At 47.2% G+C, this 230686-nt stretch carries 224 protein-coding genes, 1 tRNA gene, 1 pseudogene and 2 other annotated features (2 of these 228 only partly in view); of the genes and pseudogenes, 47 read left to right on the forward strand and 179 right to left on the reverse strand.

What is annotated here, in order from left to right; all coding sequences use genetic code 11:
* The 39 genes from QOX44_RS00295 to QOX44_RS00485 form a co-directional block, all read right to left on the reverse strand.
* A protein-coding gene (locus tag QOX44_RS00295; RefSeq protein WP_283680648.1) for a recombinase family protein crosses the window boundary here: on the reverse strand, positions 1 to 260 show its start. Its footprint begins 1378 nt before the window's first position; the window shows 260 of its 1638 coding nt (coding positions 1-260); its start codon is at positions 258 to 260; its stop codon lies off the left edge, out of view.
* 1 nt (position 261) lies between these two features.
* Positions 262 to 1881: a recombinase family protein gene (locus QOX44_RS00300; RefSeq protein ID WP_283680649.1), complete on the reverse strand. Its 1620-nt coding sequence runs from the start codon at positions 1879 to 1881 to the stop codon at positions 262 to 264.
* Between the two features lie 144 nt (positions 1882 to 2025).
* A complete protein-coding gene (locus tag QOX44_RS00305; protein WP_004052581.1) occupies positions 2026 to 2256 on the reverse strand; it encodes a DUF6870 family protein in 231 nt (76 codons plus the stop codon).
* A 654-nt stretch (positions 2257 to 2910) separates the two neighbouring features.
* The gene (locus tag QOX44_RS00310) at positions 2911 to 3336 is read right to left on the reverse strand and encodes an RNA polymerase sigma factor (RefSeq protein ID WP_283680651.1); all 426 of its coding nucleotides are present in this window, start codon (positions 3334 to 3336) and stop codon (positions 2911 to 2913) included.
* Between the two features lie 513 nt (positions 3337 to 3849).
* The gene (locus QOX44_RS00315) at positions 3850 to 4332 is read right to left on the reverse strand and encodes a winged helix-turn-helix domain-containing protein (RefSeq protein ID WP_331488264.1); all 483 of its coding nucleotides are present in this window, start codon (positions 4330 to 4332) and stop codon (positions 3850 to 3852) included.
* Between the two features lie 60 nt (positions 4333 to 4392).
* Complete coding sequence (locus QOX44_RS00320) at positions 4393 to 5085, reverse strand: ABC transporter ATP-binding protein (protein ID WP_283680652.1); 693 nt, start codon at positions 5083 to 5085, stop codon at positions 4393 to 4395.
* Positions 5078 to 6496: a hypothetical protein gene (locus tag QOX44_RS00325; RefSeq protein ID WP_283680653.1), complete on the reverse strand. Its 1419-nt coding sequence runs from the start codon at positions 6494 to 6496 to the stop codon at positions 5078 to 5080. The genes QOX44_RS00320 and QOX44_RS00325 overlap by 8 nt, the downstream gene beginning before the upstream one ends.
* A 12-nt stretch (positions 6497 to 6508) precedes the next feature.
* On the reverse strand, positions 6509 to 6835 hold the full coding sequence (locus QOX44_RS00330; protein WP_283680654.1) for a hypothetical protein: 327 nt from the start codon (positions 6833 to 6835) through the stop codon (positions 6509 to 6511).
* A 27-nt stretch (positions 6836 to 6862) separates the two neighbouring features.
* On the reverse strand, positions 6863 to 7981 hold the full coding sequence (locus QOX44_RS00335; protein WP_283680655.1) for a helix-turn-helix domain-containing protein: 1119 nt from the start codon (positions 7979 to 7981) through the stop codon (positions 6863 to 6865).
* A 156-nt stretch (positions 7982 to 8137) separates the two neighbouring features.
* Positions 8138 to 8443, reverse strand: a complete 306-nt coding sequence (locus QOX44_RS00340) for a winged helix-turn-helix domain-containing protein (RefSeq protein WP_331488265.1) — start codon at positions 8441 to 8443, stop codon at positions 8138 to 8140.
* Positions 8444 to 8658: 215 nt separating this feature from the next.
* Positions 8659 to 9033 carry a metal-dependent transcriptional regulator gene (locus tag QOX44_RS00345; RefSeq protein WP_283680656.1) on the reverse strand — a complete coding sequence of 125 codons (375 nt, stop codon included), beginning with the start codon at positions 9031 to 9033 and terminating at the stop codon, positions 8659 to 8661.
* Positions 9034 to 9084: 51 nt separating this feature from the next.
* Complete coding sequence (locus QOX44_RS00350) at positions 9085 to 10833, reverse strand: ABC transporter ATP-binding protein (protein ID WP_283680658.1); 1749 nt, start codon at positions 10831 to 10833, stop codon at positions 9085 to 9087.
* Entirely contained in the window at positions 10830 to 12590 is a 1761-nt protein-coding gene (locus tag QOX44_RS00355; RefSeq protein WP_331488266.1) for an ABC transporter ATP-binding protein, read from the reverse strand. The genes QOX44_RS00350 and QOX44_RS00355 overlap by 4 nt, the downstream gene beginning before the upstream one ends.
* A gap of 70 nt (positions 12591 to 12660) precedes the next feature.
* Positions 12661 to 14286 carry an ABC transporter substrate-binding protein gene (locus QOX44_RS00360; protein WP_283680659.1) on the reverse strand — a complete coding sequence of 542 codons (1626 nt, stop codon included), beginning with the start codon at positions 14284 to 14286 and terminating at the stop codon, positions 12661 to 12663.
* Between the two features lie 30 nt (positions 14287 to 14316).
* Positions 14317 to 15015, reverse strand: a complete 699-nt coding sequence (locus QOX44_RS00365) for an ATP-binding cassette domain-containing protein (protein WP_283680660.1) — start codon at positions 15013 to 15015, stop codon at positions 14317 to 14319.
* On the reverse strand, positions 14997 to 15794 hold the full coding sequence (locus tag QOX44_RS00370) for an ABC transporter ATP-binding protein (protein WP_283680661.1): 798 nt from the start codon (positions 15792 to 15794) through the stop codon (positions 14997 to 14999). Before QOX44_RS00370 ends, QOX44_RS00365 begins: the two co-directional genes overlap by 19 nt.
* Positions 15791 to 16582 (reverse strand): ABC transporter permease, encoded by a 792-nt coding sequence (locus QOX44_RS00375; protein ID WP_283680662.1) that lies wholly within the window; start codon positions 16580 to 16582, stop codon positions 15791 to 15793. The genes QOX44_RS00370 and QOX44_RS00375 overlap by 4 nt, the downstream gene beginning before the upstream one ends.
* Positions 16579 to 17541: an ABC transporter permease gene (locus tag QOX44_RS00380; protein WP_283680664.1), complete on the reverse strand. Its 963-nt coding sequence runs from the start codon at positions 17539 to 17541 to the stop codon at positions 16579 to 16581. The genes QOX44_RS00375 and QOX44_RS00380 overlap by 4 nt, the downstream gene beginning before the upstream one ends.
* Positions 17542 to 17661: 120 nt before the next feature.
* Entirely contained in the window at positions 17662 to 18606 is a 945-nt protein-coding gene (locus QOX44_RS00385; protein WP_283680665.1) for a helix-turn-helix domain-containing protein, read from the reverse strand.
* 237 nt (positions 18607 to 18843) lie between these two features.
* Positions 18844 to 19326 carry a response regulator transcription factor gene (locus QOX44_RS00390; protein ID WP_331488267.1) on the reverse strand — a complete coding sequence of 161 codons (483 nt, stop codon included), beginning with the start codon at positions 19324 to 19326 and terminating at the stop codon, positions 18844 to 18846.
* Between the two features lie 73 nt (positions 19327 to 19399).
* Positions 19400 to 19534 carry a hypothetical protein gene (locus QOX44_RS00395; RefSeq protein ID WP_276326378.1) on the reverse strand — a complete coding sequence of 45 codons (135 nt, stop codon included), beginning with the start codon at positions 19532 to 19534 and terminating at the stop codon, positions 19400 to 19402.
* 3 nt (positions 19535 to 19537) lie between these two features.
* Positions 19538 to 21553 carry an ABC transporter permease gene (locus tag QOX44_RS00400; RefSeq protein ID WP_283680666.1) on the reverse strand — a complete coding sequence of 672 codons (2016 nt, stop codon included), beginning with the start codon at positions 21551 to 21553 and terminating at the stop codon, positions 19538 to 19540.
* Positions 21540 to 22310 (reverse strand): ABC transporter ATP-binding protein, encoded by a 771-nt coding sequence (locus tag QOX44_RS00405; protein WP_283680668.1) that lies wholly within the window; start codon positions 22308 to 22310, stop codon positions 21540 to 21542. The genes QOX44_RS00400 and QOX44_RS00405 overlap by 14 nt, the downstream gene beginning before the upstream one ends.
* Before the next feature lie 125 nt (positions 22311 to 22435).
* Positions 22436 to 23452 (reverse strand): sensor histidine kinase, encoded by a 1017-nt coding sequence (locus QOX44_RS00410; protein WP_283680669.1) that lies wholly within the window; start codon positions 23450 to 23452, stop codon positions 22436 to 22438.
* A complete protein-coding gene (locus QOX44_RS00415) occupies positions 23449 to 24111 on the reverse strand; it encodes a response regulator transcription factor (RefSeq protein ID WP_283680670.1) in 663 nt (220 codons plus the stop codon). The genes QOX44_RS00410 and QOX44_RS00415 overlap by 4 nt, the downstream gene beginning before the upstream one ends.
* Positions 24108 to 24293: a helix-turn-helix domain-containing protein gene (locus tag QOX44_RS00420; protein WP_283680671.1), complete on the reverse strand. Its 186-nt coding sequence runs from the start codon at positions 24291 to 24293 to the stop codon at positions 24108 to 24110. The genes QOX44_RS00415 and QOX44_RS00420 overlap by 4 nt, the downstream gene beginning before the upstream one ends.
* Before the next feature lie 77 nt (positions 24294 to 24370).
* Positions 24371 to 25762, reverse strand: coding sequence for a relaxase/mobilization nuclease domain-containing protein (locus QOX44_RS00425; RefSeq protein WP_283680672.1), 1392 nt, complete (start codon positions 25760 to 25762; stop codon positions 24371 to 24373).
* A 92-nt stretch (positions 25763 to 25854) separates the two neighbouring features.
* Complete coding sequence (locus QOX44_RS00430) at positions 25855 to 26256, reverse strand: hypothetical protein (protein ID WP_283680673.1); 402 nt, start codon at positions 26254 to 26256, stop codon at positions 25855 to 25857.
* A 91-nt stretch (positions 26257 to 26347) separates the two neighbouring features.
* Positions 26348 to 26692: a plasmid mobilization protein gene (locus QOX44_RS00435; RefSeq protein WP_283680675.1), complete on the reverse strand. Its 345-nt coding sequence runs from the start codon at positions 26690 to 26692 to the stop codon at positions 26348 to 26350.
* On the reverse strand, positions 26689 to 27393 hold the full coding sequence (locus QOX44_RS00440) for a hypothetical protein (protein WP_283680676.1): 705 nt from the start codon (positions 27391 to 27393) through the stop codon (positions 26689 to 26691). The genes QOX44_RS00435 and QOX44_RS00440 overlap by 4 nt, the downstream gene beginning before the upstream one ends.
* Positions 27394 to 27396: 3 nt before the next feature.
* Positions 27397 to 28323, reverse strand: a complete 927-nt coding sequence (locus tag QOX44_RS00445; RefSeq protein WP_283680677.1) for a DUF4316 domain-containing protein — start codon at positions 28321 to 28323, stop codon at positions 27397 to 27399.
* 12 nt (positions 28324 to 28335) lie between these two features.
* On the reverse strand, positions 28336 to 29412 hold the full coding sequence (locus QOX44_RS18295; protein WP_331488268.1) for a hypothetical protein: 1077 nt from the start codon (positions 29410 to 29412) through the stop codon (positions 28336 to 28338).
* A 28-nt stretch (positions 29413 to 29440) separates the two neighbouring features.
* The gene (locus QOX44_RS00455; protein WP_331488269.1) at positions 29441 to 30274 is read right to left on the reverse strand and encodes a hypothetical protein; all 834 of its coding nucleotides are present in this window, start codon (positions 30272 to 30274) and stop codon (positions 29441 to 29443) included.
* A gap of 186 nt (positions 30275 to 30460) precedes the next feature.
* On the reverse strand, positions 30461 to 30940 hold the full coding sequence (locus tag QOX44_RS00460) for an MGMT family protein (RefSeq protein ID WP_283680679.1): 480 nt from the start codon (positions 30938 to 30940) through the stop codon (positions 30461 to 30463).
* Positions 30941 to 31187: 247 nt separating this feature from the next.
* On the reverse strand, positions 31188 to 31562 hold the full coding sequence (locus QOX44_RS00465) for a cysteine-rich VLP protein (RefSeq protein ID WP_283680681.1): 375 nt from the start codon (positions 31560 to 31562) through the stop codon (positions 31188 to 31190).
* The gene (locus tag QOX44_RS00470) at positions 31559 to 33667 is read right to left on the reverse strand and encodes a type IA DNA topoisomerase (protein WP_283680682.1); all 2109 of its coding nucleotides are present in this window, start codon (positions 33665 to 33667) and stop codon (positions 31559 to 31561) included. The genes QOX44_RS00465 and QOX44_RS00470 overlap by 4 nt, the downstream gene beginning before the upstream one ends.
* A complete protein-coding gene (locus tag QOX44_RS00475) occupies positions 33664 to 33807 on the reverse strand; it encodes a DUF3789 domain-containing protein (protein ID WP_283680683.1) in 144 nt (47 codons plus the stop codon). Before QOX44_RS00475 ends, QOX44_RS00470 begins: the two co-directional genes overlap by 4 nt.
* Before the next feature lie 150 nt (positions 33808 to 33957).
* A complete protein-coding gene (locus QOX44_RS00480; RefSeq protein ID WP_087418870.1) occupies positions 33958 to 34212 on the reverse strand; it encodes a YgiT-type zinc finger protein in 255 nt (84 codons plus the stop codon).
* A 68-nt stretch (positions 34213 to 34280) separates the two neighbouring features.
* Positions 34281 to 34808, reverse strand: coding sequence for an SLOG family protein (locus QOX44_RS00485; protein WP_283680684.1), 528 nt, complete (start codon positions 34806 to 34808; stop codon positions 34281 to 34283).
* A gap of 153 nt (positions 34809 to 34961) precedes the next feature.
* Here QOX44_RS00485 and QOX44_RS00490 point away from each other — a divergent pair, with 153 nt between their 5' ends.
* Positions 34962 to 35276 carry a helix-turn-helix domain-containing protein gene (locus tag QOX44_RS00490; protein WP_087180141.1) on the forward strand — a complete coding sequence of 105 codons (315 nt, stop codon included), beginning with the start codon at positions 34962 to 34964 and terminating at the stop codon, positions 35274 to 35276.
* A gap of 106 nt (positions 35277 to 35382) precedes the next feature.
* Here QOX44_RS00490 and QOX44_RS00495 read toward each other — a convergent pair whose 3' ends face one another.
* The 29 genes from QOX44_RS00495 to QOX44_RS18170 form a co-directional block, all read right to left on the reverse strand.
* On the reverse strand, positions 35383 to 36381 hold the full coding sequence (locus QOX44_RS00495; RefSeq protein WP_283680686.1) for a nucleotidyl transferase AbiEii/AbiGii toxin family protein: 999 nt from the start codon (positions 36379 to 36381) through the stop codon (positions 35383 to 35385).
* The gene (locus tag QOX44_RS00500) at positions 36374 to 36994 is read right to left on the reverse strand and encodes a DUF6088 family protein (RefSeq protein ID WP_087180094.1); all 621 of its coding nucleotides are present in this window, start codon (positions 36992 to 36994) and stop codon (positions 36374 to 36376) included. Before QOX44_RS00500 ends, QOX44_RS00495 begins: the two co-directional genes overlap by 8 nt.
* 129 nt (positions 36995 to 37123) lie before the next feature.
* Positions 37124 to 37537 carry a dUTP diphosphatase gene (locus QOX44_RS00505; RefSeq protein WP_087392064.1) on the reverse strand — a complete coding sequence of 138 codons (414 nt, stop codon included), beginning with the start codon at positions 37535 to 37537 and terminating at the stop codon, positions 37124 to 37126.
* Positions 37534 to 38301, reverse strand: a complete 768-nt coding sequence (locus QOX44_RS00510) for an FAD-dependent thymidylate synthase (RefSeq protein WP_283681008.1) — start codon at positions 38299 to 38301, stop codon at positions 37534 to 37536. Before QOX44_RS00510 ends, QOX44_RS00505 begins: the two co-directional genes overlap by 4 nt.
* Positions 38288 to 38614, reverse strand: a complete 327-nt coding sequence (locus QOX44_RS00515; protein ID WP_087371172.1) for a hypothetical protein — start codon at positions 38612 to 38614, stop codon at positions 38288 to 38290. The genes QOX44_RS00510 and QOX44_RS00515 overlap by 14 nt, the downstream gene beginning before the upstream one ends.
* A 13-nt stretch (positions 38615 to 38627) precedes the next feature.
* Complete coding sequence (locus QOX44_RS00520) at positions 38628 to 39110, reverse strand: hypothetical protein (protein WP_087242875.1); 483 nt, start codon at positions 39108 to 39110, stop codon at positions 38628 to 38630.
* Between the two features lie 69 nt (positions 39111 to 39179).
* Complete coding sequence (gene srtB / locus QOX44_RS00525; protein ID WP_331488272.1) at positions 39180 to 44141, reverse strand: class B sortase; 4962 nt, start codon at positions 44139 to 44141, stop codon at positions 39180 to 39182.
* A gap of 51 nt (positions 44142 to 44192) precedes the next feature.
* Positions 44193 to 45356: a DUF4366 domain-containing protein gene (locus QOX44_RS00530; protein ID WP_283680688.1), complete on the reverse strand. Its 1164-nt coding sequence runs from the start codon at positions 45354 to 45356 to the stop codon at positions 44193 to 44195.
* Positions 45346 to 45603, reverse strand: coding sequence for a DUF4315 family protein (locus QOX44_RS00535; RefSeq protein WP_281691284.1), 258 nt, complete (start codon positions 45601 to 45603; stop codon positions 45346 to 45348). The genes QOX44_RS00530 and QOX44_RS00535 overlap by 11 nt, the downstream gene beginning before the upstream one ends.
* Positions 45604 to 45620: 17 nt before the next feature.
* Positions 45621 to 48137 carry a CD1108 family mobile element protein gene (locus tag QOX44_RS00540; RefSeq protein ID WP_283680690.1) on the reverse strand — a complete coding sequence of 839 codons (2517 nt, stop codon included), beginning with the start codon at positions 48135 to 48137 and terminating at the stop codon, positions 45621 to 45623.
* A gap of 33 nt (positions 48138 to 48170) precedes the next feature.
* Entirely contained in the window at positions 48171 to 50873 is a 2703-nt protein-coding gene (locus QOX44_RS18165; protein ID WP_334305514.1) for a VirB4-like conjugal transfer ATPase, CD1110 family, read from the reverse strand.
* Positions 50874 to 50961: 88 nt separating this feature from the next.
* Positions 50962 to 51393 carry a PrgI family protein gene (locus QOX44_RS00550; RefSeq protein ID WP_283680692.1) on the reverse strand — a complete coding sequence of 144 codons (432 nt, stop codon included), beginning with the start codon at positions 51391 to 51393 and terminating at the stop codon, positions 50962 to 50964.
* A 70-nt stretch (positions 51394 to 51463) separates the two neighbouring features.
* The gene (locus QOX44_RS00555) at positions 51464 to 52195 is read right to left on the reverse strand and encodes a hypothetical protein (RefSeq protein ID WP_283680693.1); all 732 of its coding nucleotides are present in this window, start codon (positions 52193 to 52195) and stop codon (positions 51464 to 51466) included.
* Positions 52196 to 52197: 2 nt separating this feature from the next.
* Positions 52198 to 52761 (reverse strand): MT-A70 family methyltransferase, encoded by a 564-nt coding sequence (locus QOX44_RS00560; RefSeq protein WP_283680695.1) that lies wholly within the window; start codon positions 52759 to 52761, stop codon positions 52198 to 52200.
* Positions 52761 to 53210, reverse strand: a complete 450-nt coding sequence (locus QOX44_RS00565; RefSeq protein WP_008394467.1) for a SpoVG family protein — start codon at positions 53208 to 53210, stop codon at positions 52761 to 52763. The genes QOX44_RS00560 and QOX44_RS00565 overlap by 1 nt, the downstream gene beginning before the upstream one ends.
* A 31-nt stretch (positions 53211 to 53241) precedes the next feature.
* Positions 53242 to 54105: a VirB6/TrbL-like conjugal transfer protein, CD1112 family gene (locus QOX44_RS00570; RefSeq protein ID WP_008394466.1), complete on the reverse strand. Its 864-nt coding sequence runs from the start codon at positions 54103 to 54105 to the stop codon at positions 53242 to 53244.
* 6 nt (positions 54106 to 54111) lie between these two features.
* Positions 54112 to 54324, reverse strand: a complete 213-nt coding sequence (locus tag QOX44_RS00575) for a Maff2 family mobile element protein (protein WP_117493307.1) — start codon at positions 54322 to 54324, stop codon at positions 54112 to 54114.
* Between the two features lie 243 nt (positions 54325 to 54567).
* Positions 54568 to 56421, reverse strand: a complete 1854-nt coding sequence (locus tag QOX44_RS00580) for a VirD4-like conjugal transfer protein, CD1115 family (protein WP_283680696.1) — start codon at positions 56419 to 56421, stop codon at positions 54568 to 54570.
* The gene (locus tag QOX44_RS00585) at positions 56418 to 56888 is read right to left on the reverse strand and encodes a PcfB family protein (RefSeq protein ID WP_283680698.1); all 471 of its coding nucleotides are present in this window, start codon (positions 56886 to 56888) and stop codon (positions 56418 to 56420) included. Before QOX44_RS00585 ends, QOX44_RS00580 begins: the two co-directional genes overlap by 4 nt.
* Before the next feature lie 40 nt (positions 56889 to 56928).
* Entirely contained in the window at positions 56929 to 57735 is an 807-nt protein-coding gene (locus QOX44_RS00590; RefSeq protein ID WP_283680699.1) for a hypothetical protein, read from the reverse strand.
* 14 nt (positions 57736 to 57749) lie between these two features.
* On the reverse strand, positions 57750 to 58175 hold the full coding sequence (locus tag QOX44_RS00595) for a DUF3846 domain-containing protein (RefSeq protein WP_283680700.1): 426 nt from the start codon (positions 58173 to 58175) through the stop codon (positions 57750 to 57752).
* Complete coding sequence (locus QOX44_RS00600; RefSeq protein ID WP_283680702.1) at positions 58172 to 58978, reverse strand: hypothetical protein; 807 nt, start codon at positions 58976 to 58978, stop codon at positions 58172 to 58174. Before QOX44_RS00600 ends, QOX44_RS00595 begins: the two co-directional genes overlap by 4 nt.
* Before the next feature lie 13 nt (positions 58979 to 58991).
* A complete protein-coding gene (locus QOX44_RS00605) occupies positions 58992 to 61061 on the reverse strand; it encodes an LPD1 domain-containing protein (protein ID WP_283680703.1) in 2070 nt (689 codons plus the stop codon).
* Positions 61062 to 61310, reverse strand: a complete 249-nt coding sequence (locus QOX44_RS00610) for a hypothetical protein (RefSeq protein WP_283680704.1) — start codon at positions 61308 to 61310, stop codon at positions 61062 to 61064.
* Positions 61307 to 62083, reverse strand: a complete 777-nt coding sequence (locus tag QOX44_RS00615; RefSeq protein WP_283680706.1) for a DUF6674 family protein — start codon at positions 62081 to 62083, stop codon at positions 61307 to 61309. Before QOX44_RS00615 ends, QOX44_RS00610 begins: the two co-directional genes overlap by 4 nt.
* Entirely contained in the window at positions 62046 to 62366 is a 321-nt protein-coding gene (locus tag QOX44_RS00620; protein WP_283680707.1) for a helix-turn-helix domain-containing protein, read from the reverse strand. Before QOX44_RS00620 ends, QOX44_RS00615 begins: the two co-directional genes overlap by 38 nt.
* A gap of 12 nt (positions 62367 to 62378) precedes the next feature.
* Entirely contained in the window at positions 62379 to 63359 is a 981-nt protein-coding gene (locus QOX44_RS00625) for a toprim domain-containing protein (protein WP_283680708.1), read from the reverse strand.
* Positions 63360 to 63596: 237 nt separating this feature from the next.
* Positions 63597 to 64478: a DUF6017 domain-containing protein gene (locus QOX44_RS00630; protein WP_283680709.1), complete on the reverse strand. Its 882-nt coding sequence runs from the start codon at positions 64476 to 64478 to the stop codon at positions 63597 to 63599.
* Between the two features lie 42 nt (positions 64479 to 64520).
* Entirely contained in the window at positions 64521 to 65039 is a 519-nt protein-coding gene (locus QOX44_RS18170; protein WP_087182604.1) for a DUF5720 family protein, read from the reverse strand.
* Between the two features lie 263 nt (positions 65040 to 65302).
* Between QOX44_RS18170 and QOX44_RS00640 the strand changes: the two genes are divergently transcribed.
* The 15 genes from QOX44_RS00640 to QOX44_RS00710 all read left to right on the forward strand — a co-directional run bounded on the left by QOX44_RS00640 (position 65303) and on the right by QOX44_RS00710 (position 81077).
* Positions 65303 to 65500 carry a tyrosine-type recombinase/integrase gene (locus QOX44_RS00640; RefSeq protein WP_283680710.1) on the forward strand — a complete coding sequence of 66 codons (198 nt, stop codon included), beginning with the start codon at positions 65303 to 65305 and terminating at the stop codon, positions 65498 to 65500.
* Positions 65497 to 66831 (forward strand): tyrosine-type recombinase/integrase, encoded by a 1335-nt coding sequence (locus QOX44_RS00645; protein WP_283680711.1) that lies wholly within the window; start codon positions 65497 to 65499, stop codon positions 66829 to 66831. Before QOX44_RS00640 ends, QOX44_RS00645 begins: the two co-directional genes overlap by 4 nt.
* A gap of 399 nt (positions 66832 to 67230) precedes the next feature.
* Positions 67231 to 69105, forward strand: coding sequence for a TIGR03960 family B12-binding radical SAM protein (locus QOX44_RS00650; RefSeq protein ID WP_283680712.1), 1875 nt, complete (start codon positions 67231 to 67233; stop codon positions 69103 to 69105).
* A gap of 1 nt (position 69106) precedes the next feature.
* Positions 69107 to 69814: a TIGR03936 family radical SAM-associated protein gene (locus QOX44_RS00655; RefSeq protein ID WP_283680713.1), complete on the forward strand. Its 708-nt coding sequence runs from the start codon at positions 69107 to 69109 to the stop codon at positions 69812 to 69814.
* Complete coding sequence (locus QOX44_RS00660; RefSeq protein ID WP_283680714.1) at positions 69811 to 71073, forward strand: ribonuclease E/G; 1263 nt, start codon at positions 69811 to 69813, stop codon at positions 71071 to 71073. Before QOX44_RS00655 ends, QOX44_RS00660 begins: the two co-directional genes overlap by 4 nt.
* 172 nt (positions 71074 to 71245) lie before the next feature.
* Positions 71246 to 71611, forward strand: a complete 366-nt coding sequence (locus QOX44_RS00665) for a PadR family transcriptional regulator (protein ID WP_283680715.1) — start codon at positions 71246 to 71248, stop codon at positions 71609 to 71611.
* Positions 71608 to 72588 carry an HAAS signaling domain-containing protein gene (locus tag QOX44_RS00670; protein WP_283680716.1) on the forward strand — a complete coding sequence of 327 codons (981 nt, stop codon included), beginning with the start codon at positions 71608 to 71610 and terminating at the stop codon, positions 72586 to 72588. Before QOX44_RS00665 ends, QOX44_RS00670 begins: the two co-directional genes overlap by 4 nt.
* Positions 72589 to 72731: 143 nt before the next feature.
* On the forward strand, positions 72732 to 73142 hold the full coding sequence (locus QOX44_RS00675) for a CBS domain-containing protein (protein WP_283680717.1): 411 nt from the start codon (positions 72732 to 72734) through the stop codon (positions 73140 to 73142).
* Positions 73143 to 73200: 58 nt separating this feature from the next.
* Positions 73201 to 74979, forward strand: coding sequence for an N-acetylmuramoyl-L-alanine amidase (locus tag QOX44_RS00680; protein ID WP_283680718.1), 1779 nt, complete (start codon positions 73201 to 73203; stop codon positions 74977 to 74979).
* A gap of 176 nt (positions 74980 to 75155) precedes the next feature.
* Entirely contained in the window at positions 75156 to 75653 is a 498-nt protein-coding gene (ilvN, locus tag QOX44_RS00685; protein WP_283680719.1) for an acetolactate synthase small subunit, read from the forward strand.
* Positions 75654 to 75751: 98 nt separating this feature from the next.
* A complete protein-coding gene (gene ilvC / locus QOX44_RS00690; protein WP_283680720.1) occupies positions 75752 to 76771 on the forward strand; it encodes a ketol-acid reductoisomerase in 1020 nt (339 codons plus the stop codon).
* Between the two features lie 190 nt (positions 76772 to 76961).
* The gene (gene leuC, locus QOX44_RS00695) at positions 76962 to 78239 is read left to right on the forward strand and encodes a 3-isopropylmalate dehydratase large subunit (RefSeq protein WP_283680721.1); all 1278 of its coding nucleotides are present in this window, start codon (positions 76962 to 76964) and stop codon (positions 78237 to 78239) included.
* A complete protein-coding gene (leuD, locus tag QOX44_RS00700) occupies positions 78236 to 78721 on the forward strand; it encodes a 3-isopropylmalate dehydratase small subunit (RefSeq protein WP_283680723.1) in 486 nt (161 codons plus the stop codon). Before leuC ends, leuD begins: the two co-directional genes overlap by 4 nt.
* A 170-nt stretch (positions 78722 to 78891) precedes the next feature.
* Positions 78892 to 80250 (forward strand): SpoIID/LytB domain-containing protein, encoded by a 1359-nt coding sequence (locus QOX44_RS00705; RefSeq protein ID WP_283680724.1) that lies wholly within the window; start codon positions 78892 to 78894, stop codon positions 80248 to 80250.
* Positions 80247 to 81077: a YihY/virulence factor BrkB family protein gene (locus tag QOX44_RS00710; protein WP_283680725.1), complete on the forward strand. Its 831-nt coding sequence runs from the start codon at positions 80247 to 80249 to the stop codon at positions 81075 to 81077. Before QOX44_RS00705 ends, QOX44_RS00710 begins: the two co-directional genes overlap by 4 nt.
* Before the next feature lie 119 nt (positions 81078 to 81196).
* On the opposite strand, the gene QOX44_RS00715 is transcribed toward QOX44_RS00710, so the two are convergent.
* Entirely contained in the window at positions 81197 to 82924 is a 1728-nt protein-coding gene (locus QOX44_RS00715) for an IS1634 family transposase (protein ID WP_283680726.1), read from the reverse strand.
* A 229-nt stretch (positions 82925 to 83153) separates the two neighbouring features.
* Positions 83154 to 83375 (forward strand) — a binding site (T-box leader).
* A gap of 63 nt (positions 83376 to 83438) precedes the next feature.
* Between QOX44_RS00715 and pheS the strand changes: the two genes are divergently transcribed.
* The 16 genes from pheS to QOX44_RS00795 all read left to right on the forward strand — a co-directional run bounded on the left by pheS (position 83439) and on the right by QOX44_RS00795 (position 96273).
* The gene (gene pheS / locus QOX44_RS00720; protein ID WP_283680727.1) at positions 83439 to 84458 is read left to right on the forward strand and encodes a phenylalanine--tRNA ligase subunit alpha; all 1020 of its coding nucleotides are present in this window, start codon (positions 83439 to 83441) and stop codon (positions 84456 to 84458) included.
* Positions 84459 to 84481: 23 nt separating this feature from the next.
* Positions 84482 to 86899 carry a phenylalanine--tRNA ligase subunit beta gene (gene pheT / locus QOX44_RS00725; RefSeq protein ID WP_283680728.1) on the forward strand — a complete coding sequence of 806 codons (2418 nt, stop codon included), beginning with the start codon at positions 84482 to 84484 and terminating at the stop codon, positions 86897 to 86899.
* A gap of 35 nt (positions 86900 to 86934) precedes the next feature.
* Positions 86935 to 87555 (forward strand): histidine phosphatase family protein, encoded by a 621-nt coding sequence (locus tag QOX44_RS00730; RefSeq protein WP_283680730.1) that lies wholly within the window; start codon positions 86935 to 86937, stop codon positions 87553 to 87555.
* On the forward strand, positions 87542 to 88570 hold the full coding sequence (gene queA, locus QOX44_RS00735) for a tRNA preQ1(34) S-adenosylmethionine ribosyltransferase-isomerase QueA (protein ID WP_283680731.1): 1029 nt from the start codon (positions 87542 to 87544) through the stop codon (positions 88568 to 88570). Before QOX44_RS00730 ends, queA begins: the two co-directional genes overlap by 14 nt.
* A gap of 106 nt (positions 88571 to 88676) precedes the next feature.
* Positions 88677 to 89168, forward strand: coding sequence for an anaerobic ribonucleoside-triphosphate reductase activating protein (gene nrdG, locus QOX44_RS00740; protein ID WP_283680732.1), 492 nt, complete (start codon positions 88677 to 88679; stop codon positions 89166 to 89168).
* Between the two features lie 37 nt (positions 89169 to 89205).
* Positions 89206 to 89637: a dUTP diphosphatase gene (locus QOX44_RS00745; RefSeq protein WP_283680733.1), complete on the forward strand. Its 432-nt coding sequence runs from the start codon at positions 89206 to 89208 to the stop codon at positions 89635 to 89637.
* A 270-nt stretch (positions 89638 to 89907) separates the two neighbouring features.
* Positions 89908 to 90903, forward strand: a complete 996-nt coding sequence (spoIIIAA, locus tag QOX44_RS00750; RefSeq protein WP_334305515.1) for a stage III sporulation protein AA — start codon at positions 89908 to 89910, stop codon at positions 90901 to 90903.
* Complete coding sequence (locus tag QOX44_RS00755; protein WP_283680735.1) at positions 90900 to 91421, forward strand: stage III sporulation protein AB; 522 nt, start codon at positions 90900 to 90902, stop codon at positions 91419 to 91421. Before spoIIIAA ends, QOX44_RS00755 begins: the two co-directional genes overlap by 4 nt.
* Positions 91422 to 91468: 47 nt before the next feature.
* Positions 91469 to 91663 carry a stage III sporulation protein AC gene (spoIIIAC, locus tag QOX44_RS00760; RefSeq protein ID WP_283680736.1) on the forward strand — a complete coding sequence of 65 codons (195 nt, stop codon included), beginning with the start codon at positions 91469 to 91471 and terminating at the stop codon, positions 91661 to 91663.
* A gap of 8 nt (positions 91664 to 91671) precedes the next feature.
* Entirely contained in the window at positions 91672 to 92055 is a 384-nt protein-coding gene (locus tag QOX44_RS00765; protein ID WP_283680737.1) for a SpoIIIAC/SpoIIIAD family protein, read from the forward strand.
* Positions 92056 to 92065: 10 nt separating this feature from the next.
* The gene (locus QOX44_RS00770) at positions 92066 to 93253 is read left to right on the forward strand and encodes a stage III sporulation protein AE (protein WP_283680738.1); all 1188 of its coding nucleotides are present in this window, start codon (positions 92066 to 92068) and stop codon (positions 93251 to 93253) included.
* Positions 93254 to 93255: 2 nt separating this feature from the next.
* Positions 93256 to 93768, forward strand: a complete 513-nt coding sequence (locus tag QOX44_RS00775) for a stage III sporulation protein AF (protein WP_283680739.1) — start codon at positions 93256 to 93258, stop codon at positions 93766 to 93768.
* Positions 93765 to 94313 (forward strand): stage III sporulation protein AG, encoded by a 549-nt coding sequence (locus tag QOX44_RS00780; protein WP_283680740.1) that lies wholly within the window; start codon positions 93765 to 93767, stop codon positions 94311 to 94313. Before QOX44_RS00775 ends, QOX44_RS00780 begins: the two co-directional genes overlap by 4 nt.
* A 10-nt stretch (positions 94314 to 94323) precedes the next feature.
* The gene (locus tag QOX44_RS00785; protein WP_283680741.1) at positions 94324 to 94995 is read left to right on the forward strand and encodes a SpoIIIAH-like family protein; all 672 of its coding nucleotides are present in this window, start codon (positions 94324 to 94326) and stop codon (positions 94993 to 94995) included.
* Between the two features lie 227 nt (positions 94996 to 95222).
* Positions 95223 to 96146: a nucleotidyltransferase family protein gene (locus QOX44_RS00790; protein WP_283680743.1), complete on the forward strand. Its 924-nt coding sequence runs from the start codon at positions 95223 to 95225 to the stop codon at positions 96144 to 96146.
* A gap of 53 nt (positions 96147 to 96199) precedes the next feature.
* Positions 96200 to 96273, forward strand: a tRNA-Pro gene (locus QOX44_RS00795).
* Positions 96274 to 96437: 164 nt separating this feature from the next.
* Here the strand turns inward: QOX44_RS00795 and QOX44_RS00800 are convergent.
* The gene (locus QOX44_RS00800) at positions 96438 to 96992 is read right to left on the reverse strand and encodes a Uma2 family endonuclease (protein WP_283680744.1); all 555 of its coding nucleotides are present in this window, start codon (positions 96990 to 96992) and stop codon (positions 96438 to 96440) included.
* Positions 96993 to 97251: 259 nt separating this feature from the next.
* On the opposite strand from QOX44_RS00800, the gene rplU reads away from it, so the two are divergent.
* From rplU to QOX44_RS00845, 9 genes are all read left to right on the forward strand, one after another.
* Positions 97252 to 97557: a 50S ribosomal protein L21 gene (gene rplU / locus QOX44_RS00805; RefSeq protein ID WP_283680745.1), complete on the forward strand. Its 306-nt coding sequence runs from the start codon at positions 97252 to 97254 to the stop codon at positions 97555 to 97557.
* A gap of 6 nt (positions 97558 to 97563) precedes the next feature.
* Positions 97564 to 97890, forward strand: coding sequence for a ribosomal-processing cysteine protease Prp (locus QOX44_RS00810; protein ID WP_283680746.1), 327 nt, complete (start codon positions 97564 to 97566; stop codon positions 97888 to 97890).
* Between the two features lie 2 nt (positions 97891 to 97892).
* A complete protein-coding gene (rpmA, locus tag QOX44_RS00815; protein ID WP_283680747.1) occupies positions 97893 to 98180 on the forward strand; it encodes a 50S ribosomal protein L27 in 288 nt (95 codons plus the stop codon).
* A gap of 78 nt (positions 98181 to 98258) precedes the next feature.
* Positions 98259 to 99548: a GTPase ObgE gene (obgE, locus tag QOX44_RS00820; protein ID WP_283680748.1), complete on the forward strand. Its 1290-nt coding sequence runs from the start codon at positions 98259 to 98261 to the stop codon at positions 99546 to 99548.
* Positions 99549 to 99630: 82 nt separating this feature from the next.
* A complete protein-coding gene (yhbY, locus tag QOX44_RS00825; RefSeq protein WP_283680749.1) occupies positions 99631 to 99939 on the forward strand; it encodes a ribosome assembly RNA-binding protein YhbY in 309 nt (102 codons plus the stop codon).
* Positions 99940 to 99956: 17 nt separating this feature from the next.
* Entirely contained in the window at positions 99957 to 100598 is a 642-nt protein-coding gene (nadD, locus tag QOX44_RS00830) for a nicotinate-nucleotide adenylyltransferase (RefSeq protein ID WP_283680751.1), read from the forward strand.
* Positions 100599 to 100619: 21 nt separating this feature from the next.
* Entirely contained in the window at positions 100620 to 101210 is a 591-nt protein-coding gene (gene yqeK, locus QOX44_RS00835) for a bis(5'-nucleosyl)-tetraphosphatase (symmetrical) YqeK (RefSeq protein ID WP_283680752.1), read from the forward strand.
* Between the two features lie 2 nt (positions 101211 to 101212).
* Positions 101213 to 101572: a ribosome silencing factor gene (gene rsfS / locus QOX44_RS00840; protein ID WP_283680753.1), complete on the forward strand. Its 360-nt coding sequence runs from the start codon at positions 101213 to 101215 to the stop codon at positions 101570 to 101572.
* Positions 101573 to 101587: 15 nt separating this feature from the next.
* Positions 101588 to 102391 carry an SseB family protein gene (locus QOX44_RS00845; RefSeq protein WP_283680754.1) on the forward strand — a complete coding sequence of 268 codons (804 nt, stop codon included), beginning with the start codon at positions 101588 to 101590 and terminating at the stop codon, positions 102389 to 102391.
* 193 nt (positions 102392 to 102584) lie between these two features.
* Here QOX44_RS00845 and lexA read toward each other — a convergent pair whose 3' ends face one another.
* Entirely contained in the window at positions 102585 to 103202 is a 618-nt protein-coding gene (gene lexA, locus QOX44_RS00850; RefSeq protein WP_283680755.1) for a transcriptional repressor LexA, read from the reverse strand.
* Between the two features lie 222 nt (positions 103203 to 103424).
* Here lexA and QOX44_RS00855 point away from each other — a divergent pair, with 222 nt between their 5' ends.
* The 4 genes from QOX44_RS00855 to QOX44_RS00870 all read left to right on the forward strand — a co-directional run bounded on the left by QOX44_RS00855 (position 103425) and on the right by QOX44_RS00870 (position 108262).
* Positions 103425 to 105500, forward strand: a complete 2076-nt coding sequence (locus tag QOX44_RS00855; protein WP_283680756.1) for a DUF1002 domain-containing protein — start codon at positions 103425 to 103427, stop codon at positions 105498 to 105500.
* A gap of 153 nt (positions 105501 to 105653) precedes the next feature.
* Positions 105654 to 106295, forward strand: coding sequence for a hypothetical protein (locus QOX44_RS00860; RefSeq protein WP_283680757.1), 642 nt, complete (start codon positions 105654 to 105656; stop codon positions 106293 to 106295).
* 122 nt (positions 106296 to 106417) lie between these two features.
* The gene (locus QOX44_RS00865) at positions 106418 to 107473 is read left to right on the forward strand and encodes a tyrosine-type recombinase/integrase (protein ID WP_283680758.1); all 1056 of its coding nucleotides are present in this window, start codon (positions 106418 to 106420) and stop codon (positions 107471 to 107473) included.
* A gap of 15 nt (positions 107474 to 107488) precedes the next feature.
* On the forward strand, positions 107489 to 108262 hold the full coding sequence (locus tag QOX44_RS00870; RefSeq protein WP_283680759.1) for a tRNA lysidine(34) synthetase: 774 nt from the start codon (positions 107489 to 107491) through the stop codon (positions 108260 to 108262).
* On the opposite strand, the gene QOX44_RS00875 is transcribed toward QOX44_RS00870, so the two are convergent.
* From QOX44_RS00875 to QOX44_RS00905, 7 genes are all read right to left on the reverse strand, one after another.
* Entirely contained in the window at positions 108251 to 109174 is a 924-nt protein-coding gene (locus QOX44_RS00875) for an RluA family pseudouridine synthase (RefSeq protein WP_283680760.1), read from the reverse strand. The two genes, QOX44_RS00870 and QOX44_RS00875, sit on opposite strands and share 12 nt — an antisense overlap.
* Positions 109175 to 109273: 99 nt before the next feature.
* Positions 109274 to 109801 carry a signal peptidase II gene (lspA, locus tag QOX44_RS00880; RefSeq protein ID WP_283680761.1) on the reverse strand — a complete coding sequence of 176 codons (528 nt, stop codon included), beginning with the start codon at positions 109799 to 109801 and terminating at the stop codon, positions 109274 to 109276.
* Positions 109802 to 109804: 3 nt separating this feature from the next.
* The gene (gene aroB, locus QOX44_RS00885) at positions 109805 to 110917 is read right to left on the reverse strand and encodes a 3-dehydroquinate synthase (RefSeq protein ID WP_283680762.1); all 1113 of its coding nucleotides are present in this window, start codon (positions 110915 to 110917) and stop codon (positions 109805 to 109807) included.
* A gap of 24 nt (positions 110918 to 110941) precedes the next feature.
* On the reverse strand, positions 110942 to 111730 hold the full coding sequence (locus QOX44_RS00890) for a YlmH/Sll1252 family protein (RefSeq protein WP_331488274.1): 789 nt from the start codon (positions 111728 to 111730) through the stop codon (positions 110942 to 110944).
* On the reverse strand, positions 111714 to 112289 hold the full coding sequence (locus QOX44_RS00895; RefSeq protein ID WP_283680763.1) for a cell division protein SepF: 576 nt from the start codon (positions 112287 to 112289) through the stop codon (positions 111714 to 111716). The genes QOX44_RS00890 and QOX44_RS00895 overlap by 17 nt, the downstream gene beginning before the upstream one ends.
* A 20-nt stretch (positions 112290 to 112309) precedes the next feature.
* On the reverse strand, positions 112310 to 113002 hold the full coding sequence (locus tag QOX44_RS00900) for a YggS family pyridoxal phosphate-dependent enzyme (protein WP_283680764.1): 693 nt from the start codon (positions 113000 to 113002) through the stop codon (positions 112310 to 112312).
* Positions 113003 to 113024: 22 nt separating this feature from the next.
* Positions 113025 to 114389, reverse strand: coding sequence for an HlyD family efflux transporter periplasmic adaptor subunit (locus QOX44_RS00905; RefSeq protein ID WP_283680765.1), 1365 nt, complete (start codon positions 114387 to 114389; stop codon positions 113025 to 113027).
* A gap of 170 nt (positions 114390 to 114559) precedes the next feature.
* Here QOX44_RS00905 and QOX44_RS00910 point away from each other — a divergent pair, with 170 nt between their 5' ends.
* Positions 114560 to 114769, forward strand: a complete 210-nt coding sequence (locus QOX44_RS00910; RefSeq protein WP_283680766.1) for a DUF378 domain-containing protein — start codon at positions 114560 to 114562, stop codon at positions 114767 to 114769.
* 89 nt (positions 114770 to 114858) lie between these two features.
* Here the strand turns inward: QOX44_RS00910 and QOX44_RS00915 are convergent, their stop codons facing one another.
* From QOX44_RS00915 to QOX44_RS01130, 44 genes and pseudogenes are all read right to left on the reverse strand, one after another.
* Complete coding sequence (locus tag QOX44_RS00915) at positions 114859 to 115278, reverse strand: twitching motility protein PilT (protein WP_283680767.1); 420 nt, start codon at positions 115276 to 115278, stop codon at positions 114859 to 114861.
* 116 nt (positions 115279 to 115394) lie between these two features.
* Positions 115395 to 116477, reverse strand: coding sequence for a D-alanyl-D-alanine carboxypeptidase family protein (locus QOX44_RS00920; protein ID WP_283680768.1), 1083 nt, complete (start codon positions 116475 to 116477; stop codon positions 115395 to 115397).
* The gene (locus QOX44_RS00925; protein ID WP_283680769.1) at positions 116461 to 116856 is read right to left on the reverse strand and encodes a methylglyoxal synthase; all 396 of its coding nucleotides are present in this window, start codon (positions 116854 to 116856) and stop codon (positions 116461 to 116463) included. The genes QOX44_RS00920 and QOX44_RS00925 overlap by 17 nt, the downstream gene beginning before the upstream one ends.
* A gap of 12 nt (positions 116857 to 116868) precedes the next feature.
* A complete protein-coding gene (locus QOX44_RS00930; protein WP_283680770.1) occupies positions 116869 to 117969 on the reverse strand; it encodes an FtsW/RodA/SpoVE family cell cycle protein in 1101 nt (366 codons plus the stop codon).
* Complete coding sequence (locus QOX44_RS00935) at positions 117944 to 118186, reverse strand: cell division topological specificity factor MinE (RefSeq protein WP_283680771.1); 243 nt, start codon at positions 118184 to 118186, stop codon at positions 117944 to 117946. The genes QOX44_RS00930 and QOX44_RS00935 overlap by 26 nt, the downstream gene beginning before the upstream one ends.
* A 12-nt stretch (positions 118187 to 118198) precedes the next feature.
* Positions 118199 to 118990: a septum site-determining protein MinD gene (minD, locus tag QOX44_RS00940; RefSeq protein WP_283680772.1), complete on the reverse strand. Its 792-nt coding sequence runs from the start codon at positions 118988 to 118990 to the stop codon at positions 118199 to 118201.
* 88 nt (positions 118991 to 119078) lie between these two features.
* Complete coding sequence (locus QOX44_RS00945; RefSeq protein ID WP_283680773.1) at positions 119079 to 119756, reverse strand: septum site-determining protein MinC; 678 nt, start codon at positions 119754 to 119756, stop codon at positions 119079 to 119081.
* 20 nt (positions 119757 to 119776) lie between these two features.
* A complete protein-coding gene (locus QOX44_RS00950) occupies positions 119777 to 122677 on the reverse strand; it encodes a penicillin-binding transpeptidase domain-containing protein (RefSeq protein WP_283680775.1) in 2901 nt (966 codons plus the stop codon).
* Complete coding sequence (gene mreD, locus QOX44_RS00955; protein WP_283680776.1) at positions 122670 to 123185, reverse strand: rod shape-determining protein MreD; 516 nt, start codon at positions 123183 to 123185, stop codon at positions 122670 to 122672. The genes QOX44_RS00950 and mreD overlap by 8 nt, the downstream gene beginning before the upstream one ends.
* A complete protein-coding gene (gene mreC / locus QOX44_RS00960) occupies positions 123182 to 124033 on the reverse strand; it encodes a rod shape-determining protein MreC (protein WP_283680777.1) in 852 nt (283 codons plus the stop codon). The genes mreD and mreC overlap by 4 nt, the downstream gene beginning before the upstream one ends.
* A 12-nt stretch (positions 124034 to 124045) precedes the next feature.
* Positions 124046 to 125065, reverse strand: a complete 1020-nt coding sequence (locus QOX44_RS00965; protein WP_283680778.1) for a rod shape-determining protein — start codon at positions 125063 to 125065, stop codon at positions 124046 to 124048.
* Positions 125066 to 125075: 10 nt separating this feature from the next.
* Positions 125076 to 125846, reverse strand: a complete 771-nt coding sequence (gene radC / locus QOX44_RS00970) for a RadC family protein (protein WP_331488275.1) — start codon at positions 125844 to 125846, stop codon at positions 125076 to 125078.
* Positions 125847 to 126006: 160 nt separating this feature from the next.
* Positions 126007 to 127668 carry an NAD(P)/FAD-dependent oxidoreductase gene (locus QOX44_RS00975; protein WP_283680779.1) on the reverse strand — a complete coding sequence of 554 codons (1662 nt, stop codon included), beginning with the start codon at positions 127666 to 127668 and terminating at the stop codon, positions 126007 to 126009.
* Between the two features lie 38 nt (positions 127669 to 127706).
* Entirely contained in the window at positions 127707 to 129017 is a 1311-nt protein-coding gene (locus tag QOX44_RS00980; protein ID WP_283680780.1) for an NAD(P)/FAD-dependent oxidoreductase, read from the reverse strand.
* A 20-nt stretch (positions 129018 to 129037) separates the two neighbouring features.
* Entirely contained in the window at positions 129038 to 130315 is a 1278-nt protein-coding gene (locus QOX44_RS00985) for a methionine gamma-lyase family protein (protein WP_283680781.1), read from the reverse strand.
* Entirely contained in the window at positions 130312 to 131277 is a 966-nt protein-coding gene (miaA, locus tag QOX44_RS00990; RefSeq protein WP_283680782.1) for a tRNA (adenosine(37)-N6)-dimethylallyltransferase MiaA, read from the reverse strand. The genes QOX44_RS00985 and miaA overlap by 4 nt, the downstream gene beginning before the upstream one ends.
* Before the next feature lie 23 nt (positions 131278 to 131300).
* Positions 131301 to 133175, reverse strand: coding sequence for a DNA mismatch repair endonuclease MutL (gene mutL / locus QOX44_RS00995; RefSeq protein WP_283680783.1), 1875 nt, complete (start codon positions 133173 to 133175; stop codon positions 131301 to 131303).
* A gap of 49 nt (positions 133176 to 133224) precedes the next feature.
* A complete protein-coding gene (mutS, locus tag QOX44_RS01000; protein WP_331488276.1) occupies positions 133225 to 135873 on the reverse strand; it encodes a DNA mismatch repair protein MutS in 2649 nt (882 codons plus the stop codon).
* Between the two features lie 22 nt (positions 135874 to 135895).
* Entirely contained in the window at positions 135896 to 137350 is a 1455-nt protein-coding gene (gene miaB / locus QOX44_RS01005; RefSeq protein ID WP_283680784.1) for a tRNA (N6-isopentenyl adenosine(37)-C2)-methylthiotransferase MiaB, read from the reverse strand.
* A gap of 142 nt (positions 137351 to 137492) precedes the next feature.
* A complete protein-coding gene (locus QOX44_RS01010; RefSeq protein ID WP_334305516.1) occupies positions 137493 to 138734 on the reverse strand; it encodes a glutamate-5-semialdehyde dehydrogenase in 1242 nt (413 codons plus the stop codon).
* An 87-nt stretch (positions 138735 to 138821) separates the two neighbouring features.
* Positions 138822 to 139289 (reverse strand): annotated as a pseudogene (locus QOX44_RS18175) (5-formyltetrahydrofolate cyclo-ligase); the annotation flags it as partial.
* Complete coding sequence (locus QOX44_RS01020; RefSeq protein ID WP_331488278.1) at positions 139270 to 139494, reverse strand: DUF896 domain-containing protein; 225 nt, start codon at positions 139492 to 139494, stop codon at positions 139270 to 139272. The pseudogene QOX44_RS18175 and the gene QOX44_RS01020, both read right to left, overlap by 20 nt.
* 12 nt (positions 139495 to 139506) lie before the next feature.
* Positions 139507 to 140349, reverse strand: coding sequence for a glutamate 5-kinase (gene proB, locus QOX44_RS01025; RefSeq protein ID WP_283680785.1), 843 nt, complete (start codon positions 140347 to 140349; stop codon positions 139507 to 139509).
* Positions 140350 to 140367: 18 nt separating this feature from the next.
* Positions 140368 to 142026 (reverse strand): putative polysaccharide biosynthesis protein, encoded by a 1659-nt coding sequence (locus tag QOX44_RS01030; protein WP_283680786.1) that lies wholly within the window; start codon positions 142024 to 142026, stop codon positions 140368 to 140370.
* A 49-nt stretch (positions 142027 to 142075) separates the two neighbouring features.
* A complete protein-coding gene (locus tag QOX44_RS01035) occupies positions 142076 to 143167 on the reverse strand; it encodes a DUF3048 domain-containing protein (protein ID WP_283680788.1) in 1092 nt (363 codons plus the stop codon).
* 14 nt (positions 143168 to 143181) lie between these two features.
* The gene (gene ybeY, locus QOX44_RS01040; protein ID WP_283680789.1) at positions 143182 to 143679 is read right to left on the reverse strand and encodes an rRNA maturation RNase YbeY; all 498 of its coding nucleotides are present in this window, start codon (positions 143677 to 143679) and stop codon (positions 143182 to 143184) included.
* Positions 143676 to 144680, reverse strand: coding sequence for a PhoH family protein (locus QOX44_RS01045; RefSeq protein WP_283680790.1), 1005 nt, complete (start codon positions 144678 to 144680; stop codon positions 143676 to 143678). Before QOX44_RS01045 ends, ybeY begins: the two co-directional genes overlap by 4 nt.
* On the reverse strand, positions 144667 to 145899 hold the full coding sequence (locus tag QOX44_RS01050) for a sporulation protein YqfD (RefSeq protein ID WP_283680791.1): 1233 nt from the start codon (positions 145897 to 145899) through the stop codon (positions 144667 to 144669). The genes QOX44_RS01045 and QOX44_RS01050 overlap by 14 nt, the downstream gene beginning before the upstream one ends.
* A 69-nt stretch (positions 145900 to 145968) precedes the next feature.
* Positions 145969 to 146247 carry a YabP/YqfC family sporulation protein gene (locus tag QOX44_RS01055; protein WP_283680792.1) on the reverse strand — a complete coding sequence of 93 codons (279 nt, stop codon included), beginning with the start codon at positions 146245 to 146247 and terminating at the stop codon, positions 145969 to 145971.
* A 202-nt stretch (positions 146248 to 146449) separates the two neighbouring features.
* Positions 146450 to 149674, reverse strand: coding sequence for a carbamoyl-phosphate synthase large subunit (gene carB / locus QOX44_RS01060; RefSeq protein WP_283680793.1), 3225 nt, complete (start codon positions 149672 to 149674; stop codon positions 146450 to 146452).
* A gap of 159 nt (positions 149675 to 149833) precedes the next feature.
* Complete coding sequence (gene rlmH / locus QOX44_RS01065; protein ID WP_283680795.1) at positions 149834 to 150313, reverse strand: 23S rRNA (pseudouridine(1915)-N(3))-methyltransferase RlmH; 480 nt, start codon at positions 150311 to 150313, stop codon at positions 149834 to 149836.
* Positions 150310 to 150570, reverse strand: a complete 261-nt coding sequence (locus QOX44_RS01070; RefSeq protein WP_283680796.1) for a hypothetical protein — start codon at positions 150568 to 150570, stop codon at positions 150310 to 150312. Before QOX44_RS01070 ends, rlmH begins: the two co-directional genes overlap by 4 nt.
* Before the next feature lie 96 nt (positions 150571 to 150666).
* Positions 150667 to 152058 carry an NADPH-dependent glutamate synthase gene (gene gltA, locus QOX44_RS01075; RefSeq protein WP_283680797.1) on the reverse strand — a complete coding sequence of 464 codons (1392 nt, stop codon included), beginning with the start codon at positions 152056 to 152058 and terminating at the stop codon, positions 150667 to 150669.
* Positions 152058 to 152951 carry a sulfide/dihydroorotate dehydrogenase-like FAD/NAD-binding protein gene (locus QOX44_RS01080; protein WP_283680798.1) on the reverse strand — a complete coding sequence of 298 codons (894 nt, stop codon included), beginning with the start codon at positions 152949 to 152951 and terminating at the stop codon, positions 152058 to 152060. Before QOX44_RS01080 ends, gltA begins: the two co-directional genes overlap by 1 nt.
* A 130-nt stretch (positions 152952 to 153081) precedes the next feature.
* A complete protein-coding gene (locus tag QOX44_RS01085) occupies positions 153082 to 156177 on the reverse strand; it encodes an FtsK/SpoIIIE family DNA translocase (RefSeq protein WP_283680799.1) in 3096 nt (1031 codons plus the stop codon).
* Between the two features lie 47 nt (positions 156178 to 156224).
* Positions 156225 to 157100, reverse strand: coding sequence for an undecaprenyl-diphosphate phosphatase (locus QOX44_RS01090; protein ID WP_283680800.1), 876 nt, complete (start codon positions 157098 to 157100; stop codon positions 156225 to 156227).
* Positions 157101 to 157203: 103 nt separating this feature from the next.
* A complete protein-coding gene (locus QOX44_RS01095; RefSeq protein WP_283680801.1) occupies positions 157204 to 157920 on the reverse strand; it encodes a ClpP family protease in 717 nt (238 codons plus the stop codon).
* Between the two features lie 144 nt (positions 157921 to 158064).
* On the reverse strand, positions 158065 to 158832 hold the full coding sequence (locus QOX44_RS01100) for a CFI-box-CTERM domain-containing protein (protein ID WP_283680802.1): 768 nt from the start codon (positions 158830 to 158832) through the stop codon (positions 158065 to 158067).
* A 5-nt stretch (positions 158833 to 158837) separates the two neighbouring features.
* A complete protein-coding gene (locus QOX44_RS01105; protein WP_283680803.1) occupies positions 158838 to 159566 on the reverse strand; it encodes a YebC/PmpR family DNA-binding transcriptional regulator in 729 nt (242 codons plus the stop codon).
* 10 nt (positions 159567 to 159576) lie between these two features.
* On the reverse strand, positions 159577 to 160857 hold the full coding sequence (locus QOX44_RS01110; protein ID WP_283680804.1) for a hemolysin family protein: 1281 nt from the start codon (positions 160855 to 160857) through the stop codon (positions 159577 to 159579).
* 99 nt (positions 160858 to 160956) lie between these two features.
* Positions 160957 to 161304 carry a type II toxin-antitoxin system PemK/MazF family toxin gene (locus tag QOX44_RS01115; protein WP_283680806.1) on the reverse strand — a complete coding sequence of 116 codons (348 nt, stop codon included), beginning with the start codon at positions 161302 to 161304 and terminating at the stop codon, positions 160957 to 160959.
* A 114-nt stretch (positions 161305 to 161418) separates the two neighbouring features.
* A complete protein-coding gene (gene alr, locus QOX44_RS01120) occupies positions 161419 to 162561 on the reverse strand; it encodes an alanine racemase (RefSeq protein WP_283680807.1) in 1143 nt (380 codons plus the stop codon).
* A 16-nt stretch (positions 162562 to 162577) separates the two neighbouring features.
* Positions 162578 to 164083, reverse strand: coding sequence for an NAD(P)H-hydrate dehydratase (locus tag QOX44_RS01125; protein WP_283680808.1), 1506 nt, complete (start codon positions 164081 to 164083; stop codon positions 162578 to 162580).
* An 80-nt stretch (positions 164084 to 164163) separates the two neighbouring features.
* Entirely contained in the window at positions 164164 to 164829 is a 666-nt protein-coding gene (locus QOX44_RS01130; protein WP_331488279.1) for a redox-sensing transcriptional repressor Rex, read from the reverse strand.
* A 245-nt stretch (positions 164830 to 165074) separates the two neighbouring features.
* Here QOX44_RS01130 and QOX44_RS01135 point away from each other — a divergent pair, with 245 nt between their 5' ends.
* Positions 165075 to 166985 carry an ABC transporter ATP-binding protein gene (locus QOX44_RS01135; protein ID WP_283680809.1) on the forward strand — a complete coding sequence of 637 codons (1911 nt, stop codon included), beginning with the start codon at positions 165075 to 165077 and terminating at the stop codon, positions 166983 to 166985.
* A 116-nt stretch (positions 166986 to 167101) separates the two neighbouring features.
* On the opposite strand, the gene QOX44_RS01140 is transcribed toward QOX44_RS01135, so the two are convergent.
* The 57 genes from QOX44_RS01140 to QOX44_RS01420 all read right to left on the reverse strand — a co-directional run.
* Positions 167102 to 167824, reverse strand: coding sequence for an SH3 domain-containing protein (locus QOX44_RS01140; protein WP_283680810.1), 723 nt, complete (start codon positions 167822 to 167824; stop codon positions 167102 to 167104).
* A 12-nt stretch (positions 167825 to 167836) separates the two neighbouring features.
* Positions 167837 to 168190, reverse strand: a complete 354-nt coding sequence (locus QOX44_RS01145; RefSeq protein WP_283680812.1) for a hypothetical protein — start codon at positions 168188 to 168190, stop codon at positions 167837 to 167839.
* 11 nt (positions 168191 to 168201) lie between these two features.
* Entirely contained in the window at positions 168202 to 169692 is a 1491-nt protein-coding gene (thrC, locus tag QOX44_RS01150; protein ID WP_283680813.1) for a threonine synthase, read from the reverse strand.
* Between the two features lie 93 nt (positions 169693 to 169785).
* Positions 169786 to 170604 carry a cell wall hydrolase gene (locus tag QOX44_RS01155; protein ID WP_283680814.1) on the reverse strand — a complete coding sequence of 273 codons (819 nt, stop codon included), beginning with the start codon at positions 170602 to 170604 and terminating at the stop codon, positions 169786 to 169788.
* Between the two features lie 494 nt (positions 170605 to 171098).
* Positions 171099 to 172769, reverse strand: coding sequence for a 2-isopropylmalate synthase (locus QOX44_RS01160; RefSeq protein ID WP_283680815.1), 1671 nt, complete (start codon positions 172767 to 172769; stop codon positions 171099 to 171101).
* Between the two features lie 134 nt (positions 172770 to 172903).
* Positions 172904 to 173155 (reverse strand) — a binding site (T-box leader).
* Positions 173156 to 173317: 162 nt separating this feature from the next.
* Positions 173318 to 174259: a dTDP-4-dehydrorhamnose reductase gene (gene rfbD / locus QOX44_RS01165; RefSeq protein WP_283680816.1), complete on the reverse strand. Its 942-nt coding sequence runs from the start codon at positions 174257 to 174259 to the stop codon at positions 173318 to 173320.
* The gene (locus QOX44_RS01170) at positions 174256 to 174849 is read right to left on the reverse strand and encodes a hypothetical protein (protein ID WP_283680817.1); all 594 of its coding nucleotides are present in this window, start codon (positions 174847 to 174849) and stop codon (positions 174256 to 174258) included. The genes rfbD and QOX44_RS01170 overlap by 4 nt, the downstream gene beginning before the upstream one ends.
* On the reverse strand, positions 174842 to 175942 hold the full coding sequence (locus QOX44_RS01175; protein ID WP_283680818.1) for an AAA family ATPase: 1101 nt from the start codon (positions 175940 to 175942) through the stop codon (positions 174842 to 174844). The genes QOX44_RS01170 and QOX44_RS01175 overlap by 8 nt, the downstream gene beginning before the upstream one ends.
* 397 nt (positions 175943 to 176339) lie before the next feature.
* Positions 176340 to 178259, reverse strand: a complete 1920-nt coding sequence (locus QOX44_RS01180) for a hypothetical protein (RefSeq protein ID WP_283680819.1) — start codon at positions 178257 to 178259, stop codon at positions 176340 to 176342.
* 239 nt (positions 178260 to 178498) lie between these two features.
* Positions 178499 to 179386 carry a glycosyltransferase family 92 protein gene (locus tag QOX44_RS01185; RefSeq protein WP_283680820.1) on the reverse strand — a complete coding sequence of 296 codons (888 nt, stop codon included), beginning with the start codon at positions 179384 to 179386 and terminating at the stop codon, positions 178499 to 178501.
* Positions 179387 to 179398: 12 nt separating this feature from the next.
* Positions 179399 to 180019: a CatB-related O-acetyltransferase gene (locus QOX44_RS01190; protein WP_283680821.1), complete on the reverse strand. Its 621-nt coding sequence runs from the start codon at positions 180017 to 180019 to the stop codon at positions 179399 to 179401.
* Between the two features lie 21 nt (positions 180020 to 180040).
* Positions 180041 to 181804, reverse strand: a complete 1764-nt coding sequence (locus QOX44_RS01195; RefSeq protein ID WP_283680822.1) for a hypothetical protein — start codon at positions 181802 to 181804, stop codon at positions 180041 to 180043.
* The gene (locus QOX44_RS01200; protein ID WP_283680823.1) at positions 181783 to 182655 is read right to left on the reverse strand and encodes a hypothetical protein; all 873 of its coding nucleotides are present in this window, start codon (positions 182653 to 182655) and stop codon (positions 181783 to 181785) included. Before QOX44_RS01200 ends, QOX44_RS01195 begins: the two co-directional genes overlap by 22 nt.
* 17 nt (positions 182656 to 182672) lie before the next feature.
* Positions 182673 to 183059, reverse strand: coding sequence for a hypothetical protein (locus QOX44_RS01205; RefSeq protein WP_283680824.1), 387 nt, complete (start codon positions 183057 to 183059; stop codon positions 182673 to 182675).
* 44 nt (positions 183060 to 183103) lie between these two features.
* On the reverse strand, positions 183104 to 184618 hold the full coding sequence (locus QOX44_RS01210) for a phosphotransferase (protein ID WP_283680825.1): 1515 nt from the start codon (positions 184616 to 184618) through the stop codon (positions 183104 to 183106).
* Positions 184615 to 186063 carry a flippase gene (locus QOX44_RS01215; RefSeq protein WP_283680826.1) on the reverse strand — a complete coding sequence of 483 codons (1449 nt, stop codon included), beginning with the start codon at positions 186061 to 186063 and terminating at the stop codon, positions 184615 to 184617. The genes QOX44_RS01210 and QOX44_RS01215 overlap by 4 nt, the downstream gene beginning before the upstream one ends.
* Before the next feature lie 37 nt (positions 186064 to 186100).
* Positions 186101 to 187180, reverse strand: coding sequence for a glycosyltransferase WbsX family protein (locus tag QOX44_RS01220; protein WP_283680827.1), 1080 nt, complete (start codon positions 187178 to 187180; stop codon positions 186101 to 186103).
* Between the two features lie 14 nt (positions 187181 to 187194).
* Positions 187195 to 188064: a glycosyltransferase gene (locus QOX44_RS01225; RefSeq protein ID WP_283680828.1), complete on the reverse strand. Its 870-nt coding sequence runs from the start codon at positions 188062 to 188064 to the stop codon at positions 187195 to 187197.
* A 12-nt stretch (positions 188065 to 188076) separates the two neighbouring features.
* The gene (locus QOX44_RS01230) at positions 188077 to 189075 is read right to left on the reverse strand and encodes a glycosyltransferase family 2 protein (protein WP_283680829.1); all 999 of its coding nucleotides are present in this window, start codon (positions 189073 to 189075) and stop codon (positions 188077 to 188079) included.
* 2 nt (positions 189076 to 189077) lie between these two features.
* Positions 189078 to 190262, reverse strand: coding sequence for a glycosyltransferase family 4 protein (locus tag QOX44_RS01235; RefSeq protein WP_283680830.1), 1185 nt, complete (start codon positions 190260 to 190262; stop codon positions 189078 to 189080).
* Positions 190244 to 194089, reverse strand: coding sequence for a hypothetical protein (locus QOX44_RS01240; protein WP_283680831.1), 3846 nt, complete (start codon positions 194087 to 194089; stop codon positions 190244 to 190246). Before QOX44_RS01240 ends, QOX44_RS01235 begins: the two co-directional genes overlap by 19 nt.
* A complete protein-coding gene (locus QOX44_RS01245) occupies positions 194076 to 195044 on the reverse strand; it encodes a glycosyltransferase family 2 protein (protein ID WP_283680832.1) in 969 nt (322 codons plus the stop codon). The genes QOX44_RS01240 and QOX44_RS01245 overlap by 14 nt, the downstream gene beginning before the upstream one ends.
* Positions 195045 to 195200: 156 nt before the next feature.
* Entirely contained in the window at positions 195201 to 196439 is a 1239-nt protein-coding gene (locus tag QOX44_RS01250) for a nucleotide sugar dehydrogenase (RefSeq protein WP_283680833.1), read from the reverse strand.
* Positions 196440 to 196562: 123 nt separating this feature from the next.
* Positions 196563 to 197921, reverse strand: coding sequence for a sensor histidine kinase (locus tag QOX44_RS01255; RefSeq protein WP_283680834.1), 1359 nt, complete (start codon positions 197919 to 197921; stop codon positions 196563 to 196565).
* Between the two features lie 4 nt (positions 197922 to 197925).
* Positions 197926 to 198594 (reverse strand): response regulator transcription factor, encoded by a 669-nt coding sequence (locus tag QOX44_RS01260; RefSeq protein WP_283680835.1) that lies wholly within the window; start codon positions 198592 to 198594, stop codon positions 197926 to 197928.
* Between the two features lie 46 nt (positions 198595 to 198640).
* Complete coding sequence (locus QOX44_RS01265; protein WP_283680836.1) at positions 198641 to 199354, reverse strand: PepSY domain-containing protein; 714 nt, start codon at positions 199352 to 199354, stop codon at positions 198641 to 198643.
* Between the two features lie 147 nt (positions 199355 to 199501).
* Positions 199502 to 200209, reverse strand: coding sequence for a hypothetical protein (locus tag QOX44_RS01270; RefSeq protein ID WP_283680837.1), 708 nt, complete (start codon positions 200207 to 200209; stop codon positions 199502 to 199504).
* Between the two features lie 66 nt (positions 200210 to 200275).
* A complete protein-coding gene (locus tag QOX44_RS01275) occupies positions 200276 to 201037 on the reverse strand; it encodes a class B sortase (RefSeq protein WP_283680838.1) in 762 nt (253 codons plus the stop codon).
* 10 nt (positions 201038 to 201047) lie between these two features.
* Positions 201048 to 202178 carry an LCP family protein gene (locus QOX44_RS01280; protein ID WP_283680839.1) on the reverse strand — a complete coding sequence of 377 codons (1131 nt, stop codon included), beginning with the start codon at positions 202176 to 202178 and terminating at the stop codon, positions 201048 to 201050.
* A 12-nt stretch (positions 202179 to 202190) separates the two neighbouring features.
* Positions 202191 to 202856 carry a hypothetical protein gene (locus tag QOX44_RS01285; RefSeq protein WP_283680840.1) on the reverse strand — a complete coding sequence of 222 codons (666 nt, stop codon included), beginning with the start codon at positions 202854 to 202856 and terminating at the stop codon, positions 202191 to 202193.
* Between the two features lie 30 nt (positions 202857 to 202886).
* On the reverse strand, positions 202887 to 203624 hold the full coding sequence (locus QOX44_RS01290; RefSeq protein WP_283680841.1) for a polysaccharide biosynthesis tyrosine autokinase: 738 nt from the start codon (positions 203622 to 203624) through the stop codon (positions 202887 to 202889).
* 17 nt (positions 203625 to 203641) lie between these two features.
* Entirely contained in the window at positions 203642 to 204364 is a 723-nt protein-coding gene (locus tag QOX44_RS01295) for a YveK family protein (RefSeq protein ID WP_283680842.1), read from the reverse strand.
* Positions 204365 to 204380: 16 nt separating this feature from the next.
* Positions 204381 to 205100, reverse strand: a complete 720-nt coding sequence (locus tag QOX44_RS01300) for a CpsB/CapC family capsule biosynthesis tyrosine phosphatase (protein WP_283680843.1) — start codon at positions 205098 to 205100, stop codon at positions 204381 to 204383.
* A gap of 10 nt (positions 205101 to 205110) precedes the next feature.
* Positions 205111 to 206427 (reverse strand): polysaccharide deacetylase family protein, encoded by a 1317-nt coding sequence (locus QOX44_RS01305; RefSeq protein ID WP_283680844.1) that lies wholly within the window; start codon positions 206425 to 206427, stop codon positions 205111 to 205113.
* A gap of 81 nt (positions 206428 to 206508) precedes the next feature.
* Positions 206509 to 207549: an NAD-dependent epimerase/dehydratase family protein gene (locus tag QOX44_RS01310; RefSeq protein ID WP_283680845.1), complete on the reverse strand. Its 1041-nt coding sequence runs from the start codon at positions 207547 to 207549 to the stop codon at positions 206509 to 206511.
* A gap of 49 nt (positions 207550 to 207598) precedes the next feature.
* A complete protein-coding gene (locus QOX44_RS01315; protein WP_283680846.1) occupies positions 207599 to 209221 on the reverse strand; it encodes a phosphotransferase in 1623 nt (540 codons plus the stop codon).
* A 76-nt stretch (positions 209222 to 209297) separates the two neighbouring features.
* Complete coding sequence (locus QOX44_RS01320) at positions 209298 to 209834, reverse strand: VanZ family protein (RefSeq protein WP_283680847.1); 537 nt, start codon at positions 209832 to 209834, stop codon at positions 209298 to 209300.
* 16 nt (positions 209835 to 209850) lie between these two features.
* On the reverse strand, positions 209851 to 210687 hold the full coding sequence (locus QOX44_RS01325) for a PD-(D/E)XK nuclease family transposase (protein WP_283680848.1): 837 nt from the start codon (positions 210685 to 210687) through the stop codon (positions 209851 to 209853).
* Positions 210688 to 210812: 125 nt separating this feature from the next.
* Positions 210813 to 212003: a non-hydrolyzing UDP-N-acetylglucosamine 2-epimerase gene (gene wecB / locus QOX44_RS01330; protein WP_283680849.1), complete on the reverse strand. Its 1191-nt coding sequence runs from the start codon at positions 212001 to 212003 to the stop codon at positions 210813 to 210815.
* Between the two features lie 51 nt (positions 212004 to 212054).
* On the reverse strand, positions 212055 to 213287 hold the full coding sequence (locus QOX44_RS01335; protein ID WP_283680850.1) for a polysaccharide biosynthesis C-terminal domain-containing protein: 1233 nt from the start codon (positions 213285 to 213287) through the stop codon (positions 212055 to 212057).
* Positions 213288 to 213452: 165 nt separating this feature from the next.
* The gene (locus tag QOX44_RS01340) at positions 213453 to 213977 is read right to left on the reverse strand and encodes a hypothetical protein (protein ID WP_283680851.1); all 525 of its coding nucleotides are present in this window, start codon (positions 213975 to 213977) and stop codon (positions 213453 to 213455) included.
* A 155-nt stretch (positions 213978 to 214132) separates the two neighbouring features.
* Entirely contained in the window at positions 214133 to 215179 is a 1047-nt protein-coding gene (locus QOX44_RS01345) for a nucleoside-diphosphate sugar epimerase/dehydratase (RefSeq protein ID WP_283680852.1), read from the reverse strand.
* Between the two features lie 15 nt (positions 215180 to 215194).
* Positions 215195 to 216445 carry a nucleotide sugar dehydrogenase gene (locus tag QOX44_RS01350; protein WP_283680853.1) on the reverse strand — a complete coding sequence of 417 codons (1251 nt, stop codon included), beginning with the start codon at positions 216443 to 216445 and terminating at the stop codon, positions 215195 to 215197.
* A 63-nt stretch (positions 216446 to 216508) separates the two neighbouring features.
* Positions 216509 to 218008 carry a lipopolysaccharide biosynthesis protein gene (locus tag QOX44_RS01355; RefSeq protein WP_283680854.1) on the reverse strand — a complete coding sequence of 500 codons (1500 nt, stop codon included), beginning with the start codon at positions 218006 to 218008 and terminating at the stop codon, positions 216509 to 216511.
* Positions 218009 to 218031: 23 nt separating this feature from the next.
* A complete protein-coding gene (gene wecB / locus QOX44_RS01360) occupies positions 218032 to 219132 on the reverse strand; it encodes a non-hydrolyzing UDP-N-acetylglucosamine 2-epimerase (RefSeq protein WP_283681016.1) in 1101 nt (366 codons plus the stop codon).
* A gap of 101 nt (positions 219133 to 219233) precedes the next feature.
* On the reverse strand, positions 219234 to 220193 hold the full coding sequence (locus tag QOX44_RS01365) for a glycosyltransferase family 2 protein (RefSeq protein ID WP_283680855.1): 960 nt from the start codon (positions 220191 to 220193) through the stop codon (positions 219234 to 219236).
* 8 nt (positions 220194 to 220201) lie between these two features.
* Positions 220202 to 221401 carry a glycosyltransferase family 4 protein gene (locus tag QOX44_RS01370; protein ID WP_283680856.1) on the reverse strand — a complete coding sequence of 400 codons (1200 nt, stop codon included), beginning with the start codon at positions 221399 to 221401 and terminating at the stop codon, positions 220202 to 220204.
* Between the two features lie 98 nt (positions 221402 to 221499).
* On the reverse strand, positions 221500 to 221877 hold the full coding sequence (locus QOX44_RS01375; RefSeq protein ID WP_283680857.1) for a hypothetical protein: 378 nt from the start codon (positions 221875 to 221877) through the stop codon (positions 221500 to 221502).
* A 284-nt stretch (positions 221878 to 222161) separates the two neighbouring features.
* On the reverse strand, positions 222162 to 222512 hold the full coding sequence (locus QOX44_RS01380; protein ID WP_283680858.1) for an acyltransferase family protein: 351 nt from the start codon (positions 222510 to 222512) through the stop codon (positions 222162 to 222164).
* A gap of 31 nt (positions 222513 to 222543) precedes the next feature.
* Complete coding sequence (locus tag QOX44_RS01385) at positions 222544 to 223584, reverse strand: glycosyltransferase family 2 protein (protein ID WP_283680859.1); 1041 nt, start codon at positions 223582 to 223584, stop codon at positions 222544 to 222546.
* A 21-nt stretch (positions 223585 to 223605) separates the two neighbouring features.
* The gene (locus QOX44_RS01390) at positions 223606 to 224334 is read right to left on the reverse strand and encodes an IspD/TarI family cytidylyltransferase (protein ID WP_283680860.1); all 729 of its coding nucleotides are present in this window, start codon (positions 224332 to 224334) and stop codon (positions 223606 to 223608) included.
* Positions 224335 to 224358: 24 nt separating this feature from the next.
* On the reverse strand, positions 224359 to 225225 hold the full coding sequence (locus tag QOX44_RS01395) for a LicD family protein (RefSeq protein ID WP_283680861.1): 867 nt from the start codon (positions 225223 to 225225) through the stop codon (positions 224359 to 224361).
* Between the two features lie 27 nt (positions 225226 to 225252).
* A complete protein-coding gene (locus tag QOX44_RS01400; protein ID WP_283680862.1) occupies positions 225253 to 226428 on the reverse strand; it encodes an O-antigen ligase family protein in 1176 nt (391 codons plus the stop codon).
* A gap of 1 nt (position 226429) precedes the next feature.
* Positions 226430 to 227524, reverse strand: coding sequence for a glycosyltransferase family 4 protein (locus QOX44_RS01405; RefSeq protein WP_283680863.1), 1095 nt, complete (start codon positions 227522 to 227524; stop codon positions 226430 to 226432).
* Positions 227525 to 227536: 12 nt separating this feature from the next.
* A complete protein-coding gene (locus QOX44_RS01410) occupies positions 227537 to 228730 on the reverse strand; it encodes a glycosyltransferase (protein WP_283680864.1) in 1194 nt (397 codons plus the stop codon).
* A 35-nt stretch (positions 228731 to 228765) separates the two neighbouring features.
* Positions 228766 to 229911: an N-acetyl sugar amidotransferase gene (locus QOX44_RS01415; RefSeq protein ID WP_283680865.1), complete on the reverse strand. Its 1146-nt coding sequence runs from the start codon at positions 229909 to 229911 to the stop codon at positions 228766 to 228768.
* 17 nt (positions 229912 to 229928) lie between these two features.
* Positions 229929 to 230686 carry the 3' portion of a glycosyltransferase family 4 protein gene (locus QOX44_RS01420; RefSeq protein ID WP_283680866.1) on the reverse strand. Its footprint extends 268 nt past the window's final position, so 758 of the gene's 1026 nt are visible here — the last part of the coding sequence; its start codon lies beyond the right edge, outside the window; its stop codon occupies positions 229929 to 229931.

Below are 230686 nucleotides of genomic sequence, written 5' to 3' on the forward strand. Positions count from 1 at the left end.
TCAATATCCGAAAGCATCCGCTGGAAGCCGTCACGGTTGAAATTCGTGCCTGTTGCTCCGTTGTCGATATAGATGTCGTAAAGACGCAGTTCGGGTTTCCCAAATAGGAATTTTTCAAGAACCAGCTTTTGAGTTTCGATAGAATTTCCACGTTTATTGTTATCCTCCACAGACAGCCGGATATACAGCGCCGTACTGATAAACGGGCAAACAGGCATGGCAGCCTGCGCTGTATTATGCTTCCTGCTTTTTCTTGCCATTTCAGACCACCATCCTTTCCTGTACCGGCGTAATCAGGGCAAGTGCTTTTTCGTATTCGTCCTGATAATTAAATTGAATCTGCAATTCGTCTTTCCCCAGCACTGTGATAACCTGAACAAGCTGGATGATTGCCTTGCGGTCAAGTTCTTCCAGATCGGAAAAACGCTTAAAATTCTCAATCCAGCGATTCCTTTCACTCCGGTTTTCCATAACATCCGCCCGTTTTTCTTTAAGAGCGGCAATCGCCTGTTCAAGCTGGGTAATCCGGGCACTATAACTGCTTTTGTTATAAAGGAACTCCGACTTGTCCAGAAATCCGTTTACCATACTTTCATACAGTTTCATTTTATATTGACGAATCCTCTCCAACTGCTGCTCATTCTGGGTGATCTGCCGCGAATACTCTTTGATAAGCTCACAGTTGATACGGCTCTGGTCTATGCCGGATAAGATTTCATCCAGAGAGACTACATTAGCAATAAACCCTTTCAGGCTGTCCCGCACGCACTCCATCAGCTCATGTTCCTTTACCATGACCGGATGAGCGCACCCATTCTTCTTTCCGGTAGGACAATAGTAATAGTGATACTCTTTGTCTTTATAGCGGTTGGTTTTACGTACCATCCGGCTTCCGCAGCAGCCGCAGACCAGTATGCCGGAAAACAGATAGACTTTATCTTTTTGGGGAGATGTACGGGTGTCCAGGTTGCGAATCCTTTGTACCAGGTCAAAATCATTCCGATCAATAATGGCTTCGTGAGCATTTTCCACGCGAATCCACTCGGAGGAAGGGCGGCTCTCCATCTCTTTCAGCTTAAAGTGCTGAGAACCTTTTCGACCCTGGACCAGTGTGCCGGTATAGGTTTCATCCTGCAAAATCCGGGTGACGGTATTTGCCGACCACCGGCAATCCTTCCGGTCTGTATAGCCTTTCTTGGCATGGGGAAGGCCATAATACTTTTTATATGCCAGGGGAGAGAGTGTACCCAGCCGGTTCAGCTCATTCGCGATGGCGTAGGGGCTGAATCCTTCCAGGCGCATCCTGAAAATGCTCCGCACCACCTGGGCAGCATATTCGTCTACCACAAGAAGATTATGATTTTCTTCGGATTTACGATAGCCATAAACCGGGAAAGCTCCAACGAAATCACCGTTCTTGCGCTTTGTCTCCAGAGAACTTCTCGTCTTGATGGAAATATCCCGTGCGTAGGCTTCATTCATAATGTTCTTTACTGATACAGTCAGGTCATCGCCTGCGCTTTCATTAAGAGTATCAATATTGTCATTGATGGCAATAAACCTCACGCCATAGGCCGGAAAGACACGGCGCATATAGCGGCCAGTCTCAATATACTCTCGACCAAGACGGGAAAGGTCTTTGACAATGACGCAGTTGATCTTTCCTTCCATGATGTCATCCATCATTTCCTTAAAAGCCGGACGGTCAAAGATAACCCCGCTGTACCCATCGTCTACCTTTTCAGAGACCAGCTCGATTTCCGGGTGACGGCTCACGAAATCTTCGATCAGCTTTCGTTGATTGCCGACACTGTTGCTTTCATTTGATTTGTCATCCGTATAAGATAAGCGGATATATTTGGCAGCCTTATAAACCTGCATAGAAAAACACTCCTTTCATCACGGAAAAATCCCCGCAATTCAAGGAGTGCAGTCTGCTTATCGGTATTCAATTCCTTTTCCATGTTTATTATAACGCTCCATGCGGGAAAAATCAGCCCCCAAAATGAAAAAAATCAGCAAATTTCAGCGAAGGATTCCGCGCAGACATTCCTCCAGGGTGGCACCTTCCTGGGAAAAACTTGCCCGGACAACAAATCTGCCGCATTTGAAATGATACGGGTCCCGGATCTGCCGAATAAACTCGGCAATCCTTTCTTCTCGCGGCAAATCCTTATTAACAGATACATCCCGGATGTCGGCAAGTTTATCTGCCTCCGGTGTTTGAATGACCGTATATGCCGGTGTGTGACTCATAACAGCAGCTCCTTTCCTTTCCTTTCATACTGAATCATCAAAATCACATGAATAAGGCCGGACACACTGAAAGAGCGGCCCGGCCTCATGGTATCTGATTTCGATTTTATAGGAATCCATGCCGCTGCTCGAAAATCAAAACAACGGCATGGATGGTTTTTGGGTAACTTGCCGTATTTGCCACGCCCCCCGGCAGGCCCGTTTCCGGGCCGGGGATGCCACAGGCTGCGGCCAGCTTTACCGCATCATAGCCCTGCTTGTGCCGTCGCTTCGCCAGAGCTAACGAACACAGAAGGGACTCCCCCCAAGTCTTTGACGGGTCGTGAGAAAGTATCATTATACCCTGTATCAGTCATCGCGTCTGGCCTGCCACAGCCAGATCAATAGATAGCGTAGATCGCTCGGACGGCTGGGCTTCATCACCTCCTTAAAGCCGCCTGTCATCGCGCCGCTCCATTTGCCGCTCGGAATACAGGGAAAGTACCTATGGCACCGTATATGCAGTTTTCAAGGTCCAGATGAAGGGCTGGGAGCTTGTCTGCATATACAGGTGGGTGTGGCACCGTTGAAGGTTCTCACTCACCGAAATGGCATTGCCCCAAAAAATGTCCTTCTATAAGTCGTGACATTTTTGGGGGTACATTTGTAGGGGGTTTAGAAATTTTCCTCTAAAATTTTTTCCAGACGCCGAAGCCCACGCTGAATACTTTCATAGACAGCATGGAGAGAAACCCCTTCCATCTTGGCAATATCCATCAGGGTAATGCCGAGAATATAGTGAGCGTACACACGCTGGCGTTGTTTCTCTGGCAATGAAGAAATCGCCTGGTACAGCCGTTCTTCCTTCAGGTGCCTTTCTACGATCTCCTGCAGCGTTGGGGTAAAAAGAACAGCTTCGCGTTCAATATCATCCCCATAATCAAGAGAAAGGAATGCCTTATGCCGGTATGTACGGCGGCGATATGCCACTTCTTTCCGCTGATATTCTACAAGCACATCCACAACCTCATCGGGCAGGCTGATAAACAGATCCGTTTTATATATTTCCGGGTAAAATTCCCGCAGATTGATTTCTTTCATGGTAATCCTCCAATTTCGATTTTTGAGTGGGTTAATGGGCAAATCGAAATCAGAGGGGCGGTGATCTACACCGTACAGGTCCGGCGGCAGGCTTGTCCTGCGCCTTATCTGTAAAAAAGAGCGCCCACCGTACAGCAGTAAGCTGCGCCTGTCGTATTCCGTCACCATCTGACGGAGCAGAATGGAAAATGCAAAATCCTGTCGAATGGAAAAACCCCGCAATCCATCGCAGGATTACGGGGTTTAAATCTCTTTTATATGACCGGCTATGTCGAGGCCGGTATTCTGACCTCGGCAGCATTTTCCATGCCCTCCTTTATTGAAGGAGAGCAGAGTTACCTATTATGTCCACCTCCCTCATTTTGGGGCATTATATAGGGATAAATGCTATAATTCTTCCAGAAGCGTCATGGTTTTACCGAATTTAATCAACAATACATGACAAAATCAGGCATTATCCACACAGCAGAAAAAACGAAAATTTAAGGGTGCGGCAGAAATACCGCACCCTTCTTATACTTCAAATTTATATCCCACGCCATAGACGCTTTTCACATAATCCGGCAAGCCAGGGGCAACCCTGAGCTTCTTTCGCAAGTTGCTTATATGGTTGTTGATTGCTTTCCGGGAATAGTAGGTGTAGTCCTTATGCCATACCAGATCCAGCAGCATTTCATAGGTGAACACCCGCTTTGGATTTAGTATGAGCAAAGCAAAAATCTCAAATTCTTTGACCGTCAGCGGAATTACCTGACTCCTCACGGTAACAAGGCGCTGCTCCAAGCAGAAATATAAATCACCTTCCCGGATTTCTGTCAACGGCTGATCGGCTTGCTGTGGGATAAAATAGCTGCCGTGAAAGAGAGTTGTGCATGGGACATCAGCCAAAATATCGCCAGCTTCATAGTCACGAACAAACTGAGCCATCTCTTTCTTTTGATTTGGAGAAAGCAGCGCAAACAATTTTTCACCGATTTTCCTGCCGGAATCTTTCAAATCCAGAACGGCTAATTTCCCATGTTATCACCACCTTAATTGCCAAATATTTTCTTAACCTCAAACACAATTTTGAAAGAAAGCACTCTCCAGTTGAGTAAAATCCCGTGGATTTTCAAGTTGAAAAATCTTTCTCTGCTTGTCGATAAAAACCACATCGTCACAGAAATTCGCAACCAAATCAAGGTTATGGGCTGAAAAGAGTACAAGATTCCCAGCGTCCCGATGTTCAAGCAGCAATTTTTTTAGGGTGGCAACGCTTTCCGGATCAAGACCATTAAAAGGTTCATCCAGGATTAGATTGCCTGCGCCAGAAAGAAAGGCCGCAATCAGATACACCTTTTGTTTCATGCCAAGCGAATAGTTTGCAATATATTCGTTCAGTGACCGCTCCAACTTGAAAGCAGTTGACAACCTTTCGAGCGTTTCCTTTGCTTTAACGGCATTTTGGCGATATAGCTGTATGATGCACTTCAAGTATTCATTTCCAGTCAAATTCAAAAACATCTCTTTGCTGTCTGGAACATAGAAAAACTGAAACTTAGACTTAAACTCCCGATTATCAATCCCATCAATCTCCACTTTTCCGCTATCCATGCTGGCCGGCTGTGTGATGGCATTTAATAGTGTAGATTTTCCAATGCCATTGACGCCAACCAGTGCATAAATCCGTTGATTCTCCAAGGAGCAGGAGATGTTTTCAAAAATTATTCTGTTTCCATACTTTTTTGATATGTCTGTTACTTTAATCACGAAAGCTCCTCCTGCAAAACAACCAATATACGCACTCTATCGCAACAACACAACCACTCACACAAACAGCAAATGGCAGCAGAGAAATATAATCAATGATTTGCGTTATAAAATAGATTTCCCCAACAGTCAAAGTTATTGAAGCAAAAAGCACGATTACTTTGCTGATATTTCCATGGAGCAGCTCATTTGTGCTATTTGGTGAGCGTGGCATTTTATAGTCTAAAAATACTCCAAGCCATACACAGCCATAATTCATGACAGTTCCATAAATGAGAAGCAAGAAGGCATCCAGTGCAGATATACCATGAAAAAAGGTTGCTCCCACCCAGAACAGCAATACAGTAATCTCTCCCCAAAAGAAACCTTGCAGGGTTTTCCAGAAAAATAATCGGTGTGAGGATATGGGAAGAAATGAAATGTATGCTTTATTCGGATCGCTGGAATAGGCGGTGCTTGAAATGGTGTTCACAGCACAGCAGGACACCAGCAGAAACAATTCTAAGGTATATCGCTCGGACACTCCTATCCAATCAAAGTTTTGCACCAATAGCCCACACAGAACAACTACTGTTATGATATTCTTAATGTTTGAAAAGAAAATGAGTTCCTTGTTTCTTGATACCCGTTTCCATTCCAGCAGGAAGTAAGGATTTTTAATTTTTGTAGGCGCTATGGCTTTATTGGCTTTTTGATGCTGAAAGTTCTGGGTGTTCAGATACCCGCGAACATATCCAGCCTTTACGCAAAAGTAAGCACAAAGAGTTGACAAAGCTGCAACCAACATTGCAATCAGGAGCCACTTGTCGGGGCAAAACGCTTCATTCAGGTTATCTAAAAAATCCGGCACAAAGAAAATTTCTGATACAAGATTGCCGGCTGAAAGGGCCAACAGCAAAAATGCCCCATATTGTAAAACTATAAATCCATATCCCACACTGGATGCCGGAAGCAAATTGGCGATAGCCATAGAAATCAGCAGAACAAGCAGATCAATCAAACAGCTACCTATCCAACAAAACAGCATGATTGTTACTGTCGTAAGCCAATCTGAAGTGGCATATAAAAAGCAGGCCCAAAATGCAGAAATGGTAACGCCTAATTGTACGCAGGCAAGACGGCCAATGACTAACAGGACTAATCTGCTTGACGACAGCGGAAAGCACAGAACATCTTTTATCCGGCGATTTGTAAAAAGCTGATCGGGTATTTTATATATCGCAATAAATGTACTTATCCAAATTGCAAGGATGGACACGAACACACGATAGACAGATATTGGTCCGGGAAGGTAGTGATCCAGTACATACCATATCAAGTACCCCACATAAATACCGATCATAGAAAGTGAAAGCGTAATAATGGGGGCGCTTCTACTTTTTAAGATTGCTTTATAGAGTGTACGCTTCATGGTTGATCCGGCTCATATCTGTGAAATGTAGGATGTCATCATTATTACTAAAAGAACAACAAACACAATGCTATTCATTTTTGAAAGCCGCTTCTGCTTGATAAATCCGATGTTTATAACCAGCGCAATGATTGGGAGCAACCAAACAGCTAAAACACTGGGTAAGGGATAATAGGTATCACCCGTATGCAAAATAGAAATCTGCTCCGGCAGGAAGAACAGCATAATGCCGGACAGAAGAAACATCAAAAGGACAATCGCAAAATTGACGGACGCCAGTTTTGCGTTATTTTCGGTGAAATTTTCACCAAGAAGGCTTTTTAACATTTTGCGAATCATTTTATAATCCTCCGTTTCTAAACCAACTCAATCATTTTCTTCAAGGGTTTTCAGCCGCTTTATGATATTTTGGAAATGAACATCGTCTCTCAACGGTTCAAAGGTTTTGCAGTTTATAATGGACTCTACCGCGCTTTTCTTAATTGTCATCTCATTTCGCGGCATATCGCTGCCCATTGTAAGAGTATTTTCCAGCCAGCCATCTAAAAGGTCAAAGTATTCATTTCCGTGAAAACTCAAGGGATAGATATTGCTGGTTGCCAGTTGTGTGTAGCGTTCCAGTAACTCCAATGCTTTTTCAGGGTTTCCCAGTTTCATATATCCTTGCGCGATCGTGAAATACAGTGGAAGTATAATCCCTGGGTGCAATTCAGTCAGATTAAAAGCCTCTATCATTGCATAAGATTTTCTTGCAGTTTCTTCAAAGGCGTCTTTTTGCTCCAAGCACAGCCCCAGATAGATGGACAGTAGATTGATAAGCACAACGGTATGTTGAAAAATACCCACTTGTAAAATACTTTTGGCCTCTTTTTTGTTGCCTAAAAAGTGGTAGGCCGAAGCCAGCAATGGCTCTGTGGATGTCATAGAAAAATCTGGCTCGCCCAAAAGATTTAATACTTCTGATGGATTGCCCAGGGTTAATTGGCATAGAGCCTCCATATTGAGAGCCTGTTTTGCCAGATCTACATTGTCTGTTTCGGACTTTACCCGTTCAAATAACCTGCTGGCATCCTCTAACATTTCTTTTGCTGCAGCCTTATCCTCAACCAATGGGCTATAGTTTACATACAAGCTCCCAATCTGATACAAAAGAGGAAAACAGGAGAAATACTTTTTCGTGATCTCCTGGCATTGCTCCCGCACCTGTTCTATCGGCTGCATAGAAAAGTCAGCCGCCAATTTTCGATATAGGGCTCGAATCTGCTCCTTCGTCATTTGCGGCTCATAGCCAATCAGTTCGTCAATGCTGATATTAAAATAGGTAGCAAGCTGCGGTAACAAAGTAATATCAGGATATGTCATTCCGGTTTCCCATTTTGAAACAGCGGCTTTCGATACTCCCATATATGCGGCCAGTTCATCCTGGGTAATCCCGCGCTTATGGCGGTTTTCAACCAGAATACGGCCAAGATTGATTTCTTTCATTATCCCTACCTCCTGATAATAGTATAGAAAACTGGAATCAAAAAAACAATGGAGCATATTTTAACTTCCTGGGGAAAAGTCAACCAATAGGAAACTAAGGTATCTCATGCACCGACCCAATGAAAAAAGGGTGCGGCAGGGAATACCGCACCCTTTCTATACTTCAAATTTATAACCTACACCATAGACGCTTTTCACATAATCCGGCAAGTCGGGTGAAACCCGGAGCTTCTTTCTCAGGTTGCTTATGTGGTTGTTGACCGCTTTTCGGGAATAGTAGGAATAATCCTCGTGCCATACCAGATCCAGGAGCATTTCATAAGTGAACACCCGCTTTGGATTCAGTATGAGCAAAGCGAAGATTTCAAATTCCTTAACCGTCAGCGGAATTACCTGCTCCCGCACAGTGACAAGGTGTTGCTCTAAGCAAAAATATAAATCACCTTTCCAGATTTCTGTCAAGGGCTGATCGGCCTGCGGCGGGATAAAATACTGGCCTCGAAGAAGTGTAGAGTATGGGACATCAGCCGGAATATTGCCAGCATCATAGTCACGAACAAACTGAGCCAGTTCCTTCTTTTGGTTGGGAGAAAGCAGGGTAAACAGCTTTTCACCAATCTGTCTGCCGGAATCTTTTAAATCCAGTACGGCTAATTTCCCATTTTGTCACCACCTCCTTAGTCCTCTAAAGCATCTTTCAGTTTTTGAAAAGATTCCTGGCTAATAACATGTTCAATCCGGCAGGCATCGGCCTCCGCAGTTTTGGGGTCAACGCCTGCGGCGATAAGCTGCTCGGTAAAAAAGCAATGGCGCTCATAGATTTTTTCGGCAACCTCGCGGCCCACATCGGTCAGATGGAGAAAGTGTTCTTCGTCCATTGTGAGAAAACCGCCGTCCCGCAAGGTAGCCACCGCATGGCACACGCTTGGCTTTGACACCTCCATGTACCGGGCCACATCTACGGAGCGCACCATACCTAACTTCTTTTTCAAAACCAGGATGGCCTCTAAATAATCTTCACCGGATGCGGTGGTATGTCGCTTTTTGTCCATGTGTTCCTCCCATGCCATTCGTACCAGTAAAGAAAACATAATGGCTCCTTTTTATCGCTGGGGTTTGTCGCCAGACAGTTTCCAGTTAACTGCCTTTTCTCTAACATTCACAAAATCGGCATAAATACCAGGCTGCTCCATCAACTCCTGATGTGTACCTCGTTGGGCAATTCCGCCATTTGCAATAACAACAATCTGCTGGGCGTTGCGAACCGTTTTCAGTCGATGAGCAATAATAATAACAGTCTTATCTTCTGTTAGTTTCTCAATGGCCTGCTGGAGTTCCGCCTCATTTTCCGGGTCCACACTACTTGTTGCCTCGTCCAGAATGATGATAGGGGTATCCTTCAAAATAGCCCGCGCAATCGAAATCCGTTGCTTTTCGCCGCCGGATAGAGTAGCGCCGCTCTCGCCAATGACGGTATCATAGCCGTTTGGAAGTGCCATGATAAAATCATGGCAGCACGCACTCTTTGCCGCTCGGACGACTTCTTCATGGGTTGCATCCGGTTTACCAAACTTGATGTTGTTCTCGATACTGTCCGCAAAGAGAAAAACATTCTGAAAGACCATACTGATATTAGAGAGCAAGCTGTCCAGCTTATACTCCCGTATGTCGGTGCCTCCCAGTTTGATGCACCCTTCATCTACATCCCAAAAACGAGCAATCAAGCTACACAATGTCGTTTTACCGGAGCCAGATGGCCCGACTATCGCCGTAGTAGTTTTTGCCGGGATCGTCAGATTGACATGGTTCAAGATTCGGTGATCGCCGTAAGAAAAGCCAACATTTTGCAATTCAATCGTGGTATCTTTCGGAGCAATATCTTTGCCGGACAAATCCATTACTGGGGTATCGTCAATAGCGTTCACCTTGTCGATGGAACTTTCTATTAACCGAAGTGCAAAGGACTTTCCTCCCGCCGCCTCCAGTTCGCTGAAAATCAGGAAGGAGGCAACACACATCAGCAGGCAGTACACCAGTGTCATGCTACCTTGTAGATAGAACAGGATAGAGCAAAACATGATTGCCACACTCGCCAATCGCAAAACAAACAGCTGCACCATTCCGTAAGGCCCAAAAACGGTTTCCAGTTTTGTATTGCGTGCGCGACTTTCCTCAATGGCCTGTTTCATTTTCTGGTTCGATCCGCCACCGAGATTGAAGGACTTTACAATGCCCATACCCTGGATATATTCCAGTGTGGCTCCTACCAAGTCCTCCTGTGCCGCCTGCCGTTTAGGAGATACTTCCTGTGATTTCTTTTGAAGTGCGGAGTTACAGAGCAAAAACAGCGCAATCCCCAGGCAAGCCAGCAGACCAATCCTCCAGTCAAAGAAAAACATCACAATGGTAATAACCGTTACATGGATAAAACCGTGGATTACTGTAATTAGAACCGATGGCGCATTATTCTCCACATCGCTGATCGTTGTGGTGACGGTAGAGGTCAGATCCCCCAGACTATGGCTGTTAAAGTAGCCCATCGGCATATACTTCATCCTGTCGCCCACATGGATGCGCTTATCCGCGCACATAAAATAGCCAACTCTTGTTTGTGAGAAGTCTGAAATATAGCTGCAAACGATTTTTCCAATCACCCCTGCCAAAAGAAGCAGGAAAGCGAACAGAATATCCTGCCCTTTGGTTCCTTCCACCAATCCATTGAGGATCAGAAAAAGAGCGCCGATTTGAAACATATCAAAGATTGAGTGCAGCAGGCTGAACACCACTGACTTTTTCAGAACCCCTTTCCAGCGGCCAGAAAAAGCATAGATTTTCTTTAAGGCAGTAATCATGCCGTTGCACCTCCTTCATCACGGCTCCCAATATGGGCCTGCCACATTTCTTTGTAAAGTGGGCATTTTTGCAGAAGTTCCCCATGTGTTCCGGTTGCCTCGATCCGCCCTTGATTCACCACCACAAGCTGATCTGCGCCTGTCACTGTATAGAGTCGATGAGCGACCATAATCAGAGTCTTGCCTTGTACCAATTTAGAAATGGCCTCTTGAACCAGACTTTCATTCTCGGGATCAAGGTAAGCTGTTGCCTCGTCGAAAATAATAATAGGGGCGTCTTTCAGCATGGCTCTGGCGATGGCAATTCGCTGTCGCTCACCCCCCGACAAGTGGCCGCCTGCACCTCCCACAATCGTGTCATACCCATGCTCCAGACCCATGATGAAGTCATGGCAACCGCACTTTCGTGCAACATCTTCTACTTCCTGATCGGTGGCCGACAATCGCCCCATACGGATGTTTTCACGGATACTTTCATCAAAGAGGTAATTATCCTGCGATACATAAGACACATAAGAGGAAAGCTGCGATAGGGGAATCTTCTTCAAATCCACCCCGCCAAGAGTAATCACGCCGGATGTTGCCTCCCAAAAGCCAGTAATCAATTTAGTAATCGTTGACTTACCAGAACCGGAAGGCCCTACTAAAGCTGTCATTGTTCCAGGCTGTATTGTCAGATTGATATGGTCCAATATCGGCTTCGGGTCCTTCAGGTCATAAGAAAAGGAAACATCCTGGAAGTGAATAGACAGGTCGTGAATATCAGCATCGTGGTCCGGTCGCACCATTTCCGGGGCATCCAGCAGATTTCCAACCTCTCCAACAATCGTGCCAAGCTGTGAAATATTGTCAGTAAATTTAATCGCTCCCAAAATCGGGCCGACAATACCCAGGGACAAAATCATAATAGTCAGAAAAACCGGAGCGGACAGGGTTCCATGTTGATACAAAATTGCACCAATGGGAAGAACCGCCAACCAAACACTGGGCCAGATCGTATTGCTCATAGACATAAACAACTGCGTGTCCTTCATCCAGTCAACCGCATAACGGGCATCGTCATTGACCGCGTCGGAATACTTCTGATAAGAGTTGGCCGACTGATTGAATGCCTTGATAACCTCAATACCGCCTACATACTCAATAATCGTGGCGTTCATTTTTTGAACCCGTTTCATCAAGCCGGAAAATCGTTCGCTATACCCCCGTGACATTCCCATATAGCACAGAAAACCAATGGGCAGGGTCACAAGAGAAGCCAGCGCCATGCGCCAGTCTAAAATAAACAGATAGACAATAATACACAGCGGGACGAACAGATTCGATGTCATCTCCGGCACCAGATGTGCGAGGATCGGCTCCATGCTCTCTACCCGATCAACGATGACATCTTTGAACCGGCCAGAGGACTGATCCATGATGTAACCCATTGGCACCCGTGAGAGTTTGTCGGCAATTTTAATACGGACTTCTTTCAAAGTCTGGAATGTCGCGGTATGAGATACGGTTGTCGAAAGGGTAGAAAAGAGCAGTTTTAGTGTGAAGCCGAGCAATATTACACCGCACCACAGCGCATAAGTGTTTAGGGCAGTCACGCCATCGATCAGACAAAGCATGATATAAGCGATGGCGAAGTATGGGACCATCCCGCAGGCCACGCCCAAGATAGCCAGGATGATGGAGAGCGCGTAGGCTCTCCGATGTGCGCCAGCCAGTTCCCATAACCGCTTGACTGGCGATGGTGTCTGTTTCATCATCTCTCACCCTCCATTAAAGCAATACGGGGCAGTCGGCTCCTCCCGACCACCCCGCATCGCAAAACTTATGTTATTCTGCCGGAGTGATCTGTGTCACATCCAGGAAAGCATAATCAGAAGCAAAGTTATAATCTGCAATCTTGTCCGTATTGTAGACAATCATATCCATCTGGTGAGTGAGAGGAACATCCAGCACCTGGTCAAGATCTGTATTGATGAGCAGTTCAAACAGCTCCCGCAGCCGGGTATCATCGTTGCAGGTCTTAAACTCGCTCAATGCGGAAATAAACTCATCAGAGTTGTCCAACAGCGGGATGGAAACATCTTCTGGCATTTGAGCCATCATCGCAGAGAACCAGCATTGCGGCATGGCATAATTGAAGAAACCTGCGGTCATAGCGGTAATATCCCATCCCGTGGGTTCCATATAGCTTGCGTACCATTCCATCTTTTCCATGCTCTTGATTTCAACTTCAATTCCAACTTCAGCAAGCTGGCTCTGGATCAAAGTCGCGATAGACCCGATGGTGCTGTCATCCGTGGGGCAGGTAAAGACCACATGGAGCGGTGTCCCATCCTTTTCCCGGATTCCGGTGGATTCGTTCATGGCCCATCCTGCCTCGTCAAGAAGCTGATTGGCACGATCCACATTGTAGGTATAATCTATCGTGCCGCAAATATCCGAGTATGGAGTTCCATCAGGTACAATGGTATCAGCCACAGGCTCATAGCCATAGGTCAGGCCCTCGGAAATTGCCTCTTTGTCAATGGCATACGCCAGGGCCTGGCGCACACTCAAATCAGACAGATTTCCATTGAAATTCAGAATGATATTGCGGACCGTGGAACCGGAAGGAGCAAATTTTCCTTCAATCCCATCAATAGCAATCGCCTGATTGTAGTCCTCATAGCTCAATTCAGCCGATCCATAGATCAGGTCGATTTCGCCGGTTTGGAGCGCCTGCACACGAGAGGCGTTGTCCGGGATGTACTTTGCAACGATTTTGTCGTAATAGGGCTGTTCACCCCAGTAGTTCTCATTGCGTACAAAGGTGGTGTACTGGCCGGCCACATATTCGTCATAGATGTAAGGCCCGGTTCCGGCATAGCCGTTGACTGTCTGGAAATCGCCCTGGGTAATCAGTTTGGGAGAAATCATAGTGCATACATCCGGCCAGCAAAAATCATTGATATATGCAAAGTACGGTGTATCGTAGGTCAAGCGGATGGTGTATTCGTCCACCGCCTCAATATTGGTATAGTTGACAACACCGGGCAGCGATGCAAAAGAAGGATTGATGTGCCAAGACTCAATATTAGCAATCGCCGCCTCTGCATTGAAGGGTTCCCCGTCATGGAAGGTCACGCCCTGCCGCAGATAAAAGGTAAGCTGTGTGCCATCTTCACTCAGTTCCCAATCTTCCGCCAGCACCGGCTGGATCTCCCCATCCACATATTTCACCAGGCCCTCATAGAGGAGCTTCTGAGTGGGACGGTTATCCGCAATCATATAGAGGGGAGAAAGGGTTGTTGTTTCGCCAATCGTGGCGATGTTCAGGACCTTTTCGCTCGTTTCCGTTCCGCTTGCATCATCAGCGGTATCACTGCTGCTGGGATTTCCACCACAGCCAGCAAGCAGGCCTACACACATAACGGCGGCAAGAGCAAGCCCCAAAACTCGTTTGGTTCGTTTCATCTCATTTCATTCCTTTCTTTGATCTTGTATTTATCGAACGGCTTTTTTAGTAATTTTGCCGTGTTCGATCTCATAGATGACCTCGCAGAGCCGCGAGGCAACTTGAAGGTCATGAGTAATGACCAAGTAAGCGCAGTCATGTTCCTGCTCATATTTTTCCAAAAGTTGAAGGACCGCTTCTGTTGAAATTAAATCAAGACCAGCGGTAACTTCATCTAAAATCAAAAACTCCGGGGAGATAGATAGGGAGCGCAACAAAGCAAGCCGCCGTTGTTCGCCACCGGACAGTTTTCTGACCGGAGTATCCAAAAGACTTTTTTGTAGCCCCGTTTGTCCCATCAATTCAGCAATACGGCTTTTCCGCTGCGTGGAAGAAAGATCCGTTAGGTTCACAAGGGCTTCCTCTACATTTTTGGATGTACTCCAAGCCGGATTCAGGGTTCCGCCAGCATCTTGAAATACCGCCTGGATCTTCCCCCTATGTTTTCGCCATTCCCGCAGACCCCATTTTGTGGTATCTATGCCATTGATGAGGACGCGTCCCTCAGAGGGGCACTCAAGTCCAATCATCAATCGGGCCAGGGTGCTTTTTCCGCTGCCGCTTTCTCCCATGATTGCAATACTATGGCCCTGCTCCCATACCAGGGAGGCGTGGTCCAATGCACAGAATGTTTCCCCCTGCGCGTCATAGTAGGTTCTGGTGAGGTTATCTAATTCAATGCGGTCCATTTCCAGTTCACCTCCTCCCGGTGGCAAGCCGCCTCGGCAAAGCGTTTGGTCCACGGCTGCTGCGGGTTGATAAACAACTGCTCGGTTGCCTGGGTTTCGATAATTTCCCCATGTTCCATCACATGCGTAATTGAGCATAACGCCTTCATCGCCTCAGTATCATGTGAAATGAAAAGGATAGCAGCGTTTTTCTGATACTCCCGCAAGAGTTCCAGCAACAAGTCCCGATTTGCTTCGTCAAGGGCGCTGGTCGGTTCATCTGCCAATACATATTTTGGTTTTGTTCCCAAAATCAGAGCCATAGCAATTCGTTGAAGCATACCACCTGATAGTTCACCGGGATATGCGCGTAGCACTCGTTTTGTATCGGTCAGATTGACTTGCCGCAGCACATTTTCCGCAAGTTCACGAGCCTGTTTTTTATCCGTACCTGTGTGCATACGGAGTGTTTCAATAATTTGTCGATCCATCTTTGTGTGTGGAAAAAAAGCAGTCATGGGATTTTGTGGAATAAATCCTATGGTTTTCCCGCAAAGGCCTCGGCGTTCTTTTGCTGAATGCTTTAATAAGTCATCGCCATCCAACAGAATTTGCCCTTGCGGAACCTCCAGATCACCGCCATTCATCCCCATGATGGATTTAATCAAAGTGGTTTTGCCGGAGCCGCTGGCTCCAGTTAGCCCAATACAAGTCCCTTCATCAATAGACAGAGATACACCTCTTAAAATCGGCGCATTGTTCTTTACTTTCACGGTCAGGTTCTTAATCTCCAGCATCATGTTCCCTCCTTTTCTAAAAGCCGTCCCAGGTAGTTGAAGCAAAGGGAGCTGATAAAGATAAAGAGGATCGGGTAAAGAAGCAACTGCGGATGTGTCCCTGCCAAAGCCCTTGCATCGGAAAGCATAACGCCCCAATCAATCACATCATCGCCCAGAGAAAGGCCAATGAAGGAGAACCCGGAAATGGCAATAATCATTTCCGCGCAGGAGAGGCAAATAAATTGCACAATATCCCGGATAATATTAGGAAGGATATGTACCAGCATGATCCGTATTTTGCTTGCGCCGCAGGCAATCGCACACATGATGTATGCTTTGTCATACTCCACCTCAATCAAAGTTTTGACCAGCTTAATCATGCGAAGGATCAGCGATGCTGTCAGAGCCACCAGCATGGTGGGGATACTGTTCCCCCAAATACCAATAAAGATAATTAGATAAGCCACCGGCGGGATCGCTGTAACCGCGTTCAAAATACTCTCGGCAAGAATGTTCCTGCGACGCCCTGTCTTTGCCAGTAGGATGCCAAAAAAGATACCAAGCACAATGACAATGGACGATCCGACCAGCACAATACCTAAAGTTGTTTTCCCTCCTTCAAGAATGCGCGAAAACTCGCAGCGACCAAAATCGTCTGTGCCAAACGGATATTCTGCACTGCTGGACAGATATTTGTCTCGAATATTTGTGGCCGTCGGATCGTGGGGGGCAAAAAACGATCCGAACAGGAAAAAAAGCAATATTACAATCGGGATTGCATACGAGAGAATATGTTTTGTCCGCCTCATAGTCTCGCCCCCTCTCTTGAAGAAGTATCCCGCTGCAAGATCCGCCGCAGTACATCCGAGAGGATATTGAATATCACCAACGAGAACGCCAGGAACAGAATTGTTGCATGGATAACTGGCGAATCCCGATACAGCACACTGTCAATAATTAGGTATCCCAGTCCAGGCAAGGAAAATACGCGTTCTACAATAGCAGAACCGGCCATACAAAGGCCGAGCATCTGACAAAAGCTGGGGAGGAGCGTCACTACTGCGCTGGGAAGCGCATATCTCAACAGGATTTTGCCTTCAGAGAGCCCTCTGCACCGGGCATAGAATGCGCTGTCTTGCTCCATCTCTTTCTCAATATTGTTCGCCAGCATGGGTGAGAATAGGGCAATACATCCGATAGCAATACAGACCGCCGCAGGAAGATACCGCATCAGCCCCGTATTCCCCACCACCGATGTCAGGCCGAGTTTGACAGCAAAAATATCGAGGTAGGTGCTGGCAAAGAAAAAGGATGGAATAGATACTCCGGCAATACACAGAAAAATCAGTGCATGACCAATCATTCGTTTTCGTGTTAAGTAACAAAGGCATCCGAACAGCAAAATGAAAACTGCTTGGATAACAGCAGAGATTAAAACAATCGTTACTGTTATTCCAATGGCTGTCGTGACCTTTTCAAACACTGGCTGTCCGCTGACAAAGGACTCTCCGAAATCTAAATGGAGTGCATCGCGCACCCATGTAACATACTGCACAGGCAGCGGATCGTTGAGACCCATATCCTCCCGTAGCGCCTCCATCTGCTCGTCTGTAAAACTAAAAGCAGCAAATGATCGGCGGGCATACGCTTCTGCCGGATCAATAGGCGAAAGACGCACAAGCAGGAAAGAAATTAGCGTAACAACAACAAGCGTTATCAGCATTTCAAGGATCTTATTGACGATAAATCGCCTGGTTGCCTTGCTCATCTTTATCCCTCCTACAAAAAATAAGCTTCGTAGTTAGACTAAGCTAACCACAAAGCTTATAATACCCTATATTCAACTATTGCTCCACTCCAAGAAGCCTCAATCTATCCAAAAAGCCAATCAATTTCTGCTCTTTCGGTATTCGCTGGGTGATTGCCCTATAATTTCCTTAAAGGCCGTAGAAAATTTATTTGGATTTTCGTAACCAACCATTCCTGCTATTTCTGCTATCGACATTTTTGTAGTAACCAGTAGCTTGGTAGCAGCTTGCATTTTGTACTCGCGCTGAAATGCGTGAATCGGTTTTCCATAGACCGCCTTGAAACAGTCTTTCAGGGCGGTAAGACTCATTCCATATCTATCCGCCATACTTTTCAATGTTTCTCGACTATCTAATTGGTTTGCCAACTCACATTTTAGTGCTTTAACTTTTTTGATTTGGTTAGCAGAATAGTATGCAGCAGTCTCAAAATTCTCTTGCGGGAGCATCTGGGAAAGCAGAAAAAGACTTTCCAATACTTTTAACCGTAAGTACCCCATAGGAACTGTATCTCGTACTTCACAGATTTCTTGAAACACATGACGCAGATTGGGAGGTGTCTTAATAACCGAACAACAGTGGCCGACACAGAATTTGTCTATCAATTCTTTCAGACTTATTGAAACATCCTCCACAATATTTTCAAAAATCAGTCCGGTTATATCTAAGTCGATAATAAACGCAACTCCATCGTAATATCCAATAGGAAATTCTGGGGGCTCTCGTTCGGGAGATAGAAGGCTAACAGCAAAATCTCCTTCGCCCAGGTAGGTAATAAAACCATGCTTATACTCACATTCAAATCTTCCGGTACGACAATATGCTATTTCTAAAATGTTTGGCATTGCTTTGCTTCTCATGTTGCAGGTAGATGCCTGAAAAGTAGAATACGCCAAGTCTATACCCGGAAAAAGATGATAGCAGTGCATAAATCCATTTGCAGTGTCACATGACATTTGATATTTGGTATTGGTAGCAGATGTATTAACTATAACAGTTCTTGAATCAAATAAGTCTTTTTCCATATTAGATTTCCTTTTGGTTAGTTGAGAATAACTATATTGTAACACATACCGGCAAGCAATGCAAACATATACATGTTTTGCGATTTTGGCCGGAGCAATCCGGCCAATATGCTTGTTGAGGGATACCCCCCAAACCCCCAAGATCGCCACCTTCGGTGACGGCCACGCATCCTACGGACGCTAAAAAACTTCAAAAGGAAAGCCGCAGAGTAGGTAATTGCTCTGCAGCTTCCTTTTTTATATATCGAATTTATAGCCTACACCATAAACACTTTTTACATAGTCCGGCAGATCCGGGGCAATCCTGATTTTCTTTCGCAGGTTGCTTACATGGTTGTTGATTGCCTTTCGGGAATAGTAGGTGTAGTTCTCATGCCATACCAGATCCAGCAGTATTTCATATGTGAACACTCGCTTTGGATTCTGTATGAGCAAAGAAAAAATTTCAAACTCCTTGACCGTCAACGGGATTACCTGGCTTCGCACAGTAACAAGACGCTGCTCCAGGCAGAAATACAAATCGCCTTCCCGGATTTCTGTCAATGGCTGATCTGCCTGCGAAGGGATGAAATACTGCCTTTGAAGGAGTGTTGTGCATGGGACATCAGCCGGAATATTGCCAGCCTCATAGTCTCGAATAAACTGAGCCAGTTCCTTCTTTTGGCTGGCAGAAAGCAGAGCAAACAGCTTTTCACCGATCTGCTTGCCGGAATCTTTCAAATCCAGTACGGCTAATTTCCCATATCACTCCACCTCCTTGCTCCTTATTAAGATCTCACATCGTGCATTTCTGTTATTTTCTCTTTTTCTTAATCACATGAACGATCACAGCAATTACAATGATTGCAGCAACCACTCCGATCAGGGGGAGCCATGTGTCAACAATACTCTGGAACACAGCATCCCATTTGATATTTTCAGGCAACATAGTTTACACCTCCATTTCTTTTTGCTCTGTAACCATCCGTTTACAGGATAGATAAGTTGCGATAAAGTAGCTCCCGTACACAATAAGGAAAAGGATAACAGTAAGCCACACATTCGTTGCAATATGGATGTTCATAAATTCTTCAACGATTTCCATTCCCTTGCCAATCAGCAGAATAGAGTAAAGCCCGGCTACTACCAAAGGAACGGTGAAAAATACACCCGTTTGCACGAAAAGGGTATGGTTGATTTGCCGCCGTTTTGCTCCCAATTTTTGAAGCAGGCCATAGCGATAAATATTATCCGTCGTTTCCGTGAGCTGTTTGAGTGCGAGCAAAGCCGCACAAATCAGCAAGAAGATCAGCCCGACATAACAGCAAATAAATGTTACCAGTGCATTGATGCCATAAAACATATCATATAGCATATTCTTTTCAGAATAACGGTAGCCGTGAGTTTCATCCAAACCGATTGGGATCATTTTCTGTAACACTTCATCAGGATTGGTTTCTTCATTATATTGCACCAGCAGGGCATTTACATCTTTCGTCAAAGCAGTTACAACGCTGTCAGGTACGATTAAAGTCCCACGGTCATTGTTGCCAACAGAGGTCATAACATAAGTTTCTTGGAGAACTTCATCGGAAGCACGCTGCAAAACTACTCCGGCAACTGACAATTCAGAATGAGTACGCAGGGCGTCCATCACATATTGATAAGTACCTTCATAGTTACAGTTTAGCAGGTATTCCCCTTCATTTAGCTCGACCGGCCCTTTACCCTGCATCGCCAAAGCCCGGTTAAAATCCGAAATAGAAATGACAGACACCCGGCTTTGGGGAACAGCTTCATCAATCGGCCACCAATTCAAATCCTGCCCGGCAAACAGGTCTGCGTAAGTCATATCAGCATCATATACACTGATCTGCTCCATATTTTTTGCATAGTCCGACATCTGCACATCACAGGCAGCCAGATAATCGGTAATATCGCTGTCACCATCAATGGAAACATCGGAAAATACAGTCAGGTCATACGGTGTTGAGGCTTGGGACAGCTTATTCATTGCCAATGCGGTACTTGCCCCAATGGAAACAGCGCAGATTGTAATGGTAAGCAGGCCACAAACGACGGTCATTACAAAATAATTGGTGCGGATTTTGCTGCCAATCTGTCGTACCAGAAAAGTATTTAAGCCTTTTAGGTAAAATCCCTTATTGGAACGCATAAGCTGAATGAACACTGCTGCAAATGAGTAAAACAGCAAAACGGTTCCAACGACTAATGCAAGTCCGGCAATCTGGAAAGACATATTTTCTCTTGATGGCAATATGCCGTTTTTGTAAAAAAGAACTCCGGCAATACCAATGCAGAGAATTGACAGCAGAAACATCAAAGCAGGAAGTACACGATTTTCACTTTTCAGCCGTTCATTCTTCCGGTTGGCTGTCAATAGATCAATCAGTTGAACGCTGGAAACGGACCAGACATTAAAAAGCATAACAAGGAAGAAAATCAACGCGAAGCAGATCGCCGTCTGCCGAAAAGCCCCCATCGAAAACACAAGCTGGTATTTGTCCAGTTCAATAGCAAATAATTTCAAGGCAATCATTGAAATGCCTTGTGAAAGGATAAATCCCAAAATCAAACCTACTACAAGAGCAATTACCCCAACACAGAATGTTTCGCCTGCAAAGATGCGAGAAATCCGTCCTTTTTTCATGCCGAGCATCATATAGATACCCAACTCTTTCTTTCGCCTCTTTAAGAGAAATTGATTTGCATAGATAATCAAAAATGCCAGTACAATAGCGATTAACACGGAAAGGGCAGAGAGCAAAATACCGAGCTGGTCGTACAACAAAGTCCGTGTCATTCCCATTTCCGAAAAAGCCGGTTGGTCGGAAATGGAGTTAAACGCATAGAACAAGCTGACAGAGATCATCAGGGTAAGAAAGTAAATCAGATAATCCCGAAGGTTCTTATGCACGTTTTTGAAAATCAGCTTAAAAGAGGTCATTTTGCTCACCTCCCAGCACAGACACCACTTCCAGTATCTTAGAAAAGAAATTCTTCCGGCTGTCAGAACCGCGGTTCAATTCATGGAAGATTTTCCCGTCCTTGATAAAAAGAATACGGCGGCAATAACTGGCAGAGAAAGCATCATGCGTAACCATAAGGATCGTTGCAGACAGCCGTTCATTCAATTCTGTCAGCATCGTCAGAAGCATCCGTGAAGAATTGGAGTCCAATGCGCCGGTCGGTTCATCTGCCAGTACGATTGCTGGATTTGTAACCATTGCGCGGGCTGCCGCGACACGCTGCTGCTGACCTCCCGACATCTGGTAAGGATATTTTGACAGCACTTCGGAAATGTTCAGCGCCTCGGCAATCTGTTTTACGCGCTTCTGGATTTCCGCAGGTTTGACCCCTGCAATAGACAGCGCCAACGAAACATTTTCATAAGCTGTCAATGTGTCCAGCAGGTTAAAATCCTGAAATATAAATCCTAACTTTCGGCCACGGAAATCAGAGAGCCGTCCGCCATGCAGCGTCGTAATATCTTGTCCTTCTACAAAGATATGGCCGCTGGTTACAGTATCAATCGTAGAAATGCAGTTGAGCAGGGTGGTCTTGCCAGAGCCGGACGGCCCCATGATCCCTAAAAACTCTCCTTTATCAACCGTAAACGAGATATGATCCACAGCTTTTGTCAGGCTGCCTTTATTGCCGTAATATTTTTGGATGTCGTCTACCCGCAAGATTGCATCATTCATAGATTTCAGCTCCTTTCACAAAGAAATTCTCTCTTTGCATTTTTACAATATCACATCTATTTAGGATGTGCCATTAAGTTAGATTACATTTAGATTACCAGAATGTAAGGTTGGAAAAAGGCGGGTCATACGCCCGCCCCTTTCAGAAAACTTTCTGTTGGAAAATATAAAGTTACTGTTGTGCCATTCCCCTTCTCGCTGCTGATAGATATGTCCATATTCATCTTGCCGCACAACTTCTTGCAAAGATACAGACCTATCCCGGTAGATTTGGGAAAGCGGCGGCCATTCTCGCCGGTAAATCCTTTATCAAAGACACGGGACAGATCTGCTGTATCAATCCCAATCCCGTTGTCGTGGATTTTTAAGAGTACCCTGTTTTTCTCTGTATCAGATGTAAAGGTAAGGCAAAAATTATCCTGTCGGTATTTGATCGCATTAGATATGATCTGCCCGATCACAAAGGCACAACTCTTGCAATCCGCACAAACAGAAATGTCCAGTCCTTCCATTTGGATGCGCCCGCTGGCCTGAATGATTGGCTTGGAATAGGTTTTTAGGGCTGCGCTGACAAGGGCTTTCAATGTGGTTTTCTCCACCTTGAAATCTTTTTCCACATCGCTGCTCCGGGCATAATATAGTACCAATTCCACAAAGGCATCAATTTTACGAAGCTCGTCATCTATCTTGAGTGTTGTGGGGTTCATTTCATTTTCTACAATTAACCGGGCTGATGTAATAGGGGTTTTGATTTCATGCACCCATGTATCTAAAAAATCCCGGTAATCCCGGCTCTGTCCCTGCATTTCGGCAATTTTATCATTTTGATATTTCGTGTTCTGGCGCAGAATATCAGAAATAATTTGAGCATCCAAAAAGGTGGGGCGCTCCGCAATTTCCATAAGGAGTGTTTTTTCGTCTAATTGTTCCAGCAATCTAAGCAGCCTGTTATAATAGCTGCTTCTTCTATGAAAGTCCCAAATGAATGGAGCCAGAAAGAAAAGCAGAAAAATAGTCTCTGCAAATGCAATAAACACCGATGGGACTTCAATCAGCCACAACAGCCCGAACAACAGACCTTCCGCAATAACAAAGCATACGATGGAAACAATGCGGTCGGAAATATAATCGGTCAATTTCATACGCTATACCCCATACCACGTTTCGTTTCAAGATAATCAGGCAGACCAATTTCGGCCAGCTTTTTTCGCAATCGAACAACATTGACGTTAAGCGTGTTCTCGTCAATAAATTCCTCACTCTGCCAAAGCTCATCTATAATGGCATCTCTGGGAATGATATTTCCCTTGTTCAGCATAAGCATCCGCAAAATTCCCAATTCATTTTTTGTCAGTTCCAGTTCTTTTCCATTATGGCTTATCGTGGCCCTCAAAAGATTAAGTGTCAATCCTTTATGAATAAGCAGTGTATTCGATTGTACTTCGTAGGTTCGGGCTAAAATTTTTTGAATACGCGCAAGAAGCACCTGTCCATTATATGGTTTTGAAATAAAATCATCGGCACCAATGTTAAGCCCCATTAGCTCGTCAAAGTCTGTATTCCTGCTGGTTAAAATTATGATGGGGATGTTTGATTTCTGGCGGATGTTTCTGCAAACCTGAAACCCATCCTGATATGGAAGATTGATGTCCAGCAGGATTAAATCCGCATTTGAAGATAGGGCTATTTCCCCGATATTCTGAAAATCATCCGAGGCTTCACATTCATAGCCATATTTTTTTAGCAGTTGCGTCAATTCTTCACGAATAGCTGTATCATCTTCAATGATATAAATCTTCATTTATCGTCACCGACCTTTTTGTGAAACCGTCTGTCAATAGGCTTTTCTGCGTTTTTGGGAATCAACCAAACCCGTCCCATTTTTTCCGCTCCGGGAATACGCCCATCAGAGCAATAATAATTGATCTGCCGGGGAGAAATCCCCCATTTTTCACCAGCTTCCCTTAAAGTCATATAATCCATAGCACATACCTCCGATATTCATTATACTTCGCTTTATCGAAGAATACAAGCTATGGAGAATAAAGTATGCCCCAAAATCATCTGGGGTACTTTTCCGGCTCTCTTTCCACAAACGGTCCCAGCAAATAGTCAATATTGGCCTTCACATTCTGTAGCTCTCGCATTTCTTCCCGCACCTGCTTATAGTCCGCATAGGCTTTTCTTTTGGCCTCCAGCACTTCGGCATATTCTTCCCGCAGAGTCTTTATGGCAGGCAGTTTCTCCACACCCAGGCTGTCAAAATATTTCTTTGCCGCCTGGTGGATCAGGATGTCGGCCTCATGCTCGGCCCGGAACTTTTTGCTGTAACCGGCTTTTCGGTACTCAATATAAACAGCTCTCGTCTTAGAGTAGTTGACGATCTGTTTCTGCAATTCTCCATTTTGAGACAAACGGCTCTCCATATCCTTGATCTGCGTGGAAAGCTCATTAAACCGGGAAGTCGTGACCTGGGCCTTTGCTTGAAGGTCCTCATAGCTCATATCCCCATGCTCTTTCAGGTAAGCCACAGCTTTCGCAAGCTGCTTCACATTGAACACTTTGGCCCAACGCTCATAACCGGTGCCTTTACCTGCCCGCATGGCGGCGTCAATATCAATCAGCATCCTCACAGAAGAACTGGACCGTTTGGGTTGAACAGAGGGAATATAGGTTCCGGCAATCCTTTCCCGTATGGCCTGTTCGGTATAGTCTCCTTTCAAAGTATTGCAGCGAGTAGGCTTCTTTTGACCTGGAACACGGAAATTGATAGACTTTCCGCGCCGGGTGACTTCCACATCGGACGCTTCCAGAATTTTCAGGAAATCCTCAAAGGTAGAGGGGTGCTGCTCCAGGGCTGTGTCAATGGCCTGCCGGATCTGGTTCTGAAAGGATAGCGGTTTGTTTCCATAACCCAGCCATTTCCCATAGTGACCGCGGCTGGGCTTGGGATCTTCCACAATGGAAAGGCCATGCTCCAGACACAGCTTGTCGCTAATCCGGCGCAAAGCCCAGGAGGAACCCCAAAAGTTACGGAATTTCCTGTTACATTCCAGATTTACCGCGCTTACGATGATGTGATTATGGACATGGTGCTTGTCTATGTGCGTGCAGACGATAAAGGCGTTGTTTCCCTTCGTCAACCTCATGGCAAGTTCCTGGCCGATCTGATTAGCTTCCTCCGGCGTCACTTCACCCGGCTTAAATGCCTGCCGGAAGTGATAGGCAATCACATCATCCGCACCCCGGACTCTGCCAGTCTGGTTGATATATTGCCGCTTGGCTAAGGTAAATTCCGCATCCGCTGTGCGGGTATCACACTCAAAACCGTAAATCAGCTTCCCATAGTCGGTTTTCTCTGGATTTTCTACATAATCAATGATGTCCTCGATTGCGGTGGAGAAGGAGCGGCCCTCTCCGATATGCAAAGGCATCAGCCTTGTGGTCGCCATTGTCCACCTCCTTTGAAGAATGTGCGTTACCAAAACATTTTCAATAAATAAAAAAGCGGCCCGCCGGTTCATCGGCGGGCCAAATCCTTATCTTATGCAATTTTGTATCGTGCCCGCAGGTGAAGGGCAAAGACCAGTACCGCCCCCAGCGCCCACACCACATAGGTCCACACCATATCCTTGCCGGAAAACTCATAGGCCATGGTAGCGAAAACAAATCCCCATACAATGGACAGACCACCGCCGATCAGCCAGAAGCCGGGGCGGGTGCGGTGAAGCAGGAGAAGCCCCAGCAGGACAGCAATACCGATCACAATCGCCAGGGCGGGATGGACGCCTAAAAGCCCGTGGGAAAGAAAGCCCGCCAGAATCGCCAGCGCAATGCTGTCAAAAACAATGATGTTTCCAAAGAACAGCCCGATCACCGTCACAATCAGTCCGATTCCAATGCCGATCAACAATTCTATGCCAACGGCCAGTAAAGCAGCGCCCATACTATGGCCTCCCTTCTCAAAAACAGATTTTCTCTTTCTATAAAAATTCTACCGCTCCGGGCCACAGAAAAGCAACCGTTTTTTTGAATATTCATGGAATGTTTGTAAATTCCGTCAGCAGCTTTTTTGCAATTTCCCAAAGACCATCCATGCGGGATTGCAGATCTGCAATATCCACCGCATAGATACTGCCGGTTTCATGGGCTTTCCGGGCATACTGGTTCAGATTGTTGGAGCAGATACGAAGCAGCCGGGTCAGCTCCCGGACTTCGGACAGATCCAGGTTAATCACATATCCGTCAATCGCCATTTTACGGATAAAGGCCGAAGTATTCGTGATACCGGTCTGCGCCATGCGTTCTTTGATCTTATCCATTTCCTGTTCTGAAATCAAAATGTGAAGCTGAGCGCTGCGTTTTTCTTTCGGGGCCTTCATCGCTGGGGCTGTTCCTTTGTCTTTTTATTAGGAGCCGGGCGTGGAGCATTTGCGGCGGCCTCTTTCAGAAAGTGGGTGACAGAACGCTTTTCCGCCGCGATCATTTTATCCAGATGATTTTCAAACACGCCGGGTATAAAGTTATGCCGGTATTCCTGTTCGCTTGCCAGAATCCCGCGCAGCAAGCCCGGAACAGCCGGCTCCAGCCGGAATTTTTCTGCCTTGCCAAATTGGGCGTGAAGGGACAGCCTATGCTCATGGTAATACGCATAACCAAATTCCATTGGCTCGCTCTGGCCTTCAAACTGGACGATCACCGCCGCAGCGGGGAGGGCGGTCCGTTCAATATGCTCCGCCATAACCCTGTAATCCTGCGTATAGAGATTTCCCTTGATTGCAGCACCTTCCATGCCGGTGATCTCCACCGTGTACGCAAGGATCGTATCACGGGTATCTTTGTAAAACTGCCAGGTGTGGAACGCATCGGAATCCCGGATAAAAATATCACGCTCCCGGAAGCACCATGTACCGGAAGGGCGGGACATCCAGTACAGCGGGGTACGCTCCGGGTGCTTTGTTTGAGCGATACGCTCCATGCTGCCCACATCAAATTCAAAATCGGATTGATAATGCTTTGTGTTCCGCTCCATCACAGAGCGCAGGCATTGTTCCACATCCACATTTTCAAATTTCAGCTTCAATCCTTAAAGCCCCCTTTCCGGCGGGGAAGGCTGAAAACCACGGGCCTCATGCTCCATGCGGTCTGCTCGCAGCTTTTCCATGATCGAAGGCTTCTCATTCGGCAGCGTTTCCGGGGCCAGCTCCTTGACTTCCTCATGGGTCTGCCCATCGGTAAGGTCGGCCCGGATCGACGGGTCGTTATTCACAATGCCGTCAATCATGTTGTAGTTGCCCTTTTCGCCCTCCAGGTCCAGCTCTGCGTTGCGAAGATAGTTTTCCGGCGCCTGGAAGGGCTGGCCCGCAAACAAGATTTCCCGGCGCGGGGTGAATTGCCGCAGAACACCTTCCCGCAGGCGGGCAAATTCCATATACTGATCCATCGTCAGCCCCCGGTCCAGCATTTCCTCCTGCGAGTGCGACCAGCCTTCCCCATAGAGGAAATAATACATTTCCGGCATGTCGCTCACAAAGCATAAAGAGCCGTCCCGGTTGTCATAGCTTCCCGGCTGGCCTGGGGTAAAGGAATAGTGTTCCTCCCGGCCAAGATATACCTTATTATCAGCGGCAAGCATGGCGACCATATTGGCATAGTTACTGTGAACGGCAGAACGGATCTCCACAACCGGGTCCGCCTCCGGCGCCATCTGCCTGCCGGGGATCTCATTATGTTTTTCTGCCACATCATTTCTCGGCACACGGTCCACCGGGCCAACAGCCTCAATATCCGGCTGCGAGGCCGGAACCCTTACAGCGTTTGGTTCCGGTTCTTTCTCTTTGACAAAATAACGGACATTGACCGTTGCCTTACGGTTCAATTCCAGGGCATAAGCCTGAGCCGCCTCCAGGGATTCAAATTCCAGGGGGCGGCCATCTTCTTTGCACCATGCTTCCGCATGGCCGAACATGGAAGCGGCACTTCTTACCGCCCAAACTCCATATATCTGTTCCATTTCACATCCTCCTTATCGTTCCGGCTCCTTTGCCGCCTTTTTAGGGGCAGCCGTTTCCGGGACTTTACCATTTTTAAGCTGCTGCCGGATAGAATGAGGCCGCTCGGCCTCCCGGTCAGCCGAAGTGATATTGACATATTCCCCTATAATGCAAAGCGCCTTATGATAGCTGTCACAGGAAAACACCCGGTCTGCCATTTCCTTAGCTTGATCGGGCATCCCATGGGTTTTCAGAGTGCGGGAAGCAATACCTACCAGGTTGAAAATGTTCCCGTCCTGGCCGATCAGCGGGCAATCCGGCTTTTCTGGCACTTCCTGAGCCGGTTTACGGCCCAGGCGGTTGTCGATATAATCGGATAACCAGGTGCCGCCAAAAGTATCATGGGTTTGCAGACGCCACATGGCAAGTTTCCCTATATCCAGCTTGACATCCTCAAAAGGGAACAGCAGACAGGTAAGGCCCTCATTTTGAAATACGCTCACATGGGTAAAAGCGGTTCCCTCTAAAAGAATCTCATCCTGTGTCAGCAGGTCATTGATCCCCTGGACCCACTCACCAGGCTCACCGCCGCATCCCTGCAGGATAAGCCCTTCTTTATCCTCCATACGGCGAAGATCCTCCACCGTGATATTCTGAATTTCCATAGATTCCTCCTGATTTGAGATCATTTTGTTATATGCCGGGGAAAGGGCTTCGAAAAGCGCCTGTTCCCACTGTCTGCCAAATCCCCGGACCACTGTATCGGGAAGCGCGCCGTTGCGCTGAAACATTTCTAATGTATCAAACGCCCGGTTGAACAGGGAAACATTTTGGGCGTCCACATTCGGGGCAAAATGAATGACTCCCGCGGGATAGCTCTTTCCAGTACCTACCCAGCCGCGCACAAAATCATCAAAGCCACTTCTGATTCCGGCCTGGGCCAGATCATCGGCATGGCTGCCGGGCAACCCTCTTGTTTTCCCGTACTGCTGGCCCAAAACCAGAATACCGGTCTTGGGATTATACAGAAAGCGCCGGTTTGAAATATCCTGCATATCAAAAGCCTGGGCCGCCACATCCAGCTTCATCATCGCGGGGACTATCGGCACAACTTCAAGTTTCTGCTTCTCCGTATCATCACCTCCCGTTAGTTTCTTTCAGTTGGCTCATTACAATGGCTGGACGGACCCAAAGCCGCTGAAATTTTCTCCATTCACTGTCTACAATGCCTTTTTCATCCCGGTAGAGCATGGCATAGGGAATAAACCCGGCTTTCCAGGCGTCCCGCAGGCGTTTTTCCGCTGCCTCCATAGTATCGCCCCGGTAGCCGATCAGAACATAACAGCAGGCTTTATGCGATTTTCTCTCGAATCCTCCGGCCTGCAAAAGCCGTCCGGCCTCCACAAGCGGCTCATAGTCATCCGGGGTATCATAGGCAAAATACATGCGCTGTGTCCTGGATTCCCGCAGAAGATCCACATGCCAGGGCCGAAGAAGGCGGGCCTCCAGCCCGCCCGTAAAGATTGGACGATCTTTCTGCTTGCCCAGCATTTCAAATACCGCTTCAATATGTTGCCGGGAGCAGGCCAGAAGGTTATCATCCAGCACAATATTCCCTTCGGTGATCGGCAGTTCCCGCAGCCTTCCGCCTTCCCGTCGGGGGACAGAACAGAACCAGCAGCGGTTGGGACAGCCCCTTGAAGTGATAACATAGCCCTTTTTCAGATACATCCCCGGAACGAAGTCACCGCCAGGCATATTGAAGGCAGGACCGCCCATGTGGACGGGGACGCCCAGCTTCATCCACTGTTCGGCAAGCTGGCGCGCCTTCTCCATGTCATAGGTAAAGGTCACAGAAACATGCACTTCTTCCATATCCGGCAGGCCGCCCTTTGGCGGCGGTCCGGTAAATGCCAGAGGATCATCCGGCGTTGCTTTTGTACGGCGTGGAAATACACGCGCAATCTTCAAATACACATCCCTCCTAAAATTTGATTGTTTGGTCAGTTACTTTTCCTTTCTCCCAGCATCCGGGCAAAGAAAAAGCAGAAAACCTCTTTCAAGATTTCCTGCTCGGTGGTGCCGCCGGTGGGCGGCGAGTATTCAGTTTTATAAAGTTTAGCTCAGATTGACTATATGAGGTACAACTCAAAATTGCTATTTCAAATCAAAAAGAACACTTTCATAGTCCTTCACGAAATACTTTATATTGGTGCGTCCTTTCTTAATAATTGTGTGACCTTCTGCTTCCAGCTTTTCCTTTTGTGCCTCTATACCGCCGGGATATTTTGCATTCAACTCCCCGTTTGCCTTTAAGGTTCGCCAATACGGGGTTTCATCTTCGGAACGCTGATAACTCGCCCATGCTGCAATAGACACAAAAATTCCTGCTGTGATAGGCTCTGTGAAATCCGCCCCATTCAGTTCAGCAAAATATTCACGAATTTTTCCGACAGTGATTACTTTGCCATACGGAATTAGTTTCATCACCTTGTCATAGTCGATTGGTGGGGCAAAGTACATTCTGCTTCCGCCATATTTCTCAATGCTTTTCTGGTCAGTAATGATCTGAAATTTAGGCATATCCTTGCTATCGTGTAGCATGGCATTAAAATCTTTCTTATCTTCATTCGCCATCTCTCAACACCTCCTGCTTTAATTATAGTGGAGTAGACTATTCCATGCAATGAGACGGTTTGAAAAAAATCTTGAGAAAATGTATGTACCACGATTCTCAACCGAAAAACAGATAAAAATTTATGTTCCCTTTGTCCGCAACTTAACCTTCCTTTTGAGGGGCAGAGTATAAAACTCTTACCGCCTGTAAAAGTGTGGCCGGAAAGCCTTATAAACCAAGCCCCAAAAAGGCTAAGTTGCAGACATATCATCCCTTGTGATGGCGAATCCGGCGCTTGCGCTTTTTATCCGCATCCCGTCTGGCCCAGGTCCGACAGGCGTCAGAGCAATACGCCTGGCTGGTGACGGGAAGATACAGCTTTCCGCATACCGGGCATTTTTTCTGGCGCTGGGAAGTATCGTTTCCCGTCAGAACTGCTTCCAGCGCCGGTTCAACCGGCAGCACAGACCGCTCAAAATACCGGCAAAGGCAGCCGGTCCACCATTTATGAAGCATATAGCAGGGGCAGTCCAGGGGAAGGCAGAGCTTTTCCCGCTCGTCATAGTTAGCGCATAAGCCTGTTACCAGCCTTCGGATCGCTGCGCGCTCGGAGCGGGTCAACTCCCGCGGCGGGCCGGTCATTTCTTCCGTCCCCGCTGCTGCGGAAATTCCAGCTTGAAATTCACATACTTTTCTCCTGTATCATCCAGCACCACCACGGCATCATAGGTTTTGCCGGTTTTCTCACTGAAAAGCCCGGACATGGAAACGCGGCCCTCCTTTAAGAGCGCCGCGGCAACGGTTTTTGTAATGGTTTTCTTTTTCCTGGAAAAGAACCGGTTTTCTTTCCAGAGAGCAAAGGCGCAGGCTTCATTTTCACAGAAGAAGCCTTTCTTCCCCTCATAGACAGCGCCGCCGCACCGGGGGCAGGTACCGACAGCCTCCCGCCTGGCTGTACTTTTGTTCCCAAATAAAGAGGAATAGGCAGGATCAGGGGCAGTGTTTTGCCGGATCAGGTCACGGATTAAACCGGCAATCCCTTCCATAAAAGCGTCAGCCGTCATTTCTCCGCGTTCCACCTGTTTCAGCATGGACTCCCATTCTGCCGTGAGCGCCGGGGATTTTATCACATTGGGCAGGACGGCAATCAGGTTGACGCCCTTATCCGTAGGCAAAAGCTGTTTCTTTTTCCGCTGGACAAATCCCGTGGACACCAGCTTTTCCAGAGTGGCGGCACGGGTGGCCGAAGTGCCCAGTCCTTTCCGCTCGGCGTCCTCCGGCATATCCTCCGTACCGGCTGTCTCCATAGCCGCAAGCAAAGAATCTTCGGTGTAGTGCTTGGGCGGGCTGGTTTTGCCTTCCCGAATCGTGGCGGCAGCCTTTTCAAATCTCTGTCCTTCTTTCAGCTCCGGCAGACGGGACGTATTTTCGTCGCCGTCCTCCGGCTGTTTTTGTTTCAGGCTGGCACGGAAAGCCTGTTCAATGCCTTTCCATCCCTCATGCAGAATCGTTTTCCCTTTGGCGGTAAATGTGTGGCCCTCGGACTCCAAAACTGCCAGCACCGCCTCAAAGCGGTGGGGCTGGGCGGTAGCACACAGAAGGCGGCAGGCAAGGAGCATCAGGACATCCCGCTCACCGGCAGGCAAAATAGACAGGTCAGTGCGGGCTATCTCCACCGTGGGGAGAATGGCATGGTGGTCCGTTACCTTGCTGTCATCAATAATTCCTTCCAGCTCCGGCGCCGTGGTACTGTCCTTGGCAAAAGGCATATTCTGCCACAGCCACAGGGCCAGAGAGCCAACCGTTGCTTGCATATCCGCTGTGATATACTGGCTGTCTGTTCTCGGATAGGTCGCCAACTTTTTCTCATACAGGCTTTGTAAATAATCAAGGGTCTGTTGGGCAGTAAAGCCATACAAGCGGTTGCACTCCCGTTGCAACGTAGTTAAATCGTAAAGGCGGGGCGGCTGGACAGTCTTTTTCTGCCGCTCCACTTTGCGGACAACGGCAGGCTTTCCGTCACAATCTGTCTGTATTGTCTCCGCAGCCGCTTTGTCCTCCAGCTTCTCCCCGGCAGTGGTAAACCCTCCGCAGGTGAGTTCCGGTACATAGAAGGGCTTGCTCTGGAAAGAGCGGATCGCATCCTCTCGCTGGACGATCAGCGCCAGTGTCGGCGTCATTACCCGGCCCACATTCAAGGTATCACCATACAGGACAGAGAAAAGGCGGGTGGCATTGATCCCCACAAGCCAGTCCGCACCGGCCCGGCAGAGTGCCGCCCGGTAAAGCAAGTCATAGTCCTCACCAGGCCGCAGGTGTTCAAATCCATCACGGATAGCCGCATCCTCCATAGAGCTGATCCAGAGCCGGAGAATAGGTTTGCTGCATCCGGCCTGCTGATAGACCAGCCGGAAGATCAGTTCACCTTCCCGGCCAGCATCGGTAGCGCACACCACAGCGTCCACACGTTTATCCTCCATCAAACGGCGCAGGACGCCAAGCTGCTTTTTCTTATCCTTTGCCACATCATATTTCCAATGGGCGGGAAGGATAGGCAGATCCGCATACCGCCATTTGGCGTACTGCTCTCCATAGGCTTCCGGCTGGGCCAACTCCACCAGATGGCCCACGCACCAGGACACCAGCCAACCGCCGCCCTCCAGATACCCATCTTTTTTCTCCTTTGCTCCCAGCACTGCGGCCAAAGATTGGGCCACGCTGGGCTTTTCGGCTACCACAAGTTTCATTCGTCCGAACCTCCTTCTTTATCAAAGAATTTTGAAAACTGCTCGTCTGCCTGCCTTCCGGCCTGCAACAGACACATCAAAGTTACGCCTGCAATCGTGCCAAGCGTGAAAGACAGAAAATGTGATACTGCGCCCCACATGTGCCGCACCTCCTAATTTTGAATATGAAAAAAGCGCAAAGGGATAAGAGCACCTTTGCGCCAGGGTTATATAGCAAAACGCCGCAGAAAGAATCTGCGGCGTGAATTCATAGTATTTAGTTTTGGTTGACAACTTAGGATTTGTCGTCATCAAAGCAGTAAATTCATTACCGACATAATCGTTCCGGCTTCACATTCTGCGTAATCAAGAGTATTGTCTGGATATAAATATACTTTTGAAAATTCTTTTGCCTTTTCTTTTACTTCGTCGCTAATAATTACCGAATTACAGTTCTTGCAATGTAATACAGGTGCATTTATGACCTTTATACTTTTTCCGTTAATAGTCATAGAAAATTCGCCGATTTCTGAGTGCAATGTGTTATGACATTTCATACATTTCATTGTAAATCCTCCTTGAAAAATTCCAATTTGTCCACTTATATTTCTTATTTTACCACACTGGCAAATTCTTATCTCCCCGAAGCGTTCCTGAAATATCCAAGATTTATCATGCTTTCAGGAAGATACGGCCCCACAGGGACCTCCCGCATTTCTTTTCTCTGGGCGTGGACCATGCGGATTGTGGACACCGTGCCACCGTTTTCCCGTCCATCATAGACAGCGATCACCCGGTCCGCCTGGCCTACCATATAGCGGTTGCGCTTCATGTAGACATTGGAAGCCCATTCTTCGCTGATAACCTCGACCTTCGTACATGCCTCCAGCATGGCCCTGGTCCGCTCGTCCTCCATCAGCCGCTTATAGCGGTTGCGGTAAGGAATCGCCGCCTCCAGGCGCAGCGCCGGATTATCTTTGGCCTTTTCCAGAACAATCCCGGCAAATAGCTGATCTGCACCGTCAGCAAAGCCGGAAATGAAATAGGTATAGCCGTCCGCGATGGCTTTTTCAATTTCGCACCGCAGACCTTGCTCTGCCTGTTCCATATATTCAGCGGGGATTTCCCGGTGTCCGGTTACTCCGCATACTTTTTCTTTCATGTTGCAGCCTCCCTTTCAGATGATAGTTGAAAACTACCATACCTCTTATTTTAATAGGTTATATTTAGCGTGTCAACTCAAATACCCCTTTTCATTTAGCGAATAGAGCCAGCCTGTAAGGTACAATCTATTATAGAATGGGAGGTGACTATGGTGTACGAAGATTTTGTCCCGGAAAGGCTGGCAAAATTGAGGATGCAGAAGGGTGTTTCCGCACGGGATATGTCGCTGTCGCTTGGGCAGGCCAACAATTATATCAACAACGTGGAGAATAAGAAAACGCTTCCTTCTATGCAGTCCTTCTTTTATATCTGCGAATACCTGGGCGTGACACCGCAGGAATTCTTCGATGAAGGCAATCCGAATCCTACCGCCTTAAACGAATTTATCGCAGAGGCAAAGAAGCTGGATTCCAAAGCGATGTCCTACATCCTCGGTATTATGAAAGAACTGAACAGCAAAAAGTAGAAGCAGTCGGCACGATGAGGCAGGCTGCTTTCTTTATCCATAAGTATTTCCATTTGCTGTTTTAACATACAGCCATAAGAAAAGGCCGCAAATGCGGCCTTTTCCGTTATAATGCGTGGATTTCCTTCTCCAGTTCTCCAACGGCTTCCATCATGGTTTCAAAAGATGGAATCTCCCCATAGAGCATATTCCGCATGGCAGAGTAATCCTCCTGCAGCGCACCCAGGCGGTATGACGGAGGAAGCAGCTTTAAGGTGGCCGGAACAGCCTCCGGGTAGCGCGCCCAGGCCCGCGGATAAAACTTCATCTTGAAATCGACCACTTTCTGCAGCAGGTCCAGCCGTGCAAACGCTTTTTCCTTCACGGGCGATTTCGCCATACAGTAAAGGTCATAATAATGGCGGGAATACCGCTGGGGCATGGAAAGATGTTCAGGCCGGTTGGCCTCATGGTGAAGGATCGTCGCCTTTTCCCAGAAAGTCCGCTCCGGCGCCACCGTCAGGACAGGAACCTCTTTCTGTTTGAATAACTGCGGGTACTGCTCTGCGGCATACGGTACAATATCCACCAGCTCTGCCGGTGTCCATGCTGCCAGCGCCCCGATCTCCAATCGAATCACCTGTAAGGTAGAGGCATCGGTAAACAGGTTTGGATAAGCAAAGATCACCGTCTGTTTATCTTCCTCATCTATGTAAAGATTGGCCGGAAGGCCCAATTCAGCAGAAAGCCCTTCCCGGATCTGCGGGCAGAAGGTTTCTGCCAGGAAAACCTCGGCCTTTCGGTTCGCCTCTTTATTGAAGGCGTCCTGCTTGGTGTTCGAGCGTTTTTCCCAGGGTTCATTGACACCATACCCCAGGACACGCCAATCCAAAATCAGATCAATGTCCTCGGAAAACCGGCTGATAAGGTGATACCCTTTGGATAAGCTGGTCCCGCCCTTAAATGTGACTACCTTTTTCCACGGAGATCGGTGGAACAGGTAATCCAGCGTCAGGCATACCCAAAAATCCTTTTCCACAATGGCATCGTGAAGGCCGGTTTTTGCTGCGGTGTTATGAAACAGCTCCCGCCGGTCATCAGCCGGAAGTCTGGCAATCTCAATCATTTTCTCGTTCTCCTTTGCAGATCTCTTTAATCACAGTGTAAATCCAATCCGTCGCTTCGGCTCCTTCTGCAAGGAGCGCCGCCTTTTCATCTTCATTCAGCCTGCGGGAAAGCACCCGTATGGTTTTTTCATCCACATGTTCTTTTCCCAGGGTCTTTAACGCCTGGATCACCAGGATCGTCATAGGCGACAGGCCCGTGACCTCCTTGTTGGTCCGGTGCTTAAATTCAATCTTTGTCTTATCCCATTCATAGGTTTTATACGGTCCATCACTGATATAGGACCATACTGCCGTTACCTGAGTAGACAGTCCCAGCATATTTAATGCGGTATCTCCACAGGGAGCGATAGTCCAATGATAGCATCTCGCCAGTGCTTTGGCAACCGCATCCGGGTCCGCCGCCACATATTCCCCAAGGAGCTTGCTGTATTTCGGCTTTTCAAAAACGCCTTTCAAAATACGCCGGAGCGTCCCAGCCTGCACAAGCCGGTTCAGGTTCCTGCGTATGGTTTCGCTGTCCGCCACATCCGCAAAATCGGAAACAATAAAAATCGTGCCGTCAGGAGCCGCACCAATGCGGTTTTGAATCTCTTTCGCATAACCATTTGCCATGCGTATCGCCTCCTTTTGTCCCGTTTATTATATATTATTCGGGACAAAAAAGCAATAGACCTGTCCCTTTTCCTAAAGGGTTTCCAAGAAAAGACCTCTTTATACATCATAGCAAAACAAAGGATGATATTATTTCCCCGTGCTGCCAAAAGCGCCCGCGCCGCGTTGTCCGCCCAGGTCATTCACGAAATCCGCGATCACCACAGGCATGATGATAAGCTGCCCGATCCTGGAATCTTTCGCAAGTGTTTGGGCCTCATTTCCCACATTGCTGACAATGGCATGGATCTCGCCCCGGTAGCCGGAATCCACAGGGGGCAGCTCGCAGACCACCCCTTTTGCTGCCAGGCTGCTCCTGGGGAACACATAGGCGGCATAACCGTCCGGCACCTCCAGGCCAAAGCCCAGCGGGATTTTAGCAATCCCGCCAGGCTCCAGGGTACAGTCAAAAGGCATATAGACATCCGCCCCGGCGTCATTGGCGTGGGAACGGAGGGGACGGTGGTTCTCCGGCAGCCCAAAATCAATGATCTTGATTTTCACTGGCCGCCTCCTTCCAGTGCCGCGGGATAGTCCTGGCGCAGCAGGGCAAAAGGCAGCGCCCCTTTCTCGCACGGGCAGCCGCAGGACATATCTTTTTCCCGGCAGCCCTCCCGCTGGCAGAAGGGACCGGTAAGCTCCGGGCTGAACAATTCCGTGTCCAGCGCATACAGGTCTGCCCATATCTTCAGCAGGACAAAGCGTGTTTCATCCGTATTGCGGCGGCAAGTCCGCTGGCCGATCATGTGTTTCCACTGATAAGGCGTGGCGCTGATAACCAGCACATTGCGAAGGCTTTGCGGGGCAAGATACCCCGCGGCGTCCCTGGAAATCCCGCAGGCGCCTATATCCGCATAATGCTCCATGGCAGCCCGGCACTTTTTCAGGTAGAAGTCATGCACCCACTGGCTGGCCGTCAGGATCTCATAAGGCACCACAAAATCAGCCTGCCCCGCATAATTGCTGTACTGCAAAGAGGCGCTGATAAACTTGACCTCATTTTGGTGCCGGGTGATCTGCGCCAGGAAACGCCTGCTGGCTCCCACAACCGCCACCGTGATAACCGAAAACTTCTGTACGGCGGGGTGCGGCAGAGAGGCGATCCGTTTGACCGTATCAGCAGTATAGGCTTTCTCGTAAAGGGCCAGAAGGTCATCCATGGAGTGGATCGTATGGCCCCGCTGGGTGAGCCTTGCCGCAAACACCATGTTTTTCTCTGCTTCCTGTACTGCAGTGCAGTTCAAAATTTTAGTTTCAATCTGATTGATGTTCCAATTCCTCCTTTATCACAGCTTTTAGTAAAAACAGATAGTTGAGGCTGTCGGTGATCTTTTCCTCCCAGACAGCCAGCTCAAAAGTTTTCCGGTCCGTAAAGCACATATCATAAATGGAGATGATGTGCTTTGCCATCATCCCGGCCAACGCCCGCTGCGGGGTGCTGTCCTGAATCGCAGCCGCCGCTTTGAAGGCGCTGAGCCGGTCCGGGTTGTCGCCGGTATATTCTTTGGCTTTCTGAATCAGAAGTCCTTCACACTGCCGTACCTGTTCCCGGAAAACAGCCTGAAATTCTTTTTGTGTCATAACTCACCCCACTTTACGCCGTAGGAAGATAAATCCAATCGTGCATCAGGCACACGCTGGGTTCGTCCTCCCGTGGGATCAGCCGGAAGGCACACTCGGAATACACCGTGCGCTTATCCTCAAATTCCATGTTGTAGGCTTTATAGAACCGGTATTCCAGGTTGGAGATCACGCACCGGAGCATTTGAAGGGCCTCCCGCTGGGAGGTGACAATGCAATCCCGGTCAATGCTGCGTTTCAGGGCCAGCAGGGATTTATAAAGCTGCACCTCCGTCCGGTAAGGGCGGGCATACCGTTGATCCAGCCAGCCGCAGAAGGCCACCGGGCCGCTCTCGACCACATGCGCCTCCGGGTGGTGGAAGCCGTAGCTGTCCAGGTTGGCGGTATTCAAAAGATAGAGCATTTCTTTCAGCTCCGCGCTGGGCATATCGTAAAACCGCAGCATGGAGCGGTAGAGATGGACATATCCGGGAATGGGAACAATGTTATTTACCATTGCAAATCCTCCATATATAGAGATGGGCGCGGGAGCAACCGTCGTCCCGCGCCATCTTCTTAAAATCTGTTATTCAGTTACAGCTACCAGCCTGCCCATGACGATAAAGCGGTCAGCGCCGCCATTGGTACAGGTGGAAAGGGTCAGCACCTTGTCGCTGGAAGTGACGGAAACGCCCGTTTCGATCACAGAACGCTCCTGCATCGCGGAAAGCCAGGTCGTATATGCGCCGCTGTCTTTCCATTCCAGCGCCCAGGGAGAAGTTTCGCTGCCGGATTCCTCCGGGCTTGCCACAAATGCGGAAAACACCTCAACCACATAGCCGCCCTCCGGCGTTACCAGGTACATTTCCGGGTGTTCATCATAGTAAGCCTGCGCTTTGTATTCCACCAGCGTGGAGAACATGGAGCCGTCCCGCATGTTGTGCCCATAGATGATCGTGTTGTTGTCGGAAAAATCCTCCGCGTTTTCATAGTCGATGAACAGGCAGCCCACCTTGTTTGCCGTCCCGTCATACAGGTGTTTCAGGTAGTAACTATTATCCTCGCCTTGAGCCACCGGGTACTGAATGACCGTGCCGGGAAGCTCCAGCCACGCCTTGACATCCGGCCCCTGGGCCAGCAGACTTTCAAAGTCCACTGTGGGCAGAGAAACGGAGGAAGTGCCGGTTTCCTCCGGCACCTCCGCGTTCCCATTTTCCCCGTCTGTTTCCGCCGGGGTGACATATTCCGAAAGCCCGGCATAGGTATCGGCGCTTTCCTTGTACTGGCCGATTTCCCGCGCCAGCATAAAACCGCTGCCCACTGCCATGGCAATGCAGATCAGAAGCACGCCGGTTGCCGCTTTGCGGCGTCCAGGGCTGGCCTTCTGGCCTTTTTTCTTATAAGCGTACAGGAAAAGGGCAACACCGCTGCCAATCACTGCCGCGCCCAACACGCCGATCCAGATATACAGGTTATAATCATCGCCTGTCTGCGGGACCGGCTTAGAAGGATTGGAAGGCGTTGTCGGGTTATTCGGGGTATCTGGCGTATCAGGCGTTTCCGGGGTTTCATCCTCCGGCTTTTCATTGAAGAAGCTCACCTCGGCGGTTTCATCGGCCTTGATCTCCACCGTGGCGCCATCCGGGATAATATAGTCCTCGCTGGCCTTATTCTTAACCTCGGTCACAGTGTATTTGCCCACGCGCAGCCCTTCGATCAGGATAATACCATCCTCCGGGCTTGTGAAAGTCTCGCAATAGGTGCCATCCTCACTTTTCACCTCAAAGGCAAAGCCGTCCTTGCGGCCATCGCTGGAATCTTTTGTGATTTTCAGATTGCCGCGGTAAGCCTCATTCACAAAGCCGCGGCCAGCCTCACCATTTTCCACAACGACAACCTGCCCGTCCGTGGTGATTTCAAAATAGTAGGCATTGGGGTCCAGCTTGTGGCCTTCCGGGGCAGTTTTCTCTTTGACAAAATAGCCCTTTGCCAAGAGGCCGCTCATTTCATGGAACCCTTCATCGGTTTCCGTCAGCTCCCCGATCAGGGCGTCGCCTTCATCAAATGCCTTATCGCCGTTGGTGTCCTCATAAAGCTCAAAGACAGCGCCGGGCAGCCGGTGGAGGAATGGATTGTCCGCAGTGTCCTCGCCGGTATCATCATCGGCGCTTTCTTCTGTCTCGCCAGCCTCACTTTCAGAACTGTTTTCCTCGTCCTCCTGGATAGACTTCAATTCGTCCACAGCCTCGGTCTTGATAACCTGTACCGTACCGTGGATCAGGGTATTGTCGATCTCGATTTCAATGGTCTGCCCATCGGTGCCGATATAGACATGGTGCTGTTCCGGGCTGATGGAGTACAGGGCCGAAGGGCTGGCAATCTCCTTGATGATCCAATGGCCGAAAGGCACATCCTCAAAAGAGAAGGCGCCGTTTTCCCCGGAAGTCGTCACAAGGAGGGCATTTTCCTCGGTAAATTCCTCCGTGCCGGGAGCGAACAGGCCGATCAGCGCGCCCTCCAGGGTAAGGTCCTCACCGCCTTCGGGGTCCTCGCCGTATTTCACGCCGTCAATGCGCCCGCGGATCATCTCGTTGGAAATGGCCTCGCCGTCATTGACCGCAATCGTCACCAGAGCGGTTTCCTGCCCGGCATACGCAAAGACTACCGGGTACTGCTGGCCGGAAAGTACGAACGCCTCATTGGTGGTACGCTCCTGGACATAGAAGCTGCCAAAAGGCAAATCGGAGGCAAAGGCAGCCGAATACTGGCCGGGCGCGTCCTCTACCGGTGCAACCGCCACGACTTCCAGAAGCCCGCCTGCGGGAATCACGCTGCCATCCAGGGCAGTCAGATCCTCCGATGCGTACAGACCAAAGGAAATATCCTTGTATTCCTCGCCAAGACCAATGCCAAAGGTTTCGTCTGTTTCCAGAGATTTCAGAAGGTCGATCTCCACCTTCTGGCGTTCATCATAAAGCCCGATGGCCGCCTGGGTGATCTCTACCTCCTGACCGGCATAGGTAAGTTCGGTATAAATCGGCGTGGGGTCCAGCACCATGCCTTCCGGCGCCTGACGTTCCTCCAGACGGTAGCGGCCCAGGTATTGCGGTTCGCTGACCGCCGTTCCATCCTCCCCGGTGGTAAGAGCAGCGACTACCGTATCTTTTGCCACCCGCAGCGTGCCGTCACCAGTATAAATATCTTCATCGGCAATCAGGTCATACACGGCTCCAGGCTGTCCAACCACCTCATAAACCGGCTGATAGAAGCCATCGTTTTCCTGCACGCTGGCAAATGCCTCGCCGGATTTGCTGATGGTGAGCTGGGCTTTCTGCGGATGGTTGTACTGTACGACAGTAACAACCGCCTCGGAACCATCTACCGTGAAAGGCACCGGCTCATCTGAAAGGACGTACCCTTCCGGGGCTGTCACCTCATAAAGCTCAAACGCATGGGCAGGCAGCGGCTCCGGCAGCATCAGCCAGCCCTCATCCGAAGTGTAAAATACGTCAATGGTTTCAGGGTTGGGATAGTAGATCTCCTGGCTGATAAATTCGCCGGTGGTAAGGTCCTTAATACGGAAGCCCGTACCGGCCATAGGAATGATCTCCCCGGTTTCCGCGTCTCGTTTTTCCACACGCACCCTGGCAGTGATGGCGTCATTGTTCAGGATATAGGAGTAGGTCTTTCCGTTCTCACTGATAAATACCGTGAAATCCGGTACAAAGGCTTTATCGTCCTCACCTGCGGTCTGGTGGACGGTATAGCGGCCATAAGGCATATCTTTGGAGGCAGCAAAGCCGTCTGCATCCGTTGTCAGGATGTCCCGCTCGCTTTCTTTGGCATTTTCATAGCTGCCCGCGCTTGTCAGATAGACCTCAAAAACAGCGCCTTCCTCCGGCTTTTCCACCATACCGGCATTAGCGTCGTCGCTGTGTTCCTCGTCCGATACATCCGGGTCCGGGTCATCGGTATGCTTCACAAGCTGGATATTGCCACGGATCACCGTCTCCGGCAGCGTATTTTCCGTGGTATTCAGCTCGACTTCATAAAGGGAAGGAGAAGCGCCCACCTCATGCACCGTTTCATCCAGCAGGTAGCCGGGGCTTGGGGAAATCTCCTGCAAGATCCAGTCATCCCCGCAAGGATAGTAGCCGGTGACAAAGCTGCCGTCCGGCCCGGTGGTGAAGGTATCTACAAGCTCCCCGCCTTTATACAGGCCATAGACAGCCCCCGCCAGGGAAGCGTCACCCTGGGCTTCGCCGGTTTCTGCGTCCACCTTATGGCCTTCCACACGGAATTTCTTCAGGATATTGGAAAACTGGACGCTGGCAGTCTGGCCGCTCTCGATGGTGATATACTGCGAAGCAGGCGTTACATAGCGGTCAATGGGCTGCTCTGTCACAAGATAAGTGCCCGGCAGAAGGTCCAGGGACACCATGCCGTCCGCGCCGGTAACAACCGATTCCTCCACGCCGTTGCCGCTGATGGTAAAGGGAATCCCCTCAACAATACCGTCCTCGCTGGTCTTTACGATTTTTGCCTTTCCATAGGTTTCCGTCTTGATCTGCATATAGAAGGAAACGGGGTCTTTGGCGCCCGTCATCATGGTCTGCCAGCCCTCGCGCCCCCAGATCAGCATGGCCTCACCGATAGGCACATTTTTGCGGAATTGAAGCGCCACCGGGGATTCCAGCATTTCCTTGCTGGTAAAGGTGTAGCTGTTGCCGCTGCGGATCACGGAGATCCCGCTGGAAGTAAGGGCCTCCAGGTCGATATTTAAGTTGTTGGTATCGGTCAGCGTCAGGGTATAAACCTTTGCGTTGGAATCCCATTTCAGTTCATGCACCGGGGCGCTTTCCGCAGTTGCCCCGGCAAAAGAAGGAATGATGGAATGGGAAGCGATCTGCTCCAGAATCCAATAATAAACCTGTTCGGCTGGCCGTCCCTGCACGATGCGGAAGAAGGTGTTTTCCGCAACACTTCCATTGTCATGGCGGCTGGTGGCGTCGCTGCGGAGCTGCTGCTGGTATTCCCAAATGATACACTGCGCCGCCATATACCAGTCGTCGGCATTGATACCGGCCATGGGGAGCGAAGCCCCAGGCTGCCAGCCATACAGGGAGGCCAGCATGATCCCACGCCGGGAAGCCTCCGGCAACTGGTTGAAATACTGGCTGTTATCCGTCTGCTCGGAATAATAGCCATCGTCCGAATCACCGAATCGGATGCCGCTCTCAATGCAGTACACCCAGCGGAAGCCGCCGCCATCCGTGTTCAGCACGTAATGTCGGTAGGCCACATTCCCGCCATGATACACATAAGAAGTGGAACCGTCGTCATGGTAGGTCATCGTGTAATAGCCAGAAGGGGAATAATAGGGCTGGCCGTCAGAGCCGATGACCGTATCGCCATAAGCGGAGCTGGCCTGCTGGCCTTCCGAAGCCGCAAACGCGCTGACGGGAAAGATCCCTACCAAAAGCAGCAGACAAAGAAAACCGGCCAAAAGCCGGGAAAGGCCATGGCCGCGCATAGATTTTGTATTCAAGCTGTAATCCTCACTTTCATAAAATTTGTTTGGGAAACGGAAAGGACGGCGTTATCTGCCGTCCTTTGTGGGTTCTTCGTCCTCGTCATAAGAGGACTCATCGCTGTACGCCAAATCCTGCTCATAATCTTCCCCGTAACCGTCATCCTCGAACTCGTCCTCGTCCATAGCCGCCTGCTGTTTCGGGCGCACGATCTTGAAGTAATAACCCAGCCCGCCAGCAGCCACAAGAGCGATCACCAGGAAGATAATCATGCCGGTATTGCCGCTGGATTTCTCCGTCTCGGCTTCCGGCTGTTCGGTTTCCTCCGGCGCCGGTTCTTCCGTCACTTTCCCCAGGCAGCCGTTCAGGTCATTTTTGCAGACCGGGCAATCGGTATTCACCGCGCCCGCCTCGCATTTTTCCGTACAGTTACAGGTGACAACCTCAATGGCGCTTTCGCTGCCATTATCCTGCTGGGCCAGGGACAGCAGATCTTCCTCTGTAACGCCATTCAGGAAGTAGACGTTTTCCGAATCCCGCTTCCCGTCAATGATAAGGTAAAACACATTTCCGTCCGCGGTGGTGATGGTATAAAACTGCTTATCATCTTCCTGCTCGGTAGCTGAGTCCAGGACCGTGCCGGTGCCTTCCGGGGTAAATGCCCCTTCCGGCACAGCCGATTCCGTTTCGTCCTCCGTATCAGAGCTTTCAGAAGAAGCCTCTGTTTCTTCTTGGGAGGTCGAAGGGGTCTCGGCGGCCTGGCTGCTTTCCGAATTGCCGGAAGCATTGTTTGCCGAAGGAGAAGGTGCGGGCGTTTGGGAAGGCGCGGCCTGGGTTTCCCCACCGGAAGATTGAGGCGCGGCAGAGGAAGCCGCCTGGGTCTGCGCCGGTTCCTCATAATAAGGGTTATCCAGTTTTACCTCTTTGGAGCGGTTGCCGGAATAGTCCACCGCGTAAACCGTCACTTTCTTGCCGTCCCCGGCGTAATCCTTTAATGCCACGGTCCCCTTGCCGTTGACAAGGCTGTTGATACGGGTGTCATCCACATACACCGCCTCCACGCCGGACATATCATCGCTGGCCTCCACCGCCAGCTTATCGTCCGTTAAGGCCGCGGTAAGGGTGGGCGGCGTGGTGTCGCTGCCCGTGGAAGCGTAAGCGGTGACAGGCAGGACAACGGCGCTCATGCAAAGCACAAGCGCCGCCAAAACATTCCTCACTTTATTCTTCATGGCCGGCCTCCTGTTCTCCCGCAGGCGGGGCAGCCTCCGGGATCGTGAGGGTGCCCGCCCTGTGCGCCTTCAAAAATTCTGCCAGCTCCTTCGGGGTGAGGTGGAAATCACGGCCAATATCGCCGTAATCCTCGTTCTCCAGCCGGGTCTTTTCCTCTCTGAAAAGCTCCAGCTTTTTTTGCAGGTCTGCGATTTTCTTTTCCGTTTTTTCTATATCCCTTGCGAGTTTATCAATTTTGGGATTCAATTTATTACCTCCGATCTTTAATTGGTTGAGATACGCCCAAATGCGTAAAAATGTTCGGTCCAGTAGGACGTATTGATATTGGCATACTGTACCGGGTCCCCGGCATGGATCATCTGCCCGTTGCCGATATAGATACCTACATGGGTTACAGGCGTGCCCGCCGAGTAGGTGCCGGTGAAAAAGATCAGATCTCCCGGCTGGGCGTTTTCTCTGGAAACAGGGGTACTCATGTTGAAAAGCCCCTGGGCTGTGGAGCGTCCCACACTGGCAACGCCGCTCTGATTGAGGACATAGGAAACAAAGCCGCTGCAATCAAAGCTGTTTGGCCCCAAAGCGCCGAACACATAAGGCTTACCGAGATGTTTCTGCGCCTCCGTAATCAGCGCCGCGTAATCGCCATCGCCCATAGGAGCGCCGGGATATGCGGGGATCTCCGGTCCGCCCGCGCTGCCGGGGATCAGGTTTGTCCCGGTATGGTCGCCGGTATCGGCAAAATACAGGGGATTAAGGTACTGCCCATCCACCAACACCTCCAGGTGAAGGTGCGGGCCGGTGGAATCACCGGTGCTGCCCACTTTGGCAATGACATCCCCCTGTTTGACTTCCTGCCCGGCAAATACCAGCAGTTCGGAGCAGTGGGCGTATTTTGTGGTTAGGGTCTTGCCGTCCTCCATGGCGCCCTCCAGCACCACGATCAGCCCGTAGCTGCCTGCTTCCCCGGCCTGCGTTACCACGCCGTCATGCCCGGCTAAAATCTCTGTGCCCTGGGGCATCCCAATATCCACCGCCTTATGATAGTTCTTTTCTCCGCTGATGGGGTGGACGCGGTAGCCATAGTAGCTTGTGACATACGGAAGCCAGTTGGTATCGCCAAACACGTTGGAGACATACTGGCGGTTGCCCTTCGTCATCATCAGGACGTTAAAAAGCTGGGCCTGTTCCGCGTTCATGCGGGCGGCGATCACATCGGTAAAGGACTTGGCCGTCAGGTTGACATTGAGAATCCGCCATTCATAAGTCACTTCCACCTCATAGGTCTCGCCGGTGCTGGGGTCTGTTCGGGTTTCCGTGCGGGTGCGGGTTTCCACTTCCTCTACAAATTCGAGGGAATACTGCTCGGCAAAAAGTTCCTGCAGCACGGCCTCCACATCCGCATACTGAAAGGCTTGATAGGACGCGGTGAGGAATCCCATCAGCTCAAAGGGGTTGTGCCCGATATTGCCCACATGGTAGCGGTATTCATCATAGCCGGGGTGGTCTGCTTCGGCATTGTCAATCTGCATCTGCAGGTCAGTTTCCCACTCCGTATAAACCAGCTCGGCATTGTTGATGTCCTGATCTTCCGCGGTATAGCTGGACGCCGCAATCGCGCCGATCCCGCCCGTCCCCATACTGGAACAGGAAGAAAAGAGCGAAAAAATCAGAACGACGATCAGAAACAACAGCGCCGCCATCAGGCAGAGGGCCGGGTGGCGGCTGGCAAAACGACCAACAGCGCCACCGGCTTTTTTCGTGACAGCGGCAGTTTTCCCGGCAGCCTGCCCGGTGCGCCGGGCGGTCCGGGCAGCTTTGGCATATTCCCTTTTTAAGCGGTATTTCTGCCACATGCGGGAAAACACATTGCTCCGTAACTGCGGGTTATCGTGGAGGGCCTGCTGGTAAGCCGCCCTTGCGCGGGTTTTCACCGTCTTTTTCTGCAGCCGGGACACCTTGCGGTAAGGTGCGGTTTTCCGGCGGTGGTTCAGGGCGCGAAGCCCGCCCTCGGCTACCAGCTCTGTACGGTGGGCCGCCTCAATGCCCACATTTTCATGCTCATTCTCATAGATCTTCTTATGGGCATATCCGATAGCCGCATTTGCGCCTTTTTTCACCGGGCGCAGAGGTTTGGCGCCTTTTATGTGTTCCTGTTGGGAGACCACCTCTTTTTCAAATTTTAAGCGCCGTTTGGCGTTGCCGGTGGCAGCGTCCGGCTCCACCTCCAGCCGCAGCTTCCGCCTGGCCGGAAGGTTGCCTTCGGCCTGTTCCAGCTTCCGGGCAGTCCGTTCCGCCTTCTGCTGGGCCTTCACCAGCTTTTTGCCGGGGGCATCCGGCGGCAGCTCATCCTCGGCAAATTGCAGTTTTGAGGTGCGGGACTGCTCGGTAGCCGCTTCACTGGCGCTGCTGGACTCGGAAAACTTCTGCTGGTAGCGGGTACGCCGTTTGCCGGATTTCTCCCGCGGTTCCTCCCATGGGGCGTCCTCATGGGTTTCCGGCTGCGAATCTTCCAGAGGGGAAGCATCCGCGTCCTCCACTGGCTCCACCTGCGAGGCGTCACCGTCTTTCGGCCTTTGCTGCCGGGTGTGGCGGGCTTTGGCCGAAAGGTCCTCCAAAGAATCAGGAGAATCCCTTGCCTGCCGCAAATCAAAATCCTGTTCCCGGCCACTGATACGGGTTTCCTCGCCGGAGGCCGCGCCCCGTTCCACCAGCCCATCACGGGTCATCTTGTGAAATTTCTTTTCCTTTGCTCTAAATTCTTCATCCCTTGGCAACTGCATCACCTCCCATACGCCAGGCGGTGAAGAAGATTATCACGTTCCAGCCTCCGCGACTTCCTCCGGGCGGGTTGTCATGATCTGATACAGGCTGGTGTCCTTCGGGAAGTGATCGACAAAGGGGATAATCACATTTCCGAAAAACAAAAGGCCCTCGCCGGGGCCACTGTGGGTCACATAGGAAAGCTGCGTCGGGCTGATCCCAAGCTGTTTCGCCAAAATCTGCCTGTCGCCCTGGGCCTGGTTCAGCATGTAGATGAAATCCGAGTTTTCAAAGATGTTCTCGATCTCACGGGAGGCCAGCAGGTCCTTCACGTTCTGCGTCAGGCCGCTCGGAATCCCGCCCCATTTTCTGAACCGCTTCCAGATCTCAACGGAAAAAGCACCGGTCTGGCCTTTGAGCAGGAGATGAAATTCATCAATATAGAACCAGGTCGTTTTATGCTTCTCCCGGTTGGCGGTGACGCGGTTCCACACGGCGTCCTGCATGATAAGCAGCCCGATCTCTTTCAAGGCTTTGCCCAGAGATTTAAGCTGGAAGCACAGGACGCGATGGCTGTCCATGTCGATATTGCTCCTGTGGTTGAACACGTTTAAGCTGCCGTTGACGTAGATTTCAAGGGCGGTGGCGATATTCTGGGCCTCCGGCTCGCTTTGCTTGCGAAGCAGTTCATACAGGTCGCCCAGGATTGGCATATTCTCCGGGCGGGGGTCCTGCAGGTAATCCCGGTAGACCAGGCGGGTGCAGCGGTCAATGATGGTTTTCTCGATAGGGGTAAGCCCATCCTTGCCGCCGATAATCAGATCACACAAAGAGAGGACAAAATCGCTCTTTAATGTAATGGGGTTCTCGTCATCGCTGTAATCCAGGTTGATGTCCAGCGGATTGATATAGTTGGAGGAAGTGGGAGAAAGGTCAATGACCTGCCCCTGTTTCCCAAAGCGTTTTACCAGCGGGCCATATTCATTTTCCGGGTCTGCGATGATAATAGAATCATCCGTCAGCAGGAACACGTTGACGATCTCACGCTTGGCGCTGAAAGATTTTCCGCTGTTGTGGACGACCAGCCCGTTTTCCAGCAGGAAATTCATATAGCGGGGGACGGTCAGGTCATACACCGGCACTTTTTGGGGCAGTTTCAGCACTGATACCCGCACTGCCGTATGGCCGCCGCTCAATTTCTGGCCTTCCTTCACATCCACCGCCTGCATATACTCCCCGGCGTCATCCATAATGAGATGGCTTTCCGTACAGCGGAAAGTGGTGCCGTCCTCCAACGTGATCTGCTTTAAGACATCCGCGTATTTCTCAATGCGAATATCCCGCGCCATGGCAGTGATAACCTGCCCGGTCTCATCATCAAAGGTCTTGACCTCGATTTCCTCCACGCCGCGGGCCAGCAGTTCCTCAAAGGAGGCGGCGCTGCCGTCTGTCAGGAGAATCCGGGTATCACCGGCAAAGCATCCGGGCGTACCAAGAAACAATCCGTTGGGGTTTTTCAGCAGCTTGCGGTTCGCCATAATCAGGTTTGAGGAAATGGCGTTGAGGCCGTAATACAATGCCTGCCCATCCTGGAATAACTCACAGGTGGTAAAGGGTACGAAAATAGCGGTGCTGCTGGTTGTGAGTCCCCGCTGGATCTCGATCTGGTTCTGCCCCAGCGCCAGAGAGGACATAAGGCCCTGTTCCTGCTGATAGTCCAGGCGTTTCAGCGCGCAGTTATACTTTTGGGCAATACCAGAGGCAGCCATAATATCGCTGAACAGCTTTTGCCTTTTCGGGGCAATGTTCTGTACCAGCACTGTTACCAAAAACATACGCTCATTCCGGGATTGCAGATCTTGAAGCAGGTTTTGAGCTTCCTCCCCATAGGTGGCAAGGTCCGTGGGAATAATGTCCATATCATATCCGGCCCGCACCGCCTTTTTCTGTTCCTCGATCTTCATTTTCTGCAAATCGCTCATTTTCCGCTTGATATTGCGGATCGCCTGGGCCTGGTCGATAGACTGGATATGCAGGTTGATCGTCACCGCATCGTCCAGGTCCAAAAACTCTGCCAGCATCCGGTCCGTCAACTCCGGCGCCAAAATCTGCAGGAAGGAGACAGCGCCGGAATACTCGCCAATGCGGAAAGTCTTGCCGTCCTTCGAGAAGGTAAAGCTGGTGGGCGCGATAAAATCCTTTGTGGAAAGGCCGGTTTTGGCAAGGTCGCTCCAGGCAAACTTCAATTTCTCCTGCCCGCTGGGGTGAAGCTGGCTGTGCAGAAGCTCCAGCCGTTCTAACCCATTCAAAGAAGTTGCCTGGACGCCCAGGGTCTTAAAGTTGTTCAGCACATCCGTTTCCACGCGCTCCAGCCGCATTTTGGCGGTACGCAGGTCGTCCGCCTCAATGCCAAAAGTGATATACTTGCGTTTGGCAAGGCCGTTGTTGCCTTTTTCGAGCTGATTTTTGAGCATTTCCGCATACTCACGCCGGATGTCATCGTACTCGTCCCCCTGGGGCGGGATGGCAATGCTCTTGGAAAAGTCCTGCATATTGGCCCGCTGGTTGATAAAGGTGAGCTGGACGCTGATCGTGGAATCAAAGTAGTTGAGGAAATCACAGTAATTCTCGAAAATCTGCGCCTTATCATCCGCCTGGGCAAGCTGGTAGTTAATATCGAAAAACTGAATGGTCTTGGTATATAGCTTATCATTGACGCGGCAGATACCATCCTTGTAAATCTCCTGGTAGGGGATCGTCTGCTGGGCCGTCTGCGGCGCGTCCCGTTTTACTCCACTGAAAAAGCCGCCCTTGCCAGGCGGCTTCGCATGAGGCCCAGATTTCTTACCGGCCTTTTTTACTGCGGACCGGTTTTTTCGCGCCTGCTGGATGTTTGCCTGCAGGCGCTTTTCCTGCGCTTCCTGCTGTTTGGTTTTTGGCAATACTTATTTCCTCCTTCTTCGACATGATTTTATAAAAGTTCTGGGTCTTGTATGGGCGCGTCTCCGGCCACAGCCGGTGCCGGATCATATTTTTCAGAATCTTCTCCGCTGGCTGGCCGTCGCGCTCATACATTGCCATAAAGAAAAAGGGCATCATCAGCCCGATCATCAAAAGCACCGAAGCGGTATTTCCGATCACCGTGCGGGTGAGAAAATACACCGGCAGGCCAACCGCCCCGGCAATGCTGAAAAAAATAAGCTGTCTTTTGGTCAGATTAAAGGCAACTTTGGTCTTAACCTTCGTCAAATCTTTTGGAACCGGTACATAGGGCAAAAAATCACCTTCTTTCCTTCAAATGCCTGCCACTGTAAAAACAGGGCAGGAACAATCCTTGTTTTTTGCTTTACCGCTCTTTCTCGTGGTGCGGCTTTTTATCAGGATCAGGAACACCCATGCGGGAACTCTCACGGATAGCCGCCTGCAGGCGCTCCCGCAGCGAAGATCTTTCAGCCGGGGGCTCAAAGGCTTCATCAATCAGATTTTCCCGTTCCGCATACAGTGTTTTCATAGCCTGCCCGATGTCCTCAAATGGTCCATACCGGCTGATGATTTGCAGCGGGTGGGTGAATTGCAGAAAGAAATCCATTTCTTCCTTGACTGGCGTGTACTTGGAAAGCAAGGCGCCGAAAGTATCGGACAGTGCGGCAATCTCACCCGCGGCATCGAACAGCCTTTCCCGGCTCCAGGATAATGCCTGTTCCCGAAAGCCGAAATAGTCCGATGCCAGCGCCTCACGGAAACGGGCAAAGGTCTGGCTGGACTCATCCTGCTTTGGCGCCGGTTCAAACCGCTCATAAGCCCGTATTTCATTCAGCAGTTCGCAGATAGGAAAGCTATGGGTATGGGTGTTTTCCTCTTTGCACCAGCGGGCAACTTCCAACGGGTCCTGAAACGACAGCAGAGCTTCCACCTCTGCCGGGGTAAAAGGATGTTCCACTTTCAAATAGTAATGAAGCTGGGCGAGATCCTGCAGCTCATAAATACTGCCAATGTCCTGTGAGTCCAGCAAATCCGCATGGACTTTCAGGCAGTCATCCAAGCGCTCCATCAGCATCCGTTTTGCTTCCTGTTCCAAACTCAAATTTCCTCCTTTCCCGCCGGGAGGGTGATCGTGCAATCGACCTCATTGCCCCAAACATCCCATCCCGGCGTTTTCTGACGGGCAAAAAGCTCTACCCTGGGCTGGTCGCCCATCAGCTTAACGATCTTTTCCCGTACAATATCCGGCTTTTTGCTGTGCTGCTCGATATGGGAAATGACAAACTGATGGATTCCGGCGCTCTGCCGTTTCGGATGGCCGCGGGTAGCCAGAAGGCACACTTCCGCGTTAGAGCGCGTCCAGAATCCCATGCCGTAAAACCAGGTGTCCGCTTTGCGGTTTTGTTTCAGCCACAGGAAAGCCAGTGTTTTATACTGGAATCCCCAGGCGTCTATGACACGGAACGCTTCTTTAAGCTGGGGAAATGTACCCCAAAGAAAAAGCGCGCTGTCCTTGGCCGCAAGGTCCGCAACCGGAAGCGCGCAGATTTCTTCAATACTCATTGTGGGATAGTGGTTTTCCGCAACCCCGTGGCCCCGCTTCATATCGTAACGCCAGGGAGGGTCCGCATAGATGATCCCGTATTTTTTAGTCTCCGGCATCAGCGGGAGGGACCGTCTTTGGCGGCGGCTGCCTTCACCGGCTGGCTTTTCACTTTACCGGCGTTCTCTTTCAGCGCCCCGGTCAGCGAAGGCTTTTCCGCGGCGCCTTTTGTAGCCTCCAAAGTCGCCTGCAGGTTTTCAATAGCCGCGCCGTATCCTTCAATCAGCGCCTCATTGAGCTGGCGGCGAAAATCCGCCGTCACCGGCCAGCAGACATCCCTCCAGTTCCCTTTGTTGTCCTGGGTAGAGGGCATATTGACATACAGCCCCTTTTCGCCGGAACAGATCCGAAAGCCGTCAATCTTGAAACAGCCCCCGATGGTGACGTTGGCGTAGGCCAGCAGGTTCCCCATAGGAGCGATAGGCCGGACACGCACATCCAGCTTGAAAGGCAGGTCCCCGCTTGTTTCCGGGACAGTGGGATTTGCAGCAGTATTGTTATTACTCATAAAACATCTCCTTTACTTTTTAAAACATACGTCAGTGTGCATTGAAAATAGATTTGGATAGCGAACCTGTCTTAAACAGGGCAAAGGCCAGCAGCACCGTATAGCCTGCTGTGCCCCAGATTGCGGCGTGTACGCTGCTGGAAGATGGGATGGATTGGACCAGCACCGCGTAAATCGCAACACAGATCAGGATAAGGAATCCCTGGAAGCCAAGGGCGAACAGGGAGCGCAGGTAATTGGTCCCCATCGCGCCCCATTCGCGGTTGGCAAGTGTGGAAAAAGGAATCGGCGCAATGCTCACGGTCAAATAAATTTCTATCATTCTTCCGTAAACGATCACAAAAATCACGATAGACAAAATCCACATGCACAGGTTGATGATATTGGTTTCCAGCCACAGGCCGATCAGTTCCCAAATCCCCATGGCTTGAAGCTGTGTTTCCAGGTCGGCCATGGACGCGGCCACATCCAGATTTCCGTTGATGATCCCCGCGCTGTTCGCCACAACCGTCTGCGCCACATCGAATACGGCCATCACAATCGTAAAACAGTTGGTGAGCAGATAGGTGGCAACGAAGGTCTTGAACACCCACTTAAAGATGTTGAAGGTGTCAAATTCGTGCATGTTGTTTTTCTCAAGAATCATCTGGATCAGCTCATACACCAGCACGAAAGTTAAGATCATACCGGCAATGGGCAGCACTACCGTTTCCGATAGCGTCTGGATCATACTGAAAACACCGCCATTCCAGCCCTGGGGCGTCTGGCCTACCTGCGCGGCCACATCGGTTACTTGGTTGTTGACCGATTCAAAGATTCCTGTAAATTGTCCTGTGATGGCGTCGATTAAGCCCTGTTTTATCCAGTCTGTTATCCAGCCAAATAACCAGTCCATGGACGATTAGAACAAGCCCGACAGAAGCGGAATCAGTGTCATCCCTACCACTGCGATACCGCCGCCAGCCATGAGCTGTTTCATACCCTGGCTTTTGGCGCCGGGATTGTCATTTCCATATCCTTCCAGAAGATTGATGACGCCCCACGCGCCCAAACCGGCGCCCAGCGCGACAACCAAGATCTGCAGGGTATCAATAGCAGAAGTGAAAAAACTCATATTAGGGTAATTACCTCCTTATCAAATGAAAAATAATGTTGTGGCCGTTTTTGGCCTGAAACGAAAAAAGCCGCCCGCTGCTTGAAGAAAAACAAACAGCGGGCGGCGAACGCAGGCGTACATCCTGCGGACTGTGAGTAAATTCAGGAGAATCACGGCTCCTTACCAATAGGCACCTCCTTAAAATGGGCATAAAAAAACAAGGCCCGCCGAAAAGAATGGGAAACTTGCAGATCGGCGGGCCTATTCGGTATCGTCTGCGGATTCTTCCGCCAGCTCGGATGGGCTGATCTCATAATTGAGGAACAGGTCGTCCGGCCTCACCCGCAAGCGGGTAGACAGGTATTTCTCTATATCGAAAGTGTTCTTCGGGTTGAAATCCGAAAGGTACTTATAATTGGGGTGTTTTGTAATATCGTACTTTCTGGACAGGAAGGGCCGGACGCCGCGTACCTGCAGCAGACACTTCCCGCCGTCCATCACGGCAAGCTCGTCCATGGACATCAGATCTTTGCCCAGCTTTTGGAAGTTCTGGCCGTGGGATTCCTGCGTGCCCTTCGTGACGCTGGTGTTATACATATCAATGGTTTCTTTCCCCAGCAGGGCGCTCCAGCTTTTTAGGGTGGTTTCTTCCTTTCCTCCCAGGAATAAGCTGGAATCACAGTTGCCGATAATGGTGTCCATGTTATCCTTATACAGTGCTTTCAACTGGCTCTGCGCCTGCAGCACCAGGCAGGCCGAAATCTCTCTGGACCGGATCGTTGCCATGAGTTTTTCGAGGTTCGGAATCTGCCCAATGTTAGCCGCCTCGTCGATCAGGCAGCGCACATGCACCGGTAGCCGGCCTCCATACTTATCATCCGCTCTTTCACAAAGCAGGTTGAAAAGCTGCGTATAAGCCATGCTCACCAGAAAGTTGAATGTGGCGTCCGTATCGGAAATGATAAAGAACAGGGCTGTTTTCCGGTCCCCGACCAAATCCAGCTCCAGCTCGTCATACATGGTGATCTCCCGGACTTCCGCAATATCAAAAGGCGCAAGCCTGGCTCCGCAGCTAATCAAAATCGACTTCGCTGTCTTGCCAGCCGCCAGCTTATATTTTTTATATTGCCGGAGGGCGAAGTGGTCCGGGTCTTTCTGTTCCAAAGCGTCAAAGAGAAGGTCAACCGCATTTTTGAACGATTCATCATCCTCCCGGACTTCCATGGCATTTATCATTTCTACCAAAGTGGAGAAATTCTGCTCGTTCTTGGGAGCCTCATAATAGATGTAGCCGATCAGTGCCGTATAAAGTAGCGTTTCGGCTTTCTGCCAGAAATCGTCCCCGGATTTTCCTTCCCCTTTGGTATTGGCAATCAGCACTGTCACCAGCTTTAATATATCCTTCTCCGAATGTATGTACGCAAACGGGTTATAGTGCATACTTTTCTTAAAGTTAATGGTATTGAATACCCTGATCTGATAAGGCTCATAAATGATCCTGCCTTTCTTATTGCGTAAGGGCTTTCCGTCCTTGCCCAGCCTGGGAGCGCCGCGGGAGAGCAGCTTTCCGCACTCCACCAGGACAGTGCCCTTCGGATCGGTCACTACATAGGAAGAATGGAGCTGCATCAGGTTCGGTTTTATGAAAAAACGGGTCTTGCCGGAACCGGAGCCGCCAACCACCAGCACATTTTTATTCCGGGCAAAAGCCGGATTTTTGGGCCTGCCGGACATCATCAGCCCCTCCGTCTGGGTCAGGATGATGTTGTTTTCCGGCTTGGGGTCCATAAAGGGGGCAATATCCGCCTTTGTGCCCCAGCGGGCACTCCCGTATTCCACATCCTTCCTGTACTTTTTGGCATTTTTCCCTTTCACATAAACCACAAGACGAACCAGCGCGGCACCGATCAGCCCAACCAGCCAGTCAACCGCCGCACCGGGCATAGAAGTCTGAAAGGCCAGGGTAAAGCCATCCGCCAGTCCCAGCAGCTTTGTAGAAGCGTCAACACCGGGAGCCAGCCGTACCGCTTCGCCAACCTTGGCAAAGAACCAAAGAAATATAAGATAAGGAAGGTTGGGCAGCACATACTTTTTCAGAATATCCGTCATCTTCATCGTTCCGGCCCTCCATGCGCCTTGTTTTTTACAGGATCGCGGGCCAGCTTTCTCGCAATCTCTTTGAATTTCGATAGCTGGGAGAGAAGGGACGGCCTGTTTTCGCGTTTTACCATCTTTTGCGTATATTTCTTGAAGGCGGCTTCAATCGCGTCCGCCTGGCTTGCCTTAAAATACACGGTCCACTTAGGCGGGGAAACGCTGATGTCTTTCTCCACATGGTAGCGGACTTTATATTTCTTTGCGTACCGCTCAAAAGAGCGAATCCGGTCCTCAACCTCGATCTTATGGGCGTCCGGCGTCTGCGCCGTAAGGCGGCGCATACTGTTCCGTCCGACTTTTGGGGTAGTGCGCTCTTTTTCAATCTTCCGCAGGGCGGCGGCAACAGCAGCCCGCATCACACGACCCGTCAGTTTTGCGGCCTGGACCGTTACGGATATGGATTTCCGTTCAAGTTCTTCCTGCAATCACATCCTCCTTTCGCATGATATATATAATAAGTAGAAATCACCGGACCTCCGTTTGGAGGGTTTGCTGCCGGGGCGTCTTTTCAAAGTCTTTGGCCGCCTGCGCCACCTGCACACGGGCGTGGTCGAGAAACATTTTCAGCATGGATCGGGGGGAATCCCTTTCCACCAGTTCACCGGTCATGCCGCTGCACGCGTCAGGCAGGTAATCCTCAATGCCTTTTAAGGCTTCCTCGTTACTGCCGATAAAGCCCCAGCAGCTATCCTCCAGCTCGCCGTCTTTATACAGTTCAAAACCATACGCCTCGCCGCGAAGGTAGGAATCGTAATATTCCACCTCGCCGCGCATACGGTCCTCCGCCTTCTTCCGGGTAGCGGCAGTGAAGGTCTTGCCGCCAAACTCCCGGAGGGCATCTTCCTTGGAGGCGTAGATCCATCCGACCTGCCCGCTGTCCCAGGGGCAGGAAAAGCCCGTGGTATTCATGGTAATGCCGCTGTGGTCGTAAAGATACAGCGGCAGCATAAGGAATTTCTGTGAGATCACCTTCATCAGCCGTTCATCCACCTCACGCTCATAGGACGGAGAACCAAAAGGGGCTTTGATTTTGTAATTCATCAGGTCCAGCGCCCGTTCATAACGATGGGCGCCCCGTTCATCGTCACCCACTGTTTTCAGGTAAAGGTCCCGGAGAAAGTCATCTTTATCTATGTAATTGTGATGGTCGCCCAGATGATAGCGCCGGTGGAAGCAGACCATTTTCCCGAAATTATCATCCTCACGGGGATTGAACGGGTCATCGTCCGGCTGGATCACCAGCACATACGGGCCGCGTGTCGCTGTCAGCATCTTTGGCCTCCTTCCTAAAGCTCCGGCCTGGATTTATGGGGCGGCTTCTGTGTCCTCTCTTTATCTTCCGGCGAGGGGACCGGCTGCTTGACGGCAAGGATCTTACCGCCGATCCGCGCAAACGATTCCGGCGCCAGAAATTGCTCCTTATATTTTTCCAGCAGGTCAGGAGAAAGATCTGAAAAACTTTCTTCCCCAAGCCCGGTGATAAGAAAATTACCGGCAATGATGTCGTAAATCTCTCCGGTATCATCCCGAAGCGCACGGTTCAAAGGCAGCCCCAGGAATTTCCCTTCCTCATTGCAGATCAGGGCCACAGGGTCCTCATACGGATAAACCGCCTGGATAGGGCCGTCCACCGCAGCCTGCAAAGACCCAAGCCCCGGCTCAATATCTGTTTCATGGGGGATTTCCCCAGGCTGCACCATTAAAACTTTCATCTATGAATATCCTCCTTTTTCTTATCCGGCGCTTTTAGCGGCGCTGCTTTTTCCTGCCTCTTTGCGTCTGAGAGTTTTTCCAGCACCGAAGCCCGTCCTGCCTTGTCCGAATCACGCCCCGGCGCAGTTACAGTCTTTTCCGGTTCCTGTCCTTCCACGGTATATCCGGGCAAAAGGGCGCCATGTACGGTAAAATGCTGTTTGTATTGCTCTGGGACCGGAGGGGAAATCTCCGTGAACAAATGAGAATAGGCTTTCTTCCGGCCTTCCAGATACTTCATAGCAGCATTTTTATCGGTATAGCGTTTCTGACTTTGCCCGGCAATTTTTTCTCCATACCCCTTCTTAGGGGAATTTACATAGACATCCCAGGTGACATACCAGGCAACCGGTATGCTCTGTTTCGCTTCCCGGTCATATTTCGTATCTTCCCAAACACTGCAGGTCATCTTGTAAACGCGGTTGCTGATTTCCTCGCCATCCCGCCAGCTATCTTTTGATCGCCACTGATTCGATGTATGAGCAATCTCCGGGGTCCGAAGATATTCCAGCGCCCGGTTGATGGTCTGTGTCGCCGCCGCCTGCTGTTCCCATTGTTTTGCCGCAGCCAAAACGATCTCATAGGCTTTTTGCTCCCCGTCAATGCTTCCCTGGCGCATGGCTTCCAAACTTTCCGTGCCCATGGCGATCAGAGCAGAAATATCTACATTTTCGCAGGAAACACTATGTTTCACTTTTAATTCATATCCGGGTTTTAAGTCATCCCCATAACGATAAACACGGTAATCCTTGTTTTCTTCCAAATTTTCACCTCCATCAAAGTTCCGGCTCATGGGCTTTCGTCTGCTTTGGCTCTGCCGGCGTTTTGCCCTGTCCCTTAGCAGCGGCAAGCTGCCCTAAGAGGGAAGGCTTCTCCCCGCCAAAGAGGGAAAGCTGTTCTGCATCCGTGATGACCGGCATGGAATCCATGCGGGAAGGCGCAGGCGCCGCCGGCCGGATTTCCTCTAATGTCTGCGGGTGGTCGGAATGGGTGAGAAAATGCTGCCGCTTTAGATCTGCAAAAACTTCATCAAAAACCGCATTGATGGCTTTTCGTTCCTCACCCTCCGGGAAGGCTTTCAAAATTTCTATTTTCCCATCCTTGCCGGTGACAAAAGCAGCGGCGCTGTCGGCGTGGCCTGCCAGGTAATCCGAAATTTCAGGCTCCAGTTTATCTTTGATATAGCAGGCGAAAGCCCTGGCTGTCATCTCTGTATTGCTTTCCCAATAGCCGCCGTCTTTTTCACACTCTTTGCCCATACGGACCGAGTTTTTATAAAAATCCGTTTCCACACGGCCAATCTGCGGGGGTTCCTGATCCTGCATCCCGGACAGCATACGCTCAAAAATTTCCAGCCGGTCACGTTCGCTTTTTGGAATAACGCGTCCGGTCACAGATTTTTTAAAAGCGCTTAGCTGTTCCACAGAACCGGGAACGCCTGAAAGAAATTCTTCCCGAAGGACTGCGTAAGCCTCCATGTGCATCTCGTCATTCGCTGCCCGCTTGAGCGGGGCAAGGACCGCCGAATCCAGCCAGCCAGCCGCATTTTTTCGGATACGCTCTGCCTGCGCCTCTGTCCGGGCCGCGGCCTGCTCCGGCGTTTCCGGCTTATATTTCATAGTTTCAATCAGCTTCTTAAATGGCTCATACAGGCGGGATTGTTCGGAAAGGAATCCTTTTGCCCCCATTTTCACGCCCAGGTAATCATCCAGGCCATGCCACCACTCATGCGCCAGGGAACCAGCCCCGTGCATCTTGGTAAGGTTAATGACCTTCCGCAGCGGTTCGTAGTGGGCGGCGGCGTTGCCGCTGCCGCGGGCGCCAAAGGCAATCGAGAGTGTTCCCTGGTAGGAAATATCTTTTTCGCTGATCTTAAGGACAGCCGCCAGGTCTTTGAGGGCGTCAAACCCCATGTTCAGAGAAGTGCGCCGATCATTCTGCGTCATCCAGTTCCCAAATTCACCACCGCGGAAAGCAAAGGCGTCAAGATAATCCTGCCCGATCACATCACGATTTCCGCGGTAATCCGGGCCAGTGCGCCGGACGCGGGAAAGCTGCTGCGGGACAAACCGCTGTTTTCCGCTGGCTCCGCGCTGCCGGGCAAGATCCTGTACCCATTTCAGGGCTTCCTCACGGGTGGCAAAGTTCGTTTTCAGGATCGCATAGCCTTTTGTGACATAGTAGGTATCAGGAAGCCAGTCATTATTCTTTGAGTAGGCCCTTTTGCCGTCATTGAACCGGATCTCATAGCCGCGGGGAATCTTTTGTTCAGCGGGAACGCCAAACTGCTTCTTTACGGCCCCCTGGACGATTCTTCTTTCAAAGTCCCGTTCCCCGCGGAAGTACAAGGCATTTACCAGCTTATCGGTAATGACCGGATTATCCCGGCCCTTTTGGGTGGCCCGGATATAACCGCCGCCGATCCCATGGGAAATACGCTCGCAGTAACCGCCGTCAATAATAAGGGCGTCGAATACATCCATGGCATCCTGTACTGTCTGAACCTTTTCAACGGCTTCCTGTACCTGCCGGACGGTTGCGATATATTCTTTCTGCCGCGCCAGGCGCTTTTCCGGCGTATCATCAGAACGCAGATACCGCGGGGAGGCGTTCAGGCTGTCACGCACTACTTTCCGAAAATACAGAATGTCCACCGGAACACCGGATTGAATCAAGGCGTTATAATCCGGCTTTTTCCAGACATTATCTTTTTTCACATACTTTTCGGCCTCGCGCTCATTCATCCCCAGCAGGTCATCCACATACAGCCCGCGGGCAGCCCAAAGGTCTTTTTTAGCGCCGCCGATCTTTTCACCAAAATCTTCATGCACAATTTCCTTCGCCAACTAAAACCACCACCTCCTTATCACGGTTTTCGTATATGCTTTTGCCTCAAAGACATAAGAAAAGGCGCAAGGTCTGCCTAAAAGGTAAGCCAGCGCCCGGTTCCATTCCTCTACGGGAAAGGCACGGTTATCTACTTCAAGAAGCGCCTGCAAAGATAACAGCGGGCACCAGTCCCGCAGATCTGGAAAGGACACCCCTAACCGTCTTGCGATTGTATCTAATAAATCAGTATTTGTACGCATCATCATAATTCCACCCGGTCCGCCGCCTTAACCGGCGCCTCCTTTTTTGCCGCAGGCTGTACCTTTTCACTATTTTCCTGCATGGCCTTCAAAACGGATGGCCTGCGCTCTGAGGATTCCTGTAAACGGTCCAGACTGCCGATAGCTTTTTCAATATTCCGCTTTGCGGCGGTCATACAGGCCCGGTTGACTTTGTACGGTGCGGCAATCACTTTAGACAGTCTGCCGGGGGCTTTAGGCTCCTGCACCGGTTCTTTCCCTATCAGGGTCCGGCCCATATTCTTCAAATGCCTGCCCGCCTGGTGATACTCCGCAGCAAAATTCTGGATTTTGGAGACAGCGTTATCGTCAATACGGATGCTGGCGTCTGCCGCCTTTTTGATCCCCTCCAGCAGCGGCTTGATGTGAAAAAAGCGGGAAAGGCCATCCAGGGCAGCCGTACCATGTTTCTTAAAGGCAGCAAGGGCTTCTTTACACCCTCCAATTATGAGCTTCTTTAGTTCTGACAATTTCCGGCTCATATTAGAAATGTTCTGTTCCAACGCTTTACAGCTTCTTTGCAGAACAGCTTTCAGGGAGCGGTTCTGCACCTGCAAAAGCTCCTGGCGCATGGTTCTCAATTCCTCTACGGCCTCGGCCAGCCGGTTTTCCAGCTCGCCTACATGGGCAACCATTTCAGCAAAATCCCTGCCGCTTGGGGAAGGATTCTCTTTCAGAACGGCCAGCAGTTCTTTTACATATTCATTTTCTGCAAGAAGCTGTTTGTTCCTTCGTTTCACTCGTCCGGCGTCCTCCTTTCTCCGGGCAGCTTTCCCCGGCAATCTTACTTACGATTTCCGGCCCGGATTCATAAATCTGCATCAGCCTCCGGGCCATGCCGCAGGGATGGGCAGCGCCCGTTGTCCAAAGGCGCACCGTGGAAGGGGTGACATTCATCAGCAGGGCGAAGGCTTTTTCATTGGTTTCCAGCTTTTTCATCAAAGCCTTAACCATGGACGGGCTGTACTCCGGGCAGCGGGCAGCCCCGGCGATTACCTGAATCGCGGATTTGTCGTTATTCATTGGGTTTTCCTCCTAAATTGAAACAGCCGCCTGTTTCTGGCGGCTGGCGTATTTTTCTTCGCGGATCGCTTGAAGCGTGCGCTGTAATTTCTCATTGTAGTCTTTCCCGCTGCGGGGAGGATTGACAGACACCCGGATTTTTGAAAACCTCTGGTCTGATTTCAACAGTGCCTTGATTTTCCGGGCGTTGACCCGGCCCGCAAGGTCATTGTCCAAGTAGAGGGCAACACGGGTAATCTCCGGGTGGCGTTCCAGGAAAGCGACCAGGGCCACAGGGGAGGTCCCACCCAGGGAAAGCCGGTAGCCATTCCATTGCCAGCCCTCCAGCTTTTGGAGCGTAGCATGGGAGAGGGCGTCAATCGGGGCCTCGAAAACCGCCAGATGGCGGCTGCCCGGCTGATCCGGCGGGTAGCAGAAGCTAAACCGCTTATCACTGCCGCTGATGTCCTTTTTCAAGTCACCTGCAATTCCGCGGACGCAGGCAAACCGGCCCGTACCGGTATCATCCCGGCCAACAAAAACGCAAACCGCCTCGTTGTTATAACGGGACTCATAGAAAAGTCCCAACTGCATACACCGTCTGATGATGTCCGAATGGACTCCCCGGCGTTGGAGATAAGAAACAGCAAAGGTGGCACAGCGTTTCCCCTTGGGGAGGCGGAAGGGCTTTTTCTCCACCGGTTTCCGCTGTTCCCGGCTGCCGGAAGCTGTATAATGAGAAACAGCAGGGGTTCCGCTGCCTATCAGCCGTTCCACAGCCTCCACAAAGCTGTACCCGCGGATTTCCATGAGGTAATCCACGGCATTGATCTTTCGTCCACGGCTGTTCCAGTACCAGTAATTTTTACTCGCCACATAAACCAGGCTGTCATGCTCATTATGACGATAATTGGCGCCTTCCTGTTTCAGCACGCCGCTTTCGTGAGAAAGTAGATAAGCCAGCAGATCAACTTCCCGTGCCTGGTCGATCTGTTCCTGGCTTAACTTCGGCATAATTTCAGCGTTTCATGGATTTTCATGGCGCTCGGCCTCCTTTCTGTAATTTTTTCATGTAAGTACGCAGGCAGCTCCCGTCCGTACTCCAGCACACAAAACCATGTGAAGGAAAAGGGCAGCCTGCACAATCCGGTTTCATCGTGCAATACATTTTTTCGGTTTGAGGACGCTTTTCCTCCCGCCTGGAAGCATATACCGGGCGTCCGTTTCTTTTGCCCATAAAAGCATCCCCCTTTAGCCGTAAAGATCGTGATTGACTTCGGCCCGGTAATAGCTGTCCATGGTAGCCGGGGCGTTATAGAGAGCCGCCAGCAGATAGGACTTGATATTCCGAACCTTTGTCGTGTTGCTATCCAGGCAGTCAAACACATACTCCACATGAGAGAAGTTCACTTTCAGGAAGCGGCTTTTTACCACCTCACGGGGGTAGTCATCTCCGGCAATGCGGATATATGGCCGTTGGGAGAGGACCGTCTGCAGCATCAGCTCAACCAGTTCGTCCACACGCTCATATCCGTACCTCTGAACAAGAGCCTCAAATTCAATATTTTCTTTGATGATCTCCCGGTAGGTATCTATCCTATCAATCCTATCCCTATCCATCTCCGCGTTACCATCAGGCGTTCCTCCTAAGGCCGGATAGATTGATTGATGGATATTTGATATATCCGTAATTGATTTTTCAGTAATTGATTCTTGTATATTTAATTGGGCGGGTTTTTCCTGTTCAGGTTTTTCCAAAACAGGTTTTACCTGTCTTGGATTTACCTGTCTTGGATTTTCCCGTTTAGGTGGCAGAATAGCGTCCTGCTCATCAGAAGGCACAGGTTTTTCATGGATGACATACTCAATATCGCCCAGCCTGCCATGCGCGTCACGGAGCCGCTGCCGGGTAAGATACCCTTGCTTTTCCAGCTCCTTGATCGCGCTGCTGATAGAATCCACCCCATCTTTACAAATATGGGCCAGGCCCTTAGTCGTATAGTCCCAATTATCAGGCAAGGACAACATCAACGACAGCAGCCCCTTTGCCTTCAAAGACAGCGACACATTCCGAAGATGGTGATTGGACATGACCGTAAAATCTTTTGTCTTTTCAACTCTGAACACTGCCATTTGACATCCTCCTTCCTGGCAAGTCTTTATACTGAGCAGCAGCTACAAATCTCTGTCTTTATGGTCGTAATTCAAATAGCCATTGTGTACCTTGGCATGGTTCTTTAGCTTGATAAAGCCACGTTCCTGATTCTCCAACGCTTTCTGATACCCTTCATCCGTGAGAAACAGGCGCATCTTATCGCCTTTATAGCCGACAGGGGATTCAAAAGAAAGTACATCAAAAACAACCATGTGGCGTACCTGCGGGTCAAACCGCTCCAGGGCCATAATGTCATGGCCTTTCAGTTTTTCAGCCCCGGATTGCTGCCGGGCCAGTGCGATCCGCTCGCCCATAGTGCGAGGGTAAGGCAGGTGATAATTCTTCTGGATGTCCTTCACCAGATCCATGCACTGTTCATCCGACAGAACCCGCAGCTTTGCCATGAGGCCCCGCACCATATCACGCTGCTCTGGGTTGCGGGTGAAACGGGCTGTCATATACAGTTCATCCAGCACTTTGGCCTGGCAGTCGCCGTCAACCTGAAACAACTGCCTTTTTTCTTCTTCGTTAAGTTCCATGTGAATTTCCTCCTTCTGAAAATGGGCGCAAAAAAAGGGCGCCCATCAGATCAGATGAAACGCCTTGGCAAACAGCGGTCCGGTAAAATACCGCACCGCTGCTGTAATATTCAATTTTGTCTTTTAGGTAACACCTCCCATCATTCGACAGATTTTTCGTTGACTATCAAGGTTGGAAAAGGAATTGAATAGGCAACGACAAACGCTGAAACCCTTGAAAACACTGGGTTTTTCCGTTTGTCTTTATTATACCGTAAGGGCACATGTTTGCCACAATCTTAATAGAGCAAGGTATGCCATTGGAAAATATTTCTAAAGCTATGGGACATAAAAGTGTTTCTACCACCTTTGAAACCTACTGCGGAATTATTGCTGCAAAGGAAGAAACGACTGCTTTGGTTGATTCTTCGTTCGATCCAATCAATGCCGCTGTCAACTTGATGAAAGGAGACAGCCAATGAATGTAAAAGAAATTAAAAAGCCTGAAATTAAAGAAACTTTTTTATATGGAAATATCGTTTCATGGAAATTTAGAGATACCATTACCCCTATCAGAAAGACATTTGCATATCGATTCAAACTGACATTTGTCAATGGAATGGAATATTCTATGCAAAAAGGCGGGTATCATACTAAATCAGAGGCACTTAAAGCGAAAGAATTCACAATTGCAGAATTACATGCTCAAAAATTTATTCCTTTTGAATATACAGTAAAAGAATTTTTTGACTTTTGGCTTTATTATCATATGATTGATGTAGAAAATATTTCGTACAATACTTTTTATAGTTATCGAAATATTATTTACAATTACATCTTAAAAATATGGGATCCAGACAAAAAAATATCTACTATTGAACGCAACGATATTAATGAAGTTTTGGATTCCATCAAGTTAAAGAGTCCTTTGCAATTATCTTATACGGTTTTGCGTACTGCTTTTTCTTATGCGTCCAGTCATCAAATTACATATATAAATCCGGCAATCACTGCAATTCGCATGAAGAAAAAGGCTGAAAGAAAAGCGTATAATCAAGCTATACGAAGTGGCACTGTAAAATTTGAAGGGAAACAATCCCCTGTGCTTTCTATTCCGCAAATATCCAGACTGCTTCTGACATGCAAAAACACAAAATATGAAATGTACATGCCATTGCTCTTGTCTTTGACAACCGGTTTAAGAATTTCTGAAGTAATAGCAATTAAATTTTCAGATATAGATTGGTGGAAAGGAGAGTTATGTGTCCGACGACAACTTGGTCGAAGTCTTTCGAATGCTGGAATTGGTGAAGAGCGATTGTGTACGCAAGAACTTAGGACAAAATCAGTATCAGGAAACCGTAATATACCTTTGGGAAATTTCGTAATTGAAGAATTAATTGTTGCACGACATAAATATGAATCTATGCAAAAAATGAATCCCGGTTTTCAAGATCTTGATTTTGTGTGTTTTAAAGAAAATGGTGTTCCCTATCACAGAGGTAGTTTTAATAAAACGTTCAAAGCTCTTTTATCTGAATGTAATTTACCAGACATGCGCTGGCATGATTTGCGTCACACTTATGCCACTGTCTTAAAAGAAAATGATATTAGTTTAAAAGCAATCTCTGCATTCATGGGTCATAATGATACCAGCATTACCGAAGAAGTATATATTAATTCTCCGGAAGATCCGATATATGATTGCGAAAAAGATATGACAGCTTTCATGATGGATATTCTTCCACAAAAAGAAGTCACTTTGGATATTTGCATCTGCCCAAAAGATTTGCTTGAACTCTCTTTACAATAAGGATATAATATTTTGGGTTTATATACCATTCCGTCATCTGTTCTTCTATTTTATGGTAAAAAGTATCAGATAGACCAAAAGAGTATCAGGTAGTTCAGAAAATGGAAGGATGATGTAGCTAAAAAAGCATAAAAATCCATGCCATATGCTGTCAGATATTGATAAACCATAGGATGTATTTTTATAATGTAGCTTGCAATATCGTATAATTATGCATTGTGTTGTGCAGTGGAAAAAAAGTGAATTTGTTACGCAGAGGCAAAAATCAATAAAAATACAGCGTTTTTTACCTAAAAAAACACTTCAAAAAAGTTCATAAATCGGTTTGATTTTTGAGAAAAACGAAAAAAAGAGGCACGGATTTTTTTGTTAGTATTGTATAAAAACGAAAGGAGATATATGAGAAAACTAGCTTTAAATGATGAAATATTACTAAAAATCGAGAAGCCTGCCCGGTATATCGGCAATGAGGTCAACTCGGTTATGAAAGATAAGAACGAGGTGGATATCCGCTTTGCAATGTGCTTTCCGGACGTCTATGAAATCGGAATGTCTCATCTGGGAATCCAGATCCTGTATGATATGTTCAACCGGCGCAGTGATGTCTGGTGTGAGCGCGTCTATTCTCCGTGGGTAGATCTTGACAAAATTATGAGGGAAAAGAATATCCCGCTCTTTGCTCTGGAGTCACAGGATCCTATCAGGGATTTTGATTTTCTTGGAATCACACTGCAATATGAAATGTGCTATACCAATATTCTGCAGATCCTTGACCTTGGGAAAATCCCGCTTCTTGCAAAAGACCGTACAGAAGCATGCCCGATCGTTATTGGCGGCGGTCCGTGCGCGTATAATCCGGAACCGATCGCGGCATTTTTCGATATGTTCTATATCGGAGAGGGTGAAACAGTTTACGATGATCTGCTTGATCTCTATAAAAACTGTAAGCAGGATGGCCTGTCCCGGATGGAATTTCTGAAAAAAGCTGCACAGATCCCCGGCATCTATGTCCCGGCATTTTACGAGGCAGCCTATAAAGAAGATGGGACGATCGCTTCCTTCGCTCCAGTGCAGGAAGGGATTCCGGCAGTGATCGAGAAGCAGGCAGAATGCAATATGTCTAAGGCACCGTATCCGGAGGCGCCGGTTGTCCCGTTTATCAAGGTGACTCAGGATCGTGTTGTCCTGGAAATACAGCGCGGCTGCATCCGCGGCTGCCGTTTCTGCCAGGCCGGTATGCTTTACCGCCCGACCCGGGAGAGGAGTCTTAAAGTACTCAAAGAACACGCATACAAGATGCTGAAAAATACAGGACACGAGGAAATTTCCCTTAGCTCCCTTAGCTCCAGTGACTACAGCGAACTGCCTGGGATCGTCAATTTCCTGATCGATGAATTCCGCGATCAGAATATCAATATCTCGCTTCCTTCGCTTCGTATTGACGCCTTCTCGCTGGATGTGATGAGCAAGGTTCAGGATGTCCGAAAAAGCAGCCTGACCTTTGCACCGGAAGCAGGCTCTCAGCGTCTGCGGGATGTGATCAACAAAGGACTGACAGAAGAAGTGATCCTTGAGGGAGCGGATAAGGCATTTCACGGAGGCTGGAATAAGGTAAAGCTTTATTTTATGCTGGGACTGCCATTTGAGACAGAAGAGGACCGAAAAGAGATCGCGCACCTTGCTGAGAATATTGCAGAGAAGTATTATGAAATACCAAAAGAGCAAAGAAACGGCAAGTGCCAGATAACCGTCAGCACCTCCTTTTTTGTACCAAAACCGTTTACTCCGTTCCAATGGGCAAGTATGTTCCATCCGGGAGACTATCTCGGTTTTGCGAAAACGGTCAATCACGAGATCCGTTCCATGCGAAATCAAAAAAGTATCCGGTACAACTGGCATCAGGCTGACGTCACTTTACTGGAAGGGATCTTTGCACGTGGCGACCGGAAAATCGCAGCTGTGATTCTGGATGCCTACCGCAAAGGCGCTCTGTATGATGCGTGGACGGAGTTCTGGGATTACGACAGATGGCTGCAGGCTTTTGATGACTGCGGCATTGATATGGACTTTTATACTGTGCGCGAGCGCAGCACAGAGGAAATATTCCCATGGGACTTTATCCATATCGGAGTAACCAAAAAATTCCTGCTGCATGAGTGGGAGCGTGCGAAACGCGCAGAAGTAACACCAAACTGCCGCATGAACTGTTCCGGCTGCGGCGCAGCCAGATACGGCGTAGGTGTATGCACAGAAAAAAGAGGAGGCGCCGAATAATATGAAGGTACGGGTAAAATTTGAAAAATACGGGATCATGAAATTTATCGGGCACCTCGATATCATGCGCTATTTTCAAAAAGCGATCCGCAGGGCGGGGATTGATATTGCATACTCAGAAGGCTTAAGCCCGCATATGATCATGTCATTTGCAGCGCCGCTTGGCGTTGGGATCACCAGTGAAGCAGAATATATGGATATTGAGCTTCGCACGCCCATATCAAGTGCAGCTGCCATCGCCGCGCTCAACCGCACCGGCGCAGAAGGAATACAGGTAACCGGGTTTTATCAGATCCCCGACGGCAAAGCAAATAAGGCGATGACGCTTGTAGCTGCTGCCGATTATAAGCTGCGCTTTCGCAGGGGCTATGAGCCGAAGGGAGACTGGCAGTCCGGCATTTCTCACTTTTATGCCAAGGACAGTATCCCGGTAATAAAAAAGACAAAGAAATCGGAAAAAGAGATAGATCTGCGCCCGCTGATCTATGAGATGCGGGTTCACGCAGGCACTGTTTTTATGAAGCTTTCAGCCGGAAGCGTAGCGAACGTAAAGCCCGAGCTTGTCATGGACACGTACCTCAAAACACTTGGGCTTGAGGCAGATCCGTTTGCATATGAGATCCACCGCTGTGAGATTTATGCAGACACGGGGACAGAAGGCACACGCAGACTTGTGCCGCTTTGTGATCTGGGAGAAGAGATCCTATGAATAAAAAAAGCTATCTGATCACCCGGATGGACGGATACATCTGTTCATTTTTAATGCAGGATGGCCGGGCAGTAGAGATACACCGCGATTCTTTTGTTGCGGATGACGCCACAGAAACGTCTCCGAATGCTGCTTTACAGACTGCACATGAGGATGATAAAAATCTCTGCATCGGAGATATTTACATCGGGAAAATAAAAAATATCGCCCGGCAGATCGGCGCCGCTTTTGTGGAAGTATCCCCCGGAAAGGTCTGTCATCTGTCACTTCGCGATGCAGTACATCCTGTTTTTACAAAAAAGGGAAGCTCTGCACAGCCGCAGGAGGGAGATGAACTTCTCGTACAGATCAGCCGGGACAGCATAAAATCAAAGTATCCTTCTGTCACTACAAATCTCACGCTGCATGGAAAATACGTCCTCCTGACGACCGGAAACACCAGACTGTCTGTGTCAGCAAAGCTTAATCAGACAGAAAAGACCAGACTGCTTGAAGTGATAAACGAAATTCTGGGCAGACAGACCTCTGAAGCGTGCCAGAAAGACGGAGATACATACGGCTGGCTCGTGCGCACCAATGCAAAAGAAGCGTCAGATGAGCGGATCAGAGACGATGTGCTCCGGCTGAAGGCGCAAGGTGACAGGCTGATCGCACAGGCGCGGTATCGGACCTGTTTTTCCTGTCTGCTGCGTACGCCGCCGCGCTATCTGACACGTCTGCAGGATCTGTACAGCACAGAAGCAGACGCGATCCTGACCGATGATGAGGTGCTTTTTACACAGATCAAAGAGTACCTCTCTCAATATCAGCCGGAGGATCTGGGCAAGCTGCAGCTTTATAAAGATCATCTGCTCCCCATGCAGAAGCTGTATGCGCTGGAACGGCAGCTTTCTATGGCACTTTCCGAGAAGGTCTGGCTGAAATCCGGCGGCTATCTCGTGATCCAGCCCACAGAAGCCCTGACAGCCATTGATGTCAATACTGGAAAATGCAGCGGCGGAAAAAATCAGGAGGCTACTTTTTTGAAGATCAACAAAGAAGCTGCCGTAGAGATCGCACGCCAGCTCCGGCTGCGCAATTTAAGCGGAATCATTATTGCAGATTTTATTAATATGAAATCAAAGGAAGCGCAAAAGGAGCTGCTGCATTTGCTGGACGTCCAGTTGAAGCAGGATCCGATTCCGACGGCGCTCATTGATATGACAAAGCTTTCTCTTGTCGAGATCACAAGGATGAAACGCGAAAAACCGCTTGCATAAAAAAGAAAATGCCACAAAGCACCCTGCCTTCAGGAATAGCTTTCTGGTATTTTCTTTTTTATTGATTTTCTTCTTGACATACTATGCAATAAATAGTATATATAATATAGTATTTATTGCATAGTATTGCAGGATCACAGGCAGTGCTTCACTGCTGAAAGGAGGAATTTTCATGGATGTACAGCGAAAGAAGGGGATTCTTGAGGTCTGTGTCCTCGCCGTGTTAAAACGCGGACCGTCATACGGATATATGATCGTCCGGGATTTAGAGGACAGTATTGAAATATCTGAGTCTACACTTTATCCCATCTTAAAACGGCTTGAGCAAAACGGCAGTCTCCAAACGTACCGTCAGGCCTACAATGGAAGAATGCGGAAATATTATCAGCTTACTGAAGTGGGGCAGCAAAAAATTGAACAGTTTCTTGATGAGTGGGAGGAGATGCAAAATCTATACCACTTTGTAAAAGAACATAATGCGGCAGCTCCTGTTCCCGCAGATGAGCCTGTACCGCAGCAGGAGGAGGCAGAAATATGAAAAAGGAAGAGTATTTACGGAATTTAAAATTTCAGCTGATCGATTTTCCCGGTGAAGATCTTTCTCAGATTGAGGATTTTTATGAAGAACTGATTCTTGACGGTATTGAGCAGGGATATACAGAGGAAGAGATTATTTCCAAAATGGAAGCCCCGGAGGAAGTCGCATCGAAAATCCGTGCAGAGTACGGAGGGATCGTTGTATACACAGCCAAAGCACAGAGCAAAAACGCATGCGGTTACGAATCATCTGAACTGATCCATACGGTCCGTGTCGAGACAAACAACTTGAGAATCCGGGTCAAAACAACGCAGGACGGTCCGGTCCGCGTATTTTTCAAACCGAGAGAGGGGCAGGATCAGGTTACCTTTACCGAGGAAAATGGAATATTCCACTTTCATCATGAATTAAAGGGAAAGGTACCGCTTCATGTGAACCTGCTGAATCTTTTCAAAGACTTCAATATCCTGGTCCTCGAGCTTCCGGTCAGCTTTGCCGGCGCCCTCCTTTTACAGACGACAAATGGCAGTATCCGGGTGGCAGGTCTTGGCAACCTTGACTCCGCAAAAATCAGCAGCAGCAATGGCATGATCCGTATCGAAAACAGCAGTATCCATCAGCTGGAGGTTCAGTCAAATAACGCCAAGATCGAGCTTTCTAATGTGCGGGGCGATACACTGGAAGCAGCGGCAGGAAACGGGCTTATTACGGCAAAAGAATGCCGCTTCGACGGGCTTTTCTCCCTTCAGACACAAAACGGGGCAGTGACAGGACGGAACATTATCAGCGACCGCCTCCTGCTCCAGACGAGCAACGGCTTTGTCACGGCAGCAGTGATCGGTAATCCGAATGATTACAATATTAACAGTACGACCAACAACGGTTTTAACAATCTGGACAATGTATTTGACCCATCCAGGCCGAAATCCCTGACTGCAAAAACACACAATGGCCGGATACAGGTAGAGTTTATATGATACCGAACGGACAGCAGAACCTTAAATTTTTACTAAATAATCATACGTTTTATTGAATCAAATTTTTCTGTATGGTAAAATAATGCATAAGAAAGCCCGGACGCCGCAAAGGCTGGCCGGGCAAATATATGTGAGGACATCAGATGAATATATTGTTTTATTTAGTTCCAAAAAGTGAAGTCATGTACCTGTTTGACGACTATTCGCTCAGGCAGGCGCTGGAAAAAATGGAGTATCACAGATACAGCTCCGTACCGATCATCAATCATGCGGGAAATTATATCGGCACATTGACCGAGGGGGATATCCTTTGGGAGCTCAAGCAGCGGGGCAGTCTGAGTCTGCGCGAGGCAGAGGAGATACCGATCAGAAAATTTCCACGCAAGCGGGATAATCAGCCGGTCAATGTCAACTGCAATATCGAAGATCTTGTCATGACCTCCATGAATCAGAATTTTGTACCGGTCATAGATGACAATGGCATCTTTATTGGTATCGTGACGCGCAAAAGTATCATTGAGTATTGCTACAACCACTATAAAAGTCTTGAATAATTTACAAAACTGTGATATCCTTTAACAAAAATGTAATAAATAGGGGATGAACAGTTTCATGAAGAGAAAAATATGGCTTGCAGCAGTCAGTGCCGCAATGATAATGGGTGTTTTCGGAAACACCGCTTTTTCTGTGTCTGCTCAGAAAACCATACAGACACAGGGCGTACAGGAGGACACCACAGAATCAGAATACAGTTCTGAAACACAGACAGAAGCTGTGCCGCACAGCGGGACACAGCCTGAGACAGAGCCTGCGTCAGAAGAGGCGACACCGGACGCTTTGCCGGACGGGACGGATCGGGAGGAATACGCCGGCAGCTATCACGAGCCAGGCTGGCATAAGCAGGGGGCTTATACTTATTATTATAAGTCTTCCGGAAAGCTGCAAAAAGGCTGGAAAAAAATCGATGGCAAGATGTACTATTTCCGCAAGAAATCAGATCCTGACGGGCCAAAGGGCAGTATGGCGACCGGTTTTTGTTCGATCGACGGCAAGCAGTTTTATTTTTCCAGAAAGGGAGTCCTCCAGCACGGCGGCTGGCGTACCATTAAAGGGAAAAATTATTATCTGACTCCGCGCGGAAATGCCGGTACCCTCGGCGCAATGTATGTCGGACTAAAAAAGATCGGTGATGATATTTTCTGTTTCAATGAAGATGGAAGCGCCTGTGTCGGATGGACAACCTACAAGGGCAAACGCTATTTTTTCAGCAATGGGAAAAAACTCGGACTGCGCGGACGCGCGATCAAAGGCTGGCGGAAGATCGGTGATGACACCTATTATTTTGCCTCAAACGGCGTCATGCAGAAAAACCGCTGGATCGATGGCCGCTATGTAGATAAAAAGGGGCGTCTGCTGCGAAACGGAGTCTCTCCCGCAGGCTACAAGACAGATGAAGACGGCCGGAAGATCGGGCTCGCGAAGGGCTGGTTTACGAGAAACGGAAAAACATATTATTACGTTTCCGGAAAAAAGACGATCGGTTTTAAAAAGATCGGCGGTAAAAAATATTACTTTAATAAAAACGGAGTCCGTAAGGAGGACGGCTGGATCACGGTGGATGGTTCGAGATATTATCTCTCGGACTGTATCGTACAGACAGGCTGGCAGACGATCGATGGAAAACGGTATCATTTTAAAAACAGCGGAAAAATGAGCGTCAGCACCACAGTGGACGGGATCACGATCGGTACGGACGGAGTAGCTGATATGTCGACTGCGCCTTCGCCGGAACAGAAATCCGTTCTGATCATAGCCGGACACGGGCAGGGGGATGTCGGAGCCGCCGGATATTATTCCAACTCCACGTACTATGAGTACCAGCTTACACGTGAGTTTGCAACATTGATCATGCAAAGGCTCAAGGCAGTAAATCCAGGTCTCAATGTAGTCATGTATGACCAGAACTATGACTGCTACCAGGTGCTTGCCGGGAGAAAATCCGGACCGGATCCTCAGTTTAAAAAATATGATTACGTACTGGAGGTTCATTTTAATGCAACCGTTGCATCCAGCAAAGATCCAAAGGGTGATGGTTCTTACAAGGGCATCGGCATGTATGTGAATTCTGCGAAAAAGGATACCTCCATTGACCGAAATATCGTAGCGACAGTCGCCAGTCGTACAGGCTTCCGTGTCTGGGGCGGCGGAACCGGGATCTTTGCCTCTTCAGGGCTTTTAAATGCAAAAACGGCTCAGAAGGCCGGTGTTTCTTACGGTCTGCTCGAATCTGCCTTTATTGATGACAGGGATGATATTACCTTCTATAATAAAAATAAAAATGCGATGGCGCAGGCTGTCGCAGAAGCATTGAACAGCTCGCTTACCAAATAGTGTGCTCGAAATGTCTTTCGTATTTTCAGACCACAAAAATGGTGCAGCGCATCTGCCCGCCGTTTTTGTGGTTTTTTAGAACCGTTACTAAATTTTTTTGCAGCACTTTTTCACGTTGACAAACTAAAGAATTACTGTTAAAATGTATAAAAGTTTTCAGTCAGGAGCGGATGGATATGAATAAAAAGGTTTTATCTTTGCTGGTAGACAATACCGCTGGTGTATTAAGCCGTGTATCAGGGCTTTTCAGCCGCCGCGGATACAATATTGACAGCCTCTCTGTTGGAGAAACGGCTGATCCCCGGTATTCACGTATGACCGTTGTCGTATCGGGAGACGAGCGCATACTCGATCAGATCACAAAGCAGCTTGCCAAGCTGATCGATGTCGTAGATATCAAGATCCTGGAGGAGGAAAACAGCGTAAGCCGCGAGCTGATCCTCGTAAAGGTGCGGGTAGACGCCAAGGAGCGTCACGAGGTGATCGGGATTGCAAATATTTTCCGCGGCAATATCATTGATGTCGGAAAGGATTCTCTGATCGTAGAGCTTACCGGACAGCAGTCAAAGCTTACTGCATTTTTGCAGCTTCTGGAGGGACATGAGATCCTGGAGCTCGCACGTACCGGTATCACAGGACTTTCACGCGGCTCTGACGATATCCGCTATTTATAACTGATGGAGGCGTACCTTCATTTGGCAAAGCATACTTACTTCTGTCATCTGATGATACTTTTTTCATAAAATTTATCAAACTGTGGAGGAATGAAAAAATGGATGCTAGAATCTACTATCAGAAAGATTGCAATCTCTCTCTTTTGGAGGGGAAGACGATCGCTGTGATCGGTTACGGCAGTCAGGGACACGCACATGCACTCAATGCAAAAGAATCCGGCTGTCATGTTATTATCGGACTTTATGAGGGCAGCAAATCCTGGAAAAAAGCCGAAGAGCAGGGATTTGAAGTATATACGGCTGCAGAAGCCACAAAAAAAGCCGACATTATCATGATCCTGATCAACGATGAAAAGCAGGCGGCTCTTTATAAAAAAGATATTGAGCCGAATCTGGAAGAGGGAAATATGCTGATGTTCGCACATGGGTTCAATATCCACTTTGGCTGTATCGTGCCGCCGAAGAACGTGGACGTTACCATGATCGCTCCAAAAGGACCGGGGCACACAGTAAGAAGCGAATATCAGGCTGGCAAGGGCGTGCCGTGTCTTGTGGCAGTACATCAGGATGCGACAGGAAAAGCGCTGGATCTGGCGCTTGCATATGCTCTGGCTATCGGCGGCGCAAGAGCCGGAGTACTTGAGACAACCTTCCGTACGGAGACAGAGACGGATCTTTTTGGTGAGCAGGCTGTACTGTGCGGCGGTGTCTGCGCTCTGATGCAGGCAGGCTTTGAGACGCTCGTAGAAGCCGGCTATGATCCGAGAAATGCTTACTTTGAGTGTATCCACGAGATGAAACTGATCGTAGACCTGATCTATCAGTCTGGCTTCGCAGGCATGCGCTATTCCATCTCCAATACGGCTGAGTACGGAGACTACGTGACAGGACCAAAGATCATTACAGAAGATACCAAAAAGGCAATGAAGAAAATTCTTTCGGACATTCAGGACGGAACATTTGCAAAGGATTTCCTGCTTGATATGTCTCCTGCCGGCGGACAGGTACACTTTAAGGCAATGCGCAAGCTGGCAGCTGAGCATCCGTCAGAGGTAGTCGGAGAAGAGATCCGCAAGCTGTACAGCTGGAATGGAGAAGACAAGCTGATCAACAACTAAGTCTGGAAACACAGTCCTGTACATATTGCAGGAGATACTCACACAGGGGTGCCACAGCCGGCGGGAAATATTTCCGGCAGGCGGCGCTCCTTTTTCATGGTATGGGAAAGCTCTCACTTTCCTGTGCCATAAGATCAGGATGCGCACGGATGCAAACACAAAACGGAGCCATATAAGGGAGGAACAGAATATGGGAATGACAATGACGCAAAAGATCCTGGCTGCCGCCGCCGGACTGGAAACCGTAGAGGCAGGGCAGCTGATTGAAGCAAAGCTGGATCTCGTACTCGGAAATGACATCACATCTCCGGTCGCAATCCATGAAATGGAAAAATTTCAGAAGGATGGCGTTTTTGATAAGGACAAGATCGCTCTTGTCATGGATCACTTTATTCCAAATAAAGACATTAAATCTGCAGAGCACTGTAAATGTGTTCGTGAATTTGCCTGCAGGCATGAGATCACAAACTATTTTGATGTAGGACAAATGGGGATCGAGCATGCGCTGCTGCCAGAGCAGGGCCTTACGGTAGCCGGTGACGTGATCATTGGGGCGGATTCTCATACATGTACATATGGAGCGCTCGGCGCATTCTCGACCGGTGTTGGAAGTACGGATATGGCGGCAGGAATGGCAACCGGAAAGGCCTGGTTCAAGGTTCCTTCTGCGATCCGTTTCCGCCTGACCGGCAGGCCTTCTAAATGGGTGAGCGGTAAGGACGTGATCCTGCACATCATCGGTATGATCGGCGTAGACGGAGCCCTCTATAAGTCCATGGAATTTACGGGCGACGGTATCCGTCACCTTTCTATGGATGACCGGTTTACGATTGCGAACATGGCGATAGAAGCAGGCGGAAAGAATGGTATTTTTCCGGTAGACGAGCTCGCTGTTGCCTACATGAAGGAACACTCCAAACGGCCGTTTCGGGTTTTCGAGGCTGACGAGGATGCCGTATATGAGGAAGAATATACCATTGATCTGTCGACCTTACGGCCTACGGTTGCTTTTCCGCATCTGCCGGAAAATACAAAGACCACAGATGAGATCACAGAAGATATTGTGATCGATCAGGCAGTCATCGGCTCGTGTACAAACGGCCGCATGGATGATCTGCGCACCGCTGCAGGCATTCTGAAAGGGCGCAAGGTGAAAAAGGGCGTGCGCTGTATCATCATCCCGGCTACGCAGGCCATCTATCTGCAGGCCATGGAAGAAGGACTGCTTCGGATATTCATCGAAGCAGGAGCAGTGGTAAGCACCCCGACATGCGGACCGTGTCTTGGCGGCTATATGGGGATCCTCGCAGATAAAGAACGCTGCATTTCCACAACAAACCGCAACTTTGTCGGCCGCATGGGCCACGTCGGCTCTGAAGTATATCTGGCAAGTCCTGCAGTCGCAGCCGCCAGCGCAGTGACCGGCAAAATTTCATCACCAGAAGAATTGCAGGAGGTAGGAGAATGAAAGCATCCGGAAGAGTATTCAAATATGGAGATAACGTAGATACAGATGTCATCATCCCGGCAAGATACTTAAACTCATCTGACCCGGCAGAGCTCGCGCAGCACTGCATGGAAGATATTGACCGCGAATTTGTCCAGAAGGTTCAAAAAGGCGATATTATCGTAGGCGAGAAGAACTTCGGCTGCGGATCCTCAAGAGAGCATGCGCCGATCGCGATCAAAGCCTCCGGCGTAAGCTGCGTGATCGCAGAGACGTTTGCCCGCATTTTTTACCGGAATGCGATCAATATCGGACTTCCGATCATCGAGTGTCCGCAGGCTGCCCGCAGCATCGAGGCAGGAGATGAGGTCGAAATCGATTTTGACAGCGGTATGATTTATGACCGCACAAAAGGGACAGAATTTAAAGGACAGGCATTTCCGGAATTTATGCAAAAGATCATAAAGGCAGAGGGACTGATCAACTACATTAACCAGTCCTGAAAAAACAGAGACCGCCCGTCAGATTTCTGTGCTTTTCTAAAATATCCATCGCATACATTTTTGCACCGGAAAAGTTCTTATCCCTGTGTCTGTGAAATATACTAATAAAAACGGACGAGTCCAAAGGAGCAATCTTGCACGGTCACTGGAAAAGCCGATGGATATTTTTTATGCAGCTTCTGCTTGCTGCCACGATCGCCGCATGCGCGGCAGCTCTGCTGTACCGCTATGCGCAGTACGGACAAAGTGGTGCGACAGCTTGCCTGCCGCCAAAAGAAACCGATGTTTCTTTTATGCCACAGACAAATGACGGGGAAGAAGCTTCACCTGATGCCTCTCAGATGATCCGCGTCCTGATCAAATCACAGGATTTTGCTTCTGACTTCCACGATAAAGTAGTCCTTTCCTGCAAAAAGGGCTGTGTGATCACAGACCAAAGCGGTGTCCACAGCAAAAAGCTCCCAGGAGAAAGCTGGCAGATCACCGGCACGGAGCTCGGCGCTGGAGATACGCTGTGCATCGAAGGCGTAAACGGCGCAAAGCTTGCACTGGAAAGCATTGTACGGGAAAGCGGTGTGCCACAGTACCACGGGAAGCTTTATCTGACCGGCAACAAGGAAGGGATCACTGTAGTCAATGAGGTGCCGCTTGAGCAGTATCTTTACAGTGTTGTCTCCAGTGAGATGCCCTCTTCTTATCCGGCAGAAGCGCTGAAAGCACAGGCGGTCTGTGCCAGAACGTATGCCAGGAACTGTATCCAAAACAACAGAGGGAAACAGCCCTGCGACCTCGATGACAGCGTTTCTTTTCAGGTCTATAATAATCAGCAGCTGACAAAGGCATCCAAAAAGGCGGTGCAGGAAACAGCGGGCGTGATCCTTCCGCTGGAGGAGATCCAGTATTATTCTACTTCCGGACTGACAGAAAAGCGCAGTGATCTTGGGGATGAGGCTTCTTTTCGGGATTTTCTGGACACTACACCGGATCCCACCGCCCAGTACGGCTCTGCGTGGATCCGGTGGTCTGTCACTGTTCCGGTCGCTTCTGTGACAGAAAATTTAGAGCAGGCGCGAAAGAGCGGAACGCTGACTGCACAGCCCCTTGACCCTGCACAGACCGCTCCTTGTGATGATGCGCAGCAGACACTTTCGATCGAAGCTTCCAAAAGAGAAGGAAACGGACAGCTGACCCTTCTGACACTGACCTGCGCAGGATACCGGTATTCGATCGAGGGAGAATACATGATCAGGAAAATACTGGGATCTCCAAAGGTTTCCATCTCGCTTCAGGATGGGTCTGTCACGGATGGCATGTCGCTGCTTCCAAGCGCATTTTTTATCATCGAAAATCAGGACGGAGGCAGCTTGTCGATCCGCGGCTGCGGATACGGGCATGGGAATGGTATGAGTCAGTGCGGAGCGGCTCAAATGGCGGCAGAGGGACTGGACTATACAGCGATTTTGAAGTATTATTATGGAGTAGCTCCTATACATCAAAGTGAAACTGCAGACAGGGAATGTGGATTATGAAAAAATGGCTGGATTTTTTACACCGATTTACATTAAAAATGGGAAATGACCGTGTCAGGGCACACTCCGCAGAAGCGGCATTTTTTATTATGATGAGCGTTTTTCCAGTGCTCATGCTTTTGCTGACGCTGCTCCAGTTTACGCCGATCAGTCAGAACGATGTCGTGATGGCGATCGAGCGGGTCACTCCGTTTCAGGTCTCAGATCTTTTAAAGCCTCTGATCAGCAGTATTTACCAGCAGTCTCCGGCACTCTTATCCTGGTCTGCGATCGTTGCAGTCTGGGTGGCAGGGAAAGGAATCATGGGGCTTACGGACGGACTGAATTCCATACACGGAGTGATCGAGACGAGAAACTATTTTGTCGTGCGTTTCCGCGCCGCCTGTTATACGGTTGTCATGATCCTCGCCCTGCTGGTAAGCCTTGTGATCCTTGTATTTGGATATTCCCTGCAATGGTATCTGCGCAGGCTTTTCCCGATTCTCAATGAATATCCGGATACGCTGATCATCGTACCTTTGATGATCGCGATGCTCATTTTGATCGTTTTATTTCTCGCAATGTACATGTTTTTGCCAAACCAGAAAAAAACTTTTAAGAGCCAGTTTCCCGGAGCAGTCTTTACTGCAGTCGCATGGGCCGCCTTTTCCTATGCCTTTTCCATTTATCTTGATTATGCAGTAAACATGTCTGTCCTGTACGGCAGTCTTACCACACTTGTTGTCGTAATGCTGTGGCTTTATACCAGCATGTACCTGCTGTTTATCGGCGCAGAGCTCAATCACTACATCGAAGATCCCGATGCCTTTGATATACAAAGTTCTTGACAGATCTGCTTTTGTGATATATGATCCCATCTTTGACAGTTAGAAAAAGAAAAAATCGCTGTATCCCTCATGTTTACTGGGGTATAGCGATTTTTTCCGTTGTTACGGACTTTAGTATTTTATTCTTTCCTTTTACTTTTTTTCTGGATATTTCTCATCTTACTTTTTGTTATGAACTGATAATCTGTTCGGAAACCGCAGACATCATGAAGAGCATCCGTAATTCTTTCCCGTTTGTATAAAGGAATAAATCCCTGTTCCTGTATTCCGGCGAAATTCATTTCTTTTAGAGCATCTAATAATTCTTCACATGTATATTTAGCATTCAGTTTTTTCTCAAGGAAACGGTATATGGTCAATGCAAGAAAACAGATTAGAAAATGTGCTTTGATCCGGTTTTCATCCTGTAAATAGACAGGTCTTGCAGAAAAATCTGTTTTCATAATCCGGAAACATTCTTCTATCTGCCATCTTCCTTCACTTACCTTTAAAATATCATTGACTTCGTCATCCAAAAGATCTGTGCATACTGCGTAAAAGCCATCATACTGGGATTCTTCGGAAATCTTGGCTTCATCCAGATAATGCTTTACATCAGCAGCTTCTCCTTCTTCTGTTACAGCGATCGTTCCGATGTAACGTGCTGGATCATTTGGATTTTTGCGGTTCTTTTTTGTGCTTCCTGAATCCAGCATCTTTTGTGCCCGCTCGATCTGTTTGTCTCGAATAGATTTTTGGTAAAGGGCATATTTAGGAGAATAGGTAATGATCAGGCGCTGATGCAGCTTCTTTGTGGTGTAGGGCTCGTCTTTATAATAAAGTCCTTTGTCATCTTCGGGTAGTTTTGTGATATCAACAGGGGTTCCGTCTGATACTTTTTTAAATCCCTGTAAATTTAATGCCCATTCCTTTTCTTCTTTCTTCAGCTTTTTGATGGACTGGGTTACGATATAAGCCCGTTCTCCCATGTGATTGTACTCTCGGATTGATTCAGAGCCGAGCCCGGCATCGCTACAATAAATAAATTTCTGACAACCAAAATCTCCAAGGACTTTCTTTTCTAACGGTTTGAGAGAGGTCTGCTCGTTTGCATTTCCCGGAAAAAGAGAAAAAGCCAGGGGGATCCCATCTCCATCCATAAACAATCCCATTTGGATGATTGGGTTTGGCCTGTGTTCTTTACTTTTGCCGTACTTTTTATTTTCATCTTCTTGTTCAATTTCAAAGTAATAATTCGAGCAGTCATAATAAAGGATCTTATCATTTCTTTTTCCAAGGAAGTGGGAGTTTTTATAAACCTCAGACTGAATAAGATCACATTCCGTACCAAGTACATCCAATGCCCGGTAAACATCATGAAGCTCGTAGGATGGTTTTTCTAAGAATTCAGATGCAACTTTGTAAGAAGAACGTTTGCTGCAAGGTTCTAAGATTCTTGCATAAATCAGATCCGAAAGGATCGCATTGATATCATACTTGAATTTATATTTATGTTTCAATTTCCGACAGATTTTATTCATTTGTAGTTGATAATAAATGGATTGGAGAAACAGATAGCCACCACGGAAGAAGGCCTGCTTGCCATAATCTAAGTGTCTATCCGCATGGAATGGTATCAATACTGTCTGTGCTTCTTTTTCCTTTTTATATTTTTCAGTTTCTATTTTCACTTCATTTTTCGCCCATGCAATGACATCATCTCTTGTAGGTCCATGTTCAGGCAAAAGTTGTTCTAAGGTTCCCAGCTTGCGGACAATAGCTGAAGTAGTGCTGCCATTTGCTTTTGTATAAGATTTGCAGATATAAAAGGACTCTGCATTTTTTGATTTTGTTATATGAAGATTCATCTGTCATCCCTCCTCCCTTATTATATCATACAATAACATAAAATAACAGATATAAAATCAAAAAAATTGACATAAAAAAAGCAGGTTTTATGCGACCTGTGAGTACTTTTTCCGATATTCAACTGTCAAACTCCCGCTCAATCACTACATCGAAGATCCCGATGCCTTTGATATACAAAGTTCTTGACAGATCTGCTTTTGTGATATATGATGATGTCTAGCAGAAAAACCAAAGGCAGTGATGGTGCACAGTAGCGGACTGTTTTCCGGCAGAGAGAGGATGTCATCGGCTGAAAGCATTCTCAGGTTCAGACAGACAGCGAAATTCACACCGGAGCTTTGCTTCTGAACCTCAGATTAGGAAGCAACGTTTCATGCGCGTTACGCATACCAGAGTGCCTGCCGCAGGGCAGGAAACAGGGTGGTACCACGGAAATTTTTCGTCCCTTTTTGGGGGCGATTTTTTTGTGCCGCTAAAAATACAGGTAAACCATCAGCAGAAAGGAAGAGTGGTATGAAAGACAGATTGCAGGCAATCTCAGAAACCGCACTGGCGCAGATCAAACAGGCCAGTGGACTTGATCAGTTAAACGATGTCAGAGTTGATTTTCTTGGAAAAAAAGGTCAGTTGACCGCATTATTAAAGAGTATGAAGGAGCTTGCTCCTGAGGATCGCCCGGCCTTTGGCCAGCTCGTCAATCAGACAAGAGAACAGATAGAAGCTGCGCTGGAAGAAAAAAAGCAGCTGCTCAAACAGGCTGCGCTGGAACAGCAGCTTAAGGAAGAGGTCATCGATGTAACACTCCCGGCAAAGAAAAATAATGTGGGGCACCGTCATCCGAATACGATCGCCCGCGAAGAAGTAGAGCGCATCTTCATCGGAATGGGTTATGAGGTCATGGAAGGTCCGGAGATCGAGTACGATGAGTACAATTTTGAAAAACTGAACATTCCGGCCGACCATCCGGCAAAGGATGAGCAGGATACATTCTATATCAGCAAGGAGATCCTGCTGCGTACACAGACTTCCCCGGTACAGGCCCGCGCAATGGAAAAAGGCAAGCTTCCGATCCGCATGATCGCACCGGGACGCGTATTCCGTTCCGATGAGGTGGATGCGACACATTCTCCGTCCTTCCATCAGATCGAGGGACTCGTGATCGATAAAAATGTCACCTTTGCAGATCTTAAGGGTACACTGGAGCAGTTTGCCAAGGAGCTCTTCGGAGAAGAGACAAAGACAAAATTCCGTCCGCATCACTTCCCGTTTACAGAGCCAAGTGCGGAGGTAGATGTATCCTGCTTTAAATGCGGCGGTAAGGGCTGCCGTTTCTGTAAAGGCAGTGGATGGATCGAAATCCTGGGCTGTGGAATGGTGCATCCGCATGTGCTGGAAATGTGCGGAATCGATCCAACAGTTTATACAGGATTCGCCTTCGGAGTCGGACTGGAGCGTATCGCACTGCTGAAATATGAGATTGACGATATGAGACTGCTGTATGAAAATGACGTACGTTTCCTGAAGCAGTTTTAACCAAATAAAAAAGGAGAATAAAAATGAATACGACATTATCATGGATAAAAGCATACGTTCCTGATCTTCACGTGACAGCTCAGGAATACACTGATGCAATGACTCTCTCCGGAACAAAGGTTGAGGGATACGTAGCTGCAGACCGTGATCTGTCCGGTATCGTGATCGGACAGATCGAACAGATCGAGCGTCACCCTGATGCAGACAAGCTGATCGTCTGCCAGGTAAATGTAGGAACACATACAACACAGATCGTGACCGGCGCGCCAAATGTCAAAGTCGGAGATAAGGTTCCCGTCGTTCTTGACGGAGGACGTGTCGCAGGAGGACACGACGGAAAGCTGACGGAGGGCGGCATCGAGATCAAAAAAGGAAAGCTGCGCGGGGTAGAGTCAAATGGTATGATGTGCTCGATCGAGGAGCTTGGCTCTACAGCAGACATGTATCCGGAAGCACCGGAATACGGCATTTATATTTTCCCGGAGGATGCTACGGTAGGCGCAGACGCGATCGAAGCGCTCGGTCTGCACGATATTACCTTTGAATATGAGATCACCTCAAACCGCGTTGACTGCTTTTCTGTCATCGGGATCGCGAGAGAGGCAGCGGCAACATTTGGAAAGGAATTCCATCCTCCGGTTGTAACTCCGACCGGCAATAATGAGAACGCCTCCGACTATATCAAAGTAACTGTGCAGGATCCGCAGCTGTGTCCGCGCTATACAGCAAGGATCGTAAAAAATATCAGGATCGCTCCGTCTCCGAAGTGGATGCAGCGCCGTCTGGCAGCCGCAGGTATCCGTCCGATCAACAATATCGTGGATATCACAAATTACGTGATGGAAGAGTACGGACAGCCGATGCATGCGTATGATTATGACCGTCTCGCAGGTCATGAGATCATTGTGCGCCGCGCACAAAACGGGGAAACATTCACAACACTTGACGGTCAGGAACGTACGATGGATGAAAACGTGGTCATGATCTGCGATGGAGAAAAATCTGTAGGCATCGGCGGTATCATGGGAGGAGAAAACTCCATGATCACAGACGATGTCAAAACAATGCTGTTTGAGGCAGCCTGCTTTGACGGTACGAATATCCGTCTTTCCTCCAAGCGGATCGGTCTTCGTACAGATGCCTCCGCCAAATTTGAAAAAGGTCTGGACCCGAATAATGCCCAGGCGGCGATCGACCGCGCATGTCAGCTGGTAGAAGAGCTCGGCGCCGGGGAGGTCGTAGGCGGCATGGTTGATGTATACAGCAGGGTAAAAGAGCCTGTTCGCATCCCCTTTGAGCCGGATCAGATCAATGCGCTGCTTGGCACTGACATTTCAGAAGAGGAAATGCTTGGTTACTTCCGCAGAATTGATCTGGGATACGATGCAGACACACGCGAGGTGATCGCACCGACCTTCCGCCATGATCTGTTTCGCACTGCTGACCTCGCTGAGGAAGTAGCTCGCTTCTACGGCTATGACAATATCCCGACAACGCTTCCGGATGGGGAAGCCACGACAGGCAAGCTTCCGTTTGATCTGCGCGTGCGCGAGGTGGCACAGGACATTGCCGAGTATTGCGGCTTTTCTCAGGGAATGATGTATTCCTTCGAAAGCCCGAAGGTATTTGACAAGCTCCTGATCCCACAGGACTGTGCGCTGCGCAATGCGATCCAGATCCAGAATCCGCTTGGAGAAGATTTCAGCATCATGCGTACCGTATCGGTCGGAGGCATGCTGACCTCTCTGGCCTTTAACTTCAACCACCGCAATAAAAACGTGCGTCTCTATGAGCTTGGCAATATCTATCTTCCAAAAGCGCTGCCGCTCACTGAGCTTCCCGATGAGCGCATGCAGCTCACGCTCGGTATGTACGGAGATGGAGATTTCTTTACCATGAAAGGTGTTGTGGAGGAATTTTTGGAAAAGGTCGGTATTACAGACCGCAAAACATATGATCCAAAAAGCGAAAAACCATTTTTGCACCCAGGACGTCAGGCAAACATTATGCACGGAAACACCGTTCTGGGTTACCTTGGAGAAGTACATCCACTTGTTGCAGCAAATTATGGAATCGGCGAGAAGGCTTACATCGCTGTCCTCGATATGCCGGAGATCACTGCGCTTGCTACATTTGACCGTAAGTACACAGGCATTGCCAAATATCCGGCAGTGACCCGCGACATCAGTATGGTCGTGCCAAAGCATATCCTTGCCGGAGATATTGAGACGATGATCCTCCAAAGAGGCGGAAAGATCCTGGAAACATGCACGCTCTTTGACATCTATGAGGGCGCCCAGATCCAGGAAGGCTTCAAATCCATGGCATACTCCATCGTATTCCGCGCAAAGGACCGCACGCTCGCAGAAAGCGATATTACTGCAGCCATGAAGAAAATCTGGAATGGTCTGGAGTCTCTGGGTATCGAAATCCGGTCCTGATAAGTCAAATAAGCGTCTGACAGGAGTGTTAATATATGAGATTATACATCATCCGGCACGGCGAAACTGCGTGGAATACGCAGCTTCGTCTGCAGGGACAGACAGATATTGAGCTAAATGAAAATGGCAGGCTGCTCGCGAAAAAGACTGCGCAGGCAATGCGCGGCATTCCCTTTGATCTGGTACTCACCAGTCCTCTTAGCAGAGCGAAGGAAACGGCACTGCTGGTACTTGACGGCAGAAATATTCCTGTTATCGAGGATACACGTATCCGCGAGATCAGCTTCGGCGATATGGAGGGAGAGCGGATTTCAAAAGAGGAACGCGAGGATCCAAATTCCCGGTTCTACCGCTTTTTTCACGATCCGGGACATTATATCGCTGCCGCACACGGGGAATCGATCCAGTCACTGTGCGAGCGCACGGCCGATTTTTTAGCAGAACTTAAAGAAAAAAAAGAATGGCAGGATAAAACAATCCTTATTTCTACCCACGGTGCTGCCTCAAGGGCACTGCTTTGTGCGGTAAAGAATACTCCGCTCTGCGATTTCTGGCAGGGCGGAGTACCTAAAAACTGTGCCGTGACAATCATAGACCTCGAAGAGGGGATGTGGAAGATAAAAGAACAGGATGTGATATATTATGAAAACGTCTGATTTTTATTTTGATTTGCCGCAGGAGCTGATCGCACAGGATCCGCTCGATGACCGTTCTGCCTCCCGCCTGCTCGTCCTTGACAAGACTACAGGAGAAATGCAGCATCGTCATTTTTATGACATCATTGATTATCTGAACGAAGGGGACTGCCTTGTCCTGAATAACACAAAGGTCATACCTGCAAGGCTTTACGGCGTGCGGGAGGGGACCGGTGCAATGATCGAGATCCTTCTTTTAAAACGCAGGGAAAACAGAGTCTGGGAAACGCTCGTCAAGCCTGGCAAAAAGGCAAAGCCTGGCACCCGGATCATTTTCGGAGACGGACTGCTCACAGGAGAAGTCCTTGACGTCGTTGAAGAAGGCAATCGCCTGATCCAGTTCACGTATGAAGGCGTATTTGAGGAAATACTTGACCAGCTCGGTCAGATGCCTCTGCCGCCCTATATCACCCATGAATTAAAGGACCGCAATCGCTATCAGACTGTTTATGCAAAGTATGAAGGATCAGCGGCAGCTCCGACTGCAGGTCTGCATTTTACACCGGAACTCCTCCAGAAAATCCGCGAAAAAGGAATCCGTATCGCTGAGGTGACTTTGCATGTCGGACTTGGGACCTTCCGTCCGGTAAAGGTGGAAGACGTCACTATGCATCACATGCACTCTGAATTTTACGAAGTGACAGAAGAGGCTGCCACCGTCATCCGCGACACCAAAGCATCCGGAGGACGTGTGATCTGTGTCGGCACAACGAGCTGCCGCACGATCGAATCCGTCGCCGCACGCTTTGACGGAGAGATACGTGCCTGCAGCGGATGGACTGAGATATTTATCTATCCGGGATTTACCTTCCGCCTTCTGGACGGACTGATCACAAATTTCCATCTTCCGGAGTCCACACTTCTGATGCTGGTTTCCGCGCTTGCCGGGAAAGAACATATTATGGCAGCATACGAAGAAGCCGTCAGAGCGCGCTACCGCTTTTTCTCGTTCGGCGATGCTATGTTCATCCGGTAAATCTCTTGACGCATCCTGTCAGAAATGGTAGTATAGTGAATGCTTGCACATAATATTGTATAAGTTTTTGCAAAAGAACACATCGTGTTGTATGGAGGCAGTAAATATGCGTTATCACAATATCACAAAGGATGATATGCTAAACGGCGATGGACTGCGTGTCGTCCTGTGGGTTTCCGGCTGCTCGCACCGTTGCCCGGAATGTCAGAATCCCGTTACCTGGGATCCAGACGGCGGCATTCTATTTGAAGAAAAGGACAAAGAAGAGCTTTTTGCCCAGCTCTCCAAACCATATGTATCCGGTGTCACATTCAGCGGCGGTGATCCTTTGTTTGAATCAAACGAAGCAGATATCCTGGCGCTTGCAAAGGAAATCCGCATGAAGTTCCCCCGGAAAACAATCTGGCTGTACACCGGTTATCTCTGGGAATACGTAAAAACCAGAGAGATCGTGCATTATCTCGATGTTCTGGTAGATGGTCCATATGTCAAACAGCTTCGCGATACGAAGCTCTACTGGAGGGGCAGTGCAAATCAGCGTGTCATTGATGTAAAAGAATCCCTTACAGCAGGAAAAGTGGTGCTGCACTGCGAATAAGCTGCCGCACAAAAGTTCAGGATATAAAGGAGACGATATGAAACAGATAAAGATTCAATATTTGGATGATTCCATCAAACGGCTGGAATACATTGACGGAAAATCTGACTGGATCGATCTGCGTGCCGCGCAGGATGTAACTCTGAAAAAGGGAGAGTTCACACTGATCCATCTGGGCGTAGCAATGCAGCTGCCTGCCGGATACGAGGCGCACATTGTCCCGCGCAGCTCCAGTTTCAAAAATTACGGCATTATCCAGACAAACCATATGGGAGTCATTGATGAGACGTATGCCGGACCAAATGACTGGTGGCGCATGCCTGTCCTGGCAGTCCGCGACACACAGATCAAGAAAAATGACCGGATCTGTCAGTTCCGTATCATGGAGCACCAGCCTCAGATACAGTTTATCGAGGGGGCTCTGGATGCGCCGGACCGCGGAGGCTTTGGCAGTACAGGGAAAAACTGAAATAAGGTGTACGATACTGCTCAAAGCGCAGCAGACAGAACTTCCGTTATATTTTTCTGTCTGCTGTGTTTTTTTATTTATTACTCAAACTTGCGCTCATCCCTTCCATGCTTTAGTCATATTTACAAAGACTGTCCCATATACTTAAATCATAACCGTTCAGCCATCCGCTCGAATCAGCCGGCGCGCAGCTTCTGCCGCCGCATACTCTGTACATGGCTGAACGGTTGCCTTAAATCAGAAAAGAGAAGAGGAAAGAGGTGGTGCAAGCTGCAGAATCTAAGACCAGTCCAGGAAAAAAAGGGGGAGACCATTTACCATCTGCTCTCAGACGGGATCCGAAAAAGAATACAGACCTGTCGTCTTGACCCGGAGAAGCTGCAGGAAATCCGCCTGCGTATCCGACAGCCCGTTTTCATCCGATATGCCGGAAAAGAATACGTGCTCTCTGAAAACGGCAGTCTGACCAATCAGACACAGCCCGGATACCGTGTCTGTGAGAACGATATCCGGGAGACGCTTTCTTACATATCCGGCTATTCCCTGTATGCCTTTAACGAGGAACTGAAGCAGGGCTTTTTTACAGTAGCCGGAGGGCACAGGATCGGCATTGCCGGAAAAGCCGTAGCAGAAAACGGACAGCTGACTGGTATCCGGTATATTTCTTTTATCAATATCCGGATTGCACATCAGATACCGGGCTGTGCAGATGAGATCATGCCTTATATCATCAATGGAAACGAGGTACAAAATACACTGATCATCTCTCCGCCAGGCGCCGGAAAGACAACAATACTGCGCGATATGATCCGTCAGGTGTCCGATGGCACCGGTAGAATGTCAGGAAAAAATGTCGGAGTCGTGGACGAGCGTTCAGAGATCGCAGGCTGCTGGCAGGGGGTTCCGCAAAATGATGTCGGTATGCGCACAGACGTCCTTGACTGCTGCACCAAAGCAGACGGAATGATGATGCTGCTGCGCTCCATGACACCGCAGGTAATTGCGGTGGATGAAATAGGAAACCGTGCAGATGAGGCTGCGCTTGCCTGCGTATTCCACAGCGGCTGTCGGCTGTTTGCGACTATCCACGGAACCTCTGTGCAGGAAATCCGAAAAAAGCGGCTGCTGGAGGAGATTTTCGACGCTCATATGTTTGACCGTTTTGTGGTCTTACAGAATCATTCAGACAGCAGGATCCGGGAAATCCTCGACTGCAACGGCGACCTCCTGTATCAGACAGCAAAAGATCCAAAGGAGCTTCCATGACTGCGTTAAGGACTGCCGGATACCTGTGCATTTTTGCGGCATCCATGCTGTCCGGTTTTTATCTGGAAAACAATCTGAAAAAAAGATGGTATTTTCTGCGTGAGATATATGAAGTCTTTCTTTTCCTGGATCAGGAAATGACGCACCGCTATTCTCTGATCCAGGAAGCTTTGCAGTATGCATCCAGTCACTGCCGTACAGAAGCTGCCAGTATGCTTCAATATACCGTCAGGAGGATCGACAGCCGGGAGGAGGGAAGCTTTCTTCAAATATGGAAGGATGCAGCTTCCAGGCTGCCGGAGCATCTGCTCTCAGATGAGGAATACTGCATGCTGTGTCAGTCCGGCGCTGCCCTTTGCTGTACAGATCCTGTGACCCAGAAAACATTATTAAAAAAATATGCGGACCGCTTTTTCTCCTATAGCCGCAGCGCCGAAGCCATATACAGGGAAAAGGGCAGGCTGTACCGCTCCCTGAGCACAGCGGGAGGTATTCTGATCATCCTCCTTCTGATCTGATTCTGAGGCAGCAGCCAGAACCGCGTCCAGTCAGGAAAGGAACAACCATGAGTATAAATCTGATTTTCAAAATAGCGGCTGTCGGAATACTGGTTTCTGTTTTGAGTCAGATTCTGAAACAAAGCGGAAGAGAAGAGCACGCCTTTTTGACCGGACTTGCCGGCCTTGTACTCGTGCTGTTCTGGATCCTTCCCTATATCAGCCAGTTATTCGAAACTGTAAAATCGCTGTTTGCACTGTGAGGTTGTATATGAATATTATAAAAATCGCAGTACTTGGTCTGACCGGTGTGATACTGGGACTGTTTCTTGCCAATCTGAAATCTCCATTTTCCAGTCTTATCAGCATCGTTACCTGCATGCTGATCATTTTTTACAGTGTCACAAAGCTTTCCGGCGTATTTGAGCTTTTAAATACGCTCAGCGGCTATTTTTCACAGCAAAAAGACTATTTCCGCATTCTCCTGAAGATCATCGGCATCACTTATGTGGCTGATTTTGCAGGAAATATCTGTCGGGATGCCGGATATGCAGCGATTGCCGGGCAGATTGAAATCTTTGGAAAAATATCCATTCTCGCCATCAGCTCACCGATCATTCTGGCTTTGCTGGAAACGATTTATGGTTTTTTATGAGACAGTGCCTATGCGATGGCTGATCCTTTTTATGATCCCCGTACTGCTGTTTGGTCCGGCAGTACCTGCAAATGCAGAAGAAGCTGCTCCTTATGATTTTCAAAGTGAATGTTCTGCGCAGGAGGAGACGGAAACGCAGACAGATCTTTTTTCTATAGCGGATGAGTATATTGATATGGATGCCATACAGTCGCAGCTGTCGGAAAGCACAGACTCTGATCAGTTTTCTTTTTCTCAGACGATCCGGCATCTGTTAAGCGGTCAAATACCTTTCGAGCCGGACAGGCTCCTGCAATATGTCGGAGAACTGTTTCTGGGAGAGCTTCGCCAGCAGAAGAATATTGTGCTTCAGATCCTTGTTATTGTGCTGTCCTGCGCCGTTTTTTCTAATTTTATCCATATTTTTAAAAGCAGTCAGATTGCGGAGATCGGATTTTATATGATTTATTTTCTGGTCTGTACCATGCTGCTGCACTCATTTGTTGACATGAGCATGATCGGACAGCAGGCATGCAATGCCATGTATGACTTTATGAAGGTCCTGCTTCCTTCCTATCTGGTCACTGTGGTCCTGTGCGCAGGAAGTATCTCTGCGGTCGGATTTTATGAGATCACAGTACTGGGGATCAGTCTGATGCAGGGAGTTCTTCTAAAGCTCATCCTCCCGGCGATCCACTTTTATATGATCGTCCTCCTTCTGAACCAGATCGGAAAAGAGGATTATTTTTCTCAGCTTTCTTCTCTTATCGAAACGATGATCAGCTGGAGCGTCAAGACGATACTGGGAGTTGTGCTGGGTCTCCAGGCTGTACAGTGCCTGATCGCTCCGGCAGTAGATTCTATGAAAAACTCCGGTCTGCACCGTCTTGCAAAGGCGATCCCCGGAGTCGGATCTATGCTGGACTCGGCACTCGAAACAGTCGCCGGCTCTGCGCTTATCATTAAAAATGCGGTAGGGATCGCAGGGATACTGGCGCTTTCCTTTATCTGCCTGCTCCCGATCGCCAAACTGGCTGCCTGTATGCTGCTGTTTAAGCTCCTGTGCGCACTGATCCAGCCGATCAGTGAAAAACGCATGGTTGCAGGAATTGAAAGTCTTTCTAAAAGCATCGGACTAATCCTGCGGGTACTTGTAGCATCACTGGCAATTTTTGTCATATCGCTTGCTATGATCACTGCATCCATCACTGGAGGGTAAGAATGACGAACTGGATCAAAGCACTGGCAGGAAGCCTTTGTATCCTGACTGTGCTTATGCATCTGATACCGGAAAGCAGCTTTTCCAAATACGCAAAATTTTATGCAGGCCTTCTTTTTCTCCTCATGGCCGCCCGTCCCGCCATACAGCTCCTTGCCGGCGACGGGCAGCTTGAGCGTCTTTTGAGGCTGGAATTTGCAAAGGAAGCCTATTATGACATGGAAACTGCCATAGAAGGAATGGCGGATCTGAAAAACAGCCAGATCAGCGAAGCATACCAAAGAGAGCTGACGCGGCAGATCCGGGAGATCACACAGGCCTGTCAGGCCGAGCTGATCGACATAGCCGTTTCCTTTGACCGCTCAGAGACGTATCGTATCCAGAGTATCTCATTGACCATAAAGACATCGCATACTGATGCGGCGGACGCACTTGGAAAAGAGCTTTCACAGGTGTATCTGATCCATCCGGATGCAGTCAAAATAACCGTGCAGGAGTGTGATACAGGTACATGAAGCAATGGATAGAAAAATTAAAGCAGATGAAAAAAGACCAGATCATGATCCTGCTCCTGGCAGGATGTCTGCTTCTGGTCATTTCCGTACCAACAGATCCGGCTTCCGTGCCGGATGAGCAGGAAGGAAAGGAGACAGAAGCGCCCGTGTATCTTTCCTCCGGCTCTCAGACACAGGAGCTGGAAAAAAAATTACAGACAATCCTAAGTCACGTAGAGGGCATTGGAAAGGCAGAGGTCATGCTGACGTTAAAATCCAACGGCAGGAAAATTGTAGAAAAAGACAGGGAGGAATCCGAAGCGCAGCAGCAGTCAGAAAACAGCAGCTCCCAGGAGCATGACCGCACAGAACATACCGTTTTGCAAAAAGACAGCACCGGAAAGGAAAGCCCCTATGTTGCGGAGGAGCTAAAGCCAGAGGTATCCGGTGTCCTTGTGATCGCCCAGGGCGGCGATAACCCACAGACAGTTTCTGAAATAACCGAAGCAGTAATGGCATTATTCGGAGTAGAAGCGCATAAAATCAAAGTAATGAAGATGGAATAAGGAGGAACTTGTGAAACGGATTTTTAAGAAAAACCAAATCATCATCACAACACTGGCAATCATGATCGCAATTGCCGGCTACCTGAATTATTCAGGCAAAATTCTGGACGAGAAAGCAGATACAGTAAGCACAGACGACAGCGCAGTACTGGTAGCAGATACGGGGGCGGGAGAAGGAGCGGATACATATCTGGATACTTATTCGGATATCGTCAGCCTCGATGGCGATGCCACACAGGAAGCTTCCCTGGATGAAGCCGATTCAGAAGCAGGTGTTGGAGAAGCAGTTCTTGCAAGCTCTGCTGCCAGCGACAGTATCCTGGCTTCCGCGCGTCTGAACCGCGAACAGGTTCGGGCGAAAAGCAAAGAAACGCTTCTCGAAGTCATTAACAATACAAATGTGACAGAAGATCAGAAGCAAAATGCAGTCTCCGCCATGACACAGATGACTCAGATTGCGGAGCAGGAAGCCGCTGCAGAACTGCTGCTGGAAGCAAAGGGCTTTGCCGGATGTATTGTCAGCATTACCGATGGTGTTGCGGACGTAGTAGTAAGCCAGGCCGAGCTAAGTGACGCACAAAGAGCTCAGATCGAAGATATTGTCAAGCGAAAAACAGAAATCCCGGGAGAAAATATCGTTATCACTCCACAGGAACAGGTCGGAGAAACCTTCACAAAATAATCCAGTATCTATCACGAGATCCCCCGCAGCCTTCGGGCGTCCAGGCGGGGGATCGCACGTGATAGAACGCATTCCCCTTCCAAAGATTTCTTTTATACTATACCAGTCGTCCGGAATTAGGTCTGGATTTTTACAGCTGCGTATGATAAGATACTTGCATAATCAAAATGCTCAGAAATGATACAGAGGCTGTTTCCTGCATCATTTCTGAAAAAACGGGAGAAAAAATGAAAAATACTACTTTAGTCATTATGGCCGCCGGGATCGGCAGCCGCTTTGGCGGAGGGATCAAGCAGCTGACACCGTTTGGTCCTTCCGGCGAGATCATCATGGATTATTCTATTTACGATGCCATAAAAGCAGGCTTCAACAAGGTCGTTTTTGTCATCCGCAAAAGCATGCTGGATGATTTCAAGGCCATAATCGGGAACCGGATCGAGAAGCTCATTCCTGTTGCCTATGCTTTCCAGGAAATGGATGATCTGCCGGACGGCTACAGTGTCCCGGAAGGACGCGTAAAGCCTTGGGGAACAGGGCAGGCGATTCTCGCATGCCGCGGGATCGTACAGGAACCCTTCGCAGTAATCAACGCAGATGATTACTATGGCCAGGATGCCTTTTATAAAGTACATGACTATCTTGTACATACCGCACCACAGCATGATTCCAAATATCATTTTTGTATGGCAGGCTTCATTTTGAAAAATACACTTTCTGAAAACGGAGGTGTTACAAGAGGTATCTGCCGTCTGGATGAAAACGGAGCATTAACACAGATCTGTGAAACACACAATATCATCAAAACCGCGGATGGGGCAGCCGTTTTATCAGAGGATCATACGCTTACTCCACTGGATCCGGATGGTCTTGTTTCCATGAATTTCTGGGGATTTACACCCGATTTTATAGAGATTCTGGAAAACGGATTTGCAGAATTTCTCTCAGCAATGAAAGGCAATGAATTAAAGGCGGAATATCTGCTCCCGACGATCGTGGATGATCTGCTCAAAAAAGAACAGGTGACGCTCTCTGTGCTTCCATCTGCAGACCGCTGGTTTGGCGTTACCTTCAAAGAAGATACGCCTGTCGTAAAGCAGGCATTTGCAGATCTGATCGCACAGGGTATCTACAGCGAAAATTTATTTGGATAATTGAAAATTTTTTCTTTACAACAAAAAACATTTCTAGTAAAATAGAAATGTTCCGGGGTATGGCGTAGCTTGGTAGCGCGCTCGGCTGGGGGCCGAGAGGTCGCAGGTTCAAATCCTGTTGCCCCGATTTTCGTTGTACATTCAAGGTTTTGAAATGTTTCAGACATTGTAATAAGTCTATAATCAGTTCTTGTATGAGAATCAATTATAGACTTATTTTTATACCTGAATATTGAAGATGAGAAATTGTCAATGAATTTTCTTACGCTGTCTCAAATCAGCTTTTCGCCTTTATTTTTTAGATGAAATATCCAGTTCTGAAAAATTAATTTCAAAATTGTCAAAAATCCTGACCTTGACAGTATCCGAGAAGGTATACTCACTGTATTCTTCTTTTTCAAAATAGTGTACGGTGATTCTATTTTTTTCGCGGTCTACAATCCAGTATTCGCGCACACCGGAGTTTAAATATTTAATCATTTTTTTGCCGTAATCCATGTTGCGTGTAGACGGTGAAACCACTTCTATAATTAGATCGGGCGCACCCTTGCAGCCTTCCTCTGTAAGCTTAGATTCGTCACAGACTACCATAAGATCAGGTTCTAAATAGTTTTTATTGTTTTCACTCAAAAATACGGCGTATGGAGCAAAAAGTACCTTGCATTTTCCACTTTTGGAATTGATATAGTTGCCAATTTTTAAGTGTAGCCATCCAGTAATATGCTGGTGTGTCCTTGTCGGTGATGCCTGATAATAAATCTGACCGTCAATCAGCTCGGCCCTCACGTTTTCAGGTAAAGCAAAAATATCCTCTATGGTATAGGTTTTTTCCTGTGATAATGCCATGCGAATCCCTCCTTGCGTTTATGATGAAAAATTGTCAGTTTTTAAAGAGCAACTGCGTTGTTACTTTTCTTATTTTATCATATCTGTAAATAATTCCGCAACGCTCCAATCCTTAAATTGTCCGGATCTACATTTTTTTGCAAAAAAACCATTGACGCTTGTCACGAGATGTGCTATCTTAATAAAGTATGCCGCACAAAGAGGTAAAAGTGTCTACGGACCACCGAATTTGGCGAGTAAAGATTATGGGAGGTGCCATATGTACGCAATTATTGCAACAGGTGGTAAACAGTACAAAGTAGCCGAAGGCGATATCATTAACGTAGAAAAGCTTGGTGTTGAAGCTGGTGAAACTGTTACGTTTGATCAGGTGCTTGCAGTAAGCAATGACGGTCTTAAGGTTGGTTCTGATGTAGCAGACGCAACTGTTACAGCTACAGTAGTAAAGAACGACAAGGCTAAAAAAGTCATCGTTTACAAGTACAAGAGAAAAACAGGTTACCACAAGAAAAACGGTCACAGACAGCAGTACACACAGGTTAAGATCGAAAAGATCAACGGTTAATCTGGTATGATCCGGTTTACCGTGTGGAAATCTGGAGATCAGTACAGCGGCTTTCGATGCGCCGGACATGCCGGATTCGCAGATGCGGGATCAGATATCGTATGTTCTGCAGTTTCTGCTTTAACATTCAATACTGTGAATTCAATCGAGAAGTTTACAGATGACGCATTTACAGTAGAAGCAGGAAAAGACGGCGGTATGCTTACGGTAAGGTTCCCGGAAACACTCAGTGGGAAAGCTGTATTGCTGATGGACAGCCTTATTCTCGGTATTGAGAGTATTCAGGCTGATTACGGAAATGAATATATTACCCTGACATCTGAGGAGGTGTAACTATGTTGAAGATGAACCTTCAGTTCTTCGCTCATAAAAAGGGAGTTGGTTCTACAAAGAACGGACGTGATTCCGAGTCTAAAAGACTTGGCGCCAAGAGAGCGGACGGACAGTTTGTAAAAGCTGGAAACATTCTTTACAGACAGCGCGGTACTAAGATCCATCCGGGTCTGAACGTAGGTCGTGGCGGTGATGATACACTGTTCGCTACAGCAGACGGTATCGTAAGATTTGAGAGAAAAGGAAGAGACAAGAAGCAGGTTTCTGTACTTCCGGTAGCAGCAGAATAATTGACACAGGCTTCAAATCATCATATGGTTTGAAGCTTGTTTTGTATTATATGATAGAAAAAGAAAGCAGGTGACATTATGTTTGCAGACAGAGCGCGCATTATCATCCGGTCTGGAAAGGGCGGCGATGGACATGTCAGCTTCCGCAGAGAGCTTTTCGTGCCGGATGGCGGCCCGGACGGCGGTGATGGCGGAAAAGGCGGCGACGTGATTTTCGAGGTCGATGAAGGCTTAAATACACTGATTGACTACAGACACCGCAGAAAGTTTTCTGCACAGGACGGGCAGGAGGGCGGCAAACGCAGATGCCACGGCAGGAATGGAGAGGATATTGTTTTAAAGGTGCCGCAGGGTACGGTCATTAAGGAGGCGAAAAGCGGTCAGGTGATCGCCGATATGTCAGGAGACAACCGCCGCCAGGTCATCTTAAAGGGCGGGAGAGGCGGAAATGGAAATATGCATTACGCAACTTCTACTATGCAGGCACCCAAATATGCGCAGCCCGGACAGGAAGCCATAGAGCTTGAGGTACTCCTTGAATTAAAGGTGATCGCAGATGTCGGGCTGGTCGGATTCCCGAATGTAGGAAAATCGACCCTTCTTTCCCGCGTCACAAATGCGAATCCCAAGATCGCAAATTATCATTTTACAACACTTTCTCCAAATCTCGGAGTCGTGGATATGGAAGGCGGAGGCTTTGTGATCGCCGACATTCCAGGTCTTATCGAAGGTGCCTCAGAGGGCGTGGGACTCGGACATGAATTTTTACGCCACATTGAGCGTACAAAAGTGATGATCCATATCGTTGACGCAGCTTCTGTAGAAGGAAGGGACCCTGTTGACGATATCCATAAGATCAATGCGGAACTCGCCGCATACAACGAAGAGCTTGCAAAGCGGCCGCAGGTGATCGCCGCAAACAAGACTGATGCGATCTATGCAGAAGAAGAGGATCCGATCGCGCGTCTGCGCAGGGAATTTGAGCCGCAGGGCATTCCTGTCTTTGCGATCTCGGCAGTCACAGGCGCAGGAGTAAAAGAGCTTCTTTACCATGTACAAAAGATGCTGCGGGCGCTTCCGCAGGAGGCGACAGTATTCGAGCAGGAGTATGATCCTCAGCTGCATCTGCCGGGAGAAAATCTTCCGTTTACAGTAACAAAATCCTCCGAAGAAGAAAATACCTATCTTGTAGAGGGACCGCGTATTGAAAAAATGCTCGGATACACGAATCTGGAATCTGAAAAAGGCTTCCAGTTTTTCCAGAACTTCCTCAAAGATCAGGGGATTCTCGAACAGCTGGAGGCGCTTGGCATCCAGGATGGAGATACGGTCCGAATCTACGGACTTCAGTTTGACTACTACAAATAAACAAAACAGAATCTACGGCGCATTTAGTTTACATAATTTAATTATGTAAACTAAATGTTCTGCTTGAAAAATGGAGGAGATTATGACAAGCAAACAGCGTGCTTATTTAAAGAGTCTGGCTATGACTATGGAACCGATCTTTCAGATCGGAAAATCAAGTCTCACGCCAGAAAATACCCAGGCGATCGGCGAGGCGCTCGACGCAAGGGAGCTGATCAAGATCAGCGTGCTCCAAAACTGTATGGACGATCCCCATGAGCTGGCGCAGGTCGTGGCAGAGCGCACTCGTTCTCAGGTGGTGCAGGTCATCGGGAAAAAAATTGTCCTTTATAAAGAAGGCAAAGACAATAAGAAAAAAATTGAATTGCCTCAGAAAGCAAAAAAATCCTGATACAGAGGTGAATGGTCATGGAGGCAGACAGAAAGCTTCGCGTAGGAATCATGGGCGGCACATTTGATCCGATCCATCATGGACATCTGATTCTGGCTGAATGTGCATACGAGCAGTACCAGCTGGATCATATCCTTTTCCTGCCGTCCGGCAATCCTCCGCACAAGCAGTATCGTCCGGACGGCGCTTCGGGCCGCGACCGGATGAATATGGTTGCTCTGGCGATCGCGGATAATCCGCACTTTTCTCTGGAAGCAGATGAGATGGAGCGTTCCGGTTATACTTATACGTACGAAACACTGCAGGTGCTGCAGCACAACCATCCGGATACAGAGTATTTTTTTATCATTGGAGCGGATTCTCTGATGGCTTTTGATACCTGGAAATATCCGGAGATCATCTGCCGGTACTGTACGCTTCTGACTGCTGTCAGAGATGATCTTCCCTTTGACGCCATGCAGCGCAAAGCAGAAGAGCTCAAACGCAGCTACGGTGCAAAAATACTTTTTCTTGACAGCCCGGAGCTGGATATTTCATCGACCGCGCTGCGCAGCCGTTTCCGCAATAACCGCACACTGCGTTATTACGTACCGGACTGCGTGCTTGAGTATATCGAACAAAACGGCCTGTACAAAGATACACAGAACACAAAAGAATAGACCCTGGAAGGACGAAGCAGGATGGATGGATACAACATTTTAAAAATGCAGAAAAAACTGAAAAAATATATGGATGAAATGCGCTTTTGGCACACACTTGGCGTTATGTATACCGCCGCGTCTCTTGCCATGCGCTATGGAGAAGACATCGAGAAAGCTCAGGTTGCCGGGCTTCTCCACGATTGTGCCAAATGTATCCCAAATGAAAAAAAACTGAAGCTTTGCCGCCAGAATCATATCCCTGTCTCAGAAACTGAGCAAAACGCTCCCTTTTTACTGCACGCGCGGCTCGGAGCGTATATTGCCGCAAAAAAATATGATATAACTGATCCTGAAATTTTAAGCGCAATCGAATTTCATACAACAGGCAGGCCCCAGATGACTCTGCTGGAAAAAATCATCTTTACCGCGGACTACATCGAGCCAATGCGAAATAAGGCTGCCGGTCTGGATGCCATACGCCGTATGGCATTTGAAGATATTGACTGTGCTGTTTATACAATACTGAAAGATACTTTAACTTTTCTGGAAAAAGAAAAAACTTGTCTTGATAACCAGACGGTAATAGCATATAATTACTATAAAAAACTTATGGAAAAAACGGAGGTATGAGAATGGCAGAACATACAGCAAAAGAAATGGCACGGCTGGCGTACCATGCACTTGATGACAAAAAGGCTGTAGATATAAAACTGATCGATATTTCCGGGGTGTCCGTTCTGGCTGATTATTTCATTATCGCCTCCGGAACAAACCGCAGTCAGGTACAGGCTCTTGCTGATAATGTAGAAGAAACACTTCATAAAGCAGGCTATCCGGTAAAGCAGACGGAAGGCTACCATACTGCAAACTGGGTGCTGCTGGACTACGGCGATATTATTGTTCACGTCTTTGATTCAGAAAACAGGCTGTTTTATGATCTGGAGCGGATCTGGAGAGACGGAAAGAGCATCACACTGGAAGAATTATCATAAAACAGGAGAGAGATTATGACAGTAGATAAAACATTTTTGATCAAAAGCATCCAAAAAAGAGAAGAGATGATCGTGGCATACTGTGCATATACAAATATGCCGCTCGTTGTCTGTGATCCAGAAACCTTCAATGATCAGATTTTTATTTTTGATGACGAAAAGCTTCTTCAGGAGTTTGCCAAGTCCTATACAGAAAAGAAGATTCTGCTCAAAGGCATCAAATATCCGAACAAGGCTTTTCTTGGATTTTTCTCTATGCTCTATACGATCGGTGTGAATGAACTCGTATTTGTAAAAGAGTCCTCACGGGAATTTCTCGAACTGGAAGAGCTTGTAAAAAAGCCTGATTTCTCAGCGCTGCCAAGAGAGCAGCAGCCGCTGTCCAATCCGCAGCTGCAGCTGACCGGCCTTTATTTTATGCAGGAGGCTTCCCGCCCCGTACCAGTTCAGGAAAAGCCACAGATAAAAGATCTGGAAGAGGAGCTGGCTGCAAATCTTGTGAAATCCAGATATATCGTTCCGATCGAGCTGCTCGAAGGACCGGAATCTGATACCGAAAAGCTGAAAAACAGAAAGTATCGCCTGCCGATCCTCAAAAATAAAAATGATGAAATGATGCAGCCGATCTTTACCGATCCAAACGAGCTGGCAAAATTTAACCGCGAAAATAAATTTAAAGCGCTCGCAGTACCGTTTACAAATCTTCCGAAGCTTCTGGCAAAAGAATCCAAGGGCTATCTGCTTAATCCGGCAGGTTTCCATATCGCAATGCCAAGAGAGCTGCTGAGCGGTCTGGCAAAACGATTCGAGCTGTCCTGACAGACAGGATCCTATAACGCCCCTCTCAGGAAATAGGTGCAGCGCAGCATATTGATATGACAGAATAACAGCCCGGATCAGACTTCGTATCTGTGAATGCCCCAAAAAGGAGCAGTCCCGATACAGGTTTGATCCGGGCTGTTTTCCGTTTTTCAGTTCTTCCTGTGTACTGTGCGGTATCTGCCTTATGACCTTATGAAAAGAAACGGAACACGCCAAATACCTTTCCCAGAATCTGGCAGTCGTCCACAAGGATCGGATCCATCGTATCATTTTCCGGCTGAAGACGGATATGGCCCTTTTCTTTATAGAAAGTCTTGACTGTAGCAGAGTCGTCCACAAGTGCAACAACCATTTCACCATTATCTGCTGTGCACTGCTGCTTCACAAGTACGCAGTCGCCGTCCATGATCCCTGCATTGATCATGCTTTCCCCCTTTACACGAAGGATAAACGACTGCTCATTCGGCATATATTCTGCCGGGATAGGAAAGTAGCTGTCGATATTCTGCTGTGCAAGGATTGGCTGTCCGGCTGCGACTGTACCCACGACCGGCACATTTACCATCTCACGGCGTACCATATTGAACGAATCATCCAGGATCTCTATCGCGCGCGGCTTCGTCGGATCACGGCGGATATATCCGTTCTTTTCCAGTGATTCCAGATGAGAGTGAACAGAAGAGGTGGACTTCAGATTCACTGCCTGGCAGATCTCACGCACTGCCGGAGGAAATCCCCGCTCCAGTATCTCATTCTTTATATAATTCAGGATCTCTTCCTGCTTTGCCGTAATCCGTCTCTCTGACATAACGGTGTCCCTCCCGTACATATGTTTTTTTAAGTATATCATATGCCCCCGTAAAAAGCAAACAAATGTTTCTTTCTGCGATGTACCGGCTTTGTATCGATTGAGAAATCCGTTAAGAAAAGGTTAATAATTCCCTTCGTTTTGTTTTCTTGTTTTATTTTTCCTGCAGTGCTATAATTTTTCTAACAACTGAAGAACAGTTTGGGAAAGTGAGGAACGTATATGTACAGAAAAAGAAAATTAATCGCTGCACTCGTAAGTGCCGCATGTATAGCAGCTTCCATACCGACTGCTTCCGTGCTTGCAGACGGACAGAAAGTAGTAACACTTGGCGCCGATCTCTCAGAAGAGCAGAAGCAGGCGATCCTGCGTTACTTCGGAGTGGCTGGTCAGAACCTTCAGACTCTTACGATCACGAATCAGGATGAGCGCAATCATCTCGGTTCTTACGTGCCGCTGGAGCAGATCGGTACAAAAACATACAGCTGCGCGCTTGTCAGTCCGACAAACTCCGGAGGGATTCAGGTAAAGACGGCAAATCTTTCCTGGGTAACAAGCAACATGATCGCAGCCACCTTATCTACCTCGGGTGTTGTCAACTGTGATGTGCTGGCTGCCTCCCCGTTCGAGGTGTCCGGTACCGGCGCTCTGACCGGCATCCTGATGGCTTATGAGTCAGCAGTGGGTACGACGCTGGATGAGGAGAAAAAGGAGGTCGCTACACAGGAGCTGATCACCACAACGACTATTGCAAACAATATCGGTCCAATCGAAGCCACGGAGATCGTTAATGAGACAAAAACTCAGATCATCGAAGGAAATGTCGTAAGTGACAGTGATATTGATATCATTATCAATCAGGTGGCGCAGGAGCAGAATGTTTCTCTGACTGACGAGGATCGGGAGCTGCTCGCACAGCTGATGCAGCAGATCGCACAGCAGGAGTATGATTACGAAGAAATGAAAGAAACGCTTGACCGCATCGAGTCAAATATGCAGGAGCAGGAAGCGCAGCAGCAGACAGAAACTGCGATCGAGACACCGCTGATCGATGACCCGGCTGCACAGACAGAGGCACCGCAGTCCGAGACCGTCGATCCGGACAGTATTCTGATGAATACGGATGATTCTGCACTGGGAGACTCTGTTATCTTCGACGCTACGGATGATTCTGCTTTGACAGAAACAGAAGCGCCGTCTACAGAAGCACCGGCACAGTCAGAAGGGGACGCTGATTTTGACATTACATCTTCTGATTCCTACGGTGATGCTTCTTCTGAAACAGAGCCGCAGACACAGGCTGCATCAGATGAGACCGTCGATACAGAAGCGCCTGAGACGACTGCACCGACAGAAGGATCTGAAACAGATACCTCGGATACAACCATTCCGACAGAAGACACCGGAGACAGCAGTTTTGCTACCGAAGGAGCGATTCTTGATGGAGGAGCAGATATCACGGTTGAGCCCCAGACAGATACAACAGGCGACCTTCCTGCCTCTGGCGATGAGGGTATTCTTGACGGGGGCGCTGATATTATGGTAGAAGCCCAGACCGGTGCGGATGCCGGCGGTGAAACTGTTCTCACCTCCGAGGATATGATATTTGTACCAGTGACTTCCGAAGAAAACAGCTTTGAGACATATCCGGCAGGCATCAGTCAGCTTACTGTTTTCTTTAAAAACAAGGATATTGTAGCCGGAGCAGGCTCTGTGATCCTCAGCCACCAGGATGGCTCTGTCGCTGAGACAATCTCTACTGCAGATACCGGGAAGGCTGTGTTTGCCCCGATGACAGAAGAGGAGCTTCTCGAAAAAGGCTGGGAGCAGGGAACAAAAGCAACACTTTTCCTTGATACTGCGCTTGCAGCAAATTCCGGCTACTATATCACTTTGTCCGCAGACGCCTTTGCTTCATCGGATGGAACTATGCACTCTGAGGAGATTGCAGACAGTACCGTATGGACGATTCAGACCGCAGAATGCGGGATCAGTCTGGATCCTTCGCAGACCTCTGTTACCGCACAGTACACAGGAGCAGAAGAGCTCCTGATATCCGGGATCACCGCCGGCACACCCGTTTCAGGACAGATCATAATGGAGGGCACAGAGGCAGTCTATGCAGCTATTGAAAATGCTGATCCTGCCATGGTTTCCTTTGACACAACGGAATTTTCCGCAGCAGGCGCTTTTCAGGCAGCCTTTCCGACAGCAGGCGAAACCAGCTTCCAGGTGACTTTCTATGACGCTGCCCAGACACCGCTGAAAACGATCCAAGTGACAGCTGAAATCCTTTAACCTCACACGACCGGGGCCAAAACGGCCACCATAAAACCGGACTTTAAAGAACCGTCATTCCTTTCAAATAGTTGTATTTGAATATGGCTTTGGCGGTTCTTTTATGATATATTAAAAAAGAAAATCTAAAACATCAGAAGGGAGCAGAAGTATATGAGGAAAAATACTTTTCAAAAAAGCGGCTGGAAACGGTCTGCGATACAGATCCTGCTGTTTTGTATGGTACTAAGCTGCGCATTTTTCACACAGAGCGTTACCTCAAATGCAGCCTCGCAAAAAACAAAAGCACTGAAGGAATACCAGCGCCTGCTCAGTCAGAAAAAATTAAAATGGAATAGCAGGCAGAAGGTTCGATCCTCAAAGCTTAAGTTTTCTTTGATCTATGTTGATAAAGATTCTGTGCCGGAGCTTTTTATTGATGGTACTGCGGCAGGAACCGGACATGTTTCCGGAGGCTACAAGCTGTATACATACCGCAATGGAAAGCTGTACGACGTCGGCACTTATCGGGATTCCTTTGGTTATTATAAGAAAACAGGGGTGTTTGTGACAAAGACTTATCTGCACGGCGAATACCAGGCATATCATAAGCTGGCAAAAGGAACGGATCATATAAAGCTGCGTTCTGAAAAGTATTACACAACACAGTGCTTTGATGAAAATGGAAACACGATCAGCAAAGCAGCATTTAAAAAGCAAGTAAAGAAGCTGACCAGAAAGAAAAAAGTGTCGGTTCCTGTATGCTATAAAAACACAGCTGCAAACAGAACAAAACAGTTGCAAAAAGGGAAATAGATGTGGTAAGATAGGTAATAGATATCTATTCGCGAAACACATGTTTTTCGAATAGATTGTTGCCTTTTTATATATTTACCAATTATTCTATTATTATTGAAAGGATTCCGATAACGCTCACTATGGACAAAACAGTTTCTTATCAGGAACAGATCAACACGGAAAATGTCCTGAAGCTCCGCGAGGTGCTGAAAACGCTTCCTCCGTTTGCAAAAGACTATTTCCGGGCGATCGAGCCTACCACAAGCACACGGACGAGAATTTCCTATGCCTATGATATACGGATTTTCTTCCAGTTTCTTGTGACCGAAAATCCTGCATTCAAAAATAAAAAGCTCACGGATCTCACGGTGGATGTCCTTGACTGCATGCAGGCTGTTGATATTGAAGAATATCAGGAATATCTGAAAGTATACCGCAGCGACGATAAAATGCTCACAAACGGCGAACGCGGTTTAAAACGCAAAATGTCTGCTCTGCGCAGCTTTTATGCCTATTTTTATAAGCGGGAAATGATCCGGACAAATCCGACGCTGCTCGTCGACATGCCAAAGCTGCATGACAAAGCGATCGTACGGCTGGATCCCGATGAGACTGCCGGACTGCTTGACTACATCGAACACTGCGGCGATCATCTGACCGGCCAGAAAAAAGTCTACTACGAAAAAACACGCCTGAGAGATCTGGCGATCGTCACACTGCTGCTTGGGACCGGTATCCGAGTCTCGGAGTGTGTCGGACTGGATATATCAGATGTGGACTTTAAAAATGGCGGTATCCGCGTAGTCCGCAAGGGCGGCTCTGAGATGATCGTATACTTTGGTGAAGAAGTCGAAAAGGCTCTGCTCGATTATCTCGAGGTGCGCAGTACGATCACGCCGGTTCCAGGCCAGGAAAATGCACTCTTCTATTCCAGCCAGCGCAGAAGGATAGGCGTAAAAGCGGTCGAAAATATGGTAAAAAAATATGCCTCCGCAGTGACTACGGCAAAAAAGATCACACCGCATAAGCTGCGCAGTACCTTTGGCACAAGCCTTTATAAAGAAACCGGGGATATTTATCTCGTTGCCGATGTACTTGGACATAAAGATGTAAATACAACAAGAAAACATTACGCTGCCATGGATGAGGACAGGCGCAGGCGCGCTGCCTCTGCCGTAAAGCTGCGTGAAAGCTGAAAGGACAATACCTGCATGAAATTACAGAAATTAATGAGTCTTACCAGAAAAGCAGTCGATGAATTTTCCATGATACAGCCTCAGGACAAAATTGCCGTAGGCATTTCCGGAGGAAAAGACAGTCTGACACTGCTCTATGCGCTCTGCGGCCTCAGACGCTTCTATCCGAACCCTTTTACGATCGAGGCTATTACAGTAAGCCTGGGCTTTGACGGATTCGATCTCGCGCCGATTAAAGCGCTCTGCGACCAACTGGAGGTTTCGTATACGGTGGTGGAGACAGAGATCGGAAAGATCATCTTTGAAGACAGAAAAGAAGAAAATCCCTGCTCGCTGTGTGCAAAAATGCGCAAAGGCGCCTTTAATGAAGCTGCAAAACGACTGGGATGCAATAAGATCGCCTACGCCCATCACAAGGATGATGTTGTGGAGACACTTCTGATGTCCCTGATACTGGAAGGACGCATCCATACCTTCGCGCCAGTCACGTATCTGGACCGGATGGATCTGACTCTGATCCGCCCGCTGATCTACGTGGATGAAGCGGATGTGAAGGGCTTTATGAATAAATATGAACTCCCTGTCGTGAAAAATCCATGCCCGGCAGACGGATTTACACAGCGGGAATACGCAAAAAATCTGCTTGCAGCACTCGGCCGCGAACATTCCGGCACAAAAGAACGCATGTTTACAGCGATCTTAAACGGCAATCTTCCATCCTGGAGCGACCGTGTACCGAAAAAGTGCCGCACAAAGGATGAGAAAAAAGCGGACCAGTCAAACACATGATTGCAGACTTTTCAGTAAATGCTCAAAATACTCTGGCAGCGGCGCTTCAAATTCCATATACTCCTGCGTGCGCGGATGTATAAATCCGATCGTCATGGCATGAAGCGTCTGTCCCTGGAGATTCTTAAACGGACACCTGGCCGGACCGTAAACATCATCTCCGAGGATCGGATGTCCGATGCTTTTCATATGTACCCGGATCTGGTGGGTGCGCCCTGTTTCAAGGCTGCATTCTATATATGTAAACCTGTCAAACGTCTGAAGGATGCGGTAATGCGTTACGGCATCCTTTCCATTTGGAACATTGACCGCCATTTCCTTGCGGTGCAGCGGATGCCTGCCGATCGTTGTATGCACAGTGCCGTCCTCCTTCAATCTTCCATGTACGATCGCGCGATATTTCCGCGTGATCGAATGAACGGCAAGCTGATCGGCAATTGCCTGATGAGCCGCATCATTTTTACATACGATCAGCGATCCTGTCGTATTTTGGTCGATGCGGTGTACGATACCTGGCCGAAGCACGCCATTGATCCCCGAGAGACTGTCATGACAATGATACAGCAGCGCATTGACCAGCGTCCCGCTGTAATGTCCTGCCGCCGGATGCACCACCATCCCCTTTGGCTTATTGACAATGATCAGATCCTCATCCTCGTAAAGAATATCCAGAGGTATATTCTCCGGTTCTACAGAAAGTTCTTCCAATTCCGGGAAATCAATCTGTACGATTGCTCCCTCTCCTGCTTTTAAGCTTGCCTTCGCAGGCTTTCCGTCTACCTTTACGCATCCGTTTCGTATCAGATTCTGCAAATAGGAACGGGTAAGCTGCGGGAACGCATCCGCGAGAAGCCGATCAAGGCGCTTTTTGCTTCCTGCTGCATCTATTTTCATTTCTTCTCTTCTTTCCATCCCGATACCTGCCCTTTCCAATCCCTTCGCCCGGCCTTAGCTCCTTTTTCCCTTCTTATCCTATATCTGTCCGGCTCTTTTCGTAGCGCTTTTCTGTCCCTACCTGTCTTTTTCTGTATACGCATTCTTCCGGGGAAACAGAAATTCAAACTCCTCTTTGCGGTACACGGTAAAAATCGAAACAATCGCCAGAGCCGCGCCGATACACACGTAGCAGTCTGCAATATTAAATACCGGGAAATCGATCAAAGAGACGTAAAGAAAATCGATCACAAATGCGTGCAGCATCCGGTCGATCATATTGCCGGCTGCTCCTGCCACAACCAGGATACAGATCACCCGCATCAGTGTATAATGATGAGCTTCCGGAAGGCGGATATATATATAGGCCGCCGCCGCGCACATCAGCGCTGCGACCAGGATAAAAAATCCCTTCCGGTCTGCAAGCATCCCGAATGCCGCCCCGCGGTTTTCGAGATAAAAAAACTCAAAAACACCGGGAATGACCGATACACTTCCAACGGGTGCAAGATACGTTTTCGCACAATATTTTGTAAGCTGGTCGATCGCCAGGAGAACGGCCGTCAGGACGGCTCCCCATACCAGCAGGCTGTGTCTCTTTTTCATGGATCAATCCCTTTCTGCGTTGAGCGCATCCACTGCCTCCAGCATTTCCTTTTCCGTCACATCAGTCGCAATATATGCGCGTCCCAGCTTTTTCAGCAGGATAAAGCGGATTTGTCCGCCATCCATTTTTTTATCCTTTCTGGTCGCATCCACAACTGCCTGTGAGGATAAGCCGTCAAACGAGATAGGCAGCCCAAAACCCACATTCATGTCACGGATCTCATAGAACTCATCCTCATCGAGCATCCCGCGCTGCCATGAAATATATGCTGCCGCAACAGTGCCAAGCGCCACACATTCGCCGTGCAGCAGCTGAAAATCTTTTAGCTTTTCAATCGCATGACCAATCGTATGACCGAAGTTTAAAAGCGCCCGTTCTCCTTTTTCTGTCGGATCCTTTTCCACGATATACTGCTTCAGCTGGCAGCAGCGCGTGATCATCGCCGCAAGAACCTCCGGTTCCCGCTCCTCAATCTCTGACATATGATCGATCGTCCACTCATAGAAATCCGCATCCAGACTGATCCCGTACTTGAGCAGCTCTCCCATCCCGCTTGCAAACTGATCTTCTGGAAGCGTCTGCAGAGCCTCTGTATTTATATATACCAGAGAAGGCTGATGGAACGCTCCTACCATATTTTTGTACTGATCAAAATCCACTCCCGTCTTTCCGCCTATGCTGCTGTCGATCTGTGCCAGCAGAGTCGTTGGTATCTGCACAAAACGGATACCTCTCAGATACGTTGCCGCTGCATAGCCTGTCAGATCTCCGACCACGCCTCCGCCGAGTGCGACCAGATAATCCTGGCGGTCAAAACCACAGGTGATCAGCTTCTCATACAGCCCGCGCACCACATCAAGTGTCTTACTGCTTTCTCCCGCCTCAAATTCATAGACCTCAAGCCTGGATGCCACTGGTCTGATCTGTTCCTTCACAGCGTCCAGATAATACGACGATACGTTAGAATCCGTCACAATACACAGGCGGCGGCCGCTGCATCCAAGATCCGTAAGCGCTGCGCCAAGCGCATCAAAAGAACCGCGAAGCAGCAGATCATACGGCTCATTCCCCGCTGTCCTGACTGTGATTTTTGATTCCGGAGCAAACTTCCTCATACTGTCCTTCCTTTCTAAACTGCACTATATGTATGTTTCTATTTCGATCATATGTCTTCCCTTTTTTGTCCCGCCAAGCTCACCAATATACCGAAACCGGCCAAATCCGCGCACGGAGATAATGTCCTGCTCTTTCAGGCTGTACGCATTCGTTGTGATCAGCTTTCCGTTCACAAAAACAGACCCGTCCGCGATCAGTGATAAAAGGCTGCTCCTTGACGACTGAAAAGCAAGCGCCATCACTGCGTCAAGCCGTACCGACGCAACACTTCCCCGGATCGACTTTGTTTCGGGCGTATAAGTAAACTCCTGCAGATCACAGACTGTACAATCGACCACCGTATGCCGGATCTTCGTAAGCTCTGTACAGATCAGGCCGGCAAGCGGCGTACTGCAAAACAGATACGCTTCATCCTTGCATACCGCAATATCCCCTGTCTTTGACCGGTCGATGCCAAGATGCATTAAGGCGCCGAGAATATCCCGGTGCGACAGCCTGTCCGCAAATTTTATGTTGCGCGGAAGTATATGAATACAGGAAATTGGATAAGAAATGCTGTCAGAGTCGCGGGGTATATAAAAAGCATCAGGTATAAATGCTGCAATCTGACGCTCTGCTCCCTCATAACCGCCAAAAGTTTCCCCTTTGATCCAGGAAAACTTTTGTAAGGTCTGATGTAAAATATTCTGTTCATTCAGATTCAGGAAATCTGTAAACGTCACAATCCCTCTTCTCTGCGCTGTGTCAGCCAGCTCCCTGATCCGTTTTGATAATAGTACTTCTTCACCTGTCATCTTAAAATCTCGTCCCAAACGTCGGCACCTCAAACGCGCCGCTTAATATCTCCTGAAAATCGCCGGAAATATCAACGCTCTCCGGTGTGATGATAAAAATATAATTGCTGATCTTCTGGAGGTTTCCATGGATCGCGTAGCAAGAGCCTGATGCAAAATCAATAATGCGCTGCGCAATATCAAGGTCAAGCCCTTCCATATTCAGTACAACCGTGCACTCCTCAAGCAGCGTCTCCGTAATCTCTCTGGCGTCCTCCATGCTCTTTGGACGGATCACACACACCTCCATGCCGGTTCCGCCTGCGGTGCGCTTCGGGCGCATCGGAGAAATCTTTGCACTTTTTGTCGGCTTTGCTTTAGGCTTTGCAGCCAGCGCAGCCGTCTCCTGCGCCGCGGCAGCCTGCTGCTGCGGACTGTCATCGTAATCATCATCATATGATTTGCTCAGAAGACGCTTCTTCGGGCGCTCCTCCTCATAATCATCGTAGTTATCATATTCATCATCAAGGTAATCGTCATCGAACCCTTCATCATCATTCATTTTCATTGCGTTTAAAAACTTGTCAAGTACACCCATACTAATAATCTCCCATCTTTTTAATGGTTGTAGTCTCTCTCACCGAAGATCCCGGTCCCGACGCGAATCATCGTGGCGCCTTCTTCTACTGCCACCTCGTAGTCCCCGGTCATCCCCATGCTGAGATCACACATATTCACATTATCAATGTTTTTTGCTTTTATGTCAACAGATAATTTCCTTAATCTTTGGAAATACACTCTGTTTTCTTCTGGTTTCTCCGTAAACGGAGCAATCGTCATCAATCCCTGTACCCGTATATTTGCAAGCGTACTGATCTGCCGGATCAGCATCTCCGCCTCTTCCGGCGCTACCCCGTCTTTTGACGCTTCTCCTGCTACATTAACCTCAACAAGCACCGGCATCACCACATCATGCCTGCGCGCCTCCTCGTCAACAGCCTGTGCAAGACGCAGAGAATCTACCGAATGTATCATACATACCCGGTCAATGATATACTTGATCTTGTTTCTCTGCAGATGCCCGATCATATGCCATCTGATATCTCCGGGAAGCTGCGGATATTTATCCCTGATCTCCTGAGGACGGTTTTCCCCAAAAGTACGGATCCCCCAGTCATACGCCTCGCGGATCATCTCCACCGGCTTTGTCTTACTCACTGCGATCAGCTCTACCTCGCTGCGGCTTCGTCCGCTGCGCTCACACGCTGCACAGATCCGACGCTCTACATCTGCAAGATTTTCTTTTATCATACAAAATACTCCTTTCCCTGCGCTAATACACAATCTGATCCTCTGTCACCTGCGCTGCATCAAGAACAATAAAATCATAAGCTGAAAGGCTGTATGTATTATTGCTCTCAACGATACAGTATTCCTCATTTTCGTCAATAACGGTAATCTCCCGGAAAACGGCATAGCCTTTGTTGATATTATAGACGCCGTGCAGTGTCACAAGATCCTTTTCCTGTACCTGCATCCGTTTCGCAGAATCCTCGAGCTGGATGTAGTCTCCTTCCGAGAGCACATTCCGGTCGATCAGATAATAGCCCTCCTGATACTGATATACATTTGCTGTCACGTATTTTACAGATGACGCCCCATCCTCGCCAAAATGCTCCACCTTCAGCACAACTTCCTGATCGGTATCCTCATTTTTGATCACATACTCCTCCGGTATTTTATAAAATGTCCGTTCTACGATCGCTGACGATGGGATCTTCAGTCCTTCCTTTTTATTCAGGAGAAGCTCGATCTCAAGAAAACGGTCATCTACGTAGCGCACCAGAGAGCTGTTGAGAGAGATTTTTCCAAACACCTCGTCTCCGTTTTGGATGACCGAAAACGGCGCGGTAAAGGTTTCATTGTCCTTAAGGAAACGGAACCGGATCTTTTCCATATCTGCAAGCTCCGTCAGAAGCTTCTCATCGACCGGAAAATAGACCGCCCATGCCTCCTTTGTGACAAGCTTAAAAAGCGGCTCTCCTGCCTTTACCTTCGCTCGGCTGCGCAGATTGTCCGGATTGTACCCGGACTGTGAAAACATATCCTGCGTAAGCTGATCCTCTGTGACATCCTCAAATCCGTCAATACTGTAAAGGACAAACCCGGATTCCGGCGCAAAGCACTGATTGTGTACACTGACATAATCAGACGAGTTCTCTTCGATCGCTTCGGCGATACGTCCCTCTACGCTCGCCTTCAGATCATATGCTGTCTGGAATGCACTTCCTGAATAATTGATCGTAAAATTCGAGATAATATCCTGGATCCGTTTTGCGTCCTCTGCTTCCAGACTGAAATCTGTGATCGCAGCAGTCTCCTTGGAACCGCTCTCATTGACTGCGCAGACTGCATTGCCCGCAGGTGTTCTGCTCCCTTCCCGCTCAAAATACCGCACGCTGCCCGACTGAGTGGCAGTCACGATCTCCTCTGTGCGAAGTGCCAGCGCATGGTATCTGTAATTTCCCGTGATCGCTCCCTTCATCACTTCATAAGCGGTGACATGCGTCTCTGTCAGATACATAAACAGGGAAATTATCATATAAATAAAAATTGTGCCAAATAACAGCGTACCTATATTAAAGAAAGAATGTCTTCTATATTTTGTTATCTTATTTTTTCCCGCGCGTCTGCCCAAGTAAGCTTCCTCCCAAAACAACAGAACAAGTTTTTTCTATTACAAAAAAACTCTTACCCGTTATTTTACCATGTTAAGAGTTATGATACAACCATTGTTTTGAACAAAAGTTTTGAATAAAAACCGTTTTTATGGGAAAGCTAACGATAATTCAAAAAGGAGGGAACTGTATGAGCAAGGGAATTGACTATACGGCACTTACACTTGTGATCATCGGAGCAGTCAACTGGGGACTGATCGGTATCTTCAAGCTTGATCTTGTCAACCTCATATTTGGAAATATGACATGGATCTCCCGGATCATTTATACTCTGGTCGGACTGTCCGGCGTGTATCTTCTCAGTCTGTACGGAAGAGTAACTGCTATGGGGAGAGACTGAAAAGCGTACGACAACAAAACGCCTGCTGCAGACTTCTGCAAAACAGGCGTTTTGTATTACACTTTATGTTTTCTATGTAACGATGTATTTTATAATTCCGCAATAATATTTTCTTTAAATCTGCCATCAACCACGCCCGGAGCTACGGATATGCTGATCACAAATGTAACCTGGAACTTCTCGCCGATCTGTGCCAGCTTATCTAACAGTCCATTCAGATCTGCTTCACTTACCTGGGATATTTTGAGAAAACTGTCGAGGTACATCTGCTCAAGGTCATGATCCTGAGAAAGAATACCATAGATGAAACCGGTAAATTCGTCTGTTGACTGAAGCTCGAAAGATGAGACATCGATGAGGCGAACCTTATTGTTCAGTTCGTACATATGCTTTGTGCTCTTATCAAGATAAACGATGCTTCCATGAGCTTCCTTAACTTCGGAATTTACCTTATCCAGTAAAATCTTCGTCTTGCCTTTTCCTTTTTCGCCTAAAATTAACTGTATCATGGTGATCTCCTCCTTTAGTAGCGGATATATATTCATATTGCAATTATAGTATATTTACACAGAAATTACAACACTAAAATAAATTTTTTATACTATTTACACACAAAAGTCACAAATCATGCGTCAATCAGTGATAAAAGCTCTGTCATTTCTGTATATAGCGTATCCTTTGTCTCTGAATGGAGGATCACGGATATATACGGATTGCCATACAGGTCCTTTGCAAGAAGCGTCAGACACGCTCCCGCATCATCTGTTGTCCCTGTCTTACCGCCATATACTACAACCTGCTCCGGCGCCTGTGCGCTGCCCAGCAGATAGTGGTTTGTCGACTCCCAGGTCACAGCTACGGCTGAACCATCTGTCCTTGTATATTCTGCATAGTAGTTCTTTCTGCTGATAATATCCTGAAAAATATCGTATTTGAGCGCTTCATTCATCATCAGATAAATATCATAAACGGTCGTGTAATGATCCGGGTCCGTCAGTCCGTGCGGATTCGTAAAATGAGTCCCTGTCGCGCCGATCGCGCGCGCCTCCTCATTCATCATGGCGACAAAATTGTCAACGGAGCCGCCGACATGCTCTGCGATCATCATGGATGCGTCATTTCCAGATGCGATCATCATTCCATATAAAAGCTGACGCAGGGAAAGCACATCTCCTTCTTTTATATCACAGACAGATGAGCCATACTCAATGTCCCTGACAATCGGAGTGACTGTGACGACATCATCGAGATTTCCGTATTTGAGCGTCACGAGCGCTGTCATGACCTTCGTAATACTTGCCGGGGAACGTCTGGAAAAAATATCCTTTGCATACACCGTCCGCTGGCCTTCCACATCAAAAAGTCCCGCTGCATAGGAAGCCAGCGCTGCACGCTCTGTATTGACATCACCGTCTGCCACACACAGCTCTCCCGCAAAGGGCTGCGCCGTATTCCCGCCTGCAACAGTAGTGCCGACTCCAAATACAGGGTCAGACTGATCATAGGTCTGTGTCAGCGTATAGTCGTGTGACCGCACTACAAAATAATATACCGCAAATCCCATGACAGCAACCAGCAGGATAAGCGCCGCCGCCGCTGCCGCAAGCCTTCGGTTTCTCTGTATCTCCCGGCGCTCCCGCTCCTGGATCCGCGCCCATTCACGCTGTGTATACGCCGAACGTCCCTCTTGTCTATCTGTACATCTCACGCCACTCAAGGTCTCCTCTTTCTAATGATTTCAAAAGCATTTCTGCAGAAGCGATATTTGTCGCGATCGGAACATTGTGTATATCGCACAGACGGATCGCCTTGTTGATATCCGGCTGGTTCATCCGCCGCTCCTGCGGATCACGGAAAAAGATCATAAGGTCGATCTGATTCTGTTCGATCAGACTTCCTATCTGCTCCTCTCCTCCGATATGTCCGGCAAGCAGCTTGTGGACATTCAGTCCCGTCGCTTCTTCGATCAGTCTTCCTGTCGTCCCGGTCGCATACAGATTATGGCGCAGAAGGATGCTCCGGTAAGCGATACACAGGTTCTGCATCAGTTTTTTCTTTGCGTCGTGCGCAATAAATGCTACATTCATAATCGTACCCCCTTAGTATTTTCTTGTCTGCAGTCCTACATTAAGCACCAGACCGATCCCTATGCAAAAGCTCCAAAGGGAGGAAAGCCCGTAGCTGACGAACGGCAGCGTGATACCCGTATTTGGCAACAGTCCTGTTGCCACCGAAATATTAACAAAACTCTGGAAAAATATCAGCGCTGCCATCCCCGTCGCGACCAGTGTCCCGGAGAGTACCTTCGCCCTCCTTCCGATCAGAAGACATTCCAGTGCGATCAAAAACTCCAGCAGTATAATAATGCAGCAGCCAATAAATCCCAGCTCCTCTCCTGCCACAGCAAAAATAAAGTCTGTCTGCGGCTCCGGAATAAAATTACCATTCTTTACAGACGCCACATCATCATTATTCAGTCCTTTTCCATAGAGCTGTCCGGATCCGACTGCGCTGATGGAGTTTTGCTGCTGGTAAGCATCCTGCGGATATTCCTCCGGCCACAGCCATGCATAGATTCGAGTAAGCTGGTAATTCTGCGGACCATCCGGAGACGGCTGTATGATAATACTCATAAAAATGACTGCCACCGGTATGCACACGATCAGAATACCTGCCACAATCTTATAACTGAGCCCTGCCATAAAAATGATCACGCAGAACACAAGCGCTGTCACGATGGTCGTTGAAAGATCCGGCTCCTTCAGGATCAGCACAAGTAAAATACCTGCCAGGACAACCGAAAACAGAATCGTTTTCAGCTTGTTGATCCGCTCCTCATGTACTTCAAAAAACTTTGCAAAGAAAAGGATCAGCATGATTTTTACAATATCAGACGGCTGAAACTGAAAGCCTATGTTGATCCAGCGCTGTGCTCCATTTACTTCTACACCGACTAACAGAACTGCCACAAGCAATCCTGCCGCTACGACATAGATGATCCAGTAAAAATTAAGGATCCATGTATAATCAAACAGGGAAACGATCACCATGATGATCACACCTGAGATCAGTCCCATTGTCTGCTTGAACTGAAAATCATTGTTCGCACTTCCGATGATCAGTATTCCGAGTGTGGCCAGAGCTACGACCCATATGATCAGACGAAATCGGTAATCACTTAATTTGTATTGTCTTAACATCCTGTACTCCTTGTCTGGCTGTGCAGACTATATCCATTCGTATTTCAAAAACATCTTTTTCGAGATTCAGGTACTTTGAAAGAATTTCCAGAACTTCTTTTTTCATCTGGCAGAATTCATCCTGATTGCAGGATAACCGGTCAGAAGCAACCAGAAGCTTTGCTCTTGCTTTGGCGATCTTCCCCGATGTATTCAGACAATTCTTTCGATGCGCCACCTCACAGCCTCCTTATTTCTTTTTGAAAATAGACGCTACCCTGTGAAATAAGGAAGTGCCCTGCTCCAGATCGATCAGAGGCACCGTCTCACCCAGGATCCGGCGCGCAATGTTCAGATACGCACAGCCTGCCTGCGAGTCGCTGCCTACTACCGGCTCTCCATGATTGGTAGCGATCACCACGCTCTCTTCATCCGGTATGACTCCCAGCAGATTGACTGCCAGGATATCTACCACATCCTGCGCTGACATCATCTCTCCTCTGCGCACCATATCTCCCCGCAGACGATTGACGATAAGATCCGGTTTTTTTATGCCGCCCGCTTCCAGAAGACCGATGATGCGGTCCGCATCACGGATCGCGGATACCTCCGGTGTCGTCACGACGACTGCTCTTGACGCAGGAGCGACTGCATTGCGAAAGCCCTGTTCGATCCCTGCCGGACAATCCAGCAGGATAAAGTCAAAAATCTGGGAAAGTCCGTCCACAAGCTTGATCATCTGCTCCGGTGTGACAGCGCTCTTATCCCTCGTCTGCGCCGACGGAAGCAGATACAGGTTCGGATAATGCTTATCCCGGATCAGTGCCTGCTTGATCCTGCAGTTTCCCTCGATCACATCAACCAGATTATAAATAATACGGTTTTCAAGCCCCATTACGACATCCAGATTCCGAAGCCCGATGTCTGTATCGACCAGTACGACTTTTTTATTGAGGCGCGCAAGCGCTGCCCCGATATTTGCGGTAGAGGTTGTTTTCCCGACACCGCCCTTTCCTGATGTGACTACAATAACTTCGCTCATATTTCTTTCCTCCAATTCTCATATCTGCCTTCCTGTCCTGACTTATCCTTTGTGCCTTACCGGTATAGGAAATACGGAGGATTCCCTGTTATGCCAGATACTCGCCGAGTGTCTCTGTTGAGATCGGTTTGATCTGCAAATGTCCGTCTTTAATAAAAATGATTCTGGGATCGATCGGATAATCGCCGGTATCCGTTTTTTTTATGATCGCGCTCCTTGCCATTTTATCTGCGATGCGCACCTGCATGGGCTTCATCGTGAGCGCTGCGGCAAAACAGCCTGCGTTTCCGGATGCCCCGGCATAGATATTTCCCATGCAGCAGCCCAGGACCACAATGTTTCCTTTTGAAATCACCTGGGCGCCGGGGTTGACATCCCCGATGATCACGATACTGGATTCTGTCTCCAGTATCTGACCTGACCGCAGCGTCCCGCGGTAAAACTGCCCGTCCTCCTCTTTTTGCTTTTGGGCTGCATGCGTGACTGCTTTTTTGTAGTATTCTGCCGTTTCCTGGTCTTCATCTACAATACAGATCACATAAATCCCAGAATTCTGTACAATTTCTTCCAGAAGCTGCTGCTCCTGCTCTTTTGTAAGGACTCTGCCCCGGAAGGTAAGCGCCAGCGTCGCATTCTTAAAAAATCCTGCAGACCGCCGGAACTTATCCGCAACTGCCAGCCGCAGCTCTTCAAAGGGCAGCTCCGGGTCAAGATTCAGAACCAGTCCGTATGGATTGCTCTTTATAATGACTGCGCTGCGTCCCATGTCCTCTTCCTCTTTTCCTGTTAGTCATTTACCGCCAGACTGGAAGATGCCTCGGATGCCTGTCCTGTGACAAGCTCTTCCTCTGACTGAAGTCCAAAATAGTATGATATGACATCGCGCGCGACCAAAGCCGCATTCGCGGAAGTATATCCGTTGGCAATACGTACTGCAATACTGACCTCCGGCTCTTCGTAAGGCGCATAGCCGATGAATACTCCGTGGTTCGGTACGTCTGTGCTGACCTGTGCCGTACCGGTCTTACCTGCAACCGATACGCCGGTAAAATTCTGGAATGCAGAATGATTCTGTACTACGCCGCGCATTCCGGCGTGGATCGTATTCCAGAGCTCCTGTGTCAGCTCTACGGTGTTGCGCACCTTCGCCTCGTGCTCCTCCAGAACACTTCCTGTGGAGTCCGTGATCGCATCCACCAGGGTCAGATCGTAGCAGGTCCCCGTATTCGCGATCGTATTGACGTAGCGCGCAAGCTGAGTCGTTGTAAAAGCATTCTCTGCCTGTCCCATTGCGGTACGCACAGCATCCATCTGCGAAATATTCGGCGCTGACTCCGGCACCTCTACTCCTGATTTCTCATTCAGACCGAACATGGACGCATACTTCGTAAGCGTCTCAATGCCTGTGGCATCGTCATACTCTCCATTTATGCTGCCAAGCCTGTATCCAATGGTGTTGAAGAAATAGTTGCAGGATTCCGCGATCGCTTCCTGCAAAGACAGGGTGCCATGTCCGTACTTATTCCAGCAGTTGATCGGCTGAGCGACAAGATCAAATTTACCGGTACAGTTGATCCCCTCTCCGATGTTGACCACGCCCTCCATCACACCGGCAGCGGCAGAAACGATCTTAAACGTAGATCCCGGTGCGATCGCCTCCTGTGTTGCGCGGCTGTAAAATGGAGAGGACTTGTCCATATTCAGCTTGTTGAAATACTCGGTATCCATCTCATTCGCAAGCCGGTTATTGTCATATCCCGGATACGTTACACAGGCGAGCACGTCTCCGCTGTTCGGGTCCGTCAGTACGACAGATCCCGAACACGGCGTTACCGCAAGCTGCGCCGGTGTGATCTCCAGATTCTTTATTTTTGCTTTGATAAAATCAGTTCCCCCGAGCGTTCCATTTGAGAGATTTTCATAGTCCTGCGTATTCATCTCCAGTACGCCCTGATCAAACAGCAGCAGACAGATATCCGCGCCGCTTAAACGGTCCTCCTGCAGCATATACCGGTACACCTGCTTACAGAAGTTGTCATCCTCAGACAGATACGCGGCAATGTAATCAGCAAGAGCAGAAAACAGCTCGTCATTGCTCATATACTTTGCATCCTCTGCGATCTTCGTGACATCGATCCAGTTTTTTGAGATCGCGTGCAGGAGGAACTCCTTCAGACTGATGCTCTCCTCCTCTGTCCAGGCAAGATACACCGGATCTGTCTTGTCGATCGCCGATTCGTTTAAGATGCCTGTCCCCTTCATCAGCATATCATTTACGATATAGGACATGTATACCTGATACTGTTCTCCAAGCTCGTATTTATCCTTCAGCTCTGTGTACGTGGCAGGATCCTCCGAAAGAAGCTCATCCTTGATTACACCGAAGATCTCCGCCGCCTTTACGAGAAACGCATTATAGACCTTCTGCTCATTTGGCGTCGCATCCTCCTGCTTCAGGTGGCTCACACTCAAAACATTGTTTTCGAAAAGCGCGTAGTAGATATCATAAATAGGGATCCTTACGTAGTCTGCAGAAGTATTGTTTTCTGTATCAAACTCTCTTGCGTCAATGATATTTGCATAAACAATACCTGCGATATACTGCTCCAGGATGTTGTAAACCACACGCTGCAGGTTCATATCGATCGTCAGATGCACATCGTTCCCTGCCTGAGGCTCCACCCTCGATTCTACATCAACGGTCCGCCCAAGACTGTCCACGTAGATCAGCTCTGATCCCTTATCCCCCTGGAGGGTTGTCTCAAGCTCCTTTTCAAGACCCGTCTTTCCCACAATATCCGTTGCGATATAGTTGCTGTCCTCTTTTTTGAGCTCTTCCAGCTCTTCCGCAGAAACCTGCCCCGTGTAGCCGATCAGCGGCGCCAGGTATTCTGCGTCCGCATATACTCTGCGGTACTCCTCTGAAATGTCGATCCCCGGGAAGTCCGCAATATTCTCCAGTATCCTCGCTACCGTCTCATCACTGACGTCCTTTGCGATCGTCACCGTCTGATAACGCTGAAAGCTGTACGCCGCGATCGATGCGCGCAGAGAAACAAGCTGCAGGATCTCCTCATCCGTGTAGGACTCCGGAAGACCGTACTCCTCTTTTTGCTCCTTTGTGACAGATTCTCCAAGGATCCCATAATAATCATCGCTGCAAAGCAGTTCAACGAGATCCGGTGCAGACATCTCCAGCTGTTTTTTACTCAGCTTATCAATATAAGCCTCGCCGAAAATATCTGCCTTGAAACGGTTGAGCGCAAATCCGGATGCGGTGTATTCATAAGCGCCGTCCTCGTTCAGTGTGATCCTGAAATCATCCACAATGTGATCGCCCTGCTCTTCGATCAGCTTGATCACATGATAAAGCGTACTGTTGACAGAGAGATTTTTCTCTTCTGTATCCGAGTACGTCCCATTATCTTCAAAGGTGACGCAGTTTGAAAGTTCATTGTACGCGATCGGAGTCCCGTTCCTGTCATATATATTTCCACGGGAGCTTTTCAGCGTACGTTCTTTCATAATGGACAAAGAAAAATTATTCTGATAATTCTCTCCCTGCACGATCTGAAGCTGGAACAGACGCTGTACCAGGATCGCCGCCATAAGGACTATCACGATCACCACAATGAGCACCCGGGAATTTACTGCTTTTTTAAAGCTTTTTTTCATTTCATCAAACAAAATTGTCCACTCCTTTATCGGATAAGCTCAATTTACGATTTACTGCATAAAGGATCCTGTAGCACAGGATCGTCAGGATCAGTGTATAAAACATCTCCGGAAGGATCACCCGTCCGAGATAATAAAAAAAGTCGATCCTGCCGCGCAGCAGAAAGCGGAACCCGTACTGGACCACGCCATACGCCACATCGCTGACAGAAATCAGCAGAAGCGGCGTCTTAATGTCATCATCATAAAAAATGCGGTAAAAATAACCGCTGAAATAGCCGACCCACATATAGATAAATGCGTTAAAGCCAAGCACGCTCTCAAAAAATATATCGGTCAGAAGGCCGCAGAAAAATCCGGTGAGCATGCCGTCACGGCGGCCGCGCATCAGGCCGAACGATACCGTCAGGATGATCAGCAGGTTCGGCTTGATCGAAGCGATCGCGATCATCTGGCATACCGTCGACTGAAGGATAATGCTGACCAGTATCAGTACAGCCATCGTTATTTTGCGCCTCATTCCACAGTCTCCTTCAACTCTAAAATGACCAGGACTTCCTGCAGATGCCGGAAATCCACTACCGGAGTAATATAGCCCGACTTCGTCAGATTGTTTGCATCATTGTTCAGCTCACTGATATATCCGATCAGGATACCCGGCAGGAACTTTTCACTTATGTAGGAGGTCACGACCTTGTCGCCGACATGGACCTTATTGTCCGCGTCTGTCAGCTTGACAAGATTCAGGGAGCCCTCATCGATAAGTCTTAAATCTCCTGCAATGATACACTGGTCCGAGGTGGTTGATACCATTGCGCTGACATTGCTGTTGTCATCAATGATCGAGCGGACCGTCGACCAGTTTGGACCGGTCTCCGTCACGATACCGACCAGTCCCCCGTCTGAAATGACGTTCATATCAGGCTTGATCCCGTCATCAGAGCCTTTGTCGATGGTAAAGAGCTGGAACCAGTTCCCGGACTCCTTTGCAATGATCCTTGCCCCCACCTTGTCGTATTCTGCATACTGCTCATCCAGCTTATAAAGCTCCCTGAGCCTCTGCAGCTCCTCCTTATCCTGGATCAGCTGGCTGTTTTCCTCGGTCAGAGAGTCCACCCTCGCTTTGAGCTCCTTATTTTCCTCGCGCAGCGTCTGGGCATCATCGAAATTGTCTGTAAGCCCTGACATCCAGGTGCCGAAGCCGTTGATCCCCTTTTGCACCGGCGTGATCAAAAAGCCGCTCGCCTGCTTGACCGGTGAAAAGATGCTTCCGTCGAGAAAGGATACCACGATCAGCAGTACGCAGAAAACACTCAGTCCTATCAGCAGATATTTGTTTTTCAGATTGTCATTCGTCTTCTTTTTCATAAATCTCCCGCCTTATCTCATTGCAGTCAGGTCATTGAGCGTATATGTAGACTGCCTTAAATCTTTATTATTCATAATCTCCACCAGTCCGCGGATCGTACTGTTTTTGGGATCCTGTATATGATGCAGAGGGATGCCCATTTCGCGTCTGATATAGTCCGGCAGATTCAGGATCATGGAAACTCCTCCGGACAGGTAGATCCCCTCGCGGGTAATGTCCTTCATCAGCTGCGGAGGCACACGGTTGTATACGGACTTAATGCTTTCCACGATCATATCAATGGTATCAATGATCGCGACGCTGACCGCCAGAGACGGGATCAGCTCTGATTTTGGCAGCCCTGACAGCGTATGGATCCCAAAGACCTTCTGCTCCAGCTTCGGTCCATTGATCATAAATGCCAGATTATTTTTCAGCGCCTCCGCGCTCCTGCTTCCTATGTTCAGATTGAACTTGCGGCGCACCATTGTCGCGATATCCTCATCCAGACGGCGGCCGCCTGCCTTTACTGTCTGGCTTAAGATCACCTTTCCGGAGGAGATCACCGAGATCTCCGTTGTATCTGCTCCGATGTTTACGACCATATGACCGCGTGAGGAGAGCACCGGAAGCTCTGCGCTGACCGCATCAGCGATCCCCTTGTCGACAAGCCGGATCCGTCCTGCGCCGATCTTGCCGCGCATGACATGAAAAAACGCCCGTTTTTCTACCTGCGTGATATCACTCGGCACGGCAATGTAGAGCGATGCGCCTGAATGGAATACTCCCGCAAAATCTTTTAAAAGATGAGACAGCACGAGCTCCATCTCCGTCAGATTGGCGATCACTCCTCCCGCCATCGGCCAGACGACATCTATATTTTCCGGATTTTTTTCAAACATCTCATACGCTGCATCACCGACCGCCAGCACCTGTCCGTTCTTTTTTTCAGCAAGCAGATTCCTGCTGTACAAAAAGCGCCTGCCGCTTTTATCTCTTATCTTGATCGTATCTGTCCCCAGATCGATCCCACAAACCTTATGAAATAACATGGTATACTCCCTAATCTAACTCATTCTGCCAGATTCCCTGCTCCCGCATACTGACAGCCTGACAATCCCCGATGATGATATGATCCAGCAGCTCAACACCAAGCATGGCGCCTGCCTCCTTTACCCGAAGGGTCAGAAGAATATCCTCCCGGCTCGGATCAGGGATACCGCTTGGATGATTATGCAGCAGCAGGATGCTGACTGCGCCATGGTGAAGCGCTTCGATGAATATCTCCCTGGGGGAGATCAAAGAGGCGCGCACCGTTCCCTTTGAGACGACCTTATCCCTGATCAGCCGCCCCTTGCTGTTCAGCATCACAAGCACCAGTGTCTCCTGCTCACAGTGACGCAGCTCCTCCATATAGTACTGCGCCACATCAGAAGGATTTGTAAAAACTACCCGGTCTGAACAGCTCGCGCGTGCAATGCGCCTGGAAAGCTCTGCCACACATTTCAGCTGGGCTGCCTTGACTGTACCCACGCCGCGTATCCCTGTTAAATCAGAAATCGACATGTGATAAATGCCCAGAAGTCCGTTCTTTCCGCCGTATCCGGCGAGCACCTTTCTTGACAGTTCCAATGCCGATTCCCCTTTCGAACCCGTACGCAGTATCACAGAGAGCAGCTCTGCATCCGACAGATGCTCTGCTCCGCAGTTTAAGCACTTTTCATACGGCCGTTCCTCTTTCGGTATACTTTTCATCGTCCGGGAATCCCCCTTCCGGAGCTGCTTCTTCCCGTTTTTCGTATCATCCTTCGTAATATTTCCGGTATCGTTCATCCTGCTCTTCCGATACTCTTTCCCCTGACCCAAATGGAATCATTATAATATTCTACCACAATTTTACGGTAAAGTATACACCCGGTATATTAATTTTTTCATAACAGTCCAGTCATACGCCAGGCTGCAAAGATCTGCGTCCAGGCTTATGGCCTGCAGATTACTGCCTGCAGGCGGCAGCATAGCTCTGGCATATCCACTGCGCCGTGCGGATCCCGTCGACTGCGGCAGAGGTGATCCCTCCTGCGTATCCGGCCCCTTCTCCGCACGGATAGATCCCCGCTGCCTGTGACTGACCATCCGGGCCGCGCAAAAGACGCACGGGAGACGAGGTTCTGCTCTCTACACCGGAAAGCAGCGAATCTGGATCGTCAAAGCCCCGGATCTTCTTTCCAAACGCAGTGATCCCCTCGCTGATCGCTTCATTGAGTGCTTCCGGAAGGATCCCCCGCAGATTTGCAGCCTGACAGCGCCCTTTCATATTCGGTTGGATTGCCCCGAAATGATCGGTAGCCTTATTTTTCCGAAAATCCTCCAGCCTTTGTACCGGGATTTTTCCCTGCCCGCACCGGTATGCCTCCTCCTCCAGCTGACGCTGGAATGCGATCCCTGCAAGCGGATGATCTGCCCCGTAGTCCTGCGCAGATACGGTCACAACGATCGCGCTGTTCGCATTGCAGCCCGCACGGTCACTGTAGCTCATTCCATTTACCGCCGTACGCCCCTCCTCTGAAGATGCGTTGACCACATACCCGCCAGGGCACATGCAAAAGGAATACACGCCCCGGCCATCCGCGCATTTATGAGTCACCTTATACGGCGCTGCTCCCAGATCATACGGACAGTCTTTTCCATACATCGCCTCATTGATCGTCTCCTGCGCATGTTCTACGCGAAGCCCGACGGCAAATGCCTTTGCCTCCATCGGAAGTCCATTTTGATAAAGCATCTCAAAGGTATCTCTTGCACTGTGTCCGATCGCAAGTACGAGCACATCGCACAGCAGGGCATCCCTGACTCCATTTATTTCAAGTGAAAAGCCTGCCCTAAGCTCCTTTTCGCCATGCGTCTGGAGCAGTCCCTTCCTTTCTGGCTGCCCCGTCCGGCGCACCCCGGTCAGACAGGAGCCAAACCGGTACTCGCCTCCCTTTGCCTCGATCTCTTTTCGTATCCGGGTGACGACCTGCACCAGCACATCCGTTCCGATATGCGGTTTATGATCGTACAGGATCGCCGGATCCGCACCTGCGCGTACAAACTCCTTTAAAACAAACCGTATTTTCCCTCCCGGATCCTTGATCAGAGTGTTCAGCTTTCCATCCGAAAACGTGCCTGCTCCGCCCTCCCCAAACTGTACATTTGACTGAGGGTCGAGCACGCCGTCCTCCCAGAAACGGGTCACGCGCTCTATCCGCTGTTCTACCGCTTCGCCGCGCTCCAGAATGATCGGCCGCAGACCTGCGCGCGCCAGCATCAGCGCACAGAAAAGACCAGCCGGACCGCTGCCGACGATCACCGGGCGTTTCCTCTCCGGCTGTGCGGCAAAGCTATCCGGCTGATAGGGAAAACGGTATTCCTCCTTCTCCACAGCAGCTACCTTTTTATTTTTACACCGGCGAAGCACCTCTTCCGGCGCCGCCGCCTTTACATCTATCGTGTATACATAGAAAATATCCGGCTTTTTTCTCGCATCTACCGAGCGCCGCATAATCTCATATTCCGGCATTGCGCCGCGGATCCGCAGGATATGGCGGATCTCCCGCTCCAACTCTTCCCGCGTATGATCCGGTCTCAGTTTCAATTCACTGATCCTAAGCTCCATATCGCTCTCCTTTTGCTCTTGTATCTGTCAGAAGATGTTCATCCATGACGCAGATCAAGCGCCGCGGCCATGCCCGCCACATATCCGCTCGACCACGCCCACTGCAGGTTGTAGCCCCCGCACGGTCCGTCTGCATCAATGAGCTCCCCCGCAAAATAGAGTCCCTCATGCTTTCTGGACCCCAGTGTGCGCGGATCAAGCTCCGATGCCTCTACGCCCCCTGCACAGACCTGGCATACATCAAATGATTTCGTCCCTGTCACCTCGAGTTCAAAATGCTTGACCGCCTCTATCAGCCGTCCCGCCTGCTCCTGCGTAAGACATCCGGCACGCAGCTTTGCAGAAAGCCCTGCGCGCTTTAGTATGACCGGGATCAGCTTTTCATGCAGCATCCCCGCCAAAAGTCCGGATATGCGCATCTCTTTTGCACGGCAGGCACGGTTCAGAAGGTGTCTGACCAGACGGGTTTCCTCAAAATCCGGCAGAAGATCCAGATACAGTGTCAGGTCCTCCATCCGCGTACAGGTAGAGATAAAGCGTGAGATCTGGAAAATAACGATACCCGATACGCCGTATTTTGTCCACTGAAGCTCCCCGGTATCGCTGGCAAGCAGCCTTTTGCCGCGCGTTGCAGATGCAGCGTCGCAGACCAGTGATACGCGCGCTCTGCACCGCACGCCTGCAAGCGCCGCAAAAAAGTCTCCCCGGCAGGTCACCGGCACCAGAGCAGGCGACGGCTCTATGACCGTATGACCGAGCATCCTGGCAAGCGCATAGCCGCTTCCGTCTGAGCCTGTCGCCGGCGCTGCCGCAGAGCCGCAGGCAAGAATCACCGCATCTGCCCGATACGTCCAGCCGCCGGTCCTGACAAACCAGCTTCCGGCTTTTCCGGGCTCTTTTTCTGCGCCCTCCCCGTCAGAACAAATCCCGATCTCCTGTATCTTTTCATTTAGTTTTATTTTTACACCAAGGCGGTAAAGTTCAGCGAGAAGTACCTCCAGCACCGAGGCAGCCTGTCTGGAATACGGATACACATACCCTTCCCTGTCTGTCGTCAGCAGTCCAAGCTCTTCAAAAAACGCAAGAGTATCCGCCGCATCAAACTGCTGTGTCACTCCGGCTGCGAGTGCGGCTGCACTACCATGATACCTGCGCGAAAGCCCGCAGTCTGTGTTCGTCAGGTTGCACCTGCCATTTCCTGTTATAAGGAGCTTTCTGCCCGGGCGCTCCATCGCCTCCAAAAGCGTCACTCCCGCCCCCGCGCGCGCTGCCGTGATCGCCGCCATCATACCGGAAGCCCCGGCTCCTGCAACGATTATCTGCTTTTGCGTACGTCCTCTTTCTGCCATAGTCCCATACCCCATCTGTCTTAGAGTTTTACAAGTCCCTTTTCATAAAGTCTCTGCAGGGATTTTAAGATCCCAAGCTTTGCATGCGGCCACGTAAGACCGCCCTGAAAATATACGGCATACGGCGGCTTGATCGGTCCGTCCGCACTCAGCTCGATCGAGGAGCCCTGTACAAACGCTCCCGCCGCCATGATCACATCACTGTCATATCCCGGCATTGCCCATGGCTCCGGCGTCACATAGCTGTCCACCGGCGCTGCCGCCTGAATGCCTTCGCAAAACGCGATCACACCCTCCGGCGTTCCGAATTCTACTGCCTGGATAATATCATAGCGTTCCTCATCTGCTCCCGGGATTACCCGAAATCCGAGTTTTTCATATACATTTGCCGCAAAAACAGCGCCTTTGAGCGCTGCCGCCGTGACAACGGGCGCAAGGAAAAAGCCCTGATAGAACGACTGCATGACGCCAAGCGTCGCCCCTACCTCTTTTCCCAGTCCCGGTGAGGTCAGGCGGTAGGCCGCCCGTTCGATACATTCTTTTGTGCCTGCGATATAGCCCCCGATCGGCGCCAGACCGCCGCCCGGATTCTTGATCAGAGAGCCCACCACCATATCTGCGCCAAAATCGCTCGGCTCCAGCTTTTCAACGAATTCTCCGTAGCAGTTGTCGACCATACAGATAATATCCGGACGGATACTCTTTACAAACGCGACCGCCTCTGCGATCTGGCGTACCGAAAGAGTTGGGCGCGTCAGGTATCCCTTTGAGCGCTGGATCTCGACCAGCCTTGTATTTGGCTTGATCGCCCGCCGGATCGCCTCAAAATCAAAGCCCCCGTCCGGCAAAAGCTCTACCTGATCATAGGTGATCTGAAACTCTGCCAAAGAACCGCAGGAGGGACGGATGCCGATCACTTCCTCCAGCGTATCGTATGGTTTGCCGGAGATCGAGATCATCTCATCCCCGGGACGGAGATTTGCAGACAGAGCAAGGGCAAGCGCATGCGTGCCGCAGGTGATCTGCGGGCGCACCAGCGCATCCTCAGTATGAAAGGTGAGCGCATAGACCTTTTCCAGGGTCTCGCGTCCAATATCATTATAACCGTATCCGCTCGTTGCCTGGAAGCACTCCGCACTGACGCGCGCATCCTGCATCGCCTTTATCACCTTGAGCTGATTATATTCAGCCGTCTCATCTATCTCTGCGAATCTCTCCTCCAGCTGTGCGAGGATCTTCTCTGCAAAATCCAGTACCGGTCTGCCGATCCCCAGCGCTTCATATAACTGTTCCATCATCCATTCTCCTTTATGATCTTCTTCTGTTTCAGGATATCTGTCATATAACCAAGGATCTTTTCCTGATCGTATCCAAATTCCTGCTTATTCACCCATATCACATCCCGCTCCCTGCGAAACCAGGTCAGCTGCCGCTTTGCAAAATGCCTCGTATCCCGCTTCAGGATGCGCACAGCCTCATCCAGACTGTACACACCGTCAAGATAATCAAGGATTTCCTTATACCCCAGTCCCTGCATCGATACCATCTGCCGTGTACAGCCCGCTTTTTGCAGCGCGCGCACCTCATCTACCAGTCCCTGACTTATCATCTGATCCACACGCAGGTCAATATTCTTATAAACGGCGGCACGGTCATCATTTAATACGAAATATGCGGCCTGGTAGGGCGATTCCTTTGCGCGTTCCGCTTCATTATGCTTTGATATCTGCTCTCCTGTTTCATGGTAAAACTCCAGCGCACGGATCACCCGCTTGATATTATTTGCATGGATCAAAGCAGCGGAATCCGGGTCAACAACCGCAAGCATCGCATGGAGAGCCTGCGCTCCCTGCTCCCTCGCGATCGTCTGCAGGAAAGCACGATAGGAGAGATCGCCGCCGTTTTCTGTAAAATCTATATCATATAAGACAGACTGGATATAAAATCCCGTACCTCCGACCAGAATCGGTATCCTGCCTTTCTCGAGGATCCGGCGGATATACCGTTTCGCGTACTCCTGAAATTTTACGACATGAAACTCCTCCTGAGGATCCAGCTCATCGATCAGATAATGCGCTACGCCCTGCATTTCCTCCTTCGTGACCTTCGCAGAGCCAATGTCCATGTTCCGATAGACCTGCATGGAATCGGCTGAAATAATCTCCCCGCCGATCTGTTTCGCAAGCTCCACGGAAAGCCGCGTCTTCCCCACTGCCGTTGGCCCCGTCAGGATAATGAGCGGCTCTTTGTTCTCCTCCATCCTGTTATCCTCCTCATCCCTTCCTAAACAATCCGCTTAAACTTTTTCTCCAGCTCGTACTTGGTCATCGCGATGATCGTCGGTCTGCCATGCGGACAGTTGTACGGATTTTCAAGCGTCAATAGCTCTCCGATCAGCGCGTCTGCCTCCTGAACCGAAAGACGGCTGTTCCCTTTGACGGCTGCCTTGCAGGACATAGAAGCGATTTTTTCCAGAACCGCCTCTGCCGATGCCTTCTCAGACAGATCCGTCAGGCCATCAAGCATTTCTGTAAAGAGCGTCCTGTCTGCGACTCCGTAAAGATTATCCGGTACTGCGCTGATCGCATAATCGCGGCCGCCAAAATGCGAGATTTCAAATCCAACGGATGTAAACTCATCCAGATGCTGCCTCAGCCTTTCCTCCTCCTGCAAGGTCAGGGTAATGATGACCGGGGGAGTGACCTGCTGAGAGGTCTGCTGCTTTTTCTTCCGTTTTTCCATAAAACGCTCATACAGCACTTTTTCATGCGCCGCGTGCTGATCAATGATAAAAAGCTTTTCCTCAAACTCCACCAGCCAGTACGTATCAAAAAGCTGTCCGATCAGCTTGTGGCGCTTCCGGCTCTTTTCATCCAACAGCTTCTCCTCAAACAGCTCAAGCTGTTGCGCGGCGCCGCTTTCCCGGATCCGTTCCTGTGTCGCGGGATGACCGACATTTCCTGTGACTGTACGCAGCTCTCCCAAACGGTGCGGATACCGGACCTCGTAAGGACTGTCCGCCTCCGCGATCAGCTGACTGCGGATCTTTTCAAATGGCTCCGGATAACGCTTTGCTTCTGGTTTTTCCGATACTTCTGTCTGTTTCTTTTTCTCCGAAGCCTGCTGTGCAGCTGTCGGTGTATCTATGTGGAACTCCGGGATCAGCTCGCGTCCTGCCAGCGCATCCCTCACAGTCTGGTATACCTTCTCATATACCCCGCTGCGGTCTGCAAAGCGCACCTCCATCTTGGTCGGATGAACATTTACATCTACCTGCTGCGTATCAATCTGTATGGAAAGTGCCGTAAACGGATATCTGTGGTTCATCAGAAACGGCTTGTACGCATCCTCAATCGCCTTTGCAATGATCGCGCTTTTTACATACCGCCCATTCACAAAATAATTTTCATAATTTCTGTTCCCGCGTGAGATGACCGGCTTTCCGATAAAACCGGAAACAGTCAGCCCCTGCGTCTCCTCCGGCTCTATCTTCACTACATTCGCGGCGATTTCTCTTCCATAGATGCTGTAGATAATATCTTTTACATTACAATTTCCAGAGGTATGCAGCTTTGTCTCATTATTATTGATAAATTTAAAGGAAATCTGCGGATTCGACAGTGCCATACGCTCGATCAGATCGCTGACGTATCCTGCCTCCGTCGCCGCAGATTTCAGAAATTTTTTTCTGGCAGGCGTATGGTAAAACAGGTTGCGGACCAGAAATGTAGTCCCTTCCGGAGCTCCGATCTCTTCGAGCGATTTCTCCGCCCCGCCCTCGATTATGTAGCGGATGCCGGTGATGCTGCCTGCTGTCTTGGAGATCATCTCCACCTGGCATACTGCCGCAATACTGGAGAGCGCCTCGCCGCGAAACCCCAGTGTCCCGGAGGTAAGCAGATCCTCTACAGTACGGATCTTGCTCGTTGCATGGCGCAAAAATGCCACCCGCACCTGTTCCCCCGGAATACCGCTTCCATTATCCGTGATGCGGATCAGTGAAATCCCCCCGTTTTTGATCTCGACAGTGATCGCATTGGCTCCTGCGTCAACTGCGTTTTCAACCAGCTCTTTTACAATAGAAGCAGGGCGCTCCACCACCTCTCCGGCTGCGATCTTGTCGATCGTCTCCTGACTCAACACACTAATCTGGTTCATGCCTCTCCTCCATCCTCTCCCGCATCTGCATACTGCGCCGCCTGATCTGTCACCAGCGATTCTTCAGCTTGTTCTGAAGACGATAGATCGTATTCAGGGCATCGATCGGCGTCAGATTTGACACATCGATCTCTTCCAGCTCCCTTAATACATCGGAATCACTGACTGTATCAAACAGCGACATCTGATCCAGATCCACCGGATCATATTTTCTCGGTCTCCCGCGCTTTGCTCTGTGCGCGTCATTTCCTGTTTCCTGCACGCGGACAGTGATATCCGCATTTGTAAGCTCCTCTGCAAGCTCCTTTGCCCGTTCTATCACGCTCTCCGGCACGCCTGCAAGCTTTGCCACCTGGATACCATAGCTCTTATCCGCTCCGCCCTTTATGATCTTACGCAGGAAAACGATATCATCTCCCTTTTCCTTTACAGCAATGCAGTAATTATTGACACCGGTCAGCTTTCCCTCCAGCTCTGTCAGCTCATGGTAATGTGTCGCAAACAGCGTCTTTGCCCCCAGCAGCTTCGTATTGCTGATATGCTCTACAACAGCCCAGGCAATGCTCAGTCCGTCAAAGGTGCTCGTACCGCGCCCGATCTCATCCAGGATCAGAAGACTGTTTCTCGTCGCATTGCGCAGGATATTTGCCACCTCCGTCATCTCGACCATAAAGGTGCTCTGCCCGCTTGCCAGATCGTCCGATGCGCCGACACGCGTAAAGATCCGGTCCACAAGGCCGATCCTCGCAGCTGACGCCGGAACAAAGCTTCCGATCTGCGCCATCAGCACGATCAGCGCAGACTGTCTCATATATGTAGACTTTCCCGCCATATTCGGTCCTGTGATGATCGACACACGGCTTTTTGCATTGTCAAGATACGTGTCATTTGCAATGAACATATCGTTGGAAAGCATCTGCTCTACGACCGGATGACGCCCGTTTTTGATATCAATGATGCCTTTTTCATTCAGGGACGGCTTTGTATAATTATTCCGCTCCGCCACAAGCGCCAGAGAAGCAAACACATCAATCCCGGCTACTGCTTTCGCCGTCTCCTGGATCCGCACGATCTCCTGCGCGATCCGGTTGCGGATCTCGATGTACAGACCGTATTCCAGAGAAAAAAGCTTATCCTCCGCGCCAAGGATCATATCCTCCAGCTCCTTTAATTCCGGCGTAATATAGCGCTCTGCATTCGCAAGCGTCTGCTTTCTCGTATAATACTCAGGCACCTGATCCTTGTAGGAATTCGTAACCTCAAGATAGTAGCCAAAGACCTTATTGTACTTGATCTTCATATTTCGGATACCGGTCTTTTCGCGCTCCCGCGCTTCCAGCTGGGCAAGCCACGTCTTTCCCTCACTCTTGGCATTTCTGAGCCGGTCGACCTCCTCATGGAACCCCTCCCGGATGATGCCTCCGTCGCGTATCCCGATCGGAGGCTCCTCTACGATCGCCTCCTCAATCAGCTGATGCAGATCAGACAGCTCATCCATCTGCGCCTCCAGTTCCTGGAGCGCCGGTGACTCCAGACTTTTCATCAGATATTTGATATGCGGCAGCATGGACAGAGAAATCTTAAACGCCACAAGATCACGCGGGTTTGCGCTCTGATAGCTGATGCGGCTGATCAGACGTTCCAGATCATACACCGGACTTAAATACTCCCGGAGTTCTTCCCTTGTGATCGCATTTTCTTTCAGCTCGCCTACCGCATCGAGGCGCTTCTGGATCTCTGTCTTGTCGATCAGCGGCTGCTCCACAAATCTGCGCAGCAGCCTCGCTCCCATCGCTGTCTTTGTTTTGTCAAGGACCCACAGCAGAGATCCCTTTTTATTTTTTTCTCTGAGCGTCTCCGTAAGCTCCAGGTTCCGGCGCGTGGAGCTGTCCAGGATCATATATTTTCCAATAGAATACGGCTGCAGACGTGTCAGATTAGAGATCGATGTTTTCTGAGTCTCCATCAGATATTTCAGCAGAGCTCCTGAAGCGATCACTCCGCTGCCATAATCTGCGATTCCCAGCCCCTCGAGCGCCGACACGCCAAAATGCTCCATAAGTACCCTGGCACACATCGCATCATCAAAGTACCACGAATCCAGCGCATACACGCAGATGCCAAGCCGGTCCTTCATATCCTCAATGTCTACGCCGCTGACATAAAAAGAGTGATTGCAGATGATCTCTGAGGGAGAAAACTTCATGATCTCGTCCAGCAGCCTGCGCTCATTGTCAAGCTCTGTGACAAGGTATTCTCCTGTCGTAATATCTGCGATCGACACGCCGTACCGGTCGATCAGATAGACAATACACATCAGATAGTTATTGCGCGTTTCATCAAGCGCCTGTGCATTCAGATTCGTTCCAGGCGTAACGACGCGGATCACTTCGCGCTTTACGATTCCCTTTGCCTGCTTCGGATCCTCCACCTGCTCACAGATCGCTACCTTATATCCTTTCGAAACGAGTTTATTCAGATACGCATCGACTGCGTGATACGGCACGCCGCACATCGGAGCGCGCTCCTCCTGCCCGCAGTCCTTTCCTGTCAAAGTAATTTCAAGCTCCTTTGACGCAGTCAGCGCATCGTCAAAAAACATCTCATAAAAATCTCCGAGACGGTAAAACAAAATACAGTCTGCATACTGCTCCTTTGTCTTCATGTACTGCTGCATCATTGGTGTTAACTGTGCCATGCTCTCTCCTTCTGCCTGTGTTCTACTGTAAATCTGCGGCCTCTCCCAGATAATAGAAGCCCTTGCATTCCTTTAAATATACCGGAAGGATCTTTCCGATGAGGTCCTTTGTTCCCGGAAAATGTACCAGAAGATTGTTGCTCAATCGCCCTGTCACAAGCGATCCGTCCTGCTCATTTACCGATTCTACGAGTACCGGAAGTGTCTGTCCTTCTACCCTTTTGGACATTTCCTGGGAAATTTCCTGTACCAGTAAAAGCAGACGCTGGAAGCGCTCCTTTACCACATCCTCCGGCACCTGATCCTCCATCACTGCCGCCGGAGTCCCGGTACGTCTGGAATAAATAAATGTAAACGCACTGTCATAACGCACTTTGCGCACCACGTCGAGCGTCTCCTGGAAATCTTCTTCCGTCTCACCCGGAAAACCGACAATAATATCCGTAGTCAGTGACAGGTCCGGAATCTCCTGGCGCAGCCGCTGTGCAAGCGCAAGATACTGTTCCTTCGTATATCTGCGGTTCATCTGCTTTAAGATCCTCGTACTGCCTGACTGGAGCGGCAGATGCAGATGCCGGCAGATTTTCTGCGAGTGTTTCATTACCTCGATCAGCTCATCCGACAGATCCTTTGGATGGGACGTCATAAAGCGGATCCGCTCAAGTCCCTCAATGCGCTCTACCCGCCGCAAAAGCTCGGCAAAGGTGATCGGCTCATCCAGATTCTTCCCGTAAGAATTGACATTCTGCCCGAGCAGCATGATTTCTACGACTCCGTCCCTTACAAGTCCCTCAATCTCCGCGATAATATCCTCCGGCCGACGGCTTCTCTCCCGTCCCCGCACATACGGTACAATACAGTAGCTGCAGAAATTATTGCAGCCAAACATAATATTAACACCTGATTTAAACGGATAGGTCCGCTGCGCCGGCAGATCTTCTACGATCTTGTCCGTATCCTTCCACAGATCTACCACCATGCGCTCGGATTCCAGGGCTGTCACGAGCAGCTCTGCAAATTTATAGATATTGTGTGTTCCAAATACCAGATTCACAAAGCGATAGCTTTTCTTAATCTTCTCTACAACCTCCGGCTCCTGCATCATACAGCCGCAAAGCGCGATCACCTTGTGCGGATTTTTCTTTTTCAGACCGGAAAGGTATCCCAGATGCCCATATACCTTCTGATTCGCGTTTTCCCGCACGGTACACGTATTATAAAGAACAAAGTCCGCTTCCTCACTGTCTGTATTCTCATAGCCTGCAAGCTCCAGGATCCCCCTCAGCTTTTCTGAATCCCTCGCATTCATCTGACACCCGAATGTCCGTATGCAGCTCGTAAGCTTTCTGCCTTCTCTCCTGCTTTGCTGCTCTGTCATCTGGCGCAGCCTTGCGATAAAGTAATACTGGCGCTGCGGCTCCAGGGCCGGGGCCTCTTTCGTTACGTCTATCTCATCTAAATTCAAATGACTGTACATGTAATTCTCCATTTCTCCATACGGTATGGCAGCAAAAGCAGCTGTACGGCTTCTGCTGCGTGACGTGCAAAAAACTGCCACAGACTACTATAATTCGTAAGCGGCAGTTTTGTCAATATTTGATACCCTTGCTTTTTCGTTCTTATGGGCGGATCTGCCCGTTTCCGAAAATAATATATTTCGTTGTCGTAAGCGCCAGAAGCCCCATTGGTCCCCTCGCGTGAAGCTTCTGTGTGCTGATACCGATCTCTGCTCCAAAGCCAAATTCAAAACCGTCTGTAAACCGTGTGGATGCGTTGACATACACGGCAGCAGCATCGACCTCATCCAGAAAACGCATCGCATGATTGTAGTCCGATGTAATGATCGCCTCCGAATGTCCTGTATTATACTGATTGATATGAGCGATCGCCTCATCCAGAGAAGCTACGGTCCTGACTGAAAGAATATAGTCCAGATACTCTCTGCCCCAGTCCTCTTCCTTTGCGCGGACTCCTCCCTCTATGCAGGAAAGCGCCTGATCGTCGCAGCGCAGCTCTACCTGATGCTCCTTCAGTCTTTTTTCCAGCGCGCCAAGCAGCTCCCGCTCGATCGCTTCATGCACGACCAGGGACTCACAGGCATTGCACACACCGATCCTCTGTGTCTTTGCATTATGGATGATCTCAACTGCCATTGCAATATCCGCCGACTCATCTACATAGATATGGCAGTTTCCTGTCCCGGTCTCGATCACCGGTATCGTACTGTTCTCTACGACTGTGCGTATCAGCCCTGCGCCGCCCCGTGGGATCAGGACGTCGACATACGGCTTCAGTCTCATAAACTGCGCGGTCGCCTCGCGGTCCGTCACCTGAATCAGCTGCAGCGCATCTGCCGGGACATCCGCCTCGCAAAGCGCATTTCGCAGTATTTTCACGATCGCTGTATTTGAATGGATCGCATCGCTTCCACCCTTTAAGATAACCGCATTTCCAGTCTTAAAGCACAGAGCAAACGCGTCTGCCGTCACATTTGGGCGGGACTCATAGATGATGCCCACCACGCCGAGCGGTACGCGCTTTTTCCCGATCATCAGCCCGTTCGGGCGTTTTTTCATCTCGGTAACCTCTCCGATGGGGTCGTCCAGTCCGGCTATCTGACGAAGCCCCTGCGCCATCGCCCCTATTCGTGCGTCATTTAACAGCAGACGGTCCACCATCCCCTCCGGCATGCCGTTGCTGCGCGCACGGCGGATATCCGCTTCGTTCGCCCGAAGGATCTCTTCTTTGTGTGCTTCAAGCGCCTGCGCCGCCTGCAAAAGAACCTCATTCTTTTTTGCCGTCGGAAGTATGCGAAGCTTTGGCTCAGTCTCCTTCGCCTTTTTGCCGATCGCCGTAAGCAGAAGCTTTGGGTCTGCAAAAAAGCGCTCCTCTGTGATCAGATACTCCGGGAGGATATCATGCTCCTGCGACGGCACCTCGTCCATCATCTGAAATTCAAATGCTACAGCCACGGTCGGATGCGATGGATGAGCGGACAGGTAGCGGTCATAAAATCCTTTCCCATAACCGCAGCGATGACGCTTTGCATCAAAGCCCACCCCGGGAACGATCAGCAGCGCTTCCTCATCAGAAGCCGCCCTTTGCGTCACCGGCTCCGGAATGTCGTAGTAGCCTGGCGCCACATCCTGCCAGGAAGAAATATAGTAAAATACCATATCCTCACCCTCTACCTTAGGCGCGGCCACTCTCTTTCCTCTTTTCCAAGCCTCCTCACAAAGCAGCTTTGTCGATACCTCATTTTTGCAGTCCATGTAGACATAAACGGCATCTGCTTTTACAAAAAGGTCTGACTCTGTGATCTGCCTGCAGATCACCCGGCTCTTTTCTTCTGCCCACGCAGGAGAAAGCTCCTTTCTTCTGGAAAATACAAGCTTTCTAATTTCCTTTTTTTCCATATTTTTCACCCAGATTCTCAATCGTTCCGTCTTTGTTGATAATATCGATATTGTTGAGCTGTCCGCGCAGATTTGCACGCACTGCTTCTATATACTCTCTGCGAAGCATGGCCTGCTCTTCCTTTTCAGCCTGCGTAAGCCCCTCCGCCTTTGCCCTGCGCGCAAGCTCATTGATACGCGCAAGCTTGTTCTGATCTATGCTCATTTGTTTCCTCCGTCAAAATTCCTTTTCCAGTATGTCAATCAGATAAAAATCCTCATTTTTCTTTCCCTGAAACAGTGTTCCGACCGGCGTTCCCTGCAGGATCCGGTGGATCACATGAAAGTCATCTCCATTTGCGATGATCATATCCGCTCCGGAAGCCGTAGCGATCTTTGCTGCTGAAAGCTTGGTTGCCATGCCGCCTGTTCCCACATCGCTTCCCGCGCCCTTGCCCATCTGCATCAGATGCCCGTCGAGTGTATCGACAAAGTCAATAAAGCGGGCGTCGGGATTCTTCCGCGGATCATCCGTGTAAAGTCCGTCAATATCAGAAAGCAGCAAAAGCAGATCGGCTCCCACGAGAGCAGCTACGATAGCAGAAAGCGTATCATTATCTCCAAACTGGATCTCATAGGTGGACACCGTGTCGTTTTCATTGACGATCGGGATCGCTCCGAGCGCCAGCAGTTCATCAAAGGTATTGGATGCATTTCGGCGGCTCAGATTGTCCATCATGGTATCCTTCGTCATCAGAACCTGCGCTGCCTGATGACCGTACTCGCCAAACAGCTTCTGGTAGATCATCATAAGCTGCGCCTGTCCGATCGCCGCACACGCCTGCTTTTCTGCCACGTTTTTCGGACGGTGGTGGAAGCCGATCGTCTGGCGCCCGACAGCGATCGCGCCGGAGGATACCAGGATCACATCCTTCCCGGCATTTTTCAGATCACAAAGCTCCCGCACAAGGATCTCGAGCTTGGTCAGATTCAGCGCGCCCGTCTCAGGATGCGTGATCGAGGAGCTCCCGATCTTGATAACGATCCTGCTCTTATTTTTCAAATTCTCTCTGTACTTCATAATAACTCCCCTGCTGTCTTATCTTAACAGCCCTGTTTTTCGAAGGAGCCTGATGATCAGGTGCCCCTTTGGAAATGTTGCGATCTCTTCGATCGTAATCCCCCGGAACGATACAAGGCTGACCACATACACGGCAGCGCCCATCAGGATCGCCAGGATCGTGGAGATCGTATTACCTGCGAACAGGTGGAATACCGAATATACCAGATAAGCGGCAGCACCCATGATCACAGAAGCGATCGCAGGTACGGCAAAGGTCCGGTACCACTCCTGTCTGTAATGGATAAAACGCCTGATGCACACGGCATTCATGATGCACACAAGCAGCGCAAATAAAATATTTGCATATACCACTGCATAAATATTGAGATTGGCTGCAGTCAGAAGGAAATACAGCACAACAAAGTGGACCGCCAGCGCAATACTGCAGTTTACCAGCGGCTGGCGAAGCTGTCCGAGTCCCTGCAAAATCCCTGTCGTAAGGGTAGACAGAGCGTACAGCACGATCATCAGAGCGCCTGCCTGGAGGATTCCTGCCGAGAGAGGCGCGCCCGTTTCCTGTGAAAACAGCATGGTAATGATCGGCTTCGCCAGGGCAGCCATACCGACCGCACACGGAATCGTCAAAAGCATCGTAAAACGGATCGACAGCCGGATCTTGGCACGGGCTTCACTGCGGCGGTTCTTTGCCATCGCGGCAGTCAGCGACGGCACGATCGCCGGCGCCATACACGATGCAAGCGCCAGCGGGACGTTCATCAGCACACGGAACTGGCCGGAATAGATTCCCCAGATAGAGCCGTACTGTGCCTCTGTGTACCCCTGGCTGTTTAATACCTTGTTAAAAATCCCCTGATCCGCCACATTGCTGATGTTGTAGATCACTGTGCTTAATATTACCGGAAGGATCGTCAGCACAAGCTGCCGGTAGATCAGCTGCGTCGGCTCCAGGCGCGAGCTCTGATCACGCCGCAGATTGCGGCGCAGAGTCTTTCTCTGCGCCGTATAAATAAACATCATGAACAGAAGCGCCACTGTGATACTCACCACAGTACCAAATGTCCCGCCGGCTGCTCCCCATGCAGGTCCCAGAGAATCATTTCCCTCCTTTGCAGCCAGCGTCATCCCGTAGCTGTACATAATATCTGCACAGACAAGCGTGACCACCGCATTGATGATCTGCTCGATCACCTGTGACACCGCAGTCGGGACCATGTTGGAATATCCCTGAAAATAGCCGCGGAATGTACCGATCACTGCTGAAATAAAGATCGCCGGAGCAAGCACGCGCAGTGCATAGGATGCCAGCTCAAACGACATCAGATATTTCGTGATGACACCTGCAAAGATATATGTGATCAGCGCCAGTCCGCCACCGACCACCAGCGCAAAACGTACCGCACACAGGAATACCTTGTGCGCATTGCGGTACTCGCCGCGGTGGATACGCTCTGATACCAGCTTGGAAACTGCAAGGGGCAGATTAAAGCACGATATCATCAGCAGGATCGCATAAATCTCATTTGAGGTGCTGTAATAGCTGACCCCCTCGTTTCCCAATGTGTTCTGGAGCGGTATCCGGTACACCAGACCGATGATCTTTGCAATGATAGACGCCGCCGCCAGAATCGTACCCTGCACTAAAAAATTTTTTCCGGTATTCTTTTTCTCTTTCACGTCAGACCTCGTAATATATCAGATATAGTTTGTCCCTTTCCGGACCTTATTACGGCTGCTGTGCACTGACTACCACATTGTCACTGTCCGTATCAAGCACAATGCAGACCCATGTCTTTCCCTGGTTCAGCGTGATCTCATTGCCATCCGCGTCGTAATAGCGCGTCGGATTGAAATTGCCCTGCGCAAACGGATCTTCTGCCGTAGCACCTTCTTTGCTCCAGGTTACATCGATCGCCTTACCCTTTGTGATATACTTTCCGCTGCCGCCGGTAAGGACATCGATATTCAGGTATGTATCAGAATCTACCTGCGGAGACCAGGAGCAGTACTGGATCAGGATATTGTCATACTGAAGCGGATTTCCGGTCAGCTTGTCGATCTGTGTATCTCCGAACTGATATCTCGTATACTTTCCGCTCTCTGCATCGTACAGAAAATAAGCATTATTATAATCATAGCCCGGAGCGACATACACTGCGTCCTGCCCGTTTTCCAGTGTGACCGGAGCATCATCTGCCGCAAACTGATAATGGCCGTTCTGCTCCAGATAAGCATCAGAATAATCACGGGAATACCCTCTGAAATCAATTCCCTCCTGAATATGCTCATAATCTGTAAATACGTTGTGCGGCGCCGGGAAATCATCACTTCTGTAATATACAAGGTCTCCCTCTCCGTGTCCCGCATCCTCAAGACCGCTTAAATTCAGCGTATCATCCCGCCACAAAAGCTCCAGCGCATACCAGGCTTGTCCGAAATGCAGATAAAAGGAATCAAACTCCCTCGCAAAATATACGTAATACTCTCTGCTGCTTCGCACAGAACCAATGCGCTCCACGTCCTGATAGTCCTCCATGATCCCCATCAGTCGCGTGATGCCGCCCTCTACCGGAGCCTCATATACGATCTCAGCATTGGCAATGCCGGACTGTGGCAATGCATTTTCAATATTATTTATCATAACGGAAATCGGGCGCTTGCGTCCGATCGATTCCGGCACCTGCTTGCCAGTCAGAAAGCTGCGTACCATCCCGTTGTCCTCTGCTGCTGATGCCGTCATGGCGCCTGTCATACTGCCAAGCAGCATTCCTGCTGCCGCCATCCCTGCTGCTGCCTTTTTCCATGTTTTCCTCTTCATAAAACTGTTCCTCCTTATCTTGTAATGTTCAGTTTTTCGAGAATCTCCTCCTGAAGCGCTTCCATCTGTGCAGCCTCTTCCGGAGTCATATGATCGTATCCGATCAGATGCAAAATACTGTGCGTGATCAGAAACGCATACTCCCTCTTTACCGAATGTCCGAACTTCTCCGCCTGCTCTGACACCTTATCTGCCGATATGACAATATCCCCAAGCATCAGCTCTCCGGTATCCGGCTCAAAACAGTCAATCCCCTCATCTTCCAGAAAATCAAAATCCCCGGGCACCTCATACTGTGTCATGGGGAAGGACAGGACATCTGTCGCGCTGTCGATCCCGCGCTGCTCCTTATTGATCCTGTGTATTTCCTCGTTGTCCGTGATCAGCAGACCCACCTGCGCCTCATACGGACAGTCCATATAATCCAGCGCGCAGGAAATGACTTCCTCCGCGATCTCATACAGATCCAGCCCCAGATCTGCTGCTCCTTCCTGCTCAAAATCAATGGTCATCTTGGCTTCCTCCCGGTCTCCTGCCTGCGCGTTTCGCGCTTCTTTTCCCGTTTTTCATATTCCTCGTACGCATTTACAATCTTCTGGACCAGAGGATGGCGCACAACATCCTGACTCGTCATCGCGCAAAAGCTGATATCATCTACCTTTGCAAGCACCTTCATTGCTGTATCAAGTCCTGATGGAGCGCCGGACGGCAGGTCCTTTTGCGTCTGGTCTCCAGTCACAACTACCTTTGATCCAAACCCGATACGGGTAAGGAACATCTTCATCTGAGCAGGAGAGGTATTTTGCGCCTCATCCAGAATGATAAAGGCATTGTCCAGTGTCCGCCCTCTCATGTAAGCCAGAGGCGCCACCTCGATCAGACCCTTCTCCATATTTTTCAGAAAGCTGTCCGGTCCCATGATCTGATATAATGCGTCATACAGCGGACGCAGATACGGGTCGACCTTGCTTTGCAGATCGCCCGGCAGAAATCCGAGCTTTTCCCCCGCCTCTATCGCGGGCCGCGTCAGAATGATACGTCCCACCTCGTCATTCTTAAACGCTGTGATCGCCATTGCCATAGCAAGATAGGTCTTTCCGGTCCCGGCGGGTCCCGTGCCAAATACGATCATCTTTTTACGGATCGCATCTACATACGCCTTCTGTCCCAGCGTTTTTGGCTTGATCGGCTTTCCATTTACTGTGTGGCAGATGCAGTCCGCATCGATCTCCACAAGAGAGGATTCCTTCTCTTCCCAGGAAAGTGCGATCGCATAATTGACATTTTGTTCTGTGATCGCTGTCCCCTTTTGCGAGAGTTCCTGCAGGCTTTCCAGAATATGCTTCGCCTTTACAGCGTTTGAAGGACTTCCCAGGATCCGGATCGTCCCGTCGCGGTTTAACACCGTCACCTGCAGTGCCCGCTCAATCTTTTTTACATACTGGTCAAACTGACCGAAAATATTCTGTATATGCTCTGCCGGCACATTCAGTGTCATCTCAACCATAGTCATTTTTCAGCAATTCCTCCTCTGCACGGTCTATCGCTACACGGCGCACCGCACTTTCTCCTGTCACAAGAACGCCTGACGCAATGGCAGACTTCTCATTCCATTCTATTTTAACATCATTTTCAAATATTTGAACCCCCTTTTCCTGCAATTTTTGAATAAAATATTCTAAATTTGATTGCAGAATCTGCTCTGCTTCTTTTTTTGTATATATAATTTTCTCTATTGTATATTCTTTAACTGTATATTTTGTCACATATACCGGCAGATAAAAGTTTTCCAGAAGCTGTATCTGGACCGTCTCGGCCAGCACATCATACTGTTCATAGCTGTCTGGAAATCCGGAAAGCGCAAAAGGCAGCTCTCCTATGCGCACACGAAAGCACGTCTTCTGCCGCCCCGTATAATGCTTCTGCTTTGCCGTAAGAGGCAGCACCTCGCGGTACGGGGTCTGTGTGCGCAGCACCACATCTGCGTCCGCCGCTACGTACTGCACGCTGCAAAGCGACTTGCTGTCATCGTAGATCGGAAGGATCCCGGAGACAAGCAGCTGTCCTTTCTCCACCGTATCTCCCGGCTGTACCACGCTTCTTCCGCTTCTTGCATACACAGATACGACAGTTCCGGCTTTTGAGGCGGCAAGACCCGACGCCTCCCGTTCTCCGGTATCTGACATTTTCTCTTCCAGGATCCCCTCCTTTACGTGGATCTGGAGCCTCGTCCCGTTAAGCTCTGCCGCCACCCAGGAAAACTGTGTAAAATAATTGCGCAGCTCTGATGCCAGCTCCTTACAGTCCACCTGCGACTTCGGCATCCCGTGACGAATACCTGCGCTCTCCAGATATTCAAAGATCACCTCATCCGTCTGGGACCAGTTTCCGTCTACCGTGATATTCCATATGTGCGAGGAAAGCCAGAACATAAAAAGAAAAGCCGCGGCGATACCTGCAATATAAAATTTTCTTTTCCGATATTTATGCATAAAAAAAGGCAGACCAAAGCGCCCCGTAATACGCACGGACGCATGGCTTTTTCTGGCGATCATCCGCAGCTTTCTGAAATCCCTTAAAAGCACGTACGCCTCATACGCCTCTCCCTGAGGCAGCAGCTCCCACAGCGTGATATCGTGATAGGCGCACAGGTTCAAAAAACGGTCATACGAGCTTCCGCCAATCCGGATACGGACATATCCCTTTAAAAAATTCAAAAAACGTACCTCCATACAGCCTCCCTCCTGCCGGCCCGGTGATCCCTTCTTTTCCGGCTTTCCCTGTCTCTGGCGGTACCTTTCTTACTGATACTCCAGCTTATCAATAATGCCGGAGATTTCTATCTCATCTCTGGAATAGCTTTCTATCTTCAGATGTCTGCCTGTGACGCAGATCTTTCCCTGCCTCGTGATCAGCCGTATCTGCGTATCTGTATAAGAAGAAATTCCCTTAAAATTTTCGACCGCAAGCCGTTCCCTCCCCTGCATCGAAACAAGAATCGTTCCCTTTGAAACATCCTCCGGGAGCTGCATCGCCCGGACGAGACCAGAACCCATAAACTGCCCGGGTCTTTTTTTCATACTGCACACGCCCCTGTACCGCGTCTCTTTTACCGTAAAGCATATGTGGTCTTTCTCCCCTTTATTCCCTATCGGATAAAATCGTGCTTTCTTATACTATAAAAATGTGCTGCGGCAAAATACACTTTCTGTATTTGCCGCAGCACACTGCACAGCGTATGGGCGTCCCGTTGCAAAATATACCGGGCGCTACCCTGTCTTTTTATTTATCTTTGATCATTGCATGCAGCTCCTGAAGAGAGTTGACCTCACCGCATCCCTGCATCTTCATAGACTTGATACCGCTGACGGTAGCCGCTGCTGCCGCGATCGTTGTCATATACGGTACTTTCTTTTTGATAGCAGCCTTTCTCAGATAGCTGTCATCCATCTTACTGCTTGCCCCGACTGGCGTATTTACGATCAGGTCGATCTTGCCGTTCATGATCAGATCGTAGATATTCGGTCTGCCTTCCTGCACCTTATTGACCTGCTCTGCCTCGATACCGGCCTCTTCCAGGGATTTTTTCGTTCCCTCTGTCGCAAGGATCTTAAATCCGGTCGCAACAAATTCCCTGGCCACACGGATCGTCTCTTCTTTATCCTTATTATTTACAGAGATCAGCACTGTTCCCTCAAGCGGAAGCCTTGTCTGTGTCGCCTCCTGTGCCTTGAAGAATGCCTCTCCCCAGAATCTCGACAGCCCAAGCACTTCTCCGGTCGAACGCATCTCCGGTCCGAGCACCGGGTCTACCTCCTGGAACATATTGAACGGGAACACGGCTTCCTTTACTCCGTAATACGGAATATCCTGTTCCTTTAACTGTGGAACCGGAGACGGTCTGCCTGTAAGCTCTGCAGTAGCCACCTCGATCGCGAGCGGTACCATACGGATGTTGCATACCTTTGATACGAGCGGAACCGTACGGGATGCTCTCGGATTGGCCTCCAGCACATATACCTTTCCATTTTCGATCGCATACTGCATATTCATCAGACCCTTTACATGCATCTCCTCTGCGATCCTTCTCGTATATTCCTTGATCGTCGCAACATTCTCCTCGGAGAGATGTCTGGACGGGATAATACATGCAGAATCACCGGAATGTACACCCGCAAGCTCGATGTGCTCCATGACAGCCGGAACGAATGCATGCGTGCCGTCGCAGATCGCATCTGCCTCACATTCTGTGGCATGCATGAGGAAACGGTCGATCAGGATCGGACGATCCGGTGTCACGCCTACCGCAGCCTTCATATATCCGATCATGCTCTCAGGATTGTATACAACCTCCATGCCGCGTCCGCCAAGCACGTAGGACGGGCGCACCATCACCGGATAGCCGATCTTATCTGCGATCGCAAGCGCCTCATCTACATTGACTGCCATACCGGACTCCGGCATCGGGATCTCCAGCTTCTCCATCATCGCGCGGAACAGATCGCGGTCCTCCGCGAGGTCGATCACAGACGGAGCCGTTCCAAGGATCCGGACGCCGTTCTTCTCCAGATCTGCTGCCAGATTCAGCGGCGTCTGTCCGCCAAACTGAGCGATCACGCCGACCGGCTTCTCCTTCTTATAGATGCTTAGTACATCCTCCAGTGTCAGCGGCTCGAAATAAAGCTTGTCAGACGTATCGTAATCCGTAGAAACCGTCTCAGGATTGCAGTTCACGATGATCGTCTCAAATCCGAGCTTTTTCAGCGCCAGAGAAGCGTGTACACAGCAATAGTCAAACTCAATACCCTGTCCGATACGGTTCGGTCCTCCGCCAAGGATCATGATCTTCGGCTTCTCCTCCCGGATCGGATTTTTGTCCGGTGCATTATAGGTGGAGTAATAATATGCATTATCCTTTGTGCCGCTTACGTGAACGCCCTCCCAGGCCTCCTCCACGCCAAGCTCGATCCGGCGCGTCCGGATATCAGCCTCCGGCACCTCAAGGATCTGGCTCAAATATTTATCAGAGAATCCGTCCTTCTTCGCCGCTGTGAGCGCCTCGTCAGACGGAAGGCCTCCTTTGTAAGAAAGCAGCGCTTCTTCCTCTTCTACAAGCTCCTTCATCTGCTCGATAAAGTAATGCTTTACCTTTGTTATCTCATGGATCTCATCTACCGTCGCACCTTTTCGCAGCGCCTCATACATAATGAAATGGCGCTCGCTTGTCGGCGTTGCAAGCAGACGCAGCAGCTCTTCTTTGGATCTGCTGTCAAAATCTTTTGCATGTCCGAGTCCGTATCTTCCCGTCTCCAGGCTTCGGATCGCTTTCTGGAATGCCTCCTTGTAGGTCTTTCCGATGCTCATGACCTCTCCGACCGCGCGCATCTGCGTACCAAGCTTGTCCTCCACGCCTTTGAACTTTTCAAATGCCCAGCGCGCAAACTTGATCACAACGTAATCGCCGTCCGGCACGTATTTATCCAAAGTACCATACTTTCCGCACGGAATATCTTTCAGGGTCAGCCCTGTAGCAAGCATTGCAGAGACAAGTGCGATCGGGAATCCTGTCGCCTTGGATGCAAGCGCAGAAGAACGTGACGTTCTCGGATTGATCTCGATGACAATGTCACGGTCTGTCTTCGGATCATGCGCCCACTGTACATTTGTACCGCCGATTACCTGGATCGACTCAACGATCTTATAGGACTTTTCCTGAAGACGCTTCTGCACGTTCTCCGGGATCGTCAGCATCGGCGCGGAACAGAAGGAATCTCCTGTATGTACACCGAGCGGATCAATATTCTCAATGAAGCAGACAGTGATCATGTTGTTGTCCGCGTCACGCACTACCTCAAGCTCGAGCTCCTCCCAGCCAAGGATCGATTCCTCCACCAGAACCTGTCCGACGAGACTTGCCTGCAGTCCGCGCGCACATACCGTTTTCAGCTCTTCTACATTATATACCAGACCGCCGCCGGCTCCGCCCATCGTATAAGCCGGACGCAGTACGACCGGATAGCCAAGGCGGTCAGCGATCGCAAGCGCCTCATCCACCGAGTATGCGACCTCGCTCCTTGCCATCTCGATCCCGAGACTCTCCATTGTCTTTTTAAACTCAATACGATCCTCACCGCGCTCGATCGCATCTACCTGAACACCGATCACCTCTACGTTATACTTTTCCAGCACACCTGCCTGCGCTAATTCTGAACATAAATTAAGACCGGACTGTCCGCCAAGATTCGGCAATAAAGCATCTGGTCTTTCCTTTGCGATGATCTGTTCAATTCGTTCTACATTAAGCGGCTCAATATAAGTCACGTCGGCCGTTTCCGGATCCGTCATGATCGTAGCCGGATTAGAATTTACTAATACAATTTCATAACCTAAATTTCTAAGAGCCTTGCACGCCTGAGTTCCTGAATAATCAAATTCACAAGCCTGTCCGATAATGATCGGGCCGGAACCGATGATCAGTACTTTTTTAATATCTTTTCTCTGGGACATCCTTACTCCTCCATTTTGTATATAGTACTTACAGTTATCCCGAATATTATACAGGATAACCGTTATAACTGCAAGAGCTGATTTGCAGATTTTGTACAGTTTTTTGTCTTTTTCTGTCTTTTTTCTCTCCGCCGTTTTGAGATCCCGCAGCGCCGGATGTTATTTGTGGTACGGCTCTCCCCTGCTGATCCGGAAGCTGCGGTACAGCTGCTCAAGCAGTATCATCCGCATCAGCTGGTGCGGAAAGGTCATTTTTGAAAAACTCAGACGATCATCTGCCCGGTCCAGCACCTCGTCGGAAAGTCCCAGCGATCCGCCGATCACAAAGACCAGATGCCCTTTTCCCTGCACGCCAAGACGGTCAAGCTCCTTTGAGAGCTCCACCGAGTCCGGCATATGACCGTTGATCGCAAGTGCGATCACGTAATCTCCGTCTTTGATATAGCGCAGGAGCCGCTCTCCCTCGGTCCGCCTGATCTGAGCTTCCTGTGCGGCAGACGCCTGATCCGGCGTCTTTTCATCCGCCACCTCGAGGATCTCCAGGCGGCAGTACCGTCCAAGCCTCTTTGCATATTCAGCGATCCCGTCCCGCAGATATTTTTCCTTGATTTTTCCTACTGTCAGAACTGTAATCTTCATACTCCATGCTCCCGCAGCACATATTTCGCCTTCTCGTAATCCTTTTTATGTACAAACACCTCATACGTATCTTCAGCTGCGAACCCTCCCATACGGCTGCGCATCGTGCCTGCTCCGGGCGCGGCCCATTTATCCATGGGATTCGACACCTTGTAAGTGTAATCGATCCCTTCACATGCAAGAATATCACGTATCTTTGAAAATCTGCGCATATCTGTACCGATATAAATGCTTTCTCTGTTAAATACTGTAATCATAGGCAGATTCCTTTCCCACAAAAAACATCCGGGCAAAGATCACGGTCAGTGCCCCTGCGCTGCCATCTGTCTTTGTCCGGATGCGGTTGCGTTTGTTTAGTTCTTTGCACTCAGGAACTCATGGATTCCCTTTGCTGCAGCCTTTCCGGCGCCCATAGCCAGGATAACGGTAGCCGCTCCTGTCACAGCATCGCCGCCTGCAAACACGCCGTCCTTTGAGGTCTGGCCTGTCGTATCATCTGCCACGATGCATTTTCTCTTATTTACATCCAGTCCGATCGTGGTAGAGGAGATCAGCGGGTTCGGTGACGTACCCAGTGACATGATCACAGTGTCAACATCAATGTCAAACTCAGATCCCGGGATCTCTACCGGACGTCTTCTTCCGGATGCATCCGGCTCGCCAAGCTCCATGCGGATGCAGCGGATACCGCATACGCTGTCGTTCTCATCTACGAGGATCTCCTTTGGATTTGTCAGAAGATCAAAAATGATCCCCTCTTCCTTTGCGTGATGAACCTCTTCTGCACGGGCCGGAAGCTCTGCCTCACTTCTGCGGTATACGATATGTACTTCTGCACCGAGACGCAGCGCTGTTCTTGCAGCGTCCATTGCAACGTTTCCGCCGCCGACTACTGCTACCTTTTTGCCGTGTACGATCGGTGTATCATAATCCTCACGGAAAGCTTTCATCAGGTTATTTCTGGTCAGGTACTCATTCGCAGAGAATACACCCTTTGCAGTCTCTCCCGGAATACCCATAAACATCGGAAGTCCTGCGCCGGAACCGATAAATACCGCCTCAAATCCTTCCTCATCCATCAGCTCATCAATTGTAATAGACTTGCCAATGATGACATTTGTCTCGATCTTTACACCGAGAGATTTTACATTTTCCACTTCCTTTGCGACCACGTCAAGCTTCGGAAGACGGAACTCCGGAATACCGTATACAAGCACTCCGCCCGGCTCATGAAGCGCCTCAAAGATCGTCACATCATAGCCATACTTTGCGAGATCACCGGCGCAGGTAAGTCCTGCAGGACCGGAACCGATCACTGCCACCTTGCGTCCTGTCCTGTTCTCGGGAGCAGGCGGTTTGATCCCGTTCTCTCTTGCCCAGTCAGCAACAAAGCGCTCCAGCTTTCCAATAGAAACAGCCTCGCCTTTGATGCCGCGGATACATTTTCCCTCACACTGGCTCTCCTGCGGACAGACACGGCCGCAGATTGCCGGAAGTGCACTGGACTCGGAGATCACCTTGTAGGCATCCTCGAATTTTCCTTCTTTTACTTCCTTGATAAATGCCGGGATATTGATATTTACCGGGCATCCCTCGATACATTTTGCATTTTTGCAATTTAAGCAGCGCGCAGCTTCTTCCATTGCTTCTTCTTTATTATAGCCAAGGCATACCTCGTCAAAATTTGTCGCTCTCACCTGCGGATCCTGCTCTCTTACAGGAACCTTCTTTAATACGTCTGCCATTATTCGTCACCTCCGCAATTGCCGCATCCGCCGTGATGAGTATCTCCCTCACGCAGCTTCAGAAGCGCTCTGCCTTCCTCTGTCTTGTACATTGCCTGTCTCTTCATCGCAGCGTCGAAATCGATCAGATGACCGTCAAACTCCGGCCCATCCACGCAGGCAAACTTCACTTCATCGCCGACTACCACACGACATGCTCCGCACATGCCTGTGCCGTCCACCATGATCGGGTTCATGCTGACGATCGTCTTCAGATTGTATTTTTTCGTTGTCAGGCAGCAGAATTTCATCATGATCATCGGTCCGATGGATACACACCAGTCGTATGTCTTTCCTTCGTTTGTGATCAGATCATCAATAACTTTTGTGACCATACCGCTTCTGCCGTAGGAACCGTCATCGGTGGTGATGTAGAGATTTCCTGCCACCTCTTTGAACTTATCCTCCATGATCACGAGGTCCTTTGTCTTGGCTCCGATGATAACATCAGCCTCAACGCCATGCTCATGCAGCCATTTTACCTGCGGATATACCGGTGCAGTACCTACACCGCCGGCAACAAAAAGAATCTTTTTCTTTTTTGTCTCCTCCAGCTCTTTCTCCAGACACAGCTCTGACGGCTGTCCGAGCGGACCTACGAAATCGCGGAAGGAATCTCCCGTCTTCAGTGTAGCAAACTTCTCTGTAGAAGCACCGATCGGCTGGAATACGATCGTGATTGTGCCGGCCTCTCTGTCATAGTCGCAGATCGTAAGCGGGATCCTCTCACCGACTTCATCCATCTTGACAATAATAAACTGTCCCGGCAGGCAGCGCTTTGCAACTCGCGGAGCTTCGACAACCATCTCATAGATATTGCCCGCAAGCTTTCCTGCTTTCAAAATCTTGTACATTCGTATACCTCCATATTGTTTATAGCAGGGAAACCCTGCCTTTGTACTGCGCGCTGTAAATCACGCAGGTCATATTTCATTCAGTATAAAACAACAGACGGGAAAATTCAACGGGAAAATCAGACATTTGTCAGTTTTCTTCGAGATAATTTTCAAATTCCTCTGCAGACATCAAAATCTTCCGGGGCTTTGTTCCCTCTTCCGGCCCCACAACTCCCGCCTCGCTTAGCTGATCCATGATCCGGGCCGCACGGTTAAAGCCGATTTTGAACACACGCTGCAGCATACCGATGGAAGCTTTATCTTTTTCGATAATAAATTTACCCGCATCCGCAAACAGCGCATCCGTATCCTCCTCGCCTCTTGCTGCGGCCGCACTGTGCTGGACCTTCGCGATCTGAGCTTCTATGTCCGCACGGTAAGACGGATCTGTATTTTTGTTTTTCAGAAAATCTACCACATCAGAGACTTCTTCATCTGAAACAAACGCCCCCTGCACTCTGGCCGGCTTCTGATAGCCCTGCGGATAAAACAGCATGTCTCCTTTTCCAAGCAGCTTTTCCGCCCCTCCCATATCAATGATCGTACGGGAATCGACGCTTGACGTCACCGAAAAGGCAATACGCGAAGGCATATTTGCCTTGATCAGTCCGGTGATGACATTTACAGACGGACGCTGTGTCGCGATGATCAGATGGATCCCCGCCGCACGCGCAAGCTGTGCCAGGCGGCAGATAGAATCCTCCACCTCGCCCGGAGCCACCATCATCAGATCCGCAAGCTCATCCACGATGATAATGATCTGCGGAAGCTTCTGCGGCTTCTTGTCATCTTCTATATCCTGAATATCCTCGATCTTTTTATTATATCCCTTCAGATCGCGCACACCAAGCTCTGCGAATTTGTTGTACCGGTCCGTCATCTCCGCAACCCCCCAGTTAAGCGCACCTGCCGCTTTCTTTGGGTCTGTCACAACCGGGATATAAAGATGCGGGATCCCATTATATACACTCAGCTCTACGACCTTCGGGTCGATCATGATCAGTTTGACCTCTTCCGGCTTTGCCTTGTACAGGATACTCATGATCAGCGTATTGATGCAGACGGACTTACCGGATCCTGTGGCTCCTGCGATCAGCAGATGAGGCATCTTCGCAATATCGGAGACAACAACCTTTCCGGCGATATCCTTTCCCGTGGCAAACGCCAGCTTTGACGGATGCTTTCTGAATTCCTTTGATTCCAGCAGATCACGCAGCGCCACAGCGCTGTTCTCTGTATTTGGCACCTCAATACCGACGGCTGCCTTTCCGGGGATCGGCGCTTCAATACGAATATCGGCTGCCGCAAGATTCAGCTTGATATCATCGGCAAGTGAGACAATGCGGCTGACCTTTACTCCCTGTTCCGGCAAAAGCTCATAGCGGGTCACGCTCGGTCCGCAGCTTACATTTGTTACTGTCACACGCACGCCAAAGCTCTCAAGCGTCTGCTGCAGCTTCGCCGCTGTCTTTCGTATCTCCTGTTCCTGCCCCGCACTTGATTTACTGCTGCCGCGCTTTAGAAGATCCAGCGGCGGGAATACGTATTCCGGCTTTACTGCCTCTGCCGCTTTTTCCATCTCAGCCTGCACACTGGCGATCCCCTCCTCGATCTCCTCCTTTGAGGAGCGTGGATTCTTTTTCGGCGCCATCGGCCGGGCTGCCTCCTCCTGCTCTTTCCTGTCTTCTTCGGATACCTCAGAAACCTTTTCTCTGCTTTCCGGTGCTTTTCTCACCTGCTCCGCCGCCTGCGCTTCCTGAGATGGTTGCACCGCGTGCGGTTCGCGGTATGGCAGCTCTTCCTGTCCGCCGCCTGCTTCCTCCTGCTGCTGTGTATGGATCCCCTCAATATGCAGCGGCATACGCTCGCTGTAAAGCTCAAGCCCCATATCATCCGCTTTCTCATCCGTCTGCATGTCTGCAGTCAGCTGCTCCAGATCAATATAGGAGGTCCCTTTCTCCGGCGAAGCGTCCATGCGCATACTGCGGCCGCCATCCAGGTGTCCGGGCATGATCTCATGGATCTCTGCCCCAACGCTCTCCGGACTGCCGACGATCTTCGTATCCATTGTCACGCCGCAGACCTTATGCCCGGTACGGCTCTCACGCCCCTGGACCGGAAACAGGACCGGCACGTCGATCTCTGTGCGTACCTGCTGTCTGCCGCCTCTGTGGCCCTTTTCCTGTGCCATGACATTTTGCTGCGGCTGCTCCTGACAGGCCGTCTCATCTGCCCTGTCCTCCCCGGGCGCCTGCGCATTTCTCACATTGTCCCGCACTACCACCGGATGGTGCCTGCGGTACGCTTCCTCCTCCTGCCACTCTTCCATCTCCCTGCGATGCGCCTCGCGCCTTCTGGCAGAGGATTCCCTTGCCGAGCGATATACCCGGCTGCTTTTATTTCTGACAAAACGCATCAGGGATTTCTGTGTTGTCAGCACAAAAAATACGATCATCAGAACCAGGAGCAGGATCCCCGTTCCTGCCACGCCCAGGGCAGGCTGCAGCAGGCTGCAGATCGTACCGCCGATCACTCCGCCCCCTGTTTTTTTAGAAGCGCAGAACTCATACAGCTGTGCCGCGGTGGCATGCGGCTCCTCTCCATATACAAACAGCGCTGCAACACCGCAGATACAGATGTACAGTCCGAGTGCAGACAGGCATTTCACAGATGCGATGCGGCTGCCTCTATTTGATATCAGAAATGCAGCTGCCACAAATACGATCACCGGAAACGCGTATGCCGTGATCCCGAACACACCAAAACTGACATCGGAGATCACCTCTCCAAGATAACCCCCGATGCCAAAATAACTGATATATAACAAAATACAGACTGCAAGGATCAGCCACAGCACAGCCTCCCTCACGATCAGCGGATTTGTCTGTTCCCGATCAGGCGATATGCCGGCTGTCTGCTGCTCGACTCTGGTCAGCTTTGCAGGACGGCTTTCTCCTGACCGGGTACGCTTTGCCGTCTTCCCTGTGCTCTTTGACGGTCCTGCCTCCCGAACGGAAGCAGCCGTCTGTTTCACTGCTGTACCGCTCTTTCTGGTTCCTGTGCTTTTTTTCGCTGCGGTACTGCTCTTTCCGGTCCCGGTACTTTTTCCTGCTGCGCCGCCCTTTGCGGTAGCTGTGCCCTTCTTCGCTGTTGTAGTCTTTTTCTTTGTTGCGTTTGATGCCAATTTTACGTCCCCTCTAACTTTTCATTCTACATGACATGCGGCATCTCTCAGATCAGAAAATGTCCTGCAACTGCCACGATCCCCACTGCGAAGCAGTAGTATGCAAAATACTTAAACTTTTTGTTGCGCACGATGACCAGCATGGTCTTGATGCAGATATAGCCGACTGCCGCGGAAAAAAGAGCGCCGACTGCATAGATCCCAATCTGCCCCATCTCGATCGGCTCTGCGATCACATCCTTGATCTCCAGCACTGCTGCGCCGAGGATTGCCGGAATCGATAAAATAAAAGAATACTTCACAGCAAATCTCCGGTCAAGGCCGCACAGAATGCAGGTCGCGATCGTTGTCCCGGAACGGGAAAGTCCCGGAAGTGTCGCAAGTCCCTGTGCCGCTCCGATGATCAGTCCGCTTTTATAGCTGACCTCCTTTGGCTTCTTTTTCCCTTCCTTTGCCAGATCTGCGATCAGCAGGAGCACACCCGTGATCAGCAGACACAGCCCCGGGATCAGAAGCGTCTCGCTGGCCTGTGTGATCAGATCCTTTCCGAGCACGCCGATCAGTCCGGTCGGAATTGTCGATACGATCACGAGCACTACAAATTTACGGTAGCTGTTGTGTACGATCTTTCTGTATTTTAACGATGTTTTATGTATCCTGTTCAGGATAAAGGTTTTCAGATTTATGCATATGTCTGCAAACATCAGGACCGCTTCCTTTATCATACTCCAGATATCTTTGCGATACACGACAAACACGGCCACCAGTGTACCGAGGTGGAGCATGATATCAAAAAGCATACTGCCCCCCGTCTCTACATTAAAAATATTCTGCAGGATAGCGAGGTGTCCGGAACTGCTCACCGGAAGGAACTCTGTAATCCCCTGCACGATACCAAGTAAAATTGATTCTATCAGTGTCATAGCTTCCTCCAAATCATATATTTTCGTTGTCTGTTTTTTATTCTATCATGTTCTTCTGCCTGAAACAAGGTTTTTTCAAAAGGCAGTATTTTGGCAGGGTGTCTCACCCTGCCTCGATCATGTGGTGCAGCTTGCAAAGTGCATCACTGATCCCTCCGGTCTCGTCGATCAGTCCCTCCTTTACCGCATCTTCTCCGACCAGGATCGTCCCCAGGTCCTTCGTCAAAATCCCGGTATCCAGCATCAGCTCCTCCAGGCGTTCTCTGGTTGCCCGCGAATGATCCGAAATAAAGCCCAGTATCCGATCCTGCATCTGCTGAAAATAATCATACGTCTGCGGCGCTCCGATGACCGTTCCGCTCATACGTACCGGATGGATCACCATTGTCCCTGTCTTTACAATAAAAGAATAGTCTGTGGAAACTGCGATCGGCACACCGATCGAATGGCTGCCGCCAAGAACAAGAGATACTTTCGGTTTGCTCAAAGAAGCGATCATTTCTGCGATCGCAAGTCCGGCCTCGACATCGCCTCCTACTGTATTGAGCAGGATCAAAAGTCCTTCTATTTCCGGATTGTCCTCGATCGCCGCCAGCCGCGGAAGTACATGCTCATACTTCGTTGTCTTTGCATTTGCCGAGAGACATTCGTGTCCTTCAATCTCCCCGATCACACTGAGCAGATGGATATTGTGGCTAAGAGACATCTCTCCCGTCTCCCTGATGGATTCTCTTTGCTCTTTTTGTTCCTCCCGCTTTTCCTCACGCCGATCCTCTGCTCCTCCCGGTTGCTTTTTCTGCGCCTGATTTGTCTGCCCCATGGTGCCCTCCTTACAATATATTTCATACTCTTACTGAGTATTTCCGATTCCGGACAATTCATACGCAAAAATCAAAAAATCCATCCGCATCAGGGCTCCCCAAAGCATACGCTTTCGTCCTGCCCGACACGGACGGATCACATCCTACTGGATAAAATATTCATCTGACAGATGGCGGACCATCTCTTCATAATGCTCCCTGCAGTCCTCCAGCCTGTCATCCTCGATCATCTCGATACACGGAGCCAGGTACTCCTTCCAGATCAGGCGGTAGATCCCCGCCGGATCCTTTTGCTGATTGATATGCTTGACGATCGTAGGCGCCACATCGTAATACTCTCCGATCAGCTCCTGTCCATCCGGAAGCGATGCAAGATACGTATCCCGGTAGTCACGCAGGAGCGTCAGCTCATAGCAGTCGTCGCTCTTTCCGAAAGACTCGCATACCGCTGTTGTGATATAGCAGAATTTCTTGTGGAAACCTTTTTCGATATAATCGAAATCAGCAGCCTGAAGATTTGATTTCGGAAACTCCCGCTTCCAGGCTTCCAGAAGCTTTTCCGCAAGCGGCTTTGACGAGTTTCCTTTATACTCGAGTACCATCGGGATCACAAAAACAGCCATGGTCATATTGAGATCCATCTGCATCTGTTCTCTGCTGTTTTTCCGGCTGCACGCATTCATCTTTTCGACTGCATGCGCCGTCAGTGCATCCGCCATGTTGATAAGGAACTGCTCCTTGTCGATCACGGAATTGTATCCGTTTTCAATTGCATCAAATGTCGCGACATGCTCCTGATACATCCTCCGGAACGCATCCGGATAAACATTCCGCTTGAAATATTTCAGCGGCTCTGCGCAGCCATCCAGCAGCTTTGGCATTCCTTCAATTCCGGTCAGATAGTAATTCATCCTGATTATTCCTCCAAGTTGGTATAAACCGCCTGTACGTCATCATCCTCATCAAGAAGATCGAGCGTCCTGTTGAGCTGCTTTAATGCAGTCTCATCCGTAAGCGCTACATAGGTCTGCGGGATCATCGTCACTTCTGCGGACGCCATCGGCACTCCCTGCTCCTCCAGAGCCTGACGGACCGTGCTGAAATCATCCGGAGAGGTCAGGATCTCAAAGCTGTCTTCCTCCTCAGAGAAATCCTCTGCCCCCGCATCCAGTGCCATCATCATCAGATCATCCGCTTCCATGTCGCATTCTTCCTTGTCAATGATGATCTGCCCTTTCTGATCAAACATATAGGAGACACAGCCCTGCGTACCAATGCTTCCGCTTCCCTTTGTGAAGGCATTTCTGACATTGGAGGCCGTACGGTTTTTATTGTCCGTCAGCGCATCTACGATGATCGCGATGCCGTTCGGTCCGTACCCCTCATATGTAACATACTCATAGTTGACGGCTCCAAGCTCTCCCGCCGCCTTCTTGATGCCTCTCTCGATCGTATCGTTGGGCATATTGTTCGCTTTTGCCTTTGCGATGATATCGCGCAGACGGCTGTTGTTTGCCGGGTCTGATCCGCCCTCTTTTACTGCTACTGCGATCTCACGGCCGATGATCGTAAAAATCTTGCCCTTTGCCGCATCATTTTTTTCCTTTTTGTGTTTGATATTTGCAAATTTTGAATGTCCTGACATAACTCAAATGTCACTCCTCTTCTTTATATTTTGTGATCCGTACAGAACAGATCATTTTATTTTTCACACTCATGATCTGGAACAGATAGCCGTATGCCACGACCTCCGCCTGCTCTCCGTCCGCCGGGATCCGGTCAAGCCGCGAGATCAAAAGTCCGTTTAAGGTACCGTAATCCTGATCTGCTTCCTCAAGCAAAAAGCCAAGCGTCTGCGTCACCTCATCAAGCGGCGCCATACCGTCCATCAGATAAGTGCCCTGCGACTCTTCATGAATGAGCGGAAGCTCGTTGTCATATTCATCCTGGATATTTCCGACGATCTCCTCCAGAATATCCTCCATCGTGACCAGTCCGGCCGTCTGCCCGTACTCATCCACGACAATGACCATCTGCAGCTTTTCTGCCTGCATATTGCGGAACAGCACGTCGATCCCCCGCGTCTGCGGAATATAACGCACGCTTCGCACAAGCCCGCTGATATCCCTGATCAGCCAGTCATCGTACGTCCCCATAGTATGGAACTTCATGGCATCCCGGAAGTGGATCACACCAAGGATATTGTCGACACTGTCCTCATATACCGGAAAACGCGATACGGACTCGCCTACCATAAAGCTGATCGCATCGTGCAGATTCATGGCGCCGCTCAAAGCAATAATATTTTTCCGGTGTGTCATGATATCGCCGGCTTTTTTATCATCCAGTTCAAAGATATTCTGGATCATCTCAGCCTCGCTGGCATTAAACACACCCTGCTCATGACCTTCATTGACCATCGTGATGATCTCGTCCTCTGTCACCTCCTGCTCCAGAGACTGCGGATCAATGCCAAACAGCCGGATGCAGAGATTGGAAAGAACAGTCATCACATATGTAAAAGGCCTCAGTACTGTCATGACCTTATGTGCAAACGCATATCTGCGTACGACTGTGCGCGTCGGATTTTTCCGCCCGGACATCTCCGGCAGAGAATATCCGGCAAGATAAACCAGCACCATCAAAAGCGCCAGCACTGCCCATTGCACACGTCCGCGCACAAAATGGATGCAGACAGCTCCTGCGCCCGTACAGATCACCACATGCAGCAGCCATATCGTATGCGAAAGCATCCCCATATGGCTCTTCACCTGCAGGATCGCCCCGGACGGCCGTCCGGCCTCCTCAAACGCTTCTTCCAGTTCGGCATCTGACGCCGCATCGACTGCGGCGGCAAATGATGTCATAATAAAGTCAATCAGCAGCAGCGCTGCCAGAACGACAGCACCTATTATACTGCCCGTGTCACTGTCCATAAAGTATATTACTCTCCTTTTGCCCCTATTGTATCCTCAGGTACGTTATCTCAATATATCATTTTCGCTTTCATTCGTCAAGTTTTGAAATCCCGGAGACTATGTAAGCAGCTCCAGGCTGACCTGAAGCGCCCGGTCCACGCGCGAAAGCAGTTCCATATCCAGATGGCACACGCGGTCCTTCAGCCGCCTTTTGTCGATCGTACGCAGCTGCTCCAGAAGGATCACAGAATCCTTTACGATCTCATACTTTCCGGCTTCTATCTCCACATGGGTCGGCAGCTTCGCCTTATTCATCTTTGATGTGATCGCCGCACAGATCACCGTCGGACTGTGCCGGTTTCCAATGTCATTCTGGATGATCAGCACCGGACGTATACCGCCCTGCTCTGATCCGACAACTGGTCTTAAATCTGCATAAAAAATATCTCCTCTTTTAATAACCACACCATTCACACTCCGATACAAGGATTTTTTCACTTCATTACCTTAAGTATCTCCCTGTTTCTTCTGTATATTCACTATGGTTATCCTGTTTTTGCAGTCCCGAAAGCAAAAATCCTATCGCCCGGTCTCCCGGCTGCCTCCCGTATACACGCGCGGCACACGCTTGCCGATATTGCAGACGAATTCATACGGGAAACGCCCGGAATCCCGGTCAAGCTCTTCCAGCGTGATCCCCTCTTTTCCGTCGCGTCCCAGAAGCGTCACCTCATCAAACAGCTGTGCGGGGATATCGGTCACATCAACCATAAACTGATCCATGCAGATCCTGCCCAGGATCGGCGCGCGTCTTCCATTGATCAGGACACTGCCCCTGCCGCTTAGGCTTCTCGGATATCCGTCCCCGTAGCCGACCGGAACTGTCGCGACGACAGTCTGTCTTTTCGCGGTAAAGGTTCCGCCATAGCTTACGTGCGTACCCGGCTGTATGGTCTTTAAGTGGATAATGTGCGATTTCAGGGACATCGCCGGCACAAGCTTCATCCGGCTCCTGTCTACCTCCTCCGACGGATAGATCCCGTAGATCGTGATCCCGGCCCGCGCCATATCCATATGTGCCTCCGGGATCTCCAGTATCCCGGCGCTGTTGGAGCAGTGGCGCATAAACCCGTGCACGCCCGCTGCTTCCAGCGTATCGCAAAAGCCAGTGAAGCGGCGGATCTGTTCCTGCGTAAAATCCTTATCCGCCTCATCTGCTTTTGCAAAATGTGTGAACACGCCCTCCACAGTAAGCTCCTTAAATCCTGCGATCCGCTTTGCCAGATCAGCTCCCTTTGCATCATCCGAAACGCCAATGCGCGACATCCCTGTATCCACAGCGATATGCACCGGTGCGCAGACGCCGCACGCTCCTGCCGCACGAGCAAACTGCTGCGCCATTTCGCAGGAGAACACAGACGGACGGACGCCATGCGCCGCCATCCATGCATAATCCTCTTCAAACGCGTAGCCCAGTATCAGCACCGGCTTTGTGATCCCCGCCTCCCGCAGGCTTTTTGCCTCCTGCACCGTTGCTACCGCAAAGCCCCATATGTAATCATAGCTCTCTGCCAGTTTTGCGATCGGCACTGCGCCATGCCCGTATCCGTCTGTTTTTACAACTGCCATCAGCCTGGCGCTTCCGCACAGATTTTTTTTCATACTGCAAAAATTCTGCGCGATCGCATCCATGTCTATATACGCAGTGATCCTTCCGTTCATCTCGAATCCCCCCTCGTCAGTCAAACCTCTGATCTTCCACCTGCTTTAATACAAAACCGATCTCTTCTGAAATATCCCTCGCGATCATCCCGTATGCGCCTCTCTTTTCCCTCGCAGCATCCCCTGCCAGTCCATGCAGGTATACCCCCAGTGAGGCCGCTTCAAACGCAGGCATATGCTGGGCCAGAAGCCCGCAGATCACACCTGTAAGGACATCTCCGGAGCCGCCCACAGCCATCCCGCTGTTGCCGGACGTATTCACGTACGCCTTTTTCCCATCCGAAACCACCGTACGGGCATCCTTCAGCGCACAGATCACGCCGTACTGCTGCGCAAACGATCTGGCAAAGCAGATAATATCATCCAGTATCTCCTCTTTTTCACAGCCTGCCAGCCGCATCATCTCGCCAATATGAGGCGTCAGTATCACCGTTGCCTTTGCGCCGTACAAAAGCTCCATACGCCCTGCCAGCAGGTTCAGCCCGTCTGCATCGATCACAAGCGGACCCGCACAGTGCTCAAGCACGTATTCCAGCATCCGCTCCTGTACAAATCCTGTGCCGAGCCCGGGTCCGATGCCTACTACATCTGCCCAGGAAAGCGCATCTGAAAGTCCCTCCGGCAGAGCATGCTCCGACTCCCATACCGAAACAACTGCCTCCGGCAGATAAAGCTGGACTGCCTGCCTGCTGCTCTTTTGCGTAAACACGCGCACCAGACCACTGCCGCTTCTGTAGGCCGCTTCTGCCGCAAGGCAGGAAGCGCCGCTCATCCCTTCACTTCCCGCGATCAGAAGCACCTTTCCGTACGTCCCTTTGTTAGAATACGGTTTTCTCGGAGCAATGCCTGCAAGATCCTCCCTCGTATAGGTAAACACAGAAGGGATACCGCTGTGAAACCGCCCTGCAGTGATCCCAATATCCCTGCACACAACGCTTCCGCAGTTCTGCGTGCCGGGATACAGCACATGTCCAAGCTTCCGGTAAGCAAAACTCACCGTCAGATCCGCCTGGATCGCGGTCCCCATGATCCTTCCGGTGTCCGCCCCGACGCCGCTTGGAATATCGACCGATACAATGCAGGCATCCTGTTTATTGATCCAGTCGATGACCTGTGCATACGCTCCTTCGATATCGCGCGAAAGCCCGATGCCGAAAACTGCGTCTACTATAGTAGTATATTCATGTTCCATGTAATTACTGCTGATTTTTATTCCGCAGTTTTCACATATCTGCCTTTGTATCCGTGTCTCTTCGGACATGGATGCTTCCCTGCCCGCAAAAGCGACACGGACCGGTATCCCCTGCGCGTCGAGCAGTCTCGCCACCGCAAAGCCGTCCCCTCCATTATTGCCGGAGCCGCAGACGACGAGCACACTGCTCAGGTCACAGCCAAACCGGTGCATCTCTTCTACCGTGCACAGTGCAGCCCGCTCCATAAGGACCAGCGATCCGATGCCGACTCTGTGGATCGTATCATGATCATACTGTCTCATCTGCGCTGCATTTAACAAAAATTCCATGGAAGCTCCTTTCCAAATGTTAAGGCCGACCGATCCTGTGACCTGCCGACCTGTTTGCCCCTTTTTTTCCTGCGATATGCCTATTTCTTTTTCTCCAGATGGTTCAGATTATAGGAAAGCTGCATCAGACTTTCTGAGAGATGGACATTTTCGACAACAACGTTTTTCGGAAGCTGCAGATCCGTATGAGCAAAATTCCAGATCGCCCGCACACCGCTTTCTACAAGTACCGGCGCCACCTCCTCCGCCCCTGTCTTCGGGAGCGTCAGCGCCGCGATCTTTATCTCATTTTCACGGATAAATACCGGCAGCTCATCGACCATACGTATCTCGATCCCTCGCACCGATACTCCCCGCAGCGTAGGGTTCACGTCAAAAATACCCTTTACCACAAACCCGCTTTTTTCAAAATTCACATAGTTCGCAAGCGCCTGTCCGAGATTTCCGGCTCCCACGATGATCATATTGTAGACCTGGTCAAGCCCCAGGATCCTCCCGATCTCACTGTAAAGATACTTGACATTATAGCCGTATCCCTGCTGTCCGAAGCCTCCGAAGTTGTTCAGATCCTGACGTATCTGAGAGGCTGTCACGTGCATCATATCACTTAGCTCATTTGACGAGATACGCTCTACATTTGCTTCAAGCAGATCCCCCAGATACCGGTAATACCGGGGCAATCTCTTTATCACGACTTTTGGAATAGAATGTTCGTCCACATTTTCACCCCTTTTCTCTTTGTGCACGATAGCGCCGCCACGTTTCAGACCGCGCATCATCCGTTCGGAAATATCAAAAATATTATACTAAATTGTGATTTTTCTGTCAATGACAGTGCGCACGGTTTTCACTACCCGGTTTCCCCAAAAAAACAGTTCTGCCCTCCGCTCAGATCAGAACTCGGATCAGATGCTGCACAGGTTCACTTTAGATATTGTCTTTTTTCTTTTTTTCGTTATAATAAAATAGAACTTTCAAAAGGAGAACAGCTATGATACTTTCATGTCAAAATATAGTAAAATCATTCGGAACTGATGTCATCATAAAAGGCGGGTCCTTTCACCTGGAGGAACACGAAAAGGCTGCTATTGTAGGCATCAACGGAGCAGGGAAAACGACACTGCTGCGCATGATCGCCGGGGAATCCGCTCCGGACTCCGGTACCATAACACTCTCAAAGGGCAGAACCCTCGGATATCTCAAACAGCACCAGGACGTAAACAGCACGGCTACGATCTATGAAGAGCTGCTTTGTGTAAAAGAGGAGGTGCTGCAGATGGAGCGCAGACTGCGCGCCATGGAACTGGAAATGAAGCATCTCGAAGGAGAAAAGCTCCAGAACCTGATGGAGCAGTACAACCGCGTCTCAACAGAGTTTGAGCATCAAAACGGCTACGCCGTCCAGAGTGAGGTGACTGGTGTCTTAAAAGGTCTGGGCTTTACCGAGGACGAATTTTCCAAGCAGATCTGCACACTATCCGGCGGTCAGAAAACACGTGTGGCGCTCGGCAGACTGCTGCTGTCCGCGCCGGACGTCCTGCTGCTGGACGAGCCGATCAACCACCTTGATCTTACCTCTATTGCCTGGCTGGAGACATACCTGCTTGGCTACAGCGGGGCCGTCCTGATCGTTGCACATGACCGCTATTTCCTCAACCGTGTTGCCTCCAAGATCATCGAGCTCGACAACGGATGGATCTCTTCTTTTTCCGGCAATTACTCCGACTATGCCGAAAAAAAAGCGCAGCTTCGCGAAACTGCATGGAAAGCATACCTGAATCAGCAGCAGGAGATCCGACACCAGGAGGCTGTCATTGCAAAGCTGAAGTCCTTCAATCGGGAAAAATCCATCCGGCGTGCAGAAAGCCGTGAAAAAATGCTTGAGAAAATCGAGGTGCTCGACAAGCCCTCTGAGATCCGCACAGATATGCACCTGCACTTTTCTCCACAGGTCACAAGCGGCAACGATGTGCTCAAAGTAGAGCACCTCTCAAAATCCTTCCCGGGAAACCCGCTGTTTTCCGATCTCTGCTTCACCGTCAGCCGCGGAGAACGGATCGCGATCATCGGCGACAACGGCACCGGAAAGACGACCATCCTGAAAATCCTCAACGAGCTGGAGCCTGCCGACAGCGGCACGTTCACACTTGGCAGCAAGGTACATATCGGTTACTACGATCAGGAGCACCAGCTCCTGCACATGGATAAAACACTCATAGAAGAAATCTCTGACGTCTATCCAGATATGACCGGGACTCAGATCCGCAACGTCCTGGCTTCCTTCCTCTTTACCGGGGATGATGTATTTAAGCGTGTACGTGATCTAAGCGGCGGTGAGCGCGGCAGACTTTCTCTGGCAAAGCTGATGCTCTCACAGGCAAACTTCCTGATCCTCGATGAGCCGACGAACCATCTTGACATTACATCCAAAGAGATCCTGGAGGAAGCGCTGCGCAACTATACCGGGACTGTGCTCTACGTCTCCCATGACCGTTATTTTATCAACCGCACAGCCACCCGTATCCTCGAGCTGAAAAATCAGACGCTGATCAATTATATCGGCAACTATGATTACTATCTGGAAAAGGTCGAGGAGCTCACAAAAATCTACGCTCCTGTTTCTGAGCCTGCCGCAGCCCCTGCGGAGTCCTCCGGCTCCCGTGAGGACTGGGCGCGTCAGAAGGAAGCGCAGGCAAGGGAGCGCAAACGCCATAACGAATTAAAAAAGACCGAGGACCGCATCGCCGCGCTGGAAGAACGCAGCAGCGAGATCGATACACTCCTGACACAGGAGGAGGTCTTTACTGATGTTGCAAAATGCATGGAGCTTGGCAGAGAAAAGGCTGCCCTTACCGAAGAGCTCGACGCCCTGTATGAGCAGTGGGAAGCTCTGTGCGACTAAGCTTCAGACAAACAAATGCTGCATTATGCAAAAGGAGTTGCAGATAACATAGCCTCCTGCATAATGCAGCATCTCTTTTTTTATTCTTTTCGCGCTGTGCGCGCTTTTTTGACTTCTCAGCTAAGGAACTGACGTCCCATATAGCCGATCATCCCGTCTACCTGAACCTCTGCCCAGCCCTCAACCATACCGAGGAATTCTACCGTTGTCCCTGCCGAATATTCTGCGACCACTTCATAGTCATAGCCCGGACCGCTGCGGAAATTGCATGCCTGGTTCAGCGTCATATATACCGGCTGGGCCTCAGTCGGCGGCTGTGTTTCTGTCTGTACCGGCTGCGTCTCCGGCTGAGTTTCTGCCTGTGCCGGCTGTGTCTCCCCGGACTGCTGTGTCTCAGACTGCTGCGCCCCATTTGACGAAGCGCTGACATTCTGATCCGCAGAAAGTCCTGCGAGCGCAGCTGCATCTGTATTTACGTCACTGTCTCCCTGTGACGCCGCATCTTTGGATTTTTCGTCTGTCTCTTTCTGCACTCCGGTCTGCGTCTCACTCTCCTCCTCAGACTGCTCCCCGGACGCCGGCTTCTTCTGCCCTTCTGTCTGCTCCTTTTGCGTCTGCAGCTCTGTCTCTGTCTGCGCATCCGCCTTTGCAGGCTTTTGCTCCTTATCCTGCTGTGTTTCCTTCTCTGTCAGTATCTCAATATTTTTCCCCGCTGTCGACGAATCATAATTCTGATACACTCTGACTCCGATCCAGACGATCCCTACAAACAGAGCGCCGGCCAGAAACAAAAGAATGTAGCGCAGATAATCTGACAGCCATTCTTTAAAATGCTTCATATGTACCTCCTTCTACCAGAAAACTCTGGACGCTTTTTTGACCGCAACGCAATACCACACAACACACGCGATAAACACAACGATCGTGCCCAGATAAAGCACCGGGCTGTTCAGCTTCCCGTAATCCTGAGCAAGCCCGACCGCTCCGCTTATGACTGCCAGTCCGCCCAGTATGATCTGTTTTGCCCTCATATACCGGATAAAGCCTGCGACATCCTTGCATTTTTTCATCTCCAGATCTTTAGGCATCAGCGCATTTTCTTTGAGCTTCCCTGTTTTTATCATTACAAAGCTAAGATACAGGATGTACACTCCGCACAGAAGGATCATCACATCCATCAGCCCCATAATCGAACTCGTATTCATCTTTCTTCCTCCTAAGCAATTCCCAGAAATTCTTTTACCGCCTGCTCCATCTCTTCTTTCTCGATCACCCGGTCATGGAGCACCGGAGCATTCCGGATCTCTTCGATCGCGCGCGGGACCGCCGTGCCGGACAGCTTTGAAAGCTCATCGATCAGCGCAAAATCATCCATCTGACCGTACGCCCCGTCAATCGCCTCCATGACGCTGCGCGCAAATTTATAAGGGCTCGCTGTAGCTGCGATCACAGCAGGCGTCGTATCATTTTGTGCTTCCCGGTACGCATGGTACACACTCGATGCAACCGCTGTATGCGGGTCAAGGACGTAACCTGTCTCCTGATAAACCCGCCCGATCTCCTGCGCAGTCTGCTCACGTGTTGCAAAGCCTCCGCAAAAGTCCTTCATACGCTCCCGCATCTGCGGCGTCACAGTATACGCTCCTGTGCTGGCAAGCTCCTGCATCAGCTGTGCGTTTTTCTCCGCATCATCCCCTGCCGCACGGTAGATCAGACGTTCCAGATTGCTCGAAACCAGAATATCCATCGACGGCGAGGTGGTCAGGACAAACTCCCTGTTCCGGTCATATGTACCGCTTTCAAAGAAATCATACAGCACTTTGTTTTCATTGGAAGCACAGATCAGCCGCCCCACCGGAAGCCCCATGTTCTTTGCATAAAACGCTGCCAGGATATTGCCGAAATTACCGGTAGGTACGACTACATTCATCGGCTCACCCGCTTTTAATACGCGACGCTTCAGCAGACGCCCATATGCATACACATAATATACGATCTGCGGCACCAGACGCCCGATGTTGATCGAATTAGCTGACGAAAAACGAAATCCTGCCCGATGCAGCTCCTCGCCAAGCGCTTTATCACCAAACAGATTTTTCACGCCTGTCTGCGCATCGTCAAAGTTGCCCCGGATGCCGATCACACACGTATTGTCTCCCTTCTGTGTGACCATCTGCTTCTCCTGCACTGCACTGACGCCGTCTTTTGGATAAAATACGAGGATCCGTGTGCCCGGCACATCTGCAAATCCGGATAACGCAGCTTTTCCTGTATCCCCGGACGTCGCGGTCAGGATCACAATCTCCCTGTCCTCCTGATTCTTTTTTGCCGCTGTAGTCATCAGATAAGGCAGGATCGACAAAGCCATATCCTTAAATGCGATCGTTGCTCCGTGGAACAGCTCCAGGTAATAGGCGCCATCCGCCTCATGCACAGGCACGATCTCCGGCGTATCAAACTTTTCGTCATATGCACACCGGATGCAGTACTTCAGCTCCTCCTCTGTATAATCGCTCAGAAACTGCTTCATAACCGCATACGCAGTCTCATGGTAAGTCATATCTGCCAGTGCCTCCAGCGAAACATCCAGGCCCGGAATATACTCCGGCACATACAGGCCGCCATCCTCAGCAAGTCCCTTGAGCACTGCCTGCGAAGCCGTGACCACATTCCCGGCATTACGTGTACTTCTGAACATTACATTCATTTTCCCTCATCCTTTACTATATTTTTTTATGCCCTTGAGTATATCATAAGAAAAAGGCTGTTGCAACGAAAACAACAGCCTTTTCCCATCTTCTTATACATTATCCACGTACTCTTTAAACGTGTAGTACTCATGCCCGCCGTATTCGAACATCCGAACCAGACTGGAATCAAACCAGGTGAGGTTCGCCTGCTCCGCAAAGCTGCGTGCAACAAAGAATAAAGCGCCCTGTGAATAATCTTCTCCCTGAAGCACTCTGTCAACCGCCTCCACTGTCTCCGGTGTAACAGAAACGCTGTGGATACGCCCGTCCTGTGTCGGCTGGAACTGTGCCTCCTGCCATACCACTTCACAGATCGTGTCAGGAAAATGCGAATCACGTACTCTGTTCAGCACTACACCGGCCACCATCATCTTGCTCATAACGTCCCCGCCTGTTGCTTCTGCCTCTACGATCTGCAGCAGAGTATGATACTCATCCGATGACATCTGATTCTCATACACCGTCTGCTGTGCATAATAGCCAAGCTCTCCGGCCGTCTTCGTTCCCTGTGTGATGGATGCCCTGTGGATCTCCTTTCTGTCCACTTTACTGAGTCCTGCCAGTACCTCCTCATTCGCATCTGCAACGCTCAAAAGCCTGGTAGCATCTGAATACTGCTCCATATCTGCCACGCCGCTGACAACTCCCATAAGCCCGGTCTGAAACTGCTGCGCCCTTCCACCTTCCCCAAAAGAGGAATCTACAGCATATACCCGGCTGTGCCCGCCAGCGTCGAACTCAGAAATAATAAGAGCAAGCGCCCCGACCAGCAGCGCTCCGAACAGCGTCAGCGCTGCATTTCTGATGTACCGGCAAATGATGCGTCGTGTGAAATCAACTGCGGATTTCTTTGCGTCTTGTAACAGCATATAAACTCTCCTGTTGTTTATTGCATCGGCAGCCCCCTGCCTCTGCTCCTGTGTCCCCCCGTCTGCATACTGCCCCACAACGTACCTGTATTATACAAAATCCAGAAACACTATGTCAATATATCTTTCACAATTTCGTAACATATTACTTTTACCATTTTTTACCATTCCGCTTTTATTGTACATATATCATAATTTTATCCTATATTAAATAAATATTTTCATATATAATCACAGTTCTCTTTTTGACATTTTAGCAATATAAACAGATGTTACTTTTGTACAACCCACTGTTTTCTCGACATTTTTTGCATCTCCGGCAGTTTTTATGTGATTTTATGAGGTATTTTTTACATTCGTTAATATTTATGTAATAACTTGTAACTTTATGGCTCTTTCTGTCGTATCCCGGTCACAAAAACAGGCTGTGCATAGCCTGCAGCCTTACCTCCTGCTGCAGGCCATTTGCACAGCCCGTTCCTTTTCTGTCGTTTCTATTTTGTATGGCTGGTCGCCATATGATTGATCGCAGTCAGAAGCGCGTCTACAGATGCCTTAATAATATCGACATCCAGGCCTGCGCCCCAGTGTACCTTGCCATTTTTATCCCGGATACCAACGTAAGCGATCGCGCGTGAGCTTGAGCTTTGCTCCAGTGCATGCTCCTCATACGTCACAAGGTCATAATCCAGACGGAAATGCCGCTTGAGCGCATTGCTTACTGCATTGAGGCGTCCATTTCCCGAAGCCACGATCACACTCGTTTTTCCTTCAAAGGTAGCCGTCACCTCAGCAATTATGCCATTGTGCTGTTTGAAATGCAGCTCCCCGATTCCATAGGGTTCCCGGATATTTTCAAATTTTTCCTTAAACAGACGGAAAATTTCCTCCGGCATCAGCTCCTTATGCTGTGCATCCGAGACGCCCTTTGCCACATATCCCATAGCCTCGCGCATCTTTTTCGGCAGCTTCAGACCATAATGCTGCTCCAGAATGTATCCTACCCCGCCCTTGCCAGACTGGCTGTTGATGCGGATCACATCTGCATCATAAGAGCGTCCGATATCCGTCGGGTCAATCGGCAGATACGGTACAGTCCAGGTCTCACACCGGTTCTCCTCCCGGTACTTCATCCCCTTTGCGATCGCGTCCTGATGCGACCCGGAAAACGCTGCAAATACGAGAGCTCCGCTGTACGGGCTTCTCTCATCTACCTTCATCCCGGTATACTCCTCGTACGCCTCTGTCACTGCCGTCATATTCTGAAAATCCATCTGCGGATCTACACCCTGCGCATACATATTCATTGCCAGCGTCACAATATCTACATTTCCAGTCCGCTCCCCGTTCCCGAAAAGCGTTCCTTCGATACGGTCCGCCCCGGCGAGGATCCCCATCTCTGCATCAGAAATACCGCAGCCACGGTCATTGTGCGGATGCAGCGAAAGCACGACATTTTCTCTGTATTTCAGATGATCATTCACATATTCGATCTGGCTTGCATAAACATGCGGCATGGACATCTGCACCGTACTTGGCAGATTAATGATCGCCTTGCGGTCCGCTGTAGGTCTCCATACGTCAAGCACCGCATTGCACACCTCCACAGCATAATCCACTTCTGTTCCGGTAAAGCTCTCCGGGCTGTATTCAAAGCGGTAATCCGCGCCCTCCTCATCCGCAAGCTTCTTTAACAGCTTTGCGCCGTCTACTGCGATCTGTAAAATATCTTCTTTGGATTTGCGGAACACCTGCTCACGCTGCGCCAGCGAGGTGGAATTATAGACATGCACGATCGCGTGCTTCGCACCTCTGAGCGCCTCAAAGGTCTTTCGTATGATATGCTCTCTCGCCTGCGTCAGCACCTGGACTGTCACGTCGTCCGGGATCAGGTCATCCTCGATCAGCCGTCTCAGGAACTGGTACTCCGTATCAGAAGCAGCCGGGAATCCGACCTCGATCTCCTTAAAACCGACCTTTACAAGAAGCTGAAAAAACTTCACCTTCTGCTCCAGCGACATCGGCACAACAAGCGCCTGGTTGCCGTCACGCAGATCCACACTGCACCATATCGGCGCGTGATCCACGTACTCCTTCTGTGCCCATTTCATGCTGGAAACAGGCGGCATAAAATACTGTCTCGTATATTTCCTGTAATTCATCATGGCTGATCTTCTCCTTTTCCTATTCTGATTTCCCGTAAAAGAACAAAATTTTGCATCCTGTCGCATCTTGCTTTTATGATATAGGAAAATTTTCACTTTCCCGTATCACAAAAAAACGCCTCCCAGGCAAACGCCCGAGAGACGGAAGATAACAATTCTTTCGCGGTACCACTCTCATTCATGATCACTCACACACTCTGTCAGATACAGACTCTCATCTATATCCGGCCCGGATAACGGCCGGGATACCGTCTGCGCCTACTCTCCTGCGGATTTGGGGCAGCCGCTTGGGAGCGAGTTCTGCTCATACACTCTGACGCCTCACACCCGCCGGCGCCTCTCTGAAAGACCTGTATCAGCATACTATTCTCCGTCATCGCATTTCACACTATATGATATTTTATCGTATTCCGCTCACTGCGGTTGTTGTTATCTAATCTAACATCGCTGCAGGATTTTGTCAAGGGAAAGTTTTACTAAAGTAAAGCCTTAAAATCAGCCGCTACAAATCAGCCATCTGCACTGATCCGAACATTTGCGCCGGCAAATTAAAACTCGATCAGCCGCAGGTACCTTTCCAGCGCATCCTGCCAGGTTGGCAGCGGCTCAAATCCATTCTCTGCAAGCTTGCTCTTATCCAGCCTGGAATTAAACGGACGCTTCGCCTTAGACGCACCGTACTCCTGCGTCGTCACAGCCTCTACTGTAATACGATCCTCGCCGTACTCCTCATGTCCAAGCGCCCTCGCCTGCCGGAAGATCTCTTTCGTAAAATCATACCAGCTGATATAGCCGCCCTCATTCGTCGCATGATAGTAACCATACTTGTCCGTCTCGATCATATCCACCAGCAGGCGCGCCAGATCATATGTGTACGTTGGCGTACCGATCTGATCACAGACCACACGCAGATGATCGTGCGTCTTTCCGAGATTCAGCATTGTCTTGATAAAATTCTTTCCATTTACGCCAAACACCCATGCAATGCGGACAATAAAGTACCGTTCCAGATTCTCTGCAACAGCCAGCTCCCCGTCAAGCTTCGTCTGCCCATACACATTAAGCGGCTCATATTCCTTGCAGTCCGGCTCCCACGGCTGTGTCCCCAGCCCATTAAACACATAATCCGTAGACAGATAGACCATCTTGCAGCCAAGGCGCTTGCACACCAGAGCGATGTTCCTGGTTCCATCCACATTCACCCGGCGCACCAGCTCCACCTTATCATCATCCTCTGCCATATCAACGGCAGTCCACGCCGCGCAGTGCACCACTACGTCCGGAGCAGCCTTTGTAATAATCGCATCAACCGCCTCCCGATCCGTAATATCCATCTGCACATACGGCATCGTCACCACCGGCGTACCATCTGCAATCCCGCCGTAGACCGGAGCGATATCCGATCCAATCCCTTCGTATCCTCTTTTTGCCAGTTCATTCATCACGTCATGGCCAAGCTGGCCTGCTACGCCTGTTACAAGTACCTTCATACGTTTTCACTCCTTGTTAAATATTCTTTTTCAAATTCATTTGGCGTGTATGTAAAAACATTCCGAAAATAAATAGTTTTAAATTTTTCTAATCCAAAACGGATAAAAGGCTGCTTCGCCTTTTTAGAAAAATAATTACTGATAACTATCCTTGAAGGCGATGACTCGCAACTCTCAACTACTTCATCTTCTCGTATATCTGAATTTCTCTGTTCATTATAAACCAGAATAAAATCCATATTTTCTCTACAGAATGAAACAGTCACATTCATAATATCATTAAATATTAACAGACTATCATAAATCTTTTTACGAATACCATACGCCTCTTTCCCATTAACATGCCCATTCTTAAACTCAATAAAACAGTATTCTCCGTCTATCGGCTCTAACAAAGCATCACTTGATGATGGTGCCTCTGTCAAAGACATTTCTTTGATATACGCATTTTTTACTGCATCAAAATTAACCGCCACCATTTCCGAAGGAAGCATGTAGTTTCTCTCTTTCCTGCTGTCATCTAAAGAAATAGTTTTTAATGTTGCGTAATGTTCCTTAAAAACAGGTCCTGCGTCTAAATGTTTATTCATCCTGATACTCCAGATTTTCTAATTCCTGTAAAGGCCTTGCCAGTTTTTTGTAAATAGCTTCTGTTGAGTTCGTTACATCAACAGCTTCAGTCCTTCCACATGTTTCTTCCATAAGATAATATCTGCACCTGTCTGCGATTTTATATTTTTGAGAAAATACCTGTATGGCATTTAGAAAATAAGGACTGTGCGTATTTAATAAAATGTTCGTCTGAAAATTTTTTTGCAATAGTACAATCAACTCTGCAAAACGAAGCTGCCATTCCGGATGCAAATGGATTTCCGGCTCATCCATAACAATAACGCTCTGATCCTGGATTGAACCATTTTTTAATAATGTCTGTAAAATAATGAAGCTTTTAATACCGGTAGATAAATTAGCAATTTCTAATTCATCTTTTAAGCAGGGCGACTTATACCCATATGAACGTCGATGCCCTCGATCACTTTGACATAACTCCCCATCGCAAACACTACTCATAGTCGAAAAAATCTGCTTCAGCTTATTCTCTGTAACTAATTCATCCAATGCACCAAAATCATTTCTTTGCTCAACGTTTCTAAGCTTTTTTAACAAATGGTTTCGATGATCATACTCTCCTTGAAAATCTGTAAGCCAAAGCCACTGCGAATTCAGCTCATCTAAAATAAACGGATCATCAATATAACATATTCCTTTTACAATATTAAAAAAATTATTAATTTTGACATCCGAGTTATGAAGACTTTTGATTTCTATTTTGTTGTCCTGAATGTCTAATGCAACATAGGAATCCACGTCCTGATCATTTAGATAACCGATTTTCATACCAAACTCTGCATTAAAACGTTTTTTTACGATCATTTCCCGAATCTCTGCTTCATCAATTTTAAGTAAAGTCAGTATTCTGGAAGATAGGCCAGACAAATCTTCATCCGACAGAGCACTGCCTATTTGTTGTTTACTTTGAATATAAAATTCCTTCAGTTCATTTTGCAAGAGCTCTGGATTTTGCAAAAACTTCTTACGCTCAAAAATGCACCGCTGCGCAAATGGAGCACAGTTTATATCGGATGCCGCCCACTCTGCACGTTCATAATAAAAAGTGTTCATACGTCGTAAAATACTATCCTGTCGTTCTAAAAACACCTGCTCTTGGATTTTATAAAAAGAGTCAAAAATAAAACAACATTTTCCCTATCGTGCTTTTTCCAGTATTATTTTCTCCTGCAATTACAGTAATCCCCGTAATTCAATATCAGCGTTTTCTATTTTTCCGATGTTTTTTAACTTAAGCTTCATTTCAAAACCTACCTTTACTATGCTCTTTCTTAGTATACCTAAATCACACAGCCTTGTCAATATTCATTCAAAATGTTGCATTTTTCAACATTTTACCAAAAGCTGTAACCTTACGTATACAATCAACGAATGCAAAGCAGAAATAAATCCTTTTACATATCACATACTCCACCGAAATAGTAGTGACTTACATCCAAATCAGCTTTCCTTATTTACTTCCTTCCAACCTTTTATTCTCTGGCAGATATTCTGTCATCTCATATCCCAGTTCCTCAAGGGCATTTTTTAATCCTTCCCCCTTCACATAGATAATATCATACTTTGCATTTTCGTAATCAAAATCAGCAAACAAGTAATAATCCCCCTCATACCAGGTCAAATCAATGTCATCATGATCGCTGATAATAAAATAATCAGTAAGCCCTAATTCCTCTTCCTGCTCTTTTCCAAACATCTGATAGCTCATGAGTTGGGACTGGTAAAACTGTATCTTGATACCCGATAGCTTACCTTTTAGAACATATGGGTATTCCTGCGTGATCTCCTCCTCAAACTCCTGCATAAAATCAACAACTTCCGCAGTTGCATCCATCGTATAATCATTTGTAGCCTTCCGTACCTTTACAAAATTCACCTGAATCAAAACAAGATCACTGACCAAAATTATACTAAGCAGAACATACGGCGCCCACTTCTTTTTGATACATGACAAAACCAAAGCGGTGAACATCAATCCAATTCCTAAAAGGCTGATTGCCAGTAAAGCTTCCCGGCCATATTTCTGCCCCCACATAATCTTTTCCGGAGCTTTTATCTTTTGAAAAGTATTCAAAATAATTGTATTATAAAGATAACCTTTATACTTAACCGCCAATGGCAAAATTTTCTGAAACCAAACAAAAAAGACTGCCAGCGCACTCACACCGCAAAAAATCTTTCCTTTCCACCGGATCCAGTCCTTTCTGATACACAGAGCGTAAAGTGCGACAAAAATAATCATCCCTGCTCCGCAGATCGCATATCGATCATAGAGCAATCGATCTACTCGTTTTTCCAATGTTCCAGTCGCAAATGATAAATATGTGCCTTTGAAAAACAATGCTCCTACTGCATAATATCCCAAAAATACCAGCAAACAAAAAAGTACTGACACTTTTTCATTATCCGTCACATTTCCATCGTGATCCGCCACCAACTTCCAGACTACAATCCCCGAAACAACTATTCCAATCAGCACAAGTCCCTGTCCTGACACAAGCAAAGTATGTAGCCAGCTAATACAAAGCATAAACAGATCCTTCAGCATATCATATGAGAAAAAAGAAAAATATGCCTTCATATCCGTCGACTCCAAGGCATTTGCATTCAGCCCACTGATCGAATACAGCGCAGATTTAAACAACTGACCCGTACAAGAATCCACCGCAAAACAAATTACTGATACAACCGCCAAGGTCATCCAGCTTATAGACTTTTTCTTTAAAAATATGCGTACTGCTATTGCTGTCAGCAAAAGCGCGATCAGCACCACGATTCCCCGTGTATGCGCTGTATAAGAATACACTGCAAAAAAAACTGCTGCTATCGTCCAAAGAACTCTTCGCATCTCCTTGTCCTGCTCCGCAGCCCGGATCGTCTCGAAAAAAGCCAATAAGACATACCATGGCAACACACTAAGCAGAAAATCTCCTCTGTAGTAAAAAACGTACAATGCAATAGACGGAACCAGACATACCGCCGCTCCCACTAATGCAGCAATTTTCTCAGACTTTACCGATAGATGGCGCTGACATATCACATAGACAACTGGTACAGTACTTACTTGTATCATACTCTGCAAAACCATACTGAGCCGATAGATCATATCCGGATCTTTCAGAAAAGCAAAAAACGGTATCGTCAATAATGCCTGTCCAAAACGATAATACAAACCGCCCAAAGAGGTAACCATCAAATGCCAGTCATAACCACCAAGCCATGCTGCATTCGCCATCGTCGTTGTCTCATCACTGATAACCGGAACTGTAAGCTGCCACGCCATAGCAAGTAATACAATTCCAACCAATACCGTAGTTATTATAATATACCTGTTTTGTTTTTTTCTCTGCTCTAATTTGTTCTCAATCATCTATTCAACCATCATATTTCCATTACTTACTTTCCTTTAAGCGCTACAGTTCCTTATTGCACCTTCCCTTTTCTTGTCTATGGCAAGCTTCATCACATCCCGAAAACGCTGAACTGATGTATCTTTTTTATTATTTTTCAATCATTTTACTGACTCTCACCTCTAAGGAAACCCGTAATATTACACCCTGTGCTAATTGCAACTTATTGTATACTTTTTTGAATTTCATTTATAATTCTCTATTTTAACTGAGTTTCCATTTGTTGTACATAGTACAACATAGAATCATCAAATATCTCATTATTATCATGAGCATAAAACTCTTCTATAGTCCGCTTTTCGTCTGATTTATCTGCTTTACCAAAGCTTCTACGCTCTACCCACTCTTCTTTTGATTTTGTAAAATAATGATTAATACGTATTTTATTAATCTGCTCAACAGGATGTGACCATCCCTTCACCTTATTTCCGTTTTCGTCTATAGAATAATAGCCGTATAAATATGTAGGAAAATGGGGCTGTTTATATTTATATACCTTTCTTGGATTAACAATTGTTTTTATACAGTTATTTCCTTTTCCATCTTCCGCTGCTCTATACAAATAATTTTCTAAAACTCCCCCCTCTGGCCTATGCTCCAGTCCAGACGAACCAAACATACGCCAATTCACTGCCAATCCCCCAACTGATTTTTTAGCTGGAACATTCAAAAGTTCGTCAATAATATCTTCTAATCTTTGAGCTTTGTTCATTACAAATAAAAACTCATCTGCATCTATAAAAGCCATATAACGGCAATCATTTCCATAATGTTTTAAAGCATAATTATATGCCGGAAGCTGCCTGTTCCTTCCCTCAAATGGAATAAAATCCACTATTCCAGACTCAATATAGTGCACAAGTTCTGCTTTTGTACTATCAGTGCTTCCATTATCAAACAAATAAAAATGTGATACACCTATCATAGTGTGATAGGTTACCCACTCTTTAATGTAAGCGCCCTCATTTTTTATAATTGCAACAATTGCAATCTGATGCCTATACTCTCGAGTTTGAGTTCTAAATCGTTCCTTTATTGTTCTGTAAAGTCTCTCCGGTGCTTCCACTACATAACTAATTTTTTTCATCTAATCCATCCTCTATTCCCTATGTGGCATCCAGCTTAGTTGCTCCTTGTCATTCAATGGTGTATACAATTTTTCAATATTTTTTTCAATCATATCCTGACTTAATTTTGAAAAATCTATTTTAAGCAATTCTGCTCTCAGCCCCTCCTCAAAACGATATTTCACAACATGTGCCGGTACACCCCCAACTATAGCATACGGTGGAACATCCTTACTTACAACGGCTCCTGCTGCTATAATCGCCCCCTGACCGATCGTTACTCCCGATAATATAATCGCATTACAACCAATCCATACGTCATCGCCAATCCTTATGTCGCCTTTTGATTCTCCTTCTAGCTTTGCAGTGTGTGTACATTTAACTTTAAATGGAAATGTTGAAATATTTTTTGTTGAATGGTCTGCGTCAAGAATGATTTTTACTCCTGGAGCAATCGAACAATAATTTCCAACATACAATCTTGCCGTCTCTCCAAAATTTAAAATATCCAGTCCTCCATACGTCCCATTTCCTACTTGAACGCACTTCATAGAAAAAAGATTTACAGCTGACGTAGTATTATGCGAGTTTTGCTTTCTCCATTTTCTTTTAAAAAAATATCTTTTTATTTTATCATTAACAAAACGAAACACAGCTCCTACCTCATTTCTAAACTATCTTTTTTGGCATAACAATAACGTACCACTTTGATCAAGCACATCATATTCCTTTATAATATCCTGTAAAACAGGACACTCAGAATCGATAAATAAGGTCTCTGCTTCCCCTAATTTATCTTCATAATTATATATATCTACACAAACCACTGTCTTATCCTGCATAGCAAATTGTAGTGTACTGCGGTTTGCATCTTTATTAAAATCTCCTTGCAGCATATAATATACGGTTTCATTCTCACTATTATTCAAATACACTGCATTATCTTGAAGCATCCGCAGAACATCCTTTTTTATATCCTGCCAATTTTCAATATGCAGCTCAAAAATAAATGCTTCGTTATTATAGACAAACAGAAGCGCCAGACTCAAAAGACCATAAGCAGCCTTTGTCCTATATGCATAAAGAAATATAATAATAAGCAATATGCCTGTCATGATCCACAGCTCGCCTATAAATTTTCCTAATAAAAACGTATTACCTTCTATATAGCGCCCCATTGCAATACAATTTAGTGAAAACGGCGTCATATCCGGCTGCCATAAAGCCAAAGCAACAATATATGCTATAATCGTATCAAGCACTGCTCCAAATCCGATAACTAACATCTTTTCTTTGACTTCTGTTCGCCAAAAATTCAACAAGTTACCAAATGCAAGCAAAATAACTGGTCCTGTCAGCGACTCCGAATATCTCCCATATATTGTAGCATCATTTCGCACAGTAGGATACATTCCTATCGTAGTGATCGCAATCATTCCCATTATACTTAACAGTACATACTGCAAAACTATCGTTTCTTTTGTATTCTCTTTTTTGATACAATTATGTATCCAGCTATAAGCAACAAGGTATACTCCCAAATAGGAAGCAAACGAAAAATATAGGAGCTTTCCAAAAGCCAGTAAAGTAAAATCTAAAAAATTTTCAGGACTGGAAAAAATCAACTTCAGCTTATCCATCTGTCCACTATAATCATTTACATTCTGCGCACTAATTTTACTGCCTACCACATCTTTTGCCCACAATGCAGTTTGTGTATACTCCTTTATCCATGATGCAAAAAACAAGCCTAAAATGATTATCACACCAGCAATAAGAAGCTGTTTTTTAGAAACTCCTTTTTTATATACGCAATATACCAGCATCATACTGGATGCAATTACTATCCCTACCATTCTCTGATGAACCATATAGATTAAAACATTTCCAATAAGAAACAGGTAGAAATATCTGTTTTTTTCAGTATATAAATATTTTACAAAGCAAAACATGAGCAACCATGTAAGCAATAAAATCAGTGTCTCTGACCAGGCTATCTCCGCTTCCACCACGGCACCTGATGTCAGTACAGAAATCATAGAAAGCACGATATTCATCCGAACATCTATTTTAGGATATATCTGTTCTGCTGTCTTATACGCCAATGCAAATGCTATAATCAAAAACAACACATTGAGGAAAATTGCAGCCCGGTACAGTATCACAGGATTTTTGAATATAGCAAATAGAGGTGCTAAAATCACACCGTATCCAAATGAATAATAATTTCCATATTGTAATATCCCAGACCAGTCATGTCCGGCAAAATAAGCTGCATTTCCCCAATACCCCATCTCATCATCGTTTACCCACGGGATATTCAACTGATTCAGACGCAGGAGCTGAAAACCTGCAATAAGTGCAGCTGCTAAAATCCACCATAAAATTTTCTGTTTTCTTTGAGCAGAGACACTTTCTATTTTAAACTTTGAATCCATAGAGCAAAATCTTCCTCCGAAATTTCTTCGATTTTCTTTTCAAAAAACATATTTGAAAATGTGTACTTATCTCTCCAGTCCTTTGATTTATTCGCAGGATATACTACGGTCATACAGCACTTTGAATATGCCAAAAGATCACATAGTCCACTCCTCAGACCAACAAAGTAACCTCCGTATTCCGTAGCCAAATACATTTCATCCAATCTAAGCGAAATTCCTTCTGTCCCGTCAAGAGGATATTCACTGTTGTCTTTGACATTCGTCAGAACCTGAAATCCTTTTTTATGATAATGCTCTACCAACTGATTCCAAAGGTCTTTTGAGATCAGAGGAACCGATACTGCATACGGTGCAAGAATTACTGTCTTACCCTCCAAAAGATGATATTGTTTTATAATTTCCTCTTTTCTGTCTGGCTTCCAACTAAACTGCGGTTGTTCATATGTAAGTGCAGTATCTGGAATACCCATAGAAATATTCACAAGATCACAGATAGAAAGATCCTTATACCCCAAAAGCTGTTCTCCGTCCGGTGGTAAAATAAAGTGAATATTTCTAGGTAACATCTTTTGATTCGCCAAACGATCCATAATTCCTATCACATTACCCTTTTCATAATGCTCTGAATCAATATATTTTTTATAACCTTCTGCAATAATTCGATGATTTTCCTGTAAAATCAAATGGATTGCATTTTTCGGATACCACGTCTTATAGTCATGTAGCTTAGATAAGAATACCACCGTATCCCCAATCCCCCTACTGCATAAAAAAAACTCCTGCTTTTTATACTTTGTTCTAAATAATATTTTTACATATAATTCATACAAAAAGTTTTTTACACTCATTTTTCACGCTACTCCATCTACAGACTCGGATCTAAATAAAGCTGTAAATCCCACGCAGCATCTCTGGTCTGATTGACTGCTACAGCAGTTTTTAACCCGCTCATTTTTTTATCATTGATAAGAATCCGTTCCCCATAAGGAGCTTCAAATACAATGTGATCATATCTGACATTTTGTTCCATCAGAAATTCTTTTGTTATATTTTCATACTGCTTTTTTCTGGAGGTCAGAAAAATAATCATATCCTGCTCTGGAATTGTGCTTAGAAATTCTTGCGCACCAGGCAAAAAAGAATCCTTTCCATCAATCAAATAGCCATTGTGTTTTACCAAAGTACCATCCAAATCAAGAATCCAAGTATGCCCTAATTTTGATAGTAAAAGACGGTTTTTATCCTGCATCATCAATTTGTCTCCTTCACAACCCGTTTTAATTTTTTCGCGCATTTTTAAAGTAGTTCTGCTAGCACATCTTCAAAATAAAGCAATCCATTATAAAAAGCTCCACAGATAGAATCATAATCTTCCCATGCATACGTTGTAAGCGAGAGCCAAATAAGTGCGTGAATCATTTTGATATGCTTCTTTGACACAGAATCACCTAAAAGCTCAAAAAACTCTTCTTCCATATCTTTCCATTCACTAGTCTCAATAGTCAAATCCACTTCTGCATCTTTAATTTCTAAAGAAAATCTTTTTAAATTAAACTGGTCGTAATCGCCTACAACAGAATAGTACAACTTGGCCCAATCATAATTCGCATCTCCTACAATTTTGCTAAATCCAAAATATCCCCTGGGATCAATCAACACTGGATTCTGCTTACTGTCTAACAGAATATTAGAAAATGTACAGTCACCATGTATCAGGCAAAACTCTGAAATTCTATATTCACTAAGGAATTTTTCCACTACATCTTTATAGAAAAAGATATTTCTGCATGTTTTACCGTTGATCCGAACCGTCTCATCCATAGCAAACGGAACCAGATTCTGTATCTTTTTCAAACGGTCAAATGTCTTTCCAAAATAATTGTTCCACACGCTAAAATAATCCACAGGCTGCGCCTGCAAAGAGTGCAGTTCCTTCAGCATAATAATAATTTTCTCCAAAACTGCCCGTTTTGTATTGTGATCAAATGTATACTCAAATACATTCTTGCCGTCTGTTATTTCCATAATAAATGGCGTATAAGAATATATCTGAGGAATATTTTTAAATCCTTTCTGTATCACATATTTATACCAGTTTTTCTCTCGCTCCTCCAAAAGCTTTCCGTGCTCATCAATGCCCTCTTTCACAAGCTTATCACCCTGTATACTTAATTTATTAAACGGACGACATTTACTAACTGGCAGCTTATTATACTCTGAAATTAAACCAAACTCCCTGGTCTCATACAGAGCAACTTCCTGTAGCTCTTTGTTTTGACTCTTTAACCACGGCACAAACTCTCCCTGCTCTGGAACATCTTTCAGTTCATCTTTATTTTTAAAAATAAAGAAACCTGCCACACCGTGTTCTTTCGATTTTACTTCACAGAATTCTCCGTCAATATACGACCACCTGCAGTCAAAGTCTTTAGAGATCCCAACATAATTTGCCTCCTTTTCTGGCAAAATAAAATCTGAAGGCAAGACCAGATCTGACCAAATCAGTAAAAATGCCTTATCCTTTGGTACTAGGCTCATTGCCTCCTGCACTCCACCGCATGTGCCCTTTTTCCCTTTGGCATCTACAACAATATACTGAACATCGGCAAAAGTTTCAAGATACTTTTTTAATACATCACATTTATAGTCTCCAATAATAATGAATTTTTTATCTTTAAATTTTCGGAAATTATAAAAAATCATTGGGAGACTGTTGATTGGTACAAGCGCCTTCGGTTTATTAACTGTAAGCCTCTCCATTCTTTTTCCTCTTCCGCCTGCCTGAACAATAATGTACTCAATATCCATCATGTTTTCCTCACTTTCATTTTATTTTTTATTATATCAAAAAGTTGCAGTGCTATTTGATTCTTAAATGTCAAAAGAATCAAACCATATAAGAGTCCGCCTAAAATTGTTGTAGCTATTAAGATCATAAAGGGACTACCTGTTAAACATCTTATTCCAAAATAAACTGGAACAATGAAAACTGCTGAAACTATAAATTGCCAAAGGTTATGTAGAACTCCGGTATAGCAAATATACTTTCTTGAGAAATACGCGCATATTAGCAATGCTACCAATTCAGCCAACACTGTACTGATTGCGGCTCCTTCCTTTCCAAATTTCGGTATCAGGGTATAATTCAAGCCCGCATTTATAGCAGCTGCACTGCAACTCGCATACAGAGAATATTTTTCTTTTTCCATTGGAATAAATACCTGTACCGACATCAAATTACTTATTCCTATGATAATAATCGTAAGTGTAAGAATCTGAGATGTAAGGCTTGCCGAAACATATTTTTCTCCACTTAATACATACAAAGTTTCCCGACTCAGTACACACAGCCCTAACGATGCCGGTATTGCGATAAACAATACACTATTCATCACCTTCAAAAACAACGTTTGATATTTATGAAACTCTCCTTTTGCATAGTAAAATGACAATCTTGCAACAACAACAGTGCCTATAGATAAAATCAGTTGTAATACAATCCGGTTCATTTTTAACGCTGCACCATATAAACCAACCTCTACGTCTCCGCAAAGAAATCCCAGCATAGTTTTATCCAGATTCATATATATATTGCTTGCCAGATTTAATCCAAAAATGACCAAAATCGGTTTAAAATGCCGTGTAAAATCATACGACATGCTCTTTTTAATCGTAATAAACTTTCTTGCATGAATCAGATTCAGTAAATTAGATCCAACTGCTGCAAACACCTGCACAAAAGCATACTCCAAATAATCATCTGAATCTTTCACTAAAACAAACAACAAAACCAGTGCCAGCGCCTGAAAAACAACACTTCTGATTGTGATATATGCATATTCCTCTAAAGCACCATAAAGCCAATCAATCCCTAAAGTTGTAAAACCTATCTGTAACCCGCTGATCAATAGCACAAAAACATACGGTTTAAACTGCGGAACAGTCACCAGCATAATTCCAAAAACAGCATACGATATTACTGTCGTGACTATATTAATAATTAAAATTTCCTGCACAAATGTGCTTAGTTTTTGTTTATCATCCCGATATTTCGCTCCCTGCCGTATTCCATAAGTAGAAATTCCAAGAGATGCAAATAGCATAAAATATGCTACGACAGAGGTTGAAAAATCAACCTTCCCTATGCCAGAGGGACCCAGTACTCTTGATGCATAAGGAAACGAGATGAGGGGGAAAAACATACTCATCAATACCTTTATAGCACTTAGTACCGCATTTTTTTTAATGGATTTCATTTTTATTTTTCCTTCCTGTTTTTATCAGGCTACCACATCAACTATTTTTATTTTCTGAATTCACTCGTGCAATTGATTCCAAATATCTATATCCATAATGCTGATCTGGTTCTAAATATGCTCCTTCCCCCCATTCATTCCATGCATTAATAAAAATATACTTCTCTATGTCCGATCTATGGAACAATTTTTCCAAGTGCTTTTTAAAAAGATCTGGTGACGAGTTTGTAAAAACAATTCCTCGGTTTCCCTTTCTTGCTGTGTTGTCCCAATCAGGAAACGTTCCGATATAAGTCTTTCTCTGTGCCGGATATTTACGTTCTTCTATTAAACGATATATGTCTTTTGTATTTAATCTGGAAACTTTTCCTACACCATAGTGGTAATTCAGATATCTCTTTATTTTCGAGAAAAGATCATTTTTTTTCACTTCATGGCAACGTGTATAAATCGGTTCAAACACAACGTCACCTTCACTATTGCCAAGTACATGATCCTTCTGAATAGCGTTTAAGGTCTCCAGAATATAGATTCCCTCAAATCCTTCTTCTCGCATTCTCTTTTGCCAGTAGTCCACCATTTCCTCGCATCTTTCGATATTGCATGCAGTATACAATAAAAAAAGTGGTTTTCCATCTATTCTTATATACCTCTTATCTCTGAAAAATGGAAGTAAATACTGTAAATGCGCTTCCCAATCTTCTTCTCCTCCATAGTTCTGATGGATCAGGTATTCCTTATCATTTCCATCCCAAGTTCTTGCCCACGATTCGTTTGCCCAGGAAATACAAAACGGTATTGTAATTCTGCTGTCTTTCAGCATATTTTCCATTGGTTTTTCCAAAAGAAGCTTTCCTGTAAACCAGTAATGGTAATAGCAAAAACCGTAAACTCCATATTTCTGAGCTAATTCGGACTGCCAGATCTGTGTTTCACTATTTAACAAGTTATAGTAATTTTCGTTTAACGGAATTCTGGGCTGTACATGTCCTGGAAATAAAGGCTCTGCCTTTTTTGTATTTCTCCATTCCGTAAACCCTTTTCCCCACCATTCATCATTTTCCGGTATTGCATGAAACTGCGGCAAATAAAACGCTAGTATCTTTTTATTATTCATTTTTCCTCCATAAATTACATTTTCTTTAATAAAATCTTACATCCCTCTACAATATATTTATATGTAAAAATGTTCTTATCAATGGTATTCTTATGTGCCTTTTTCGTTGTCTCACCATTAATGTGCTCTACTTTCAATACAGGCGAATATAATATTTTGTAATTCTTCTGTATACAGTAAAAAGATAACAGATCTTCTTCGCCATACATAAATGTTTCTGGTGAAAAAGCGAATTCTTCTTTTTTCACAAATTCCGGCGTAAAAATAATGCACGCCCCCTGCAATACTACATTTTCATGCGGCATTTGATATAAAATATTGCTTTGTGTTTTTTTATCTTTTTTATCAAACAGATACTCCAACACGTTTATCTTGTTTTCAAGATGCAATAGCTTTTTTAATTTAAAATATTGCAAAAAAATCCATTTATTTAGAAGCATCTTTCGAACTTCTCGCTTGCTTAGCACATGAGCTCTATGAGGGTTCTGATGAATGCCGCTTGGAGTCACTAAGTCAGGTCCTAAAACCGCACATGATGTTTTCTGATACTCGTGCTGCAAGAGCTCGACAAAATCAGACTGCCGAAAAATCGTATCATTATTTGTAATCACCATAAAAGAAGCCTTTAAAACATCCCTCGCATACTGATATCCCAGATTATTTCCTTTTGCAAAGCCTAAATTTTCCTCTGCCAACAGTACCGTTACTTTTTCATCTTGCTCATACTGTTTCTGTAGCAATTCACCACTATTGTTCGGCGAATGATTATCCACAACAACAATAGAATACTCGCTATAACCTATGGACTCTTTAATGGACACTATGCACTGTTCCGTCGTTATTGTATCTAAATAATGTAAAATAATAAAACTTATATGATCCATATACACTCCAAACTAAACAGGATTTTTTAATCTAATTATTTTTTTATCTTTCAAAAACTGAAATACCCTTCCCCCAAGTGAAAACCACTCAATATTAATAAAAGAAGCTAGCGCTATCAAGCGTGTAAATCGTTTGTTTTTGTTATCTCTCCACACATTTGTACGATACTTTTTAATAATAGATTTCAAATATAGCTTCTCTTTTTTATACGCTCCCTTTCCTGGAATTCTCCTGAAAATATCAACTGCCGCTATAAACAGTTTGGAAGCCGCTGCATCTGTAAGCTCAGGATACTTTCTGCTGATAAATTCAAGCACTTCCTCCGATGCCAAGACTTGATCCATTTTCCTTATAGAAAACTCCGAATTCACAATACTGCCAGATCTTTGATAATAAAAATAAAGCTTTGCCTGATTGAAAACTATCCTATTTGCTTTATCATACACTTTGTACATAATCTTGACATCTTCAAATAGTTCTCCAACGGGAAACCGTATTTCATCAAATAATGTTTTTCTATATAATTTTCCCCAACAATAGGAATCAATACCTTTTCTATACAGCATTTTTTCTAAAGTTTCTTCGTTACTAATCAGTGCTGTATCATACGCGGTTATATTATCATTATACTCGATTTTACTACTTTTTGTCTTTTGATAAGAGCACATCGCAATATCTGCATTCTTTTGCGTCAACATTGTATATAAGGAACCCAGATAATCCGATGAAACATAATCATCAGAATCAACAAATGCCAAATACTCTCCCGTAGCTTTTTCAATTCCAAAATTTCTTGTGTCAGACACCCCTCCATTTTTTTTATGAAACACTTTCACTCGGGTATCTACCTGTTGAAAAGAATCACAGATTTCTCCTGATTTATCCGTTGAACCGTCATCTACTAATAGCACCTCTATATTTCTATATCTCTGGTTTAGCAGGCTATTTACACACCGCTCCAAATATTTCTCAACGTTATATATTGGCACGATTACACTAATCAACTCCATCTTCACTCCTGCCCACGATCATTCAAAATATCCGCATACTGTCTGGCTATAACTCGATAATCATAACCTTTAATCAACTGTTTCATATTATTGACAATTGTTCTATACAACTCTTCGTCCTGTAACAATCTATTTATTTTCTCTGCTATAGCTGTTGGATTCTTTTCAGGACACAACATTCCATTTTCCCCATCATGTATTAAACTGGCAATTCCCCCTGAAACGCTAGCAATGACTGGAATTCCTGATGCCATTGCTTCCAACATAACTAAACCAAACCCTTCTTTTGAACCATCCGGCATCGTAATAGATGGAGCAACAAATATATCAGCTGAAGCATAAATAGTTTTCAATTCTTCATGCGTTTTAGCACCAAGGAAAACTATTTTATCACCTTGTTCTTTTGCCTGTTGTTTTAAAGCATCTTTTAATGTTCCATCACCCACAATTACAAGTTTCGCATCTACCTGCTTCATAGCTTCAATTAAGTATGTGACACCTTTTATTTCAGCCAGTCTTCCCACAAATAATATTACTTTTTTGTCACCTTGCTTAAAATAATCTAATACTGCATGTTGCTTTCCAAATTCTAAAGCATTATATCCCATGGAAATAACACGCACTTCTATAGTATCACAAAGTTTCCGAACTTCACCCTTTAGCAGCTCTGATACAACAGTGATACATTTTGCTTTTTTCAAGCACTGTATTTTTAGCTTTTTAATAATTCCTATATTCAGAGCCTTAATATCCCCCCCATGGCTTGTTACAATATACGGTTTTTTAAAAAATGACTGTACAATCCCCTGCGGAATAATCCAGTGTGCATGTACAATGTCAAACTGAGGAAGTAAACGAAATAAATGCCAGTACAGAGACAAAAATAAAAACGGAACTAATAACGCCCTAATTTTCTTTTCCTTAATTCGGGGTACAATCGCACCCGGATAGCAGAGTGTCTCCCATTTATGGATCGGGAAATAATGATATCTGATCACTTTTACCCCATTCATTACTTCCTGATTCTTCGCCCCTGGCGCAGCCGGTACTAATGCCGTCACATCAAAATACTCTGTCAAAGCTTCTGAAAGATCAAGAACAAACCTCGGTTCTGTGTCCCCTTTCCAACGCGGGAAAGTCGATCCCGTCACCAGAAGTTTTTTCTTTTTTACACAATCTCCACCCATATTACTTCTCCTTTTATCTTGCATCCTTGCCAACTGAATGCATCAACCGAAAGGTTTTCCAAAGCTCTCTCTTTATCAGTTTTCAAAGTAATGACAATACTCTTATCTTCTTTAAAATGATAGCCTGCATAAGTAGCCTGCCCACATACTTTTTGTAGCTTTACTTTTTGTATAGCCTCTTTCCTCGCATAACCAGCTGCAAGCACCGCTTCAAGCTCTTCCTTCACTTCCTTCTCTGACTTATCACACATCAGGTAAACCTCGACAGTATCATCACTCTCTACCTCAGGCGCAGCCAGCTTCAAAGTAATATTATATACGGCTTTCGGAAGCTTGACAGCTGTACCATCCTCTGTCTCAGTTCCGCTTGCAAGAGCTAAGCTCTCAAGCGATATCTTTCTTCCATTGTTCAGCGCTGGATGTTCCTGCTGCTGTGCCACCTGCGCAACCTTTCCTTCACTGCGCGCCCACAGTGTATACTGCCCCGCCTGCCCGATGATATTATATTTTCCGAGCAGCCTGAGATAATCTGCTGACAGTCCATGTGTGAGCAAAAAGGCATCTGCAAGCGAGCTATTTGCTTCCCCATACGTAATCGTCTCGATCTGTACCTCCGGCATGCTCTCTGTCAGATAATCGAATCCACTGTTACCATCTCTTATCTGGTCAAATTTCTGTACGACAAACAGTTTCTCTGCTTCCGGATTCTCATTTACAATCCCACACAGCATCTCAAGCTCGGGCTCCTCCTGACCGAACTGGTACTTTTCTGCTGTCAGCTCAATACCGAGCAGTGAGGAATGCATCCTGAGACTGTCGCCTGTCTCAAGCTTATAAGACAGCGCGTTGCACTTTTCTTTCAACGCAAGAGGTACCTTAATATAAGTAGTACCATCCTCATCCCTCAGGAGATCGGTATCTTCAATCGTCTGCTCCGCAAAAATGGTTCCTTCTTCTGCATCAAAAAACTGAATTCTTCCGATCTCCCCCTGTGGAAGCATATTTCTTGTAAGCTGCACCACCTCAAGATAGCATACATAGCTTCCTGCTTCCAATGCAATCGCTGTCTCAGTCGCCTGATTATTATCTGAGAACCGATCTGTATCTGCGTCTTTTTTACCTGTGTTTTTCTTAGCAGACCTGATCTCATCAGAAAATGCCAAAGCTTTCATTAGTGTTCCTTGCGAAAGCAGCTCTCCGCCATTCTTCTGATACGTCTTATACGCTTTTGATTCATTGCGTACGAGCACTGTATAATATTTTCCCCGCTGGATCACAGAGTACTGCTCCATTGCATTATAGTATGAGTGGGAGGATGTAACGCCGATCAGATAATCTTCCTGTGCAGATGCCGCCTCATCCCTTGTAATGATCTGCACATCGTATTCCGGTAAACGCTCCTCAAAGCAGCTCACTGAAAGATCACTGATATTCTGTGTATCGCTGGCTATATAAGCGACCGTACCCTTCTCCCCACAAAGTGCATCGAGCTCCTGTATTGCTTCGCATGCATCAGCAGTCGTATTTCCACCATTCAGTCCTACTGTATACGCAGGTGAAGTCTTCCAATAATAGATATGATCTACCTCTGCGTTTGCAGCAATACTGCCGCTTAACTGCACCTTAAAACTGCGCATAATATCTGCGCTTGAAAATTGAATACTTATCAGACCATTATTGTCGTTTAATACGCTCTCATCTATCTTTTTTGTAACGAGCGAACCATCTGCATGAGTCAGCTTGATATCGCCCGTCTTTCCTGACAGTTCCCCTACCTTGCCAAAATAGATTTCCATGCGGTAAGTTCCCGGAACAAGTGTTGTTGCCTTTCCAAATGTCACTGTTCTGGAAGTCTCTTTCTTCTTTTCTGTCTCCGTCTCTGTCTCCGCCTGTTCCTGGTTTGCCTGTTCCAGATTATCATCTGCCAGATCTTCCGCATCTGTCTCCTGACCCGCGCTCTCCAGTTCTTCAACTTCCTCATCTGATAAAGTATCTTCTTCCTCTGTATCTATGCTGGAATGCAGCGGAAGCTGTTCCATTCTCTGTTCAACAATCTGCTCGATCGCAGTCTCTGCCTGGCTTCCACGTCTTGCCCAGAGTGCGTACTGCCCTGTCATATAAAGAAGCTTATACTCTGGAAGTTTTTCCGGAAAAGTCCTTTCTGTTATTTTCTTCCCTGTTTTGGAAAGAATTACCGGAGTCTGTGTTTCGTCCTGCAACAATTCGAAAAACTTATTCTGCTCTTTTTTATCGTTCTGAATGATCTGGATCTCCTGCCGCGGCGCCAGAGACTGCAGGATCACAAGTTCCTTTTCAATCCCGCCTTCCGCATAATAGTAACACTCTTGCTCTTCTCCAAGTTCTGAAAGCACAGATGCCACAGGAGCCAGTGTCTGAAAGCTGTTTTCCGTAAACTTGACTGCCGTATGGCGGTATACAAGGAGATTGCTGCCAAAACACAGTATGAAAAAACCTGTGATTCCCATTACTCTTAACACTTGGTTTTGCTTCTTTTTTTTCATATCTGCCTTTGCACAGAACAAAAAAATCATTGCTAAAAGAACCGCGACACACGCTGCACAATATACGACCGCTGCCGCGTTCATCCCCCAGTTCTGAAACAGCAATAATAGACCATTGTTACTGTTGGATATCTGGTTTACGCTATTTTTTTGATAAACACCAGCAGTAATAATCGCAGATACACAGGTCACAAGCAGATAGGCGATCAGTTCCTTTGACCAGTTCACTGTATGTTTTACATAGATAATCCCCGCAAGAACCAACAGTGGTGCACATACCTCAATACCACTAAGTGAAGTCAGTCCCACTGATACGCTTCTGGAATTATCAAACAATGCAGTCAGGATAAACTGAAATAAAAACACATAAAAAATAAAATCAATGCTTTCTCGCAGCTTCCACCCGTGTTTTTTGATCAAAAACCAGACCGCCGGACCAATCAGCAGCAGACTGTTTACTAAAAGAACATAGGTTTTCCCCATAAATGCAGAAAACAACCCGGAAAAGGATCCATTTTCCCATCCAGTGCGTAATCCATTCAGATATACCTCTAAAGAAGAAAACGGAACAACATCAAGAGCAGCTGCTTCCACAAAACTATGCAGAACAAACCGCTCTGCAATATTTCCTGCCGCTACGCCAAGCAATACAGCCAGTATCAATTTCAGCCAAACCGTCTCATCCAGCTTTTTTCGTCCTGTCAAAATCCCCAGACATACGATCACTGCAGCATCAAACCCAAGCAAGCCGATCTGAAAAAACGGCAAAAGAATCAGGCATACAGCAAGCAGAACCATTCTGCCACTGCGGTACTGCTCATGCAGCTGCACAAAACAATAAAAACTCAGCCATACAAGAAACAGCACGATCATTTTCGGTCCTGTAAAACTTTTAGCTGTTGACAACACTGGAATGATCGCAGCAAAAAAGCAGGCAGCCGAAAGAAATGTCTCCTTTTCCTTTTGAAACAGTCTGCGCGCCGTCATCACTGATACTACATAGCTGCCGCAAAGGAAAGCACCATTTAATAAAACCGCTGCCTTATATGCTGCATATGGACTTTTTAAAATAGCACAGATCGGCATCAAAACCAGGCTGTACCCTAATGAGCATAAGGAACTGCCGCCATATAAGGTAGCACCTCCCTGCCCCAACAAAAATCTTGCTCGTTCCCAGTAAACATCTTCGTATCCAATATTGGATATGATTCCTGTGCCCATTGCTGCATAGAACACAGGAATCATCAGAAATACAAGTGATAATGCCTGAAGGATCCTGGCACCTGACTTATTACTCTGCTTCATCCTGATTCTTCTCCTGATTATCATAATCTAACTTTCTGACATGGTACTGAATATCCTCAAGCAGCTTTCGGTTTGCTGCAATAATGTCTCCCTGAAGTCCTACAATAATCGTCATAACACCGAGAATGATCAGCATGCTCGCAAGGATCAGCGACTGAACATGCCCGGCCCCGGTTCCTCCAAAATAGAAGAACAGAAAACGGATACCGATCCCTACTCCACCCAGGCTTAAAACACCTCCAAGAATCGAAAAAAACATCAGTGGCTTATACATTAAAAATGCCCGGATGATCGTCAGCATGGATTTCTTTACATAGCCCATCATACTGTTAAACAGCCGGGATGGTCGCAGCTCTCCATTTGTGCGAATCGGCACAGAGGTCACGGCAATCTTGTTGCGCCCTGCCTGAACGATCGTCTCAAGCGTATATGTGTACTCATTTACAACATTCATGCGCAGCGCAGCTTCACGACTATACGCACGAAATCCACTCGGTGCATCTGGAATATCTGTTTTAGATGCCTTTCTGACTACCCAGCTTCCAAAATGCTGCAATTTCTTTTTAAGCGGTGAGAAATGTTCCGTCTGATCGATTGGTCGCTCTCCGATCACCATATCTGCCTTCCCTTCCAGGATCGGACGAACAAGCTTCTCGATATCATCCCCCACATACTGGTTATCTGCATCCGTATTTACAATAATATCCGCACCATTTCTCAGACACGCATCAAGACCTGCCATAAACCCTTTCGCAAGCCCCTTGTTCTGCTTAAAATTAACAACGTAATTCACGCCCCAGTTCCTGGCTACCTCAACGGTATTATCCTTACTTCCGTCATTGATGATCAAGTATTCGATCTCATCAATCCCGTCAATATGCCTGGGCAGATCGTTGAGTGCGATCTCCAGTGTCTCTGCTTCATTATAACATGGTATCTGAATAATCAGCTTCATCTTGCTGTTTCCTCCATCGGCAACTTATTTTCATACGGCTTTATTTTAGTATGCAGGAGAATTTATGTCAAGCTTTCTGTCATTTTTATTAAATATTTGTTACGAAATATTGCTGTTTTCCTCCGCTAACCTGTCTTTTATGCCCCAGTACACACTCTAATCCCTGCAAAAAATATCACGGGTGTATACCTTTTCCTGCACATCGTCCAGGCTGCTGTCGTAACGGTTCGCAATGATCGCCTGACTCATATCCTTAAACCTGTTCAGGTCATTGACTACCTTGCTGCCAAAGAAGGTGCTTCCATCCTCCAGCGTTGGCTCGTAAATAATCACCGTTGCTCCCTTTGCTTTAATCCGTTTCATCACACCCTGAATAGATGACTGACGGAAATTATCGGAATTGGACTTCATCGTCAGGCGGTATACGCCAATCACACATTCCCTCTCCTGATCTGTTGCAAAATCGCCGCGATTGTAATAATCATAATATCCCGCCTTTGCCAGTACGCGATCCGCAATAAAGTCCTTACGTGTACGATTGCTCTCTACGATCGCGGACATCATATTTTGGGGAACATCTGCATAATTTGCCAGGAGCTGTTTTGTATCTTTAGGCAGACAGTAACCCCCATAGCCAAAAGACGGATTGTTATAATGGCTGCCAATACGTGGATCCAGACAGACCCCGTCAATAATCTGCTGTGTATTTAATCCCTTCATCTCTGCATACGTATCCAGTTCATTAAAATAAGAAACACGCAATGCCAGATACGTATTAGCAAAGAGTTTGACCGCCTCTGCCTCCGTAAATCCCATGATCAACGTATCAATATTCTCCTTGATCGCTCCTTCCTGAAGCAGTCCGGCGAATGCCTTTGCAGCCTTTACAAGACGGGCATTCTCTACATCCGTACCGACAATGATCCGTGACGGATACAGATTATCATACAAAGCCTTTGACTCCCGCAAAAATTCCGGACTGAAAATAATATTGTCACAATGATATTTTTCCCGAACAGATGCAGTAAAGCCTACCGGAATCGTTGATTTAATCACCATAATCGCATCGGGGTTACATTCAATCACCAACTGAATCACAGCCTCCACAGCAGAGGTGTCAAAGAAATTCTTTTTGCTGTCATAATTTGTCGGCGCTGCGATTACAACATAATCCGCCTCCCGATACGCTGCCTGCGCATCCAGAGTTGCAGTAAGATCCAGATCTTTCTCTGCCAGGTATTTTTCTATATATTCGTCCTGAATTGGTGATTTTCTCTGGTTGATCAGTTCTACCTTTTCTGGAATAATATCCACTGCCATTACTTTGTGATGCTGTGCCAAAAGCGTCGCAATCGACAGTCCTACATAACCGGTACCTGCTACTGCTATTTTCATTTTGTATCTCCTCATATTTTTCAAAAATTAAAATTTTGCTAACGATTCAGCTGAAACAACGATAACATTCGCACGTTTTTTCCATTATACCATACTCATACTGTACTCGCAACTATATGGATATCATGCCAGTGGAAACCAAAAAACAAATTCTGTTCCTTCTCCCAGTCGGCTCCTGACCGTAATCTCTCCTCCGTGTTCTTTTACGATCCATTTTACCATAGACAGCCCCAGCCCGGAGCTGTCTTCTCTTGTTCTCGATATATCCGCCTGATAAAAACGCTCCCAGATATGAGGAAGGTCCTCCTCACTGATCCCTATGCCATCATCAAGGATCGTCCCTTCGATCCGGCCAATGCCCTTTTGTGCTGTCACGCGGATGTGTCCGCCTGGACGGCCATACGTGACTGCGTTCTGGAGCAGGTTCATCCAGAACCGGATCAGCAATGTCTCATCCCCAAGGATGTAGAGGTTTTCTTCAATCTGTGTCTCGATGGAAATCGCAGGAGACTGTTCCTGTGCCAGACTCTGCGCCTCCTCGCACGCCAGCTCCGTCAGCTCTCCGAAATCCAGCCGCTCCAGTGAAATTTTCTGCCTTCCCTGATCGGCGCGCGTCAAAAAGAGGAGCTGTGAGATGATCTGAGAAAGATACAGGGACTTTTGCCTGAGCATTTCTATGCCCTCTCTGGTCTGTGAAGACAGGGTATCATCTTTTAATAATTCTTCGCACTGCAGCAGCATCGCAGCGACAGGCGTCCGAAGCTCATGCGAAGCATCGGACGCAAACTTCTGCTCCCTGCGAAAGCCTTCCTCCAGCTGAACCAGCATCCGGTCAAAGGTGTCTGCCATGCGGTATATTTCATCGTTTCCTTTCCCCAGTGCTACTCTTCTGGAGAGATCTCCGTCCTTTTGTATTTCACACACCGTATCTGTGATCCTGCTGACCGGGCGCAGCGTCCGCCGCGTCATCAGATATCCCGTCACAGCTGTCAGGATCGTGAGCAGCGGCATGAGGATCGCCGTCAGGCGGATCGCAAACCGAAAGCTCGCTTCTGCCGCTGTGATCGAGGCAACTCCCCGGATCACAACAGAGCCGTAGTCGGTAATGTCGTAAAACAGGTCCATCACATAAAATTCAATCTCGTTTGCCGCGTATTTGCGCACCGTTCCGTCCTCAAACAGAACTGAATTATCAAAACCATACGGCACCTTACCATAGAGCAAATATCCATCCGCGTCATATACGGACAAATATACGCCGTATTCCAGGCTCATCAGCTCTGAATCAAAGTTCAGTTTTCCATTGTCATTCTCAATGTGCTCTCCCGCCTCTGAGACCTTCTGCTCCAGCTGGTTCTGCACACTCGCAAGCAGCTCCTTTCCACTCAGAGAAAAGAGCAGGGCAAATACACCGCATGTCACAGCCGTCATCAGGATCGTATACAAAAGCGTCAGCTTTATCTTCAAAGATAATCGTCTCATAACTTTATTCCCTCAGCACGTATCCTGCTCCCCGTACTGTGTGGATCAGCTTGTGCTCCTGCCCCTCATCAATCTTTTTCCGCAGATAACGGATATATACGTCGATCACATTTGAGCCTCCTGTGAAATCATAATTCCAGATATGCTGCTCCAGCTTTTCCCGTGAAAGCACAGTGCCGGCATTCTGCGCCATATAACGCAAAAGAGAAAATTCCTTTCCGGAAAGACGGATCTCCCTGCCTGCCCGCAGTACCTGCTGTGTATCAAGATGTACCTCCAGATCCCCCACCCGGCATATATTTGATTTCACAGCTACCGGCTTTCGCAGCATCACACGGATGCGCGCGAGCAGCTCCTCAAACGCAAATGGCTTAACGAGATAATCATCCGCTCCCGCATCGAGCCCCTGCACCCGGTCCTCAATGCCATCCTTTGCGGTAAGCAATAGCACCGGGATCTGATTTTTGCTCTGCCTGAGCTTTTTCAAAACCTGCAGTCCGTCCATCACAGGCATCATCACATCCAGCACGATGGCATCATACTCCGCACACGCCAGATACTCAAACACCTCCTGCCCGTTAAAGCAGGAATCCACACTGTAATTCTCTGCTGTCAGCCGGCCTGTGATCAGACGGTTCATATCCTTTTGGTCCTCTGCAACTAATATCCTCATACGGATCAGCTCCTTCTATATTCTGCTTTGTATAAGCGAGACTGTCTTAAAAGGCTTTTTCCTCACTCCACTCAAGGATCTGCCCATCCAGCGCGCTCAGTTCAAACTCATATTCTATGCCGTCATAGAGGAGGTCTCCTTCGTACATTTCTTTTCCGTCATCGTACTCATATTTTATTCGGATATCCATATCCGTAGCGCCCTCCACCTTATCAAGGACGATCTGTGTCGCCTCCTCACGTGTCAGCGCATCTGGATCCTCCGGCACCCGGTCATAGTCTTCCTCCACCTCATGTTCTGCTTCAAGGATCTGCGCTGTCTGCACATCAATCTCATAGCTGTATTCCTCTGCATCTACATACAGCTCTACCTCATAGATTGGATGTCCGTCATCTGTATCTTCTTTCACCCGAAGTCCTGTCAGCTCCTCCTGTGTCAGTCCAGCATCGGCAAGCGCTGCCTGGATCGCCGCCTCCTGGGAGGGCTCCCACTCTCTGTCAGATGCATCCGGGCGCTTCTTCCCCGCATCCTTCCCTCCATCTGTCTGATCTGCATCTGCGCTTTCCAGACTGCCGCTTTCCTGTTCATTCTTATCCGCGGCGCGTACTCCCTGCGGCGCCTTTGCACGGATTCCTCCCGTCTGAGTCTCCTGTGTCGTCTCTTCTGCAGCTGCCGGAAGTACTCCCGCACCCAGCCCGCCTGTCATCAGCATACCCGCGATCACCACTGCATGAAACGCCATATATTTTTTCTTCATCATAAAATAATTTCCCCTTTCTGCATTGCCTTCTGTTTTCTGTTCTTATAGTCTGTATTTTATATGAGAAAAATTAAAGGAAAATTAAAAGTCCTATAAAATAACCCCGGAAATGTCTCCTGTCTCGCATTTCCGGGGCTATTGCTGATATTATTGTGCCTCTGTCAGGGCTTCTGTTTCTGTCTGTGCCTCTGCTGCAACCGGCGATGTGCCTTCTGCTGCATCTGTGTCTGCATCCGCCTGACGGTATACAAGGGCTGCCGGAGCAGATGTGCTGTGGATAGCTACCTTCACCTGATTATCCTCTGCCTTTTCTGCCTTCAGAAGCTCCCAGCCGTCCTCTTCGCAGTCAAACAGCATGTAGACTTCCATGTCCTCTGTCAGGTTGTTTACAGTAAATGTACAGATCACCGGATTTTCCTTTGTCGGCTCTACACCATCAAAGGTAAGCTCCCACACCGGGGAAAGAAAATGCAGTTCCTCAAGAAGAGCCTGTATATCTGCATCTGCTACCTCACCGTTTGCATCAAAGAGCTTGATCAGCGAAATATCCACCAGCTCTTCCAGCGCTTCCTTAACGGTCACTTCTGCATCTGCCTCATTCAGGCTGTCGATGACTGCCAGTTCTTCCTCCGTATAGTTGTCGCGGATGATCTCTGCCCAGGTCACAGTACCCTCAGCAAGCTGCTCTACCTTCGCACCCTCCAGTGAACCGACCGGATCCTGTTCTACGACCTGTTCAGCCGGAATATTTCCCTGCTGCGCGCCGCCGCCCTGTATGCTCGGAGCTGCGCCGGCAGAAAGTCCCAGGCCCAGAAGCATAGTTCCTGTAAGTGCTGCTGCCAGAATTCTTTTCATAATCTTCGTTCCTCCTTTAATCATAAACTAAATCTCATATATAATAAAACAGAACGCTCTGCTTCATTACCGCAAAAATGTCTTTTCGAGAATCCCCTGCACCAGATAGGTCATCCCATCGCCCCGGCTGCTTCCGGTAGAAAGCGTCAGAAGCCTGGTGTCCTCCCCCACCACAGTATCTGTACATGCCGCCTCGTCTATCTGTGCATACAGATTGCGCTGCGACAGGATCTCTTTTATGTATTTATCCATCCCTTCGGGACTGCCACAGTCAAAGCTCTGGAGCAGGTGCCGGCTGTCATACTCGTATGCCGCAAAAATACGATAATACCGGATCGCGTCCGGGGTGTACACTGCTATCGTACGATGCGTGTCAAAAAAGCTCTCATCCTCAAATAAGCGCAGGCTGCCAAAGAGCGTTCCGTCACTGCAGTTATTTCCATACAAAACCGTATGCGCATCCTCGAAATCTGTTCCGTTATACTGGCTCTCACTGCAGACGGAGCCGTCTGCATCCGCTTCCCCTGTCCACGCATGTGACAGATAATAAGAAACGTCTCCTTCTCTTTGCAGTACCGGCGTATCGATCGTAGTCCCCGGCACTGTGATCCATGCATAGATGTCCGGGTTGATCGCCTCTAATTCTTCAAAATCCACAGGGATCTCTCCCAGGTCACTATCCTGCTGGGAAAGATCTGCCTTCTGCCGCATCTCAAGGAAACGCTCTGTCCGTTCCTCCTCCAGTGTCCGCTCTCTCCATACAAAGACAGCTGCACCGGCACCGATGACAGCCAGCAGCGCCGCAAGGCACAAAAGGAATTTTTTCATTGCCTCATCCTCACCTTTCCTGTACCTCCTGATAAAAAGTTTCGAGAATCAGATCCATCAGCTTCTCTTCGTCTGCATAGAACTCCTCATACCTCGCACCCTGTCTTATCTTTCCCTCTACCATCTGAATATCTTCCATATCAAACTGAATAGACGGGAGCAGCGATGCAAGATAAACCGCTTCATTTACACCGATACTTGTTGCCATATCTGAGGTAAGCTCCTGATACAAATCTGCCACCAGAAGAGGATCCTTTCGGATCGCGGCGCTGGCTTCCTGTATAAAGGCGTTCGCATACGTCTTCTGCCGGTTCATACGCGCATTGTTGCTTCCCAGCGCATCTCCACGGTATCTCACATAGCTCTTTGTCTGTTCCGCATTCAGTCGGACCGTATCTCCTTCGGAGTACGGCTCTCCTGCCAGGATCATATCCTCCGTCAGTGTCACTGCGACGCCTCCTACCGAATCATTGATCTTTCCAAGCGCATCCCAGTCGATCGCCACATACCCATGGATCGGCAGATGATAAAACAGATTAGAAACTGCATCCTTTACAAGCTCTGCCCCTTCCTGCTTAGAGGTTCCATAAGAAAATGCCAATGCCAGATGATTTCTGGATTCGCCGACATAATTGCCCTGGCGGTCATACGTCGCAATATCTGTCATCGTATCGCGGGATATGCCGATCAGCTTCAGACTATGTGCCTTCTGATCCAGCACTGCCAGAAAAATCGCGTCTGCCTGTCCATTTTCGCCCTCGCTGCGCACTTCTTCCCAGCTCTCGCTTCCCTGATCAACTCCCATACACAGCAGGGTGATGATGTCCTCATTGTATCTGTACTTCTTCCCATTCTTTGATACAAGTCCGCTCTCATCCTGTGCATCCTTCAGGTCCATCTGCACGGCTCCGGCATATTTCATAAGATCACTTTTTCCTGTACTGCGCAGGATCGTAAAGCCTCCAAAGCCGGCAACCGCGATCACCAGCAGCACAACGGCCGTAATAAGAACTGCTTTTCCTGCCCGCCTGCCCGGACTGCTGTGTCGTCTTCTGCGGTGGTGATGACGGTGATGGCTGTGTGAGCAGACAGTCCGTGAAAGCCTTCTTTTCCGTTTTTTCCTGTAATTATATAGCTGCATCGTCATCCATCCCTATTCTATCGTCAGTGTCAGCTTTGCCCGGTTAGACATATTGTCATCCCGGTCGACCACAGAATAATACAGCTCATATGTACCAGGTCCGTTGATATCGTGCATGCCTGCGATATGGATCTGATAATAAAGCCAGTCCGGTCCATCCTCATCATCCGTAATATCCTTTACAAAGGACAACAGGCTGTAGTCCTCTCCGGCTTTTACTGTATAGTGATCTGTCGTCAGATAAATCCTCGGGTTCTCCGGCGGAAGCTGCGCAAACTCATCCGTCTGTGCCTCGGTCTGCTCGGTCTGACTTTCTGTCTCCGGCTCATAATCCAGCCAGTCCGCCCCATCTGCCGGCCGATACTCAATCCGGCGTGAAGCCTGTCCGATGTTATTGCTCTTATCCTTTGCATAGTAAATGGCAGTAGCCGAAGTCTGATTTTTCATAGGAAGTACGGATTCCACTACCACGGAATCTGTCACATCGCCATCTACATCATCCTGCGCTGTGACTCCCTTCAGCAGCAGCTCCATATCGTCTCCCTCCCGGTACAGCACCAGCTCATCCGAAAAAGAGATCACCGGAGGCACAGTGTCCTCCTGCGTTCCCATCCAGTAATATAATCCCCCCGCGGCAATACAGCCTGCGATCAGCAAAGCCAAGACAACTTTTTTCATAGGTCATTCCTCTCAGTAGCCTAAGCGCCACTATTTTTTCTTTGTTTCACTGTCCCCATAGTACTTCGTATATTTCCCGTATCCGTATTTTTTCCCGTACTTGCCATATTTATTATAGTAATTATAATAATACTTCTGTCCCCGGATATCTACCTTATTGAGCACAACTCCAAGGATCGGACATCCACCCTTCTCAAGCTGCTCCTTGATCTCCTGGACAAAACGATAGCTGATCGTCTCTGCCTCCACTACGATCACTGCACCGTCGCTGTATTTTGCCGCGATCGCCGCGTCAATAACACTGCCAAGCGGCGGACAGTCGATCAGTATATAATCATACGTCTCACGCGCCGCGCCAAGCAGCTTGTGGAAGGTCTCCCCTGCCAGAAGCTCCGACGGGTTCGGCGGCATCGGCCCGGCCAGTATGACATTCAGCGTATCAATATCTGTATTGCACAGCACATCCTCCAAAGGAGCCTGTCCCGACAAAAAATGAGAAAGTCCTTTTAAGGTTTCAGGAATCCGGTAATTGCCTGCCATCACGGATTTTCTCAGGTCAGCATCAATCAGCAGGACATGCTTTCCCGTATTTGCCAGAGACATTGCCAGATAATGCACCACAGTACTCTTTCCCTCATCCGGTGTGCAGCTCGTAAACACGATCACCTTCTTATCATCGCCGCAGAACTGCAGATTGGTGCGAAGTGCTTTAAAGGCCTCGTCACATTCATAATTCAACGCATCCGTCTTAATCTCTATCTTTGCCATCATTTACTCCTTTGTCTCTACTTCTGCTTCTTCGACTTTTTCCTGTCTGACTCCATGATCGGGATCGAGCCAAGCACGCTGACTCCCAGATACCGTTCCACATCCTCCGGACGCTTGATCGTATCATTCATCATGTAGCGGATAAAGATGATCGCCATCGCGATCACCATGCCCGCCAGCATACCCATCATTCCGTTCCGTTTATAGCTTCCCAGAGTCTGCGCCTGTGGAATGTTTGCCTCCTCCACGACATTGACTGCGCCTGTATCCATGACTTCCTGAATGTGCACTGCCGCCATATCGCGTACCTGTGTAGCAAGCTTGCTCGCCATATACGGATCCGGATCAGAGACGCTGATCGTCACGATACGTCCTGCATCCGGGAGCGTCACCGCCACTCTTGACGCAAGATCCTCTGCGCTCATAGACAGACCCAGCTCTGATACGACGCTCTCCATAACCGTACGGTCCTTAATGAGCTGTGCATAATCATTTGCAAGGGTTGCACTCAAAGCAAGGTCACTGCTGTTTACAGCAGCCGTATCCTCATTTTTACTTAATATGTACATCTTGGTAGTAGAGGTATACATCGGCGTTGTCGTCGCCTTTGTATAGATCAGTGCGCAGATCCCCACCAGGATCCCGGCAAACAGGATCAGCCAGAATCTGCTGAGCATCACGCTTAGCAATTCCATCAGATCAATCTGCTGTGACTCTTTTTCCTGATTCCTTGGTTCCATTTTTTCTCCTCCGCAATCAAATATATTCTCCCGCAAGCATTGCCCGCGGATTTTCTGTAAGAAGCCGCTCCATCTCGCGCTCCCCGAGCTTTTTTCTCAGATACTCCGCGCACGGTCCGATACACGGCATACGCCTGTCTGTATGGTGCGCGTCACTCCCTATCAAATGTACATATCCTTCTTTGAGCAGTCTGCTGCAAAAATGCTTTGTCGACCATCCGCATTCTCCCAGGATACTTCCCGCATTCATCTGGATATATACGCCGGAGTCCACCAGGCGCCGGATGAACTTCATATCCCGCAGCGCCCTGTAGCGCTCCGCATGAGCGATCACCGGACGGTATCCGTCGATCAGAAGCTCCCCGACGCAGCGCCAGATCGTATCTGCCAGATCACCTGGCATAAACTCAATCAGCACATACTTTGTACCGGCAATACAATAGCTGCTGTCTGACTCAAGCAGCCTCCCCATCTCATTTTGCCGATAAAGCTCACAACCAAGATACAGCTGCATATCCGGGATATCCTGCGCCATTATCCGGCACAGCCGCGCAAACTGCTCTCTTACCGTCTGTCTAGAAGTCTCAAAATACCCTCTGCGGTAATGCGGCGTCAGCAGCACGGTCCTGACTCCCTGCCTGTACTCCATTTGAAGCATTGCCACCGCCTCTCGCATACTCGATGCACCGTCATCCACGCACGGCAGGATGTGGCAGTGTACATCCGCGAAATACATACCCATCACCTTACTCTGTTGCGACAGCTTCTGATACTTCTGTCTCTTTGGCGTCTGTTGCGACAGTTTCTGATGCGTCTGTCTCTTTGGCGTCTGTTGCGACAGTTTCTGATGCTCCTGTCCCTTCGGCGTCTGTTTCATTCAGCTTTCTTGCGATCGCTGCCTCCTGCATATCCAGCTCCTCGATCGCTGCAAGCATCTCCTCCCTGAACGCTGCATACTCCGCAAGCGCTGTCTCATATGATTCCTCCCGGAGCTGCTCGTACTGCTCATACTCTGAATACGTGAGCACATTAACCTTCCGGTCTGCCTCCAGCTCTTTAAGATAATTCAGCAAAGCAGTAAATGAAGTCAGGCTCAGATCATAGTCCACATCCTGTGAAATTTTCACGACCTCATTGATCGAAATCGCCACAGACTGCTGCTTTGCAACGATCGCATCCAGCTGTTTCTCGATCTGGTCATCTCTTTGCGTATACACCGCGGTATCGATTACTCTGAGATCACCCTGAGATGCTTCATCCTCTGACGCCTGCTCTATCACAGGGAAGTCCCCGGTATCGTTCACGGCAGCCATCGTAAAGCCAAGCTGCGCAAGCTGCACGTCCGTCACCTCACCGTACTGCTCCGGTGTACAGAATACCGTCACCGGCTGATCGTAGCCACTCTCCTGCATCCGTGCAAGCGCCTGCTCCAGCGCCGCAGAAAATCCGGCCGGCTCTGTCTCCGGCTCATCTTCTGTCTGAACCGCCTCCGTCTGCGCCTGCGTTTGTGCTGCTTCCTCTTCACTTTCCGATTCCTGCTGCGCGTCTTCAAGGATCTCTGTACCAAACTCTTCGCTGAAGTCCCGATGGTATTCCGTCTCTTCTGTCTCTTCCTGCGGCTCTTCGCCTACAGAAAGCGCGTAATCCCATCCGGAATCCAGCATCTCCTGCATCATCTCGCTGCTGGAATACTCATCCTTTTTCTCCATCTCCCAGCTGGGCATCCGCCCATTTCGCATAGCAAAGGTACCACGGAAACCGTACTGATCCATCAGATCAAAGATCGTATCATACAGATCCCGGCTCATATTGTCAAAACCAAGCAGGACACAGGTCCGCCCTTTTTGCTTTTCAGCAAGAGAGGTCTGCCATTCCCGGTCCTTTTTTTCCCACTCACGCCGCTTTTCATTGATCGGCTCCAGCTGCTTTGCCACTTCGCCGATCTCCTGCTGTCTTTGTGTGGCCAGTCTTTGCTCTTTTCTCAGAAAGACAAATGCAAATGCAGCCCCCGCAATACAAAGCACGACCAGCAAAGCCGTGATCGCTTTATGTAATCTTCTCATACTCTTTCTTCCTTTTCATACTCCTTTTTCCCGGTAAATGATACAAAACATTTACATTATACAACGATACAAAATACACCGTCAATAGCTTCGCCGCGTTTTCTTTCCGCCCGGTATATAGGAGCAATACATCCGGTACAGCTTCTTTTCAAAGTTTTCCTTTCCAAGGCTGTCCTCCATCTTTTTCGGATCAGTATCGTGAAATTTCCGCAGAAGCGCGATAAGCTCCTCTCTCGTTGTCCAGTAAGTCAGAGGCGCTCCGCAGAATTTCCCGTACGGACATGTCTCCTGTCTTTCATCCTCAAACTCACAGTGATGCGGCCTTCCATCCAGAGCATTCAGCAGCTCCTCCAGCAGATCATCTACAAACACCAGCTCCATCTCTTCCTTGAGCGATCCACCATTTGTCTGCTCTTCGTCAGGCTGCGCCGCATCCGTCTGCACCTCACACAATGCACCCTCGCAGATCCAGTCCTCACCTGGCAGTTCCTCACACTCCTGATCTTCTCTCACCGGATCATCACTCATCCGCTCTTTTCTATTGTCCTCTTTTCTGCTGTCCTCTTTCCTGTCCTGCTCTTTCAGAAATATATCTTCTATCGGCAGTCCCTTTGCGATCCGGTCACACAGCGTTGCCACTGTGCCATGTCCTCCCGGCGGTGCGCCCGCCCCAACGATCTGCGGAAAGCGATATACACAGACATCCAGCTTCTTTTCCTTTCCATACAGAAATACCCGATGCTCACAGCCTCGTTTGATCAGTCCGAAGTCTGACTTTTCATAAGGTCCTTCCGTACACGCCTCCACCGTAGACGCATACATGACAGGCGCTTTACTTTTACATTCCTCCAGGGTATATAAAAGTCTGGTGAGACTCCCATAATTGGCCTCTGTCAGCTCCGTAAAATTCTCGGCAACATTTGCTCCGGCAAGATGAAACACAAACTCTGCCTGTTTGCAAAATTCTGCAATCTCCTCCGGATCTGTCTCCTTATCACATTCATAGATCTCACCGATCCGAAGATAGGGATGCCGGTAATGCCCATTCTCTCTGACATTTTTGAGGGCAGCGACCAGCCTGCTCCCTACAAAGCCCTTCGCGCCTGTTACCAAAATATTCATACGTTCCAACTTCCTCCATTCAAAAATCCCTGTACGCTTTTGTACCCGGTCAGATATATTTTTTCAAAACAGCATACATCTCATCAAACTGTTCCTCCATCTCCTTTACCAGTCTGAACTGCGTTCTTGCACGCACAAGATTATGCTCCGGATATGCCGTCTTAAAATACACATCTCCCTGAAGAAAATCTGCCAGGAAGCGCATACCGCACTCCAGCGTCATCAGTCTGGCACCCCAGGGAAGGCTCTTGATCTCAGCAGGAGTCAGAACATCCTTCGCCATCTCAAGATAGCCCTTCACATAAATATCATAAAGGCCAATGTCAAAATGCACCTTATCCAGGTCCTTCTCATCCTCTTCCGCCGTCGAAGCGCCAAAGCGGATAGAATCGCCAAAATCATTGGCTGCAAGTCCCGGCATGATCGTATCCAGATCAATGATGCACAGACCTTCGTCAGTATCCTTATCAAAAAGAATATTGTTGAGCTTCGTGTCATTGTGCGTCACACGAAGCGGAAGCGCCCCTGCCTCCAGCTGCTTCATCAGCACACCGCAGTCATCCTCACGGGAGAGTACAAAATCAATTTCCGGACGGCACAGGCGGGCTCTGTTTTTTACATCCTTTCTCTGTGCCTCTTCAAAATCTCTGAAACGCTTCACCGTATCATGAAATTTCGGAATCGTCTCATACAGACTGTCCGCCGGATAATCCCCCAGCTGCTTCAGAAAATGCCCAAAACTGAGCGCGGACTGATAAAACTGTTCCGGTCTCTCCACCTGTTGATAGCATACAGAGTTCGGTACGTAATGCAGACAACGCCACGGCTGTCCATTGTCATCCTCAAAATAGCTCTGTCCATCCTTTGTCTTGATGTAAGACAAAGCCTCCCGGTCCAGATCTCCGCCATCCTGACGGATGATATTTCTCAGATACTCCGTAACTCCAAAAATATTATCCATTACCTGATCCGGATTTTTAAATACATTGATATTGATACGCTGCAGCACATAAAGCGGCACATCCTGCCCGTCATGCCCCGGCATATACACCGCATAGGTTTCATTGATATGCCCTTCACCAAACGGTTTTACATAGCTGCACTGCGGACCGAAGCCAAACGCATATACTGCGTCCTCCAGACTGCGGCTGTCTGCGCCTTCAATCTTTCTTCTGGTAGAAAAGATCACATCTCCGGCTTCCACCTTCTGACCGGATTCAATCGTACAGTTTGCTTTCACAACACTTCCCAGACCGACATGAGCCCCGGCGCATACGACAGAATCATGATCGACTACAGCGCCACTGTTGACCAGTACGGCGCGCTCAATTTTCGTATGTGTATTCACGACTGCCCGCTGCATGATAAAACAGCCCGGCTCCAAAACCACACTCGGGCTTACGATCGCTGACGGATGGACAATTGCCGGCACCTCATATCCCTCTTCCAGCAGCTTGTCCGTCCAGTACAGCCGCGTTTTATTATTCCCGAACGCAGCAACCGCTGCCAGGTATTCCGAATGTCGAAGCACATAGTCGCAGCACATTCCGACAACCGTCTCTCCCTTCAATGCGTCATCTAAAAAAACCACTTTTTCATATCCAAGCGCCAGCGCAGTCTCCTTTACCATCTGTCCGAAACCACCCGCTCCAAGAATCAATAAACTTTTCATCTCTTCTGTTCTCCATTCTAAAGTATATAGTATAGCATACATCCGCGCATGTACGAATGCATATTGCTCCTATTGTCTATGTGCGCCTGCGGGCTGCTATTCCTTTTATAATCCCAAACCCTATCACACAGCCAAGTGCATTGTGAAGCATATCATCCCACTCGAACAAACCTCGGCAAAGCACAAGCTGACACACCTCGATCGTACCGGAAATCCCAAGACCGGTCAGCCACGCATGCCTTACCTTGATCCTGTCAGACAGGCATGGGAGCAAAAGACCTGCCGGAACAAATAATACAATATTCAACAGAATTTCCTGCAGCATCGCCTGGTCCCTATAAACAATCACATGATACCATGACCACAGCGGTATCAGCTCATAGCTGCGCTGTGCTGTCATCCTGGTAAAAACCGTTGAGGCAAATACAAGCGCCAGAAACAGAAATAATACAAGCGATGCTGCCGCCTGCCTGAGGGACAGCCGTTTCTGTCTGACCCCATAAACCAGCACGCTGCTTACCAAAAACAGCAGGATCAGAAAAACTACTGCTTCACGCTGCGTCCAGGGACGATTGTGTGTAAGAAAAATATTCCATAATTTCGTCAGCATCATGATAATAAACTATCCATCAGATAAGTGGATCCGGCTCCTTAAGCTCCCGGCTTTTTACCTCCAGCTCCCGGATCTCAGCTGCAGAAAGCCCGGAATACAGAACAATTTTTTCAAACGGCAAATGATCGTCCAGCATCCTTATCGCCGCCTCGACAGCCTGCTCATGTGTCGCTTCTTCTCTCATCTCTTCTAAAAGTCTGCACATATGCCTTTTCCCTCCTTCTGTTTCCTTCAACGCCCGAACCTCTTCTGCCAGTATCGGATTTAATATATCATCCGCATTCCGGCAATGAAAATCATGCATTAACCTGCCGACCGGATCTGCTGTGTCCTGAAAGCTGCCATTCACATAAATGATATGCGAACCATCGCCAAACGACGTATTCCCCAGCTCCTCTATTGTTCTCTCGATGTGATACAGCGGCTTGCCTGCAGCAAATTTATCATTTTCTGTGATAAAGATCACATACGTATCAGACAGATCCTCAAAATCCTCTCCCTTCGAGAGAAGCGCCCGGTCGATCATACTGCTGTGATACCTCGCTCGTTTTACCTCTGATCCACGGTCGGCTCTCTGTATTTCAATGTCCATGATCCGGCCGGCAAAATCCTCCGCCCATATGTCAAGTTTGATTGAACGCTTCACAGCACTCCTGTACTCCACCTGAGCAGCCGTACGCCTGACCCTTACATCTGTTCTTTCCAAAATCGTGTGCAGAATAAACTCCACTGCCACTATTTTTCCATCCAATACCTCTGAGAAAAAATCATCATCCATCAGCCGCAGCTGAGACAACCTCTGCAAATCGCGCTCAAAAAGAGCTGTCCGAAACTTATCATCAGTATTTTTCATTTAATGTACTGCTCTCATCCCCATAGCATTAGAAGCGCACGCATTTATGCTCTTATTGTATATGTATTTCCCGGGAACATCAAGTGATATTTTAAACTATTATCATCTGATTTGCGTCAGTATATTCAATTATTTTTTCTCCATACCATCTTATCAACAACGCCTGTGTAGCTCTGAATAATCTTGACCACCTTCGTACTGACATTTTCTTCTACGTAATCCGGAACCGGAATCCCGAAATCATCTTCCGCATTCATCTGCACTGCAGTGTCTACCGCCTGCAGCAATGACCTTTCATCAATCCCTGCCAGTACAAAACAGGCCTTATCCAGTGCCTCCGGGCGCTCTGTAGAAGTACGGATGCACACTGCCGGGAACGGATGTCCCACACTCGTAAAAAAGCTGCTCTCCTCTGGAAGCGTACCGGAGTCAGAGACAACGGCAAACGCATTCATCTGTAAATGATTGTAGTCATGGAAGCCAAGCGGCTCATGCTGAATAACCCGGCGATCCAGGGCAAAACCAGATGCAGCCAGTCGGTTGCGCGAACGTGGATGGCAGGAATACAGGATCGGCATATCGTATTTCTGCGCCATCTTATTGATCGCAGTAAACAACGATAAAAAGTTTTTCTCCGTATCAATATTCTCCTCGCGATGCGCTGACAGGAGAATGTATTTGTGCGGTTCCAGACCAAGCTTGTCCAGAATATCCGATTTTTCGATCTCCGCAAGGTTCTGATGCAGCACCTCCGCCATCGGCGAGCCAGTCACGTAGACACGCTCCTTCGGCAGTCCGCACTCATGCAGATACTTTCTCGCATGCTCACTGTACGCAAGATTCACATCCGAAATGATATCCACGATCCGGCGGTTCGTCTCCTCCGGCAGGCACTCATCTTTACAGCGGTTTCCTGCCTCCATGTGAAAAATAGGGATGTGCAGACGCTTTGCAGCAATCGCAGACAGGCAGGAATTTGTATCGCCAAGGATCAAAAGCGCATCCGGTCTGATCTGATTCATCAGCTTGTAAGAACAGTTGATAATATTCCCAACTGTCGCGCCAAGGTCATCCCCCACCGCGTCCATATACACCTCAGGATTCTCAATCTTCAGATTCTCAAAGAAAATTCCATTCAGATTGTAATCATAATTCTGTCCCGTATGTGCCAGCACTACATCAAAATATTTGCGGCACTTATTGATCACAGCCGCCAGCCGTATAATCTCCGGGCGTGTCCCAACAATAATCAAAAGCTTTAATTTCCCATTTTCTTTAAAATGAATATCAGAATAATCCGTCCTAATCTCCGTCATCACATTTCATCCTTCCAAATTTTCTTGCGGTGCTTTCCATAAATATTCCGCCTACACCGGCTCAAAGAAAGTATCCGGCCGCTCCGGATTAAAAATCTCATTACACGTCATCACCGTCACAAGATTCTCCGTATCACTCAAGTTAATAATATTGTGAGTCCAGCCCGGGATCATGTGGACCGCCTCAATCTTATCTCCGCTGACTTCAAACTCTACCGTCTCACCCGTATGGATATTCCGCTCCTGGATCAGTCCATGTCCTGCAACCACGATAAACAGCTCCCATTTAGAATTATGCCAGTGCTGCCCTTTTGTAATCCCGGGTCTGCTGATATTGATGCTGACCTGTCCACAGTCAGCGGTATGTACCAGCTCCGTAAAGCTGCCCCGTTCATCACAGTTCATCTTCAGCTCATACTTGAACTTCTCCACCGGAAGATACGTCAGATATAAGCTGTACAGCTTCTTTGCAAACGATCCTTCCGGCATCCTCGGCATCAGAAGTGTCTCCGGCTGCACCTTAAACTGCTCCAGCAGATCTACGATCTCACCGAGCGTTACCCTGTGAGTCACCGGGATAAAACAATAGCGCCCCTCTGCACATTCCCAGGGCGTCACGCCATCAAAGACCATTCCGTCTTTTTCCTCTCCTGCCGCCGGATACTCGCAGCGCTGCTCCTTTCCTTCCAGCAGATCAAACATCCCCTCTACAAGATCATCAATATACAGCAGCTCCAGCTCTGTGCTGCGGTCATTTACCGTAAACTCCTCGTCATTGGCAACCGCCCAGCAAAACGTAGACACGGCAGAATTGTACTTCGGCCGGCTGTGACCCATCAGATTCGGAAAACGGTAGACAGCCACCTTCGCACCTGTCTCAGCCCCATACTGAAAGAACAGCTCTTCGCCCGCCTTTTTCGAACGTCCGTATTCCGAATCGCCAAATCTGCCTGAAAGCGTAGCCTGAATCGAAGAACTGAGCATAATCGCCGCCTTATTCTCATACTTCTTCAGCAGATCCAGAAGATCAGAAGTAAATCCAAAATTGCCCTTCATAAAATCTTCCGGATTCTCCGGACGGTTCACGCCCGCCAGATGAAAGACAAAATCTGCCTTCTGACAATATCCTTCCAACTCTTCTCTCGTCGAATCAAGATCATATTCATAAATCTCATCAATCTGAAGATTCGGACGCATGCGGTTCTTATTTTCTTTTATGTTTTTCAAATTAGCGACAAGGGCAGTTCCTACCATACCCTTGGCACCGGTTACTAATATGTTCATATTTCCCCCTGTCGTTTACTGTTTAAATATTCCACCAAATCTACAACCCTCGTAACGGGATTGCTTTCTGTTTCATTTCTAGTTCTATTCTTATATCCTATTGACAAAATGATCGCTTTACTATAGAATTTATTTTAAGAAATGGGTTTTCACCGTACAGTGCTATCACTCAAGCGGGCTGCTCGTTTCTTTTTTTATACCCAGCAAATCATAAAGATATTTTTTACCATCTGCATCATGACGAACCAACATTTTTGCAAAATAAATATTGTAATGGTGAATCTGACCGCTTACATCATCATAAACTGGTAATGCAAATCGTACATCATACCGATACCATCCATACTTTGCATCAGACGCATGCTTCTTTTTTGTATTTTCTGAATAAGATTTAGAAGCAGCAATCTGAATCAGTTCCGGAATTCCCTGCGATGCATTTGCTTTCGCCTTAGCCACAGCACCTTTCAATGTAAGCCGACTTTCTGATCCTGTATATTCATCCGGAAAATCACTAGATATAAATATCTTCTCAGAGGACTCAGCAATTTCATAAAAATTACCGACATATTCTTTTAAGTATTCCTCAACTGCTTTCCAATCTTCTTTCCGTTTTCCTTTAAACCTGATATCGTTTATCAAAACAACCTTTCTGCCAAACGTATCATAGATAATACTCACATTTTTATTCATTTATCCTGCTTCCTATAAAAATTTGCTCTACTAAAGGTATTATTATAGTAGCAGAATAAGTGTTCACAGTCAATATGTTACTATTCTTCCATTTCCCACCTCCCTTTTATCTCTTTAGCATTAGAGTCCCGAAAATAAGTAATACTCTAGCTGCTCTATTTTTTATTCCGTTTCTCCAGCTCTTCTCTCACATAACTCAGCTCCATCAGCTTCGCCTTCACCTGCTCCACACTCCAGAGATCTGTGTTGTTCGAATTAAACTCCGTCAACTTGTTGCGCTTCACATCGCCATCCTTAAAATACTTATCATAGTTCAAATCGCGCTTGTCACACGGCACGCGATAGAAGTTTCCCATATCAATCGCATTCGCACACTCTTCATTTGTCAGAAGCGTCTCATACATCTTTTCCCCGTGGCGGATACCGATCACCTTGATCTCCTCCTCAGAATGGAACAGCTCTTTGACTGCCTGAGCCAGCACCTCGATCGTACAAGCCGGAGCCTTCTGCACCATAATATCTCCAGACTCTGCATTCTGAAACGCAAACACTACCAGCTCCACCGCTTCTTCCAGACTCATCACAAAACGGGTCATAGACGGCTCAGTAATGGTAATTGGATTGCCTGCTTTGATCTGCTCGATCCAGAGAGGAACTACAGACCCTCTGGAACAAAGCACATTGCCGTACCGGGTACAGCAGATGCTCGTCCGCTCCGGTGAAACAGTTCTGGACTTTGCCACAATTACTTTCTCCATCATGGCCTTACTTGTACCCATAGCATTTACCGGATAAGCAGCCTTGTCTGTAGACAGACAAATGATCTTCTTCACACCGGCTTCAATGGCTGCTGTCAAAACGTTCTCCGTTCCAAGAACATTGGTCTTTACCGCCTCAATCGGAAAGAACTCACAGGACGGAACCTGCTTCAAAGCTGCCGCATGGAAAATATAATCTACGTTGTGCATAGCATTGCGTACGGACTGAATGTCACGGACATCACCTATGTAAAACTTAATCTTATTACTTACTTCCGGATATTTCGCCTGATACTCGTGGCGCATGTCGTCCTGCTTCTTCTCATCTCGTGAAAAAATGCGGATTTCCCTGATATCTGTATCAAGAAAACGGTTTAAAACTGCGTTTCCGAAAGATCCTGTACCTCCGGTGATTAAAAGTGTTTTGTTTTTGAAAATACTCATGATTATTTTCCCCTTTTAGTCTCTTTTAAAAATATCCCTTGTATAAACCTTATCTTGTACATCATCTAAACAGGCATCATATCGATTGGCAAGAATTACGTGACTTTTCTCCTTAAATTCTTCCAAATTATTGATTACCTTACTTCCAAAGAAAGTACTTCCATTCTCTAGCGTTGGTTCATAAACAATAACGGTTGCTCCCTTCGCCTTAATACGTTTCATAACTCCCTGAATACTGCTCTGTCTAAAATTGTCTGAATTGCTTTTCATTGTCAATCTATAGACACCTACAATACACTCTTTTTCTTCCTTTGCTGAAAAATCCCCACGATTATAATAATCATAATATCCGGCCATACTTAAAACTCTATCCGCAATAAAATCTTTTCTCGTTCGATTCGATTCCACAATTGCAGACATCATGTTTTGCGGAACATCTTGATAATTGGCTAAAAGCTGCTTCGTATCTTTAGGTAAACAATATCCTCCGTAACCAAATGATGGATTATTATAATGAGTACCTATACGCGGATCCAGACATACTCCACCAATAATCTGCTGTGTATTTAACCCTTTCAACTCTGCATATGTATCTAACTCATTAAAATAAGAAACTCTTAGGGCGAGATATGTATTGGCAAAAAGTTTTACCGCCTCTGCCTCCGTAAATCCCATAATTAAGGTATCAATGTTTTCTTTTATTGCACCTTCCTGCAAAAGACCTGCAAAAGCATTTGCAGCCTTCACCAACCTAGCATTCTCCACATCAGTACCTACAATAATACGACTTGGATATAAATTATCATAAAGTGCTTTAGATTCCCGCAAAAACTCTGGACTGAAAATAATATTGTCACAATGATACTTTTCTCGAACTGAATTAGTAAAGCCTACTGGAATTGTTGATTTGATTACCATGATAGCATCTGGATTACATTGGATCACCAGTTTAATCACATCTTCTACTGCTGATGTGTCAAAAAAATTTTTCTTACTATCATAATTAGTCGGTGCTGCAATTACAACAAAATCTGCGTTTTTGTATGCCATTTCAGCATCCAAGGTTGCTGTTAACTGTAATTTTTTTTCAGTTAAGGATTTTTCAATATACTCATCTTGTATTGGAGATTTTTTATGATTAATCAAATCTACTTTTTCTGGCACAATATCTACTGCCACTACTTCATGATGTTGAGATAATAGAGTCGCTATAGACAAACCCACATATCCCGTTCCGGCTACTGCTATCTTATATTGTTCTTTCATAATACACTCCATTCTGCCCATTGACGAAAGTTTTTTAGTTTTTTACAGAACTATTTACAATTGTCATCTTTGTCTATGCTTAATTAAATCTATTGCAAATTTTGCCGTTCTAGGTTCAAATAACGATACTCCGACAACATAAATTATTACTGTAAAAGTAGCATACGGTATTAAAAAAACAAAAATATTTATATAATTATTTAAGTTTACACTAATCAAGTCATTAACAAATAATTGAATTATAAAAATCAAGCAATTAACGCCCCATCGCTTATATGTAACCCACACATTTCTATGTAGAATTCTTTTATTAGCATAAAAAATCATATCATTAGTTCTATATAATAATGCCACAATAGTTCCTAGCAGCACACCATATATCCCAAAATACGAAACCGCAACTAGTGAAACTATTAAATTAATAGCAGATTCTATAAGACTTCTACGTTGTGTTTGCTTGAAATGTCCAGCTATACTAATCGCTTGATTACAAGCAGTTCTCCCACCATCTAATAGATATACTAAAGTAAACAGTAACGGCAAATATTGGTCAATATAACTCACATCTGTAACTCCTGAAGTATAACATTTCAAAAAAGGCTCTATAAAAAAATTGGCAATAGAATATAAGCAGAAAACTAAAGTCATATAATATAACTCAAAACAATCGTGCAACCTTGCAAATCTATATTTATCAAGATGGAATGTTTGTCCCAACATAAAAATGACACTATTTGTAACAGTATTTAACGCGGTCTTAATCATTGAATACAACATCGAATACATTGCATAAATACTAACTGTCTTTAAACCACAACTTAACGTTAAAATTATCGTATCTGTGTTATTGAAAATTAATGTACTAATTTGATGAACAATAACATTTTTACTTTGCGAAATAGATTGATAATCCGGTGTTACCTTCAAATCAATCCATTCATAATTTTTACGAATATACCAAGCCATAAATATCATCTGCATAATACTGATAATCATAGAGATTGCCTGTACAGCTACCACATCAAATCCCTGTACAATTAAAACTATTTTTGCAATATTTCTGAATATATCAGTAAACATTGTTAATCCAGCTTTAATATAATATTTTCCCTCTGCTTGTAGCAATAAAAAATACTTGCCTTGAAAAAAATAATTAATAACGCTCCCCAAGCCATTAAATATAATAATAAGTACAATTGTGATAGTTGGTATATTCGTATCTACAATGACTGGATAGATTAATGAAAAAAGAATTATCACCAAAAAGTAAATTACTCCTGTGCGATGATAATATTTATTTGTTGCAGATAGAATAGCATTTGTTCCATCTCTATTTTTTCCCCCAAGAGATTGGTAAAGGGCTTGAATTGTAGCCCCACCAATTCCAGCTTCAAGTAGCGATAAATACGTATACACTTGAACAACGGAATTAATTAGTCCATTAATTTCAGAACCATAATTAGTAAGCACAAGTCTAGGAATCACAATGCCCAAAATAATGGTTAAAATTTGACTGCATATACCCAAAATAAAATTTTTCCTGATTTTTTCTTTATTACTCATATAGCATCCTTTTCAGATTCATTTTACTTTTCATTGTAAACAAGTGAATCTTCTAATATATTAGCAATACGTTCACATGCATGACCATCACCATAAGGATTAGATGCATGAGACATTGCATTATATCTATCTTCATTTTCCAATAATTCTTTAAAATTCTTATAAATTACATCTTCTTCTGTACCAACTAATTTTAACGTTCCAGCTTCTATACCTTCCGGTCTTTCTGTCGTATCTCGCATGACAAGAACTGGAACCCCCAACGACGGAGCTTCTTCCTGAACACCGCCAGAATCTGTTAAAATAAGAAAACTGCGAGCCTGAAAATTATGAAAATCAAACACATCCAATGGCTCAATAATATGAATTCTATCATTTCCTGCCATAATGGAATTAGCAATTTGCCGAACCATTGGGTTCATATGAATGGGATAAATCGCTTTTACATCCGGATGTTCTTCCATAACTTTACAAATGGCAGAAAACATATTTTTCATTGGTGTACCAAGATTTTCTCTACGGTGAGCAGTAATAAGAATAAGTTTACTATCAGATGCCCATTCAAGTTCTGGATGTGTGTAATCCTTTCGAACCGTTGTTTTTAAAGCATCAATAGCAGTGTTCCCTGTAACATAAATCGATTCTGGACGCTTTCCTTCTTTTAATAAATTTAACTTTGCAAGCTCTGTAGGGGCAAAATTATATTCACTTATTATGCTAACAGCTTGACGATTGAACTCTTCAGGATATGGAGAATATATATTGTATGTTCTAAGACCTGCTTCTACATGTCCAACTTTAATACCTAAATAAAAACAAGCTAATGATGTAATAAAGGTTGTTGAAGTATCACCATGGACAAGTACGATGTCTGGTTCTACTTTCTCTAATATATCTTTCATTTGATTTAAAATATTTGTTGAGATATCAAATAAAGTTTGTTTATCCTTCATAATAGCCAGATCATAATCAGGCTCTACATTAAAAGCTTTTAAAACCATATCAAGCATCTGACGATGTTGACCCGTCACACAAACTATTGTATCTAATGTAGTTCTTTTTTTTAACTCATTTACCAACGGACACATCTTTATTGCTTCAGGACGTGTCCCGAACACTAACATTATCTTCTTTTTTACTAGCACTGTTCTACTCCTTTTTGCACACATAATACTATAGTTAAATTAACCTTCAATGTTTCTAACTTTACCGCTATAATATTGAGTTATATACTTTTAAGACAGAGATTTAATATCATCTTTATCCATTTTGCTTGAAACCTAACCCCAAAATCTGATAATAAAACAAACTTTAACAGCCCGATCATTTCTTTTCTTACTTTTTTTCTTATCTCCAAATCTGTATCCTCTATGAAAGGAAATATATCACAATATTTATATACTAGATATTTTTGGGCTGACTCGGCAGCAAGAGGATAACCACTATCTTTTATAATATTTACCACGCTTTTATGAGCTTCAATATTCGTATATAGTTTCGATACATCTGCGCTATGATAAGAACTATCCCCATGTACGACATAATGGTAACATGGCGTTTCAGAATTATAATGCACTTTTTTAGCATTAGACAATATTTTTGTATAAAATAATAAATCCTCTCCTATTGATATTTTTTCATCAAATTGAATTCTTCGTTCTCCGGAAATATTTAAAATATCTCTATGAAACAAAATTGCCCAAACGCCTCGATGTGCATATTGTGCGAACGAGTCATATGTATTGTCTAAAACAAAAATTTTATTTATAACTTTGCTGCTCTTTTTAATAATATTTCCATCTTCAGTCTCTTTAATAAAAGAACATACCTCAATATCTGTGCCATTTTTTTTAATTTGATCAATTAAATATTCAAAATATTCATTATCTACATAATCATCACAATCAACAAAGGATATATACCTACCATGGACATATTTTAAACCTTCATTCCTCGAAAAAGATACACCTTTAGCTTTTGGATGTTTTATAACAAAAAACTTTAAAAATTTATCAGAATATTCATTGTATATCAAACAACTTTCATCTGTTGAACCATCATCTACTAAAATGAGTTCCAAATTTTTATATGTTTGTTGATATAAGCTTTCCAAACATTTTTTCAAATATTTTTCTCCATTATGAATTGGAATAATAATGCTAATTAAATGTTCATTTTCAATCATGTATTATTTTATCTCCTCATCATTTTAATTATTTTACATTTCAAATTATAAATCCACGTCCGATTATCTGTATATTGATGAATTGTATTAATTTCTTTTTTATAATACCACATAACATCCTTATAAATAGCAGTATCCAATTTTCTAATCTTTGCAGTTTCAAAAATTCTCGAAAGTTCTTTATATCTGTCAGTAATTTCATAATGTTCAACTGCATATCTTCTCGCTGCTTCTTTTTGAATGATAATCTGTTCAGGATTATCAATATACCATTGCATTTTATGAATAAGATCTTCTTTATCACATACAACAAGCGGATAATAGTATGCGTCCTGTCTGCAATAATAATCTTTTATTTTAATCAATTTTCCACACTCATTATTTACAGCTTCATTCATTGGTGGAAAATCCGATGTAATAACAGGCAGTCCCGAAGAAAGTGCTTCGTACATTGTTAAGCCCAACCCATCTAACCTAGTTGGATACACATATACGTCTCCCATATAATACAGTCCAGGAGCTGTAACTGTTTTTTCAATAATTTGAATATTGTTTTGTTCCAGAAACTCTCTTTTATAATTACACACATCTTCAATCGGTCGTTGCGTATGAATTATTAATTTTGACTTTTTGAAGCATTCCCCCTCAATAAATGCTTCAATCAAAATATCTGTCCCCTTTCTAGTTGACATTCCGACAGAGTGAAAAAATGTTAATATATTATGTTGCTCTTTTGATGGTCTATATAATTTTGTATCTGTTCCCCATTGCATATAATATTTCTGTGGATGTCCTTCCATTGCTTGCATATGGCGCTTTGTATTGCAAATCAAAAAATCATATAAGACAAACCATTTTCTGGTACGTTCTGTGTAATAATCAACATATGCGGCTAATTTGATATCAGGAAATCTACGTTTTGTTTCTGCTACAATTCTAAAATCTTGCTGTTCATTAAATAATATAACATTCAAGTTATTTTTCTTAATCCAACAAAAAAATTTATGTTTGTTTATTTGAAAATTCCGATATGTATTATCCCTTGTTACATAATCCTCATTCCATTTTTCTATTCCCTTAGGCGGATTCTGCCCAGCTCTAGAATAAATAAAAACCTCATGTCCACTCTTATGCAGTAAATCCATATATATCCTACTTACGTATGCAGCACCTCTCTCATACCATGTTGTCACTATGCCAATTTTCATATACTTCTCCTTTCTCTCTACCCTATTTAAGCAACAAGATTTATTCTATTTATTGCGTCATATATCTTATCTAATATCATTCCAAATTTTAAAGACTATCACTTTCGTCCCATGAACAAATATCTTGTAATCACATTAGAATTTATAAGCTTTGTGATCATCCAGCTTAGCCCAATCACACTAACAATGTATACAACAATACTATAGTTTTCACCCCAAAATTGTTTTACTATAAGTTCTCTTATAGCAATATGTGTATACATTATCACCAAGGACATATATCCTACCTTTTCTAGAATATAAGAAATCCAACTATTCTTCATAATAATTGCAGTCAACTGTTGAAATAAATTAAAAAAACAAACCGGAACAATTAATGTAAATATCAAACTAGAATAATCTGAATGTTTCATATCGATAGAAAAATCAAACACTTTAAATATGTTTAACATAGCATAAAAAATAATTGTTCCCAAACTAATAATTACTCCAATCGATTTTCGATTCCTCTTTTTCCAAAAAACCTCTAAATCATTCCAATAATACCCGATTGAAAAATAAGTGATTGACACTAAAACAACATCAAAATCCCACGGAAAACATAAAAATGCAGGTAAGCCTTGCGAATTCCGATATAAATCAAGGAATTTTGATTCAAAGATTCCCAGTACATACAATAAAAATATTATTGCAAATCTTTTTTGAACTATTTATTCTCAATAATATAAAAAATAATATTTGTGTTAGTGTGCAAGACAACTTATATACCAATATACACCACCAACCAATCGCCCCCCCAAAGGATATGCAGTATTCCCTGTAGCGTAAAAGTTCCAAGAACAACTTGCAATATAAACCACCACATATAACAAGGAATCATATATCTACAAATTCTATTCTGCACTAATTTGTAAACATTACCTCTCACATCAGGTTTGAATACATAACCTGATACTATAAAAAAACAAGGCATATGAAACCAATAAATATACTGGGTATACTTAAAATTTGAGTGACCAAGAATCACAAAAATAATTAAAATTCCTTTTAAAATATCAATCCATTGTTCTCTACCCGCCAATTGTTTTAACTCATATCTGTCTTTTCTCATACTTGTTTCCTCATCTCATTGAGTTTAAACTTCAATCAAATGCATCATCATTACTATTTTTCCTCAATTTACTTGCTAAAATTGCAGCACCAATCATTATTAATTTACTATTTACTTTATAAGTAAAATAAATATACTTACCAAATTTTCCAACACATGCACTTTTATGCCGTAATACAATACTTCTATTTTCTTCCGTCAACAATCTATTCGCAATTTTCAGTTTGTCCTCATATGGAATTTTTGCACAAAGATTACGTTCGACAACAGAACGAATTAAATCTATTTTTCCGACCTCAAGTTCTTCTTTATATTTATCATATATTTTTCTATCTTGAAGCATTTGCTTTTGTGTATTATAAAGAATTTCTATAATATCACATAAATCTGTTCGTGCCTTCCTACTAGAAGAAACTTTTTGTTTCCGCCAATAATAAAGTGGTGTTGGTATGTATGCAAAGCTTCTGCAGCTAAAAAAATATGTCGATACAATAAAACGGTCTTCGAACGTTCGTGCCATATAAATACAGTATTTATTCATATTTTTCAAAAAAATTTCTCTTTTGAAAAGTTTGTCCCATCGAGACATAGAAATAAATCCCGTTAAAGTAGGAAATACCATATGATGTATTTCGTCTATTTCGTCCTTTCCGTAATATAATTTAAGTTTACTATTTCTAGGCGTTGCTTTTTTCTTATCTAAATCAAAAAAATTGCACATAACCAGGTCAGCTTCTGTACTCTTTTCGCATTCCATCATTTTTTCATACATAGTTGGCTCAATATAATCATCACTATCTACAAATGCCAGATATTCACCATGTGACTGTCTGACACCTTGGATCCATGCAGACATTTGTCCACCATTTTCTTTATTGATTAAAAGAAAATTATTATATTTTTGTTCGTATTTACGACATATCAATTCACTGTCATCTGTTGAACCATCATTTACCATTATAACTTCAATATCTTTGTACGTTTGATTCGCAATCGACTCTAAACATTCCTCAAGATATTTTTGAGCATTATAAATTGGAACGATAACGCTTATCACAAATGGCACCTCCATCCTACTCTCCAGTACTTATATTCAAATCCCATAAATCTGCGAATTTTCTTTTGCCTCCAATAATGCCCTACAAATATAGAAGTCTATAGGATTTGTTACTTTTATATTTTCCGCAGATCCTTCAACAACGTGTATCTTTTTCCCTAAATACAACATCATACTCGTACTATCTACAAAATCATATTTTCCTTCTGATTTTAAAGTCTTATGAGCTGACAAAATTTCTTCCAAATAAAATGTTTGTGGTGCTCTAGCCAGTTGACATTCCGACCGCGGAAATGTATCCTTAATAATGCTGTTTTCATCAGTTCGTATAATCGTTTCAATCGCTGGTGCAACGGTTACAGCGGAACCGCATTTCTTAGTTTCAAAAATACAATCCGAAATTGTCTTCGAATCAATCAATGGACGCACTCCATCATGAATAAGTACGATATCTTTCTGCCCAGACTGTACTGTTTTAGCAATTGCACTTAATCCGATATATTGAGAATCTAAAGCAGTCGCCCCGCCAGCGAGCACCCATCTCACTTTTTTCAAAGAATATTTTTCTACAAGCGTTTTCATATAATCGATCCACTCATCTACAATTACTATACAAATTGCATCAACCTCTGGATGTAACTCAAAATGTTCTAATGTATGTATAATAATAGGTTTACTATGTATCTCCAAAAACTGCTTTGGTTTCGCACGTGTATTCATGCGATTACCAACACCGCCTGCAAAAATCAACGCATAATTCGCCATTAATTTCTCACCTTTCTTTGAAATTTAATTCATTGTTTCCATAAAATCATGTTTAGCTTTCTGCGACTTCCAATAAATGATCGTATCATGATGTTCTCTCCTGTCTTCTGGAGGCAGTTGCATATAATCGCCAGGATAAAGACATTTAAGATAGGTATCATACCCAATCGGACACCTAAACTTCTGATTTTCAAAATCCATCATAATATAATCAGAAAAACATTCCTTGGGAGCCCTTTTATGAAACTCCCCATTTGTTAATGTTGTTACATATTTACATTTCACCACTGGATTTCTTTTTTGATTCCAATGAAGCAGTTTATTTTGTAAATGAATCGCCACATTCGGTTTCCTAATACACAGCCTCCCCATAGCAGCAATTAACTTCTGAACCTTATTTCCTTTTTCTTTCCATGCATATATAGAAAATTTGTTAAACCAATGTATAAGTCCAAGAATCTCACTGATTTTACACAATGTTTTTGTTCCGAACGAATCATTCAATATTCCGTCCTTCGCAAAGACATCAATATAAACACTAACTTTCATCGGATATTTTTCCGGATATTCTATAAGGACAGTCCGTTCATCTGCTATTTTAAGAAATGGGTGTATCGTGTCTTCCGGAAACTCCACTTTTAAATATTTTGTCAAATACCCATTGTTTTTCTTTACATATTGTACAAAATAATCATAATCAATTCGTGGCATATTTACATCAACATCATCATCCCAGGGAATAAACCCATTATGCCGAACCGCTCCAAGCAGCGTCCCTGCATCGAGAAAATAATTCCAGCTATTCTTTTCGCAAATATCTGCAAATTGCGTTAAGATATTAAGCATTACCTGCTTTTGTTCTATTTCTGACATAGCAATCTTTTCATTCATTACTAATTTCCTTCTATTATCTTGTTCTCACTTATATTCCAAACTATTAATGTATTCTCGTCCTTTTACCGACACAAGTATGCCAATAACAAACCATAAATAATAGCACTTTACACCTGGACCGAATGGAGCCAATTGTTCAAAAATACCATTAACAATATATACCAGAGCAATCGATGATATCATTAAGTATTTATCATCAGATTTTCCTACATATCGTACTGCCCAAATTATTGGCCACACTGCCATATATAAAATAATACCACCACCAATAATTCCAAATTCAAGCAAAGATGTGAGAATAATGGATTCTCTTTTCATTCGTCCATGCCCAAAGATTGGTGCTGATAAAAAATCATCCATAAAAGATTGCCATTCTATAAACCTACCTGATGACAAATCATTGATATCATTGATATCTCTACCGCCCAGCACAACATTATAAAAAATATTATTTGTAAAATCCGGATTAATCACTAAAAAAATTGCTAATCCAAATAATCCAAGTATTAATATATTTCTTAATCTTCTATTTAGATTGCCATGCAAAAGCCACCAAGCGATTATAATAGGAATACCTATCAATGTTGCTCTACTTTTTAATCCGAGTAATGTAACTGTTAAAAGTATAAATACGCTTAAATAAATGATTCTTTTTACTTTCGGTATTACTTTATCAAACTTAAACAAGGGTATTAATATCCACGCTGTAAGCAATATCTGTGATACAGAATTCTTTGAATCATATGAATAGATACGAGAGTCCAATGAATTTCCATATACATATGTCAAAAAAGTATCCACGCATACTATTACACTTGACCATATAAATGCTGTATTTATGCTCTGAATATCATCTCGCTCGAGGTTTTTCCCTGTCATTATTCCTGTAAATAGAATAAACATAGATAACACGATTACATAAGGAAGACTAGATGCCATATAATTATCAATAAACATAGCTCCTATGCCATATATAATACAAAATAATGTAAAAAGCAAAAAAATAGATCTTGTCTCCCAAAAGCTAATAACATGATTTTTTAAAATACAAATGATTACAAAAGCCAACCACAACGGAATGACAATATAGCGTGTCTGATAGTTGTCAATCAAAAATGGAGTCTGTCCAATATTTGTTAAAAAGCACAGTAAACATACTAATTTACAAAATGTACTTTTTCTTACCCTAATATCATTCATTCTATTTTTCCTTTTTAAAAAAGTCCATATGTACTTTCGCCATACTTTCAAAGGTATACCATTTAATCTTATCAATAGACTTTCTTCCCAGCTCCGACAGATTCCTGTTAGAAATAAGGTCAGTAATCGCCTCTGAAAGCGCTTCAACTGAATCAGTAGGTATGATTCTTCCATTTGTATTATCTACTAATTCTGAAGCAGCTATACAGCGATCCGTCGAAATAACCGGCAGTCCATAGGCCATAGCCTCGTTTATTACAAGTCCCCATGTATCCTCCCTTGTAGGAAGAACAAATACATCTGAAGCTTTATAATACTCTGCAAGCTCTTCCTTACTCAAGAAATCCACAAAATGAACATTATCCGCATTTATCTGATTGCGAAGTTCAATATATTCTTGCGTCGGTACTCCCCCCACTATATATACGCCTATATTTTTATTAATTTGATTTGCTGCCTGAATTAGCAGATCAAATCCCTTGCGATAAATATACTGTCCGACAGAAATAACCATTCGCGAATCAGAAACTCCTATTTTATCTCGTATATTTTTCTTTTCTTTATTGCTTAATGGCGAAGGAAGAATGTCCTTTTCATATAGAGATGTGAATGGATATTTATATATTCGATCTGGCAAAGCACCATATGTAATAAAATATTCATCATCTATAGCTGTTGTACTAAAATACCCTTTTGCTCCACTCATGACTCTTTTTTTAAGATGCTCTTTTATTCCCTTCCCATCTTTAGCAAATCCGCCTTCACTTTCCAAGTAGAACGGAATACCACGCAATTTCATATATTCAATAGCTAAAATTCCCGTAGGCGTTGCCATTGCTGAGGAAATAATAAAATCATATTTATTCTTTTTTAAATATCTAATAACCTGAGGACAAAATGCCATATCCACTGCTGTTGAAATACCTTTTAAGATGATTCCTTTAAAATTTATAAATTTATACTTTTTCCAGCTTTCATCTCTTTCTGATGATGTTGACTTTTCAAAAATCACAGTCAAATCACAGTACTTACCTAATTCGTTAAAGTAACTCACCATGTATGGTGCCGGAACATTAACCATATATAAAACTTTCATTGTAATCCCTTTCTACTCTGTGGTATCTCCTATAAGAACAAAACTAACTTTTTCTTTCTGCATTTTCTCGGCTAATTTAATCACCCAATTCCCACCTTTTGATTCACTCATAATGTTTGGAGCAACTGAAAGTACTACTTGATTTTCTTCCGGGATTCCCAACTGTTTTCTAAGTTCTGATCCATCTATCTTATGAAATATATCAGTATCTATTCCATTATTAATAATTTGTATTGTCTTATTTTTCAAAAATGATAATTTTACCCTATCAGCAATCCATTTAGATGGTGCAACTATTGTCATATCAAGATCTCCCAACAATTTCTTTTTTTCTCGGAACATTTTCCTTGTATGATCGAAAAACAGGCTTTTGGGATACTCTCGTAATGCCGGACAATTGTGACATTCTGTTTGAAAATTTTTACATTCATTCGCATGTCCGCACTTCCCAGTATACATGTATTCACAATGGAAAGTCCAAACAACCGGAATTCCTTTTTTCTTAATATAATGAATCAATGGTTTAATATTTACAAAATATGCATGCAATTCGTGTATATGTATGAGATCCGGCTTATACTCTTCAATAAATCGAATCAGTCTCTGGGTTGAAAAATGAGAAAAACAGGCATTATATCCGGTCACTCTCGCTAATACAGCATGGATGTTAGTCTCCCAATCCAAACCAAATTTGAAAATATCCGGTTCTTTAATTTGCTTACCTCTTCCATAACAAATGGCAGCAGAGCGCCCATCTGCTCTTATATTTTCATATAAATCATATACAATTTTTCCAGTTGATGAATATTTGCAGTTAACATCAATCAAAAGAACCTTTTCTTTTCTTCCAGTTCTATCATATTCTTTCAGATAGTCACAAAACATTTGTTTTCTTGAATATTTCTCGTGTGCTCTTAAATCCAAATCCTCGTTATTCTCATTTAGCACACGTTTAGCAGTCTCATACAGACTATCAATATCACCATATTCTACAAATTCATTAGTAGAGGAAAGAGATGTTTCTTTTGTTCCGCCGGTATCAAACCCAAAAACAGGTGTCCCACAGCATTGCGCTTCAAGACAAGTAGTAGGAAAATTCTCCCTTTTACTGCAAATTACAAAAGCATCTGCCATAGAATAGTATTGAGCCAGTAATTTTTGATTTGATATTTTGGGCAATATAACGTAGTTGTTCTTTTTCTCCATCCCATACCTCCGATATCATAATTTCCAGTTTCTTCTTATTTTCTAATCCTTTTTTCTATGCCTAAAATTTCATATAATCGAATCCCCAAATTATAAAGTTTTTCCTGACTTTTAAATTTTTCAGTACACTTAGGCATATCATGAAAGCTCATCAATTCTTCCTCTGTAATTTCAAGCCGTTTGGCTACCTCTGTAAACAGTTTTTTACTTTCTTCTTCTGAAAGAGGCGGTCGCTCAAGTATTTTTAAAGCTTCCTCTCTCTCCATCTGTCCGGTAACAACCAGACTCGAGAGCTGCGCTCTTCGAATATCATGTCCAAATCGTGTAGGCATCCAATATCCTTCTAAAAATTTTGTCAATAAATCTTCAAAGTGTTTTTGTCCATATGGTATATATCCATACTCTTCTTTAAGGACTTCTACCATTTGATGACGTGTTACAGGTACAAGATTTAATGGTTTTAAAGTCTTCACACCTAAAATATATGGTATCCAAAATTTATGTTTAAATCCATTTGTAAACGTATAATCTTTAATCGGAATCCTACAATACTTCTTAATGACATCCTTCATAAAAGTCCCATCTCCCGTAGGTCCTCCATCTTTGCCCCATGACTCAGGATCAGCAACAATTTCTGTCGAAATATTATAGCCATTAAGAATATATTTAACTCCTAACTCCCGCGAATATCTATCAATCAAAGCAATAAATGCGTGATCTTGCGGTGAATCAAGATTTTCGAGACCAGTTCTAAACCATGCTAACTGCATTTCTCTCATCTCATCCCAATTCATATTCTCCACATGCAACTTAACGCCAAGCTTATCTGTTATTCTTCTTATGTTCTCTTCAGCTACGGGTAGATTCCACCCTGCATTAATATGAAATACAAATGGTCTCAATCCCCATTCCTTCACTGCAAGATGAAGCATATAGCTGCTGTCTAAACCACCACTCAGTCCCAAAATACAATCATACTTTTTTCCTGATCCTTTTCTTTTTATTTCAGCCAAGAGACTCTCTAATTCTTTTTCATGTCCTTTACCGTAGTTCCATTCAGGAAGGATTCGCTGTCTGTATTCATTACAACGGGAACATACACCATTTTCATCAAATGATATATATTCATCCGTTGTATCCATTACACAACATTTGCAAATCTGATATTGTCTTCTTGCCATTTTCGTCATCCTTTCATTCAATGATTAATTGCTCTCATTATTATCCTGTACGATATATCTGTTGAATAATGCTCTTTTAGACAACAATATTCCTTACGCTTAAATGTACTCAAATCAGCTTTCAAAATATATTGCAGTTGTTTATTAACCCCTTTCAAACTATTACTCTCACACCACCAACCAAAACCACCATCAACAATCACCTTTCCAATGTCTGTATTTGGATCAGTCACAGCTAATACTGGGATTTTTGCTTGCATATAACTCAGCAATCTGCTTGGAAAATTTGGAATGGTAAACCTGTGATCAAGAAAGATCATTCCAACATCACAGGCCGCCACCATTTTATCATAATCCTCTTTAGGCAGTCTCTTCATGAGCCTCACATTAGATGGTTTGTCTCTATGTACATAGGCTTCAATTTTATCAAACTCTGTCCCATCTCCAACAATCAAAAAAAATACTTCTTTATTTTTCTCTTGACTTTTCAAACATTCAATCATAAAGTCAATACCCTGTGGTTTTCCGAGATTTCCTCCATATACAAATACTTTTTTATCCAATGGAATTTTATACGTTCTTCTAATATCTTTACGTATTTCTTCCTCGACGCTCATATCAATCACCTCAACACTATTGGGACAAACCTCAACAATATTAGGATCAATTTCAGGATTATGTTCCAAAATATAATTTACATTTGCTTGACTCATACAACCGATATGGTCTGAAATCCTATAAAGTTTTTTCTCTTTCGCTCTAAATATTCTATAAA

Origin of the sequence: Parablautia sp. Marseille-Q6255, assembly GCF_951230155.1 — a bacterium.
Taxonomy (GTDB): domain Bacteria; phylum Bacillota; class Clostridia; order Lachnospirales; family Lachnospiraceae; genus Choladousia.

Excerpts from the sequence above, each read along its gene's own strand:
- QOX44_RS00300 (WP_283680649.1), bottom strand. The coding sequence starts at position 1,881 with ATGCAGGTTTATAAGGCTGCCAAATATATCCGCTTATCTTATACGGAT.
- QOX44_RS00305 (WP_004052581.1), bottom strand. The coding sequence starts at position 2,256 with ATGAGTCACACACCGGCATATACGGTCATTCAAACACCGGAGGCAGAT.
- QOX44_RS00310 (WP_283680651.1), bottom strand. The coding sequence starts at position 3,336 with ATGAAAGAAATCAATCTGCGGGAATTTTACCCGGAAATATATAAAACG.
- QOX44_RS00325 (WP_283680653.1), bottom strand. The coding sequence starts at position 6,496 with ATGAAGCGTACACTCTATAAAGCAATCTTAAAAAGTAGAAGCGCCCCC.
- QOX44_RS00330 (WP_283680654.1), bottom strand. The coding sequence starts at position 6,835 with ATGATTCGCAAAATGTTAAAAAGCCTTCTTGGTGAAAATTTCACCGAA.
- QOX44_RS00335 (WP_283680655.1), bottom strand. The coding sequence starts at position 7,981 with ATGAAAGAAATCAATCTTGGCCGTATTCTGGTTGAAAACCGCCATAAG.
- QOX44_RS00345 (WP_283680656.1), bottom strand. The coding sequence starts at position 9,033 with ATGGACAAAAAGCGACATACCACCGCATCCGGTGAAGATTATTTAGAG.
- QOX44_RS00350 (WP_283680658.1), bottom strand. The coding sequence starts at position 10,833 with ATGATTACTGCCTTAAAGAAAATCTATGCTTTTTCTGGCCGCTGGAAA.
- QOX44_RS00355 (WP_331488266.1), bottom strand. The coding sequence starts at position 12,590 with ATGATGAAACAGACACCATCGCCAGTCAAGCGGTTATGGGAACTGGCT.
- QOX44_RS00360 (WP_283680659.1), bottom strand. The coding sequence starts at position 14,286 with ATGAAACGAACCAAACGAGTTTTGGGGCTTGCTCTTGCCGCCGTTATG.
- QOX44_RS00365 (WP_283680660.1), bottom strand. The coding sequence starts at position 15,015 with ATGGACCGCATTGAATTAGATAACCTCACCAGAACCTACTATGACGCG.
- QOX44_RS00370 (WP_283680661.1), bottom strand. The coding sequence starts at position 15,794 with ATGATGCTGGAGATTAAGAACCTGACCGTGAAAGTAAAGAACAATGCG.
- QOX44_RS00375 (WP_283680662.1), bottom strand. The coding sequence starts at position 16,582 with ATGAGGCGGACAAAACATATTCTCTCGTATGCAATCCCGATTGTAATA.
- QOX44_RS00380 (WP_283680664.1), bottom strand. The coding sequence starts at position 17,541 with ATGAGCAAGGCAACCAGGCGATTTATCGTCAATAAGATCCTTGAAATG.
- QOX44_RS00385 (WP_283680665.1), bottom strand. The coding sequence starts at position 18,606 with ATGGAAAAAGACTTATTTGATTCAAGAACTGTTATAGTTAATACATCT.
- QOX44_RS00395 (WP_276326378.1), bottom strand. The coding sequence starts at position 19,534 with ATGTTGCCTGAAAATATCAAATGGGATGCTGTGTTCCAGAGTATTGTT.
- QOX44_RS00400 (WP_283680666.1), bottom strand. The coding sequence starts at position 21,553 with ATGACCTCTTTTAAGCTGATTTTCAAAAACGTGCATAAGAACCTTCGG.
- QOX44_RS00405 (WP_283680668.1), bottom strand. The coding sequence starts at position 22,310 with ATGAATGATGCAATCTTGCGGGTAGACGACATCCAAAAATATTACGGC.
- QOX44_RS00410 (WP_283680669.1), bottom strand. The coding sequence starts at position 23,452 with ATGAAATTGACCGATTATATTTCCGACCGCATTGTTTCCATCGTATGC.
- QOX44_RS00415 (WP_283680670.1), bottom strand. The coding sequence starts at position 24,111 with ATGAAGATTTATATCATTGAAGATGATACAGCTATTCGTGAAGAATTG.
- QOX44_RS00420 (WP_283680671.1), bottom strand. The coding sequence starts at position 24,293 with ATGGATTATATGACTTTAAGGGAAGCTGGTGAAAAATGGGGGATTTCT.
- QOX44_RS00425 (WP_283680672.1), bottom strand. The coding sequence starts at position 25,762 with ATGGCGACCACAAGGCTGATGCCTTTGCATATCGGAGAGGGCCGCTCC.
- QOX44_RS00430 (WP_283680673.1), bottom strand. The coding sequence starts at position 26,256 with ATGGGCGCTGCTTTACTGGCCGTTGGCATAGAATTGTTGATCGGCATT.
- QOX44_RS00435 (WP_283680675.1), bottom strand. The coding sequence starts at position 26,692 with ATGAAGGCCCCGAAAGAAAAACGCAGCGCTCAGCTTCACATTTTGATT.
- QOX44_RS00445 (WP_283680677.1), bottom strand. The coding sequence starts at position 28,323 with ATGGAACAGATATATGGAGTTTGGGCGGTAAGAAGTGCCGCTTCCATG.
- QOX44_RS00460 (WP_283680679.1), bottom strand. The coding sequence starts at position 30,940 with ATGGCGAATGAAGATAAGAAAGATTTTAATGCCATGCTACACGATAGC.
- QOX44_RS00465 (WP_283680681.1), bottom strand. The coding sequence starts at position 31,562 with ATGACCGGCCCGCCGCGGGAGTTGACCCGCTCCGAGCGCGCAGCGATC.
- QOX44_RS00470 (WP_283680682.1), bottom strand. The coding sequence starts at position 33,667 with ATGAAACTTGTGGTAGCCGAAAAGCCCAGCGTGGCCCAATCTTTGGCC.
- QOX44_RS00475 (WP_283680683.1), bottom strand. The coding sequence starts at position 33,807 with ATGTGGGGCGCAGTATCACATTTTCTGTCTTTCACGCTTGGCACGATT.
- QOX44_RS00480 (WP_087418870.1), bottom strand. The coding sequence starts at position 34,212 with ATGAAATGTATGAAATGTCATAACACATTGCACTCAGAAATCGGCGAA.
- QOX44_RS00485 (WP_283680684.1), bottom strand. The coding sequence starts at position 34,808 with ATGAAAGAAAAAGTATGCGGAGTAACCGGACACCGGGAAATCCCCGCT.
- QOX44_RS00495 (WP_283680686.1), bottom strand. The coding sequence starts at position 36,381 with ATGATTGAGATTGCCAGACTTCCGGCTGATGACCGGCGGGAGCTGTTT.
- QOX44_RS00500 (WP_087180094.1), bottom strand. The coding sequence starts at position 36,994 with ATGGCAAATGGTTATGCGAAAGAGATTCAAAACCGCATTGGTGCGGCT.
- QOX44_RS00515 (WP_087371172.1), bottom strand. The coding sequence starts at position 38,614 with ATGACACAAAAAGAATTTCAGGCTGTTTTCCGGGAACAGGTACGGCAG.
- QOX44_RS00520 (WP_087242875.1), bottom strand. The coding sequence starts at position 39,110 with ATGGTAAATAACATTGTTCCCATTCCCGGATATGTCCATCTCTACCGC.
- QOX44_RS00530 (WP_283680688.1), bottom strand. The coding sequence starts at position 45,356 with ATGAAGAATAAAGTGAGGAATGTTTTGGCGGCGCTTGTGCTTTGCATG.
- QOX44_RS00540 (WP_283680690.1), bottom strand. The coding sequence starts at position 48,137 with ATGCAGTTGCCAAGGGATGAAGAATTTAGAGCAAAGGAAAAGAAATTT.
- QOX44_RS00560 (WP_283680695.1), bottom strand. The coding sequence starts at position 52,761 with ATGCCGGAGACTAAAAAATACGGGATCATCTATGCGGACCCTCCCTGG.
- QOX44_RS00565 (WP_008394467.1), bottom strand. The coding sequence starts at position 53,210 with ATGAGTAATAACAATACTGCTGCAAATCCCACTGTCCCGGAAACAAGC.
- QOX44_RS00570 (WP_008394466.1), bottom strand. The coding sequence starts at position 54,105 with ATGGACTGGTTATTTGGCTGGATAACAGACTGGATAAAACAGGGCTTA.
- QOX44_RS00575 (WP_117493307.1), bottom strand. The coding sequence starts at position 54,324 with ATGAGTTTTTTCACTTCTGCTATTGATACCCTGCAGATCTTGGTTGTC.
- QOX44_RS00580 (WP_283680696.1), bottom strand. The coding sequence starts at position 56,421 with ATGAAGATGACGGATATTCTGAAAAAGTATGTGCTGCCCAACCTTCCT.
- QOX44_RS00590 (WP_283680699.1), bottom strand. The coding sequence starts at position 57,735 with ATGCTGACAGCGACACGCGGCCCGTATGTGCTGGTGATCCAGCCGGAC.
- QOX44_RS00595 (WP_283680700.1), bottom strand. The coding sequence starts at position 58,175 with ATGAAAGTTTTAATGGTGCAGCCTGGGGAAATCCCCCATGAAACAGAT.
- QOX44_RS00610 (WP_283680704.1), bottom strand. The coding sequence starts at position 61,310 with ATGATGATGCGTACAAATACTGATTTATTAGATACAATCGCAAGACGG.
- QOX44_RS00620 (WP_283680707.1), bottom strand. The coding sequence starts at position 62,366 with ATGAATAACGACAAATCCGCGATTCAGGTAATCGCCGGGGCTGCCCGC.
- QOX44_RS00625 (WP_283680708.1), bottom strand. The coding sequence starts at position 63,359 with ATGCCGAAGTTAAGCCAGGAACAGATCGACCAGGCACGGGAAGTTGAT.
- QOX44_RS00630 (WP_283680709.1), bottom strand. The coding sequence starts at position 64,478 with ATGGCAGTGTTCAGAGTTGAAAAGACAAAAGATTTTACGGTCATGTCC.
- QOX44_RS18170 (WP_087182604.1), bottom strand. The coding sequence starts at position 65,039 with ATGGAACTTAACGAAGAAGAAAAAAGGCAGTTGTTTCAGGTTGACGGC.
- QOX44_RS00640 (WP_283680710.1), top strand. The coding sequence starts at position 65,303 with ATGTTTGCCACAATCTTAATAGAGCAAGGTATGCCATTGGAAAATATT.
- QOX44_RS00645 (WP_283680711.1), top strand. The coding sequence starts at position 65,497 with ATGAATGTAAAAGAAATTAAAAAGCCTGAAATTAAAGAAACTTTTTTA.
- QOX44_RS00650 (WP_283680712.1), top strand. The coding sequence starts at position 67,231 with ATGAGAAAACTAGCTTTAAATGATGAAATATTACTAAAAATCGAGAAG.
- QOX44_RS00655 (WP_283680713.1), top strand. The coding sequence starts at position 69,107 with ATGAAGGTACGGGTAAAATTTGAAAAATACGGGATCATGAAATTTATC.
- QOX44_RS00660 (WP_283680714.1), top strand. The coding sequence starts at position 69,811 with ATGAATAAAAAAAGCTATCTGATCACCCGGATGGACGGATACATCTGT.
- QOX44_RS00665 (WP_283680715.1), top strand. The coding sequence starts at position 71,246 with ATGGATGTACAGCGAAAGAAGGGGATTCTTGAGGTCTGTGTCCTCGCC.
- QOX44_RS00670 (WP_283680716.1), top strand. The coding sequence starts at position 71,608 with ATGAAAAAGGAAGAGTATTTACGGAATTTAAAATTTCAGCTGATCGAT.
- QOX44_RS00675 (WP_283680717.1), top strand. The coding sequence starts at position 72,732 with ATGAATATATTGTTTTATTTAGTTCCAAAAAGTGAAGTCATGTACCTG.
- QOX44_RS00680 (WP_283680718.1), top strand. The coding sequence starts at position 73,201 with ATGAAGAGAAAAATATGGCTTGCAGCAGTCAGTGCCGCAATGATAATG.
- ilvN (WP_283680719.1), top strand. The coding sequence starts at position 75,156 with ATGAATAAAAAGGTTTTATCTTTGCTGGTAGACAATACCGCTGGTGTA.
- ilvC (WP_283680720.1), top strand. The coding sequence starts at position 75,752 with ATGGATGCTAGAATCTACTATCAGAAAGATTGCAATCTCTCTCTTTTG.
- leuC (WP_283680721.1), top strand. The coding sequence starts at position 76,962 with ATGGGAATGACAATGACGCAAAAGATCCTGGCTGCCGCCGCCGGACTG.
- leuD (WP_283680723.1), top strand. The coding sequence starts at position 78,236 with ATGAAAGCATCCGGAAGAGTATTCAAATATGGAGATAACGTAGATACA.
- QOX44_RS00705 (WP_283680724.1), top strand. The coding sequence starts at position 78,892 with ATGCAGCTTCTGCTTGCTGCCACGATCGCCGCATGCGCGGCAGCTCTG.
- QOX44_RS00710 (WP_283680725.1), top strand. The coding sequence starts at position 80,247 with ATGAAAAAATGGCTGGATTTTTTACACCGATTTACATTAAAAATGGGA.
- QOX44_RS00715 (WP_283680726.1), bottom strand. The coding sequence starts at position 82,924 with ATGAATCTTCATATAACAAAATCAAAAAATGCAGAGTCCTTTTATATC.
- pheS (WP_283680727.1), top strand. The coding sequence starts at position 83,439 with ATGAAAGACAGATTGCAGGCAATCTCAGAAACCGCACTGGCGCAGATC.
- pheT (WP_283680728.1), top strand. The coding sequence starts at position 84,482 with ATGAATACGACATTATCATGGATAAAAGCATACGTTCCTGATCTTCAC.
- QOX44_RS00730 (WP_283680730.1), top strand. The coding sequence starts at position 86,935 with ATGAGATTATACATCATCCGGCACGGCGAAACTGCGTGGAATACGCAG.
- queA (WP_283680731.1), top strand. The coding sequence starts at position 87,542 with ATGAAAACGTCTGATTTTTATTTTGATTTGCCGCAGGAGCTGATCGCA.
- nrdG (WP_283680732.1), top strand. The coding sequence starts at position 88,677 with ATGCGTTATCACAATATCACAAAGGATGATATGCTAAACGGCGATGGA.
- QOX44_RS00745 (WP_283680733.1), top strand. The coding sequence starts at position 89,206 with ATGAAACAGATAAAGATTCAATATTTGGATGATTCCATCAAACGGCTG.
- QOX44_RS00755 (WP_283680735.1), top strand. The coding sequence starts at position 90,900 with ATGACTGCGTTAAGGACTGCCGGATACCTGTGCATTTTTGCGGCATCC.
- spoIIIAC (WP_283680736.1), top strand. The coding sequence starts at position 91,469 with ATGAGTATAAATCTGATTTTCAAAATAGCGGCTGTCGGAATACTGGTT.
- QOX44_RS00765 (WP_283680737.1), top strand. The coding sequence starts at position 91,672 with ATGAATATTATAAAAATCGCAGTACTTGGTCTGACCGGTGTGATACTG.
- QOX44_RS00770 (WP_283680738.1), top strand. The coding sequence starts at position 92,066 with ATGCGATGGCTGATCCTTTTTATGATCCCCGTACTGCTGTTTGGTCCG.
- QOX44_RS00775 (WP_283680739.1), top strand. The coding sequence starts at position 93,256 with ATGACGAACTGGATCAAAGCACTGGCAGGAAGCCTTTGTATCCTGACT.
- QOX44_RS00780 (WP_283680740.1), top strand. The coding sequence starts at position 93,765 with ATGAAGCAATGGATAGAAAAATTAAAGCAGATGAAAAAAGACCAGATC.
- QOX44_RS00790 (WP_283680743.1), top strand. The coding sequence starts at position 95,223 with ATGAAAAATACTACTTTAGTCATTATGGCCGCCGGGATCGGCAGCCGC.
- QOX44_RS00800 (WP_283680744.1), bottom strand. The coding sequence starts at position 96,992 with ATGGCATTATCACAGGAAAAAACCTATACCATAGAGGATATTTTTGCT.
- rplU (WP_283680745.1), top strand. The coding sequence starts at position 97,252 with ATGTACGCAATTATTGCAACAGGTGGTAAACAGTACAAAGTAGCCGAA.
- QOX44_RS00810 (WP_283680746.1), top strand. The coding sequence starts at position 97,564 with ATGATCCGGTTTACCGTGTGGAAATCTGGAGATCAGTACAGCGGCTTT.
- rpmA (WP_283680747.1), top strand. The coding sequence starts at position 97,893 with ATGTTGAAGATGAACCTTCAGTTCTTCGCTCATAAAAAGGGAGTTGGT.
- obgE (WP_283680748.1), top strand. The coding sequence starts at position 98,259 with ATGTTTGCAGACAGAGCGCGCATTATCATCCGGTCTGGAAAGGGCGGC.
- yhbY (WP_283680749.1), top strand. The coding sequence starts at position 99,631 with ATGACAAGCAAACAGCGTGCTTATTTAAAGAGTCTGGCTATGACTATG.
- nadD (WP_283680751.1), top strand. The coding sequence starts at position 99,957 with ATGGAGGCAGACAGAAAGCTTCGCGTAGGAATCATGGGCGGCACATTT.
- yqeK (WP_283680752.1), top strand. The coding sequence starts at position 100,620 with ATGGATGGATACAACATTTTAAAAATGCAGAAAAAACTGAAAAAATAT.
- rsfS (WP_283680753.1), top strand. The coding sequence starts at position 101,213 with ATGGCAGAACATACAGCAAAAGAAATGGCACGGCTGGCGTACCATGCA.
- QOX44_RS00845 (WP_283680754.1), top strand. The coding sequence starts at position 101,588 with ATGACAGTAGATAAAACATTTTTGATCAAAAGCATCCAAAAAAGAGAA.
- lexA (WP_283680755.1), bottom strand. The coding sequence starts at position 103,202 with ATGTCAGAGAGACGGATTACGGCAAAGCAGGAAGAGATCCTGAATTAT.
- QOX44_RS00855 (WP_283680756.1), top strand. The coding sequence starts at position 103,425 with ATGTACAGAAAAAGAAAATTAATCGCTGCACTCGTAAGTGCCGCATGT.
- QOX44_RS00860 (WP_283680757.1), top strand. The coding sequence starts at position 105,654 with ATGAGGAAAAATACTTTTCAAAAAAGCGGCTGGAAACGGTCTGCGATA.
- QOX44_RS00865 (WP_283680758.1), top strand. The coding sequence starts at position 106,418 with ATGGACAAAACAGTTTCTTATCAGGAACAGATCAACACGGAAAATGTC.
- QOX44_RS00870 (WP_283680759.1), top strand. The coding sequence starts at position 107,489 with ATGAAATTACAGAAATTAATGAGTCTTACCAGAAAAGCAGTCGATGAA.
- QOX44_RS00875 (WP_283680760.1), bottom strand. The coding sequence starts at position 109,174 with ATGGAAAGAAGAGAAGAAATGAAAATAGATGCAGCAGGAAGCAAAAAG.
- lspA (WP_283680761.1), bottom strand. The coding sequence starts at position 109,801 with ATGAAAAAGAGACACAGCCTGCTGGTATGGGGAGCCGTCCTGACGGCC.
- aroB (WP_283680762.1), bottom strand. The coding sequence starts at position 110,917 with ATGAGGAAGTTTGCTCCGGAATCAAAAATCACAGTCAGGACAGCGGGG.
- QOX44_RS00895 (WP_283680763.1), bottom strand. The coding sequence starts at position 112,289 with ATGGGTGTACTTGACAAGTTTTTAAACGCAATGAAAATGAATGATGAT.
- QOX44_RS00900 (WP_283680764.1), bottom strand. The coding sequence starts at position 113,002 with ATGATAAAAGAAAATCTTGCAGATGTAGAGCGTCGGATCTGTGCAGCG.
- QOX44_RS00910 (WP_283680766.1), top strand. The coding sequence starts at position 114,560 with ATGAGCAAGGGAATTGACTATACGGCACTTACACTTGTGATCATCGGA.
- QOX44_RS00915 (WP_283680767.1), bottom strand. The coding sequence starts at position 115,278 with ATGATACAGTTAATTTTAGGCGAAAAAGGAAAAGGCAAGACGAAGATT.
- QOX44_RS00925 (WP_283680769.1), bottom strand. The coding sequence starts at position 116,856 with ATGAATGTAGCATTTATTGCGCACGACGCAAAGAAAAAACTGATGCAG.
- QOX44_RS00930 (WP_283680770.1), bottom strand. The coding sequence starts at position 117,969 with ATGTTAAGACAATACAAATTAAGTGATTACCGATTTCGTCTGATCATA.
- minD (WP_283680772.1), bottom strand. The coding sequence starts at position 118,990 with ATGAGCGAAGTTATTGTAGTCACATCAGGAAAGGGCGGTGTCGGGAAA.
- QOX44_RS00945 (WP_283680773.1), bottom strand. The coding sequence starts at position 119,756 with ATGGGACGCAGCGCAGTCATTATAAAGAGCAATCCATACGGACTGGTT.
- mreD (WP_283680776.1), bottom strand. The coding sequence starts at position 123,185 with ATGAGGCGCAAAATAACGATGGCTGTACTGATACTGGTCAGCATTATC.
- mreC (WP_283680777.1), bottom strand. The coding sequence starts at position 124,033 with ATGAAAAAGAAGACGAATGACAATCTGAAAAACAAATATCTGCTGATA.
- QOX44_RS00965 (WP_283680778.1), bottom strand. The coding sequence starts at position 125,065 with ATGTTATTTCATAAGGTTTGTGGGATCGATCTGGGGACAGATACGATC.
- radC (WP_331488275.1), bottom strand. The coding sequence starts at position 125,846 with ATGAACGATACCGGAAATATTACGAAGGATGATACGAAAAACGGGAAG.
- QOX44_RS00975 (WP_283680779.1), bottom strand. The coding sequence starts at position 127,668 with ATGGAGCTTAGGATCAGTGAATTGAAACTGAGACCGGATCATACGCGG.
- QOX44_RS00980 (WP_283680780.1), bottom strand. The coding sequence starts at position 129,017 with ATGGCAGAAAGAGGACGTACGCAAAAGCAGATAATCGTTGCAGGAGCC.
- QOX44_RS00985 (WP_283680781.1), bottom strand. The coding sequence starts at position 130,315 with ATGATGGAACAGTTATATGAAGCGCTGGGGATCGGCAGACCGGTACTG.
- miaA (WP_283680782.1), bottom strand. The coding sequence starts at position 131,277 with ATGGAGGAGAACAAAGAGCCGCTCATTATCCTGACGGGGCCAACGGCA.
- mutL (WP_283680783.1), bottom strand. The coding sequence starts at position 133,175 with ATGAACCAGATTAGTGTGTTGAGTCAGGAGACGATCGACAAGATCGCA.
- mutS (WP_331488276.1), bottom strand. The coding sequence starts at position 135,873 with ATGGCACAGTTAACACCAATGATGCAGCAGTACATGAAGACAAAGGAG.
- miaB (WP_283680784.1), bottom strand. The coding sequence starts at position 137,350 with ATGTACAGTCATTTGAATTTAGATGAGATAGACGTAACGAAAGAGGCC.
- QOX44_RS01020 (WP_331488278.1), bottom strand. The coding sequence starts at position 139,494 with ATGAGCATAGATCAGAACAAGCTTGCGCGTATCAATGAGCTTGCGCGC.
- proB (WP_283680785.1), bottom strand. The coding sequence starts at position 140,349 with ATGAAGTACAGAGAGAATTTGAAAAATAAGAGCAGGATCGTTATCAAG.
- QOX44_RS01035 (WP_283680788.1), bottom strand. The coding sequence starts at position 143,167 with ATGAAGAGGAAAACATGGAAAAAGGCAGCAGCAGGGATGGCGGCAGCA.
- ybeY (WP_283680789.1), bottom strand. The coding sequence starts at position 143,679 with ATGACCATTGATTTTGAGCAGGAAGGAGCAGCAGATCTGGGGCTGGAT.
- QOX44_RS01045 (WP_283680790.1), bottom strand. The coding sequence starts at position 144,680 with ATGACTATGGTTGAGATGACACTGAATGTGCCGGCAGAGCATATACAG.
- QOX44_RS01050 (WP_283680791.1), bottom strand. The coding sequence starts at position 145,899 with ATGGAGGTACGTTTTTTGAATTTTTTAAAGGGATATGTCCGTATCCGG.
- QOX44_RS01055 (WP_283680792.1), bottom strand. The coding sequence starts at position 146,247 with ATGAAAAAAAGACCCGGGCAGTTTATGGGTTCTGGTCTCGTCCGGGCG.
- carB (WP_283680793.1), bottom strand. The coding sequence starts at position 149,674 with ATGTCCCAGAGAAAAGATATTAAAAAAGTACTGATCATCGGTTCCGGC.
- rlmH (WP_283680795.1), bottom strand. The coding sequence starts at position 150,313 with ATGAAGATTACAGTTCTGACAGTAGGAAAAATCAAGGAAAAATATCTG.
- QOX44_RS01070 (WP_283680796.1), bottom strand. The coding sequence starts at position 150,570 with ATGATTACAGTATTTAACAGAGAAAGCATTTATATCGGTACAGATATG.
- gltA (WP_283680797.1), bottom strand. The coding sequence starts at position 152,058 with ATGGCAGACGTATTAAAGAAGGTTCCTGTAAGAGAGCAGGATCCGCAG.
- QOX44_RS01080 (WP_283680798.1), bottom strand. The coding sequence starts at position 152,951 with ATGTACAAGATTTTGAAAGCAGGAAAGCTTGCGGGCAATATCTATGAG.
- QOX44_RS01090 (WP_283680800.1), bottom strand. The coding sequence starts at position 157,100 with ATGACACTGATAGAATCAATTTTACTTGGTATCGTGCAGGGGATTACA.
- QOX44_RS01095 (WP_283680801.1), bottom strand. The coding sequence starts at position 157,920 with ATGGGGCAGACAAATCAGGCGCAGAAAAAGCAACCGGGAGGAGCAGAG.
- QOX44_RS01100 (WP_283680802.1), bottom strand. The coding sequence starts at position 158,832 with ATGAATTACTATCTGACCGGAATTGAAGGAATGCCAAAGCTGCTGGAT.
- QOX44_RS01105 (WP_283680803.1), bottom strand. The coding sequence starts at position 159,566 with ATGTCAGGACATTCAAAATTTGCAAATATCAAACACAAAAAGGAAAAA.
- QOX44_RS01110 (WP_283680804.1), bottom strand. The coding sequence starts at position 160,857 with ATGGACAGTGACACGGGCAGTATAATAGGTGCTGTCGTTCTGGCAGCG.
- alr (WP_283680807.1), bottom strand. The coding sequence starts at position 162,561 with ATGAACGGAAGGATCACTGCGTATATAGACATGGATGCGATCGCGCAG.
- QOX44_RS01125 (WP_283680808.1), bottom strand. The coding sequence starts at position 164,083 with ATGGAATTTTTGTTAAATGCAGCGCAGATGAGACAGTATGATCATGAT.
- QOX44_RS01135 (WP_283680809.1), top strand. The coding sequence starts at position 165,075 with ATGATACTTTCATGTCAAAATATAGTAAAATCATTCGGAACTGATGTC.
- QOX44_RS01140 (WP_283680810.1), bottom strand. The coding sequence starts at position 167,824 with ATGAAGCATTTTAAAGAATGGCTGTCAGATTATCTGCGCTACATTCTT.
- QOX44_RS01145 (WP_283680812.1), bottom strand. The coding sequence starts at position 168,190 with ATGAATACGAGTTCGATTATGGGGCTGATGGATGTGATGATCCTTCTG.
- thrC (WP_283680813.1), bottom strand. The coding sequence starts at position 169,692 with ATGAATGTAATGTTCAGAAGTACACGTAATGCCGGGAATGTGGTCACG.
- QOX44_RS01155 (WP_283680814.1), bottom strand. The coding sequence starts at position 170,604 with ATGCTGTTACAAGACGCAAAGAAATCCGCAGTTGATTTCACACGACGC.
- QOX44_RS01160 (WP_283680815.1), bottom strand. The coding sequence starts at position 172,769 with ATGATGAATTACAGGAAATATACGAGACAGTATTTTATGCCGCCTGTT.
- rfbD (WP_283680816.1), bottom strand. The coding sequence starts at position 174,259 with ATGAAGGTACTTGTAACAGGCGTAGCAGGCCAGCTTGGCCATGACGTG.
- QOX44_RS01170 (WP_283680817.1), bottom strand. The coding sequence starts at position 174,849 with ATGAATAAACATTTAGACGCAGGACCTGTTTTTAAGGAACATTACGCA.
- QOX44_RS01175 (WP_283680818.1), bottom strand. The coding sequence starts at position 175,942 with ATGAACACTTTTTATTATGAACGTGCAGAGTGGGCGGCATCCGATATA.
- QOX44_RS01180 (WP_283680819.1), bottom strand. The coding sequence starts at position 178,259 with ATGATTGAGAACAAATTAGAGCAGAGAAAAAAACAAAACAGGTATATT.
- QOX44_RS01185 (WP_283680820.1), bottom strand. The coding sequence starts at position 179,386 with ATGAAAAAAATTAGTTATGTAGTGGAAGCACCGGAGAGACTTTACAGA.
- QOX44_RS01195 (WP_283680822.1), bottom strand. The coding sequence starts at position 181,804 with ATGGATTCAAAGTTTAAAATAGAAAGTGTCTCTGCTCAAAGAAAACAG.
- QOX44_RS01200 (WP_283680823.1), bottom strand. The coding sequence starts at position 182,655 with ATGAGTGTAAAAAACTTTTTGTATGAATTATATGTAAAAATATTATTT.
- QOX44_RS01205 (WP_283680824.1), bottom strand. The coding sequence starts at position 183,059 with ATGATGCAGGATAAAAACCGTCTTTTACTATCAAAATTAGGGCATACT.
- QOX44_RS01210 (WP_283680825.1), bottom strand. The coding sequence starts at position 184,618 with ATGATGGATATTGAGTACATTATTGTTCAGGCAGGCGGAAGAGGAAAA.
- QOX44_RS01215 (WP_283680826.1), bottom strand. The coding sequence starts at position 186,063 with ATGAAATCCATTAAAAAAAATGCGGTACTAAGTGCTATAAAGGTATTG.
- QOX44_RS01220 (WP_283680827.1), bottom strand. The coding sequence starts at position 187,180 with ATGAATAATAAAAAGATACTAGCGTTTTATTTGCCGCAGTTTCATGCA.
- QOX44_RS01225 (WP_283680828.1), bottom strand. The coding sequence starts at position 188,064 with ATGGATCATATAAGTTTTATTATTTTACATTATTTAGATACAATAACG.
- QOX44_RS01230 (WP_283680829.1), bottom strand. The coding sequence starts at position 189,075 with ATGGAGTTGATTAGTGTAATCGTGCCAATATATAACGTTGAGAAATAT.
- QOX44_RS01235 (WP_283680830.1), bottom strand. The coding sequence starts at position 190,262 with ATGGGTGGAGATTGTGTAAAAAAGAAAAAACTTCTGGTGACGGGATCG.
- QOX44_RS01240 (WP_283680831.1), bottom strand. The coding sequence starts at position 194,089 with ATGAAGCAGAGTAATAAGTCAGGTGCCAGGATCCTTCAGGCATTATCA.
- QOX44_RS01245 (WP_283680832.1), bottom strand. The coding sequence starts at position 195,044 with ATGAAGCTGATTATTCAGATACCATGTTATAATGAAGCAGAGACACTG.
- QOX44_RS01250 (WP_283680833.1), bottom strand. The coding sequence starts at position 196,439 with ATGAAAATAGCAGTAGCAGGTACCGGTTATGTAGGACTGTCGATTGCG.
- QOX44_RS01255 (WP_283680834.1), bottom strand. The coding sequence starts at position 197,921 with ATGAGACGATTATCTTTGAAGATAAAGCTGACGCTTTTGTATACGATC.
- QOX44_RS01260 (WP_283680835.1), bottom strand. The coding sequence starts at position 198,594 with ATGAGGATATTAGTTGCAGAGGACCAAAAGGATATGAACCGTCTGATC.
- QOX44_RS01265 (WP_283680836.1), bottom strand. The coding sequence starts at position 199,354 with ATGATGAAGAAAAAATATATGGCGTTTCATGCAGTGGTGATCGCGGGT.
- QOX44_RS01270 (WP_283680837.1), bottom strand. The coding sequence starts at position 200,209 with ATGAAAAGAATTCTGGCAGCAGCACTTACAGGAACTATGCTTCTGGGC.
- QOX44_RS01275 (WP_283680838.1), bottom strand. The coding sequence starts at position 201,037 with ATGAAAAAATTCCTTTTGTGCCTTGCGGCGCTGCTGGCTGTCATCGGT.
- QOX44_RS01280 (WP_283680839.1), bottom strand. The coding sequence starts at position 202,178 with ATGCAGCTATATAATTACAGGAAAAAACGGAAAAGAAGGCTTTCACGG.
- QOX44_RS01285 (WP_283680840.1), bottom strand. The coding sequence starts at position 202,856 with ATGAAAAAAGTTGTCTTGGCTTTGCTGATCGCAGGCTGTATTGCCGCG.
- QOX44_RS01290 (WP_283680841.1), bottom strand. The coding sequence starts at position 203,624 with ATGGCAAAGATAGAGATTAAGACGGATGCGTTGAATTATGAATGTGAC.
- QOX44_RS01295 (WP_283680842.1), bottom strand. The coding sequence starts at position 204,364 with ATGGAACCAAGGAATCAGGAAAAAGAGTCACAGCAGATTGATCTGATG.
- QOX44_RS01300 (WP_283680843.1), bottom strand. The coding sequence starts at position 205,100 with ATGTATTTCGCGGATGTACACTGCCACATCCTGCCGTGCGTGGATGAC.
- QOX44_RS01305 (WP_283680844.1), bottom strand. The coding sequence starts at position 206,427 with ATGAGAAGATTACATAAAGCGATCACGGCTTTGCTGGTCGTGCTTTGT.
- QOX44_RS01310 (WP_283680845.1), bottom strand. The coding sequence starts at position 207,549 with ATGAATATTTTGGTAACAGGCGCGAAGGGCTTTGTAGGGAGCAGGCTG.
- QOX44_RS01315 (WP_283680846.1), bottom strand. The coding sequence starts at position 209,221 with ATGAAAAGTTTATTGATTCTTGGAGCGGGTGGTTTCGGACAGATGGTA.
- QOX44_RS01320 (WP_283680847.1), bottom strand. The coding sequence starts at position 209,834 with ATGATGCTGACGAAATTATGGAATATTTTTCTTACACACAATCGTCCC.
- QOX44_RS01325 (WP_283680848.1), bottom strand. The coding sequence starts at position 210,687 with ATGAAAAATACTGATGATAAGTTTCGGACAGCTCTTTTTGAGCGCGAT.
- wecB (WP_283680849.1), bottom strand. The coding sequence starts at position 212,003 with ATGACGGAGATTAGGACGGATTATTCTGATATTCATTTTAAAGAAAAT.
- QOX44_RS01335 (WP_283680850.1), bottom strand. The coding sequence starts at position 213,287 with ATGAACATATTAGTAACCGGTGCCAAGGGTATGGTAGGAACTGCCCTT.
- QOX44_RS01340 (WP_283680851.1), bottom strand. The coding sequence starts at position 213,977 with ATGAATAAAAATGTGAGTATTATCTATGATACGTTTGGCAGAAAGGTT.
- QOX44_RS01345 (WP_283680852.1), bottom strand. The coding sequence starts at position 215,179 with ATGAGTATTTTCAAAAACAAAACACTTTTAATCACCGGAGGTACAGGA.
- QOX44_RS01350 (WP_283680853.1), bottom strand. The coding sequence starts at position 216,445 with ATGAAAGAACAATATAAGATAGCAGTAGCCGGAACGGGATATGTGGGT.
- QOX44_RS01355 (WP_283680854.1), bottom strand. The coding sequence starts at position 218,008 with ATGAGTAATAAAGAAAAAATCAGGAAAAATTTTATTTTGGGTATATGC.
- wecB (WP_283681016.1), bottom strand. The coding sequence starts at position 219,132 with ATGTTAGTGTTCGGGACACGTCCTGAAGCAATAAAGATGTGTCCGTTG.
- QOX44_RS01365 (WP_283680855.1), bottom strand. The coding sequence starts at position 220,193 with ATGATTGAAAATGAACATTTAATTAGCATTATTATTCCAATTCATAAT.
- QOX44_RS01370 (WP_283680856.1), bottom strand. The coding sequence starts at position 221,401 with ATGAAAATTGGCATAGTGACAACATGGTATGAGAGAGGTGCTGCATAC.
- QOX44_RS01380 (WP_283680858.1), bottom strand. The coding sequence starts at position 222,512 with ATGAGAAAAGACAGATATGAGTTAAAACAATTGGCGGGTAGAGAACAA.
- QOX44_RS01385 (WP_283680859.1), bottom strand. The coding sequence starts at position 223,584 with ATGGAGGTGCCATTTGTGATAAGCGTTATCGTTCCAATTTATAATGCT.
- QOX44_RS01390 (WP_283680860.1), bottom strand. The coding sequence starts at position 224,334 with ATGGCGAATTATGCGTTGATTTTTGCAGGCGGTGTTGGTAATCGCATG.
- QOX44_RS01395 (WP_283680861.1), bottom strand. The coding sequence starts at position 225,225 with ATGAATGAAAAGATTGCTATGTCAGAAATAGAACAAAAGCAGGTAATG.
- QOX44_RS01400 (WP_283680862.1), bottom strand. The coding sequence starts at position 226,428 with ATGAATGATATTAGGGTAAGAAAAAGTACATTTTGTAAATTAGTATGT.
- QOX44_RS01405 (WP_283680863.1), bottom strand. The coding sequence starts at position 227,524 with ATGAAAGTTTTATATATGGTTAATGTTCCGGCACCATACATGGTGAGT.
- QOX44_RS01410 (WP_283680864.1), bottom strand. The coding sequence starts at position 228,730 with ATGGAGAAAAAGAACAACTACGTTATATTGCCCAAAATATCAAATCAA.
- QOX44_RS01415 (WP_283680865.1), bottom strand. The coding sequence starts at position 229,911 with ATGGCAAGAAGACAATATCAGATTTGCAAATGTTGTGTAATGGATACA.